We start from the raw sequence: 225,906 nt of genomic DNA, 5'->3' as shown, positions 1-225,906 counted from the left end.
GCTCGATCAAACCCCAGCCACCCTTGAAGCCGGCGCCCTGTCGGACGCCGCCGAAGCGCGTGTCCGCCAGGCCCGTGTCAGGCCTAATCCGACGATCGCCCTCGACGCCGAGAACGCGTTCGGCACGGGGCCCTTCTCCGGCTACGCCAACGCCGAAACCACCTTGTCGATCAGTCAGGACCTTGAGCTCTGGGGACGCCGAACCGCGCGGGTGAATGTCGCCCGCGCGGAAGCCGGAACCGCGGCGCTGCAACGGGATCTCGCCGTCATCGACGCCGCCGGACGGCTCGCTCAGGTCTATGCCGACGCGGAAGCCGCTCAAAGGCGGGCCGTCCTGGCCGAGGAAAGCCTGACCCTGACCATCGCCGATGCGAGGGCCGCCTTGGTTCTTGTCGAGGAAGGCCGTGAGCCATTGCTGCGTGGCATCCAGGGTGAAAGCGAAGCGGCTGCGGCGCGCGCCTCGCGCGATGAGGCTGTCGCGGAGCGCGACGCGGCCTTCGCGCGACTGACCGCTGTCGCCATGCTGGCGGCTCCGGTGACGGCCATCGATGCCAGCCTGCTGGACCTCGCGCCTGCCTCCACCTTCGCGGCCCCGGAGGATGCGCCGACCGTTCGCGTCGCCGAGGCTCAACGCGCGGCCGCCGAACGCCGGATCGACGTGGAGCGGATCCGCTCGCGCCCGGATATCAACGCCAGCGTCGGTGTCCGTCGCTACGAGATGGAGGACGCGACGGCGCTGACTTTCGGCGTCAGCATGCCGCTGCCCCTGTTCGACCGCAACCGCGGGAACATAGACGCGGCGCAGGCCGACTTCCGGGCTGCGGATGCGCGGCTTCTCGGCGCCCGTCAGGAAGCCCAGGCCGATCGGGCCGCAGCGCGGGCGCGGCTTGCCGCCTCCGTCAGCCGGGTCTCCGCCGCCGATGCGGGGGTGGCGTCCGCAGAGGAAGCCTACCGTCTGTCGCGGATTGGAACCGAAGCCGGGAGGATCTCCCAGCTCGAACTGCGGGTCACCCGCACCGCCCTGATCTCAGCTCGAACTTCGGCCGTCGATGCACGCCTTGCACGCGTCCAGGCCGAGATTGAACTCGCGCGCCAGGACGGCCGCGCCCCATTCCAAGGAGCCCAATGATGCGCAAGCGCACATCCAACAAGACGTTGCTCATCGGCGGCGCCGCCGCCGTCGTTCTTCTCGGCGGAGGTGGGCTCTTCCTGCTCACGCGCGGCCCGGACGCTCCAGCCGCTGCCGAGGGTGGGACGAGTCACGCTGAAGAAGAAGGGACCCATGCCGAGGGCGAGGCCGGCCACGAAGGCGAGGCCGAAGCGCCGGAAGGCTTCGTCGCGCTAAGCGCGGCCCAGGCCCAGGCCGCCAGCTTGATCGTGGTCGGCGTCGGTAGGGGAGGGGGAGCGGAAACCCGGCTCTCCGGGCGGGTCGAGCCCATGGTCGACGCGCGCGCCGCTGTTGCTGCGTCCGTCGGTGGGCGCGTTGAGCGAGTTCTCGTGGCACCGGGTCAGACGGTCCGGATCGGCCAGCCTCTGGTGAGCGTCGTCAGTGGCGAAGCGGCGACCTTCCGCGCGGACGCGGACGCCGCGGCCGCCGAGACGGAGGCGGCGCGCCAGGCCTATCAACGCAACCGCAATCTGGCGGATCAGGGCGTCGTCGCGCGACAGGAAGTCGAGGCGTCCCGCGCGCAACTGCTCAGCGCCGAAGCTGGCGCCCGGGCGGCTCGCGCGCGGTCCAGCGCAGCGGGCTCGCCCAACGCTTCAGGCCGCCTCAGCGTCACCAGCCCCATCGCCGGGGTCGTGACCAGCGTTCAGGTCGGACCGGGCGGCTTCGTCGCCCAGGGTGGCGTTGTCGCCGAGGTCACCAACCCGGCCAGGGTTGAGCTGGTCTTCAACGCGCCGCCTGCGTTGTCTGCCAATGTCCGGGCCGGGGCGCCTCTGCGGGTCAGCAGCCCGAGCGGCGACTTCGACGCCATCGTCACCGGCGTGGCCGCAGGCGCGGGCGGCGAGAGCGGCGCCACGGTCATCCGGGCCCGACCGACGGGCTCGGTCCTCCCGCCGGCCGGTTCAGCCGTCACGGGTGCGATCGTGACGGGCGAAACCACGGGCGGTCTCACCGTTCCAACCGAGGCGGTCCAGACCGTTGACGGCAACACCGTCGTCTTCGTCCAAGTCCCGAACGGCTTCCAGGCCCGTCCTGTGCTCGCCGGCCGTCAGGCCGGGGGGCGGACCGAAATCCTGCGCGGCCTCACTGGGGCTGAACGGGTCGCCGGCACGAACGCCTTCCTCCTCAAAGCCGAGCTCGCCAAGGGCGAGGCCGAGCACGGTCACTAGGGGCGCACCAGATGTTCAAGTTTATCATCGAGCTCTCGGTTAAATTCCGATGGTTCGTGGTCCTCGCCACGGCGCTCGTCGCGGCCTACGGACTCCTCGAACTGACACGGCTTCCCATCGACGCCGTGCCGGACATCACCAATCGCCAGGTCCAGGTGACCACGGTCGCTCCGGCGCTCGCGCCCGAACAGATCGAACGGCAGGTCACCTATCCGATCGAGACCGCCATGGCCGGCATTCCCGGCCTGACGACGACCCGATCCCTGAGCCGAAACGGCTTCAGCCAGGTCACGGTCATCTTCACCGACCAGACGGACATCTATTTCGCCCGTCAGCAGGTGGCTGAACGCCTTGCCGGCGCCCGGGAGGCCATGCCCGAAGGGGTGGAGCCGACCATGGCCCCAATCACGACGGGTCTCGGTGAAGTGCTGATGTGGACGGTCGACTACAAGCCGTTCAACAGTCAGAACCTCGCCAAGCCTGGCGAGACGGGCTGGCAGGCGGGCGGAGCCTATCTGACGCCGGAAGGCGATCTGCTTTCGACCCCGCAGCAGCGCGCCACCTATCTGCGCACCGTGCAGGACTGGATTGTCGCGCCGCAGATGCGGACCGCTCCCGGTCTCGCCGGCGTCGACACCGTCGGCGGCTATGTGAAGGAGTACGCGGTCCGTCCCGACGTCGCGCGCCTCTCCGCCTACGGCTTGGGCATGGGTGACCTGATCCAGGCTCTCGACCGCGCCAACACCCAGGCCGGCGCGGGCTACATCCAGCGCGCTGGCGAAGCGCTGACGGTCCGCACCGACGCCCTGGCCTCAACCGTGGAGGACCTGGCTCAGGCGCCGGTCGTCAACCGGAACGGCCTGATCGTTCGCGTGGCTGACGTTGCAACAGTCGAAATCGGCCAGGCCCCGCGTCTGGGCGGCGCCAGCCGTGACGGCCACGAGGCCGTGCTCGGTACGGCGCTGATGATCGCGGGCGGCAACAGCCGCACCGTGGCCCAAGCGGCCGGGGAGCGCCTTGAGGAAGTTCGCAAGACCCTGCCCGCAGGGATCGAGGCGGTAACGGTTCTCGACCGTAGCGCCCTGGTCAACTCGACGATTTCGACGGTGGCGCGCAACCTCATCGAGGGCGCGCTTCTGGTCATCGTCGTGCTGTTCCTGCTGCTCGGCAACATTCGTGCGGCCAGCATCACAGCGCTGATGATCCCGATCAGCTTCCTGTTCGCGGTCATCGGCATGAACCGGTTCGGCATCAGTGGAAACCTGATGAGCTTGGGCGCGCTGGACTTCGGCCTTCTGGTCGACGGGGCGGTCATCGTTGTCGAGAGCACCTTGCTGATGCTGTCGCAGCGGCGGATTGATCTGGGACGGGCCCTGACCCGTCGGGAACGCCTTGATGTCGCCGTGGCCGCAGCCCGCAAGATGGTCAAGCCGGCCGCCTTCGGTCAGCTGATCATCCTGCTCGTCTTCACCCCCTTGCTGATGCTCGAGGGCGTCGAGGGCAAGACGTTCGTCCCCATGGGCGCGACGGTCATGCTCGCGCTCGTCGGCGCCTTCATCTTCTCCTTCACCTTCGTTCCGGCGATGACGGCCCTGCTGGTGCGGGAACCCAAGAAGGTCGAGACCGACGAACACGGCCAAGCCCACGAACATGAGACCTTCCTGCTCCGCCACGCGCGGCGTTGGATCCAGCCGGCCATCCGCGCCGCCGTCGATCGTCCTAAGATCGTCCTGATCTCGGCACTCGGCGCGGTTGTTGTCGGTGGTCTGGCCTTCTCATCCCTGGGACGGGAGTTCATCCCCACTCTGGACGAGGGCGACATCGCCATGCAGGCGCTGCGAGTTCCCTCGGCGTCGCTGGAACAGTCCCTCGCCATGCAGATGGCGTTGGAACGGGTCATCACCGCCCAGCCGGAAGTCGAGACCATGTTCTCCAGGACCGGCACCGCCGAGGCGGCCGTCGACCCGATGCCGCCCAACATTTCGGACAGTGTCATCGTTCTGAAAGACCGCAAGGACTGGCCTGATTCCGGTCTCGAGAAGGAGGCCCTGCTCGAGCGGTTCGAAGAGCTTGCCAATCAACAGATCGGCAATAACTTCGAGTTCAGCCAGCCCATCGAGCTCCGCTTCAACGAGCTGATCTCAGGCGTGCGGACGGACCTCGCGGTCATGGTCTACGGCGATGACTTCGACACCATGCAGCGGGTCGCGGATCAGGTGGCCGGCGCGCTGCGCCAGACCACCGGCTCCGCCGACGTTCGCGTCGAACAGGCGTCCGGCTTGCCGACCCTGACGGTCAGCGTCGACCGATTTGCGGCGGCCAGCTACGGCCTGTCCGCAGCCGACGTCTCCGAGGCGGTCTCGGCCGCCATCGGCGGCGCGGAGGCCGGTCGGATCTTCGAGGGCGATCGTCGCTTCGATGTCGTCGTCCGCCTCCCCGACGACGCCAGGAACGATCCGGCGGCGCTTGCCGCCCTGCCAATCGTCTCTTCGACGGGCGTGACCGTGCCCCTGTCTTCGGTCGCGCGCATTCAGAGCGCCGAAGGGCCGAACCAGATCAGCCGCAATGACGGCAGCCGCCGGATGGTGGTTCAGGCTAACGTCCGCGGCCGGGATCTGGGCGGTTTCGTCACCGACGCCCAGCAACGGGTCGAACAGATCGCGCTTCCGCCGGGCGTCCGCCTGACCTGGGGCGGTCAGTTCGAAAACCTCGAGCGCGCCCAGCAGCGTCTGGGGCTGGTGATCCCGATCGTCTTCGTACTGATCGGCGTGTTGTTGTTCATGGCTCTGGGGTCGTTCTCGGAGGCTGGTCTTGTCTTCGCCTGCGTGCCGCTGGCCCTGATCGGCGGCGCCCTGGCGCTGCTCCTGCGAGGGATGCCGTTCTCGGTGTCTGCAGCAGTCGGCTTCATCGCCGTTTCAGGGGTGGCGACCTTGAACGGGCTCGTCCTGATGCAGGCCATTCGCGAGCGATTGCAGGCGGGTCTTGCGCCGCGTGACGCAGCGATCGAAGGCGCTTCGAGCCGGCTGCGGGCGGTGTTGACGACAGCCTTCGTCGCCATCGTCGGCTTCATCCCGATGGCGATCGCCCATGGCGCGGGCGCCGAGGTTCAGAAGCCTCTGGCGACCGTCGTCATCGGCGGGCTGCTGACCGCGACCGCCCTGACCCTGCTGGTGCTTCCGACCTTCGCGGCCAAGGCGGTGCGGCACCGCAAGGATGAGGGGGTCGAGGATTGATTGCTCGCAATCAGAATGACCGTCAGCAGGGGCGCACCCTGCTGACGGTTCTTGCGCTCAATGCGGGCCTGGCGGTTGCGCTCGGAATCGGCGGCTGGTCCGCCGATTCCAGCGCCCTGCTGGCCAATGCGGTCGACAACGCTTCGGACGCTGCGGTCTACCTGATCAGCTTCCTCGCGATCGGCCGAGCCGGCTCGTGGAAGCGGGGCGCGGCGCGTTTTTCGGGCGTGATGCTCCTCATCTTCGGCGCCGGCGTCCTTCTGGACGCCGGTCGTCGATTCCTGGTCGGAACCGAACCGATCGGCCCAACCATGATGGGGCTCGCGATCGTCGCGGCGATCATCAACCTCATCTGCCTGCAGTTGATCCGCCGCCAGGACAGCGGCGACGTCAACATGAAGGCGGCCGAGACTTTCAGCTTTAACGATTTCGCCTCCAACGGAGGAATCCTCGTCGCGGGGGGGCTCGTACTGTGGCTCGACCAGGCTTGGCCGGACCTCGTGGTCGGTGTGCTCGTCGCGGCCATCGCGGTGAAGGGCGGCGTGGACATCTTGCGAGATGCCGCGCGCACCAAAGTATAGGAGAACGATGAATGACCTCCGCAACCAAATCTGGCGATACGGCGGAAGCTCACGATCATGCGACCGGCGATGGCCATGCCCACGGTGAAGGCGGCATCCTTGGAGCCAATACCGAACTGATCTTCGCCCTCGCGTCGGGGGCGGCGCTGGCCGTAGGCTTCGGCTTGGAGAAACTCGTTCCTAATCTGCCGGCCTGGTTGCCCATCGCGCTCTATGTGGTCGCCTATGGGTTCGGAGGGTTCTTCACTGTGGGGGAGGCGGTCGCAAACCTTCGTCAGAAGCGCTTCGAGATCGACACCCTGATGCTCGTCGCCGCCGCGGGCGCGGCGGCGCTCGGCGCCTGGGCCGAAGGTGCGCTTTTGCTGTTTCTGTTCAGCATCGGTCATGCCCTTGAGCACTACGCCATGGGGCGGGCAAAACGGGCGATCGAGGCCCTGGCGGATCTGGCGCCCCGGATCGCCCATGTGCGGCGTGACGGGCAGGTCGTCGAACTGCCGGTCGAAGAACTGGTGGTCGGCGACACCGTGGTGGTGCGTCCGAACGAGCGCCTTCCGGCCGACGGCTTCGTCGTGGTGGGAACGACAAGCATCAATCAGGCCCCGGTGACCGGCGAGAGCATGCCGGTGGACAAGCAGCCGGTCCCGGACGCCGCTGCGGCCCGCGAGCGGCCGGCCCAGGTCGGATCTGCGTCCCTCGTCTTCGCGGGCACCATCAACGGCGCCGGTGCGATCGAGATCGAGACCACCCGCAAATCGAGCGACACCACCTTGGCCAAGGTGGTCCGGATGGTGAGCGAGGCCGAGACCCAGAAGTCGCCGACCCAGCGCTTCACGGACAGGTTCGAGCGCATCTTCGTGCCTGTCGTCCTGGGCTTGGCCTTCGTGTTGTTGTTCGCCTGGGTGGTGGTCGATGAGCCGTTCCGCGACAGCTTCTATCGCGCCATGGCCGTCTTGGTCGCCGCCAGCCCTTGCGCGCTCGCCATCGCCACCCCGAGCGCGGTCCTGTCGGGCGTCGCCCGTGCGGCGCGCGCGGGCGTTCTGATCAAGGGCGGCGCGCCGTTGGAGAATCTCGGCTCGCTCAACGCCATCGCCTTCGACAAGACCGGGACCCTGACCGAGGGTCGGCCCCGGATCACCGATGTCATGCCGGTGCGCGGGACGACGGAAGCCGACCTCCTCGCAATCGCGGTCGCCGTCGAGCGGCTCAGCGACCATCCGCTCGCGGACGCGATCGCCCGCGACGGCTCCGAACGGCTGGGCGATACCGCGCTCGTGGCCGCAACCGAGCTCAAGAGCCTGACCGGCAAGGGGGTGACGGCCCAACTCGGCGGCGAGACGATCTGGATCGGCAAGCCCGAGATGTTCGGGGCCGACGGCGTGGCGGGTCTCGACGACGAAACGACGGCCGTCGCCGCGCAACTGCGCGACCAGGGGCGGACCCTGATGGTGGTGCGGCGCGGGACGCGAGACCTCGGTGTCATCGGCCTGCTCGACACGCCGCGCGCTGCGGCCGGGGCCGCGCTCGCGGCGCTCCGGGCCCTCGGCGTCCAGCGCATGATCATGATCTCGGGAGATCACCAGAAGGCCGCCCAGGCCATCGCGGAGCAGGTCGGGCTGACCGAGGCGTGGGGCGATCTCATGCCGGAGGACAAGGTCGACGCCATCAAGAAACTCCGCGCGGACGGCAAGATCGCCATGGTGGGCGACGGCGTGAACGACGCCCCAGCCATGGCAACGGCCACGGTCGGCATCGCCATGGGCGCGGCCGGGTCCGATGTCGCCCTCGAGACCGCGGATGTCGCCCTTATGTCCGACGACCTGTCGCAGTTGCCGTTCACGGTCGGCCTGAGCCGGCAGACCCGCCGGATCATCCTCCAGAACCTCTATGTCAGCCTCGGCGTCGTCGCCTTCCTGGTGCCCGCGACCATCCTCGGTCTTGGCATCGGTCCCGCCGTGGCGCTCCACGAAGGCTCGACCCTGCTGGTGGTGTTCAACGCCCTTCGGCTGCTCGCCTACCGCGACCGAACCGCGCCCACCCTTCCAACCGCAATCCCAGCCGCCCCCGTGGTCGCGCGGGGTCTCTCGAGGACATCGTCATGAAGCGTTTCGGATGGATCTCCGTCATCGCCGTCTTTCTCGCCCTTTCGGCCTTCGCCTTCGGCATGATCTCGCGGCAAACCCGTGGCGTCGCTGCGGCGCCGTCGGCGGTGGATGCCCGCCCGAGCGACACCGAAGCAAGTCACGCTGGCGCGCCCGAAGACAGCCCGTCGACCCGCGCCTATCGCGAGGCCAGCGCGCAGATGCATCAGGCCATGAGCATCAACTACACCGGCGACGCCGACATCGACTTCCTGCGCGGAATGATCGCCCATCACGAGGGTGCGCTCGCGATGGCCAAGGTCGCCGTCGAGCATGGCGAAGCCCGCGACGTTCGCAATCTGGCCGATGAGATTATCGCGGCCCAGGAATCCGAGATTGTCCGGATGAGAATCCTCCTTGCGCGCCATGAGGACACGCCCGCGCCCGGCGCAAGGCCCTGACGGATGGCCGGCAAGCGCTTCACCGTGCGCGGCCGAAGCATTCGTTGGCGCGAAGGCCGCTATCGCCAACGAGGGCGGCGGCTCCAGACACGCCCGCTCAGGCCAAGGCCCGTGCTCGATACGCTCATCGCCATCGGGGTCAGCCTGTTCGCGGGCGGCCTGGTCTTCTGCATGGCGCTTCTGCTGCTCGGCGCCCACAAGGTGCCGCTGCATTTTGGTTACGGCGCCATTCTGGGCGGCGTGATCGCCTGCTCGTTCGTGTTCGGCCCCCGCGATCGGGCGGGACTGATGATCGTCGGTGGCTTGATCGTCGTTTGGGTTTTGGGAACGACCGGCCTTTATCTTTCGCGAGACCAGATCGTCCTGCATCCACATGAGCACCACAGCGCCGTCGCCGGGTATGCGCCACGGAAGACTGACTGAATGCCCAAAGCCGCCCTGACCGAGCCGTCGCCTCGCCCCGTCCGGATCGCGCGCGGCGGCTGGCTGGACGCGCTGCGTTTTATCGTCGGGGCGCTGATCATCCTCTACCATTTCCGCGAGGCCTCACCGGTCCCGCTGCCACAGCTGCATCCGGTGTTCGAGCGCGGCTATCTGCTCACCGACTTCTTCATCATCGACTCCGGCTATGTCCTGGCCCGCATCTACGGCGACCGGTTCGCCGCCGGGCAGGCCTCGCTGCGCTCCTATTCGCGCCAGCGGTTGTTGCGGGTCGTCCCGGCCCACCTGGTCGTCAGCCTCATCCTCATCGCTCTCGTCGGCGGCGCCGCCCTGGCGGGGATCGCGCCCAGCAATCCGCGCTGGTTCGACTGGTCGCAGCTGTCCGCGCAGGTGCTGCTGGTCCAGGCCTATGGCGTGCCGGGCGGGCAGGGGTGGAACGCCCCGACCTGGACCCTCTCGGCCCTGATCGGGTGTTATCTCCTGTTGCCCTGGATCAGCCGCGCCCTGTGGCGCTGGCCCCCGCTTGTCGTGGTGATCGGCGCGACGGTCCTAGTCCTCGCCGCTGACGTCGCCGCTTCGCTCTGGCTCGGCGATCCGATCTACCGCCTGCCGATGCGCTACGGCATCCTGCGCGCTCTGCCGCTGTTCCTGCTCGGGGTCGCGGCGGCCTTCTACGGCTCGCGGGTCTATGTCGGGCCGCGCCTGGCCGGAGCGATCGGCGTCGCCGCCGCCGTCGCGCTCGTACTGTTCCAGGCCTTCGGCGCCTTCAGCCTGCTGTCGCTGGGCCTGATGACCGTGATCATCTGGGCCGCCGGCGCCGTGCCGGTGCGCAGTCCTTCACGGCTGATCGAGCATCTGGCCCTGATGTCGTTCTCGATGTTCCTCACCAATGAGGTGAGCCGCATCGTCTGGTTCGGCCTGCTCGACGCCCTGGGACAGGAGTCCTGGTCGTCCGGCGTTCGTTGGGCCCTGTGGGCCGTCGGCTTGGTCGGCGCCTTCGTGGCCGCCGCTGTGTTCCGCTACGGCTTCGACCGTCCGGTCCAGACTTGGCTCAATCCGCCTCGCGTCAACGGGACGGCGCCAGATCCGGCGACGACGCCCCAGGCGTCAGGCGCCGTTGTGCCGACCGAACACGCTGGTTGAACCGTCGTTGAGGATCAGGACGGTCGTATAGGGCTCCCGTCCGGCGGCCTCCATGCCCGGCGACCCCGCCGGCATGCCGGGCGCGCTCAGAGCCCGGGCGGCCGGGCGCTTCGCCAGCAATCGATCGACGTCGCCGGCCGGGACATGGCCCTCGATGGCGTAGGCGCCGACCACCGCGGTGTGGCAGGAGGCCAGCCGGTCCGGAACGCCATGCTGGGCCCGGATCGGTGCCAGGTCCTCGCGCTCGACGACCTCTACGGTCCAGCCCGCCTGGCGCATGTGCGCGATCCAGCCGCCGCAGCAGCCGCACCAGGGCGTCTTGTACGCGATCATGCGCTTGGGCGGCGTGGCGAGGGCCGGGCCCGCGAGGGCGGCCAGAGGCAGGCCGAGGATGAGAAGGCGACGAGAAAGGCGGTTCATCGGCGGCGGTCCCGGATGGCGGCGAGACTGTCACTGTAGACCGGCGACCGGCGCGCCGCGAACCGACTTGGTGTCACAGGGGGGCGGTTTTGCTGCTCCCTTTATGTTCCAATCTTGCTAGGCCGGGGCATGAGCGACGGGCCGGTTCGCAAGATCATTCACGTCGACATGGACGCCTTCTTCGCGTCCGTCGAACAGCGCGACGATCCCGCTCTGCGCGGCAGCCCGGTGGCCGTGGGCTACGCCGCCCAACGCGGCGTGGTGGCGGCGGCCAGCTATGAGGCGCGGGTCTTCGGCGTGAGGTCGGCCATGCCGTCGACCACGGCCTTGCGGCAGTGCCCGGACCTCGTCTTCGTCCCGCCACGGTTCGAGGTCTACCGCGCCGTCTCGAAACAGATCCAGGCGATCTTCGCTGACTACACGCCTCTGGTGGAGCCGCTGTCCCTGGACGAGGCCTATCTCGACGTCACTGACAACCTGCGCGGCCTGCCGACCGCCTCGGAGACCGCCGTCGAGATCCGCGCCCGCATCCTGGAAGAGACCGGCCTGACAGCGTCGGCGGGGATTCCCTACAACAAGTTCCTAGCCAAGCTGGCCTCAGACCAGCGCAAGCCGAACGGCCAGTTCGTCGTGCCGCCCGGGCGGGGCGAGGCCTTCGTCGAGATCCTGCCGGTGAAACGCTTCTACGGGGTCGGGCCGGTGACGGCCGCCAAGATGAGCCGCTTGGGCATCGAGACCGGCGAGGACCTCCGGCGCCAGTCGCTGGCCTTACTACAGCAGCATTTCGGCAAGTCCGGTCCCTGGTACTACGCCATCTCGCGCGGCGAGGATCATCGCGCGGTTAACCCGAACCGGGAGCGCAAGTCGTCCGGATCGGAAACGACGTTCGGAAGCGACCTGACCGATCCCTCGGCGATTGAGGCCGGTGTCCTCGCCATGACGGGCGATGTCTGGGGCTGGTGCGAGAAGTCGGACGCCTACGGGCGCACGGTGACGGTGAAGGTCAGATGGGCCGACTTTCAGCAGTCCACCCGCAGCCGTTCCTTTCCGGAGCCGGTGACGTCCAAGGATCGGCTGGAAGAGATCAGCCTCCTGCTGGTCCGCTCGCTCTATCCGCCCGCCAAGGGCATCCGCCTGGTCGGCGTCAGCCTGTCCAACTTCAAGGTGCCGGCGCCGTCGGCGTCCGACCAGCTCGCCTTGGCCTGATGCGTGTGCAGGCAAACCTCTTCGGCGAGCCGGTTGCCGCGGGACCCGCCGCTCCGGACAGGTTTCGCTACTGGCCTGATCTCCTTTCAGAGGACGAGCAGGCAAGGGTGCTGCGTGCTCCACAGGCCTTGTCGTTCAAGCCCTATATCTGGAAGGCATGCGCCAAGCTGGGCGTACGGACCAGGATTCAGGTTGTAGCGGTCGGGGTTCGCACCGGCATCATAGACCCTGAAGACGAATGAGCGCCAAGCTTGAGCGCGCGTAGAAGGAGAGGGGGCGGGCCTGGACTTCTGTACAGAAGCCGGAGGTGTCGGCTCTGATCGCCGCCGACGCATTGCGTCGCTTGGCTCAAAACCAGCGCCTGTCCGTTCCGGAACCCGCCGACGACGATCCTACAACGCTCAAGGCTGGTCGCGCGAGTCGGGCTTGACCGATCGCGGCGAGGGAGGAAAAGACGCCGATGACCAAATATGCGCCCCTCGCATCCTTCCTTCGCCGCCAGAAGCGGTCCGAGGTAAACCTGACGTTCCGGGAAATTGAACGGATCGTGGGTGGCTTTCTGCCGAAAGCCGCGGCCGTCGACGGATGGTGGCGAGCGGATCCATCTGGGCCGTTGGGGCCCCAGCACATCGCGTTCGCGGACGCCGGATTCATCGCTGAACCGCAAATGCGAGCCGAGATCGTGCGCTTCGTCCGGAAGGACGCCGCCGGGCCGGTCCCCGGCACAGAGCAGGCCGGCGACCGGGACCAGGCAACCTGATTCCGGTCACCTCCGGTGGCTTCGCCGAGGGGGCCGCCGGAGGAGATCGATCGCCGACGATCAGTTGTGGTCTGCGTGCCCCTGGGGGGCAGGCGTGTCCGACAGCGCTGGTGCGGGCGCCGCCGGCTCGGCCGGGGTGGTGTCGGTCTTCATCTCGTCGCAGCAGGTCATAGCCGCATCCGCGGCCATGTCCTTGCAGCAGGCGCAGCCTTCAGCGGCCAGGGCCGCGCCGGCGCTCAGGGTCAGGATCGCGCCGGCGGCGGCCAGCAGGGTGGAAACTTTCATCGTCGTTCTCCTAGTGAATCATGAAGCGGGTAGAGCCAGACATCTTGTGGCCGTCCGGACCTTCGGCGGACCAGGCGGCAGCGTAGCTCCCCGGCGCGAGACGCGGCAAGGCCACGCTGACGGTCACGGCGGCGGGCAGGGCGGGCGCGGTGACGACGATCGGGGCCTGGCCCTCGGCGGTGAGTGTCACGGTCTTCAGGATCATCAGGTGCGGGAAAGTCGCGCTGAAGCGTTCCGGTGCGCCTTGCATCATGGCGCCGTCGGCCGGGGTGGTGACGATGTTGGAGGCGGCCGGAGCCTGGTGTTGCATTCCGGCGTGGCCGGCGTGCGGGTCTTGAGCGGCGGCGGCGCCGGCAAACGCCAAAGCGGCGGTGAGAACAAGAGTGCGGATCATCGGGTAGTCTCCTTGGATTAGAACCAGGCCTTGAGGCCGACAACGAGCCGGGTGTCTTCTGCCTCGCCGCCTCGGGCTTCGATGTAGTCGGCGGTGTTTCCGAGGGCGCGGCTCCACTCGACGCCGACGTAGGGGGCGAACTCCTTGCGGAGTTCGTAGCGCAGTCTCAGGCCCGCCTCGATCGAAGAGAGACCCGAGCCGATCTCCAGTTCCGGAATATCGCTGGCCGAGGCATCGATTTCGAGGCGCGGCTGAAGGATCAGGCGCTGTGTGATCCGCTGATCATACTCGGCCTCGACGCGGGCGGTCAGGTCGCCCTTCGTGGATAGAAAGGCGGCTGCGTCGATCTCGAACCAGTATGGGGCCAGTCCCTGGAGACCCAGGACCAGATGGGTGGTGTCCTCGCCATCGGGCCGGAAGTCTTGGCGCACACCGGCCTGCACATCCCAGAAGGGCGTGATGGCGCGGCTGTAGAGGGCCTGAATTTCGACCTCCTCCAGATCACCGCCGAAGTCGCCTTCACCCTCGGACTTCCACCAGAAGCGATTGATGTCGCCGCCGCTCCATCCCTGGACATCCCAAAGGTAGGTGTCGTCGCCATCGCCGAAGGCGGCTTCGAGGCGGTCGATGATGACGGCCGTGGTACGCACGTCGCCGTTCTCGGCAATCAAGGTCTGGCGTGATGCGTTCATCGCCTCTGCGCCGAAGACCAGGTCGGCGGCGTGCGTCGGGCCGCTCAGGGCGGCGGTCGGAACCGGCGTCTCTGGAGGTCGACCGGAATCGTCCGCGCTGGTCGGGACATCCGGCGGCCCCATGCTCATCGCCGCCATGTCATGCCCGGCATGGGGATCCGCCTGGGCCGGCTGAATCGTGGCCATGTCGTGCCCGGCGTGCGGATCAGGCTGCGCGGGCGCCATGGTCGACGTCTCGTGACCCGCATGGGGATCGGCTTCGGGCGGCATCGGCGCGGGCGGCATGACATGACCCGCGTGCGGATCCTGTGCTGCCGGCCGGGCGGGAGTCTGAGGCTCGGCGACTTGTTCGGGCGCGGGGCGGGTCGGCGCCGGCATGACATGGCCCGCGTGCGGGTCCTGGGCCTGGGCGCTGAAGGCGCTGGCGGCGAGGATGATGGGGGCGAGGGCGATGGCGAGGCGGTTCATCAGGCGGCTCCGTCCATGGGCCGCACCGTCACCACGTTGAACATGCCGGCGTGCATGTGCATCAGCATGTGGCAGTGGAAGGCCCAGTCTCCGGGTGCGTCGGCGGTCAGGTCGAACGTCACTTTTGATCCGGGAGCGACATTGACGGTGTGCTTCAGCGGCTGATGCCCCGCAGGACCGCCCGTAACGAGTTCAAAGAAATGCCCGTGCAGATGGATCGGGTGCCCCATCATGGTGTCGTTCACCAGGGTGACGCGGACCCGTTCATTCCGCTCGAAGCGGATCGGTTCGACCAGTTCGCTGAATTTGCGGCCGTCGAAGCCCCACATGAACCGTTCCATATTGCCGGTCAGATGGATTTCCATCGTCCGGGACGGCGGACGGCGATCCTTGTTCGGCTGGAGCGAAACCAGATCGGTATAGACCAGCACCCGGTGATCGACCGTTTCCAGGCCGAGGGGGCGATCGCCCAGCCGGTTGGCGGGGGCCATGGCGATCATGTCGACGCCCACGCCCACCGCCATGTCGGCCGGCGCGTTGTCAGGGTCCCGCATATTCATCGCGCCCATGCCCGCCATATCGGACGCGGGAGCGGCGGCCGGGGTCTGCCCCATGGCCGCGTGATCCATGCCGGACATCGCGCCATCGTCCATTCCGGCCATGCCGCTATGGTCCATGCCCGCCATCCCGCTGTGATCCATCCCGCCCATGCCCATGTCGCGCATCGTCAGGGTTGGAACCTCGCGGAGCGGCGGAACCTCCGCCGTCATGCCCAGGCGCGGGGCGAGCGTGGCGCGGCCCATGCCCGAGCGGTCGATCGCTTCGGACACGATGGTGTAGGCGCGGTCCTCGTTGGGCTGGACGATAACGTCGTAGGTTTCGGCGACGGAGATCTGGAACTCGTCGACCTCGACGGGTCGGACATTTTCGCCGTCGGCCTGAACGACGGTCATCGGCAGGCCGGGGATCCGTACATTGAAGATCGACATCGCCGAGGCATTGATGATGCGCAGGCGCACACGCTCGCCCGGACGGAACAGACCGGTCCAGTTTTCTTCCGGGCCATGGCCGTTGACGAGGAAGGTGTAGGTCGTGCCGTTCACGTCGGAGATGTCGCGCGGGTCCATCCGCATCTGGCCCCACATTCGCCGCTCTTCGAGGCTCATGCCGTCCGCACCCGCCAGCAGGCCGGAAAGCGTCGTCCGCTGGCGATTGAAGTAGCCGGGGCTCTTCTTCAGTTTCGCTAGGATTTCGTGGGGATGCATGAAACTCCAGTCCGACAGGACCAGGACATGCTCGCGGTCATAGGCGACGGGATCGGCGCCGGCCGGGTCGATGACGATCGGTCCGTAGTGGCCCATCGCCTCCTGGAGCCCGGAGTGGCTGTGATACCAATAGGTGCCCGACTGCTTGACGGGAAACTCATAGACGAAGGTCTCGCGTGGCCGGATGCCCGGGAAGCTGATGCCCGGCACGCCGTCCATCTGGAACGGCAACAGTACGCCGTGCCAGTGGATCGAGGTGTCTTCGTCCAAGGTGTTAGTCACCGAAAAGCGGGCGTTCTGACCTTCGCGAAGGCGCAGCAGCGGCGCCGGCAACAGGCCGTTGACCGTCACGGCGTGTCCGGTTCGCCCACCGACCGAGAACGGCGAGTGGCCAACCGTGAGGTCGATGTTCGGGCCGACGAGGGCCGGCAACTCCGACCGAAGACCCGCTGAACCGGTCTGGGCCCAGGCGGGCAGTAGGCCTTGCAAACCGAGCAGGCCGCCTCCCGCCGCGGCGCCGCGTAGAAAGGTGCGTCGGTCCAGTCGCATGATCGACATCTAGGCTCGGTCCTCGCTAAGGCTATTTCGACGTCGTCATCCCGGACGGGGAGAACGGACGGTCCTACTGCCAATACGCACGGGAGCGCCCGTCCCCTTGCGTCGAACCGCCTCAGTCGCCGACAGCGACGGTTCAGTGGTCCCGAAGAGCTTCCGCGAGCTTGGCGCGCGCCCTCGCAACGCGGGTCTCGACCGCCTTGGGAGTGGCTCCGACGATGACCGCGACTTCGGCGTGGGAGCGGCCCTCGAGCGCAGTCAGAAGCAGCGGCGCCTTCAGGGTGTCAGGCAAATCAGCGATGGCGCGGTCCAGCGCCGTCCGTCGCCGTCCTTCATCCAGCCGCTCTTCCGGCGTCGTCGCCCCGTCCCCGACAGCCAGGGCTTCGGGCGCGTCGAGGCCCATAACGCCGCGGACCACCCGGCGAACCGCACGCTTGCGGCCCCAGTCGCGGCATTTGTTGACGGCGATCGAGCGGAGCCAAGTCGCGAAGCTGCGGCTCGGATCATACCGGCGAATAGCCAGCCAGGCGGAGGCATAGGTCTCCTGGACGAGATCGTAGGCCTCTTCGTCGTCGCCCACGTATCTGCGAACGAAGCGATGGAGATCGCACTTCGTCGCAGTCATCAGCGCGCTGAAGGCGGCCCGGTCGCCCTTCGCCGCCCGTGTTTCGAGTGGAGCCCCCGAATCCACCAGGGTCTTATCCTGCGTCTTGCAGGAGGGCTCCGACGACCTGCCGGTCGAACACCTGGGCCTGCTCGGCCGTCAGGACCGACCGCATCTCAAACACATGGGCGATGGTGGCCTTCTGGAGACCGCCCATGGCGACGTGGAAATGATCGACCGCCGCCTGAACCTGCGGACTGTCGCCCTCGCTGACGGCGATCGCATCCGCCAGCTCGCGATTGGCCGTCCGGACTTCGGCTTCGAGCGCGCCTCGGCGCGAGGCGAAGCGGGCTTCGATCGCCTCCAGATGCGTTTCTTGGTCCTCTGTCAGGTCAAGTTGATCATGGACGATACTGTGCAGGCTGGGCGCTTCGTTCCGCTTCATCAACCAGGCTGTGCTGGCCCAGGTCCCTGCGCCGCTGGCGAGGGCGGCGAGCGCCGCCGTGATCGCGATGGACCGCCACCCCCCCGTCATTCGCCGGCTCCGAGCGTCCCGATCGGCGAGAGGCCTGCCGACACGCTGAACACCTGCATTTCGGAAGGTTCGGCCCGCGCGGACAGAGCGAACAGGCCCCCATTGGCGACGCCAACCACGAGCGCCATGGCGAGGGCCGCCACGCGAACCTGACCCATCCGCCCTTCACTGACGCGGTCTTCGATGCGGCGCCAGACATCGGATTCCAGCCCTGAAAGCCCGGCCGGGCTCGCCGGCCGGGCGCTCGCGATCAGGCGATCGATGTCCTCAGTCATGTTGCACCTCCGTCGGCCCCATAACCCCATACGCCTCGTACGACCAAATCCCTCGGTTGAGGCCCCGCCCCGTCAAGGCAACGAGGCCGGGGGCGCGAGCGTCCCCATCACGGCGACGACCATCAGAACGGCCAGAGAGAGCGCGAATTCTACGACAAGGCTTCGCCTGAGATGGCCGAACACGGTAGCCGAGTCCGCACGGACGGCCTCGACGGCGGGGGTCAGGCGGAAGCGATTGATGGCCGCCAGTCCCAGCATGAGGCCGAACAGGGCGAGCTTGAGGATGAGCCAGCGCCCATAGGCTCTGTCGGGCAGCGTCCAGAGCCCGCTCCACCCTACCAGGAAGGCGCTGTTGACCAAGCCCGTCAGCAGGAGAACCGCCACGGCGAGGGTGCCGACTTGCGCGAAGCCGGCCAAGACGCGCGCCAGAGCCTGATCGTGCCGGGATGGCTCCCGGGGACGCCATGCGACCAAGGCGGCGAAGGCGGCCAGAGCGCCGACCCAAAGAGACGCTGAAACCGCGTGCAGAATGTCGGACGCAATATGGAGTCCGTGTCCGGGACCCTCGGTGGCCGCACCATGACCGGTCCAGGCGAAGGTGGCCGAGACGACGAGGCCGAGGAGCATGCAGGCCCACCACAGTCGCGGACCGGGCCGGATCATCGCGACCGCCGCCAAGGCCACAAAGGCGACAAGGGACCGAACGGCTAGCGCCATCCCCAAGCCCATACCCGTCACCATCATACCGAGCGTCTCGGGCTTGATCGCCTCGCTCAAGGATCCGGCCATCATCGCGGTGTGGGCGATGAGGGCGGCGGGCGCCGCCAACGCCAGCGCCACGGCCGCACAGAACAGGGCGGGTCGCGGCCAAGCCAGGGAAAGGGGCTCCGTAGCTGGGGCGCTGTAGATCAGGAAGGCCGGCAGACCGAACAGCAGCGCGGCGGCGCCGTACTGGATCGCTCTCAGGCCAATAACCCAGGCCTCGATCACCTCAGCGAACGGTGAAGGCGTAGGAGCCTGTCATGCGGTGGCCGTCGCTCGAGGCGATGGTCCAGTTGACCGTATAGCCTCCGGCGGCGAGCGGTCGGGCGAGGGCGCCTGTGATCGATCGGCCGTCTTCGCTCACGGTCGTGCTGACGGCGGTCTTGGCGCCGGCGGCGTTCACCACGTCAAACGTCGAGAATGCCGGCACCATCCGCTCGCTGAAAGTGAGGGCAATGGAGCGGGGTGCGGCCACGGTCGCATTCGCCGCAGGCGTCGAACTGACGAGACGCGCATGGGCGCTGACCGCGCCGGCGGCCATGACCACGGCCGCAGCGACCGCGAAAGCGGGACCGAAACGATTGAAACCCATGTCGTGACTCCACTGACATCCAGACGATATCTCAGAAATACGCGGCTCACGCCGCTTTCCCTCGTCGGCCTAGAGTTTCACCGCGCGCAGCCTCAGCGCATTGCCGATGACGCTGACCGAAGAGAGCGCCATGGCGAGCGCCGCCAGAGCGGGCGACAGCAGCCAGCCGAAGACAGGGTACAGCAGGCCGGCCGCCACCGGGATGCCGAGCGCATTGTAGCCGAAGGCGAAGACAAGGTTCTGGCGGATGTTGCCCATCACCGCCTTCGACAAATGTCTGGCCCGAACGATGCCCTGCAGATCGCCGCCCAACAGGGTCACGCCCGCGCTCTCGATCGCGACGTCCGAGCCCGCCCCCATGGCGACGCCCACATCGGCGGCGGCGAGGGCAGGGGCGTCGTTGACGCCGTCCCCCACCATAGCGACGATCCGGCCCTGTGCGCGAAGCTGCTGAACCACGGACGCCTTGTCCTGCGGCAGGACCTCGGCCTGAACCTCGTCGATGCCGAGACGTCGCGCCACGGCCTCGGCCGTCGTCCGGTTGTCCCCGGTCATCATGACAAGCCGCAGGCCGGCCGCCTTCAATGCAATGATCGCGGCGGGCGTCGTGGCCTTGATCGGATCGGCGATGCCGAGGACCCCGGCTGCCTTCCCGTCGATCGCCACGAAGATGGCGGTGGCGCCGTCGTGACGGAGCGCTTCGGCCTTCGGCTCCAGGGCGGAGACGTCGATCGAGAGTTCACCGAGATAGCGGGTGTTGCCCAGCGCGACCTGGCGTCCCTCGATCGTCCCGCGCACGCCCCGGCCGACCGGGCTGTCGAAATCCGCGGCCTCCGACAGGGTAAGGGCCCGATCCCGGGCGGCTCGGACGATCGCGTCGGCCAGGGGATGCTCGCTGCCGCGCTCGAGGCTGGCCGAGAGACGCAGGATGTCGGTGTCGGTGAAGCCCTCGGCGGGCAGGATCGCCGTCACCGACGGACGCCCCTCCGTCAGGGTGCCGGTCTTGTCCAGAACGAGGGTATCGACCTTCTCGAGGCGTTCGAGCGCTTCCGCGTTCTTGATCAGGACGCCGGCGTGCGCGCCTCGGCCCACGCCCACCATGATCGAGATCGGGGTCGCCAAGCCCAGCGCACAGGGACAGGCGATGATCAGGACCGAAACCGCGGCGACGAGAGCGTAGGACAGACGGGGTTCCGGGCCGACCAGGCCCCAGACGAGGGCGGCGAGCAGGGCGATCGCGATCACGGTCGGCACGAACCAGCCGGAGACCGTGTCGGCCAGCCGCTGGATCGGTGCGCGGCTTCGCTGGGCCTGAGCGACCATCTGGACGATCTGGGCCAGCAGGGTGTCGGCCCCGACCTTGTCGGCGCGCATGATGAAGGAGCCGGTTTTGTTCAGGGAGCCGGCGACGACGCGATCTCCGACATCCTTCGTCACTGGCATCGATTCTCCCGTCACCATCGATTCATCGACCGCGACCCGGCCGTCCAAGAGTTCGCCGTCGACCGGGATCTTCTCGCCGGGCCGGACGCGCAGGCGGTCGCCAACGGTGATCTGATCTAAGGAGACATCTTCATCTACGCCGTCGGCCCGGACCCGTCGTGCGGTCTTGGGCGCGAGGTCCAGCAGGGCTCGAATGGCGCCGGAGGTCTGCTCCCGGGCCCGAAGTTCCAGAATCTGTCCGATCAGCACCAGCACGGTGATGACCGCCGCCGCCTCGAAATACACCGGCGCGCTCCCATCGGCCTTGAGGAAGGCGGGCGGAAACAGGCTCGGAGCGAGGACGGCGACGACGCTGTAGAGCCAGGCTACCCCCACCCCCATTGAGATCAGGGTGAACATGTTCAGCCGACGGGTGCGCAGCGACGTCCAGCCGCGCTCGAAGAAGGGGAGGCCGCACCACAGGACCACGGGCGTCGCCAGCGCGAACTGAATCCAGTTCGACATCTGGCCCGGGATCAGCATGTGCAGGTTCGTCAGGTGCCCGCCCATCTCCAGGGCGAAGACCGGCAGGGTCAGGACCAGACCGATCCAAAAACGGCGGGTGAAATCGACCAGTTCATGATTGGGCGGGGCTTCAGCGGTGACGGTTTCCGGCTCCAGCGCCATGCCGCAGATCGGGCACGACCCCGGTCCTTCCTGTCGGATCTCCGGATGCATGGGGCAGGTGTAGATGGCGCCGGGAATGACGGGCTCCGCTTGCATTCCTGGGGTCAAGTAGGGGGCGGGGTCGGCGACGAACTTGGACTGGCACCCGGCCGAACAGAAAAAATAGTCCTGTCCGTCATGGCTGGCTCGATGGGCCGTCGTCGTGGGATCGACCGACATGCCGCAGACCGGATCCTTGACCGTGGCCGCGCCATCCGAGGCTTTTGCCCCGCAGCAGGCATGAACTGCGGCGTGACTGTGGGGATGCGTGGTCATGTCGCTCTCTCCGGCTGATCGAAGCGCTCACATATACCGGTGGGGGGTATATCGCAAGATACCCGTATGGGGTATATTGATGGCTCACGAGGCGAGGCCGCATGCAAACTGAAACGAAACCCAAGGTTCTCAACAGGCTGAGCCGCATCGAAGGCCAGGTGCGGGGAATCGCGCGCATGGTCGAAGATGATCGGTACTGCGTTGACCTGCTGACCCAGTTGCAGGCGGTCCGGGCGGCGCTGCATCGCGTGGAGACCGAAGTGCTGAGGGACCACCTTGACCACTGCGTGATGGGCGCCATGACCGGCGACGATCCCGAGGATCGCAAGGCCAAGGCCGGCGAACTGATCGAACTGTTGGCGCGAGCCAGTCGGTAGGGCTTTGCGGAACGAACGAGGAGGTCCGGTCGCTAACGTCGGGATCTCAAGGAGCCCGTCATGAACCGCATCAGTCTCGTCATCGTCGCCTGCGCCCTGTCAGCGGCCTGTTCCCCGCAACAAGCTGAAGCGCCCCCTGCTGGCCCGCCTGAAGCTCCTGCAATGGCGGCCACGCACGGGAAGATGGGCGGCATCGCCGCGGCCTCGCCGGGCGATTCAATCGCCACTCAGGGCTACAAATCCTCAATGAACACGATGATGGAGCAGATGCCGGCTTTCACCGGCGACGCTGACATCGACTTCATGAAGCAGATGCGGGGGCACCACGTCGCTGCCGTATCGATGGCCCGTGTCGAGCTGGCGCAAGGCAAGGACGCCCAAGCGCGAAGCCTGGCCCAAGAGGTGATCACGGCGCAGGAGCGCGAAATCACCTTGATCGACGCATGGCTGGCCCAGAAGGGCGCGTCTGCAGCCCCTGCTGGCTGACTTGGATCAGCGCGCCGCGTGCGACGACCAATGAATGTGCGAAATCCGCCATCCATCGGCCTCGCGACGAAGGACCATTGTTTCGACCGAGAGACTGTTGATCGGGCGGCCGTTAAACGAGCCTGTCGTTCGGCTCTCGGTCGCGACCCAGGCGCTGTCCGCGCTGGCTCGCGCGAGGCGGCGGGACCGGATGCTGGGCACGGCGGCCGAGAACGCCGCGTCGGCGGCCAGATGGTGTTGGGCATATTCGGCTTTCGATCGTTCAGCCCCGCCGCTCTCAAAGATCAGGACGTCGTCGGACAGCAGGGCCAGTGCAGCGTCTGCTTCTCCGTGTTCGAGCGCAGCATGAAAGGCATCGACGACCTGCGCTGCCGCAGTCGCCTCCGCCTGCACGTCATTAACCGAGGCGACGGCGGTCTGGCCCGGAGCATGAGCGAACGCCGGCCCGACTGAACAGATCGACACTGAGACGGCGAGGACGAGGAGAAGCTTGGCGTTCGACATGCTGAGGGCTCCGATGCGATGGCCGGTTCTCACACTCTGCGCTGCCATTGCCAATGCGGGCAATTGGCCGGCGTGATCAGAGGAAGCGCCCGACTTGACCTGCACGGTTTGGCGAAACCCTCGAGATCCTAATGTCAGGCCTCGCGGCGTCACGTGAAGTCCGATCCTGGCGCATTGACGACGTTGGCCGATCATCCAAATGACGGTATCGTCTCACACGACTGCCGCTCATGTCGGTATGGATTTGTCGGTATTAGGAAGGCTCTGAGCTTGGGGTTGCTGCGCCTTGCAGTCTTGGCCGTGGCCGGCGCCTCCCGATAGACCGCGGCATCACCGGAATTTTATCTACATCAAAATCTTGTTTCTTTTCAGCAGCTTTGTTTTCGCGACGGTACCGCAGTCGGTATGTCGCGAAGGTCAGAGAAAAGGCGCTGATAAATCAGCGCCTTCTGGTCCCGTGAACAATCGAGTGGGAGTGACGAGCGCAGGGGCGGCGTAGACCGGCGCCAGCGACAAACCGGGTTGGGCGCAGTCAGGGCCGCGCCTTCGCCCGCTCGGTCGCCAGGGTCACCAGTCCGCGATCGCCGATCTCCTGCGTCATGGCGAAAGTCATGGCAGTGACCTTCCAGCGACCGTCAATCCTGCGCAATGCCCAGCGGTAGTTTCCGACGGGTCGCCAGAGCGCGCCGTCAAGCCAGTGCCGACCGTCGACCAAGGCTGTCGCCGTCGCATGGTCGCCGTCAATGACGACCTGGACATCGCCAAGTTCGTGTCGGGTCGCATCAAAGCCCGGGACCAGGCCTCGCCAGATGTCCATGAGGGCGCGCGGTGTCGTGCTCAGCGGCTCGCCGCCCCAAACGCTGGTGTAGTCGACCAGGATCGACTGGGCGAATGCGGCTTCAGCGAGGTCATAGCGAGCCAGATCAATCGCCAGTGGAATCGACGAGACGATCGAGATGACGCACGCCGTTTCCGGGTCGCCAACGGGAGAGAGGGCCTGGACGGTCATGTTTGTGCTCGCGTGTGCATCTGTTTTCGCGCTGGCGGGGACCTGAAGGCGGCAAGCGTCCCGAGAAGACCGGGAAACAGGATCCGGCTTCCGCTCATCCGCTATCGCCCCCCAGGGTGGTGCGGAAATGCTCGGCAGCGGCCTCGACCGAAAGCGAAACCAGGTCCGGCCGGTCATAGTAGTCAACCTGAAAGCCCGGATGCCAGATCAGCGTGTTGGGGGCGTCCATTTCCCGGCAAATGCGTTTCACATTGTCCGGCAGGGCGCATTCATCGCCGTGTACGAAAAGGGTGGGTACGTTCAGTCGCTCCGCAGCGAAAATTCCGTCGAATGACAACCAGTGCAGCCAGCTGACTTCGGACATCTCGTTGCGCCAGGCGGCTATGCGCCCGCGCGCTGGATTGGCGTAGTAGTCAAGCGGGATGAACATGGCCGCATGGTCGTTCCCTTCTTCATAGGCGGGGACCAGCGAGGCATCGGTGGAAGCCATCAGGCGCGCGACCGCGTTACGCGCCCGGGCAAGGCGGACGCCAACGCCTTCAGGGCCGCCATAGTAGGCCGCGACCGTGGCGGTGTCATGAAACCAGCCTGCGATGCTGACAAGGCTGTCGATGGGCGCGCCGCGGTGGATGGCGGCAGCCGCGTACATCGCACTGGCGCAGATGCCGAGATAGCCGACCTCGCCGCTGCGGACACAGGAGAGCGTCCGCAGAAAGTGCGCCGCAGCGATGATGTCGAGGATCTTCTGCGCAGGGATTTCGGTCTGGGGGGCAAAGCCGCGGCTTTCGCCCCATCCTGCAAAGTCAAAGGTCAAGACCGTGAAGCCGCGCGCCGATAGCTCGCGCGCGTAGCGCGCCGCCATCTGTTCCTTCACCGTCAGCCATGATCCGCTGGCGATTACGGCGGGCTGAGGATCGGACAGGTTGTCGACATTTCGATAGAGCCGGCCGACGAGGTGGCTGCTTCCGGTCGGAATGAACAACGGCGTTTCGAAGATGCTGGACGACACGGATTTCCTCTCCCGAGTTCAGGAGAGACTCTGACACCGCCGGCGAGATCGGAGAGGGTCGATTCCTGCTGTCTTCGATCAGCGCCGGACGTCGCAGGGCGCAAGGCCGAAATGGGACCTGAACAGTCTCCGGAAATGGCTGACGTTGGCGAAACCCACCCGGCCTGCGATCTCGGCAACGGACTCCTCGCTGGACATCAGCAGGTGTTTTGCCTGCGAGATGCGGCGCATGGTGACGAACTGATGCGGCGAGAGGCCTGTTGTGCGGCGGAACGCGCGACTGAAATGAGCGGGACTGAGCGCAGCCACGTCTGCGAGCGAATGGATGTCGAGCGAGCCCGAGAGAGACGCTTCTACGAAGCCTGCAACGCGTTTCAGACGTCGGTCGTCGAGATAGCCATGGAACCGATCTCGCGGGATGCGGGTGCTCGTGTGACGAGTGACAAGTCGCGTGCCCAGTCGAACGGCGAGTTCGCTGGCGGCGATATCGCTGATGTAGGCGTCTGCGGCGTGGGCGCGCCGGAAGATGGAGGCGACGGCGAGGACGACCGGGTCGGGAGGTCCAAGCGACGGGGAAATCAGGACCCGGGATGGCGAGGTGTCGGCGATGCGAGCAAGGAGTTCGATCTGTGGATAGATTTCGAGGGCCTCTGTGTGCTCCCGGACACGAAGCCATGTGATCGGGTCGGCGCCTGTGACGAAGGTGGCGCCGGCGGCGACATCGATTTCGCGTTCCCTGCCGGCGTGCTGTTGCACCAGGCCGGTATGGGAGGTGAAAGCGACGCCGATCTGCGAAGACCCGGTTACCGTCGCGCCTTCATGTGGACTGAGCCAGGCGTATTCGGTCCGAAGTCCCGGCCATGACAGCGCCCCCGGGAGCGGCCTGGCCACCGGTCTATCGCCAAGCGGATCTGCCGCGCCTCTCGCCGGAACCATGGCTACCTCCCGCAGCCTGGGTCTCCATCATGACTGCAAAGCCGTATGATCACTGTGGCAGGGTTTCTGGCGACCAGCCGCTCGCACGCAGGAAGGCGTCTGCGTCAGTCACCGAGAGGATGTCCGCCAACGCCTCCGCCTTGTCCGACGAACCGGCGTAGTAGGCCCGGGCGATGCGATAGCCGACCCAGTAACCAAGATCGGATGGCTTTTCCCGGCTGGAGTTGAAAAACCAGTCCGAAAGATCTGTCTTGTGCATGTCCGCCAGAAATTTTGTCTCGATTTCGCTTTCGCGCCCCCGGGTCAGGGGTTCGAAATAGCCGTAGGCCGGGCGCCCGATCAGTAGTTCAGTGACAAACTCTGCTCCACCTTCAACCAGCGCCGTTTCAAGAACGGTCGGGTTCATCTTCTCGGACAGGATCGGGCTTTGCTGGGCGTGAATGAACTCATGAACCAGTACGCCGACGAAACGCCTCTCGATGTCGGGGTCGATGAAATCGGTTGCGCAGAGGGCTTCCAGTCCCACCTGGACGCCCGTTACCGGACTGCCGATGGCGACGGGCCGGCCGCGACCCACAGCCACGGTGACGGAGGGCAGTCGGGCCGCCGGGTAGAGGCGAACGAGTTCAGCCAGGGCGACATCGACCTGGTCTTTCACGCGAGGCAGGGCCGTCGAACAGAGGCGACCCTGCGCATAGAGCTCTGGATCTGATGCTATCGCGTCGGCGAGGCGGCTGGCGGTTGTGCGGCGGGCTTCGAAAAAGGTGCGCAATCCGGGCGAGCCGATGTCGATATAGTGAGACTGGAGCTGCTCGGCGGTCGGGCCGCCATGGGTTGCATCATAAAGTCGGTAGAACAGATCGACATCGGATGTGTCCAGCGTGACGCGGGCCTGGGACCAGGCTGGAAGGGTCATGATCAACGACATGGCGAGGCTCGCCACGAAGGCTACTGATCGCACGGTGAGTTCTCGCCGGGGCGCCTGGTGGGAGGAGGGAGCGCGCAAGCGGGGCGCGCCACCCGCCACATCATCTTCGCCTGGTAAAATGAAAGAGGTCAAGACGCCCGGCAGCAAGCCCGGGCCGGCGCCGGACGGCTGCGGCCTCGGGAACCATGCCGTCGCTCACGCGGCTCGCGCCGGCCGGGCGCTGCGTGTGGCGGGGGGATTCTGGCGCCCCCCCGCGATCGTCCGGGACCCGCCGCGCGATGGCCCTGGCGGGTTCGAGGGGGCGACCGGAAGGGCGGCGCCGGTTCCGAGGAGCCAGTTCAGGCTGACGCCGTGATCACCGCGTCCACCGGCCGCCGCAGCGCATAGGGCATGAGGGGGCCAAAGCCGAAACGCATCACGACATCGGGGCGTCGTCCCGGCTGGCCGATCAGGGAGGCCAACTCGGGTCGCAGGGCGGCGACCTCGACCGGCTGGTTGATGAAGGCGTGCTTCAGTCCCAGGGCGGTCGCCTGAAGCGCGAAACGCTGGCAGGCCTGACCGACGGCGACCCAGTGGGCCGGATCCTCCCGGGCGCCGACAAAGACCGCGACCCCGGCGGATGAGCGAATCTGGCGCGCATATTTGTCGTTTTCGGAACCGGCCGACATCAGGGTGTCGAAAGCGAGCGGGCCCAGCCAGTCGGGAAGCGCGGGGTTGCCGCTCGCGACGCTGTAGAGGCCGTCGCCGGTTCGCAGCGCCTGACGCGGATTGAAACGCAGCCAGGACTTCAGTTCCCGGATGAAGGCGGGGTCGGCCATCTGGGTGCTGTTTCCGGAGACGACCAGATCGCGGACCCGATCCATCATCGGCCGGTCGGTGATCAGGACCAGATCGACGCCGGGTCTGGCCGCAGCCTCCGCCAGTGCCTTCAGGTGGGCCGGACTGACCGTTCGCCCGTCATAGTCGGCGCGAGTCGACTGCCGGACCGGGATGGCGTCGAACAGGGGGGAGGCCCGGTGCGGCGACGGACGATGGGCGAAGCGGATCGCCCCTTCGCCGCCGTCGTCGAATACCGGATCGCCGTGATAGCCCCGCGCCGCCGCAGCCAGGGCCAGGTTCTCGGCGGCGCAACCGAGGCTGACGAACAGGTGATGGTCGTCGGGATCGACCACGGGCGTGGCCCGGGTGAAATCCGGCCGGATGGTGATGAGGCCCGGGCTCGCGGCGAACCGCCACGGCTGGGTATTGTGGCCGTTCGGGGCGAGCGTTGCATAGCGAATGATCTCGCGGGCCAAGGGCTGGGGTGGAAGCGTCGCGCGCATCGCCTTTGTCGCCGCGGCATAGTCGGTTGACGAGCCCAGACCCGCCAGGCCCAGCCATGTCGCGCCAGCGCCCAAGGCCGCCAGTCCGCCTCCGCCGATAAGCATATGCCGCCGGTTCATGGCTCGCCCTTCCTCCCGGTTTCGAGATGCGGTCAAGGCCATGGGCGCTCAAGGCGACGATACTGTGAAACTCACCCTGCCGGTGAAGGTCCGGCCCGGCGCCCGCACCGTACCCCGCCGGCGGCTGGAGGATGGCGCTCGACCTCAACCGATCAACCTCTCATGGCGCTGGAGGGCGGAGGCCCGTGATCGCCCTGATGACGCCGTCGCCTTCGCCCAGCCGGAGACGACGACGACTCCCTGTCAATCGCTGAAGACGGCCGACCGCTTCTGCAGATTGGCCATGACGGCCTCGACCTGGTTGGGCGCACGCATCAGATGGCCCTGTTCGTCGCTCTCGGCCAGCAGCAGGCCGGCGGCGTCGGTGTCGAAGGCGGCATTGGCCAGACGTTTGGCGGCGCGGACCGCATCGGGGCTCACACCGGCGATCTGACGGGCCAGGGCCATGGCCTCGGCATGGGGATTCTCAGCCGTGCGCGTGACCAGCCCCAGGGCGACGCCGTCCGCGCCCGAGACCTCGCGGTGAGTGAAGATTAGCTCGCGCAGCACGTCGTCACGGATGTTGCCGCGCCACAGGGCCATGCCGGCCATGTCGGGGACCAGACCCCATTTCATCTCCATGATCGACAGGCGGGCGTCCGGCGCGGCGATGCGGATGTCGGCGCCCGACAGGATCTGGAATCCGCCGCCGAAGGCCACGCCATGCACAGCCGCGATCACCGGAACGGGCAGGGTGCGCCAGCCCCAGGCGACCTGCTGGAACAGATTGGCCAGGCCGTGGCTCCGGTCCATGATGTCGAAATCCTGATCGCCGATCACAGCCATGGTCGCCATGTCCAGCCCGGCGCAGAAGCCCCGGCCCTCACCGGACAGGACGACGGCGCGCAGGCCGGGGGCGCCGGTCAGGGCGTCGATGGCGGCGGCGATGCCCTCGATCATGGCCGGATCGAGGGCGTTGATCTTGTCGGGGCGGTTGAGGCGGACATCGGCGACGCCCTCCTCGATCCGGATCATCACGCGGTCGTTCACGGCCGTCCTCCCGTTGTTCCCGCCCTTGGTAGCGACCGGGGACGGGGTGCGAAAGCGGTAAGGTTCTGACAGTCGGACCCTGCGGACGCGCCTGCTATCACCAAGGCAGAGGAGACCCCGATGTCGCTGCTCGTCGCCGTCCTGTCCGCCGTCGCCGTCCAGGCGGCGCCGCCAGAGACCCGCCCGCCCGCGACGGGAATCCCCGCAGACGGTCGGCTGGAGACTTTCAGGACCCTGTGCGTCCCGGACCGGCGCGATATGGCGAAGAGCTCGGCGCGGGTCGCTGCGGCGGGCTGGGTCAAGGCGGCCGATGACGACCATCCCGAGCTGGCCGCAACCCTGGCTCTCGCCCGGGCCGAGATGAACGATCCCGAATATCCGATGGAGAATGTGCAGGAAGTCTGGAAGTCGCCGACGGGACCGGCCGGCCAGTACCTCATTCTGAACCGGCTGAGCTCCACGATCGGAACGACCGGGGACGACGACGGGGACGGGGTGATCCAGTCGTGGAAGAAGGCCTACGAGCTGACCTTCCTCGGCTGCGGCCTGTGGGATTTCGAGGCGACAGCGCCGATCCATCCCGGCCTGATGACCGCCTGGACCACGCGACTGGCCGCCCAGACCGTCGATCTGCCGGGCCAGATCGAGGGCGGGACCTGGAACGTCTATCACTTCATGCCGGGCACGGCGGATGTGAAGATCGGCTTCATCCCGGACGGCAGCCCGTTCGTGGAGCGGATCGGCTTCAGCGGCGTGATGATCTCCATGACCTCGGCGCCGGAGGAGGACGAGGACCCGGCTGATATCGAGGCCGACGAAGAAGGCGACGATCCTCCGGATCAGTGATCCAAGGCGCCGCGCCATGAGCGGCCGAGGGTGCGGCATCCCCAACGGCGAGCCAGTTGTCAGGGTTGATCGCTGAACGCGCTTACGGCGGCCCGCCGGAAAGCGGACGCTCGGAAGGTCGGCCTGGGGTGGTTAGCGGACGTTTCCGACGATAGGCTTGTTTGCTCGCTGGAGGGACCGCGTGAAGACCAACCCGCTCATTGCTCCGACCGCAGTCGCCATTGTCGTTGCGTTGGCGGCAGGTGGTTGGTTCACTCACAGGGAGTGGAAGTGTGATCGTTTGGCGCAGTCAATCACCGGGGACGTTCAAGTAAAGCGCGGCTCAGATGGCCAATGCTACATCTGCCGAGACGAAGGGTGGCTGTACGACATCGCATACCCGACATGCGCCGCTTCGGACCGCCCATACAAAGCCGGATGATCACACTTAGAACCTCAGCGGCCATAGGTCCGCTTTGGGTCGAACGCGGCTATTGGATTGACCGGGCAAAGCGGACATATGAGCTGCATGACCTACACCCTCTACGGCATCCCCAACTGCGACACCGTCAAGAAGGCGCGGGTCTGGCTGGACCAGAACGGCGTGGCCTTCGTCTTCCACGACTACAAGAAGGTCGGGATCGACGAGGGGGCGCTGCGGCTCTGGGTCGGGGAGCACGGGTGGCAGACCGTGCTGAACCGGGCCGGAACCGCCTTCCGCGCCCTGCCGGAGTCGCGGAAGGCCGATCTGGACGACGACCGGGCCATCGCCCTGATGCTGGAGCAGCCGTCGATGATCAAACGGCCGGTCCTGGATCTGGGCGACCGGCGGATCGTCGGCTTCAAGCCCGAGATTTATGCGGCGGCGCTCGCCTAACCCTCGACGACCGTATCCGGCCGGTCATGGCCGTCGGCCCGCTCGGTGACCCATTCGCCGTCCGGGGTCTCGAACTCGATCCAGGCGGTCTTGTCGGCGACCCGCTGCTCGCGGGCGGCGCGTGCGGCGGCGGTGCGGGCCGATTCAGCGTTGGGATAGGTCTCCGAGAAGCTGTCGCCGACCTTGTAGGCCCAGCCTCCGTCGTGTTCGACGATGCGGTAGGTGATCTGGGTCATGGCGGGACTTCCTGTTTCGGCCGGGGCGCCGGATGGGAGCGCACACCCCCGTCAGCTTGCCATCCGGATGGCGGCGCGCAAGGGCCGCGGGCGAGAAACGTGTCTGCGGCGACGGCGTTTGCTCTGGCGGTCAGCGCAGGCTGAGCGTGGCGCGGACTCCGAAATGGTCGGAGGGGTATTCGCCCCCCACCGGGACGTCGCCCATCAGGGCGGATGCGCGGGGCGCGAAGAACTCCGTCTCGGCGAAGATGTGGTCGATCACCCGGTTCGGATGGCCCTTGGCGGGGTTGAGGGTCGTGACGACCGAATCGCGGGGCAGGGCGCTGAAGAACCGCACCCCGGTCAGGGTCGACAGGCCGGAATCGGACAGGGGCGCATTGAAGTCGCCCATGACGATCAGGGGCGTTCCGTCTTGCGGCAGCCAGGTCAGGAGATCGGCGACCTGTTGCGCACGGACGGCGCCGGCCTCCTGCTGCCAGGCCAGATGGGTGTCGACGATGTCGACAGGTCGACCCGCGATCTCGACCCGGACGCGCAGGGCGGTGCGGTAGTCGTCGAGCGGCTGCAGCTTGCGGCTGTCGTGGGCGAGCACCGGCAGGCGGGTCAGGATGGCATTGCCGTAGCGCCGCGGGGCGCCCTCTGGATCCGTCGAGACGAAATGCATGGAGTACGGCCGGCCGCCTGTCGCCCGGGACCCGGCCGACAGGGCCTCGGCCAGGGTCCGGGCCTGGTTGGGCAGGCCGACATTGGCGTCTTCAAGCACCTCCTGCAGGGCGATGACGTCGGCGTCGGCCTCCATGAGGGCCTTGATCAGCAGCGGCAGCCGCGCGGCCCAGTCGCCCTGGTTGTGCCAGATGTTGAAGGTGGCGACCTTCAGCTCGCGTGGAGGTGAGGAGGCGGCAGTGGCGCATCCCGTCAGCATGAGGCCGAGCGGGAGGGCGGCGAGCAGAAGGCGTCGGGTGGTCAAGGTTTCCTCCGTTCGGGCCGTTGTAACCGGTTTCATCGACCTTACGAAGATTTCACGTCAATGTCTGCATCCGTGGGACGCCGCCGCCGCCTCTTGTTCACAGAAGGCCGGGGCATCGCGCTGCCGGTCGGACATCGAGAGAGGGAAACATCCGATGCAAGGCTTTGAAGTTCTCATTCCGCTGGCGCCGTTCGCCATGGTCGCCGCCATCGTCATCGTGCCGGCCGTTCTGAAGAGCCGTGAACGCAAGGAGATGCAGGCGACGCTGCGGACCGCGATCGAAAAGGGCCAGCCCCTGCCGCCCGAAGTCATCGAGGCCCTGTCCAAGGACTCGATCAAGCCGGCCCCGACGGCCGCCCGGGACCTGCGTCTGGGGATTGTCCTGACCGCCGTCAGCATCGGCATCGCCCTGCTCGGCTATGCCATCAGCTTCGAGGAAAGCGACGCCTTCTATCCCGTCGTGGGGATGTCGGCCATCCCGGGCATGATCGGTCTGGCCTTCATCATCCTGAGCGTCTTTAACAAGAACAAGGGTTGAGCGGGGTCCGGACGGGGGGAGATCATGTCCAGATCCCTGATGGATCACCACGACGTGGAACTGGCCGCCCTGGCGGCGGCCGGCGGGCGGCGGGAGTTCGGCGAACTGGTGCGTCGGCACGGCTCGGCGGTGCGCGCCCTGCTGCGCCGGATGGGCGCCCAGCCGGCCGAGGCCGACGACATTGCGCAGGACGCCTTTCTGACGGCGTTCCAGCGCTGCGCCGAATTCCGGGGCGAGGGCACCTTCGCCGCCTGGGTCAAGCGGATCGCCGCGCGCCTGTACATCAAGCGCAAAGCGAAGGACGCCCGCTATGTCGAGGAATCGGCGCTGGAAGAGGCCGCGCCGATAGTCGATCGCGGCGGACTGGTGGACCTGGACGAGGCGCTGAAGATGCTCAGCCCCGTGGAACGCCTCTGTGTCTCCCTGTGTCATGGCGCGGGGATGTCCCATCCGGAAATTGCGGCCGCCATGAATCTGCCGCTGGGAACGGTAAAGTCTCATGTCAAACGTGGTCTGGATAAGCTTCGTGCGCGGCTTGCGCCCGGGCGGGTCGAGAACGGGAGGGTTCTTCATGTCAGCGGATGAGTTCGACGCCAATATCGAACGGCTGTTCGCCCGGACGCCGCATATGGCCGACGCCTCGATTTTCGCCGACACGGTGGAGGCGCGGCTGAACTCCGGCTCGCGGGTTCGCGCCATGGCCCTGACGGCGGCGGGTCTGATCGGCGGCGTGTTCGCGGTACGCGAAAGCCTGAACCTGGACTTCACCCTGTCGTCGGCAGGCTCGCCGGCGCGCGTCCTGGGGCAGGGGATCGAGACCGCGGGCGGCAGCACCGGTGATCTGGTCGGCGCCATGGTTGAGCATGTCGGCTTGTCCGACATGGCGTTTGGCTCCATGGGCGGCATGCAGCTGTTCTGGATTGCGTCGGCGGCCCTGGTGGCCATGGCGGCGGTCGGGATCGTGAAACTGTCCCAGGAGGTCTGAGTGTCCAGCCAGAAGCAGGAAGTCGTCCGGCGCATCGCCGCGCCCGATATCCAGTCGCGCAAGAACGGCGAGCCGATCGTTTGCCTGACGGCCTATGATGCGCCGACGGCGGCCCTGCTGGACGACCACTGCGACCTGCTGCTGGTCGGCGACAGCGTCGGCATGGTGGTGCACGGCCTGCCCAACACCGTCGGGGTCACGCTGGAGATGATGATTCTGCACGGCCAGGCGGTGATGCGCGGCTCGCGTCGGGCCATGGTCGTGATCGACATGCCGTTCGGCTCCTATGAGGGCGGCAAGGAACAGGCCTATGAGAACTGCGCCCGGGTGATGAAGGAAACCGGGGCCCAGGCCGTCAAGCTGGAGAGCGGCCCGACGGTGCCGGAGACCATCGCCTATCTGGTCCAGCGCGGCATTCCGGTCATGGGCCATGTCGGGCTGAGGCCGCAGGCGGTCCTGACCGAGGGCGCCTTCAAGGCCAAGGGCCGCACGGAGGACGGACGGCTTCGGGTCATCGCCGAGGCCGAGGCCACCGCTGACGCCGGCGCCTTCGCCGTGGTCATCGAGGGCACGGCCGAGGCGGTCGCCGCCGAAATCACCGCCGCCATCGACAAGCCGACCATCGGCATCGGCGCCTCGGCCGCCTGCGACGGCCAGATCCTGGTCACGCCCGACATGCTGGGCCTGTTCGACTGGACGCCGAAATTCGTACGGAAATACGCGGATCTGAGAACGGAAATCGACCGTGCCGTCGGACAATACGCCGCCGATGTGAAGGCCCGCCGTTTTCCTGCCGAAGTCGAGACCTATTTCTCGAAAAAGCCGGTCGAGTCCTGACCCCTCGCATTGCGGTCCTGGTTCATCGCTGGGGGTTCCTCTCGTGGGGGTTACCCACTAGGGTCCGCGCCGGTTTTGCAAGATAGAGTTGGGGCGACGATCCGTGGTTGATGTCTTCGAGCAGGTCGAGGAGGAGCTCCGCTCCGACCGGTACAAGCGGCTCGCCATGAAGTGGGGGCCGGTGCTCGGCGCCGTTCTGGCCGTGGCCCTGATCGCCACCCTGGCGTGGTGGGGTTGGGACTCATACCAGACCAGCCGCGCCGACAAGGCCTCGGTCGCCTATGCCCGGGCGCTGGAGGCTGTAGAGGCCGGGAATACGGCAGGCGCGGAAGCCGCCTTCGTAGAGGCCGAAAAGGCCGGCAACGCCGCCTACAAGGCTCTGGCCCTGCAACAGCGCGCCGGTCTGGCCGTGACGGCTGACAATCTGCCTGGTGCGGTGGAACTGTTCGACCAGGCGGCAAAGGCTGCGCGGGATCCGCTGCTGGCGGATCTGGCGCACTACAAGGCCGCCCTTTTGCTGATGGACACCGCCACCCTGGCCGATATGCAGGCGCGGCTGGAGCCCTTGACGAAGGAGGGCCGCCCCTTGCGCCCCTTCGCCCAGCAGGCCCTGGCCATGGCCAATCTTCAGCACGGCAAGACGGCCGAGGCGCGCTCCGCCTTCGTTCAGCTGACCCTGGGGCAGGACGTTCCTGACGTCGTTCGCCAGTTCTCGCAGAGCGGCATCCAGGCCATCGACAGCGGCATCGCCGGCAATCTGAAGGCGATCACCGACCGGATGGCGCAGCTTCCGCCCGCCGCACTCCCTGGCGCGGCAGGTTCGCCGATGACCATGGCCCCGCCGGCGCCGACGTCCGCGCCCGCCCAATGACGACCGGTATTCGAAAGACCTCCATGACGCGTTTCCTCAAGGTCGCCCTGACATGCGGCGTGGCGCTGACCGTGGCCTCCTGCGCCGCCCAGCGTCGGATGTTGCCCTTTGGCCTCGGCGGCAAGGAAGAGGCGGGCTCGGTCGCGACCGAGGGTCAGCGAATCTCCGTCCTCAGCTTTGATCAGCAACTGGCGCCCTCGGCCGCCCTGTCGGGCCGCGACTTCTTCCTGCCGGGTCCGCAGGCCGTGACGTCCTGGCCGATGCCGGGCGGCACGACCGAGAACTCGGTCGAGCACGCCATCGCCGCCCCGAACTTCACCGTGGCCTGGAAGCGCAACATCGGCGCCGGGTCCGGCAAGACCCGCCAGATCATGGCGCCGGTCGTGGCCGACGGCGGACGGGTCTTCGTCATGGACGGCGAATCGACCGTCACCGCCGTCGACGCCGCGTCCGGCGAAGTGGTCTGGAAATCCAATGTCCGCCCTGACGAAACCGAGCGCGGCGCCTCCCGCCTCGGGATACTGCCCGGCGGCTCGCGTCCGGCCAGCGGTGGATTTGGCGGCGGCGTCGCTGTGGCGGGCGGCAAGGTCTTCGTCTCCTCCGGCTATCGCTCGATGACGGCCCTGGACGCCTCGACCGGCGCCGTGGTCTGGACCGTTCGCGTCGACGCGCCGATCCACGGGGCTCCGACCGTTGCAGGGACGCGCGTCTTCGTCGTCGATATCGACAACCAGCTGATCGCCTTTGACACCGCCAACGGCGAACAGGACTGGTCGTATCGCGGGATCGCCGAGCCGGCCCGGATCATGCGCGCCGCGTCACCGGCCGTGGTCGGCGACACTGTGATTGCGCCCTTCTCGTCTGGCGAGGTGACCGCCCTGCGGGCCACCAACGGCACGCCGGTCTGGCAGCAGGTTCTGTCGCGCACCAGCCGCACCAGCGCCCTGTCGGAGCTGCGCGATATCGCCGGTCGTCCGGTCATCAGCCGCGGCGTCGTCTATGCCGTGGGCCACTCGGGCGTCATGCAGGCCATGGACATCCGCACCGGCCAGCCGAAATGGTCCGTGCCGATCGCCGGGGTCAATGCGCCCCTGCCGGCCGGCGACGTGGTCTATGTCGTGTCCAAGTCGGGCGAACTGACCCTGATCAACCGGGAAACCGGCGCCGTCTACTGGACCCGCGACCTCAATGAAGGCCGTGTGCGTCAGGAGGGGGGCTTCCTCGGCTTCTTTGACCGCACCGTGCGGCCGGAATGGTCGGGTCCGGTTCTGGCCTCCAACCGGCTGGTTCTGGTCAATTCCGACGGCGAGGCCGTGGGCTTTGACCCGAAGACCGGACTTCAGTCAGCCTCCGTTCGCCTCGGCGCCCCCGCCTATGTCGCGCCGTCCGCCTATGAGGGCGCGCTGTATGTGCTGACCGACAATGGCGAGCTGGTCTGTATTCGCTGATCCGCATTCTCTGACGCGTTCGGACTGATTCTGGGATAGAAGGCCGACATGGCATTGAAGGTCGCCATTGTTGGCCGCCCCAACGTGGGCAAGTCCACCCTGTTCAACAGGCTGGTGGGAAAACGTCTGGCCCTGGTCGATGACCGGCCGGGGGTGACCCGCGACCGTCGCTATGCCGACGGCCATATCGGCGATCTGGACCTGACCCTGATCGACACGGCCGGGTTCGAGGACGTCACCGATGACAGTCTGGAATCGCGGATGCGCGAGCAGACCGAGGCTGCGCTCGAGGACGCTGACGTCCTGATGTTCATGATGGATGCGCGAGAGGGGGTGACCTCGCTGGACCGCATCTTCGCCGATCTGCTTCGTCGTCAGACCAAGCCCGTCATCCTTCTGGCCAACAAGGCCGAGAGCCGCGAGAGCGGCGGGGGCGTCGGCGAGGCCCATGGTCTGGGCTTTGGCGAGCCTGTCGCCATCTCGGCCGAGCACGGAGAGGGGATGGCGGACCTGTATGCCGCCCTGATCGCCGCCAGCGCCGACATCTTCATCGAAGAGGTCGACGAGCCGGACAAGCCGATCCGGATCGCCATCATCGGCCGTCCCAACGCGGGCAAGTCGACCCTGATCAACCGGTTGATCGGCGAGGACCGCATGCTGACCGGCCCCGAGGCCGGCATCACCCGCGACTCCATCTCGGTCGACTGGGAATATGAGGGCCAGAACATCCGTCTGGTCGATACGGCCGGGATGCGCCGCAAGGCCCGGGTCCAGGAAAAGCTGGAAAAGCTGTCGGTCGCCGACACCATCCGCGCCATCACCTTTGCCGAGGTGGTCGTCCTGATGATGGACAAGGACAATGCCTTCGACGTGCAGGATCTTCAGCTCGCCGATCTGGTCGAGCGCGAGGGCCGGGCCCTGATCTATGTGGCGTCGAAATGGGACCTTGAGGAGGAGCCCCAGGCGCGGATGGCCAAGCTGAAACAGATGGCCGACGACAAGCTGCCCCAGCTGAAGGGGTCGCAGTTCGTGGCCCTGTCGGCCCATTCGGGGCGAGGCGTCGAGCGGCTGATGCCGGCCGTGATGAAGGCCTATGAGACCTGGTCGGTGAAGGTGAAGACCAAGGACCTCAACGACTGGCTGGCGATGGCGACCCAGAGGCATCCGCCCCCCGCCGTCGACGGCAAGCGGGTGAAAACCAAATATATGGCCCAGACCAAGGCCCGGCCGCCGACCTTCGTGCTGTTCGCCAGCCGCGCCTCGTCCCTGCCGGACCACTATCTGCGCTATCTCACCAACTCGTTGCGCGAGAGCTTCGACCTGCCCGGCACGCCGATCCGGTTGAGCCTGAAGTCGAACTCGCCCAATCCCTATGCCGAGGGCGGCTCCAAGTCGGGCCCCGAACGCTACAAGGGCGACGCCAAGACGGCGCCCCGCCGCGTCCGCAAGGCCGAGAAGGAAGAGGCCCTGTCCAGCCTGCCCGGCAAGGCGCTGGAGCAGAAGAAGACCCGCGTCGCCAAACCCCGCGTCATCGGCGCGGTCAAGGCCTCGGCCTCCAAGAAGGCCGGCTCCAGCGTGGCGATCCAGAAGGGCGCCAGAGGCGGGGCGAGACAGGTGTCCCGGTCAGGCCGGGTCCGGACCGGGCAGAAACACGCGCCGAAGAAGTAGGCTGGAAGCTGTTCTGCGTCTTGTCGCTGTCAGCCTTCACGGTTTTCTTCGTTGGCAAGGCTGCGCAAGGTTTGATTTTGAGAAACAATGCGCAGGTAGAATTCGACCCTTCGTCGTCAACGACTGAGCTTGTAGCAGTTCAGCCGCAGAGTTTCAGTGAGCACCCTCCCTAAACCTAGATCTCACGCTCCGTTACAGAACGGCATGACCCTCAATGACCAGACGGCGCAAGCACGGGTGCTGCCGGTCACGACCTGACCATCACGCAAGTCACGGGCGGCGCCCGAGGCCACACGGTCGCGTTGGCGGTCGAACGCCCGGTACCATTCCTCGACCTGACGGTAGTGGTTCGGCATATTCCGGAAGTTTTGCGGGTTGGCGCGGGCAAAAGCCTCGTTCTGCCGCTGGAGGTCGCCGGACGCGGTGATCCGGGCGTCGCCAAAGTCATACCGGGGATTTTCCCGACGCGCCTGGTTCGCTGTAATTCTGTCGGCGGCGCCGCTTACCCGCCGGTCGTATTCGGCTTGGTATTCGGCGCTTGCCGCGGAGAGCAAGGCCTCAAATCCCTGATCGTCGAGCACACCGAAATCCACTTCGTCGGTCGTAGCCCAGGCACGATAGGTGTCGGAGCGACAGTTGAGCCAGGTCAACAGGGTGCGGGTGGGTGAGTTGCGCGCCGTAGTGAGGCAGGTTCGTGCCCGGGTCGCCGCGCTTTCAGATGACACCACGGCGGCGGCGGCCGAAATTTGCGTCGCAACCTCTCGCCACATCAGTCCATTGGCGCGCGCGACGGCGGCGTAGGTTTGCGACGTACTGGGCCGACGTATTCCGGATTCTGCCCATCGTTCACCGTCGTGGTAAAAGGTCTTGTATCCATCATTGAGTATCAGCGCGGCCGCTGCTGCGTGGGTCGGGTCACCCCAATAGGTCGCACGTACCGCGAGAGAATTTATCGCGACAGCTCCCATTACGGTTCTGTCAGCGGGCATGCGGTCCATGAACGCATTGATGAGCGGTGGAAGATATCGCCCCCCCTCCGTCGAGAAGACCAGCGTATTCGCAGCGGCCTGCCAGTCCTGCTTCTCGACTTGCTGAGCCGCCAGCGCAAACCTGCCGGGCACCAGTCCGCTTCGCAGTTTTGGATAGACGACCCCCGCAAGGATGCCCGTTGTGACGACATTTTCACCGCCGACGACAACGTTGCCTTCTCGCACCAGGTCGCCATAGAGATCCTGTACCCACTGCGGCATTTTCGCCCGATCGCTTGGGTAGACCATGTCTTGCAGGACATCCGTCAGCAGGTTGGGGCCGCCCCCATGTCCCATATCGATCGCCACCATCGCGTATGAGATCCGCAGATCGATGGGCACGAGGTTGACGGTGATGTTGGGATTGCTCCTGCCCCACAGCCGGATTTCCTGGCGAGTTTTGGGCCGGGTGATCTTGGCGTTGATCAGGCTGGCCGCACAGTTCAGGCAACCCCGCGACAGCCCGACGCTCCAGATGTGAAGGCGGGTCTGGTCATCTGCCGCATTGGCGCCCAACCAGTTATAAGCGGCCGGATTCAACGGAGCCGCGCGTTCAAACCAGATCGCGGCCTGCGCCTTGTCGACCGGAACACCACCCGATCCTGCCGCATAGATGTTGGCTATGTTGTACTCGCCCCTGCCTTCTGGAATGAGCGCGAGGTTCTGCGTCAAGAGGGCAATCGCCGCTGCACCATCGCCTGCGGCCTCCAAGGCCAAGGCGCGCTCTACCGCTTCCCTGGCAGGTTCGGGAAAGCTCGCCGTCAATCCCGCTGGGACGAATGCGGTGATTTCTGTATGGCCAAGGTCAGGGCGCCACATTTCTCCGGCGGGCACGACGGGAAACGGATAATCTCTATAGTCGATCAGTGTGCCGCCAAAGTCGTAGACCGGCTGAGATCGGGCCTGCGCCTGCGCCAAGGTTGGCGCACCGACACAACCTATGGCGAGCAGAAGACAACCCAGTATCGCCGCGAAGAGAGGCCTGCCGCTGTGGTGCTGTTGGCAATGGGGCATGATGTCGAACAAGGCGTGAGTGCTCCGATTCAGCCTGGGTCATCAAAAAGTTCTTTCTGAACTGAAACGTGAGCAGCAAGGTTCGTGATTCGAGTTTCGAATGACTGCGGTTCCACCGCCCGTAGCCAGCATCCATTTCAGATAACCCAGACTCCAAAATTGCCAGATATGATGACGCTCTCGCCCGAGATGGGCGTCTACACGCTGTGATTGAGCCGCGCTGACGTCACGCGATACAGACAAAACCTGATTCCAGCCCGCCGAGCAGATTCAGGATGTTCAACGGGGATCCGTTTTTGCTGCCGACAAGCGCGGAAGTCGGACCGAGCCTTCAGCCTCAGGACTACGCTGCGGTCGTCGGCCCTGCCTTCCATTCCCTGAAACTGACCGTCAGGGGCGGGGTCAGGTCGCCGCGCGCCAGCTCGACCACCAGAGGGCCGATTTCGGACGGATGCGGAAGGGTGTCGGGATCCTCTCCGGGGAAGGCCTGGGCCCGGATCCGGGTGCGCATCCGGCCGGGGTCCAGGATCGCCACCCGTACAGACGTGGTCTCGATTTCGTCGGCCCAGGACTTCATCAGGGCCTCGGCCCCGGCCTTGGTGGCGGCATAGGCGCCCCAGAAGGCCTTGGGGGCGGCCGCCGCGCTGCTGGTCAGATGCACCACACGCCCGGCGTCGGACAGCCGCAGCAGGGGCTCCAGCGAGCGGATCAGTCGATAGACGCCGGTCAGGTTGGTCTTCTCGATCTTGCTGAAGCCGCGCGGGTCGGCATGAGCCACCGGCGTCAGGCCGGAGGCGCCGAGGGTGGCCGCCGCCTGGACCCAGATGTCCAGCCGGCCAAACCGCTCGAAGATGGCCCCGCCCATCCGGTCGATGGCCCCGCCGTCGATGATGTCGAACGGGATCAGGGTGGCGTGCTTGCCCGTCGCGGCGAACATGGCGTCGTCCAGCGCCTCCAGCCCGCCCTGGGTCCGGGCGGCGGCGATGATGTGGGCGCCGGCCTTCGCCATGGCCAGGGCGCTCTCATAGCCGATGCCGCGCGAGGCCCCGACGACAAGGGCGATACGGTCTTTCAGGGGGAGGTCGGACATGGTGCGCTGATAGCGCGCCAGAGGGTCCGGTGAAAGCGTCAGTAGCCCTCGGCCGCCTGCCACAGGCTGAAGCTTGTGCCCTGGTCGTCGGAGACGACGACGGACAGGCCGGTTGTGCTCTCTGCGGGCATGGCCGACCGCCCGCCCAGTTCGACCACCCGCGCGCAGGCCGCATGGATGTCCTCGACGCGGAAATAGAGATGGGAATAGTCCGACTTCCGCTCGGCCTTGGAAAAGCCGAACGCCGGGTCGCTGTCGGCGACATGCGCATAGGTGGGACCGGACGCCCCCTCGTCGAAGGTCCAGCCGAAGAGCGCGCCATAGAAGGCCCTGGCCCTGTCGATATCCGGGATGTCGAGCGTGAAATAGCCGAGCTGGACCAAGAGTGTGGCTCCTGAATGATCAAGAACGCCCGCAGGCGGCGGGATCGCTCAAGCTTAAGCGGTCACCAGCAGGGAAAGTTGCCGCGCCACCGGATCGCGCCCACCGGCCTCGATTTCCCGATCGGTCAGCCGGGTCGGATAGTCGCCGGTGAAATAGTGGTCGGTGAACTGGGGCTGGTGGGCGTTGCGGCCGGTCTCGCCCATCGCCCGGTACAGGCCGTCGACGGACAGGAAGCCGAGGGTGTCGACCTCGAGGTGCTGGCGCATCTCCTCCATCGACTTGTTGGCGGCGATCAGCTGGTCCCGCTCGGGCATGTCGATCCCGTAGAAGTCGGGATAGAGGATCGGCGGGCTGGCCGAACGCAGGTGGACCTCCGTCGCCCCGGCCGCGCGCACGGCCCGGACCAGTTTCACCGAGGTGGTGCCGCGCACGATGGAGTCGTCGATCAGCACCACCCGCTTGCCGGCCAGTACGCCGCGGTTGGGGCTGTGCTTCATCCGCACCCCCTTCTGCCGGGCGCCCTGGCTGGGCTGGATGAAGGTGCGGCCCAGATAGTGGCTGCGGATGATCCCCATTTCATAGGGAATGCCGCTGGCGCGGGCATAGCCGAGCGCCGCCGGGACGCCGGAATCGGGGACAGGCACAACGACATCGGCCTCGACGGCATGCTCCTGCGCCAGGCCCTCGCCCATCCGCTTGCGCGCCTCATAGACCGAGCGGCCGTTCACGACGCTGTCGGGGCGCGAGAAGTAGACATATTCGAACAGGCAGGGACGCGCCTGACGGGTGGGGAAGGGCTTGAGGGACCGCAGTCCCTCATGGTCGATGACGATCACCTCCCCATGTTCCACATCACGGACGAAGGTCGCGCCAATGGTGTCCAGGGCGCAGGTCTCTGATGCGAGCACCCAGGCGTCGCCCAGCTGGCCCAGAACGAGGGGCCGGATGCCCAGCGGATCGCGGGCGCCGATCATCTTGGTGCGGGTCTGGGCCACCAGGGCGTAGCCGCCCTCGATCCGGGCCAGGGCGTCGATGAACCGGTCCACGATCCGCGCCTTCCGGCTGCGGGCGATCAGGTGAAGAATGACTTCGGAATCCGAAGTCGACTGGAAGATCGAACCCTCGCCGACCAACTGGTTCCGCAGATAGTGGAAATTGGTCAGGTTGCCGTTGTGGGCGATGGCGATGCCGCCCTGGTCCAGGTCGGCGAACATCGGCTGGATGTTGCGCAGGAAGCTGCCGCCGGCGGTCGAATAGCGGGTATGGCCGACCGCCGCCGGTCCCGGCATGCGGGTAGCCAGATCGGCGCCGCCGAAGGCTTCGCCTACCAGACCCTGATGGCGTTCGGTGTGGAAGCGCTCGTCGCGGACGCTGGCGATGCCGCAGGCTTCCTGACCGCGATGCTGGAGAGCATGCAGGCCCAGGGCGACGATCGCCGAGGCGTCGCCATCCGGCGCGCCCCAGACGCCGCAGACCCCGCATTCCAGGCGCGGGCGATCGTCATCCGCCTCGCGATGGTGCGCGCGGTGCACGACGGGATCGGAAATGACATGGGCGAGGCTGCTCATCGTGGGGCTCCGATGACAGGCGGAAATCTAGCGGGCGGCGGCAGGCGGCGAAGTATTGTCTGATTGAGGTTTCGGCAAGGCTTCATCGTCGGAAAAACCTCGGCGGACGGATGAATCGACGACGGGGGCGAGGGCGTCGGCGCCCCGGCCTATCCCCGGCAGGATGACCTGGATCGCCCGCGCCGCGCCGGCGCTGAGCGGCCGAAGGGTCGCCTCGCTGAGCCAGCGCGGCGTCCGCTCGCCCGGCAAGGCGGCGACGATGACCAGATGAATGGCGCCCAGAAGCACCAGGGCCCGTCCGGCGCCGATGAAGATTCCGAGGCCTCGATCGACGCCGCCCAGTTGCGGATGGGCCTGGGCCCGTTTCGACAGGGACGATCCGAGAATGCGGATGCCGAAATACAGAATGAAAAAGGTCAGGATGGCCGCAAAGATGGTCCCGGCCCAGTCGGGGTCGATCAGACCGCGTCCCAGCCGGGCTGTCACCGGCAGGCTGACCAGGGCCAGGAAGGCCGCCAGAACAAAGCTGAGCAGGGTGATGATTTCTCGCGTCGCCCCGCGCACCCAGCCTGCGGCGGCCGAGGCGAGGATCACCAGAATGGCGAAGGCGTCAAAGCCGGTCACGGTTGCGGGCGGTCCTCAGTGTACTGGGGGTCACCCATAGCGGCTTTGCGAGATTCGTTCGACCGCTTCCGTCAATCGCGACACCGATGTGATGGCCAGTCCGTCCCCCTTGACCGTCAGCGGCGGCGACAGCGCCTGATCGAACCCCAGTTTTCCGGCCTCGCGCAGTCGCGCCTCCGCCCGGCCGACGGCGCGCACCTCGCCCGAAAGACTGATCTCGCCGAAGACGACGCAGCCTTGGGGCAGGGGTTTGTCGGTGGCCGAGCTGATCAGGGCCGCCGCCGCCGCCAGATCGGCCGCCGGCTCGTTGATCCGCAGCCCGCCGGCGACGTTCAGATAGACGTCCTGGTCCCCGAAGCCGAAGCCGCAGCGCGCCTCCAGCACGGCCAGCACCATGGCCAGTCGCCCGGTATCCCATCCGACCACGGCCCGGCGCGGGGTGCCATAGGCGGATTTGGACACAAGTGCCTGCATCTCGACCAGAACCGGGCGGGAGCCCTCGATGCCGGCGAAGACCACCGATCCGGCCGCCCGGTCCTTGCCCTCGCCAAGGAACAGGGCAGAGGGATTGGCCACCTCGGTCAGGCCGGCGTCGCCCATCTCGAAGACGCCGATCTCGTCGGTGGCGCCGAACCGGTTCTTGCCGGCGCGCAGGATGCGGAAGGGATAGCCGCGCTCGCCCTCGAAACTGAGCACGGCGTCGACCATATGCTCCACCACGCGCGGGCCCGCGACCTGGCCGTCCTTGGTGACGTGGCCGACCAGAACGACCGCGACGCCCTGCGACTTGGCCAGCCGGACCATTTCGCCGGCGCAGGCCCGGACCTGGGTGACCGATCCCGGCCCGCTGTCGTGGGCGTCGGACCACAGGGTCTGGATCGAGTCGACGATGACGATGTCAAACGACTCGCGCTTCAGGGTCGCGAGAATTTCCCGGAGCGCCGTTGCTGACGCCAGCTGCACCGGGGCCCCGGCGAGGCCCATTCGTTTCGCGCGGGAGCGGATCTGTTCGATCGCCTCCTCGCCCGAAATATAGGCGACCCGCGCGCCCCGCAGGGCCGCCCTGCCGGCGACGTCGAGCAGGAGGGTCGACTTGCCCACGCCGGGGTCGCCGCTGAGCAGGATGGCCGAGCCGGGAACCACGCCGCCGCCGCAGACCCGGTCAAACTCGGTGACGCCGGTGATGATCCGCGCCGGCTCGGGCGTGTCCGATTGCAGGGTTTCGAACGTCAGGCCGCGCGATCGACCGGTTGTGGCGGGTTTCAGGGCGCCGGGCGGGGCGCTGCGGCTCTCTTCAACAATCGTGTTCCACTGGGCGCAGGCGGAGCACTGCCCCGACCACTTGCCGTGCACCGCCCCGCAGGACTGACAAACATATATTGCGCCATCTCTCGCCATAACGCCGGCTTACAGCATGCCGGGCGGGACGGGCAGGGGGCGGAAAGGGCGCCGCGAGGGGCTGCGTCCGATTTCGACGTCCCGAAATCGGGGTCGGCGCCGGCGGGCCGACTGGCGCCGCAAGGCGTTTGCGGTCAAGCTGCCCCCACCCCCACCGGAGTTCCGTCATGACTGACTCGCCGCCCGCCCTGAACCCGTCGTTTGTCGCACGGGTCAAGGGCATATTGATGAACCCGGCCGTGGAGTGGGAGATCATCAAGGCCGAACACCAGACCATCGGCAGTCTGTTCACCAGCTATGCCGTGATCCTCGCCGCCATCAGCCCGATCTGCGGCCTGATCGCTGCGGTCGTCTACGGCGACAGCGTGGCCGGAGCCATCATCGGCGGCCTGGTCGGATACGCCCTGTCGCTCGTCGGGGTCTATCTGCTGGGCTTCATGATCGATCTGCTCGCCCCGAGCTTCGGGGGCGGCCGTGATCGTCTTGCGGCCATGAAGGTCGCAGTCTACGCCTCGACGGCCACATGGGTCGCCGGCGTATTCGAGTTGCTGCCCGGCGGCCTTGCCGCGCTCGGCCTCATCGGGGGGCTCTACAGCCTTTATCTGCTCTACCTCGGCCTGCCGCGCCTCATGGGCGCGCCGCAGGACAAGGCCCTGGGCTATACCGCCGTGGTGGTCATCGCCGCCATCGTCATCTGGATGATCATCGGTTCGATCACCGGCATGATGATGCTGGGCTTCGCGGCGAGCACCATCGTGGCCGCCGGGGTGGTCTGAGCCGGATCAGGTTCCGGAATAGACGCGAGGAACGCGGCCGGTGATCGAGGTGATCAGCTCATAGCTGATCGTCCCGGCCGCCGCTGCTGCGTCATCCAGCAGCCGGTGACCGCCGAACAGTTCGACCGGGTCTCCGGCCGCGACATCGACGCCCGTCGCATCCACGGCGATCACATCCATCGACACCCGCCCGAGGATGGGGCGCAAATCGCCGTTCAGCCACACGCGACCCTCGCCACGCCCGCTGTAGGCCCGCAATACGCCGTCGGCATAGCCGGCCGCGCACGTGGCGATCCGGGTCGGGCGGTCGGCAGTGAAGCCCCGCGAATAGCCGACGCTCTCGCTCGCCGGGACGTCCCGCACCTGGACCACCTGCGCCGTCAGGGCAGCGACGGCTGCGATGCGCGGATCCGGACGGCCTTCGGGCCCGCCGCCGTACAGGCAGATCCCGGGACGCACGGCGTCAAAGGCGTAGTCGGGCCCGAGGAAACAGCCGCCGGAGTTGGCGAAGGACCGCGTCACGCCCGGATAGCGGCTGACGATTCCGGCGAAGGCGTCGCGCTGGCGCCGGTTCATCGGTTCCGCAGGCTCATCGGCGCAGGCCAGATGGCTCATCACCAGTTCCAGCCCGGCAAAGGGCTGCGGCGCGTCCTCGGGCCGGAAGCCGAGGCGGTTCATGCCTGTGTCGATCTGCAGTCCGCAGCCGCCCCCGCCCGCCGCCGTCCAGGCCTGAAGCTGGGCGGGCTGGTTCAGGACGGGGCGCAGGTCGGCGGCCTTCAGGGCGACCGCCGCGTCGCCATGGCAGCCGTCCAGCACATAGATGACCGGATCGGCCCCCAGCACGGCGCGCAGGGCGACGCCCTCGGCCGCACGGGCCACAAAAAAGGTCCGCGCCCCTTCCGCCATCAAACGCCGGGCGCAGGCGGCGGCGCCGAGTCCATAGCTATCGGCCTTGACGACCGGATGCACCGGCGCGCCGCTGACCGCAGCCAGGGTGTGATAGTTGCGGCTCAACGCATCGAGGTCGACCGTGAGCGTGGCGGGGGAAGGGGCAAGCACGACCATTCGGGCCTTATGCCGCAAGTTTCGTGCAGGTCACCCAAAAACTCGCACAGTCAGGGCAATGATCATGCTCGACCGGTCGATTTTGACGTCTATTCCGGAATGTCGCTGAAATTGCCGTAGCCGGTGCGCGCCAGGTTGCCGAACTTCACCGTGTCGTCGTGGAACGACAGTTTGACGATGCCGATGGGGCCGTGGCGCTGCTTGCCGATGACGACCTCGGCCGTGCCCTTTACCCGGTCCATGTCCTCCTGCCATTTGAGGTGCTCCTCGGTGCCCTCGCGCGGCTCGGTGCGGCCCAGATAGTAGCTCTCGCGATAGACGAACATGACGCAGTCGGCGTCCTGCTCGATCGAGCCGGATTCACGCAGGTCGGACAGCTGGGGCCGCTTGTCCTCGCGGTTCTCGACCTGACGCGACAGCTGGGACAGGGCGATGATGGGGACGTTCAGCTCCTTGGCCAGGGCCTTGAGCCCGCCGGTGATCTCCGACACCTCCTGCACCCGGTTCTTGTTGCCATTGCCCTCGCCGACCGTGATCAGCTGGAGATAGTCGACGATGATCAGGTCCAGACCCTGTTCCATCCGTTTCAGCCGCCGGGCCCGGGCCGCGAGCTTGGAGATGGCCAGACCGCCGGTGGCGTCGATATAGAGGGGGCTCTCGCCGATCTCGATGGCGGCGTCGCGCACCTTGCCGAAGTCCGAGGCGTCGATCTCGCCCTTGCGGAGGCGGTCGGACGACACGCCCGAGGCGTCGGCCAGGATCCGCATGGCCAGTTGTTCGGCGCTCATTTCCAGCGAGAAGAAGGCCACCACCCCGCCGCTGACCGTCTTGCGGCCGTCCGGCGTCGGCTCCCAGCGGTAGTTGCGGGCGACATTGAAGGCGATGTTGGTGGCCAGGGCCGTCTTGCCCATCGAGGGGCGGCCGGCGAGGATCAGCAGGTCGGACGGGTGCATGCCGCCGAGTTTGGAATCGAGGTCGTCGAGGCCCGAGGCCAGACCGGCCAGCTTGCCGTCGCGCTGATAGGCCTCGCCCGCCATCTGGACGGCGCCGCTGAGGGCGGTGGAGAAGCTGACGAAGCCGGACGACGGCGCCCCGGTCTCGGCCAGGGAATACAGGGTCAGTTCAGCCTGTTCGATCTGGTCGATGGCGGCGCGTTCAGGGTCCGGCGCCTCCTTGATGATGTCGCCGCCGATGCGGATCAGGTCGCGGCGCAGGGCCAGGTCATAGACCACGCGGGCGTAGTCGGGGGCGTTGGCGCCCGGGGGCGCCCGGTCCATCAGGTCGGCCAGATAGCGCAGCCCCCCGAACTCGGCGAAGGCCGGGTCCTGTTTGAACCGCTCCATCAGGATGGTCGGCTCGGCCAGCAGGCCCTGGCGGATGTGGTCCTCGATCGCGTCGTACAGCCGCTGGTGGAACGGCTCGTAGAAATGGCTGCCGCGCAGCCGGTCGCTGAGCCGTTCGAAGATGCCGTTGTCGAACATCAGGGCGCCCAGCAGCGCCTGTTCGGCCTCCAGGTTGTGAGGCAGGGACGGGATGGCGACGGTGTCGGCGGAGAAGGGAGCAAAGGCGTTCATGTCGGTTAACGCTCTAGCCCGCGCCCGCCTCCGCGACAGCCGCCGAGGCGGTCATGGCGGGGGACAGTTTCGCCGCTCTGTGGACGGTCGGAATTTCTCCTTGTCAGCCGCCCGTTCGAGCGGCGTTCTGTGGACAGGGATAGTTGGCGACGGTCCAGTGGCGCACCCCGTCGGCGACGGACATGGTGCGGCGGCGCGCGGCCGGGATCGTGTTCAGGTGGTCCAGGAACCGGGTGGTGTTGACGCTGACCCGCTCGGGCGGGCAGGCGACCGTCGGGCGGCCGGCGGCCTGGTCGGCGCGCAGACCGCCCAGGACGGTCTTGAAGGCCGTCTCGCCCTCGCGCATCAGCCGCCGGGCGTCCGGGCGGAGCAGGGCGGTCGGGTTCCTGGGGATGCGGTTGGCCGTGGTGACGAACTCCTCCAGCGTCATCGGCGGCGGGGCCATGGCGGTCAGCAGGACGGCGCCCGTCAGGGCGACGGCGGTTCGGGCGACAGCGGTTCGAGCGGCGACGGTTCGGGCGGCGACGGCGGTTCGGATCATGGCGCATTTCCCCGGGCGTGACGGCCAAGGTTGCGAGCGGCGGAGGGCGAAATCAAGGCGGGGCGGACGGTCCGGCCGGCGCAACGAAAAAGGGGCGCGCCCCGAAGAGCGCGCCCCTGATCCTTGTCGTCGATCCGCAGGGATCAGGCCTCGGAACCGAGCCCGTCCTGTTGACCGGCGCCGCCCTCGACCATGTCGCGGGCCTGTTCGGCGGCGGCGGAGCGATCTTCGTCGTAGGCCGACTTGATCACGTCCTCGCCCTTGGCCTGACGTTCGGCCTCGTCGGCCGAGCGGGCGATGTTGATCTTGACCGTGGCGGAGACCTCGGCGTGCAGGCGAACCAGCACCTCGTGGACGCCCAGGGTCTTGATCGCCGTGTTCAGGACGACCTGCGAGCGTTCGACCTTGCCGCCTTCAGCCTGGATGGCCTCGGAGACGTCGCGCCCGGCGACCGATCCGTACAGCTGGCCGGTTTCGCCGGCCTGACGGATCATCACATAGGACTGGCCGTCGATCTTGTCGGCGACCTTCTGGGCCTCGCCCTTGTTGCGGTCGTTGCGGGCCTCGATGGCCGCACGATCCAGTTCAAACTTCTCCAGGTTCTTCGAGGTGGCCCGCAGGGCCTTCTCGCGCGGCAGGAGGAAGTTGCGGGCGAAGCCGTCCTTGACGGTGACGACGTCGCCGATGGCGCCGAGGTTCTCGACGCGTTCGAGCAGAACGACCTTCATCTTACTTCACCACATAAGGCAGGAGGGCCAGATAGCGGGCGCGCTTGATGGCCTTGGCCAGTTCGCGCTGCTTGATCTGGGAAACGGCGGTGATGCGCGAGGGCACGATCTTGCCGCGTTCGGAGATGTAACGCTGCAGCAGCTTCACATCCTTGTAGTCGATCTTCGGCGCGCCCTCGCCCGTGAACGGGCAGACCTTGCGGCGACGATAGAAGGGACGGCGCGGGCCGGCCGAGGCGTTCACCGGCGTGCCGGGAACATTGTTGCGGGAGGTGGCGTCAGTCATGATCCGGGCGCTCCTTACGCTTCGACTTCTTCGCGGGGACCGCGTTCACGTTCGCGCTCGCGCTCGCGTTCACGGCGGGCCAGCAGCGGCGACAGCTCCAGGTCGAGTTCCTCGACGCGGACGGTCAGCCAGCGCAGCACGTCTTCATTGATGCCCAGCTGACGCTCGACCTCGGCCATGGCGGCCGGGGGGCAATCGACGGCGAGCAGGGAATAGTGCGCCTTGCGGTTCTTCTTGACCCGATAGGTCAGGTTGCGCAGGCCCCAGTATTCGATCTTGGCGACAGAACCGCCGCCGGCTTCGATCAGACCCTTGATCGTGTCATTGAGGGCCTCGGCCTGTTGCGCGCTGATATCCTGGCGCGACATGACCGTGTGCTCGTAAAGAGCCATTCGTACGTCTCCCTTTGCGGGCGTCGGCGCAGACCGGCCGGGTAAGCCGGTTCCACGATGGATCCTGATGCGGCGGCCGGAACGACTTCCCGACCCTTTGGCAGTCCGCGTCAGGACCGAAGCCCTGGAAAGCGGGGGCCTATAGGGGAAAACCGGCCGGGGGGCAAGGAAAGGTTGGCCGGGCCGGGCGGTGCGGGCCCGCGGCCGCCGGATCGGCGGGCCCGGCCGGAATGGCCGGCGAATGTCTACCGTGTATCCAGAGGATGGGGATCCATGTCTCGCCTCGCCGGGCGGCCCGGCGCGCTTGCCAGAGGGGCGCGAACAGGGCGAAGTGGGGGGCAGGGGAGGACCTTGCCTTTGCGTCTCAGCTGGAACGAAATTCGAGCCCGCGCCGCGGCCTTCTCGCGCGAGTGGGCGGACGCCCGTTACGAGAAGGGCGAGACGCAGAGCTTCTACAACGACTTCTTCGAGGTTTTCGGCGTCCGCCGCCGCAAGGTCGCGGCCTTCGAGGAGTCTGGAAGGGCGTCCTGCTGGTCGAGCAGAAGAGCGCCGGGCGCGATCTGGGCCGCGCCCGGCAACAGGCCCACAACTATTTCCCCGGGCTGAAAGACCACGAACTGCCGCGCTACGTCCTGTTGTGCGACTTCCAGACGTTCGAGCTGATCGACCTGGATACGCGCGAGGAGACCCGGTTCGCCCTCGCCGACCTGCCCGCCCATGTGGAGGCCTTCGGCTTCATCGTCGGGGTCGAGAAGCGGGTCTTTCAGGATCAGGACCCGGTCAACATCATCGCCGCCGAATTGATGGGCAAGCTGCATGACGCGCTTAAGCCAACCTATGACGGCGCGCCGCTGGAGCGGCTTCTGGTCCGGCTGCTGTTCTGCCTGTTCGCCGACGACACCGGCATCTTTCCCGAACGGGGCATGCTGGAGACCTATCTGCGCGACCGCACCGAGCCGGACGGCCATGATCTCGGCGCCAAGCTGAACCTGATCTTCCAGACCCTGAACACGCCCGAGGATGCGGCGTGGCGCAAGGGGCTGGACGAGGACCTGAACCGCTTCCCCTACATTAACGGCGAACTGTTCGCCGAAACCCTGCCGATCGCCAACTTCAACACCGCCATGCGCGAGCGGCTGCTGGAGGCCTGCGGCTTCTTCTGGGAAAAGATCAGCCCGGCCATCTTCGGCGCCCTGTTCCAGTCGGTGATGAATGCGAAGGAGCGGCGCGCCAAGGGCGCCCACTACACCACCGAAAAGAACATCCTGAAGGTCATCGAGCCGCTGTTCCTCGACGACCTTCGCGCCGAGCTGTCCCGCATCAAGGGCCTGAGGCGCGGGCGCGAAACGGCCCTGCGGGCGTTCCAGGACAAGCTCGCCGCCCTCAATCTGTTCGACCCGGCCTGCGGCTGCGGCAACTTCCTGATCATCGCCTATCGCGAGCTTCGCCTGCTGGAGCTTGAGGTCCTGCACGCCCTGTATCCGACCGGCCAGCGCGAGCTGGAGGCGGCCGCCCTGTCCAAGGTCGACGTCGACCAGTTCTACGGCATCGAGATCGACGAGTTCCCCGCCCGCATCGCCGAGACGGCCATGTGGATGATGGACCACATCATGAACAACCGGCTGAGTCTGGAGTTCGGCCAGGTCTTCGCCCGCATCCCGCTCAAGGCTGCGCCGCATATCGTGCATGGCGATGCTCTAGAGATCGACTGGACGACGGTGCTGGCGCCGGAGGAATGCAGCTACGTCTTGGGCAACCCGCCATTCATCGGCTTTGTGATGCGGGGCAAGAGTCAGCAGGATCAAGCCGGTGCCCTGATGGCGCGCCTTGGGGCCTCCGGTAGTCGTCTCGACTATGTAGCGGCTTGGTTTCTCAAAGCCGGTGAATACGTCCAGAAGTCTCGGGCCCACATCGCGTTTGTCGCCACCAATTCAATTACCCAAGGTGAGCAAGCCGCTCAGCTATGGCCTGCGTTATTTCAGCGTTGGAAACTTGAAATAGCTTTCGCCCATCGCACATTCGCGTGGGGATCGGATGCGCGGGGCAAAGCTCACGTTCATGTAGTGATCATTGGCCTGAGCCGAAGTGACGAATCACCCGCCGAAAAGCGCCTCTTCAGCTATGAGGACATCAGCGGCGATGCGAACGAAACCCGACATTCTGCTTTGTCGCCCTACCTCTTCGACGCATCGCGGTTAAGCGACCGTCATTTAGTGGTCCGTCGATCTACGGTCCCGCTAAATGCCCTTCCGGCAATGCGCAAAGGGACAGAACTGGTAGATGGCGGGCACTACATATTCTCCAGCGCAGAAAAAGCCGCCTTCTTAGCTGTTGAACCTGCCGCGGCAGCGATTTTTCATCCATTTATTGGCGGTTACGAGTACATCAACGGCGCTGACCGCTGGATTCTTCATGTCGCCGGCGCTCGACCAGAAGTGTTGCGCGGGATGCCGCATGTTCGTTCGCGAATAGAGTCCGTTAAAGCATATCGCGAGGTTGGCGGAAGCGTTGCGAAGATGCTGGCTGGAGCGCCCACGTCATATCATGTCCATCGCATTCCTGCGGGCCCGTTTCTCGCATTTCCAGCAGTTAGTTCAGTGCGTCGGACGTATGTTCCAATCGGCTGGCTCACGCCACCAACAATTCCTAGCGATCAACTGAGGATAGTGCCTGACGCGACTCTCCACATGTTCGCGATTTTAACATCAGGAATGCATGTTTCTTGGTTGTCCTATATAGGCGGTCGTCTTAAGAGCGATTTCCGATACTCAGCCGGTCTAGTCTACAATACTTTTCCTTGGCCAAATTTGAACGACACCGACAAAAGCCGGCTCGATCTCCTCGCTCAAGCTGTCCTCGACGCCCGCGCCGCACACCCGGGTGCGACTTTGGCCGACCTGTATGATCCCGACGTCATGCCGGCCGACCTCCGTCACGCCCACAGTGCGCTGGATCAGGCCGTCGACCGCCTCTACCGCAAGGCCCCGTTCGAGAGCGACCGGGACCGGGTCGAGCACCTTTTCACTCTCTATGAGAAGATGACGGCCGGTCTGCTGGCGACCCCCGCCAAGCCCAAACGCCGCAAGAAAGCCGACGCCTGATGGCCACGATCGCCGATGTGCCCGCCTATCACCTGTTCATGGGACCGATCATCGAGCGGCTGAAGGCGAACGGTCGCTCCATGACCATCGAGGAGATGGTCGACGACGTGGCGACCCACATGGGCCTGTCGGACGACGTCCGGGCCGTCACCCATGGCAAGTGGCAAGAGAATGCTGTCGCCTACCGGATGGCCTGGGCCCGCAGCTATCTCAAGAAAATGGGCGCGCTGGTGAACAGCGAACGCGGCGTCTGGAGCCTGACGCCCAAGGGCGCGGCGATGACCGAGGCCGAGATTGCGGGGGTCAAACAGGCCGTCCAGAAGATCGGCACCGCCGAACGTGCGCTGAAAGCGGCGGAGACCGCCGCGATAGACGACGACGTGGTCCCTTCTGATGTGGCGTCCGGCGACTGGAAGGACCAACTGATGGCGCTGTTGCTCGCCCTCGACCCGGCCGCCTTTGAGCGCCTGTGTCAGCGCCTGCTCCGGGAGTTCGGGTTCATCAAGGTCGAGGTGACGGGCAAGTCCGGCGACGGCGGCATCGACGGCACCGGCGTCCTGCGCGTCAACCTGCTGTCCTTCCACGTCCTGTTCCAGTGCAAACGCTACTCCGGCTCGGTCGGAGCCGGCGCGGTCCGCGATTTCCGGGGGGCCATGGTCGGCCGCACCGACAAGGGGCTGATCATCACCACCGGGACCTTCACCGCCGACGCCCGGCGCGAGGCGACCCGCGACGGCGCCCCGGCCATCGATCTGGTCGACGGCGACGCCCTGTGCGACCTGCTCAAGGATCGCGGGCTGGGGGTGACGGTGCGGATGGTCGAGGAAGTGACTGTCAACGAAGCGGCGTTCGCGGACTTCTGAGGCCTGAACCCTCTCCCGGCGGGAGAGGGCTTGAGCGCACACGAGCGAAGCGAGTGTCCTTGCGCGAAAGGGTGAGGGGTAAGGTGCGAACCGGCGAGGGCTGTCCCCCTCACCCTTTCGGCTGGCGCATCGCTGCGCTCTGCGAGCCTCAAGCCCTCTCCCGCCGGGAGAGGGGAGCGAGATGGGGCCAGCCGTCAGGCGGGGGCGAGGGCCTCGATTTCGCTGAGCAGGGCCAGCATCTGGTTGCGGCGGGTGCCGAGGACCGAGGCGACCTTGAGCTGGGCGGCGGACCAGGCGGGCAGGGCCAGGGCCAGCCGGGCCTGGCCGTCCGGGGTCACGCTGATCCGGGCGCCGCGCAGGCCCTCGACCCGGCCGGAGGTCACGGCGCCGGCGCGAATCAGGGGCTGGAGGGTGCGCCACAGGCCGCTCTTCTCATGGGCGGTGGAGGCGGCCAGCTGGGCCAGGGTCGGGGTCTTCAGGGCCGTCAGGGCGCGCAGCACGGTGAACTGGGTCACCGTCAGGCCCGAGGGATCCAGGGCCTCGTCATAGACCCGGGTCAGGGCCCGCGTGGCCCGCCGCAACCGGCCGCAGATACAGGGCGCGGCGCCCATGGCGCGGGCGGGGCTCGGCGACGGGGAAGCTTTGCTGTGCGGCATGGACGGGGGACATAACGCGGATATCTTGTATAGACAACAGGCTTTGCCGCGGAGGGGCCGGCTTGCCCTGACGGAATGATCGGCTTAGGCCTCCGGGCCTGATTCCACGGTTTGCGGACGATCCATGACACTCGCGCTTCTGTTCCCCGGTCAGGGCAGCCAGTCGGTCGGTATGGGCGCGGCCCTGGCCGACGCCTTCCCCTCGGCCCGGGCGGTGTTCGCCGAGGTCGACGAGGCCCTGGGGTCGGCGACGGGCCGGTCCCTGTCGATGCTGATGCGCGAGGGGCCCGAGGACCAGCTGACCCTGACCGAGAACGCCCAGCCGGCCCTGATGGCCGTGTCGATGGCGGCGGTGCGGGCGCTGAAGGTCGAGTTCGGGGTGGATGTGTCGGCGGCGGCGTTTGCGGCCGGCCATTCCCTGGGCGAATATTCGGCCCTGTGCGCGGCGGGGGCCATCTCCCTGGCCGATACGGCGCGGCTGTTGCGGCTGCGCGGCCAGGCCATGCAGCGGGCGGCGCCGGTGGGGCTGGGGGCGATGGCCTCGCTGATCGGGCCGAAGACCGACCTGGCCCTGGCCGAGGCGGCGGCGGCGGCGGGCTCCGAGTTCGGGGTCTGCGTCGTGGCCAATGACAACAACGCCGGCAATATCGTCATCTCGGGCGAGAAGGCGGCCGTGGACCGCGCCATCGAAAAGGCCAAGGAACTGGGCGCGCGGGCCATTCCGCTGAACGTCTCGGCGCCCTTCCACTGTCCGCTGATGCAGCCGGCGGCCGAGGAGATGGCGCAGGCTTTGGCGACGGCGACGATCCTGGCGCCGGCCGTGCCGGTCGTGGCCAATGTTCTGGCCCGGCCCGAGACCGATCCCGAGGTCATCCGCCGTCTGCTGGTTGAACAGGTCACCGGCCGGGTGCGCTGGCGCGAAAGCATGGAATGGCTGGCAAGCGAAGGTCGCGTGACCCGCTTCGCCGAGATCGGCTCGGGCAAGGTCCTGACCGGCATGGCCAAACGCATCGCCCCGGAGGCCGAGAGCGTGGCGCTGAACACGCCGGAAGAGCTGGAAGCGTTTGCGAAGAGAGTGGCGAGTGGCGAGTGACGTGTGGCGAGATCGTCGCCGTCGCCTTGTCTTCCTGCTCGCCACTCGCCACTGATCACTCGCCACTAGCGGAGCTTCACATGTTCAATCTCACGGGCAAGACCGCCCTCGTGACCGGCGCGACCGGCGGTATCGGCGGGGCGGTGGCGCGGGCGCTTCATGCGCAGGGCGCGACCGTGGTGCTGTCGGGCACGCGCGAGGCGGTTCTGGCCGGGATCGCCGGCGAACTGGGCGAGCGCGCCTTCGTCGCGGCGGCGAACCTGTCGGACGCCGAATCCGTCGACGGCCTGGTGGGCCGGGCCGAAGAGGCCGCCGGCGCCCCGCTGGACATCCTGATCGCCAATGCCGGCATCACGAAGGACGGCCTGTTGATGCGGATGAAGGACGAGGACTTCCAGTCCGTCCTGACCGTCAATCTGGAAAGCTATTTCCGCCTGTCGCGCGCGGCGATGAAGGGGATGATGAAGCGGCGCGCGGGCCGGATCATCGGCGTGACCTCGGTCGTCGGCGTCACCGGCAACCCGGGACAGACCAACTATGCGGCCTCCAAGGCCGGGATGATCGGCTTTTCCAAGTCCCTGGCCCAGGAGGTCGGGTCGCGCGGCATCACGGTGAATTGCATCGCCCCCGGCTTCATCGCCTCGCCGATGACCGACGTCCTGAACGACGCACAGCGCGAGACCATCCTGAAGAACATCCCCGCCGGCCGGCTGGGCACGGGCGACGAGATCGCGGCGGCGGCGGTCTATCTGGCCTCGGACGAGGCGGCCTATGTGACGGGCCAGACCCTGCATGTGAACGGCGGAATGGCGATGATCTGAGGCCGGGACAGCCCGTTCACGTCGTGCAACGGGCTATTTCATCCCCGCCCGCCTGTGCTAAAGCCCCGGGACCCGCCTGAACCCGGTCCCCCGGGTCTTGCGAAAACGGCGTCGTCGTGAGACGGCAAACCACGAGACAACCGCCGCACTGCGCGGCATCACAAGGCAGAGACATATGTCCGACATCCTCGAACGCGTCCGCAAGATCGTCATCGAACACCTGGACGCTGACCCGGACAAGGTGACCGACAAGGCCAGCTTCATCGACGACCTGGGCGCCGACTCGCTCGACAACGTCGAACTGGTCATGGCCTTCGAAGAAGAATTCGACATCGAGATCCCGGATGACGCCGCCGAGCACATCCAGACGGTCGGCGATGCGGTGAAGTTCATCACCGAGAAGACTGCGGGCTAAGCCCGTCGTCCGAATCGACGTCAAATGATGGCCGCCCGACCCTCCCTAGCGGAGGCGTCCGGCGGCCATTATTGTTTCCGGACCGGATTCCCTGAGGAGCGCGAACCATGCGCCGCGTCGTCGTTACGGGCCTAGGCCTCGTCACCCCCCTGGGCTCGGGCGTCGAGCACTGCTGGAAAGGCATCGTCGAAGGCCGTTCGGGCATCGGTCCGATCACGGGCTTCGACACCGAGGGCTATGGCTGCACCATCGCGGGCGAGGTCCCGGGCGTGGATGGTCGTGGCGGCGGCGGCCCTGACGTGGCCGGCAGTTTCGACCCCGACGCCATCATGTCGGCCAAGGACCGGAAACGGGTCGACGACTTCATCCTGTACGGCATCGCCGCCGCCGACGAGGCCCTGAGGGACGCGAACTGGCATCCCGAGACCGAGGAAGACCAGGAGGCCACGGGCGTCATGATCGGCTCGGGCATCGGCGGCCTGGGTCCCATCGCCGAGACGGCCATCATCCTCAAGGAACAGGGCGTCCGCCGCGTCAGCCCGTTCTTCATCACCTCGGCCCTGATCAATCTGATCTCGGGACAGGTGTCGATCCGCCACGGGTTGAAGGGGCCGAACCATTCGGTCGTCACCGCCTGCGCCACCGGGGCCCACGCCATCGGCGATGCGGCGCGGATGATCAGCTTCGGCGACGCGGATGTGATGGTGGCGGGCGGGGCGGAAAGCTCGATCGTGCCGATCGGCATCGCCGGCTTCCTGGCCTGCAAGGCCCTGTGCACGGCCTATAACGACACGCCGGAGAAGGCCTCGCGCCCCTATGACCGGGGCCATGCGGGCTTCATCATGGGCGAGGGCGCCGGGGTGGTGGTGCTGGAGGAGTATGAGCACGCCAGGGCGCGCGGGGCGAAGATCTACGCCGAGGTCATCGGCTATGGCATGAGCGGCGACGCCCACCACATCACCGCCCCGTCCGAGGACGGCGAGGGCGGCCTGCGGGCCATGAAGACGGCGCTGAAACGGGCCGGGCTGGAACCGTCCGACCTCGACTATGTCAACACCCACGGCACCTCGACCATGGCCGACTGGATCGAGTTACGGGCGGTCGAACGGCTGGTCGGCGATCATGCGCCGAACCTGTCGGTGTCCTCGACCAAGTCGATGACCGGCCATCTTCTGGGCGCGGCGGGCGCCATCGAGGCGATCTTCTCGATCCTCGCGATCCGCGACCAGGTCGTGCCGCCGACGATCAACCTCGATGATCCGGAATATGAGACCGCCATTGATCTGGTGGCCCACAAGGCCCGCCACAGGAAGGTGGATGTGGTGATGTCCAACAGCTTCGGCTTCGGCGGCACCAACGCCTCGGTCATCTTCCGCAAGGTGGACTAGGGGTGGCGTTCAATCGCAAGCCGGGGCCCGCCTCGCCCGACCGGAAGCCGGCGGCGCGTCGGTCCGGTCTGTTCGTCGGCCTGCTGGCGGCGTCGGGCACCTTCAGCCTGTTCCTGATCGCGGCCCTGGCCTGGGGCTGGAGCGTCTACTACGCGCCCGGACCGGCAGCGCGGGCCGGCGAGGCGACGGTTGTGACCCTGCCCAGCGGCTCCGGCGTGTCGGCCATCGCGGCGACCCTGAAAGACAGCGGCGTGATCCGCTCCATCGACATGTTCAAGGCGGCGGCGACCCTGAGCGGGGCCGACCGGCGGCTGCGCGCCGGAGAATACAGGGTGCCGTCGAAGGCCTCCTTGCGACAGGTGCTGAAGCTGCTGACCGACGGCCGGGTGGTGCGCCATTTTGTGACCCTTCCCGAGGGCTGGTCCTCGGCCCAGGCGGTGGACATCCTGAACAAGGAGGCGATCCTGACCGGCGCGGTCGAGGTGCCGGAGGAAGGCAGTCTGTGGCCCGAGACCTATGAGGTGTCGCGCGGCGAGACGCGGGCGGCCGTGATTGCGCGGATGCAGCGGGCGATGACCGATAATCTCGCCACCCTGTGGGCGGCCCGCAGTCCCATGACCGTGGTCCGGTCTCCCGAAGAGGCGGTCATCCTGGCCTCCGTGGTCGAAAAGGAAACCGGGGTCGCCTCGGAACGGCCCCGGGTCGCAGCCGTGTTCTCGAACCGTATCCGGCTGGGGATGCGGCTGGAGAGCGATCCGACCATTATCTACGGGATCACAAAGGGGCGGCCGCTGGGACGCGGCATCCGCCAGTCGGAACTGGCCGCCGACACGGGCTACAACACCTATCTGATCTCCGGCCTGCCGCCGACGCCGATCGCCAATCCGGGCAAGGACGCCATCGCGGCTGTGCTGAACCCGCCGCGCTCCGAGGATCTGTTCTTTGTCGCCGACGGCACGGGCGGCCATGCCTTCGCGCGGACCTTTGACGAACATCTGGTCAATGTCGCCCGCTGGCGGGAGATCGAGCGGCGCAAGGCCGGTCTGCCGCCGGCTGCCATCCCGCCGGCCCCGTCGGGCGGTGTGGCGCCCGCGCCGGGCGAGGACGCGGCGTCCCCTGCATCGCCGGCCGCTCCGGCCGGGCAGGCGGTCATCACGATGCAGCCGCAGGGCGCCCTGCGGCCCGCCGCTGCGGCGCGGCAGTGAGCGCGGCCCTGTCCGGCATGACCGGTTTCGGCCGGGCCGACGGCGGCCTGGACGGCTGGAACTGGACGGTGGAGGTCCGGTCGGTCAACGGGCGCTCGCTGGAGGTGCGTTTCCGGGGACCTCCGGGTTTCGACGCCCTGGAACCCGCCGCGAAGACGGCGGCCCAGGCGCGACTGAACCGGGGCCAGGTCACCATCGGCGTCCAGGCCAAGCGTTCCGGCGCGACGGGCGAACTGCGGATCAACCAGGCGGCGCTGGATCGGTATCTGGCCCTCGCCAATGCCCTGGCGGAGGAGGGCGCCACGCCGCCGTCCGCCGACGGCCTTCTGGCCCTGCGGGGCGTCGTGGATATGGTCGAGGACGGCGACGACGCTGAAATTCACGGCCGCGTCGAGACGGCCATGACGGCATCCATCGAAGCGGCGCTGGAGGCGCTGAAGGCCTCGCGCGACAGCGAGGGCGCAGCCTTGGCGCCGGTCATCACGGGGTTCATTGACCGGATCGCCTCTCTGGTGGCGACGGCGGAAGGCGAGGCCACGGCCCAGATCGAGGCCATCCGCAGCCGGTTCGCCCGCCGCATGGCTGAACTGGCGCCCGACGCCCCGGGTCTGGACGAGCGAATTGTGCTGGAGGCGGCGGCGCTCGCCACCCGGGCGGATGTGCGCGAGGAGCTGGATCGGCTGGCGGCCCACGTGGTCTCGGCGCGCAGCCTGTTGCGGCAACCCCCCGCCGGCCGGAAACTCGACTTCCTGATGCAGGAATTCATGAGGGAGGCGAACACCCTCTGCTCGAAATCGGCTACGACCGCCCTCACCGGACTCGGCCTGGAGCTGAAGGCGGTCATCGAACAACTTCGCGAACAGGTCCAGAATGTCGAGTGAACGCACGCCCCGCCGGGGCGTCCTGCTGATCGTGGCCAGTCCGTCGGGCGCCGGCAAGACGTCGCTTTGCCGCCGGCTGATGGCCGACCACGGCGGACTGGAGCTGTCGGTGTCGATGACCACGCGCGGCATCCGGCCCGGCGAGGTCGACGGGCGGGACTATCATTTCGTCACCCGCGAGGAGTTTGACCGGCTGGTCGCCGCCGACGCCTTTCTGGAATGGGCCGACGTGCACGGCAACTGCTATGGCTCGCCGCGCGCCCCGGTCGATCGCGCCCTGGCCGAGGGCCGCGACGTGCTGTTCGACATCGACTGGCAGGGCGCCCGGGACGTGGCGGAAAAATGCCCGGACGATGCGGTCCGTGTCTTCATCCTGCCGCCCAGCCTGGCCGAACTGCGCCGCCGCCTGATCACCCGGTCACAGGACGCGGAGGATGTGATCGAGCGTCGCGTGGCCAATGCCAAGGGCGAGATCGAGCACTGCGAGGCCTTTGACTATGTGCTGGTCAATGAGGATTTCGACGGCTCCTATTCAGAGCTGGCCCACATCTATCACGCCGAACGCAGCCGCCGGGCCCGCAACCTGTGGATCGCCAACTACAAGGCGGCGCTTCTGCGGGAAGTGGTCTGAGGCACGCGCGTCTGCTATATTGCTTCGGCAGGAGAACCTACCGATGTCGAAGCCCGGTCAGCATGTCGTTCCTAGCGCCGGAGAGTGGAAAGTCATCAAGGCTGGCGCGTCCCGCGCCTCGGGGCGGTATTCCAGTCAGGACGAAGCCATTCGGGAGGCCCGCGCCCTGGCCAGAAGCCAGCGCACAGAGCTGTATATCCATGGCGAAGACGGGCGGATCCGGTCGCGGGACTCCTATGGCGGCGACCCGGTGGCGCGTAAGGGCTGATCTGTGGCGTTCGAGCGCTCGGTCTTCATCAACTGTCCCTTCGATGAAGACTACGCACCGATTTTGCAGGCGGTTCTGTTCACCATCATCGATCTGGGTTTGATTCCGCGAATTGCGCGGGAGCGAATGGATTCGGCAGAAAACCGCCTCGCCAAGATTCGCGAGCTGATCGAGGCCTCACGGTATTCGATCCATGATCTCAGCCGATGTCAGGCGGCGAAAGAGGGGGAGCATTTTCGCCTGAACATGCCCTTTGAACTCGGTATCGATTACGGCTGCCGCACCTATTTCGGGGAGGGCCGCGACACGAAGAAAATCCTCATTATGGAGGAGAAGCCGTTTCGCTATCAGGTCGCTCTTTCAGACCTCTCAGGCTGCGACATTGAAGTGCATGGCGCGAAATTCGACAAGGCCATGCGCAAGGTCCGCAACTGGCTGGTCAATGAAGCCGGCGCACCCCGGACGGCCCCCGCTGTGCTTCTTGCGCGCTACATCAAATTTCAGGAATGGCACTATGAGAAGCAGCTGGATGAGGGTTTCTCTGAGGACGACATCAAGGACTATCCGACGCGGGAGTTGATGGACGCCATGGCCGAATGGGTCACCTTGGGGCGTCCCGTCTGAAAGGTCCTTCCGGCCTATGCCCCGGAGGGATGCCGTTCCTTGCCCGTGGCTTTCGCTGTCGCTGCCGCGAACCAGGGCGTCATCCGCGCCAGGGCCTCGCGCACCTCATCCGTTGAAACGGCGAAGCTGAAGCGCATGAAGCGGTGGCCGTCGACGGGGTCGAAGTCGACGCCGGGCGCCGTGGCCACCCCGGTGTCGCGCAGCAGTTGCTCGCAGAAGGCCAGGCTGTCGTCGGTCAGGTGGCCGATGTCGGCCCAGATGTAGAAGGCGCCGTCGGGCGGGGCGATCGACTTCAGGCCCAGGGCGGGCAGGGCGTCGAGCATCAGGGCGCGGTTGGCGCGGTAGGCAGCAATATGGCCTTGCAGGACGTCATCGCTGTCCATAGCCGCCAGACCGGCGTGCTGGCTCAGGGAGGGCGGCGTCAGGAACAGATTGCCGATCAGGGCGCGCACCGTCTCGATCAGGGTCGGCGGGACGAGGATCCAGCCCAGCCGCCAGCCCGCCATGCTCCAGTATTTGGAGAAGCTGTTGATGACGGTGGCGTCGGGGGCGAACTCCAGCATCGAGGGCGTCGGCCCGGCATAGGTCAGGCCGTGGTAGATCTCGTCCGAGACGATGGCGATGCCACGCCGGGCGCAGACGGCGGCGATGGCGGCCAGTTCGTCGGGAGCGATGATCGAGCCGGTGGGATTGGCCGGGCTGGCGATGATGACGCCTTCAGGGGCAGGGTCCAGCGCCTCAAGAGCCGCCGCGGTCAGTTGGAAATGCTCGGCCGGACCGCAGCCGATCTCGACCGCGATCATATGCAGGGCGCGCACCGTGTTGCGATAGGCGACATAGCCGGGCCGGGCCATGGCGATGCGGGCGCCCGGCGCGAAGCGGCTGGACAGGGCCAGGACCAGGGCTGGCGAGGCGCCGCAGGTCAGGAATAGCTGGTCCGGATCGATCTCCAGACCATGCCGGTCCTGATACAGGCGGGCGATGCGGGCCTTGAGCGGGGCGCTTTCCCAGTAGCCCATCGCCTCGGTATCCAGCACGGCGTGGGCGGCGGCGATGGCGGCGGGCGGGGCGCCTGTGGACGGCTGGCCAAACTCCATATGGATGACGGAGCGGCCCTCCGCCTTCAGCTGGTGGGCGATGCGGCTGAGGGCGATGGCGCGGAACGGTTCGACGCCGGTCATGTCGAGGTCTCCGTGGCGCCGAGGGCGTCGGCCAGTCGCAGGAAGCCGGCCAGGTCGATGACCTCGGCGCGGGCGTCGGGTTCGATTCCGGCGGCCTCGCACAGGGCTGCGCCCCCCAGGGTCTTCAAACTGGAGCGCAGCATCTTGCGGCGCTGGCCGAAGGCGGCGGCGGTGACCCGCTCCAGCCGCTTGATCGTATCGGCGGGCGGGCGCGCGGCATGGGGAACCAGATGCACCACGGCCGAGGCCACCTTGGGCGGCGGGGTGAAGGCGGCGGCGGGCAGGTGCATGACGATCCGGGCGTCACAGATCGCCTGGCTGATGACGGCCAGCCGGCCGTAGGCTTCATCGCCAGGGCCGGCGACGATGCGTTCGGCGACCTCCTTCTGGAACATCAGTGTCAGGGCGCAGGGCGTCCACGGCCCGGTCAGCCATTTGATCAGCAGGGCCGTGCCGACGTTGTAGGGCAGGTTGGAGACCAGATGGGTCGGGCCTGTGACCAGATCGGCCTCGCGCACCTTGAGCGCGTCGCCCTCGACGATCTGCAACCGGCCGGAGCCGTCGTCGAGTTCGGCCAGCAGGGGCAGGAAGCGGGGATCCTTCTCGACCAGAACGACCCGACCGGCGTCGCTTTCCAGCAGGGCTCGGGTCAGGCCGCCGGGGCCGGGGCCGACCTCGATGACGGCCCGGCCGTCGAACGGCCCCGCCAGCCTGGCGATCTTGCGGGTGACATTGAGGTCCAGCAGGAAATGCTGACCGAAGCTCTTTCTGGCCAGCAGGCCGTGGGCTTCGAGGGATTCGCGGACGGTGGGTTGATCTGACACCCGGAGGGTTTAGCGGGCCGCGCGCGCCGCCGCCATCTCTGTCGCCAGACGGATGGCGGCGATCAGGCTGTCGGGCCGGGCCAGACCCTTGCCGGCGATGTCGAAGCCGGTGCCGTGGTCGGGCGAGGTGCGGATGATCGGCAGGCCGAGGGTGGCATTGACCCCGCCCCAGAAGTCGAGGGTCTTGACCGGGATCAGGGCCTGGTCGTGATACAGGCAGATCGCCGCGTCATAGGTCCGGCGGGCCTCGTCGTGGAACAGGCTGTCGGCGGGGCGCGGGTCCGTGATGTCGATGCCGTCGGCGCGCAGGATCTCGACGGCGGGAGCGAGGACCTCGATCTCCTGCAAACCCAGGGCGCCGCCCTCGCCCGCATGGGGGTTCAGGGCGGCGAGGGCGAGCCGGGGGCGGGCGATGCCGAAGTCACGTTTCATCGCCTCGTGCACGACCCGGGCGGTGCGGATGACCCGTTCGGCGGTGACGAGTTCGGGCACCTGATCCAGGGCGACGTGAATGGTGACCAGACAGGCGCGCAGGTCCCGGGCCGTCAGCATCATCACCGGACCCCGAGTCCCGGCGAAGGGGGCGTCGGCCGTCAGTTCGGCGATGAACTCCGTATGGCCCGGAAAGCGGAATCCGGCGGCATAGAGGGGCGCCTTGGCGATCGGGGCGGTGACCAGGCCGGAGGCCTGACCCGCCAGAACCAGACTGACGCCCTGTTCGATCCAGTCAGCGACGACGCCGGCGTTGGCCGGGTCGGGCCTGCCCGGGGTGACCGGGGCGGGAAGGGGAAGATCGATGACGGGCAGGGCGGCTTTGAACGCCATTGCGGCGTCCGCAGGCTCCATGACGGTCTGGACCGGGGCATGGGCAGCCAGCAGACGGGCGTCGCCGATAACCGCAAAGGGCGTGCCCGCCCCCGAAAGGGCGCGCCAGGCGGCGGCGATGATCTCGGGACCGACGCCGGCCGGCTCGCCCAGGCTGAGGACCAGGGGGCGAGGCGCGGCCACGGGACTATTTCTGCTCGATCAGGGCGTCGGCGCGCAGGTCGCGGATATAGCGACGCGCCAGCATGGCCAGGTTCTGGTTCTGCAGCCGGCCCTCGACCTGCTGGAAGGTCGGAACATCGGGTCCGCCCACGCGCCGGCCGCAGACGGCCAGCAGGTGGACGCCGAGCGGAGTGCGGACCGGGGCGCTGATGGCGCCGACCTCGCTGGAGCGGGCAACCTGCTGGAACTGGGGCGCCAGGTCGGCGATGTCGCTCTCGCCGAGGTCATTGCCGAGCAGGCCCTGTTCGGAGGTGGCGCGCGTCAGCATGTTGTCGCAGGTGAGCTGGGGCCGCAGGGCCTCCAGCCGGGTAGAGGCGGCCGCGACCTGTTCAGGCGCAGCGCCCTCGGGCACCTCGACCATGACCTGTTTCATCTGCACCAGATTGGTGGCGGCGCCGGTGCGCTTGTCGCGCATGTAGATGATGTAGACCCCGCCCTCGACCGGGATAGGCCGGGACAGCTGGCCGGCCTCAAGCTGGTTCATGGCTTCCTGCAGGGCGGGCTGGACCGATCCGTCGACGACCCAGCCGGCGTCGCCGCCGCGGGGGGCGCTGGGGGCGTCGGAGAACTGTTGCGCCACCGCCTGGAAGGGCGCGCCCTGGATCATCTGGGTGATCAGCTGCTGGGCGCCATTGACCGTGGCCTGGGCCCCGCCGTGCTTGGCGTTCTCCAGATAGATCTCGCCAATCAGGAACTGGGGCCTGGACGCGGCCTCGGTCAGCTGGCGCAGGGTCTGTTCGACCTGGGCGCGGGAGACCTTGCTGCGGGTGTTGAAACGGCCGCCGACCAGGGCGCGCCAGCCGATCTCCGTGCGGATCTGTTCGCGCAGGGTCGAGATCCGGATGCCGCCCTGTTCGAGGAAGGCGAGGAAGTTGGCGGCCGAGGTGCCGGCGCCCTGGGCCATGTCGGCGATTTCCTCGTCGACCTCGGCGTCGGAGATCACCAGATCCTTGTATTTGAGCAATTCCTGACGCTGCAGGTGTTGCTCGATCAGGGCGTTCAGCGCCTGCCGCTGGATCTGGGGCAGGGTTTCCTCGGTGGGCTGGACCTGGCTCATGGCGATGATCGACAGCATGCGCTGGCGCAGGTCGTAGCTGGTGACGATCTCGTCATTGACCGTCACGAGGATGCCTTCGGCCAGTTTGAACTCGCTGGCGGCGGGTGCGGCGCGGGTCGCGGCCTGTTCGGCGGCGGGATTCAGCGAACCTGCGGCCGCTGAATCGGGCTGGGCCGGAGACGGCTGGGCCGGGGCCGCAACCTGGGCGGAGGCCGAGCCGGCGAGGAGCGCGGCAGCCGCGACGCCCATCGAAAAACGCTTCAAACGCATGTTCAGTCCTGGTTCCTCAAAGGAGCATTGCCTCGACCCCAATTGTCGGGGAGGTCGCACCCCTTATGCATTGCGCTCAACGCATATTGTTCCGGTCATAGCCTGAACCTCCAAAAGTGGCGAGGTTTAGGCGCACATACAGGCCCTCGGAGGTGCCGGAGGGCCTGACCCGGGTGTTGTCCTGCCGGAAACCGATCTCGAACCGGAAGCAGTCGTCGTCGAACAGCAGACCGGCCTCAGAGCGGGTCACAAGGTCGCGTTCAAGATCGGCGATGCCGGAAACCGCAACGCCCCAGTTGCCGTAGAGGAACTGCTGGCCGGACAGCTGGATGAACTCGTAGTTGCGGTTCAGCGGGCCGGTCAGGGGATTGGAACGGTCGACGATATAGCTGAGGCTGGCCAGGTTGCGGCGCCCCCAGCGTCCATCCACAGCGGTCTCCGCGCGGCGGATATTGCCGGCGCCGTCGAGGGTGGCGTGGCCCCAGCCGCGGATGCGGTCGGAAGGAGAGAAACTGCCCTGGACCACCCAGTCGGAGGTCTGGGCCGCCAGGCCGGACGGGTCATAGGTGCTGGTCGGATCGTCCGGAATGCCGATCCGGAAGGCGCGTTCCGAATCGGCGCGCATGCTGCGCCCGACGAAAAGGCTGGCCTTGCGGCCTGCGTCCCAGTTCAGGGTGACCCGGGCGCCTGCCGTCAGCCGGGCCCCGCCCTCGAAGGCGTCATAGCCGGGCAGACGATCCACGCGGAACAGGGAGGTCTCGTCCAGTTCGAAGGTCTGGGTGTCCTCGATCGGAATGCGGGGGTCCAGATCGGCGGAATTGGCGATCGACACCTGGGCCATGGGCTCCACGATGACCGTCGTGGACGCATTGAGCCGTTTGATCAGCGGATAGCTGACGTCCAGGCCGGCGGTGGCCCGCCCGCGCGTCAGGACGTCATCCTGACTGTTCAGCATCGGCGGCAGATCCGACACCGAATAGGCGTCGAAGCGCGTGTCGACGAAGGGTTCGTAGCGAACCCCGCCCGGCGAAATGAAGGTGCGGCGCCACTCGCCCTGAAGCGTGACGCGGCGACTGTCGACGCCGCCGAGGCCTGCGGTCGATCCAGCGGAGATGACTTCGGGCCTCAGCACGGGCGCGCCGACATAGGCCTCACGGCTCAGGGAAACGGCGGATCCCTTCAGCCTGAGTCGGCCGCCGAGGACGGGACCGGAGGGCTCCCACCGGGCGTCGATCAGGGGCGCCACGAGCGGCAGGGTCTTGTCGTCCTCGAATACGTTCAGCGCCGGGGTGACGGCATTGAACTGCGCCACCCTGAGGCTCTGGATCGAGAAGGCGGCGACCGAGAGGTAGGATCGGGGGGTCTGACGCTCGGCGTAGACCTGACTGATCAGCCGGCGCTGGTCGCCGTAGTAGAGGCCGTTGTCCTGATAGGGATCACGCACGTCATAGCGGTCGAAAAGGGTCTTGTCCGATACCCGCTCGGCCGTGAATCCCAGGCGCCACGGACCGTCCAGATCAAAGGCGCCGTGACCGAGGAAATAGCTGCGGCTGGTGCGGTCGCCGAAATCGACATTGGTTTCGGCCTTGCCGTCCCCGTTCAGGTCGAAATCGCCGAAGTTGCGGGCATAGGTGTAGCCGCCCCGGGCCTCGATGGTCCCGGCGGCGAACCGGCGGCGCCACTGCAGGTTCAGGAACGGCAGGACGCCGGTGTTGAACTGCGGACTGAACAGCCAGTCCTCGGACGGCGAGACGACATGGAGGTAAGGCGTCTCGACCGACACGCCACGCCCCTCGTCATAGTTGAGGATGGGCGTCAGCAGGCCCGAGGCGCGTTCGACCGTGGGATCCGGCACAGCGAATGCGGGCAGCCACAGGACCGGAACGCCGCCGACCTCGATCACGGCATTGCGGAACAGAATGGCGCGCAGGGCCTCGTCCTGGAGGACTTTTTCCGCCCGTACGCCGATGCTTGGCCGCTTCGGCTCGCCGTCCGCCTTGCAGATCGGGCAGGGGGTGAAGCGGGCATAGTTCAGCTCGTTGACGTTCTCGGAACGCCGCACCGCCGTCGCCGCCATGAGGCTGGCGCCCGTCGACAGCCGGGTGGCGAAGTCGACGGCCACACCGGCGTTGAAGCCCGAATCCAGCTCGATACGGCTGGCGTGGACCACATCGCCGTCAGGGCTGGTCAGTTCAACGGCGCCTTCGGCCGACCCCCTGCCAAGTCCGAGATCGTACTGCAATTGCCGGGCGCGCAGGCTGTGCTGACGGCTTCTGGCCAGGACGCGATCCTCGATCGTGCCGGAGGCGGTGATGACGTCGCCCTCGCGCCCGGCGCTGGGGGCGTCGATATAGACGGCCTCCGGCGGCAGGCCATCGGCTCCCGGGGCATTCTGGTCCGCCACGGCGGCAGGCGGCGACGCCGGCGTCTGGGCCAGGCTCGCTGCAGCACAGAAGGGGGCGCAGACCGCCAGGGCGGCGCCGGCCAGAAGCCGCGCCCGCGCGCTGGTGGGCCGTTCCGGGTAGCGATCGCCCTGTGTGCGCAATGTGATCCGTGTCCTCACGCCCCCGCGAGACGCTGCCTTACCCATCTTCGGTATAGAACAGCAAGGTGAAGGCCGCGAGGGCCGTCAGAACAGCGGGCAGCCAGGCCGAGACGAACGGGGAGGTGACCTCCGCCGAGCCCATGGCCGCCGAAAACTGGTTCAGGAAAAAGAAGCCGAACCCCAGGACCACGGCCAGCACGACCATACGCGCCATATCGCCCAGCCGCATCAGGCGCAGGGAAAAGGCGGCGGCCAGAATCGACATCGCGGCGAACATCAGGGGCGTGGCCAGCAACTGCTGCAGCCGAAGCCGGTAGGCGGTCGACGAGAAGCCGGCATCCTCGATTCTCCGGATCTGGCCCGGAAGGGACCAGAAGGGCGTCGACTGAGGTCGGGCGAAGCGCTCGAACGCCTCTTCGTCCGCGAGGGACGACGGCAGGTCCAGGGTGGCGTATTTCACCGCCCGCTGGCCGGTCTGGGCGGCCAGGGCGTCCGTCAGACGCCAGCGACCGGCGCTGAGGCTGGCAGTGGCGGCGTCGATTCGCTCGCTGAAGGCGCGCCGCCCCTCGGCGTCGGTGCGATAGACGAAGAAGGTCACATCCAGCAGGCGGGCGCGGGCGCGATCCTGACGCCCGGCGCGGATGACAGTCTGGCGCTCGCCCTCGCCCTCACGCAGCCAGACCGCCGGTTGCTCGGCGCCGCCCCGCACGGAGCCCGAAATCCGCGCCCGCTCGCGCTGGAACAGACCGTCGCCCGAGGCCGCCAGCGGACCAATGGCGGTGACCGTCAGGACGCCCAGCACGAGGGCGGCAGCGGCGGCCGGCAGGACGAACCGCCAGGCGGAGACGCCTGCGGCCCGCATGGCGATCAGCTCGCTGCGCCGGTTCAGCCCGATGAAGGCGCCCAGGGTGCCGAACAGGAAGACGAAGGGCAGCAACTGCACGATCACCGCGGGCGACTTCATCAGCATCAGCACGAAGATTCGCCAGATCGGCAGGTCCGTGTCGGACCCTGGACCGCGCGAAATCTCCACGAAGTCGATCAGCATGACGAGGGCGCCGATCACCCCGAGCGCGACGCCCAGGGCGCGCAATTGCTGGATCAGCACATAGCGTTCGATACGGCCCAGCCGGAACAAATGGGCCATCACGGGACGGACGTTCATGCCAGCCTCGCCTTCAGGGCCGGCGCGATCCTCCAGCGCCGCTTCCGCTCCGGCCGCAGATGGCGGAACACCAGCCGCAGGGCCAGGGCGGCGAAGGCGAGCGGCACCAGATACTGAAGCGGGATCAGCGCCGCATTCCACGCGCTGCCTGCGACCAGTCCATAGCCGATCACGCGAGCGATCAGAAAGGCGGCTGACGCCCGGGCGATCCTTAACGAATAGCCGGTGCGGCTGAACGCCCCGCCCATGATCGCCGCCAGGGCCAGGGCCATGGCCGTCAGGGCATAGAGCGGCGACGAAATCCGCGAATGGGCCTCGGCGGCCAGCTCTCCTCGCGACCCGGTGTCCTGCAGATCGCCCGGGGAGGGATGGATCAGCTGGGCCAGCCACAGGTCCGTCGGCTTGTAGCGAATTTTCGTGTCGGTTCCGGTGAACGGGGCAAGATCGAAGGGCAGCCGGCTGAACGACAGCTGGTTCAGTACACCGCGTGACGAATATTCCTGGGCGCTGCCGTTGAGCAGGATCAGATAGGGCTGGCCATCGACACGTTCGAAGCGGGCCTCCGAGGCGTCCCAGGTCCGCACCGTGTCGCCGCTCTCCAGATAGACGAAAAGGTTCCGGAGCAGACCGTTCTGCTCGATCTGCTGCACATAGACCGTCAGACCGTCCGGGCCCTGGACGAACTGGCCTTCCTCGACCAGCAGGGCGGCCAGATCGGTGCGGATGGCGAAGGCCTTGTCGCGCGCCGTGCGCTGGGCCCAGGGCTGGATGAACAGGTTCGAGAACAGGGCGATCAGGGCCACGATCACCGCGATCCGCACCGCCGGGGCGATCACCGCCCAGCGCGACAGGCCGCCGGCGAAGGCGGCGGTCAGTTCCTGGTCGCGTTGCAGCCGGGTCAGGGCGATCAGGGCGCCGACAAACAGGCCGATCGGCAGGATCACCGACAGCAGCAGGGGGACGGCCAGGACCGTCAATTGAAGCATGACGCCCACGCTCTGGCCGCGTTCGACAATGATCTCGAGCTGGTCGAGGCTCTGGCTAAGCAGGCCGATTCCGATCAGCGCTCCGCAGGCCGCCACGACGGGCAGCGCGATCTGTCGGAAAAGATAGCGTTGAATCAGGGTCATGCGGCGAGATGTGGCGAGGCCTGTTGCGGGCGCGCCGGAGGAGAGGCATGTAATACACGCCGGGGCGCGCCGTGGACAACCGGCTGAGCGCGCCTGACGATATCTGTGGAAGACCGGGCGACAGACCCGGCTGGAGTTGCATTTCATGAAAGTCGAATTTGTCACCGCTGCGGCGGACGCCGAGGCGGTTGCGGTCCTCGTGCATGCCGAACGGAGCCTGAGCGCGCCGGCGGCGGCGCTTGACGCCGCGACCGGGGGAAGCCTCGCCCGGGCGATGACCGCCAGCCGGTTTACCGGCGCAGCCAACTCCACCCTGACCGTGGCAACGCCCTCCGGCGTCGGGATCGGAACGATCCTGCTGGTCGGGGCCGGCGCCGATCCGATGGATGATCTGGCGATCGAGACGGCCGCCGGCGCCGCCTATCACGCCCTCAAGCTGTCGGGCGCATCGACCCTGACGCTGGATGTGTCGCAGCTGGGCGCCGAACAGGCCGCCCGCGCCGCCTTCGCGGTGCAACTGGCCAGCTACCGGTTCGACAAATACCGCACAACGTTGAAGCCCGAGGCGATCCCGTCGGTCACGACGGTCCAGGTCATCACCCCCGATCTGCGCGCCGCACAGGCTGCGCACGAGACCTTCGCCGCCGTCGCCGACGCGGTGACCTTCGCCCGCGACCTCGTGGCCGAGCCGGCCAATGTCCTCTATCCCGCCGAGTTCGCCCGGCGCGTCAAGTCGCTGGAACACCTGGGCCTGAAGGTCGAGATCCTCGGCGAGGAGGACATGGAAAAACTGGGCATGCGCACCCTGCTGGGCGTCGGTCAGGGCAGCCGTCGCGAGAGCCAGCTGGCCGTGATTCACTGGAACGGCGGCGCCGAGGGCGAACAGCCCCTGGCCTTCGTCGGCAAGGGCGTCTGTTTCGATACCGGCGGCATCTCCATCAAGCCGGCTGACGGCATGGAGGACATGAAGTGGGACATGGGCGGCGCAGCCGCGGTGGCCGGGCTGATGCATGCGCTGGCGGGCCGCAAGGCGAAGGTCAATGCCGTGGGCGTGTTGGGTCTGGTCGAGAACATGCCCGACGGCAATGCCCAGCGTCCGGGTGATGTAGTCGTCTCCATGTCCGGCCAGTCGGTCGAGGTGATCAACACCGACGCCGAGGGTCGCCTCGTCCTGGCCGACGCCCTCTGGTACACCCAGGAGCGGTTCAAGCCGAAATTCATGATCGACCTGGCCACCCTGACGGGCGCGGCCATCGTCGCCCTCGGCCTCGACATCGCGCCGCTGTACGCCAACAGCGAAGAGGTGGCCGAACCGATCCTGGCCGCGGCGAAGAAGGTCGGCGAGAATTTCTGGCGCATGCCCCTGCCGCCGCAGTACGAGCAGCATATCGACTCGAAGATCGCCGATGTGAAGAACACCGGCAACGGCCGCTCGGGCGGGTCGATCACCGCCGCCCTGTTCCTGCAGCGCTTCACCAATGGCGTGCCGTGGGCGCATCTCGACATCGCCCCGACGGCCTGGGCCACCAAGTCGCCGCGGCCGACCGTGCCGGAAGGCGCCGTGGGCTTTGGCGTGCGGACGCTCGACCGGATGGTGGCGGACAGCTACGAGGCGAAATAGGCCGATGGCCGATCCGGCGCCGACCGAGGTCTGGTTCTATCACCTTGAGCGGTCGACGCTGGATCAGGTCCTGCCCGAGCTGCTGGACCGGACGCTGAAGCGGGGCTGGCGGGCCCAGGTGCGGGTGGCGGAGCCCCGGCTGCGAGACGAGATCGACGAGCGTCTGTGGACCTGGCGCGAGGAGTCCTTCCTGGCCCACGGCCGGGCGGAGGAGCCGCATGCGGCGCGCCAGCCCATCCTGCTGACTGCGACATCCGAGAACCCGAACGGCGCTCAGGCGCTGTTCATCGTGGACCGGTCAGAGATCGGCGACCTGGAGGGATGGATCCGATGCTTCATCATTTTCGACGGACGGGACGACGCGGCGACGGCCCATGCACGGGACCGGTGGCGCACGCTGAAAGAGACGGGCGCGGACCTGGCCTACTGGAAGCAGACGGACGAGGGCTGGCAGCGGGCGGCCTGATCGCGGCCCTGCTGCTGGCCGGGTGTTCGACCCCGCCGCCGCCGGCTGCGGTCGCCCCGGCCCCGGCGGCGGTCGAGCGGGCCGGGCAGACCCAGCCGGTCGGGACCCGCATGCCGCCGCCCGAGATGGCCGACATGTGCAAGGCCCAGCCGCTGCAGTGGCTGGTCGGCAAGCCGAAGAGCGAAATCCCCGTGCCGGTGGATGTGGTCAACCGGCGGGTGACCTGCACGACCTGTCCGGTCACGGAAGACTATTCGCCCTATCGCCTCAATATCTTCTTCAACGCCGGGACCGAACTGGTCGAGACCGTGCGTTGCGGCTGACCCCAAGGAGCCAGACCATGTCGATGATCCTGCGTTCGTCCCTGATCGCCGCCGCCGTCGCGGCATCCCTGGCCGCCTGTGCGCCGGTGGAGACGGCGGAGGCGCCGCCGGCTGCGAACGGCCCCAAGGTCTGCCGGGCCGAGGCCTATCAGCGCTTCATCGGCCGGAACAGGTCGTCCCTGCCGGTCATGCCGGCCGATGAAAACTGGCGCCTGGTCTGTTCGAGCTGTGCGGCGACCATGGATTACCGCGAGGACCGGCTGACGATCACCTATGACACGCAGTCCGGCGTGATCCAGTCGGCCCGCTGCGGCTGATCGCCGATCAACCAACGGGCGTCGTCGGGTTGATGGCCAGAAGCTGGACGCGGAACTTCAGGGTCGAGTTGGCGGGGATGTCGTCGCCCATGCGGCGGGCGCCATAGGCCATGTCGGCGGGGATGACGAAGTCATACGTCTCGCCGACCCGCATCAGGGCCACCCCCTCGGTCCAGCCGCGGATGACGCGGTTCAGGGGGAACTCGGCCGGTTCGTTGCGGCTGTACGAACTGTCGAACTCGACGTCGTTGATCAGGGTCCCGCGATAGTGGACGCGGACCACGTCGGCGGCGGTCGGCTGGGGCGCACGGGGACGGGCCCGGCCGACGCGGCGGTACTGCAGACCCGAGGGGGCGACGGTCCAGCCCCGCACCGTGCTGTTCCAGGCCAGATAGCCGCGCTGGGCCGTCTCCCAGTCGGCGGCGACCGCAGGCGAGGCCAGCAGCAGATGTTCGGGCGGGGCCGAGGCGCAGGCCGACAGCGACAGGACGGCCGTGGCGGCGACGGCGGCGAACAGGGCGGGGCGGCGGATCGAGGTCATGGCCGCAGGATTAGCAGGCCGGACGGCGCATTTGGAAGACCCCCTCACCCAAACAGCTCCAGCTGCGGCCGGGCGTCGGCGGGGACGCGGAACTGCGTTACGTCCAGCGGGTGGCGCGGGGCGTCGAGGCCATAGCGTTTGACGGCCGCCCTGAACCGGGTGGCGATCAGTTCGGCCACGGGGCCGGATCCCTTCATCCGCGTGTTCCAGTCGGGGTCATAGTCGCGGCCGCCGCGCGTCTGGCGGATCAGGGACATGACCCGGGCGGCGCGGTCGGGGCGGGCGTCGGCCAGCCACTCGCGGAACAGGTCCTTGATCTCCAGCGGCAGGCGCAGGGTGACATACATGGCCGAGGTCGCCCCGGCCTTCGCCGCCGCCTCCAGAATCGATTCCAGCTCGTGGTCGTTCAGGCCGGGGATGACGGGGGCGAAGCCGACGCCGACGGGCACGCCGGCCTCCGACAGGGCCGTGATCGCCTCCAGCCGGCGCTGCGGCGTCGAGGCCCGGGGCTCCATGGCCCGGGCCAGCCCCCGGTCCAGGGTGGTGATGGAGACGAAGGCCGAACACAGGCCCGCCCGCCCCATCGGGCCCAGGATGTCGAGGTCGCGGGTGATCAGGTTCGACTTGGTGATGATCGAGAAGGGCTGTCTGAATCGCTCCAGGACTTCCAGCACCGACCGGGTCGATTTCGTCTCGCGCTCGACCGGCTGATACGGGTCGGTATTGCCGCCTATGTGGATGCGTTTGCAGACATATTTCCGGGCGGACAGCTCCTGTTCCAGGAGACGCGCGGCGTGGGGCTTGAAGAAGATCCGGCTCTCGAAATCCAGGCCCGGGGATAGGCCCATCCAGGCATGGGACGGACGGGCGTAGCAGTAGATACAGCCATGTTCGCAACCTTTGTAGGGATTGATGGAGCGGTCGAAACCGACGTCGGGACTGGTGTTCTTCGCAATAATGGTTCGGGCGTGCTCGGGCGTGAGCGTGGTGCGGATCGGTTCGGGCGTGGCGTCCTCGCCCGTCCAGCCGTCATCGAAGGCCTCGTGGACGACCGGCTCGAAACGACCGGAAGCATTGGTGCGGGCGCCGCGTCCTTTCGTCTGAAGCGGTTTGGCGGGATGGGGCATCTGTCCGGAGGATAGCAGGGAAATGGAACAAAGCAAGAACGCCATGACCCACCTCCTCCCTGTTCGCCGCCTGGCGAATGGGGACGGGGACCGCGAAGCGGTGGAGGGGGTCTTGAAGCGGCTCGGGCGATTGTCGCGCGGAAAGAACCCCTCCGTCCCGGCGCGGAAGACGCGCCGATCCACCTCCCCACGCCTGCGGCGCAGGGAGGAGACATGTCTCACCCAGCACCAAATCCCCGAGGCGCGGGGCGCAGCGGGCGGGGAAGCGGCGGAGCGCGGGCGTCGGCCCGGAACCGGATGTCCCCCGTGCTTTCGCCGTAGGGGGTGAGTGTGTTTTCGGCGCGAACGCCAGCGCTCCGCCACGACCGGTTCACGCGAGCGCGCCGGGGAGGGCATCGGACGGTCCGCCGGGTGGATTCAGCACCCTGCGCTTCACCGTTTAGGCCCGGCCGACATTAAGCCCGCGACGGGCGGAGAGGTTCAGGGCTCTCCGGGCTCCGGGGATTTCACCCCCCGAACAGTCCCGCACCGCCACCGGCGTCGTGTTTCCATCGCCCCAGGTCTCCGCCGGGGCGCGGTCCGTGACCGGATTATACGATGCAGTTTCCCGCTCGATCGCCCCCGCCGCACGTCCGGGTCCTGGGCCCAGGACGCCTTCCCCTCGCAGCGGGACGGGGAGGATTATGGGGCGGTTTCGAGGTGAGGCGGGTTCGCGGCGGCGAGATTGGGGAAAGCGGTTGGAAATCAACGGGGGAAGAGGCTGATGTGTGATGGATCAGCCGCTCTGGGCGCCGTTCGCTGAACCCGGAGGGCCGGGGGCGGGAGGATCAGTCCGCCTCCGGCGGCGGCGTCCAGTCCGGGTCGTTCACCGGATACCAGTCCGCAGCGAGATCGAGCCATTGCGGGTTGGCGTCCTCGATCAACTTCAGCTTCCAGTCGCGGTTCCATTTCTTGATCCGCTTCTCCCGGGCGATGGCCTGAACAACGAGGGCGTGCCGTTCGAACCAGACGAGGCGGGTGATGTCGTATCGTTTCGTATGGCCCTCGAACGTCCCGGCCCTGTGCTTCCATACCCGGGCGAGAAGGTTCGCCGTCATGCCGACATAGAGGGCGCCGTTCCGACCGCTGGCCATGATGTAGGTCGCGATGAAGGTGCGATGGGTCGGCATGTCAGGAGCCAGCCAGAGTAGACGATGTTCGCAATATGTTCCATGTTCGCCAATCTGTCGACGCCCCTCCCTCTCGTCATCCTCCGGGCCGCGCAGCGGAACCGGGGGACCCAGCGGCGCGCGAGAGCGCGAACCTGTTCAGGCAAGCTGGCCCGACCGCCCGTGTCCGCGACAGGGTCCTGCTCGCGCAGGCCTCCCCCGGTCCGATCTTCGATCGGCCGGAGGATGACGACGGGTCCCCCGGTCTGCGCCGCGAAGACGCGGCTTGCCGGAGGATGACGAAAGGGGGAATTTCGGCTCGGTTTGAACTCCCTCTCCCGGTGGGAGAGGGCTTGAGCGCACGGCGGCGTCAGCCGCCGTTCTGGCGCGAAAGGGTGAGGGGCTACGGCGCCTCCCTTTGAGGGCGTAACCCCTCATCCGTCTCGCTTCGCGAGCCACCTTCTCCCTATGGGAGAAGGAAATGGGGGAGCGGAAAGAACCCCTCCGTCACGGCGCAAGCGCGCCGATCCCGTCGCCGGATCACATGCGATCCGTCTCCACCCCATTCGCTGCGCGAACAGGGAGGAGACGTGGACTATTCGGCCGCGGCCTTTTTCGCGGCCGGTTTCTTCGCCGGTGCCTTCTTCGCAGCGGGTTTCTTCGCGGCAGCCGGCTTCTTCGCCGCCGCCGCCCTGGCCGGCGCCTTCTTCGCGGCGGCCGTCTTGCTCTTGGGCGCTGTGGCGGCCTTGGCGGCGAGGAGGGGGAGGGCGATGTCGAGGGTCAGGTCCTCGGGGGCGACGCCCTTGGGCAGGGTGGCGTTGATCTTGCCGGATTTGACATAGGGGCCGAAGCGGCCGGCCATGACGTGGATGGGGTCGCCGGTTTCCGGGTGGGCGCCCAGATCCTTGAGCGGGGCGACGGCGGCGCCGCGGCCGGCGAACTTGCCGGCGCGTTTCTCGGCCAGAAGGACGACGGCGCGGTTCACGCCGACGTCGAAGACCTCCTCGATGTCCGAGACATTGGCGTAGGTGCCGGCGTGGAGGACGAAGGGGCCGTAGCGGCCGAGGCCGGCGGTGATCGGCTTGCCGTCCTCGGGGTGGACGCCCACCTCGCGCGGCAGGGCCAGCAGGCGCAGGGCCTGGTCCAGGGTCAGGGTGACCGGCGACCAGCCCTTGGGCAGGGACGAGCGTTTGGGCTTGTCGGCGCCCGGCTCGGCGGCGGTTTCGACATAGGGGCCGAAGCGGCCGATCTTGAGGGCGACGGGGGCGCCGGTGGCGGGATCGAGGCCCAGATCGCGGTCCGACCCGGCCTCCTCGGCCGAGGAGGCGGCGCCGAAGCCGCGCGTATAGCGGCATTCCGGATAGTTGGAGCAGCCGATGAAGGAGGACTTCATCTTGAAGCTGGCCTTCAGGTGCAGCCGGCCTGTGCCGCACAGGGGGCAGACGCGGGGATCGGAGCCGTCGGGCTTTTCGGCGAACAGGAAGGGGCCGATGGCCTCGTCCAGCTGGTCGATCACGCCCTGACGCGCCAGCACCGTCTCGGTGGCGGGTTTCAGCTTGGACCAGAACTCGCGCAGCAGGACCTTCCAGTCCAGATCGCCGGCGGAGACCGAATCGAGCTGGCCCTCCAGATCAGCGGTGAAGTCGTATTCGACCCACTGGGCGAAGAACTCCTCGAGGAAGGCGGTGACCAGACGGCCGTTGTCCTCGGGGATGAAGCGGTTCTTGTCCATGCGGACGTATTCGCGGTCGCGCAGGGTGGTCAGGATGGAGGCGTAGGTCGAGGGGCGGCCGATGCCGAGCTCTTCCAGCTTCTTGACCAGGGTGGCCTCGGAATAGCGGGGCGGGGGCTCGGTGAAATGCTGGTCGGTGCGGATGGCCTCGACCTTTGCGGTCGCCCCTTCCTTGAGGGCGGGCAGGCGGGTCGAATCGTCGTCCTCGTCCGTTTCCGTCCCCTTCTGCTTCTCGTCTCGGCCCTCTTCATAGACGGCGAGGAAGCCGTCGAAGGCGACGACCTGGCCGGTGGCGCGCAGGCCGGTCTGGCCGTCAGGGGTCTCGATATCGACGGCGGTGCGGTCCAGCCGGGCGGACTCCATCTGGGAGGCGACCATCCGCTTCCAGATCAATTCGTAGAGTTTGGCCAGATCCCCATCGAGGCGGACGCTGTCGGGGTGGCGGGCGATGTTCGTCGGGCGGATGGCCTCGTGGGCCTCCTGCGCATTCTTGGCCTTGACCTTGTAGTAGCGGGGCTCGGCCGGGACGAAGGCGGGGCCGAAGCGTTCCTCGATGACCTGACGGGCCTGGGCGATGCCCTCGGGCGTCACGAACAGGCCGTCGGTCCGCATATAGGTGATCAGGCCGCCCTGATCGTCGACGCCTTCATACAGTTTCTGGGCCGCCTGCATGGTGCGCTGGGCGGTGAAGCCAAGCTTGCGCGCCGCCTCCTGTTGCAGGGTCGAGGTGGTGAAGGGCGGGGAGGGGCTGCGCTTGACCGGTTTCTTCTCGATCGAGCGGATGGTGAAGGCCCCGGCGGCGATGGCGGCGCGGGCGGCCGAGGCGGTGGCCTCGTCCTTCACGTCCAGACGCTGGATCCGCTTGCCCTGATGTTTGACCAGACGGGCGGTGAAGGGGGGGCTGTCGGCGGCCAGGTCGGCCTCGATCGACCAGTATTCCTGGGCCCGGAAGCGTTCGATCTCCAGCTCGCGGTCGACGACGATGCGCAGGGCGACGGACTGGACCCGGCCGGCCGAGCGGGCGCCGGGCAGTTTGCGCCACAGCACGGGCGACAGGGTGAAGCCGACCAGATAGTCCAGGGCGCGGCGGGCCAGATAGGCCTCCACCAGTTCCATATCCAGCTGGCGCGGGGCGGCCATGGCCTCCAGCACGGCGGATCTGGTGATGGCGTTGAAGGTGACGCGCTCGACGTGGGTGTCCTTGAGCGCCTTCTTCTTGGTCAGGACGTCCAGCACGTGCCAGCTGATGGCCTCCCCCTCACGGTCGGGGTCGGTGGCCAGGATGACGCGGTCGGCGCGTTTGGCGGCCTCGGCGATCTCGGACATGCGTTTCGCCGCCTTGGGATCGATCTCCCATGACATGGCGAAATCGTCGTCCGGCTGGACCGAGCCGTCCTTGGAGGGCAGGTCGCGGATATGGCCGTAGGAGGCGAGAACCTCGAAGTCGGACCCGAGGTATTTGTTGATGGTCTTGGCCTTGGCCGGGCTCTCGACGATGACGAGGTTCATTACGACGCAGTCTGTTCAGGGAGGGCGCGAACGTGGTTGGCCCGGCCCCTCCTGTCAATCACGCCGTGACGACGGGGGAGGGTTTGGCCGGAATTGCCGTCCGTCAGGCGCGCATGGAGCCGGTTTCGATGTAGCGCTGGTGCCAGGACAGGGCCTCGGTCAGCAGGTGGGGCGACTGCAGGCCGTACGATCCCTTCAGGGCGCGGGCGTAGTAGTCGTTGAGCCCGTCGCGGAAGTCCGGATGGGCGCAGTTGGCGATGATGACGCCGGCGCGCTGTTTCGGCGACAGGCCGCGCAGGTCCGCCAGTCCCTGTTCGGTGACCAGAACCTGGACGTCCTGGGTGATGTGATCGACGTGGCTGGCCATGGGGACGATGGCCGAGATGGCGCCGCCCTTGGCCGTCGACGGCGTCACGAAACACGAGATGAAGGCGTTGCGCGAGAAGTCGCCGGAACCGCCGATGCCGTTCTGGATGCGTGAGCCCATGACCTGGGTCGAGTTGACGTTGCCGTAGATGTCGGCCTCGATCAGGCCGTTCATGGCGATACAGCCGAGGCGGCGGATCAGTTCGGGATGGTTGGAGATTTCCTGTGGGCGCAGGATGATCTTGCCGCGGAACTGCTCCATCCGGCTGTTCATATCGGCCGCCGCCTCGGGACTGAGGGAGAAGGCGGTGGCGGAGGCGACCGTCAGCTTGCCGGCGTCCAGCAGGTCCAGCATCCCGTCCTGGATCACCTCCGTATAGGCGGCCATCCGTTCGAACGGACTGTCCATCAGGCCCGCCAGCACGGCGTTGGCGACATTGCCGACGCCGGACTGAAGCGGCAGCAGGGCGGTCGGCAGGCGGCCGACCCGAACCTCGTGCTTGAGGAACTCGATCAGGTGGCCGGCGATGGCGCGGGCGGTGGCGTCCGGCGCGGCGAAGGGCAGGTTGCGGTCCGGGGCCTCGGTCTCGACGATGGCGACGATCTTGGCCGGATCACAGCGGAGGGTCGGCTGGCCGATCAGCTGATCGGGCCGGGTCAGGGGGATGGGCACGCGGTCGGGCGGCAGGGCGGTGCCGTAGTAGATGTCGTGCATCCCCTCCAGCGCCGGATTCTGCCAGGCGTTGACCTCCAGGATCACCCGCTCGGCCCGGTCCAGCCAGGTCTTGTTGTTGCCGATGGAGGAGGAGGGCACCAGGCTGCCGTCGGCGTTGATCGCCGAAACCTCGACCACGGCGGTGTCCAGCGGACCCAGCACGCCCTGCCAGACCATGGGCGCCAGCTGGCTGAGGTGCATGTCCAGATAGTCCATCTGGCCCGAGTTGATCTTCTCACGCGCGATGGGGTCGGAGTTGTAGGGCAGGCGGCGTTCGATCCCGTCGGCCCTGGCCAGGGCCCCGTCCAGTTCCGGCCCGGTGGAGGCGCCGGTCCAGAGATTCAGCCGGAAGGCGTCGCCGGCCGCGTGGGCGGCCTCGATCCGGGTGGCCAGGGCGGCGGGGACGGCCTTGGGATAGCCCGAGCCGGTGAAACCGCTCATGCCCACGGTCGAGCCGGCGGGAATCAGGGCGGCGGCGTCCGGGGCGGACATGACCCTGGAACGCAGGGACTGGCTGCGGATACGCGACATGGGCTCTTGGGGCTGCGGCCGGGGAGGGCCTGGGGCGTCTCAGGTTTGCGGCGCCGCTAGGGCGATCCAGACGACCCTGGGCGAGGATCGCCGGCGGGTCCATGATCTCCATCAATTGATCTGCGCGGTCCGATGGAACGCGAGACGGCGCCGCCGGTTAGCGAGAGACCGACTGGAAGGACCGCCATGAAAGCCCTTGTTCTGAATTGCACGCTCAAGCCGTCGCCGGAGACCTCGAGCACGGAGGCCCTCGCCCGGGTGGTGATCGACGAGCTGGAGAGGGGCGGGGCCGGGGTGGAGATGGTGCGGCTGGTCGATCTGGACATCAAGCCCGGCGTCACGGCGGACGAAGGCGCCGGCGACCAATGGCCCGAGGTGGATGCAAGGCTGAAGGCGGCTGACATCGTCGTCTTCGCCACCCCGACCTGGCTGGGTCAGATGTCGAGTGTCGCCCTGCGCGCCCTCGAGCGGATGGACGCCTGGTTCGGGGAGACGGACGACAGCGGCCGGCCCGTGGCCTTCGGCAAGGTCGCCGGCATCGTCGTCACCGGCAATGAGGACGGGGCGCACCATATCGTGGCCACGATCTCCCAGGGGCTGATCGACATGGGTTTCACCATCCCGGCCCAGAGCTGGACCTACTGGCACCTCGGCCCCGGGCCCGGTCCCGACTATGTCGAGACGGACCAGGGCCACGACTATTCCGACCGCGTGGGCCGGAATGCGGCGCGCAATCTGGTCGCGCTGGCGAAGGTGCTGAGGCCGGAGACCTATCCGGTTCCCGAAAGCGGAGAGTAGGGCGCGCCCGCCTTCAAACTCAAAGATCCATGCGGTCGATCAGGGGACGGCACTTGAGGGAGCGGATGGCGCGAGTGATCCCGTCGAACACCGGGCCCGCGTCCTGTTCCATCTCGACGTAGGCGCGTTCGAACGCGGCATCCAGCCCATCAAGCAGAGCGAGTTGTTCACGCCCCTTGGCCGTGAGCTCGATCAGGACGGCGCGCTGGTCGTTCGGGTCCGGGCGGCGGCTGACCAGCCCCAGCGCCAGAAGCTTCGGCATCTTCTGCTGGATCAGCTGATGTGACCTGTCCAGCGCCCGTACGAGATCGGCGACGGAGACCGGACCCAGCGTCGCAATGGCGCCCAGCAGGGACGACGACTTGACCGGAATGATGATCCCGGCGCGCCGGAACACCTCGGCCGACTGTTGCTCGATCAGGTCGCTCAACTGCTCGCTCAGGCGCCCGAGGAAGGTGCGGTTCAACTCGATCATCGTTTCGACAACTCCTCAGTCCAGACGACGGTAGGTCGCCGTGTCACCCGACTTCCAGACGCGTTCGAGGCCAGTCACGCGACCCTGCTGACGCACAAGTCGGAAGCGGTAGGCATCCGTTCCCTCGACCGCAAACAGATCCTTGCCGATCGGATTGAGGGCAAGCACGAAGCGGTCCCGCCAGTGATAGGACAGGCCGGTGGCGGTGCGGACGATTTGTCTGCCCTCGTAGGAGCCGACCGCCTCGTCCAGAACTATTGCGCTGGCGGCTTCGTCCGTGAGCGCCGATGCGATGGGGACCATGGCCCACCGCGCCTCCGCGTCACCCGCCTCGGCCAGGCCCTGCAGCAGGAATTTCTGCGCCGTCAGAAGCGCATCCGAGGCCGGGACGGAAATGTCGGGGGTCACGCCGACGCCCTCGAAATCCTGTCCTTCTACAGGATCCCGAATCTGGCCGAACGGGACCTGCAGCAGGAACCGGTCGTCAATCGCTACGCGGGCGACAGGGTGGGCGCCGCCGGCCGTGCGCTCGCCGATGATGGTGGCCCGGCTCAGCCGCTGGAGGGAGAAGGCCATCCATTCGGCAGCGGAGAAGGTGGTCGATCCGGTCAGGACCACGACCGGAATGGTCGCCGACCGCTGACCGGGCACGCCGGCCAGGCTCCACTGGCCCCGCTCCACGCGAACCCCGTCCTTCGTGTAGTGGTAGTCGAAGAATTCCTGATCCTTGCCCGCCGGATATAGATAGCTCATCAGGAACTGCGCCATCTCCAGCACGCCGCCGTTGTTATAGCGCAGGTCGAAGATCAGCCCCTTGGCGCCTTCGGCGAACCGCATGGCTCCGGCGGCCGTGTCCTGGGCGTCCTGCGGATCGGCGAAAAAGTCGAACCGGATATAGGCGAGACCTCCATCCAACCGACGGGCATCGCGAAAGCCGAAATTGGCGGCCCGTTCGGTGTCGCGTTGGGTCTGGGTGCTCGCCTCGCCGTCCGCCTTCGCCTTGCGTTCGGCCACGACGCCGTCGGGATCGAAGATCAGGGCGAAGTGCAGATCGTTGCTCGCCTTGATCAGCCCTTGCGAGAGGTCGGCGGCGAATTCCTTGCTCTCGACGGGACCGGACCGGACCCGTGCGGCCAGTTCGGCGGAGATGGCGGGGATTTGGCCGGGGAAGACGTAGTTGTCCCGCAGCGCCTGTTCGAGATGAGCCACGACCTCGCGCTGCTCGTCGCCATTAAGGGGCTGGGCGACGGCTGCCGGGGCGGGGGCTGTCAGGACCAGGACGAGCAAGGGGAGAAGGCATCGGAGAAACATCTGCAACCTCGTAATACAACATATTGCTCAATATGTTGCATTAAGGGTCCGGTCAATGCCTCTGGTCGATCGGTTAGCCTTGGTCTGCGATCTGAACGGCGGCGCTGATCCCGCTTTGTTCACGGCGGCGCATGGAGTAGAAGCGTTGCATGATCGCATCGCTCGCCGCCCTGTTCGTCGCCGCCCTGTTCGTCGCCGCTCAGGCTTCCGCCGTAGCCCCACCTGTCGCTAACCCGTCCGAGGCCCAGGTCGCCGCCGTGCTGGAGCGGCTGGATGCGGCCGCGACCGCCGCCGACGGGCCGGCCTATTTCGCCCTGTTCGCGCCGGAGGCGCGGTTCGTCGGGACGGACGCGTCGGAGCACTGGTCGCGGGCCGAGTTCCAGGCCCTCTACGAACCCTATTTCGCGCAAGGGAAGGGCTGGTCCTATCCCGAGACGGAGCGGACCATCACCATCGCCCCGATCGACTGCCGCTGCGTGGCCTGGTTCGAGGAGAAGCTGATCAACGCCAGCTATGGCGAGACGCGCGGATCCGGCGTGCTGCGTCTGATCGACGGCCAGTGGAAGATCGAGCAGTATGTGTTGAGCTTCGCCGTGCCGAATGATGCGTCCCGGGCCGTGGTCGAGGCGATCGCCGCCCACAAGGCTGTCGCTGCGGCCGTTCAGCCGGGCGACTGATGGATTTTCACGAGGAGGCCTTCGTCCTGTCGGCGCGGGCGCATGGCGACACCGGGGTGGTGGTCGATCTGCTGACCGAGACCCACGGGCGGCGCAGCGCCTATGTGGCGGGCGGGGCGTCGCGCAAGATGAAGCCGTTTCTGCAGGCGGGCGCCCGGGTCATCGTCGACTATCGCGCCCGCACCAGCGATCATCTGGGCTCGGCCCGGCTGGAGGCGGTGGGCGAGGGGCCCAGCGCCCTGTTCGACGACGCCCTGGCCCTGACCGGTCTGGCGGCGGCGACGGCGGTCACCCAGGGCGCCCTGCCCGAGCGCGAGCCGCATCCGGGGGCCTTCCTGGCGTTCGAGGCCCTGATGGGCGCCTTTGTCCTGCCGGACGTCTGGCCCGCCATCTTCGTGCGGTTCGAGGCGGGCCTGCTGGAGGCGCTGGGGTTCGGGCTTGACCTGTCGCGCTGCGCCGTGACGGGGACGATGGATGACCTGATCTGGGTCAGTCCGCGCACCGGCCGGGCGGTGTCGAGGGCGGCGGGCGCCCCCTATGCCGACAAGCTGTTGACGTTGCCGCCCTTCATGCTGGGCGCCCAGGCGGGTCTGGGGGAGGGCGACGTCGGCGCGGGCCTCGACCTGACCGGCCATTTCCTCGAGCAGTTCGTCTTCCATCCGCAAAACCGGCCGATCCCCGAGGCCCGGGTATGGATGGTGGCGCGCCTGGGCGAAGGCGGCCGGCTGTAGTCCGGAACGCATCGGGGCCTGTTCGACCGGTTCGTTGCGTCCGGCATTCGTGGCCCCGGGTCGCCTTTGTCCAGCGGAGACGTCCCTGAAGGCGATGTGTGTCCGGGCGCCCTTCGGGTGGTCTGGACCCGATGACCGCCCGGGCGCGCCGGGGGTGTCGCAAGGCGACGTTAATCCCGGCGTGGCAATGTCCGCCCGTCGCTTTTCTTGCCCGGGGTTGGTTGCAGACATGGTTGAGGCCGCATTCGTGGAGACCGGCTTCCGGCAAGTCCCGGATGACAGCGGCCTGCGAAACGACCTGCAGTCGGATATCGAGGCGTTCTTCGACGTGTCCCTGGACCTCCTGATCGTTCGCGATCTGGACGGAATGGTCACCCGGGCGAGCCGGTCATGGCAGGCAAGCCTGGGGCACCCGCCCGAGGATCTGGAGGGGCGGTCCCTGCTGCGGTTGCTCCACCCCGACGACCTCGCCCGCACCCTGGACAGCGTCCGCGAGGTCGAGCAGCGCAAGGCCGGAGACCCCGTCCTGGGCTTCATCAACCGCTACCGTCACAAGGACGGGCACTACCGGCTTCTGGAATGGCGCGCCCAGCGGTTCGGGGACCGCATCTATGGGGTGGCGCGGGACGTCACCGATCGCATCGCCTCGGAACGGGGTCTTGCCGAGGCCCGGGCCTCTGCGGAAGCGGCCAACCGGGCGAAATCCGATTTTCTGGCCAATATGAGCCATGAGATCCGGACGCCCCTGAACGGGGTCATCGGGATTGTCGATGCCCTGTCGCGGACCAGGCTGAGCCCGGAACAGGCCGGGATGGTCGCGCTGATCCGGGATTCCGGGTCTGTGCTTGAGCGGCTGGTGTCCGAGGTCCTCGACGTCTCGAAAATCGAGGCCGGGCGGCTGGAGCTGGAAATACGGCCCTTCGACCTTGACCGCCTGCTGCGGACCTGTGTGGAGACCCTGCGGCCGCAGGCCGAGGACAAGGGACTGTCCATCGAGGCGGCGCGGCCGGCCACGCCGCTGGGCGTGTTTCTGGGTGACGGCAGCCGTATCCGGCAGGTGCTGACCAACCTGCTTTCCAATGCCGTCAAGTTCACCGACCAGGGCAGGGTGTCGCTGGACGTTGATCTGACGGAAGACAGGCCCGGCCGCCCGATCCTGACGCTGGCGGTGTCCGACACCGGCGTCGGCTTCGATCATGAACAGGCCAGCCGGCTGTTTGACCGTTTCGCCCAGGCCGACGGGACCATCACCCGGCGCTTTGGCGGCACGGGTCTGGGCCTGTCCATCTGCCGCTCTCTCGTGACCATGATGGGCGGCGACATCGAGGCGTCCTCGACGCCCGGGGCAGGCAGCCGGTTTGTGGTGCGATTGCCGCTGGTGCGGTCGGATGCCGATGAGACGGCGCAGGCCGGCCGGGCTGTGCAGCCCCTGGTGCGTGTCGCCGGGGCGAACGACCAGCCAGGGCTCAGGGTCTTGCTGGCCGAGGACCATCCGACCAACCAGAGGGTGGTGCAGTTGATCCTGGCGACCCAGAACGTCGATCTGGTCATTGTCGAGGACGGCGCCGATGCGCTCGCCGCCTTTGCGGCGCAGCCGTTTGATCTCGTCCTGATGGATATGCAGATGCCTGTCGTCGACGGACTGACGGCCACGCGCGGCATCCGCGCCCTTGAGAGGGAACGCGGGCTGGACGCCACCCCGATCGTGATGCTGAGCGCGAATGCCATGGCCGACCATCGCCGGGACGCCCTGCAGGCCGGGGCTGACCTGCACATCGCCAAGCCGATCACGGCCGCCAGCCTGCTGACCGGCATCCAGACGGTGCTCGATGCGGTTCAGGACGGCCGGTCCACGGTGACCAGCGGCGCGCCGGATATCGCCATCGGCGACGCCTGAACGATCACGTCCGGCGATACGGGCTAGACTTCCGGCCCAAACCGAACGATTCGCAGCCTCATGACCATTCACACCCCGCCGCCGGAAGGCGGTCGCATCGTCGAAGAGCCGATGGGCGATGCGCTGTCGAAGCGCTATCTGGCCTACGCCCTGTCGACCATCACCAACCGGGCGCTGCCCGACGTGCGCGACGGCTTCAAGCCCGTGCACCGGCGCATCCTGTACGCCATGTACCAGATGCGGCTGAACCCGCAGGCGGCGGCGCGCAAATGCGCCAAGGTCGTCGGCGAGGTCATGGGCGGATACCACCCGCACGGCGACGCCTCGATCTATGAGGCCCTGGTGCGTCTGGCCCAGGACTTCGCCCAGCGCTATCCGCTGGTCGACGGTCAGGGGAATTTCGGCAATATCGACGGCGATAGCGCGGCGGCCATGCGCTACACCGAGTGCAAGCTGACGCCCGCCGCCATGCTGTTGCTGGACGGTATCGACCAGGACTCCGTCGACTTCCGCCCCACCTATGACGATCAGGACGAGGAGCCGGTCGTCCTGCCGGCCGGCTTCCCCAACCTGCTGGCCAATGGGTCGTCGGGCATCGCCGTGGGCATGGCGACCTCGATTCCGCCGCACAATGCGGGCGAGCTGATCGACGCCTGTCTGGTGCTGCTGGAGCGGCCCGAGGCCACCACGGCCGAGCTGGCGGAGATCGTGCCCGGACCGGACTTCCCCACCGGCGGCGTGGCGGTCGAGGGCCATGCCTCGATCCTGGACGCCTATGAGACCGGCCGGGGCGGGGTGCGGCTGCGGGCGCGCTGGGAAACCGAGGATCTGGGCCGGGGCCAGTGGCGGATCATCGTCACCGAAATGCCCTATCAGGTGCAGAAGTCGCGGCTGATCGAGGCCCTGGCCGATCTGATCGAACACAAGAAGGCGCCGCTGCTGGGCGATGTGCGCGACGAGTCGGCCGAGGACGTGCGGCTGGTGCTGGAGCCGAAATCGCGCACGGTCGAGCCCGAGGTCCTGATGGAGAGTTTGTTCAAGCTGTCCGACCTCGAGGTGCGGTTCCCGATCAATATGAACGTGCTGGACGCGACCAATACCCCGCGCGTCATGGGGCTGAAGGCCTGTCTGGTGGCCTTCCTCGATCACCGGCGCGTGGTTCTGATCCGGCGCGCCAACTGGCGGATCGAGCGGGTCGAGAAGCGGCTGCACCTGCTGGAAGGCCTGAGGATCGTCTTCCTCAACCTCGACGAGGTGATCCGGATCGTCCGCGAGGAGGAACAGCCCAAGGCGGTCCTGATCGCCCGGTTCGGCCTGACCGAGATGCAGGCCGACTATATCCTCGACACCCGGCTGCGCCAGCTGGCGCGGATCGAGGAGATGGCGATCGAGAATGAATACAAGACCCTGGCCGAGGAACTGGCCGGGCTGAAGGCGATGATCGTCTCTCCGGCCAAACAGACCAAACTGCTGGCCGTGGGGCTGCAGGATGTGCGCAAGGCCCTGATCTCGCCGCGCCGGACCACCATCGCCGAGGCGGTGGATACGTCGGCCTTTGCGGCGCCGGAGGCCTATATTCCGCGCGAGGCGATCACGGTCATCCTGTCCGAACGCGGCTGGATCCGGGCGGCCCGGGGCAAGGTCGAGGATCCGTCGGAGCTGAAGTTCAAGGAGGGCGACAGCCTGGCCTTCCTCGTGCCCGCCTTCACGACGGACAAGATCCTGGTTGCGGCGTCTGACGGACGGGTCTTCACCCTCGGGGCGGACAAACTGGCCTCAGGGCGCGGCCATGGCGAGCCGCTGCGGCTGATGATCGAGCTGGATGAGAAGGCGGAGATCATCGCTGTCCTGGCGCACCAGCCCGGGGCGAAACTGGTGGTGGCGTCCAGGGCCGGCTATGGCTTCATCGCCCCCGAGGACGAGATGCTGGCCCAGAAACGCGGCGGCAAACAGGTGCTGAACGGCGACCTTCTGGCCCTGATGCGGCTGACCGGGGATCATGTCGTCACCATCGGCGAGAACCTGAAGACCCTGATCTTCAAGGCCGAGGAACTGCCCGAGATGGGACGGGGCAAGGGTGTCAAGCTGCAGTCCTACAAGGGGGGCGGCTTGCAGGACATCGCCGTGTTCGACGGCGCCCACGGTCCGGAATGGGTCGATGGCGGCGGCCGTCGCCGCAACTGGCCCGACTGGAAGGACTGGATCGGCAAGCGCGCCGGGGCGGGCCGGATGGGGCCGAGAGGGCTGCGGAAGTTCCGATAGACCTTCGGAACCTGACCTGACGCTGATTTCACTGGCGATGGCGCGCCCGGCGCCCGATGATCCGGACAAGAATGGAGAACCCCATGACCGCCCTGATCGTCATCGTCGTCATCATCGCCGTGATCGGCTTCCTCGTTGTCGCGGCCTACAACAGGCTGGTGGCGCTGAACCAGAAGGCGAACCAGTCGTTCGCCGACATCGACGTGCAGCTGAAGCAGCGTCAGGACCTGATCCCCAATCTGGTGGAGACGGTGAAGGGCTATGCCAGCCACGAGAAGGGGACGCTGGAGGCCGTGATCGCCGCCCGCGCCGCCGCCGCCGGGGCTGCGACGGTCGATGACAAGGTCCAGGCCGAGAACATGCTGACCGGCGCCCTGGGTCGCCTGTTCGCCCTGTCGGAGGCCTATCCGGACCTGAAGGCCAATACCAACTTCCTGCAGCTGCAAGCCGATCTGTCGGACATCGAGAACAAGCTGGCCGCAGCGCGCCGCTTCTTCAACAATGCCGTCGGCGAGTTCAATGCGGTGCGGGCCCAGTTCCCGACCGTCCTGTTCGCCGGGATGGTGGGCTTCGGTTCGGACAAGCCCTTCTTCGACGTGGGCGCCGACCAGCGGGCCGCGATGGACGCCGCCCCGCCGACCGTGAAGTTCTGATCGGGATATCCTGATGGGCGCGGTCGGACTTTCGACCCATATCTGGGCCAACAACACCCGGTCCCTGCTGCTGCTGGCCGGGTTTCCGGTGCTGCTGGTGCTTCTGCTCTACGGGGCGCAGCTGATCCTGATGGGGTTCGGCCTGATCCAGGGGAGCGGGCGGGGGCTGGAGGACGATCTGGTGCTGGCCGGGTCGATGCTGGGCTTCACCATCCCGGCCGCCCTGGCCATCGCCGCCCTCTGGTTCGCCATCGCCTATCTGGGCAACCAGATGATGATTGATGTGATGACCGGGGCGCGCAAGGTCGACCGCCGCGCCGCGCCGGAGCTCTACAATCTGCTGGAGAACCTGTGCATCTCGCGCGGGATGGCGACGCCGGCGCTGAGGATCATCGACAGCCCGACCCTGAACGCCTTCGCCTCGGGCCTGCACGAGGGGCGCTATTCGATCACAGTGACGCGCGGACTGATCGACGCCCTGGACCGCGACGAGATGGAGGCGGTGCTGGCCCATGAGCTGACCCATGTCATCAACAAGGATGTGCGGACCATGGTGATCGCGGCCATCTTCGCCGGGATCATCAGCGTCGTGGCCGAACTGGCTTTCCGGGGCCTGTTCCACGTCCGGGGCGGGGGCAAGGACAACAAGAACGCCGGGCCGCTGATCCTGATCGGCATCGCCATCGCGGGCGTCGGGGCCTTTCTGGCTGTGGTGATCCGTTTGATGCTGTCGCGGACGCGGGAATATGTGGCGGATGCGGGCTCGGTGGAGCTGACCAAGAACCCCGACGCCATGATCCGGGCCCTGCGCAAGGTCTCGGGCCGGTCCAAGCTGGCCGCGCCGGACGAGGTGCAGGGCATGTTTCTGGACAACCAGCCCGACGCCGGCGGCATCGACGCCATCTTCGCCACCCACCCCTCGATCGAGGACCGGATTGCGGCCCTGGTGAAGTTCGGAGGCGGACGGGAGGAACCGGCCTATGCGGCCGCGGGCGTGGCGGCCACGGCTGTGCCGGAAACGGTCTGGACCTCGGTTCCGACCAGCCGCTAGTCCAGCCGGGTCCAGCCGAGCGGACGCAGGGCCTCAATCGGGCGGAAGGCGGCCTTGTAGTCCATCTTGGACGAGCCCTGGACCCAGTAGCCGAGGTAGACATAGGGCAGGTTGACCGTGGCCGCCTGACGCAGGTGGTCGAGGATGGCGAAGACGCCCAGCGACCGCCGTTCCATCTCCGGGTCGAAATAGCTGTAGACCATAGACAGTCCGTCCGAGAGCAGGTCGGTCAGGGTCACGGCGACCAGATCCCCGGGTCCGCCATCGGGGGAGGGGGTGCGGTATTCGATCAGATGGGTGCGGACGGCCGTGTCCTCGACCATGGAGACATAGTCGGACCAGCCCATGTCGGTCATGCCGCCGCCCGGGTGGCGACGGGCGAGATAGCGTTTCAGCAGGCCGAATTGCTCAGTCGTCGCCTCGGCCTCGACCAGGGCCCGGGTCAGGTCGGCGTTGCGGGCCAGGACCTTGCGCTGCGAGCGGCTGAAGGCGAACTCGGGCACCGGCAGGCGGACAGAGACACAGGCGTCGCACGCATCGCAGGCGGGGCGATAGGCGATGTTCTGGCTGCGGCGGAAACCGGCGTGGGTCAGTTCGTCATTGACATGGGCCCCGTCGGAGAAGGGCAGGTTGGCGAACACCTTGCGTTCCGTCATGCCCGGCAGATAGGGGCAGGGCGCGACAGCGGTCATGAAGAAGCGAAGCTGGCGTGTCGGGACGTGCTGGGTCACGGCGTCAGCTCCGCATCCCGATCGGTCGACAATATGGCAGGCCCGTCTGAGACATGGCCTGATCTGGCCCCGCGTCGCCGCGCTTCGCAAGGGCAATCGCGCCACAGTGGTGGCGCGTCGGCCTCACAGGCTGGTGTCCGAGGGCAGGACGGGCGCCTCGCGCAGCAGGACGATTGAGATCCGGCGGTTGCCGGCCAGGGATGGATCGTCGGGATAGAGCGGATCCGACCCCGCCTTGCCGGCGACCGAATAGACCCGGTCCGGATCGACGCCGGACCGCTGCAGGATCTGGCGCGAGGCGTCGGCGCGGGCGGACGACAGGGTCCAGTCGCCGGCGGCCGAGGCGCGCCCCGAGCCGGCCACGGCCGAGGTGTGGCCGGTGATGGAGACCCGGTTGGGCAGGCGGTTGATGACGCTGGAGACGGCGCGCAGCAGGACCTGGGCGCGGGCGTTGGGCCGGGTCGAGTTCTGGTCGAACATCGAGCGGCCTTCCTGATCGACCAGCTGGATGCGAAGGCCTTCGGGCGTCTGGTCGATGATCAGCTGTTTCGAAAGCTCGGCGAGTTCAGGCATGCGCTGCATGGCCTGGCGCAGCGATTCGGCGGCGCTGGAAAACTCGGCCGCCTCGCGTTTGGCGATCTCATCCTTCAGGGCCTCCTCGCTGGCGGCGGAAAGGTTCTGGCTTTGACCCGCCTGTTCGGGCGCATCCTGGGGCGCCTCGGGGGCCAGCTGGTTGATCACCGAGACCGAGCCGGCGCCCTTGGCGCCTTCTTCACCCAGGGCCGTGCCGCCCAGAAGACCGCCCGATCCGGACGTGGTCTCGGAGACGCTGGCGGGGGCGAAATATTCGGCGATGCCGCGTTTCTGTTCCGGATCGGTCGTATTGATGAGCCACATCAGCAGGAAGAAGGCCATCATCGCGGTCACGAAGTCCGCATAGGCGACCTTCCAGGCGCCGCCGTGGTGACCGCCGCCCTGGACCTTCTTGATCTTCTTGATGAGGATCGGACGATCGTTCGCAGACATCGAAACGCGGCCCCGGCCTTAACTCTGTTCGTTAGCCAACGATGGCCCGTCCGTCTTAAGAAGTTGTTTGCATGACGGGCCGCCGGCGGCCGGGAGAGACAAATGTTTGGAACAGCCGCGCTGGTGATGTTGACGCTTCAGGCCGTGGTCCAGATCGATGTGCCGCGACGCCCCCCGGTTCCGCTGCGCGAGACCCCCAATGTGACCGTGAAAACCTATGAGATCACCGGCGATCTGGCCCGGGACCTCCATATCCAGATGGATCTCAAGGGACCGGTGACACGTCGCGGCGAGCGCGTGCCCGCCCGGACCGAATGGCGCAATCAGGTGCGCTGGACAAACGACGGGACGGGCTGTGTGCCGTCCTCGGCCGAACTGACCTGGCAGATCGAGACGACCCTGCCCGAACTGGCGGCCGCTGCAGAGGCCGGGCCCCGGATGCGCGAACGCTGGGACGCCTATGTGCAGCAGATCGAGGCCTTCGAATACGGCCGGGCGATGCGAATCAACGCCGGTATGGAGGCCATGTTGTCGGCCATCCGCGCGGCCCATGACTGCGACGGAATGACGGCGGCGCGCCAGGCCGGGGAACAGGCGATCCTGGACGCCAATACGCGCTATGACGCCGAGACACAGCGGGCGAGACGGGCCATCCGCCCGCTGCGGTGACGGCCGGACGCCGATGCCGATTTCTTCGCCATCGCCGGTCGCGCAACGCGGGGATTCGGGCTAGTCCGGTCATTGTGCCTCTGGAACCGCTCCCCGACGACCTCGCCCGAGAGACCGCCGCCTATCGCCGGGCGCTGGGAGTCTTTGCGACCGGCGTGTGCGTGGTCACGGCCGACAGTCCGGGCGGGCCGTTGGGAATCACGGTCAATTCCTTCACCTCGGTGTCGCTGGAGCCTCGCCTGGTTCTGTGGTGCCTGGATGAGCGGTCCGAGCGCTGGCCGATCTTCGCCCGGGCGAACCGCTTCGCCATCCACATGCTGCCGGCCGATGACGAGGCCGTGGCGCGCCGCTTTGCGCGCGGCGTGGCCGTGCTGGGCGAGGAGGAGTTCACGCGGATCGATGACGGGCCGCCCTGCCTGGCCGAGGCCCTGGCGCGGTTTGAATGTGCAACCTACCAGCGCATTCCCCTGGGCGACCATGTCGCCATCGTGGGGCAGGTGGAGCGGTTCACATCGGGTCCGGGCGACGCCCTGACCTATTTCCGGGGCCGGTTCGGCATCGCCGCTGAACCCGAGGATCAAGGATAGCGGACCATGAAGATCGCCTTTGCAGGACTGGGCGTCATGGGCGGGCCGATGGCGCGCCATCTGGTCAGGGCGGGCCATGCGGTGACCGGCTATAACCGCTCGCCGGCCAAGGCCCGGGACTGGGCCGGGGCCGCCGGAGGGGGTTTCGCCGCGACCGTAGAGGAGGCCGCTGCAGGCGCCGAACTGCTGGTGCTGTGCGTCGGCAATGACGACGACGTCCGAGCGGTCGTTACCGAAGCCCTGCCGCATCTGGCCGGGGGGGCGGTGATCGTCGACCACACGACCACCTCGGCCCGGGTCGCGCGGAAGATGGCGGCCCTGGCGGCCGGCACCAGCCGGTTCTTTGTCGACGCCCCGGTCTCGGGCGGTCAGGCGGGGGCCGAAAATGGTCAGCTCAGCGTCATGGCGGGCGGAGATGCGGCCGCCCTGGCGCGGGTCCATGACGTGGTCATGGCCTATTCGAAGGCGATTCAGCACATGGGGCCTTCCGGCTCGGGCCAGTTGACCAAGATGGTCAACCAGATCGCCATCGCCGGCGTCGTCCAGGGTCTGGCCGAGGCCGTCCATTTTGCGCAAATGGCCGGGCTGGACACCGACGCGGCGTTCGACGCCGTCTCGAAGGGCGCGGCCCAGAGCTGGCAGATGGACAACCGCTGGAAGACGGCGGCGCGCGGGGAGTTCGAGTTCGGATTCGCCGTCGACTGGATGCGCAAGGATCTGGGCCTGGTGCTGGACGAGGCCCGCTCGAACGGCGCGCGACTGGCCCAGACGGCCCTGGTCGACCAGTTCTATGCCGAGGTCCAGGCCATGGGCGGACATCGCTGGGACACCTCCAGCCTGAAGGCGCGGCTGCCCGGGCCGGGAGACGTCAAATGAAACGCAGCACGACATGGGCTGCGGTTCTGGCGGCCGGGCTGACCCTGGGGACGGCAGGCATGGCGACGGCCCAGACGCCGCCCCTGAGCCGCGCTCTGGCGACGGCGGCGACACCGGTCTGGACCCCGACCGAGGGTGACTGGAGCACGCGCGATTTCCCGATCGCCGGCGGAGACACACTGGCTGAATTGCGTATGCACTACCGGACCCTGGGGTCGCCGGTGCGCGACGGCTCGGGTCGGGTGACCAATGCGGTGTTGCTGCTGCACGGCACGGGCGGGACGGGCGGCCAGTTCCTGTCGCCCCAGTTCGCCAATGACCTGTTCGGCCCCGGCCAGCCGCTGGATGTGACGCGGTACTATGTCATCATGCCGGATAATCTGGGTCACGGCGGCTCGTCGAAGCCGAGCGACGGCCTGAGAGCGCGCTTTCCGGACTACGGCTATGCCGACATGGTCGAGGCCCAGAGGCGGCTGCTGGTCGAGGGGCTGGGCGTCGACCGGGTGCGGTTGATGCTGGGCACATCGATGGGCTGTATGCACATCTTCGTCTGGGGCCAGACCCATCCCGATTTCGCCGACGCCCTGATGCCCATGGCCTGCCAGCCGACGGCGATCGTCGGTCGCAACCGGCTGTGGCGGACCATGCTGAAGGACGCGATCCGGTCCGACCCGGCGTGGAATGGCGGCGACTATACGACCCAGCCGGTTCAGGGTCTGCGCACGGCCGTGAATCTGCTGGTTCTGGCGGGCGGCGCGGCGATGCCGATGCAGCGCGATCTGGCCACGGCCGGGGCGGTCGACGTCTTCGCCCGCACCCAGATGGACCGTCGTCTGCCGAGCCTGGACGCCAATGACCTGTGGCATCAGGTCAATGCGTCGCACGACTATGACCCGTCAGGCGGCCTTGAGCGGATCACGGCGCCGGTGACCTGGATCAACTCGGCCGACGACTTCATCAATCCACCCGAGCTGGGACTGGCGGAACCGTTCGTGCGCCGCATCGCCGACGTGCGGTACCGGCTGATACCGAACAGCCCGGACGGCAAGGGTCACGGGACCCACACCTGGGCGCGGTTCTGGACGGATGACCTGGTCGCCCTGCTGGCGCGGTCGGAGCCGTAGGCCTCAGCCCTTGCGGACGAATTCGGCGCGCAGCACCAGACCCTTGATGGTCGGGTGGCGGCAGTCGATTTCCTGTTCGTCGCCGGTCAGGCGGATCGACTTGATCACCGTGCCGCGTTTCAGCGTCTGGCCGGCGCCCTTCACCGTCAGATCCTTGATCAGGGTGACGCTGTCGCCGTCGTTCAGTTCGTTGCCGACGGAATCCAGCACCTTGACCGCCTGAAGCGTGGTTCGCTCGGCCGCCTCGGCGGGGCTGAGCCACTCGCCGGTGGCTTCGTCATAGACATAGTCCTGGTCGGTGTCGGTCATGGAAGGCCTTTCGAAATGCCGGGGGTCAGGCGCCGAGCAGGCGGGCGGCCTGCGGCGCGAAATAGGTCAGGACGCCGGCGCATCCGGCGCGTTTGAAGCCGTGCAGGGTCTCCAGGATGGCGCGGTCCTCGTCCAGCCAGCCATTGGCGATCGAGGCCTGCATCATCGCGTATTCGCCCGACACCTGATAGGCGAAGGTCGGCAGACGGAAGGTCTCGGAGACGCGCCGGACGATGTCGAGATAGGGCATGCCGGGCTTGACCATGACCATGTCGGCGCCCTCGGCGATGTCCATGGCGACCTCTTTCAGGGCCTCGTCCGAGTTGGCGTAGTCCATCTGATAGGTTTTCTTGTCGCCGATCAGGGATTTCGACGAGCCGACCGCATCGCGATAGGGGCCGTAGAAGGCCGAGGCGTATTTGGCGGCGTAGGACAGGATCAGGGTGTCGTGAAAGCCGTTGGCCTCCAGGGCCTCGCGCACGGCCCCGATGCGGCCGTCCATCATGTCCGACGGGGCGACGACATCGGCGCCGGCATGGGCATGGATGAAGGCCTGTTCGGCCAGCCGTTCCAGGGACGCGTCATTGACGATGCACCCGTTCTCCAGCACCCCGTCATGGCCGTGGTCGGTGTAGCAGTCGAGCGCCACATCGGTCATGACGCCGATCCCGGGCGCAGCGTCCTTGATGGCGCGGATACAGTCGGGAATCAGGCCGTCCGGGTCGGTGGCCCCGCTGCCGGTATTGTCCTTGAGGGCGCCGTCCACATTCGGGAACAGGGCGATCATCGGGATGCCCAGACCGCAGGCCTCGACCGCAGCCTCGGCCGCAGCCCGGGGCGACAGGCGGAAGACGCCGGGCATGGAGGCGACCGGGACGCGGTCCTCAGCCCCGTCATGGACGATCAGCGGCCAGACCAGGTCGGCCGGGGTCAGGGTGGACTCGGCCACCATGCGCCGGATCCAGGGCTGGGAACGCAGGCGACGCGGACGGGCGAGAGGATAGGGGGCGGGCGCGAAGGGCAGGGACATGGCGGCGCTTATAGGCGTCTGTGTCCATCAGGGGGAAGGGGGCCGGTTCCGCTTGCCAGCGCGCCGGAAATCGCGGCAAATCCGCCTCGCAGGAATGGGAGAGTGGTGATGGCGAAGCGATTTGTGGGCCGGGCGGCGGCGTGGACGGCGGCCGCGGCGATGACGGCGGCCGGTCTGGCCGGCTGTGTGGTCATTTCCAGCGACGGCGGAGAGCGCACCATCGTCCAGGCGGCGGCCTCTTCAGAGGCGGCCGACGCCTATGCGGCCATTGTCAGCGACCCGTCGCGGCCCGCCGCCGATGTCGAGCGGGACGCGGCGCGCCATCCCGCCGCGATCCTGGCCTTCGCCCGCGTGGCGCCCGGCGATCACATCGCCGACGTGCGGCCGGGCAACGGCTATTTCACCACCCTGTTCTCCGGCGCGGTCGGGTCCAGCGGCCACGTCTACGGCTTCATCCCGAACCGGACGGCCGAGCGGGACAATGTCACCTTCGAGCCGGTTCAGGCGAGGTTGCCGAATGTCACGCGGATCAATGGCGATCTGGACGCGGCGACCTTCGCCTTTCCGCAACCGCTCGACATCGTCTTCATGAGCCAGGAGTACCACGACTTCACCATCCCCCGGTTCGGGGTGGACGTGGACCGGATGAACGCCCGGGTGTTCCAGGCGCTGAAGCCGGGCGGACTGTACATCCTGATCGACCATCAGGCGGCGCCGGGAACAGGGATTTCGGTCGCAGGCACCCTGCACCGGATCGAGGGTGCGGCGCTGAAGGCCCAGGTCGAGGCGGCGGGGTTCGTCCTTGAAGGCGAGAGCGCCGTCCTGGCCAATCCGGCCGACGACCATTCGATCAATGTCTTCGACGCGGCCATTCGCGGCAAGACGGACCAGTTCGTCTATCGCTTCCGCAAGCCGGACTGAGAAGACGCAGCCGAGGTCAGCGGGAAAACCCACAGCCGGACAGCGGGAAAGCCGTTGCCGGCTGTGTTGATCGAACGGCTCGCCCCCGTCCTCGACATGATCAACGCCGGACGCCGGCAGCCGGCCGCGCATCCCGCCGCGTCCGGCGGATCACGCCGATTGATCCATCGCAAGGCGGGCTTCACCCGTTCCGGGTCATGACGGTCGAAACCGTTGAGGCTCGACCATGACTGAGAACCGTTATCAATTAGGGGTTTGCGGCGTTTTGTCCTTGCCCTCGCGTGGACAACAGGGGTCAATCGGCGCAATAGCCCCCGCAGATTTCGCCGGGTCTGCCCGGACCGCTGAAGAGCCGATCAGAGTGTACAACGCCCCCTACGACTACAAGGCTGCATTCGAATCCGCCGTCGACCAGGTGAAGGACGAGGGACGCTACAGGGTCTTCGCCGATCTGAAGCGCGTCCGGGGCGAGTTTCCGAAGGCCGTGCGTCGTCGTGACGACGGGTCCGAACAGGACGTCGTCATCTGGTGCTCGAACGACTATCTGGGCATGGGCCAGCATCCGGTCGTGATCGAGGCCATGCAGGCCGAGATCGACGCCGTGGGCGCCGGCGCCGGCGGCACACGCAATATCTCGGGCACAACGCGCTCGGCGGTGGATCTGGAAGCGGAACTGGCCAGCTGGCACCGGAAGGACGCGGCCCTGCTGTTCACCTCGGGCTATGTCGGCAATGAAGCGACGCTGGCGACACTGCAGAAGATCCTGCCCGGCCTGATCATCTTTTCGGACGCCCAGAACCACGCCTCGATGATCGCCGGCATCCGCAACGGCGGCTGCGAACGCCATGTGTTCCGCCACAACGATCTGGAGCATCTGGAGCAACTGCTGGCCGCCGCGCCGGCCGATGCGCCGAAACTGATCGCCTTCGAGAGCGTCTATTCCATGGACGGGGACATCGCCGACCTGAAGGGCACGATCGCCCTGGCGCGCCGGTTCAACGCCATGACCTATCTGGACGAGGTCCACGCGGTCGGCCTGTATGGCGAGACCGGCGCCGGTGTGGCCGAGCGCGACGGGGTCCTGGACCAGATCGACATCATCGAATGCACCCTGGGCAAGGCTGTGGGCGTGATGGGCGGCTATATCGCGGCCGACGCCGTGATCATCGACGCCGTGCGCAGCTGGGCCTCGGGCTTCATCTTCACCACCAGCCTGCCGCCGGCCCTGACGGCGGGGGCCCTGGCCTCGGTCCGCCACCTGAAGGCCCATCCTGAACTGCGCGCGGCGCATCAGGCACGCGCCCGGGCCCTGAAAGAGCGTTTCGCCGCCGCCGGTATCCCGGTGATGGACAATGACAGCCATATCGTGCCGGTGATGGTCGGGGATCCGGTCCACTGCAAGATGGTGTCGGACATGCTGCTGGAAGACTTCGGCGTCTATGTGCAGCCGATCAACTATCCGACCGTGCCCAAGGGGACGGAGCGTCTGCGCTTCACCCCGTCGCCGAACCATGACGACGGCATGATGGACGCCCTGGTCTCGGCCATGGACCAGCTGTGGTCCCACTGCCATATCGCCCGGATGCCCGTCGCCGCCTGAGGGCGGTCGGCGGGTTCCGTCGGCTCTCGCGGGCGCCTGACAACCTGACGGCCCGTGGATCGCGGCCGACGGTCAGCCGGGGCGGCGGGCCTTGATCGCCGATTCGACCGTCACCCCGGTCAGGACTGCGCCGATGATCACCAGCAGTCCGTAGTCGTGGCCCGAAAAAAGGATCGGGACGACCGCAAACAGCATCACCAGGCCCGGTACGATCGCCGCCCAGACCGCCGTGGCCGGGGCCTGGGGTGAGATCATCGGCGGGCTGACCCGACCGGCCCGTCGGGTCAGGATGCCGTTGCCGACCACCAGGGCGGGGACGCAGACGACGGCGAGGATGACGTATTTCAGCGTCTGGCCGGGCTCGCCGAACAGACTGGCCGTCATGACCAGCAGGACCAGGGCCATCCCGGTCGTGGCGGCGAGCAGCAGATTGGGTTCGAGAGACTTCAAGACCTGACCTTCACATAGGCGCCGGGCGCCGGTTCAATTGCGGCCAGCGGTCCCTTGGACGGATCGCGCGCGGGGATCCAGTCGCCGGAGCGGGCATGCAGCCATTCGGCCCAGTGGGTCCACCAGCTGCCGGGGTGCTCTACGGCGCCGGCCTGCCATTCCGCCAGGGCGGCGGGGAGGGCCGTATTGGTCCAGTGCTGGTATTTGTTGGCCGAGGGCGGGTTGATGACCCCGGCGATATGGCCCGAGCCCGCCAGGGTGAAGGTGACGTCGTCCGATCCAAAGGCCTTCGCCGAGCGATAGACCGAGCCCATCGGCGCGATATGGTCCTCACGCGAGGCCTGAAAATACAGCGGGATCTTCACCTTCGAGAGGTCGACCCGGATCCCGCCGATCTCGAACTCGCCCTTCGTCAGCCGGTTCTGGCCATAGAGCTGGCGCAGATAGTCCATGTGCAGGCGTTTGGGCATCCGGGTCTGGTCGGCATTCCAGAACAGCAGGTCGAAGGCCGCCGGCGACCTGCCCATCAGATAGTTGGAGACGAAGAACGACCAGATCAGGTCATTGGCCCTGAGGGCGTTGAAGGTGTCGGCCATGGCGCTGCCGGGCAGGACGCCGCCGGCGGCGTCCATCTGCTGCTCGACCTCGTTCAGCCAGTGCTCGTCGGTGAACAGCAGCAGGTCGCCCGCTTCCTGGAAATCGTGCTGGGCGGCGAAGAAGGTGGTGGCGTTGACGCGTTCGTCGCCCGTCTGGGCCATATGGGCCAGGGCGGCGCCCATCAATGTGCCGCCGATGCAGTAGCCGACGGTGTTCAGCCGGTCCTGACCGGTCTGGTCCATGACCTTCTGCGTGGCGCGATAGATGCCCTTTTCCAGATAGTCGTCGAAGCCGAAGCCGGCCTTGTCCACATCCGGATTGACCCAGGAACAGACGAAGACGGTGAACCCCTGACCGGACAACCAGCGGATCAGCGAGTTCGCCGGCTGCAGGTCCATGATGTAGAATTTGTTGATCCAGGGCGGGAAGATCAGCAGGGGAATGGCCCGCTGTTGATCGGTCGCGGCGTCATACTGGATCAGTTCGAACAGCTCGTCGCGCCAGACCACCTGGCCGGGGGCTGTGGCGACATTCTCGCCGACGGTGAACTGGCCATAGTCGGCCTGGCTGATGCGCAGCCTGCCCATGCCCGCCTCGAGATCGGCGGCGAAATTCTGCATGCCGCGCACCAGCGATTCGCCGTTGGTCTCGGCCATCGCCTTCAATGCGACCGGGTTGGAGGCGAGGAAGTTGGCGGGCGAGAAGGCGTCGGTCAGCAATCGGGTGAAGAACTCGGCCCGGCGTTTCACCGTCGGATCGACGCCCTCGACGCTGGAGATCAGGCTGTTCATCCAGTCCGAGGTGACCAGATAGGACTGGCGCATCATGTCGAACATGGGGTTTTCAGCCCAGGCGGGGTCCCTGAACCGCTTGTCCTTGACGGTTTCGGCCGCGGGTTCGCCGGCGGCGCGGCGCGAGGCGCTGCTCCACAGATCCAGATAGCGGTTGAACAGATCGGCCTGGGCCGTGAACAGCCTGTCGGGCCGGGCGGCGAGGCCGGTCATCACCGCCCCCATGGCCGGGGCCATGTTGAAGGGGTCGGCCGAGGGCGCGGCGGCGGGCTTGTCCTGCATTCGTCCGGCCTGGCTGATCGCGGCCTCGGTCATGGCGGTCTGGGCCGTCATGGCCGCGCGGGCGAGGTTGACCGACAGGGTTTCGATCATCTCCCTCTGGGCCTCGGCCATGGCGAAGGGATGGGCCGGGACGTCCGGGGCGGCGGGGGGCGCCAGTTCGGGCCGGGGCTCGGGGCGCGGTTCGGCGCGGGGCTCTGTTCGGGCTTCGGCCCGGGTTTCGGCCCCGGTTTCTGGCGCGGTCGTTTCCACGGCAGACGCCGCTGCGGCCTTCGGCGCCCTTGGCCGGGCGGGGCGGGCCGAGGTCGGCCGGCCGGACTTGCGCGGCGTTTTCGCGGGCGACGGGGGGGCAGAGGGGGTCTTGGCCAAGGCGATTCCTCCTGGGGGCGCCCCTTTGCAGGGCTTGTCGGGATCGGGGCGGCTACGGTCGCCCTTTCGCCGGGTTCGATCATGGCATATGACCGGTCCCGAAATGAACGGTCGCGCGATGAAAAAGATCAGGGCCCGATCCGCGGCGACCACGCTCGCCACCGGTCTGGCCGGGCTGATGGCCCTGGGCGGTTGCGCCGGACACTTCGAGGCGACGGCGGGCGGCTCTCCGATCGACGGCGAGGTCCAGGCCCTGGTCGAGGCCAACCGCACCTGGCCACGCTGGAGCGATTTCCCGAAAGCGGCGATCGATAATCCGACCCCGGCCGTCATCGCGACCCGGGTCGCCGCCCTCAATGCCGCCGACCAGGGCTTGCAGCGGGAGGTGGCCGACATCGAATGGCGGCTCGGCGACCCCGCCGTGTTTGAAAGCGAGGTCCGCGCCCGGCTGGCGGCGGTCCGGATCTCCCCGGCCGCCGAACGGAGCCTGGCCGAGATCGAGGCCTGGGCCGAGGCGTTGCGACAGCGCGGCAAGGCCCCGCCGCCGATCGGACGACGTCCCTAGCCCCCCACCGGTCCTGATCTTCGCCACTGGCGTCGGCGGGCCGTTCCAGATGACAATCCGCCGCAGGAGTTCCCGTCGATGGCCGATTCGGCGCCCGTCATTTCCCCCGCGCTGCCCTCGACCCTGTCCTTCGACGCCGTTCGGGTGACGGAGCGCGCAGCGATCGCGGCGTCCGGCCGCGTCGGGCGCGGCGACGAAATGACTGCCGACCGACTGGCCATCGAGGCCATGCGTCGCGGTCTGGACGAGCTGGATATCGCCGGGCGGATCGTGATCGGAGAGGGCGGCGAGGACACGACCTCGCCCCTGTATATCGGGGCCAGCGTCGGCGCGGGACGGGGGCCGGCCCTGGACGTGGCCCTGGACCCGCTGGAGGGGGCGACCCTGACGGCCAAGGCCATGGGCGGCGCCCTGTCGGTTCTGGCCCTTTCGTTCAGCGGCGGGCTGATGAAGATGCCCGACTGCTATATGGACAAGATCGCCATCGGCCCGGGCTATCCGGCCGGTACGGTCGACCTGGACCGGTCGCCGGAGGAAAACGTGCGCGCCATGGCGACCGCCCGGGGCGTGGCGCCCGAGGCCATCGCCGTCTGTGTGCTGGACCGGCCGAGGAACGCCCGGCTGATCGCGGCCCTGAGGGAGGTCGGCGCCCGGGTGACGATGATCTCGGACGGCGACATCGCCGGGGTGATCCATACGGGGGAGCCGGACGCGGGCATCGACCTGTATCTGGGGTCCGGCGGGGCGCCCGAGGGCGTGCTGGCGGCGGCGGCCCAGAAATGCACAGGCGGCCAGTTTCAGGGCCGGCTGGTCTGGCGCAATGACGAGGAACGCCACCGGGCGCGGGCGATGGGGATCGAGGATCTGGACCGCAAATACGAACTGGCCGATCTGGTCTCGCGCGACGTGGTGTTCGCGGCCACCGGGGTGACCCGCGGAGACATGCTGGACGGGGTGGTGATCCGCGACGGCATGGCCTCGACCCATACGCTGGTGATGGACTCCGCCCGGCGGACGATCCGCCGCATCCGCACGACCCGGCCGGTCTGACATGGCCGACGGGGCGCCGGCATCGGGATTTCTGGACATCGCCCGCTCGCTCTCGGGCCGGGCCTGGCGTCAGCGTCCCGCCGACCCGGCGACCGTGCGGGCCCATATGCAGGGACTTGGACTGGGCGAGCCCCTGGCCCGGGCCCTGACGGCGCGCGGCGTCCGGGCCGATCAGGGTTCGGACTTCCTGACCCCGACGCTGAAGGCCCTGTTTCCCGACCCGTCCAGCTTTCTGGACATGGATGTTGCGGCCGCCGCCATCGTCGAGGCCTTGCAGACCGGACGGTCGATCCATGTGTTCGCCGACTATGATGTCGACGGCGCCGCCAGCGCGGCCCTGCTGGTGCGCTGGTTCCGCGAGATGGGCGCAGAGTTGCCGATCTATGTGCCGGACCGGCTGACCGAAGGGTACGGCCCCAGCGCGAAGGCCTTCGACACCCTGAAGGCGCGGGGGGCCGATCTGGTCGTCACCGTCGATTGCGGGGCGGCGGCGAACGAGGCCGTGGCCCATGCGGCGGCTATCGGCCTGAAGGTCGTGGTCATCGACCACCATATGATGCGCGAGGAGCCGCCGGCCTGTCTGGCCGTGGTCAATCCCAACCGGCCGGGCTGCAACTCGGGCCAGGGCAATCTGGCGGCCGCCGGGGTGGTGTTCGTGCTGCTGGCGGCCCTGAACCGCGAGGCGCGGGCGAGGGGGCTGTTCAGCGACGCCCGGCCCCAGCCCGACATCCGCAAATGGCTGGATCTGGCGGCCATGGGGGCGATCTGCGACGTCACCGCCCTGACCGGGTTCAATCGCGCCCTGACCAGTCTGGGGCTGAAGGTGATGTCCGACTGGGGCAATCCGGGGCTGGGCGCCCTGCTGGCCGCCGCCGGCGCCGAACAGGGCCCGGCCAAGAGCAACCACGCCGGCTTTATCCTTGGTCCGCGCATCAATGCGGGGGGGCGGATCGGCAAGTCCGATCTCGGGGCCCGGCTCCTGTCCACCGACGACCCGGCCGAGGCGGCGATCCTGGCGCAGGAACTGGACGCCCTGAACCTGGCCCGCCGCGATGTCGAACGTGAGGTCACCGACGCCGCCATCCGCCGCGTGGAGGCCTCCGGCCATCACGCAGACGGTTCCGCCGTGGTGGTGGTCGAGGGCGAGGACTGGCATCCCGGCGTCGTCGGCATCGTCGCCGGACGACTGCGTGAACGCTGGCGCAAACCCGTCATCGTCATCGGCGTGGACGCCGTGAACGGCATCGGCAAGGGTTCGGGCCGCTCCCAGCCCGGGATGAATCTGGGACGCGCCATCCAGGCCGCCTGGAACGAGGGCGTGCTGCTGGCCGGGGGCGGTCACGCCATGGCGGCGGGGCTGACGGTGCGGGTCGAGAGCATCGGCCGGCTGCGCGACTTTCTCAACGACCGGCTGGCCGGCGAACAGGCCGGGGCCGAGGCCATTGATGTGGTCGAGGTCGACGCCCTGATCGATCCGTCCAGCGCCACCCGGGCCCTGTTCGACGATTTTGAACGGCTGGCGCCCTTCGGCCCGGCCAATCCCGAGCCCCTGTTCGCCCTGGGCGGGGTTCAGGCGCGCGAACCGGTCGCCATGAACGGCGGCCATGTCCGCTGTCGTCTGGTCGGGGCCGACGGGGCCAGCGTCCGGGCCATCGCCTGGCGCTGCGCCGACCTGCCGCTGGGCCGGGCCCTGCTGGCGGGGCAGGGCGGGCTGAATGTGGTCGGCCGGCTGAAGGCCGACGACTGGAACGGCCGCCGGGGGGTGCAGTTCGAGATCGAGGACGCCGCCGATCCGCGCATGGCCTGAGCCGGGGCGGCGTCTGTTTCACTGGAGCGCCAAACAGGGGTTGCAACCCTCGGAATCGGCGGCTATATCGCCGGCTCCCCGCGCAGCGGTCCCTTCGTCTATCGGTTAGGACGTCAGGTTTTCAACCTGAAAAGAGGGGTTCGACTCCCCTAGGGACTGCCACGCGGGGCTTTCCTTCAAAATCATTGTGTTTGCGTCGCCTCTGATGGCGAGCTGCGGGTTCTTGTGGACAACCGGAACAAATAGGGAACGAAGGATTGCGCCCGTTCCCGGGACGGTTCTGGATCAAATCCGGCTGTCACGACGGGAGGAATGGATGGATATCGATGATACGACGGCGCGGATTCTGGACACCCTGAGGGGCGTGGATCTGACCAGTGCGGACGGTCGGGCGGGGCTGGGTCAGTTCCTGGCGGAGATCGAGAGGCGGGCGCCGACGGCCATCCTGCAATCGGCCGCCCGGATCGATCTGCGGCGGGCCGGGGCGATCCCGTTATCCGGGTCGGCGGAGGCGCAGGTCTGAACGCGGCTCGGGCCGGGCCCGCCCGGTTGGCCGGAATCGTCCGGGCACGATCAAGCTGACAGACTTCTTGCGCATCACGGCCTGTTGACGCGGGCGAGCGCAGGTCTCGGCCCTTTTCTGGACGTCTGCTGAGAAAAACGTGCCGTTTTGCGGTTCTGTCTGTTCCCGGAACCGTGGTAAACAGCCGAGCTTCACGCGGGGGTCGTGGGCAAGCGGGGGTTGCATTGTCAGAACAGGAAGGCCTCTTGCCGGCGGACGCGGTTCGGCTCAGCGGGCGTGTAAAGTGGTTTGATCCCGGCAAGGGCTATGGCTTCATCGTGCCCGACGCGCCGGACCAGACGGGGTTCCGGGATGTGCTGCTGCATGTCACCTGTCTGCGCGACACCGGCCAGGACGTGGCCGGGGAGGGGGCCGAGATCGTGTTTGATTGCGCCGAACGCCCCAAGGGCTGGCAGGTCACCAGGGTCCATACCCTGGCCCCGGCCGCGCCCGCCGCCGTTCCGCGCCGGATCGAGGCCGTCAACGCGCCGGAGGATCCGCGACTGGAGCCCGCCACCGTCAAATGGTTCAACCGCACCAAGGGCTATGGCTTCGTGGTCCGCCCGGGCGACGCCACCGACATCTTTGTCCACATCGAAACCCTGCGCCGGTTCGGCCTCGACGACCTGCTGCCGGGCGAGACGGTGCGGGTGCAGTTCGCCGAAGGTCCCAAGGGGCTGGTCGTCGCCGAGATTCGCGCGGCCTGAGTCCGTCAGCCCGCCAGGGCTGCCGCGCCGTTCATCGCCCGGCCGACGATTGACAGCGGGGCCCCGCCCCGGCTTCAGATGCAGATCTGATCGCCGAGGTTCGTCATGAAGATTTCCCATGGACTGTTGCTGGGTCTGGTCCTGCTGGCCGTCGCCTGTGCGCCGAAGCCGCCGGTGGATGCCGCGGGCCGGCCGATGGAGCGGCTGTCCGTCACCACGGCCACGGGCACACACGATTTCTGGGTCGAGATCGCCGATGACGAGGCGGAACGTCAGCGGGGCCTGATGTTCCGCCCGCCGCTCGAGGACGACCGCGGCATGCTGTTCCAGTTCGAGGCGGCCCGGGAACAGGCGTTCTGGATGCGAAACACCCCCAGTTCGCTGGACATCGTCTATATCGCCCCCGACGGCCGGATCGTCACCATCGCCCACAACACCACCCCCTATTCGGAGCAGCCCGTGCCGTCGTATGGCGCAGCCAACGGGGTGCTGGAGGTGCGCGGCGGCCGGATGGACGCGATCGGCGCCAGGGCCGGCGACCGGGTCAGCCATCCCTTCTTCCGCCCCTGATCGCATTATTCCCGGATTGGGGTTTGCGGCGGCCGCCCGAACGTGGCAAGTCCCGCCGCCGGAGTGTAGCGCAGCCTGGTAGCGCATCTGGTTTGGGACCAGAGGGTCGGAGGTTCGAATCCTCTCACTCCGACCATGACCCTTGTGGCTATCGCTCGGCGCGCCGCGCCTTGCTGCATGAGCCACGAATTCGTGAGGCTGACCATGCTGGCTCGCATCTATCGCCCCGCCAAGACCGCCATGCAGTCGGGCAAGGCCAAGTCCCGGGACTGGCGGCTGGAGTTCGAACCGGCCTCGGCCCGCACCATCGACCCCCTGATGGGCTGGACCAGTTCGTCGGACATGAACGGCCAGGTCCGCCTGACCTTCGAGACGCGCGAGGAAGCCGTCGCCTATGCCGAGCGTCACGGCATCCCGTTCCGGCTGCAGGAGCCCCGGGATCCGCCGCTGATCCTCAAGGCCTATGCCGACAATTTCGCCACCAGCCGCAAACAGCCCTGGACGCATTGATTCAGAATTGGGGGCTATCGCTCGCGACGCGGTCGTTCGCGGCTTGAGCCCGGTTTCTGGACGGGGGCTATCGCTCACGACCCGGCCGCTCGCGGCTCCAGGCCATTTTGCTTTGCGGCGGATCGCGCCTCGCATTAGGTAGGCGGCTGTCCGCACCCATAGCTCAACCGGATAGAGCACCCGCCTTCTAAGCGGGATGTTGCAGGTTCGAGTCCTGCTGGGTGCGCCACCCCCTTCACGACCGCTCCGAGGAAAGCCATGTCAGAACCGAAGCGCCAGACGATGCAGGGCCGGATCAAACTGGACGGAAAGACCTTCCGCGACGTGGCCTTCGAAAAGGCGGAGCTGGTCTATGAGGGCGGGGCCGCCCCGAACTTCATCAACTGCACCTTCGCCGCCAGCCGGTTCGGCTTCGAGGGGGCGGCGGGAAATACGGTGAATTTCCTGCGCGCCATGCTGCCGGCCGAGAGCAATATGCGGCAGGTCGTGCTGGGTCTGATGCCCGAGTTCCAGCAGAACTGACCGATCTCAGGCCGTCATGGCGCGCCAGGCGGCGAGACCGGTCGCCAGATCCGCGATCAGGTCGGCGGGATCCTCCAGCCCGATATGCAGGCGGATCAGTTCGCCCGGCAGGGACGGCGGCGCCTCCCGGTAGTCCAGCTGGCCGGTGTCGTGGGTGGCCAGACTCTCGAACCCGCCCCACGACCAGCCAAGACCGAACAGGCTGAGCGAATCAAGGAAGGCCCGGGCGGCGGGCTCGTCGCCGCCCTTCATCACCAGGCCCAGGACGGACGCCGCCCCCGAATAGTCCCGCGCCCACAGGGCATGACCCGGGTCCGACGGCAGGGGCGGATAGAGGACGCGTTCGACTTCAGGTCGGGTCGCCAGCCATTCGGCGACCCTGAGACCGGACCGGCCCTGTTCGCCATAACGCAGCGGCAGGGTGCGGATGCCCCGCAACGCCAGCCAGGCGTCGTCGGGCGAGACATGCCAGCCCATGTCCTCCAGCGTGGTCTCGATCTGATGTCCGAGACCCGCCTCGGCGACCGCGATAGCGCCCATCAGCACGTCGGAATGGCCCGAGACATATTTGGTCACCGCCTGGACGCTGACGTCCACGCCATGCGCCAGAGGCTTGAAGGCCAGGCCGGCGGCCCAGGTGTTGTCCATGACCGTCAGGACGCCGCGCGCCCGGGCGGCGGCGGCCAGGGCCGGGACGTCCAGCATCTCGAACGTCAGGGAGGTCGGCGATTCGATCAGGATGATCCGGGTCCGCTCGCCGATCATCGCCGCGACCGCGCCGGCGTCCGCACCGGCCGGGTGATAGCGGGTGGTGACGCCGCGCGCGGCCATCCAGCGAGAGAGGAAACGGCGGCTGGGGCCGTAGACGGCGTCGGTGGCCAGGACCTCGTCGCCCGGCCGCAGCAGGGCCAGCAGGGGCACGGTGACGGCGGCCAGTCCCGACGGCGCCAGCCAGGCGTCGCAGCCGCCCTCCAGATCGGCGATGACGGCCCGGAGGGCGCGCGCCGCCGAGCCGCCGTCCAGCCCGTAGGTCGGGCCCGGTCCGGGGTCGCGCATGGAGCCGACGTTGTCGCTCAACATGGTTGAGGCGCGTTCGATCGGTGGATTGACCGGTCGCCGCCCCCCGCCGCGCCGGGTGGCGGCGGAAATCAGACGGGTTCGGTCGTTTGTGGCGGACATGGCGTGATTCAGTCGGGCGGGGAGGCAGGAACGGCTTGCGGATCAGCGTCTAAAGGCGTCAAAAACCCGGGAGGTGCAAGCGTGGGGGCGCTGGCGGCGACGAGGCGGACAATGAAGGCGAAGGCAGCAGGGCGCTGGATGACCGGCAAACGGGCGGCTGTGGCGGCAGGGGCCGCCTGCGCCCTGGGGCTGGCCGGCTGCGATCCGCGGCGGGCCGAAGCCCCGGTCGAGAACGCGGGGACGCCGGCGCCGGCGATCCGGGCGGGGACGGCGGTCAGCCCGACCCTGACGGCGGTTCGCCAGCGCGGCTATCTGCGGTGCGGCGTGCATCAGGGCCTGATCGGATTTGCGGTGCAGGACAATCGCGGCCAGTGGCGCGGCTTTGACGTCGACTTCTGCCGCGCCATGGCGGCGGCCATCTTCGGCGACGGCGACCGGGTGCGGTTCACCCCCCTGAGCGCCGAGACCCGGTACGAAGCCCTGGCGGCGGACCGGATCGACGTCCTGTGGCGCAACAGTTCCTGGACCATGTCGCGCGACGCCGAGGGACGGTTCGCCTTTGCGGGGATCAACTACTACGACGGTCAGGGCTTCCTTGTGCGGCGGCTGCTGGACCTGAATTCGGCGGCCGAGCTGAACGGGGCGCGGATCTGCGTCGCCTCCGGCTCGACCAGCGCCCTGAACCTTGCGGACGATTTCCGCTCGCGCGGGGTCGCCTATACCCCCGTGGTCGAGCCGACCGAGGAGGCCGCGCGGGCGGCCTATGCGCGGGAGGACTGCGACGCCTTCAGCGCCGACATCTCGGCCCTCGCGGCGGCGCGCAGCACCCTGACGGACCCGCAGCAACATGAGATTCTGGCCGACGTCGTCTCCAAGGAGCCGCTGGGGCCCGTGACCCGCAGCGGCGACGAACAGTGGACGGCGGTCGTGCGCTGGACGCTGAACGCCGTCATCCTGGCCGAGGAGCTGGGCGTCACCCGCGACAATGTGAAGGCGCTGGCCAGGGACAGCCGCGATCCGCGGGTGCGCCGCCTGCTGGGACTGGAGACCGATTTCGGGGGGCCTGTAGGGCTGTCGAAGACCTGGGCGGCGTCGGCCGTCGGCGAGGTCGGCAACTATGGCGAGATCTTCGCGCGAAACCTGGGGCCGCAATCCCCCCTCGACCTGACACGCGGGTTGAATGCACAATGGAATGCGCGGCCGGGCGGGCTGATCTACGGCCTGCCGATCCGCTGAGACGAACCGACCGGCCGGGGGGCTGATCCCGATCGTGCGACCATCCAATCTATGACGCGCCCGAGGGGGACGAATGACCGAGACCAAACCCGGCAAGCTGCCGCTCCACTGGCTGATGCTGATCGGCTTCCTCGTCGGCCTCGGCGGGGGACTGCTGGTCAATCTGACCTTGGGCGCCGATGTGCCCTGGGTGGTCTGGGTGACGTCCAATGTCACCGGACCGATCGGCCAGATCTTCCTGCGCCTGCTGTTCATGATGGTGATTCCCCTGCTGTTCTCGGCCCTGGTGGTCGGGGTGGCGGAGATGGGCGACCTGAAGAGCCTCGGCCGGGCGGGGTTCAAGACCCTGGCCCTGACGGTCGTGGTGTCGTCGATCGCCGTCCTGATCGGCCTGGTGATGGTCAATGTGTTCCAGCCCGGCGCGGGTGTGGACCCGGCCCTGGCGGCGCAACTGCTGGACACCGGCCGTGAGGGCGCCGCCAGCATCGTCGACAAGGCGCCGGAGAGCATCCAGCTGGGCCAGTTCTTCCTCGAGCTGGTGCCGTCCAACTTCTTCACGGCGGCGTCCGAGAACCAGATCCTGCCGGTGATGATCTTCGCCCTGTTCTTCGGCATCGGACTGGTGATGGCCAAAAGCCCGGCCACCGACCAGCTGCAGAAGGGGATCGAGGGGCTGTTCGAGGTGTCGATGAAGCTGATCAACCTCTTCATCAAACTGGCCCCGATCGCCATCGCCTGTTTGATGTTCAACCTCGCGGCCCTGTTCGGCTGGGATCTGCTGGTGCGGCTGGCGGCCTATGTCGGGGTCGCCGTCGGGGCCATGCTGATCCACATGTTCGTGGTCTATCCCCTCGTCATCTGGCTGGGCGCCGGCCGCTCGCCCCTGGCCTTCTTCCGGGGCGTGCGCGAGCCGATGGTGGTGGCCTTCTCGACCGCCTCGTCCAACGCCGCCCTGCCGGTATCCTTGAAGGCGGCGGAGGAGAAGCTGAACCTGCCGCGCAAGATTTCCCGCTTCGTCCTGACCGTCGGCGCCACCGCCAACCAGAACGGCACGGCCCTGTTCGAGGGGGTGACGGTGCTGTTCCTGGCCCAGTTCTTCCAGGTGGACCTGACCATCACCCAGCAGCTGGTGGTGATGCTGGTCTGTATCCTCGGCGGCATCGGCACGGCGGGCGTGCCGGCGGGCTCCCTGCCGGTCGTGGCCATGATCCTCGTGATGGTCGGGGTTCCGGCCGAGGGCATCGGCCTGATCCTCGGCGTCGACCGCTTCCTCGACATGTGCCGCACCACCTTGAATGTCACCGGCGATCTGGTGCTGGCCACGGTCGTGTCGCGCGGCGAGACGGATGATGTGGTGCCCGAAGGACTGGAGCCGCCGACCGCCCCGGCGGTCTGACGGCGACGGGCGGGACGGTTCAGCCGGCCTCCACCGGCGTATCGTCCCGACCGCCCCATTCGGCCCAGGAGCCGTCGTAGAGGACGCTGTCGCGGCCCAGTTCGGCGAGGGCCAGGGTCAGGACGGCGGCTGTCACGCCGGAGCCGCAGCTGGTCAGGATCGGCCGGTCCAGATCGACGCCGGCCTCGATGAACCGGGCGGCCAGGGCGTCGCCGCGCAACAGGGCGCCGTCGTCGCCGATGACCGACTTGAACGGGAGGTTGAGCGCCCCCGGCATGTGGCCGGAACGCAGGCCCGGGCGGGGTTCGGCAGCCTGTCCCGAGAAGCGCGGCGCCGGGCGGGCGTCGACGATCTGGACCTCGCCGGTCAGGGCCGCCAGCACCATCGGCAGGTCCGCGACCTGGCCGGGACGCCGTTCGGCCGCGAATTCGACCGGCGTCGGCGTCTTCGCCGGGCCGTCGTCGACCGGATGCCCCGCGGCCAGCCATGCGGGCAGGCCGCCATCCAGCACCTGCACCCGGTCGGCGCCCATCAGCCGGAAGGTCCACCAGACGCGCGGCGCGGAAAACAACCCGGCCTCGTCATAGATGACGATCCGGTCGTCACGGGCGAGGCCCAGGGCGCCGGCCGCCCCGGCGAACGCTTCGACCGACGGCAGCATGTGGGGCAGGTCCGAACCGGGGTCCGACACCGCGTCCAGATCGAAGAAGACCGCGCCCGGCAGGCGCCGCCGCTCGAAATCGGCCCGGGCGTCCGAACCGTCCAGCCGCCATGAGGCGTCGACAATCTTCAGCTGCGGATCATCCAGAAGGGCCGCGAGTTCGTCAGGGGTGATCAGAGGAGAGCGCATTGGCCACCCCTATCACAGCCCGGACGGGCGCGCTGCGGCTGGTGCTGGGCGACCAGCTGTCGGACGCCCTTTCGGCGCTGGACGGCCTTGATCCGCAAACCGACCTGGTCCTGATGGCCGAGGTCCGGGCCGAGGCGACCTATGTCCGACATCACAAGCAGAAGATCGCCCTGACCTTTGCCGCCATGCGCCATTTCGCCGACCGTCTGACGCGGCGCGGGGTGACGGTCCGCTATGTCCGCATCGACGATCCGGCCAACCGGCATTCGATCGCCGGAGAGATCGGGCGGGCGCTGGACGAGGTCGGGGCGTCCTCCGTCGTCGTCACCGAATGCGGCGAGTGGCGGCTGGCCGAGGCCCTGACCGCCTTCGCCGCTGAATCACCGGTCCCCGTCGAGGTGCGCGAGGACGGCCGGTTCCTGTGTTCCCATGACCGGTTCCGCCGCTGGGCCTCCGGCAAGACACAGCTGCGGATGGAGTTCTTCTATCGCGAGATGCGGCGCAAGCACGGCCTGCTGATGGACGGCGACAGGCCGGAAGGCGGCCAGTGGAACTATGACGCCGAGAACCGCAAACGCCTGCCGCGCGAGGTGCGTCCGCCGGAGCGGTTGCGCATCGCGCCGGACGCCGTCACCCGCGCGGCCATCGATGATGTCGCCCGCCTGTTCCCCGACCATTTCGGCGATCTGGACGATTTCGGCTGGCCGACGACGGCGGACGCGGCCGAACAGGTTCTGGCCGACTTCATCGCCGGGGTCCTGCCCCGCTTCGGCGACTGGCAGGACGCCATGGCCCGTGACCAGCCATGGATGTGGCACGCCCTGATCTCGACCTCGATCAACCTGGGGCTGATCGACCCGCTGGACGCCTGCCGCCGGGCCGAGACGGCCTACCGCGACGGTCGGGCGCCGCTGAACGCCGTCGAGGGCTTCATCCGCCAGATCCTGGGCTGGCGAGAGTTCGTACGCGGGATCTACTGGCTGAAGACGCCGGAATACCGGTCCCGCAACTTCCTCGACGCCGACCGCACCCTGCCGTGGTTCTTCTGGTCGGGCCGGACCGACATGGCCTGCGTCCGCGATGCGGTGACGTCGGCCCGCACCCATGCCTATGCCCACCATATCCAGAGGCTGATGGTGACCGGCAACCTGGCCATGCTGCTGGGGGTCCACCCGGATCAGGTCGACGACTGGTATATGGTGGTCTTCGCCGACGCCTATGAGTGGGTCGAGATGCCCAATACGCGCGGCATGGCCACCTTTGCGGACGGCGGCATCGTCGGCTCCAAACCCTATGCGGCCTCCGGCGCCTATATCGACCGGATGAGCGACCATTGCGGCGGCTGTCGCCATGACGTGAAGGCGAAGACGGGGGAGGGGGCCTGTCCGTTCAACCGCCTGTACTGGGGCTTTCTGGAGCGCAATCGGGCCCGGCTGCGGGACAATGTGCGGCTGGCCATGCCCTACCGGACGCTGGACGGCTTCGGCGAGACGAGGCGGCAGGCGCTGCTGGAGGAGGCCGAGGCCTGTCGTCTCCAGCTTGGCGCCACACCGGTAGATTGATCAGTCGTCCGCGCGCGACGCAGACACGACCTTCAGCGCCGCCAGCGCCCGGTCGCGGGCCTCGGCATGGTCGACGATCGGCCTCGGATAATCTGTGCCCAGCCGGATGCCGGCGGCGCGCAGGATCTCCGGCGGCGCGGTCCAGGGCGCATGCAGCCATTTGTCGTTGAGGCCGCGCAGTTCGGGGACCCATCGCCGGACATAGGCGCCCGAGGCGTCGAATTTCTCGCCCTGGGTGATCGGGTTGAAGATGCGGAAATAGGGGGCGGCGTCCGCGCCTGAACCCGCCACCCACTGCCAGTTCTGCACATTGGAGCCCAGATCGGCGTCCACCAGGGTGTCCCAGAACCAGGCCTCGCCGCGCCGCCAGTCGACCAGCAGGTCCTTGATCAGGAAGGAGGCGACGATCATCCGCACCCGGTTGTGCATCCAGCCGGTCGTCCACAGCTGGCGCATGCCGGCGTCCACGATCGGATAGCCCGTCAGCCCCTTCGTCCATGCGGTGAAGCCCGCCTCGTCGTCACGCCAGGGGAATGCCTCGTACTCCGGCCGGAAGGCGCGCCGGGGCAGGGTCGGGAAATGGTGCAGCAGATGGGCCGAAAACTCGCGCCAGCCGATCTCGGCGACGAACTTGTCGGCCTCGGAGGGTGGGACAGCGCCCCGGGCGACCGCATCACGCGCCACGGCCGTGGCGCGCCACGGCGAGATTTCGCCGAAATGGAGGTGGGGCGACAGCCGGCTGCAGCCGGGTTCGGCCGGATGGTCGCGCCCCTTGCCATAGGTCTTCAGCCCGCCGGCGACGAAGCGCGACAGGGCCTCTTCCGCCCCGGCCTCTCCGGGCGTCCAGTCGAAACCACCGGACCAGTCGGGCCGCCGGGGGTGGAGGCCCCAGTCGTCGATGTCATCGCTGGCGACCTGTGGCGCGCCCGACATATCGCGCGGGCCCAGGGTGCGCGGCGGGGCCTCGGCGCCGGCCAGCAGGGCCTTCAGGAAGGGGGTGAAGACCTTGTAGGGCCCGCCCGAGCCGTTCAGGACGCTGCCGGGGCGGGCCAGCAAGGTTCCATTGCAGCCGTGGCAGTCCACACCCTGGGCCTTCAGGGCATGGGCGATGTCGGCGTCGCGGGCGAAGCCGTCCGGCTCGAACAGCCGGTTCATATAGAGGGCGTCAGCGCCAGCTTCGCCGATCAACCGGCGCAGTTCCGTCTCCGAATCACCGCGCCTCAGGATCAGCCGGCCGCCGCGTCCGGCGAGGGAGGCCGCCAGGGCCCGCAACGACTTGTCCAGCCACCAGAGGGACGCCGCCCCCGGCGCCCGGCCGGCCTGCATCGGATCCAGCACATACAGGCACAGAACCGGCCGGCCGGTCGCAAAGGCCCGCTCCAGCGCCGGATTGTCGTGCAGACGCAGGTCGCGGCGGAACCACAGGATCACCGGCGCCGGGCCGGTCGGGGCTGTTGTGGTCACGCGCGCAGTCTCCGTGATAGGTTGCAACAAGCGGCGCGACACGCCACCTGAACGCCCCATAGTCGCGGCAGAAGCCGTGGCGTCAAAGCCCGATCGTCAAAACAAGGTTCCGCCCGTGAGCGCACCCAACGCTGTCATCACCCTGTCCGGCCAGGGCATCCAGACCCCGGTCGTCATCGGCGGCGGCGCCCGCATCGCCTTCATCGCCGGTCCCTGCCAGATGGAGAGCCGCCAGCACGCGCTGGAAACCGCCCACGCCCTGAAGGAAATCGGCCAGCGGCTGAACGTCGGCATCATCTACAAGACCAGTTTCGACAAGGCCAACCGCACCAGCGCCACCGCCGCGCGCGGCATCGGCCTGAAGGACGCCCTGCCGATCTTCGCCGAGATCCGCGAGGCTGTCGGCCTGCCGACCCTGACCGACGTCCATTCCGAGGCCCATTGCGCCCCGGTGGCCGAGGCGGTCGATGTGCTGCAGATCCCGGCCTTCCTGTGCCGCCAGACCGACCTGCTGCTGGCCGCCGCCGCCACGGGCCGGGCGATCAATATCAAGAAGGGCCAGTTCCTCGCCCCCTGGGACATGAAGAATGTGGTGGCCAAGGTTGTCGGCGCCGGCAACCCCAATGTCATGGCCTGCGAGCGGGGCGCCAGCTTCGGCTACAACACCCTGGTCTCGGACATGCGGTCCCTGCCGGTGCTGCGCGACATCGGTTGTCCGGTCGTGTTCGACGCGACCCATAGCGTCCAGCAGCCGGGCGGCCAGGGCACCTCATCCGGCGGCCAGCGCGAGTTCGTCCCGGTCCTGGCCCGGGCCGCGGTGGCCGTGGGCGTGGACGCGGTCTTCATCGAGACCCATCCCGACCCCGACCATGCCCCGTCCGACGGCCCCAATATGGTGCCTCTGGACCAGTTCGAGGCCCTGGCCGCCGAACTGCTCGCCTATGACGACCTGACCAAGTCGCGGATGCAGGTCCGGCTTTCCGGCGCCGCCTGAATCCTTTAGGCCGGACCTATGGGCGACCACGCACTGACACTGGGCGAGCTGCAGGGCCTGCTGGACGACGCCCGGGGGCGCGCCATCGCCTGCGTCGGCGATCTGATGCTGGACCGCTATGTCTATGGCGAGGTCAGCCGCATCTCGCCCGAGGCGCCTATCCCGGTGCTCAGGACCCGGCGAACCGTCGCCATGCCCGGCGGCGTCGGCAATGTGGCCCGTAACGTCGCGGCCCTTGGCGGCCGGGCCAGACTGGGCGCCGTCACCGGTCAGGATGCGGCCGGCGACAGCCTGGCCGAACTGGTCGCCGCCGAGGCCGGTATCGAGGATTTCATCGTCCGGCCCGCCGGCGCGACCACCACGGTGAAAACACGCTACGTCGCCTCCGGCCAGCAGCTGCTGCGTCAGGACGACGAGGCGCCCGCTGCGGTCCGATTCAATGGAAACGACGTTTTTGCAGATAGTTCGGTCATTCTTCTCTCAGATTACGCCAAGGGCGTTATCGATGACGGCGTGATTGCGGCGGCTCTGGCCTCGGGCGCTCCGGTTGTCGTGGACCCCAAGGGCAGGGACTTCGCCCGCTACGGCGCCGTCGCCGTCATCAAGCCGAACGCCTCTGAACTCGCGGGCGCCACCGGCCTGCCGGTCGGGACGGACGCCGAGATCGAAACCGCCCTGGCGGCCCTGCTGGACGCGACGACGGCGGAGGCCATTGTGGTGACCCGCGCCGGCAAGGGCATGTCCCTGGCGCGTCGCGGCGGCGGGGTGCGGCATTTCCCGGGCCGGGCGCGCGAGGTGTTCGATGTGTCCGGCGCCGGGGACACCTGTATGGCGGCGCTCGGTCTCGCCCTCGCCGCCGGTCGTTCGCTGGAGGACGCGGTGCGCTTCGCGCTTTTGGCCTCGGGCGTCGTCGTGGCCAAGAGCGGCACGGCCGTGGTCACGCCGCAGGAGCTGATCGAGGCCGAGATGAGCCAGCACGCCTCGCTGGCATCCGCCAAGGTCTCGCCGGTCGACAACCTGGCCGCCGAGGTCGAGGCCTGGCGGCGGCAGGGGCTGCGCGTGGGCTTCACCAACGGCTGTTTCGACATCCTGCACCGCGGCCACGTCGCCTATCTGGCCCAGGCGCGCGGCTGGTGCGACCGGCTGGTGGTGGCGCTGAACACCGACGCCTCGGTCCGGCGGCTGAAGGGGGAGGGGCGGCCGGTGAATGACCTCGACAGCCGCGCCGCCGTCATCGGCGGGCTGGCCAGCGTCGACCGGGTGACGGCCTTCGACGACCCTACGCCGATCGCCCTGATCGAGCGGCTGCGGCCCGACGTCCTCATCAAGGGCGCCGACTACACGCGCGAGGGCGTGGTCGGCGGCGATCTGGTCGAGAGCTGGGGGGGGGAGGTGCGTCTGGCGACGTTCGAGGACGGCTATTCCACCACCCGCACCATCGCGAAGATGACGGGAGAGACCGCATGAGCCGCCGCATGATCGTCGTCACCGGCGGGGCCGGGTTCATCGGCTCCAATATCGTCGCCCGGCTGGCGGCCGAGGGCCGGTTCGACATCGTGGTCTGCGACCGGCTGGGCCCGGCCGATGACGCCAAGTGGAAGAACCTCGCCAAACACGCCGTGGCCGATTTCTGGCTGCCGGAAGAGCTGTTCAGCCGTCTGGAGCGCCATGCCGACAGTCTCGAGGCCGTGGTCCATATGGGCGCCATCTCGGCGACGACCGAGCCGGACGCGGACCTGATCCTGCGCACCAATTTCAGCCTGTCGCGCGACCTGTGGGACTGGTGCGCCGACAAGGGGGCGCGGCTGGTCTATGCCTCGTCAGCCGCCACCTACGGGGATGGCGAGCTTGGCTTCGACGATGACGATCAAGCGGACGCGCTGTCTCAGCTTCGCCCATTAAATGCTTATGGATATTCCAAATTCCTGTTTGACCAATATGCCGTACGGCAGGCCGGGCGCGGCCATGCGCCGGTGCAGTGGGCAGGGCTGAAATTCTTCAACGTCTATGGGCCGAATGAGGGCCACAAGGGATCGATGAAGTCGGTCGTGGCCCAGATCTGGCCCGACGTCGCCAGCGGCCAGACCGTGACCCTGTTCCGCTCGCACCGGCCCGACTATGCCGACGGCGGCCAGATGCGCGACTTCGTCTTCGTCGACGACGTCGTCGACATCATCGCCTGGCTGCTGACGACCCCGCAGGTCTCGGGGATCTACAACGCCGGATCGGGGCGGGCGCGATCCTTCCTCGACCTGGCCCATGCGACCTTCGCCGCAGCGGACGTCGAGCCCCGGGTCGCCTATGTCGACACCCCCGAGGCGATCCGCGACCGCTATCAGTATTTCACCGAGGCGCGGATGGATCGTCTGCGGGCCGCAGGCTATCCGGGCCAGTCCACGCCGCTGGAGGAGGGGGTCCGGCGCTATGTGCAGGACTTCCTGAGCCGACCGGACCCGTATCGATGAGCCGTCCGCGCCTGACCGTCCGCCAGTGGGTCGGCTGGTGCGGATTCCTCCTCGTCTTCCTGCTGGCGGCCGCGACCTTTGTCTGGCGCAGCGACATCCGCATCGCCGCCATGGATCCCCAGATCCCGTTCCAGACCTATACGCCGCCGCCCGCGCCCGACTATGGCCGGGGGTCGGCCTGGACCCTGTGGGACGCCCGCACGACCCCGGCGGGTCCAGCCGCGATCTTCTTCCTGCAGTCCACGACCTTCGATGCGCCGAGGGCGTGGAACGCGCCGATCGGCGACGCGGCCGCAGACGCCTGGCTGGAGCGGGTGGTTCTGCCGAACTATGCCGGGCCGTTCGCGCCGTTGGGCCAGGTCAGCGCGCCCCGCTATCGCCAGGCCAGTCTCTATGCGCGCCTGACCCTGCGCCGGGACGCGCGGGATGCGCGCGCCTTCGCCTACCGCGACGTCGAGGCGGCCTTTGAACACTGGCTGGACCGTCATCCCGAGGGGCCGATCCTGCTGGCCGGGGTCGAACAGGGAGCGGAGTTGCTGGATCGACTGGTGCGGGACCGGATCGCGCCGGATCGGAACCTGATGCGACGGCTGGTGGCGGTCTATCTGCTGGACGCCATGGTGGCCCGCGACCGGCTGGCGCCGGCCACGCCGCCGTGCGCGGAGCGTCGACAGACGGCCTGTGTGGTCGGCTGGTCCCAGGTCGGCGACGACGACGATGGCGCAGCCTCGCGACGGCTGCGCCGGGCCCTGGTCTGGAACGACCGGGGCCGGCTGGAGGATCTGGCGGGCCGCGCCGCCCTGTGCGTCAATCCGGTCACCGGCCGGAGCGACGAGGTCCGGGTGGACGCCAGACGCCATCTGGGCGGCGCCAACGCCACGGGACTGGAGTGGGGCGTCCAGCCGGCGGTTCTGGACCGTCAGGTGGCGACCCAGTGCCGCAAAGGGCTTTTGCGGCACACGCCAGCCACGGCCCAATCCTTCAGCAACCGCGGCAGCTGGGCCGACCGTCGCAAGGCCAGGCCCTACAATCTGTTCTATGCCGATGTGCAGGCCGACGCCCGGGCGCGGTTGGCCGCCTGGCTGGCCGGGCAGAGGCGCTGAGCTGAACATCGGCGCAGACCGGTCCAATGTCGCAGACCGGTTTATCGCCTAAGATATATTATGCGAAATATCTAGCAAGGTCGACGTCGATCAAAGACCGATCAGAGCGCTCCAGCCGTCATATCCCACCTCGACATTGGCCGGAACCGCCGCGCTCAAGGCCTTGTAATCCAGATCAATATGCAGGTTCGTCAGGACGGCGCGCTCGACATCGGCGCGGGCAATCCAGTCCAGGGCCCGGTCGACATGGGCATGGGTCGGATGCGGCGTCCAGCGCAAGGCGTCGACGATCCAGAGCTTGCTGCCGCGCACGGCGTCCAGCGCTGCCTCGTCCAGATCCGACACATCGCTGGAATAGGATACGCCGCCCAGCCTGTAGCCCACCGACCGGATCGGTCCGTGGGCCTGATCGAAGGTCACCACGGGAATGTCGCCGCCGGGACCGCTGACCGACCAATGTTCGCCGTGCAGCGGGATCCGGTGCGGCTCCAGCAGGGCCGGATAGCCTTCCTTGCTCTCGAAGATATAGCCGAACCGGTGTTCCAGCGCCGCCTGTGTGGCCCCGTCCATCCAGGCCGGAATGCGCCGTCGCTTGCGCATGACGAAGACCCTCAGGTCATCGATGCCATGGGTCTGGTCCGCGTGGTCGTGGGTATAGAGGACGGCGTCCACGGCCGTGATGCCATTGGCCAGGGCCTGTTCCCGCAGGTCCGGCGAGGTGTCGATCAGAACCTGGGTCACGCCGTCCGGTCCGTATCGCCGCGCCAGCATCGAGCAGCGTGTCCGCCGGTTTTTCGGTTCGGCCGGATCGCAGGCGCCCCAGTCGCCGTCGCCGCGCGGCACCCCGCCCGAGGAGCCCGAACCCAGCAGGGTGACCTCGATCTCGTTCATGCGGCGGCGCCTTCCGGTCGGGGCACGGTGTGGAACAGGCTGAAGAAGGCGTCGGTCGTGCGCCGTTCCGCCTCCTCCATCGACCAGCCGCGCACCTCTGCCAGGGTCTCCAGCACCCTTCCGACCCAGGCGGGTTCGTTACGCCGTCCGCGATGCGGGGTCGGCGCCAGATAGGGGCAGTCGGTCTCGACGATGATGCGGTCGGCCGGCATGGCGCGGATCACCTGTCGCACATCTTCAGCGGCCTTGAAGCTGGCGATGCCCGAGACGGAGAACCAGCCGCCAAGTTCCATCGCAATTTCCGCAAGTTCCATGCCGCTGGTGTAGCAGTGCATGAGGAATTTGAACGCGCCCCTGCCCTGTTCCTCGCGCAGGATGGCCCCCATCTCGGCGTCGGCCTCGCGCGTGTGAATGACCAGCGGCAGACCGGTGCGGCGGGCGGCCGAGACGTGGCGGCGGAAGACCTCGGCCTGGATGTCGCGGGGGCTCAGGTCATAGTGGAAGTCCAGACCGCATTCGCCGATCCCGACCACGCGCGGCCGGGCCGCCAGTTCGACCAGCCGGTCGTCGGTCAGGTCCGCATAGTGCCGCGCCTCATGCGGATGAACCCCGACGGTGCACCAGATGTCCGGATGGGCCATGGCCAGGCCGTGGGTCGCCTCGAAGGTGGCGAGCCGGTCGGAGATCTCGATCATCAGGCCGACGCCGGCGGCGCGGGCGCGGTCGATGACCGCGTCGCGATCCTCGTCGAACTGGGGAGCGTGGAGATTGACGTGGCTGTCGATCAACATCAGCGCCCCCTCCCCGCCCCATGCCGGTCGGCTGCGGCGCGGGTCCGCTCCAGAGCCGTCAGGGCGCCGGCCAGGGCGTCGCCGCGATCCAGATTCAGCCCCGCCGTCCGTTCAGGAACCTCGCTGAGCCGCGACCACAGCTCGGCCCAGGCCTCGCCCTCCGTCGGGGGCGCCGTCAGGGCCCGCGCCTTCACCGCCGCGATCAGCCGGTCCATGATCCGCTCGAACCGCGCCGGTCCCTCGCTCCCGCGAAAGCCGTCGGCGACCGACAGGGCCTCGGCGCGGTCAAGACCGTCGCCCGAGACCCATCGCCGCGCCAGGGCATCGGCCTCCATGGTGGCGGCCGAGGCCAGACCCAGGGCCGCGCCGGGTGAACCGCCCGCCATGGCCGCGATCCGGTCGGCGTCGTCCGCCTCGACCTCGCCGCGCCGGAGCAACAGGTCGCGGATCGCCGCCTCGCTCCAGGGCGCAAAGGCCAGACGGCGGCAGCGCGAGCGGATGGTGGCCAGCAGCCGCCCGGGCGAATGGGTCACCATCAGGAGGACGCCATGCTCCGGCGGCTCCTCAAGTATCTTCAGCAAGGCATTGGCGGCATTGATGTTCAGATCATCGGCGGCGTCGATGATGGCGACCCGGGCCTTGGCCTGCGACGGGGATTTGGAGAAGAATTCCGGCAGGTCGCGGGCCTGATCGACCGAGATCGACTTCTTGACCTTGCCGTTCTCGACCAGCCGTTCCAGCACCAGAAGGTCGGGGTGGGACTGGGCCGAGATCAGTCGGCAGACCGGATCGTCCGGCCGGGCGCCCAGAGGCCCGCGCGACGGATCGGGCGCCGCGCCCAGCAATCGACGGGCGGCGCGATAGGCGAAGGTCGCCTTGCCCAGCCCCTCGGGTCCGGTCAGCAGCCAGGCGTGATGCAGCCGGTCACGGCCGCGAGCGTCCTCGAACGCCGCCTCGGCGACGGGCGAGGGCTGCAGGTCGAACCGGTCGCGGGGATGCACCTCGGTCACGACAGCACGGGTCCCACGGCCGTCAGAACCCGGTCAAAGACGGCGTCGGGGTCGCCGCTGGCGTCGATGATCCTGCACCGGTCCGGGTGATCGTCGGCGATGCGGCGAAAACCGTCACGCAGGCGCTGGTGAAAATCCATCCCCTTGGATTCGAATCTCAGGTCCGCGCCCCCGCGCGCCAGGGCCCGCTCCAGCCCGATCTCGACAGGCAGGTCGAAGATCAGCGTCAGGTCCGGCTGGGTGGCGCCGACGACGGCGGCGTCCATCTGTTCGATGAATCCCATGTCCACGCCGCCGCCGGCCCCCTGATAGGCGCGGCTGGAATCGGCGAAACGGTCACAGACGACGACGGCCCCGCGCGCCAGGGCCGGACGGATGGTGCGCTCCAGATGGTCGGACCGCGCGGCATACATCAGAAGCGTTTCCGTCATCGGCGACCAGCGCTCGGCGGCGCCGTTGAGGGCCAGGCTGCGGATATCCTCCGCGCCGGGCGATCCTCCAGGTTCGCGCGTACGGACCACGTCCAGACCGAGCGCGGTCAGGTGGTCGACAAGACGCGCCGCCTGGGTGGATTTTCCAGACCCTTCGCCGCCCTCGAATGTAATGAACCTGCCGTGCGTCACCGGCGCACAATGGCGGCATGGACGCGCAGCACAAGCCCGCAGGCGCGATCAGCGGCCGGAAATCAACAGGGCGTCGCGTACGCCGTTCGCCACCGCCCCCTGCCGCGCCCGTTCAGCGCTGTTGGCGTCATCCCACGGACCGATCAAGACGCGATAGATCCGGCGGCCGTCAATACGGGCCGGTTCGACCCGGGTGCGGTCGCCCAGCGATTCGGCCGCGATCTGGGCCACGGTCCGATCCGAATAGGCGCCGGCCTGCACCCAGAACGGACCGTCACGCTCGGGAGCCGGGGCCAGGGGTCGGGCGCGCGCTGCGGGCGCGTCGTTCCGCGCATATTGCACCCCGCCCACGCCGCCGCCCCTCGGCGCGGGTCCGAGATAGCGCACCCGCACCCGACCCACCCCCTGCTGCAACAGGCCCAGTTCCTGGGCCGCGCCCCGGGACAGGTCGATGATCCGGTTGTCCGCGAACGGCCCCCGGTCATTGACGCGCAGCACGGCGGTGCGGCCGTTGGTCAGGTTGGTCACCTCGACCAGTCCGGGCAGGGGCAGGGTCTTGTGGGCGGCGCTGAGCCCATTCATGTCGAATCGCTCGCCGCTGGCGGTGGGCCGGCCGTTGAAGGCGTCGCCGTACCAGGAGGCCAGACCGGTCTCATCATAGTCCGGCTGCTCCGCCGGCCGATACCAGCGCCCCCGGATCTGGTACGGCCGCATCGTGCCCGACACGATCGGGGCCGGATCGCGCACCACGGGCGCAGACGATCCTCCGCCGCCAAATCCCAGACTGCCGCAGGCCGACAGCAGCAGGGCCGCCACCGCGATCAGGACGCCCTTCACCCCTCTGGAATGCCGCCCCATGGCGCGCCGCCCCCTGTTTTGAGGGGCCCAGTGTCGCCGCTTAAAATTCCATTTTGGTTAATCGCCCCGAGTGCTGCTATGCACCCCCTCGCCTTTCGGGTCCGCCCGGATGGACAGGTGGCCGAGTGGTTTAAGGCAGCGGTCTTGAAAACCGCCGTAGGTGAGAGCCTACCGTGGGTTCGAATCCCACCCTGTCCGCCAGCGGTCTCAAATTGCGCTTGCAAATCATAGCGTTGACGCCGAAGCGTTGGCTAACTTTGCAGGTTCTAAATTCAGTTAGACAAAATTCGTTCTGGCTGTGTTCGCAATTCTCGACATCGCTTTCACCGCCAAGTCTCTCTGGCCAGCTGCCCGGCAATACCGCTCAACCTCTTTCAGGCTGCGGTGACCCGTGACCGACATGATCATGTGTGCGGAGCACCCTGCATCGGCGAGACGGCGCGCCGCCGCTTTTCTGAGCCCGTGCGCAGCTCGGTCTTTCGGCAAACCAGCTCGGTCAGCACATTCACTGATCCATTGGCTGAACCCCTTGGCAGTGTACGGCACCCCCGCCTTCGTCACGACAAAGATCATCTCGCCGGCTGCGCCACTAGCGAGCGAGCGCTGAAGGTTTGGGTGAATCGGGAGCTCGAGAGCCTCACCTGTCTTCTCTTGAACTACCGCAATCGACCCGCCTCGAAGATTCTGCTTGCCCATCCTGCGCACATCACCGGATCTCTGTGCAGTGTAGAGAAGGAGGTCGAAGGCAAGCCGTTCCTTGGTTCCAATCGGCCAACGCTTCTCGAAAGACGCGATGTCCTCCTCCGTCCACGTCGAAAACCCAGCGCTCGTCTTCTTGATCGGACGCACAGACTGCGTCGGATTGTCGGTCCGCCATTCTCGATCGATAGCGAACCTAAAAACTGCTCGTAGCACTTTGAGCATGTTGTTGGCTGCGTGCGGCCTGGCCGCCATCGCATCCATCGCCCGCCGTATAAACTTGGCGTCGACCTCAGCCGCCGGCAAATCGCCCCAGCGCTTGGACTTTGGTCGCGCATCCCGAAACCGGTCGAGAATGCCTCGATAAGTGACTTGGGTATTGGGCCTCAGGGCTCTCCATTCGGCGGACGCGTAGTACGCCACCGCGAGCGCATCCATGGATCCTGGCTTGGTCCGCGATGCCCCTACAGGTGGCGGCTTGGCGAGATCTGCGGTTTGGTACCACGTCCACCACTCTGGGCTGCCAAACAGCGCCCGTGTTTGGCTCTCAGGACGGCCCTTCTTCCGATATCGCCAACGGACCGTACCCTGCCGATCACGGTAGTAGCTCACATTTGGCGGGCGCTTCGCGGTCATATCGCATCGTCCCAAGGGTTCGCTGCCTCCTCCGACGGCAAGGCCGAAAAGGCTTCGTCGAGGCCAAGCCGATCCCACACGTTGCGTCGATCTATACTCTTGGCGGTTGGCATGCGCCCGTCGGCGACCATGTCATCAAACTTGCTGACGCTAACACCTGACGTGACCCCCTGAAACTCCTCCAGGAATAGCTAGAGTCCGCCCCTCGAAAGGACGGACAGATGAAGCGATCACGGTTCACGGAAGAGCAGATCATCGGGATCCTGCGTGAGCAGGAGGCGGGCGTTGCGACGGCAGAGGTCTGCCGGCGTCACGGTGTCAGCTCGGCGACCTTCTACAAGTGGAAGGCCAAGTTCGGCGGCATGGACGTGTCGGAGGCCCGGCGTCTGAAGGCGCTGGAGGACGAGAACACCAAGCTGAAGCGGATGCTGGCGGACGCGATGCTCGACAACGTCGCGCTGAAGGACCTGCTTGGAAAAAAGTGGTGACGCCCGCTGCGCATCGAGAAGCGGCGGCGCATCTGCAGTCGTTCTACGAGATGAGCGAGCGGCGGGCGTGCCGGGTGCTGGGCACCGATCGGGCAAGCGTGCGGTATCAGGCCACGCGGCCGGATGACGGCGTCCTGCGGGATCGATTGAAGGCCTTGGCGCAGGAGCGCCGGAGGTTCGGCTATCGACGTCTGCACGTGATGCTTCGACGCGAGGGCCATGCGGTGAACCGCAAGCGGGTCCAGAGGATCTATCGGGAGGAGAGGTTGACGGTGCGCAGGCGCGGCGGCCGAAAGCGGGCCATGGGCACGCGACGTCCGCTGGAAACGCCGTTGGTTGCCAACCAACGCTGGTCGCTAGACTTCGTGTCCGACCAGCTCACCGACGGCAGGCGCTTCCGCATCCTGACGGTGATCGACAACTGCACCCGCGAGTGCCTGGCGCTGGTGGCCGATACCTCGCTGTCGGGCGCACGGGTCGCGCGTGAGCTAGACATCATCATCCAGCAGCGCGGGCGTCCGGAGACCATCGTCAGCGACAACGGCACGGAGTTAACCTCGAACGCCATACTGGCCTGGGCTGACGATGCGGCGGTCGGCTGGCATTACATCGCGCCGGGCAAGCCCCAGCAGAACGGCTTCAACGAGAGCTTCAACGGCCGCCTACGCGACGAGCTGTTGAACGAGACGCTGTTCCGCTCCCTGCCGCATGCCCGGGTCGTGCTGGAAGCCTGGCGGCGCGACTACAACGAAACCCGGCCTCACTCGAAGCTGGGGTGGCTGACGCCGCAGGCCTACGCCGATGCGCTCACCGGACAGATCGGCCGGCCTGCTGCGCGAGTTGAAAGCTGCGCAGACCGGCCTCTTGCCAACCCCACCAACCCCGGCTCAGATCAACCAAGGACTCTCGTTATGGCTGGATGAGAAACGGGGGTCACGTCATAGTGACCGTCGAACTGAACGTGCGAGAAGACGGGGATCTCACCCAACGCTGGCAAGAAGCGGGCTATGTGGTGAAGGAGGCGCTTCGAATCGCTTGAGCGACACACTCTGGGCCATTCGGCTTTCTTCCAACGCGCCAGTAGGACCGGCTCGCTCTCATTTTCATCGTCAGTGCGTTTGTCTCAATCTGCACTGAGTGGATGTGTCGCGCCAGAATCCCCCCCTCGTCGCGCTACACGTGACGATCGCCCCGATACGGTTCTGGAGATTCTGGAAGCTAGCTCGCTCTCAACAACGTCTCTGCCTGAGCTAACACCGTCTGAACCGCCAGATCGGAAAGATCCGGCGGGTACCCATACCGGCGGAGGATGCGCTTCACCAAAATCCGCATCGACGCGCGCGCGCTCTCGCGATGGTGCCAGTCGACGCTGACGTTACCGCGGAGCTGTTCGACGAGCTCGTGTGCAATAATGCGAAGCTGCTCGCTGCCCAGAACCTCCACTGCCTTTTGGTGCTCGGCGAGCGCATCGTAGAAGGCGAGCTCTTCCTGCGACAGTCCCGTGTCCTCGCCACGCGAATAGGCAGCCTTGAGGTCCTTGGCGAGATTGATCAGTTCCTGGATCATCTCGAGAGCTGACAGGGCGCCAGCGTGGTACCTCGCGACGGCGTCCTCGAGCCGCTGCGAGAAGGCCTTGCTCTCGACGACGTTGGTGCGCGACCGACTCTTGATCTCGCCGGCCAGCAGCTTCTTCAGCGCCTCCAGAGCGAGGTTCTTCTTCTCCATTCCCGCGACCTCGAGCAGGAACTCGTCGGAGAGGATCGAAATATCCGGTGCCTTCATGCCGGCCGCTTGCAGGACATCAATGATTTCGGCCGAGGCAATCGACTGATCGATCAGCTGCTGGACCGCGAGGGTCTTGTCGGCCGTGCTCAACCCGCCCTTGGCCGAGCTCTTCGCGAGCGCGGCCCGGATGGCTTGGAAGAAGCCGACCTCGTCGCGAATTTCGCGCGCCTCGTCGCTCGCCGACGCCAGTGCATAGGCCTTGCCCAGACCGAGGACGAGATCATGGAAATGGCGATGGGCCTGCTTCTTCTCCTCGTGTGAGCCGACCTTGGCCGCCTCCACTTCGGCCCACTTCAGCACCCAGTCGATGGCGCCGGCCAGACAGGCCAGCCGTTGAATCGGTGCCCCGGAAATCCCGGGTTCGTAGTCGAAACCATGGAAGATGCCGCGCACGACCTCGTAGCGCTCCATCAGGAGTGCGACGGCCTCTTCCTCGTCGATGCCGGTCTTTTCGCGATCCGCCTGGGTGTATTGGCCGAGCGCAGCCTTCAGGTTCTGGGCGATGCCGATGTAGTCCACGACCAGCCCACCGGGCTTGTCACGAAACACCCGGTTCACCCGGGCAATGGCCTGCATCAGCCCATGTCCGCGCATGGGCTTGTCGATATACATCGTGTTCATGCAGGGAGCGTCGAAGCCCGTCAGCCACATATCGCGAACGATCACCAGCTTGAGGGGATCCGACGGATCGCGTGCCCGCTTGGCCAGCAAGTCCCGGCGCTTCTTGCTGCCGATGTGCTTTTGCCAGACGAGCGGATCTGAGGCCGAGCCGGTCATCACGATCTTCACCGCGCCCGAAGCGTCATCGTCCGACCCCCATTCGGGTCTCAGGGCGATGATCGCGTCGTAGAGCTTCACGCAGATGCGCCGGCTCATGCAGACCGCCATGGCCTTGCCGTCCAGCGCCTCCACACGAGCCTCAAGGTGTCGAACCAGATCGGTGGCGATCTGGTCCATCCGCTTGGTCGACCCCACCAACGCCTCAACCGTCGACCACTTCGCCTTGGCCTTCTCGGCCTCCGTGAGAGTTTCGTCGGCGACCAGCGCCTCGACCTCGGCGTCGATCTTCGGCTTCTCGTCCTCGTCGAGCTCGATCCGCGCCAACCGGCTCTCGTAATAGATCGGAACAGTCGCGCCGTCCTCGACCGCCCGGCTGATATCGTAGACGTCGATGTAGTCGCCGAAGACCGCCGGCGTGTTCACGTCGTCCGCCTCAATCGGGGTGCCGGTGAAGCCGATGAAGGAGGCGTTGGGCATGGCCTGTCGGACATAGTGGGCGTAGCCGTACCGGCGCTCCCCGGTCTCTCGGTTCAGCTTGGAGTCGAAGCCGTACTGGCTGCGGTGCGCCTCGTCGGCCATCACGATCAGGTTGCGCCGGTCGGTCAGCTCGGGGAACTGCTCCTCGCCCTTCTCGGGCGAGAATTTCTGCACCGTGGTGAAGATGACGCCGCCGGAGGTTCGGCTGAGCAGGCGCTTGAGCTCGTCCCGGCTGTCCGCCTGTTCCGGCGTCTGTCGGACGAGGTCACGGCACAGGCCGAAGGTCGAATAGAGCTGGTCGTCCAGATCGTTGCGGTCGGTGAGCACGACGATCGTCGGGTTCTCCAGCGCCGGGGCCTTCACGACCAGGCCGGCGAAGAAGGCCATCAGCAGGCTCTTGCCTGAGCCTTGGGTGTGCCAAATGACGCCGATCTTGCGATCGCCGTCCGGACGGGTCGCCTCCACCGTCTCGATCAGCGCCTTCCGGGCGCCGTGGAACTGATGGTAGCCGCCGATGATCTTGAACGGGCCCCGGTCGCCGTCGCCGAAGACGGTGAAGTCGCGGATCAGGGCGAGGAAATGCTCCCGCTCAAACACCCCGCGCAGGAGAGTTTCCAGTTCCGCCGAACCCTTGTGGGTGAAGTCGTCGTCGGCGCCGGTGATCGTGCGCCACGGCATGAACCGCTCGAAGTCGGCGGTCAGCGAGCCGATCCGCGCTTCAAGGCCGTCGGACGCCACGAGGACGGCGTTCGTGCGGAACAGGCCGGGCACCTGGGCCAGATAAGTCTGGAGCTGGTTGAAGGCGTCGGTCGTGGTGGCGTTCTCGGCTGCGGCGTTCTTCAGCTCCAGCACCGCGAGCGGCAGGCCGTTGACGAACAGGACCAGATCGGGCCGGCGATTGAACGGTCCCTCGACGACGGTGAACTGGTTCACCGCCAGCCAGTCGTTAGCGTCGGGATTGCTAAAGTCGATCAGCCAGACCTTCTCCGACACGATGCGGCCGTCGGCGGCGCGATGCTGCACGCCGACGCCGTCGGTCAGCAGCCGGTGGATGCGGCGGTTCTCCTCAACCAGCGACCCCGTCGCGCTCGTCAGCAGCTGGCGGATCGCCTCATTGCGTGCGGCCTCGGGGACATCGGGGTTCAGCTTGGCGAGCGCGGTCTCGAGCCGGGGCAACAGGATGACGTCGGAGAAGGCCTGACGCTGCGGGGCGGGACCGTCAGGGGCGATGCTGGTGCCGTGCAGGTAAAGCCAGCCGAGGTCCTTGAGGATCTCGATGCCGGCTTCCTCGACGATGTCTTCCGAAAATCCCTTCACGCACTCCTCCCGATGGTGCCCTGCGCCAGATCGAGCACCCGGCTTTTGATTGCGTCCGCCTGCCCCCGCAGATCAATGGTGGCGATGCGAACTGTGTGGCCCTGAATGATGGCCCATTCGTCGATCTGCCTGTCGAGCACGGGATAGACTAGGACGCCCTCCGACGCCGAAAGCGCCGCTCCGCCCTTGTCCGCCTGCGTCCGAAGATAGGCGTAGAGTTGGTAGAGATGGCCGCTCTTGAAGCGTTCGGCCTGGTACGCGTTCAGCGTCAACGCGTTGGCGAATTTGGTCTCCAGGATCACCCGTCGCGGGGCTTCGCCGGAACGGGTTCGTTCGAGGACCACGTCCGCGCTCATCGTCGGCAACCAGCTCGCGAAACCGTCGGTCGGCTCGACGACGTCCCAGAGAAGGCCCTTCTGCGGGAAGGCCTTCCAGCCGTCGCGGCCGTGCATCTCATGAACGCAGATGCCTGCGACCGCCTTCTCGAATATTTTGCGCAACAGAATCTCGTCGTGGTCGAGACGTGTGGCGCTCGTAGCTCCGGCCATCTCGCCGGGAAGGATCAGATCAAGCGCCAGCTCTGCGACCGTGATCATCAGACGGTCTTCCGCGTCATGGCGGGATATCCGTTCGCGCGCCATCTCGCTGCGGGACGGCCGCGTCTCGCCGACGCCAAGCTCCTCCAGCTGGCGGGCGAGGATCCGGCATTCGCGCGCCGGCTTGCTCGCGCCCATACGAGCCGACATGGCCAGCAGGGCCGCCCGGACCAGCCGGTTGCGCGGGGTGTTGTAGGTCAAATCCTCGAACTGGCAGGCGACCTCGCCGCGCTGGAGCAACATGCCGGTATCGGTCTTCAGCCAGTCGATCCGGCCGCGGACCCGGTTCAGCGTGGCGGCGCGGGGCACATAGGCGCGGGTCAGGTTCTGGTGCAGTCGCCGCTCCACCACCAGACAGAGCAGCCGCGCCAGCAGTTCGGGCAGGTCGGCCGCCTCCTCGGCCAAGCCGTCGAACCGCTCCCTGAACTGCGCGAGATCAGCGGCATAGACCAGCAGCAGCCACAGATTGCGGACGGGAATGCCGACCTGGCTGGTCCAGGCGGTCTCACCATCTACGCTCTGCGGCAGGGCGCTCACAGGCCCGCGACGAGGGCGGCGCGGTTCTGCCGGGCGGTGGCGGGATCGTCGTACCAGTACTCGTCGAGCAGTGGACCGATCTCGGTTTCCACCACGGTGCGATACCAGTTCGACCAGTCAGCCACGCCGGCCTTCGGCGGCGTGACATAGCTGTGCCCGACGCAGAACTGCTCGCCCAGGCGGCCGTCCGCGCCGATGACATCGTTGAGCGTCGCCATCCGCTGGGCCACCAGATCGACCATGGGCTCGGGCGCGCCCGCCGCCTGACACCAGGCTCTCCATGCATCGTTCAACTGCGGCGTGAGGTTGCGGAAGGCGAACCGCCGGCGCAGCGCGAGGTCAACGAGAGCCAGCGACCTGTCGGCGATATTCATCGTGCCGATGATGTGCAGGTTCGGCGGAATGTGGACGCGCTCGTCGGCGTGCCGCGGATAGGCGAGCCGCAGAGCTTCAGACGGGTCGCGCTTGTCGGTTTCCAGCAGAGTCAGGAGCTCGCCGAGAATCTGGGCAGGGTTGCCGCGATTGATCTCCTCGATCACCAGCACATAGGTCTCTTCCGGGTCCGTCAGGGCGGCGTTGACGCATTCGAGGAAGACGCCGTCCGTCAGCCTCAGACCGCCGACGCCGTCCTTGCCGGCGTGAGGCCTCCACCCCCTGACGAAGTCCTCGTAGGACAGGGACGGCTGGAACTGGACCGCCGTGACCCGCGACGGATCCCTGGCTCCGACCAGGGCGTAGGCCAGACGGCGGGCCAGCCACGTCTTCCCGGTGCCCGGCGGCCCCTGCAGGACGAGGTTCTTCTTGTGACGCAGGAGGGCCAGCAACCCGTCGAGATCGCCACTCGCCAGGAAGCAGCCATCCGAAACGATGTCGGTGATCGCGTAGGGCGTATACGCCTTCTCGACCGGTGCGGAAGCCGCAGAGGAAACAACCTCAGGCGACGCGTCCTCAAGAGGATCCTCTGCGATGCGCCAGCGCGTCAGGAAGTCGGCCGGGAGAGCCGCGGCGTAGTCGTCGCCATCGTCAGTCAGTGTGAGCCAGGATTTGCCGTCGCGCTGTGTGGCCACGACGAGCTCGACGAGCTTGGACCAGAGCACGATGTAGGACGCCGGCATCGTGGTGGTCCAGGTCGGAACCAGCGACTGAACGTACCGGGTCGCATCCTGCTGGGTCATCTCCCCGACTTCCCGCAGCTTGAGGAGAAGGTGGGCGACGCCGAAGATCCGCCCCACGATCGGCGCGCGGAGCACCTGCGACGGGTCCGGCGCCGTCAGCAGATCGAACCCCCGATCCGTCGGGAAATAGGCGCCGTCGGAAAACCGCAAAAGACCCAACCCGCCGCCCATCGCCTGGTTGATGACGTGGCTGGCGCTGTTCTCCGCCAGATTGGGAGATTCCTGCTGGATGAAATCCATCAGGTCCTCCTTGCTGATCCCCTGCTCGCTTTCGCGGACGACAGAGACCAGCAGACCGATGTTGTTCTTGACGGCGAACAGGCTGCGACGCTGGGACGACGCTGGCAGGATGGAAAATTCGGGCACGTCGACCGGCTCTCGACCGGCGCCGACAACCTCGGCTGCGCCGCTGTCGGGTTTGGCGAAATGGCTTTCCCACAGGAACCAGCTGAACATGGCGTGGTCGACGTCTTCGCCACCCAGGCCTTCCAGTGCTTCCCGCAGACGCTCGCGGATCAGGGGGTTCTGGCCGATCCAGTTGGTCGGCGCCTTGGCCGCCCCGATCAGCCCGTGCACCTGATACGTCCGGCGGTCGTCCATCAGGCAGGTCATGTGACGGGGATAGAGGGCGGCCAAAAGCCGGGCGATCCGGGCCCGGGGGCGCTTCTCGGTGTATTTCGGTCGGACGCGGCTCAGGATTTCATCGTAGGCGCCCTGCAGCACCAAGGCTGCCTGCTGCGTGTCCTCCGGCAGTCCGATATCCCGAAGCTCAAGCAGAAACGCGGCCAGATCCTTGTCCGCATAGCCTCCAGACACCGACACCGAACTCCCGGGGCCGATGCCACTGACGCCGCCGTCTTCCCATAGAAGCCGTTGAAACGCCTCGGTCATCCAGTCCGCCTCGGGGGTCTGGATGACACGGTCAACGGTTGCGCGATAGCGCGCACGCCACTTCGTCCCGCCTTCGTCCGCATAGGCCGTCTGGAACTTTGCGAACTCAGCCCGGATCGCGTCGGTGGAGAGGATCTGGCTCATGCTGCGGCACTCTCGGTGATGGCCGGGGTCACCCGCACCTGCCCAGACATCAGCCGGGGCAGTAGGTAGTCGCGAGTTTCGGCCAAGGTCTGGTTTTCCCGCGAGTTCGCAGAGATGCGAGCGAAGAACGCGTCGACGAAATCACTGAAAGCCCTGAGCACGGGGCCGGGGGGTATCGCCATTGGCCACGCTTCCAAGCTTTCCGCTTGGGCACGTTGCCGGCCTGAAGTGCCCGTCATTCTCTGGATGGCATAGCTGCGGTAGTCATCGTTCCGGCACAGCAGATAGGGCAAGGCTTGGGGCGTGCCGGGTCGAGCGCGATGTACAATGAACTCTGTCGAGCCCCATCCTACCGGTGACTCATCCGTCAGGAAGTCGACGAGAGCAGTCTTCCCATTTTCAAGGCAGGGGGTGATCCGAGCGAGCAATGCGTCGCCATTGCGAAATCGCATCCCTGACCCGAATTCGCGCATGATCGGCAAATCCGCGCTGCTTCCGACGGTCGGCAGGGACGACATGTCCGAATAAGGAGCGGGTACTCCCCTTTTCAGTGGCTCTTTGGGATTGAACTCTATGAAATCCCCTGCCGCACCGGCCGCCCAGCCCTCCGGCAAGCCGTCTTCATCCAAGCGAGCCGGAAACAGCGTCGCGAGTTCGGCGGCGCGGGCGGGGTCGGGGGTGAGACCGCCCATGATGGCCACTGGGTCAGTCTCGCCGGCCAGCTTGCGGCGCACCGGGCCGAAGTCGACGAACCAGTCGCGGAAGATCGCCTGGGCCATCGCCTCCAGCGTCTGATTCACCCGCCGGTTCAGCTCGATCTTGTCGTCAAGGGTCTTGAGCTGCCCTGCGATCATCTCCTGAACATCGGGCGCGGGCCACTCGGCAGGTGCCTGTCGAAGGATGCCCAAGTTGATGTGCGGAACCCCGGTCTGAATGATGGACTGGGTCAGGTATTCGGCAAACTGCGGTGAACGAAGGTAGTAGTAGACGAAGTCTCGAGAGGCGCAGCTCGCATCGACCGAGATCGCCATTTGGCTCTGTGAGATAACGAACTGATCCGAAGCAGCATCGTCTGGAACGATAGACACCTGCCCCATAGTTCCGCGCTGGGTAACGATGATGTCGCCGCGTCTAGCTATGTTTGAGCGTAGGTCAGAAGCTGCTTTCTCGGCTGAAACGAAAGCGAACTCCCCACCAACCCAGCGCCCGTTCTGCTCCATATTGGAGCCACGGATCACCGGCACGCCTTGGGGCGTATAGTCACCCGATGTCAGATTGGAACCGAACGGTCCACCAACGACACGTTTGGAGCCGCCGACGCGCTCGCCAAGCGTATTCATCCGACCAGCCCGCCCAGCGAAGCCTCTATCCGTGCCTCCAGCGTCCGCCCCTCCGCAAAGTGCTCCGCGAGCTTCGCGCGGAGTGCCCCGAGCCGCTCCTCAAAGCTGACCCCGTCATCCTCCTCGTCCGCAGCCCCGACATACCGCCCCGGCGTCAGCACGTGGCCGTGGCCGCGCACCTCCGCCATTGACGCCGAGCGACAGAAGCCCGGCTCGTCAGCATAGGCCTCCAGCCCCCGCGCCTCATTCGTCTCCGGCCGGTTGCGCCAGCGGTGATAGGTCTCCGCGATCTTCGCCACGTCCCCGGGCGAGAACTCCCGCCGCGTGCGATCCACCATGTGGCCCAGCTTGCGGGCGTCGATGAACAGGATCTCGCCGCGCCGGTCGCGGTGGCCGTTGGCGCTCTTGTCGCGGGCGAGAAACCACAGGCAGGCGGGGATCTGGGTCGAGTAGAATAGCTGGCCCGGCAGGGCGACCATGCAGTCGACCACGTCGCCCTCGATCATGGCCTTGCGGATATCGCCCTCGCCCGACTGCTGCGACGACATGGAGCCGTTGGCCAGCACCACCCCGGCGGTCCCGCGCGGCGCCAGATGGTGCAGGATGTGCTGCAGCCAGGCGAAGTTGGCGTTGCCCTGCGGCGGCGTGCCAAAGGTCCAGCGCGGATCGTCCGCCAAGCTGGGCTGCCACCAGTCCGAGATGTTGAACGGCGGGTTCGCCATCGCATAGTCGAACTTCAGCGTCGGGAAGGCGTCGCGCAGGAACGAGCCCTCGTTGTTCCAGGCGATGTCCGCGTCGATGCCGCGGACGGCCAAGTTCATCTTGCACAGCCGCCAAGTGGTGTGGTTGCGCTCCTGGCCATAGACGGCGATGTCGGAACGCCTGCCTTGGTGCTCCTCGACGAACCGTTCCGACTGCACGAACATGCCCCCCGAACCGCAGGCGGGGTCGTAGACACGGCCCTTAACCGGCTCCAGCACCTCGACGATGGTTCGCACCACGGACCGGGGGGTGAAGAACTCGCCGCCGCGCTTGCCCTCGGCGCCGGCGAACTGCGAGATGAAATACTCATAGGCCCGACCCAGCAGGTCCTGCGCCCCGTCGTGGCCCACCTTCATGTCGACGTTGGAGAACAGGTCGACCAGCTCGCCCAGCATGGTCTTGTCCAGCTGGGGGCGGCCGTAGATCTTGGGCAGGACGTCCTTCAGGACCGTGACGTTGGCCTTTTCGATCGCCTCCATGGCATTGTCGATCAGCCCGCCGATGTCGCCTTTCTTCTCCCTGCCCGTCGTGACGTCGACGAAAGTGATCTCGGGGCGTTTGGCATTGGCCTGCAGGTTGGCCCAGCGCGCTTCGGGCGGGACCCAGAAGACGTGGGCGGCGAGGTATTCCTCGGGGTCCTCGGCGTCGGCGTAGGCCTCGCCCTTGAGCTTCTCGTACTGCGCCTCGAAGGCCTCAGAGATGTACTTCAGGAAGATCAGGCCAAGCGCGACGTGCTTGTATTCGGACGGCTCCAGATTGCCCCTCAGCTTGTCGGCGGCCTTGAAGAGCTCCGCCTCGAATCCGAGATCGCCGCCGTTCGCGGTCTTGGTTTTCGCAGCCATAAACTCCCCCTAGTTGTGCTTGCTTAGCGGCCACTACCGGGGACTGCCAGCAGAAAGCCAAACCTCACTGTTCAGTCCTCCAAGAGCATTTCCTGGTTCACCGTTGTCCGCCCCCAAAAAAGAGGCAATGACAGTTCCACGCAGCCGTGGGTTGGCTGGTTTGGTTCGGAATGCTCGGGACCAGGCTCAGAAGCGAGCCAAGAGCGAGTCCCAACGAGTCCGCTGAGTTAGAGGGTGCCCCCTCCGCTCAGTGCACATTTCCAGATGTACACCCAGAGCTCGAAACGCTCAGTGCGTTCTTCCAAAAGCGCCCTGACACCCAAGATGACTGAGCTGCGCTGCGCTGCGTACGCTAACGTGGCAAAACCCTGTGAGTGGCAGCCAGCATGCCATTGCCTTACCGAATACACTGACCTCGAGGCGATCGCAGGTCTCGGGAATTCCCTGCCGCTCTCCTGCCCATCCAACACTCGGTAAGGATTTGGGCTCATGTCATGGAAGAGTTCTGTAGTGTCTTACCAACCACCGGGGCCAACCCAGCGACGATGATCTTCACACCCGCCGCGTTGGGATGGATGCCATCCGGCTGGTTGTAGCGGCGGTCCAGGGCGACACCATTCAACAAGAAGGGATAGGCCGCGATATCATCTTCCCTTGCCAAATCCGCGAAGACGCGATCGAACTCGGCCGCATAGGAACCGTACTGCGGCGGGGCACGCATGCCGGCCAGTAAAACCGGGATATGACGCGCCTTTAGCCGATTGACGATGGCCTGAAGGTTGGTCTTCATTGCCTTAGGTTCGATGCCCTGCAGCAGGTCATTGCCTCCAAGTGCCACGATGCAGAGGTCCATGTCGTCCTGAACGCTGAAGTCTAGTCGAGCCAGCCCCCCGGCCGTGGTGTCTCCAGAAACACCGGCGGCGCGCACCCGCACCGGCAAACCCGACGCCCGAAGCGCGATCTCCAGCTGGGCCGGTAAAGCGTCAGATGCGGCCAGGCCATAGCCGGCTGTGATTGAGTCCCCCAATACCGTGACAATCTTTTCCGCCGCATCCGTCAGCGTGGCCGGTGCCTGACCAGAAGTAGGCGGGGTCGGCGCAGGCTCGTCCACGTCAAACCGCTCGCACCCCGCTAGCGCGAACGCGCCTGCCGCCATGAGGATTGACCGGCGCGCCGGGTTCGAAACGTTCAGTTGGGGATCATCTGGGTTCATGGCGTTGACGTACCCATATAGGCTCTCTCTCCCCTCCCCCAATGCACGGCGACCGATTTCGATGGCTCCACAAGCTCCCCTCGTACTCGAAGCCGTATCACTCACGCTTCCCTCCGCAGCGGGCCCTGTCGAAATCCTTCGCGGCGTCGATCTGAGCGTCGATGCCGCCGAGACCGTGGCCATCGTGGGACCCTCCGGATCAGGCAAGTCGTCGTTGATCTCCATAGCCGCCGGACTAGAGACCCCGAGCGAGGGTCGCGCAATCCTGTTCGGGACCGATCTGGCGGCGTTGGGAGAGGATGGCCGCGCACGCCTGCGTCGAGGCCGTGCCGCGCTGGTGTTCCAAAGCTTCCACCTCCTTCCGAACATGACCGCCGAAGAGAATGTGGCCGCTCCGCTCGAACTGGCGCATCGGCCGGGAGCCAGCGCCGAAGCACGGAGCTGGCTTGACCGCGTGGGACTTAAACATCGTCGCACCCACTACCCTCACCAGCTCTCAGGCGGCGAGCAGCAGCGTGTCGCGCTTGCTAGGGCACTGGCGGTCAGGCCCGAACTGCTGTTCGCGGACGAGCCTACGGGCAACCTCGACGGGGCCAATGGCGCTCTGGTCGCCGACCTGTTGTTTGATCTTGTCCGCGAAAGCGGAGCGGCGTTGGTGCTTGTGACCCACGACGTGCGTGTCGCCGCGCGCGCTCACCGCACCGTGACGATGAGCGATGGTCGGATCGTTCCCACGACCGTCGGAGTTAACGCCTGATGGTGGCGCTCCGTTTTGCCTGGCGCGAGCTTCGATCCGGAATCGCCGGGTTCCGCATTTTTCTCGCCTGTCTCGCCCTGGGTGTAGCCGCCATTGCGGCTTCGGGCTCAACGGCGGAGGCCTTCAGGCAAGGTCTTGCAAGCCAAGCGCGCGAGATCCTCGGCGGCGATGTCGTGTTTAGCATCGACCAAAAGCGGTTCACACCCGAGCAGCGCTTAGCCTTCGGCAAGCTCGGGTCCGTCGCCTATTCGGTACGCGCGAATGCGATGGCCGAGATGGCATCCGGCGAGCGCCGGCTGGTGGACATGCGCGGGGTCGACGCTGCCTACCCTCTGGTCGGCAAGGTTGAGCTGAGCGGCGCGCGTGATCTTGGCACCGCCCTTCGAGCTGAGAACGGGATCGCGGGTGCCGTGGTCGAACAGACGCTGCTCGACCGTCTGAATCTCAGGCTCGGCGATCGGTTCACCGTCGGCTCCACGTCGCTTTTCGCCCGAGCTGTCCTGATCTCTGAGCCCGACCGGTTGGGCCGTGGCTTCGCGTTAGGACCCCGCGTCATCACGACTGTGCCGGTGGTCGAAGGTTCCGGCCTTTTGGAACCCGGCGGCCTGTTCGGTGAAGCCGTTCGCATCACCCTGCCGTACGGCACTGACCCGAAAAAAGTCATCGCCGACATTCGGAAGCAGTTTCCGGACGCCGCCCTGGAAGCCCGCGATCGGTCCGAGGCCGCAGCTGGAGCGTCGAGGCTGATCGACCAGCTAGAGTATTTCCTCGGCTTCATCGGCCTCGCATCACTAGTGGCTGGAGGCCTCGGCGTAGGCGGTGCCGTCTCGGCCTATTTAGAAGGGCGCAAGTCCTCGATCGCGACGTTGAAGGCCCTGGGTGCCGAAGGCGCACTGATCCGCGATGTGTATCTGATCCAGATCGGAGTGCTGGCTGTTCTCGGCGTCGCCATTGGTCTGACTATCGGCGCGGTTACGCCCCTGATCATCGGAACTTTCGCCAAGGACAGTCTGCCAATCCCCGCCCTGTTCGCCGTCTATCCCGAGCCGCTTCTGCGTGCCGGCGCATTCGGCTTATTGGCGGCAGCAGCCTTTGCGCTCACGCCACTGGCTCGCGCACGATCAACCCCGCCGTCGTCCCTGTTCCGACGTGAGCTTTCCGGGCGGCTGCGGTTTGGCCCAGAGACAGTCGGTGCAGGTCTTGCGGGTCTGGGACTAGCCGCCATGGCGGTCCTCACCGCCCCGTCCAAGCTGGCCGCCGCGGGTTTGATCGGCGGGACCGTCATCGCTTTCGGTGTCCTCTGGGTTCTGGGCCTTGTATCGGCGTGGCTGGCCGGGAGGCTTCGACGAGGAACAAGCGGTGCCGTGCGTCTTGGCCTCGCAAATCTTGCCGGTCCCCGCTCAGCTGCGCGGACAGCCTCGCCCGCCATCGGCCTGGGTGTCGCGCTTCTGGCCTGCGTCGTCCTGATCCAATCGAGTCTGCTTGCACAGATCACTGATGTGGCACCGAAGTCCGCACCGTCAGTCGTCTTCACAGAAATCCCTGGCGAACGCGGCGCAGCCTTCGACGCCGTAGCCGCCCGCGTCATGAATCAGCCCGGTCTGGACCGGTATCGCCGTGCTCCCCTCATAACCGGCCGGATCACCCGCCTAAACGGCCAGTCGGTCGATCTCGACAAGGTACGCGATGACCAGCGCTGGGCATTTGACCAGGATATCCTGCTTTCGGCTTTAGCCGGTGCGCCGGACGATGCGAATGTCGTGGCCGGCCAGTGGTGGACTGCCGACTATGTCGGACCACCCCAGGTCGCCATGGCGCGCGACCTCGCGACGTCCGCAGGCCTCAAGGTCGGGGATACCATCACCCTCCAGGTGCTCGGGCGTGAGATCGACGCCCGCATAGCAGCCCTGCGAAAGGTCGATTCTGGTGGGTTCGGCTCGAATTTCCTTGTCGTGCTTGACGCCCACGCCATCCAGGGCGCCAACCCGCGAAGCGTCGCCATCGCACGCGCCACACCCGATGAAGAGCGCGCGATGACCCAGGCGCTCGCACGCGACTTTCGCGAAGTGAACGTGATCAGCGTGAGAGAACAGCTAGAATCAGCAGCCACACTCTTCGACCGCCTCGCTCTAGCCATCCGGGGCGCGGCAGCCGTCGCGGGTCTGGCCGGTCTGCTGGTGCTGGTGGGTGCCATCGCCTCAGGCGTACGAGAGCGCGCCCGCGAGGCTGCTGTGCTGAAGGTGCTCGGCGGCTCCCACCGCCAGATTCTGGCGGCCTACCTGATCGAATACAGCCTCGTCGGTGCGATAGCCGGGCTCGCAGGGATTGCGCTCGGGGCCGCCGGTGCCTGGCCCGTGGTCACGCAGGTGTTTAAGGCCAGTTGGAGCTTGGACTGGAGCGGCATCATGATCCTATTGGCAGGGGCGACAGGCATCGCGGGCCTTGGAGGCGCGGCGGCTGCGTTGCACGCGTTGTCGCAAAGACCAGCTCCAGTTCTGCGCGCGTCGTGATGACGATCCGAGTTCTCGACTGACTCGAACACGCTCAGGCTAAACGGAACCGCGTCTCAAGAGTGCATTGGTCTCAATCTACACCCAGACACGATTTCGCTAAGGCATTTGTCGCGAACTAAACTGATTGGCGTTAGGAATACATTCTTGCTGCGCCGAATTATTAGACGAGCATTCCCGTCTTTCCGCCTTCCGAGTCACGACAGGTTTCGCTGTAACCGGTTGGCAATACGACCTGAGGCTAGAGGCCCCGAGGATTTCGTACAGGGCGCACGCGGAAACGCGATGTCGTCACCCAGAGTTGATTTTCGCTACGCGGGAACACCACCACGCAAATTGGCTGCGAATAGTCGCTGCATGTCGGTCGATAGTTTACGCGAATAGTGGCAGCCGTGATCGCGTCTCCACTGCGCATTGGGGGCAATGCGAAGTTACGGTTCCAGTCTTGTGTGGCTCGATAATCAAAACTCGTCTGTCGAAAATTTCCACCGATAGTTGGCTGGCGAATGTTGGCGACTTCGACAGTAGCGGCCCCGTCTCTAAACGCGTGATCCCCCGAGCCGCGTTGAAAAGAAACCTGCCACGTTCCGTCAACCGTTACGGTGTCACCCCGATGGTGAGATCGCTTCACCGACCTCTGCCCGCCGGTGAACTCAACCACCTGATAAGCTAGGTAGAGGTTCGAACCGTCCAGAACTGCGGTACGCGCACCGCTCCCCCCCAACGCGACGTCAACAGGAATGCCGCGCGCCTCCGCTTTCGCTTTGAGTTCAGCCGCCCCAGCGGCGTCGGTCACAATGCTAATGCTTCCTGCCTTGATTGCCTGTGCAAGCACCTGCTCACCGGCAGCGACATTGTCGAGCCGCGTGTAGTCAACCACACTTGCGATCGACAGGCCGGCAAGGGAGGTGTTGTTTGTCGTAGAAAGGCTGGAGGTCAACCCCAGGTAGCTACCAAGGTTAGCAACTATCGAGGCCTTAGTAGACTGAGTGAAGACGGCTTCCGAAAGTCCTTGCTGGATCGTCAAATTGTCACTGGCCGCCCCGGGACCTGAGGGACCTACATTTGGGAACCATTTCGCTCCGATAGGGACGTTAGCCCGCGGAAATGACATAGCTTGAAAGCCATCAAAAGTCTGTGCGACGCTAGCGGTTGCGGATCCGCACAGCGCAATGACTAAAAGCGTTCCAGCAAATACGCGCATAGTCCGCCATCCCAGCTTTCGATGGTTTTTTATGGCGCGGAACAGTGTTCGACGCAACCGGCTGGCTTGGCAACGAAAACGTTAGATGCGTTTGAGGCCCAGCGTGGCGAACGGCACCCGCTAACTATCGAATTTCGCTCAGTGTGAGGGCCAGATTTTGCACCCAGCCCAAATGCGCTCAGTGCGGTCTTCCCGATCTACACCCAGCGCCGAAATCGCTCAGTGCGATTTTCCGAATGTGCACTAGGGCCAGGGGTTGGTTTCTTGCGCGTTGGCGACCCGCCATGCCCGCGCCAGAGCTGCCTGTCCTTCTTTGGAAACGGTACGATTCACCGGTAGAGGCCGATTTCCAACCGCCTCAAGGATGAGCGGAACAGCTAGCCGCCTGCCATGGTGATCACGCCGAACGGCCAGCATTTCCCCACAGTAGTAGCCAACCAGAACTCCATCGTGCACCACGGCGGTGTCGCAACCACCGCTCAGCAGGGTATGGACCGAATACCCTTGCCCCAAGTCCCGGATCATTGGCCCAACTAGCGACGCGAAGGCAGGAGCGCCGGTGGTGAATGCGTTAGGGTCCGCTGGTGCCAAGGCGCAGTTCGCAGTGCACAGAAACTGATCAAGTGTAACTTGGTTAAGGTTCACTTTTTGGACTCCAAGATTGATGGGCGGCCGAGATCGTCCATACCCAACTCAGTGCGAAATTCCCCACTCACACCCAGCGTCAAAATCGCTGAGTGCAAAGTCCCCAATGTACACCCAGCGCGTTCAAAGTCTGTCTCTGAGCGCGATTCCAGCCTGACGATAGCGCGCCGCCCAATCATCGGATTGAGTGTCAGGTGGCAGGCTGTGGTTCAATCCACTCGTCGCCAACAATCGAGCCTCTTCACTCGTGACGATCACAGGCCTGACGTAGCATACGAGCGCCGACAGCATGGCTTGAGGGTCTGAAGATGCGGCGCGAAGGATGGGCATAAATACAGCGACCGGGACCGAGTGCTCGTATTGGAGCCCTCCCCTCTCACCCCCCGACCTTTGCTCCCATGCCGCCACCGAATGCGGTCGGTGCGCAGACAACTTCGCCCCCTCTCGTAGTTCCCAGAGAAAGTGAACGGCTTCTCGACGGACTTTGGAAGCTTGGCCATCGCGCAGGCCCGCGCCGTGCAGCGTCTCAAGCGCAGTGAAGATCGAGCAAAGACACTCTGCAATCTGAATCTCGTCAGGCTTTTGCTCCATCCCTCAGAACTCTCCGATCAGTGGGTTCGTGGGAAGCGCCCACGATCCAAGATAGCCCAGCCGAGATTCCTCAGCCGGTAGCCCTCTTGGTAGCCTAAGCCGATGTAAGGTTCTGTTGCTTCACCCTTCTCGGCCAACCCAAGTGCGACGAGGCGATCCGCAATAACCGACCCCAGACGGGCGCGCCGACCCAACGGCTCAAGGTCACTCAAGGCGTTAGACAGCTGACCCAACGCGCGCCATTCATAATGGTCGAGCGACACGCTTGAAAGCACATCGTCAGACATAGCGGTCTCCTCCCCACGCTTTCAATCAAGCCTCACGGCGTCATCTTCGGTCGTACAGGGCATACATTCGTTTACGATCCGGGCAACTGGGGCGCCCTCTCCGATGCCAAGTCACGATCAGCTTTCACGGACAAGCCGTCATGCCGCAACGCTTAGGACCGATCTGCTCGCCGGAGGCGTGCCGCAACAGACTAATTACGAGATGGAGCGATGCAGAGACAGCCGTCTATGTTCTTTGGGATAGAGCGTCCGAACTCGCAGTCTATTGCGGCACTTCACGAACCCCGAGCCGATTGCGATCGCATCTGGCAAAAGACGATCTGGCAAACGGGCCTGTTGGGAAGACCCACGTGAACCCGGAGTTTCGTTCCTATTGCCTATCCCAAGCCAAAGGATGGCTCGGTGTCTCATTCTTGGTGTGTCCCGATGAAGCAGTAGCGCGACAGATCGAGCGCGAAATCATCGGCGCATTGGGGATCCGAAAATTCGGTGGGCAGCTGTACAATCAGCGCCTATCCGGCTGAGGGTGACGTGAGCGGTCAGTAGATTTTTCCTGACCTACACTGAGCGCCGGCACCGTCAGCTCCGACGATATCCGCCGGTCTCGACGTCAATCCAACTTGCTATCACAGCGTCATCATTCATCAGGTCTGTCAGCGCGATCTTCTCCGCGATGCGTTCCGGCGACACCTCTGCCTCCAGACGCGCGAGATAGTCGGAAATCCACCCGCGAAATTGTGCGACGCTTTCAAGCGTCGCATCTTGCGGCAAGTGGGCTTGAAGGGACCTGATGGCCGAAATCCGCTCTGTCCGCGCCAGCTGGCGATCTAGAAACTCGATACGTTTGGTCTCAAGGTCTTGCCGCCGTTGCAGCGCTTCCCGCCGCCGCTGCTGCTCCTCAGCAATCACCTTTTGTCGCTGGCGCTCGACACGCTGCGCTTTCACAGCGAGCGCGTAGCCCTCGAAAGCATCAGTCACACAGTCGATGAGCGTCTCAATCTGCTGCGTCTTGCGATCAGAAAAGGTGCGCCTGATCCCTACGTATCCGACAGCCTCATCAAGCGTCAGCGACAGCTTGCCGTTGGGCACTCGGTCCCAATCGGCGATCTTGGGCGCATCCCAGGTCGACACATACGCACCGGTCCGCTTCGCCGCATCGAGCCGGGCAGCATAAGCCGCCTTAGCGGCAATCTCTTTGTCGGTTGGCTTATGTGGTACACGATCAGTGAGCTCGGTCAGCTCACAACCGATGGTTTCGCCATCGACGACGAATTCCAACCGCTTCTCGCCCGCTCTAACGGTCCAGCCCCTTTGCTCGACCTCGGCGAGCAGCAAGCTGAGCGCTCTCTCCGCTCTGTCCAAAGCCCCTTCAGAAACCACGACTTTGATACAGCCCGGACCGGTGACGCGAAGGAGCCCATCGCCTTTCTGATTTTTCAAGCGCGAGAAAGTCTTGTCGAGCTTCGGGTTGAGAGTGATGGGGGTCAGCGGGCGATTGGCAGGTGCCAGAGCCGCTGATTTTGCGCGCCGCTCCATGCGAGAAATCGGCTTCGAAGCGCGAAACCCTGGCTTCTGGAGCCCCGAGACAGTGAGCAGCTTGTCAGGGTCGCCGGGCAAAGTGGGACGGTTGGTCGGCTTGCCGTGAGCAACCTTAGTCCAATAGCCGGCAGGTGGCGTTGGGATGTCATGCCGCTGGCACAGAGCCGCCAAAAGAAAGTTTGTGACGCCATATTCGGCGGCCACGCGGATCAGCGGCGTCTCCCCGATCCTGCGATAGAGGTCTCCTCTGGAAAGTTGGTTCGGCGGCGGGAGATTGGTCACTCGCCAATCCTAACGCCTCGCTCTGATCCCGCCATCGTGTCGGGCAAAAAATACCAATTCGAGTTAGTCAGGCGGTCAAAAAACTCAATAAAATCAGGAGCGACCCTACATCCTTAAGTCAGCTAAGCTTGTTGTATTTACTGGGTAATAGCTGTCCCACCCTGTCCGCCAGCCCCGCCGATTCTCCTCTATGGCGCGATATTTTGCGCGATACCGACGCAAACGGCGCCGATAGACGCATACGGCAGTCGACGACGCGGATGTATTCGGCGCGAACGGCAAGCTTGAGATCGCTGAACATGACCTCGCGGGGTTATACCGCGCGCGAGGAACTCTTGCGTCGCGCGCCACCGCGCGCTCGATCGCGTGGGCGCAACGATGGCTATCCCAGCCATGCCGGCTCCACGCTTCGACCGGACGAGAACCGGCACATTGGGGACCTCAGTATCCGGTAAACATCTCCGCACGAATGTTCCCGGACCTGACGCCAGCCTCCAGCAGCAAGGCTTCCATAGCTGCGGCCATCGGAGGTGGGCCGGCAAGGTAGAACACCGGCTTGGTGATAGCACCGACATGCCGTTCGATCATCTCACGGGTGATATAGCCACGTTCGCCCTGCCAGTCGGCCGCATCGGACATCGTCGCCACCAGCTTTAACCGGGGATTGTCGCTCGCAAGCTGCTCCAGTTCGGACAGGAATGCGGCATCCTCCGCACTTCGGTTGCTGTAGATGAGCGTGACATCGCGGTTCAGCCCACGTCCAACCGCATCGACGATCATGCTGCGGAAGAGCGTGATGCCGATGCCGCCTGCAAGGAACACCACCGGTGTGGTGTCATCATCAAGCGTCAGGTCGCCGTACGGGCCCTCGATCTCGACAGGTGATCCGGCAGGCAGGGCCGCAAGGGCACGCTTGAAGGCAGTATCGGTCATGCGCGTTGAGATCAGCAGTTCCGGTTCCTGCGGCGCGCTGGCGAGCGAGAAGGTACGGACCCGGCCCTTGCTGTCAGTGTCCTTCTGGCCGGGCAGCGTCACATAAACGGCCTGGCCGGCGGTGAAGGAAAAACCCTCGGGCTTTTCTAGGCGGAAGGCGACGGTGCCGCGCGCGATCTCTTCCTTGCCGGCAAGGGTCGTCTTGTAGGTCGGGGCGGGCCGAAGAAAGCTTCCGCGCCGCCATTGCGTGAGCTTCATGCCATCGCGCATGCCGAGACCGAGAAGCGTGAGGTTGGTCGCGCCGGCGATTAGTTCGACGGCCTGCACCACATAGAAGACCGCATCAAACTCTCCCGCGCGCGCCTTGGAAGCGAGGAACAGCGCCGCCGGGATCAGGATTAGCAGACCGTTCGCGGCAAGGAAGGGCATGCGCTTCAGCTTCGCGCCGACCAGTCCCGTGCGCTGTCCGTGCGACAGGAAGAACCCTGAGCCGCCCACCGCAGCGAGTGCCGGTACGAGCAGCAGGAAGCCCCAGGGGAGCGTAGTCTTCACCGCGACCACGGCTGCCTCTGACAGGAACAGTTCGGAGATGACGGTCGAGAGCCAGAAGGTCGCGATCGTCAGGAGGGCGATCAGGCCGGCAACGGGATGGATGATCCTTGGCATGGTGGTTTCTTTCACCGGAAGATAATCCGGACGTCTGGTGTGAGGCGGCGTCCGTCGATCACGCAGTGCAGATGCCGGTGACGCCGACCTTCTGAAACAGGTGCGGGCTGGCGATGGCCGAGGACGGGTAGGCTGCGAGCTTGGCGTTGAACTCGGGATGGGTGAACGCCGAGCGGAACGCTTCGGTCGAGTCCCACACCGCATAGTTTAGGTAGGTCGGGCTTTCGCCGATGGCGCGATGGAGTTGCGTCGAGATGAAGCCAGGCTGGCGCTTCATAAACTCCGCGTCGTCCTTCCACACATCAAGGAACTGCTCTTCATCGGCTGCATCGAGCGTGAAGAGGTTGATGAGCACCACCGGCGCGGCGTCGATCGCCAGTTGGCGCTCGATGGAGAACTTCTCGTCCATGGGCTTCATGAGAGACATGTCTCGCTCCTATGCGTTGTGTGCATAATGTCACTTCGATAAGATCGGAACATATGTAAATGACATCATGATGTCAATATAGATAGATGGTGACGAATGAGTGAAGCGACCCGAAACAAAAAAGGCGAGGCCTTGACCGACCTGATCCTGACCATGTTCAGGGCGAACAACCTGACCCTGCTCTGGGGCGACAGGCTTGTCGCACCCTTTGGGTTAACCAGTGCCCGCTGGCAGGTTCTTGGCGCGATCGTCCTGTCGGAACGACCGCAGCCGGCGGCCTGGATCGCCCGCGATCTCGGCGCCAATCGGCAGAACGTCCAGCGCATCGTCAACGATATGCATCAAGACGGGATAGTGGTGTTCGAGCCCAACCCGCACCACAAAAGGGCGCATCTCGTCGTGCTGACCGACAAGGGGCGCCGCGCTTACGACGCCGCGATCAACGCCTACAACCCTAGCGTCGATGCGCTGGCCGAGGGCCTCTCGGTTGAAGACATCAAAACAGCGCATCGCGTCGTGGCGACGCTGCGAAACAGACTCGAAGGAGAGTTGGATGCTGAAAAGCAACCCTAGCCGCTATGGTGCGGCGCCCGTCACGATCCACTGGCTGACCGCAATACTGATCCTGATCGCTCTGCTCCTCGCCCATGTGTGTGCTGCGCTCTCTCACCACCTCATTCGCCACGACGGGTTGCTGTGGCGCATGTGGTACGGGCGCTGATCGTCGAGATTATCCGAACAAGTGCCGGAGAATGTTCCAGACCCGCTTTTTCTGTGTCTGGACCGGAAGCTACTGGCCTCTGATGCCAGCGCCAGCCATTTACAAAGCACCCGAAACGCGCAGACAACCTGCGCCGGTTAGCGCTGGTCACCCGCCATACGGCGTTAGAGGGCTATAGCGTAGACGTAGTACTCATCTTCGTCGGGCGCGGCCCGCCAGGCGACGGCGGCCATCGGCCTGGCGATGCGGCCTCAGAAGCCCCAGCGGAGCCCGAGGGCCAGGGACCGGCCGACGCGGCCCAGCTGCAGCAGCCGGTCCGGCGAGCCCTCATAGGCGACATCGACCGTGTCGGTCAGGTTTGAGGCCGACAGGATCAACTGGGCGCGCGAGGACAGGTCGAGGGTGGCCTGGGCGTCCAGATAGCCGGCCGGGGCGACGGTGAAGGCCGAGACGCCCCCACCCTGCATGTCCGCTTCCGAGCGGAAGGCGGACCGCCACGACCAGGACAGATGCACCGCCAGCGGTCCCCTCTCGAAGAAGGGATTGATCGACCCGGCAAGGTCCGACACCCCGGTCAGGGGCTCGCCGTCAGGCCGGGTGCGGCTGTCGGTCAGGGTGGCGCTGGCCCAGACGCCGAAGCCGCCGGGAAGGCGGCGGTGCAGGCCGATCTCAAGGCCGGTCACCTCGGCCCGCCCGGCATTGCGCGGCCGGGACATCTGGATCTCCGCCCGGACAGGCGGGCCGGCAAGGGTCTCGAAGGTCAGATTTTCGGGCGCCTCGACCGCGCGGACAAAGTCGTCGATCCGCTTGTGAAAGACCGCAAGGCTGAGCGCGCCCCGCCGGCCGGTCCATTCCCACGAGAGGTCGATATTGCTGGAGACATAGGGTTTCAGCTTCGGGTTGCCGCCGACGCCGGTGAAGATACTGCCGGGCGAGGGGGCGTCGATCTCGGCCTGACCGCGCAGATAGATCGACGAGACCAGGGTGCTGGCCGGGACCGTGGCGGCGCGGAGATCGGCGAGCGAGGGCCGGGTCAGTGTTCTGGACAGGGCCAGACGCAACATGCGGCCCGTGTCGAGGTCAACGGACAGGTTGAGGCTCGGCAACAGGGCGGCGCGGTCGCCGACATAGGTCACCGGCTCCACCCCCGCCCGGCCGTCGGCGCCCACCGAAAGAACCGCTCCCTCGACGTCCGTGCGCGTGCCGACGGCCCGCAACCCGAAATTGCCGAACACCGGCGCCGCGCCGATCGCGCCGTCGAAGTCGAAACGGACCCAGGCGGCGACGACCCGTTCGCCGACCCGGTAGGAATTCTGGAGGTCGGCGCCCGTCGGCGTCAGGTCATCGGGCCGCACGACCACCCCGTCCGCCTCGCCCGGCAGATCGTAGGCCTGGAGAAACCGGTCGATATCGGCGACGGCCCAGGGCCCCGGGCCGGTGCGGATCACCGCCCGGAACACGTCGCGCGGGGTCCGCAGGGCGTAGAAGTCGGCCGAGACCGTCTCCCCGGGACGCAGGACGGCCTCCCGGTCCCGGCGCTGGTAGTCGCGGCTCCGGTCGCTGGCCTGGACCCCGATCCGGACGGACGACAGGCGCAGACCGTCCGCCCCCCGGGTCATGACCCTCCAGTCCATCGCCCGCCGGCCATCGATCAGGGCGGTCAGGTCGTCGTCGACCGAGCGAATGGCCCGCACCCCGAGGCGTCTGGCGGTCAGGCTCCCCGGATCGAGGAGGTCGAAGGCCGTGGTCAGGGTCGCGGCGCGGCGTTCCGCCACGGCGTTCGCGACGTCGAAGGCGTAGGCCATCCCGTCAGGCGATCGAGCCGATATCCGCTCCAGCGGGGTGTCCAGTTCCGAACGGGCGCGGGAGGCGCTGACCCGGGGCTGGATGCGCCAGTCGCCCAGGCGGATCGCCGCCCCGGCCGACAACACCACATTCAGATGGTCCTGATCGGAGACCTCGGTGTTGTTGTCGATCTGCCCGGCCGCGACGGAGCCGCCGGTGATGACGCCATTCTTGATCTGGACCCGGCTGCCGGGCGCCGTCAGGCGTTCGCCGAGACCGAACACCAGACGGTCCTCGCGGATGGCGTTGTCGAAGGTGGAGACCAGAAGGTCGAGGTCCAGACCGACGGCGTCGCCCAGACGGGCGTCGGCCCCGAGAAAGGCGCTGCGCCGGAGCCGGTCCTCCTGTTCCAGGGTCGTGCGCACATCATTGGGCGCCGGGACGGTCCGGCCGTTGACGACAAGGTCGCGATATCGCTGGATCTGGAACCGGTCATAGACGACCGACCGGGCTTCCTCGGACAGTCCCCCCACCACCCCCCAGTCGCCGGAGGGCGACACATGGCGGGCGGCAATCGAGGTCTCGGGCCGGAAACGACCCGTCCGGGCCTCGCCGGTCGCGCCCAGCCGGACGCTGACAAAGGGATCTCCATCGAGCCCGCCGATGGTCTCGATATCGATGTTGGATCCGATGCCGCCCTCGATCAGGTCGGGGCTCGAGGACTTGGTCAGCCGCGCCCCGGCCAGCAGGTCGGGCGACAGGGCGCGAAAGCGGAATTGGCGTCCGCTCTGGGTGGAGTTGCGGATGTTCTCGTTGAAGGCGACCGGGGCGCCATTCAGGGTCACCGACTGGAACAGGGGACCCAGGCCGCGGATGCTGACGAACTGTCCCTCCCCCACCTCCCGCTCGATGGCCACGCCGGGCGTGCGCTGCAGGGCCTCGGCCAGGTTGGCGGCGGGCAGGTCGCCCAGGCGTTCGGCGGTGATGCTGTCGGAGATGACATCGGCTTCGCGCTTGCGGCGCAGGGAGGTCTCGATCTGTTGCGACAGGCGGCCGGTGACCATGACCGGCTCGACCTCGGTGGCCTCCATCAATGACGGCGCGGCGGGCGCCGGTGCGGCGCGTGGAGACGGACGCGACTCGACCCAGATGCGCACCCCGCGTTCGCCGATGAAGCGATGGCGCAGACGGGTGCCTTCCAGCATCCGCTCCAGGGCGGTGCGCCAGGTCATCCGGCCCCGGACCGCGCGGGTAGGCTGTCCCGCCGGCCCGACCAGGGCCAGTTCGCAGCCGGCTTCGAGACAGAGCTGGACCAGCGCCTCTGCGGCCGGGCGGGCGGGTATGTCGAACGTCTGCTGGCGCGTCTGGGCCGCCGCCGGCGCAGCCAGGGCGACGAGCAGGGCCGCCATCGCCACGACATCGCGCCGGATGCTGGCGGGCGGCGATGACGCTGACGGCTTCACGCGGCGGTCATCTTTCAGGCGACAGGAAGACGACGCCCTAGCGCCTCGCCATGACAGCTCTGCGATAGGCCCTATTCGACACGCACCTGCACGCCGCCCTGTGGCCGCGGCTCCACAGTGATGGGCAGGAGACGATCCATCCGTCCGACCAGGTCGCCCTCCCCCTCCAGCGGCAGAACTGTGGTGACGCGGGTCTGCGCCAGACGGGGGTCGTCGAGCACAAGCGGCTGGGTCGCATACCGGCTCGCCGCCTTCAGAACCTCGGACAGGGGGGCGTCGCGAAACACCAGCCGGCGCTGGCGCCAGGCGGTTGCGGCCTCGACATCGATCCGGTCCAGACGCTCGCCGCGCCTGCCGGTCTGGAAGCGGGCCCGCTCGCCCGGCTGGAGGCGGACAGCGCCGTCCAGGGCGCCGCGGCGACTGACATCGCGGCGGCCGATCGCCACCCGCCCCTCGAGAAGGGAGACCACGGCGCCGTCCGGCTGCAGGGCGGTCTCGAACCGGGTGCCGGTGACGATCACCCGCCGGTCGGCCACGGAGACCTGGAACGGCCGGTCCGCATCATGGGCCACGTCAAAGAAGGCGGCGCCCTCAACCAGGGTCACCCGACGGGCTTCATCCGTCAGGGCGACCTCAATCGCCGATCCGGCGTCGAGGGTGACGTGCGAACCGTCCGCCAGGGCGATGTCGGTGATCCGGCCCGGCTCACTGCGGAACAGGCGGGGCTCCGGCGCCGACGTCAGCCATGGCAAGCCGACAAGGGCGACGATCGCCACGCCTGCGGCGACCAGACCGCCGGCCGCCAGCAGACGGCGGGACGCGCCGGCGCGCGGGATGTGAGGAGAGTGACCCTGGCGCAGACGGACGAGGTCGGGTTCGAAGGCGCCCCGCAGCCCTTCCAGGGCCGCCCGGTCCGCCATGGCCGCCTGATACTGACGCAGATGGTCCTCGTCTTCCTCCAGCCAGGCGAGGAAGGCGGACTGATCGCGCGCGCCGACCCGGACCCGGCCCATGCGGACGAGCCAGTCTTCGGCCGAACGGGGCCGACGGTCGAACAGGGCGAGCAGGGTCTGCATCATCGACGAACGTATCTCTCGGGCGGCGCGCACGTCCACCGACGCCACAGCAGGGCTTCATCCCACACAACGATCCCGCGGCCTGACACCTCAGTCCTCTCGTGATTTTTTCAGTTGACGGAGGGCTTCTGCGACATGTTTCTCCACCATACTGACCGAAACCCCGATGCGGTCTGCGATCTGTCGATAGGTCAGATCCTCAAACCGGTGCAGCAGGAACACGTCTCGGGTCCCGGGCGGCAAACGGCGGATCACCGCCGCCGCCGCCGCCAGATTCTGACGTGAAATGAGGCGTTCGTCGGCGGGCCGTTCGTCGCTGACCGGCGCGTCCGGGCCGCCCTCAAGGGAGTCGAGGTCGTCGGTGGGACGGCGCGCCGCAGCCTTCCAGCGATCGGTCTGCAGATTGCGCGCGATGACGAACAGCAGCGGCCTCGCATCCGGCGCATGAAGGTCATGGCCGGCGCGGTGGAACCGGACGAAGGCGTCATGGATGACATCCTCCGCGTCGTCGACCGACGCCCCCTTGCGCTGCAGATAGGCGATGAGGTCGCGGCGCAGGGCGCCCACAAGGGGATCAGCCACCACGGCGGGTCGCCCCCATGGCGCAGGCGAGAGGACGCTGCCTCCGCCGGAGGCAGCGTCCCTGCGAGCCGGGCGTCCGGGGCTCAGGCGCCTGCTCGCGGTACGGGATCAAAGCCGGGGCCATCTGTGCTGCGGGTCAGTCCGGGGCGTCCTTGCCGCCTGGCGCGACGTTCCTGCCATGATCGGTGACGATGACGGTTTCGTATCAGGCGCTCCGGGGACGACGACCGGCAGGGCCGTCGTCGCCTCCGGAGCGGGTGCTTTGCGGATCAGAACTCCATCCGCAGCCCGAAGTTGACACGGCGGCCGGACCGCTCGTCCATGGTCGGGAAGGACGGATCCATGGTGTAGCCGGTGGTCGCCTCGTCCGTGACGTTGATCCCCTCCAGATTCAGCTGGATGCGGTCGTTCAGGTTGTAGCTGACCGACACATCGGTCTGGCCGTAGCCGTCACGCCAGATCGGATACATTTCATAGCCGATGGCTTCGACGTATTTGTCCTTGAAGTTGTAGGAGGCGCGGGCCTGGAACCGGTCGTTCTCGTAGAAGAGGGTGACGTTGTAGGTGTTGTCGGCCAGACCGACCGGCGGCATGGCGATGCCCAGTTTGGTCGTCGTCGACAGCGAGCTGTCGAGGACGGTGTAGTTGGCGTTGATGCCGAAGCCTTCCAGCGGGGCATAGAACTGGCCGAACGGCACGACGGCAACCAGTTCGACGCCGCTGACCTCATAGGAGCCGGCCTCGTTGACCGGCTGATAGACGTCGAAGGTGTAGACGCCGTCGATGGTGCCGTTGGCGTTGTATTTGGTGACATTCGGCACCGTGCCCGTCAGGGCCTGGCGGACCACGCCCTCGATCTCCTTCCAGAAATAGGAGACCGCGAGCAGGCCGCCGTCACCCAGATACTGTTCCAGACCCAGTTCCCACTGTTTGGCGAAGGTCGGCTTCAGGCCGGGGTTGCCGTCGGTGAAGCGGAACGAATTGAAGCTGGCGGTGCGCTTGTAGGCCAGGTCGGTCAGGGCCGGACGGATCAGGGTCTCCGACGCCGCCGCACGGAAGATCAGGCTGTCGGTCAGCTCGGCGGTGATGTTGAGGCTGGGCAGGACCTTGTCATAGCTGCCGTCGCTGGACACCGGGTCGGGCGTATAGCCGGTCGAACCGTTCGGGTTCTGGATCTGGTGATAGCCGGACGAGGTGATCGAGGTGTCGACATAGCGGACGCCGCCGTTGACGGCCACCGGCGCCGGGCCGATGTCGAAATTCAGGTCCGCCATGGCGTAGATCGACAGGACGTCTTCCGAAACCTGGTAGTAGTCGCCGACATTGAACGGGGTGACGAAGCCGTCGTAGCGGAAGGTGCGGCGGGCGTATTCGTTGGACACCTGGCTCCAGGTCAGGTCGCGGATGCTGTAGGCGCCGCCGGGCACCAGATCGGCGATCGGGGTCAGTTCGCTCTGCGACATCGGGCGATTGAGATAGTCGACCCGGCCGGGGCCCGTGCCCTGGATGTTCAGGGAGCCGTACTGGCGCTCCTTGGACTTGTCGGTATAGCGGGCGCCGATCTGGATGCTGGTCAGGGCGGGGAAGACGGGCAGCTCCAGATATTTGGTGAAGTCCACCTGGGCGGCGTATTTGTCGTCGGAGATATGTTCCAGCGAGGTCTCATAGCCCTCGAACAGATAGCGCGACGGCGAGTTGTACATGTCGATCGAGGCCGGATTGGCGCTGCGGATCGTCTCGCCCCCGGACTCGGTCCAGCGCGTCCGCGACGGCGCATAGGCCGTGTGCTTCAGGTTGGCGTAGTCCAGCGTCTTCTCGGCGCCGGAATAGCCCGCGAGGGCATGCAGCTTCCAGCTGTCGCCGCTCCAGTTCAGCTCGGTCCCGAACTGCTGGTAGTCCGTCTCGTTGATCCGCTCCTTGCTGAGCATCTCATGCTGGGTGGCGGTGTAGGAGACGTCGCGCAGCACCACCATGCCGTAGTCGGCCAGGGTGGTCTTGTCGAACTCGTGGATGGTTTCCAAGGTCGAGCGGCTGGAGGCCGAATAGGCCGCCGCGTCATACTCGTCCTCGGTGGTTTCGTACCGGCCGATCAGGGCGTCGAAGGCCAGGCTGAAGCGCGACGACGGACGGTATTGCAGCGACAGGGCGCCGCCCCACTGGTCCTGGGTGTTCAGATAGGCGCGGTCGCCGACCTTGTCCTGGAAGATGATGCGGTCGGTTTCGGCGGTATTGGCGCGGTTCTGGACGACCACGCCGGCGTCACGGGCCAGGACCGCAGCCGCCTGTGTCCCCCGGGCGCCGGTCGAGTTCGCCAGGAATCGGGTCATCGGGCGGAAGTTGATGCCCGAGTTGGAGTCGGTGCGGTTGGTCCGGCGCGCGGTCGAAACCGACACCAGGGCGCCGAAGTCGCCCCAGGTGTCGCTGGCCAGGAAGGAGACCTTGGGATCGACTTCTTCCGAAATGGAGTTGTAGGCGCCCTCGACGGAACCGACGACGCGACGGCCGGCGTAGTCGAACGGGCGGGCCGTCGAGATATTGACCGTGCCGGCGATGCCGCCCTCCTCATCCGCGGCGCGCGGCGACTTCTGCACCGTGACCTGCTGGATGATTTCGGAGGCGAAGATGTCGAACTCGACGTCACGACCGCCGCTGCCCGAGGCGGTGGCCAGCTGGTTGATGGTGACGAAGGTGAACTCGCCAGGCAGGCCGCGAACGCTGACCCGGCCGCCCAGGCCGCGGTTGCGTTCGATGGTCACCCCGGGAATGCGCTGCAGCGCCTCGGCCAGGTTCTGTTCGGGGAAGTTGGCGACGTCCGTGGCGACGATCGAGTCCGAAAAGCCGACATTCTCGCGCTTGATATCGACGGCCTGTTCCAGGCTGCGCTGATAGGTGCCGGTGACGACGATCTCGTCCAGCTCGGTCGTGTCCGGGGTCGCGTCCTGCGCCATCACGCCGGTGGCGCCGACCAGGCTGATGGCGGCGCAGCCGCTCATGAGCAGGGCGGTCCGACGGGCGCGGCCGAGGCCGCCGTGTCTGTTGAATCCGTTCACCTTGTATCTCCGCTGGGTCGATGTTGACGTCGGCGGCCGCCCGCGAATGTGTCGCGGGATCAGCGCCCCCTGTCGCGGTCAACGACCCGGCGTGACGGTCCCTCAGCGTATGACAGCGGTTTTCATTCAATCTTCACGGCGTTGTCGCGTTCGGCCCCGCCGGGGCCGTGACGCCGGCCCGGGCCAGCGCCGCCTGGACCTCGGCCCGGGCGGCCTCCATGTCACGACGGAAAATCTCCGAGCGCTGTTCGGCGCCATAGATGACGGCCCCGGACAGGATGCCCGCCTCGGCGGCGCTGTAGCTGTGCGCGCCGCAGATATAGCGGCTCTCGGCGAACTCACGTCCCCTTGCATACAGTCGGTCGGCGCGCCGGGGCGCCAGTTCGGCCAGGACCATGGCGACATGCATGCCGTGCGCCGAATGGCCCGAGGGGTAGTCGGGATTGCCGGCCAGATGATCGCTCTTCGGCTCACAGATCGGAAGATCCGACCCGATATAGGGGCGCCGCGTCGCCCAGTGGGTCTTGGCCGTCCCGACCACAGACCGGTCATTGCCGGACCGGTGCAGGATGGCGGTCAGGATCGGCGCGGCGTCCCCGGTCAGGCGGACGCCCAGGGCCTCGGCGAAATGGTCGTACATGGAGCCCGTGACGTCGTCGGTCGCCAGGGTCCATCGGGCCGTGCCCTGCAAGGCGCGGGTTTCGCGAAAGACCTCCGCATCGGCGCGGGCGCGCGCCGAGCCGGGCTCCGGCGGCGGCGCGAGCACCAGGGTCAGGTCCGGCCGGTCCTGCGCCTCCAGATAGCCCCGCACCGGCGCGCCGGCGGTCCCCTCGATCGCCAGAAGGTCGCAACGATCCGCAGTGCGCACCGCATTGCAGATCGCCGCCGATCCGCCCGGCAGACGGACCTGATAGGCGGGGAAGCGCGGATCGGCCCAGATATAGTCGGTCGACACATACTGGGCGCCGCTGGCGAAGGCGGCGCTGCGGCGGGTTACATCGCCGGCGCGGGCCTCCATGGTGTCGGCGTCGGCCCGGGTGCGGACGATGAAGCCGTCACGGACCGCCTTGCGGATACGATCCTGTTCGGCGACCGGGTCATTGAGCGTCAGATAGGCGGCGGCGGGACTGGCCTCGTCGGTATTGACGAACATGGCCCGCCCCTGCAACGAGGGACGGCCCGCGCTGTAGGCCGCGACCTTTTCCGGCCCCTCGTCCAGGGCGAAGAAGACCCGTCCCCTGCCCTGGCCCAGGCTCGGCCAGCCGCCCGCCAGAACGCCCTCGCGCAGGGTGGCGTGACGCCCGCGCACCTCGTCAGGCGTGATCAGCCGGCCGTCGTCGAAGACCGAGCGGACCTCTGCGTCCAGGGCATCCCAGGCGTCCGCATCGAGGTCCAGCAGCGTCGCCCCGCCCGGCAGGGAGGGGCTGCCCGTCTTGGCGTTGAGCATGATCAGGATGGGCGCGTGGTCGGGATGGACCTCCGACCAGCCCCGGATCTGGTTGAGGCAGGCCACGAAGGTCAGGCAGGAACTGCGAAAGTCCACGTCCGGCATATGCAATGTCTTGAATCCGGGGCGCGACATGGTCGCGACGAAGGCCGGCGACATCGACGCCCCGCCGCCCAGGGCCGACAGGGGTCGGGCGAAACGCCCGCCCTCGGGGTCGTACAGGACATCGATCTCGATCTGGCGGACGCCGGCGTCCAGCTGTTCCGCCAGTGGCCGGTGCGCATAGTCCAGGCCGATGGCTTCCGGATTATAGGCCGTCATCACCGCCAACTCCTCGGCGGGGATGGGCAGTTTGTAGCTGTTGTGAGTGCCGACAGCGGTCAGGTCGTTGATCCTGAGGGTCGTATCCATCCATTCCCGCGCGCAGTCGTCGCCGACGATGCGAACCTCCGCCGCCGCGCCCAGGGCGGCGGGATCGCACGCCGCCGGGGCCAGTGTCAGGCTCAGGATCAGGGAAAACATGCCGTCGGCTCCGTGGTGGGTCCGCCGTGTCTAGCGGCCAAGCGCGACAGTCCCTCGACGAACGCCGCGCCTTCTCACGACAACGATCCAGGGCGCGGGGTCCTCAACCGGATCGGCGCGGGCGCCGTCACGCCGCTATCGGACGGTTCAATGTCGCCAGGGCGCGGCCGGCGCCTGGCCGGCTCAGCCGTCGGAGAAGCCGAATGGCGCGCCGGGCCGGCGAATGTCGTCAGCCAGGATCTGACGGCCGATGGGCGGGGCGGACCGGGCGGTGCATTCGGTGCGGTGGCACAGGCGACAGGTGACGCCGATCGGGGTGGCGCTGTCCGGGCCGGCCATGCCCTGTCCCGCCTGACCCTGTGTATAGATCAGCCGGTCGGCGTGTTCGGCGGCGCAGCCCAGGGCGATGGCCCGCTCCACCCGAGGCGCGCCATGGGCGCCGCCGCCGGCCGTCACCGTCCGGGCGATGGAAAAGAACCGCTGGCCGTCCGGCAGCTCCAGCCACTGGGTGACGATCTCGCGCGGGGTGCGAAAGGCGGTGTGCACCGTCCACAGCGGACAGCCGCCGCCATGCCGGGCGAAGGAGAATCCCGCCCCGTCCAGCCGTTTGGACACATTGCCCGCCGGATCGACCCGAATGAAGAAGAAGGGCACCCGCTCCTGCCCCGGCTTCTGCAGGGTGGTCAGGCGGTGGGCGGTCTGTTCGAAACTGGTTCCGAACTGCCGCGCCAGACTCTCCACGTCGTACCGGCGTGTCTCGGCGGCGCGGGCGAAGGCGCTGTAGGGCATGATCATCGCCGCCGCTGCATAGCTGGCCAGGGCCCGGCGGGTCAGGCGTTCGCCGCTTTCGGTGGCGAAGACGCCATCGGCCATCGCCGCCTCGATTTCGGGCTTCATGTCCAGCCAGGCGGTCTGGATGGCCAGCTGAAACTGCTGGCCGGCGGCGTCCAGCGCATCGTCCAGCAGGATTTCGCGTCGGTGCAGGTCATAGCGGCGGATCGAGCCGACCATGACGTCCGACGGCATGCGGCGGGTTCTCAGTCCATGCCGCGCCGCCAGCCAGCCGATCAGCCCCCCCGCCTCCGCCACCGAACGCGCGAGGATTTCAGCAGAGTCGTCCAGGGCGGGGAAGCTGTTGCGACGGGCGGCGAGGAAACGCCGCGACTCGGCCACAGGGTCGGATGTCTCTCCCGCCTCGGACGAATGGGCCTCGGCGCTGCGGTCGGCGAGGGCCAGATGCTCCTGCTGATAGGCGGTGTAGAGCCGCAACAGGGCCTCGGTGATGCCCGGGAAATTGGTGGTCAGGTCGGCGTTCTCGAGCGGCGGCAGGTCGATGTCGGCGAACATCGGATCCTTCAGCGCCGTCTGCAGCCGCGCGGCGATATCGCTGGAGGCGTCGCCCGCCAGGGTCGCCATATCCAGCTTGTAGGTCTGGGCCAGCCTGAGCAGCATCTCGGCGCTCAGCGGCCGGTGATTGCGCTCCAGCAGGGCCACATAGGAGGCCGAGACCTCCAGATCCGAGGCCATATCGGCCTGGGTCAGGCCCAGATCACGACGCAGCCGGCGCAGGCTGGGGCCGACGTAGAGACGGCGCGGAACGGGCATGGGACGTTTCTCGACACTAGGACTGTCCAGTCATTACATCATTACAGAAATATCTTGTAAAGTTTGACACCTTCACTGCGAACCGCCTCCACAGCCCGGTGAGACCGCGATACGTCGCCTGTATCTTCCCTGCTTCTTCAGGACGCGTTCGATGTCGTACCAAGATCATATCGCCCAGGTCGGTTCGCTGATCTCCTCAAAGTCCGGCAGCTGGGACGGCATCAGCGCCGAGGCCGTGGCGCGGATGCGGCTCCAGAACCGCTTCCGGACCGGGCTCGACATCGCCCGCTATACCGCCGCCATCATGCGCCGCGACATGGCCGCCTATGACGCAGACCCGTCGCAGTACACCCAGTCCCTGGGCTGCTGGCACGGCTTCATCGGCCAGCAGAAGATGATCGCCATCAAGAAGCATTTCGGCTCGACCCAGCGGCGGTATCTGTACCTGTCCGGCTGGATGATCGCGGCCCTGCGCAGCGAGTTCGGCCCCCTGCCCGACCAGTCGATGCATGAGAAGACCTCGGTCCCGGCCCTGATCGAGGAACTGTACACCTTCCTGCGCCAGGCCGACGCCCGTGAACTGGGCGGCCTGTACCGCGATATCGACGCGGCCCGCGCCGCCGGCGATCAGGTCAGGGAGCGTCAGTTGCAGGACGCGGTCGACACCTATCAGACCCATGTCGTGCCGATCATCGCCGACATCGACGCCGGCTTCGGCAATGCCGAGGCCACCTATCTGCTGGCGAAGAAGATGATCGAGGCCGGCGCCTGCGCGCTGCAGATCGAGAACCAGGTCTCGGACGAGAAACAGTGCGGCCACCAGGACGGGAAGGTCACGGTGCCGCACGAGGACTTCCTGGCCAAGGTCCGGGCCTGCCGCTACGCCTTCCTGGAGCTGGGCGTCGAGGACGGGATCATCGTCACCCGCACCGACAGCCTGGGCGCCGGCCTGACCAAACAGATCGCCGTCTCAAACGAACCCGGCGACCTGGGCGACCAGTACAACTCGTTCCTCGACTGCGAGGAGATCGACCCGGCCACCGCCCGCAACGGCGACGTTATCCTGAACCGCGACGGCAAGCTGCTGCGGCCGAAACGCCTGCCCTCCAACCTGTTCCAGTTCCGCGCCGGAACCGGCGAGGACCGCTGCGTTCTGGACAGCATCACCAGCCTCCAGAACGGCGCCGACCTGCTGTGGATCGAGACCGAGAAGCCGCACGTGGAACAGATCGCCGGCATGATGGACCGCATCCGCGCCGTCGTTCCGAACGCCAAACTGGTCTATAACAACTCGCCGTCCTTCAACTGGACCCTGAACTTCCGCCAGCAGGTGTTCGACGCCTGGGCCGCCGAGGGCAAGGACGTCTCGGCCTATGACCGGGCAAGGCTGATGAGCGTCGACTACGACGGTACGGCCCTGGCCGACGAGGCCGACGAACGCATCCGCACCTTCCAGGCCGACGGCGCGAAGCGGGCGGGCATCTTCCACCACCTGATCACCCTGCCGACCTATCACACGGCCGCCCTGTCCACGGACAACCTGGCGCGGGAGTATTTCGGCGAGGCGGGCATGCTGGGCTACGTCAAGAACGTCCAGCGCGAGGAGATCCGTCAGGGCATCGCCTGTGTGAAGCACCAGAACATGTCCGGCTCGGACATCGGCGACGATCACAAGGAGTATTTCGCCGGCGAGGCAGCCCTGAAGGCGGGCGGGGCGCACAATACGATGAACCAGTTCGGCGAGGCCGCCTGACGGTCAAACGCCCCGGACCTTCCGGTCCGGGGCGGCCCTGTCGCCGTCGGCGGGATCCGTGATCAGGCTGCGTTGCGCATCACCGGGGTCGCCACCGCCTCGTCGATCGTTTCCGCCGACGCCGGCTTCCCGACGAAATACCCCTGGGCCAGTTTGCAGCCCTCGCCGCGCAGCATTCGCAACTGGGTGCCGTTCTCGACCCCTTCGGCCAGAACCTTGACGCCCAGGGCCTCGGACAGATCGGTGATGGCCTTGATGATGGCGGCGGCGTCCGGACGGACGCCCAGATTGACGACGAAGGACCGGTCGATCTTGATCTTGTCCACCTCGAACTGGCTCAGATAGCCGAGACTGGAATAGCCGGTGCCGAAGTCGTCGAGGGCGATCGAGAAGCCCAGGCTGCGCAGGGCCTCCAGGCTGGAGGTCACGACCGGATCCGCGTCCAGAAGCACGCCTTCGGTGATTTCGAGTTCAAAATTCGACGGCTTCACCGCGTGATGCTCAAGCAGCCGCTCCACCGCCGGCACGAATTCCCTTGATCTTAGCTGGATCGGCGAAACATTGACCGCGACCTTGAGGCCGTTCCAGCGTTTGGAGTCCCTGAAGGCGGCGCCGAGCGCAAAGAGACCCAGGGCCTCGCCCAGACCGGCGCCCTCTCCGATCGGAATGAAGACCGAAGGCGGGACTTCCCCACGCGTCTCACTGGACCAGCGCATCAGGGCCTCGACCCCGACCAGATCGCCGCGCTCATTGACCTGGGGTTGGTAGACCATGCGCAGCGTCCCGTCGACGAGCGCGGCGCGGAGTTCGCGGGCCAGTTCCAGCCTCAGTTTGCTGGACCGGTCGAACTCCGGCTCGAAGAAGGCGATCGACCCCCGGGCATTCCGGGCCGCCGAGAGCGCAAGCCGGGCCTGACGGATCGCTTCATGAGGGTCGGCGCAGGCAGAGTCGGGGAAACTCACCCCGACCGCGCTGCCGATAATGACGGTTCCGGCCGGGGTGGCGACCGGCATGTCCATCAGGCGGTTAAGCTGGCCGCTCAGAACAGCCAGTTTGGCGCGCGTCAGGGAATCGACGGCCACCACGAACACATCCTCGCCGATGCGGGCGACCCGGTCGATGTCGTCGAACACGCCCTGGAGCCGCGTCGCGATCTCGACCAGCACGGCGTCGCCGCAGTCGTGGCCCAGATTGTCGTAGATCTCCTGCAGGCGGGTCAGACCGACGCAGATGATGGCCCCGTAGGTGGGGTCCTCGCCGGCCGCCAGGGCGCGACGCCGCTGTTCCTCCAACAGGCTCGCCACGCCCGCCAGGTTGGGCAGGCCGGTAACCAGGTCATGGGCGAGAAGATACCGTGACCGGGCCGCCGAGGTCCCGGCCAGATGGACCGACTTCCGCCACTGACGCAGCAGGATCAGGGTCCCGGCGACCAGCCCGGCCAGAACTGCAGGGAGCACCTTGTCCGCGTGCGGCACGCCAATAGCGAGCGTAAACAGCGTCATGACGCTGCCGGCCATGGCGACCACCGCAGCGAGGGCCATCACGTCCATGCGACCCTGTGATCCGGCGCTGGCCGGCCCGGCCGTTCCAATGAGTTGGGCGCATTTGGTAGACATACAGACTCTGGCCTCAAACGACGCGCAACCCTAGCCTGTGCTCTGTGGACAAAGCCTTACCGGGAACCCGATTCCGGTTTCGACCTCTGGCTATATCGCCAGGTCGTCGAGGCAATGTCGCCGCCGGTCTGTACCTGCGATGCGCCATCGCCGCTTCCAGCGCGAGCCACGCCCGCGCTGGCCGTATCAGCCAAAGACCATCCGGGCGATATCCGCCACGAGGTTCACAGCCCCGAACAGGATGCCGCCAATCAGGACGATGATGAGCGGAACTGCAACGCGAACATGCCGATGCAGAAAATACACCAAATCACCGACCATCCTGCACGCCCGATATCTATTCAGGACCTGCCATGCGACCCCGGTTCCAGATAACATCATATCATGGAATCGGCGATTTCCGGGCCGCCGGTTCTGGGGTCATGGGGCGAAAGACCGCAGGTCGCGCCCAGGGACCGCCCCCTAGACCAGCCGGCTCTGGACGAGGGCGGCGCCGATAAAGCTGGCGAACAGGGGGTGGGGGGCAAACGGCCGGCTCTTCAACTCCGGATGGTACTGGACCCCGATGAACCAGGGGTGGTCCGCGCGCTCCACCGTTTCGGGCAGGATGCCGTCCGGCGACAGGCCCGCGAATATCAGGCCGCTGGCCTCGATGGCCTCACGGTAGTTGATATTGACCTCATAGCGGTGCCGGTGGCGCTCGCTGATGGCGGTCGTTCCATAGATGTCCGCAATGCGGGATCCGGCCTTCAGGGTTGAGTCGTACGCGCCGAGACGCATCGTGCCGCCCAGGTCGCCGCCCTGCTGGCGCAGGACCCTCTGGTTGCCCTGCGTCCATTCGGTCATCAGGCCGACGACCGGCTCGTCCGTGGGTCCGAATTCCGTCGAGGAGGCCCTGGCATAGCCGGCCTGGTTTCGGGCGGCCTCGATGACGGCCATCTGCATGCCGAAACAGATGCCGAAATAGGGGATGTTGCGTTCACGGGCGAAGCGGGCCGCTTCTATCTTGCCCTCGGCGCCGCGCTCGCCGAAGCCCCCGGGCACCAGCACCGCATGGGCCGATTGCAGTCGCGCCTCGCAGGCGTCGCGGTCCCCCTCGAAGGTGTCGGCCTCGACCCAGTCGATATTGACCTTGACGTTGTTGGCGACGCCGCCGTGATGCAGGGCCTCGATCAGGGATTTGTAGGCGTCCTTCAGCACCGTGTATTTTCCGACCACGGCGACGGTCACCTCTCCGTCGGGATACAGGCGGCGACGGGCGATCTCCTCCCACCGCGACAGATCGGGCTCCGGGGCGTCGTCGATGCCGAAATGGGCCAGAACCTCGGCGTCCAGCCCCTCGCGGTGATAGTCCAGGGGCACGGCGTAGATGTCGTCGGAATCCATAGCCTGGATGACGCCCGTCGGCCGCACATTGCAGAACAGGCCGATCTTGCGCTTTTCCTCCGCCGGAATCGGCTGTTCGCAGCGGCACAGCAGGATGTCCGGCTGGATGCCGATGGAGCGCAGTTCCTTGACCGAGTGCTGGGTCGGTTTGGTCTTCATCTCGCCGGCGGTCTTGATGAACGGCAGCAGCGTCAGATGCACGAAGCAGGAACTGCGGCGCGGCAGGTCCTGACCCAGTTGGCGGATCGCCTCGAAGAACGGCAGGCCCTCGATGTCGCCAACCGTTCCGCCGATCTCCACCAGAACGAAGTCCACGTCATGGCCGGCGTCGTCGAGCGCAGGCGTGAGGCAGAAGGATTTGATCTGGTCGGTGACGTGGGGAATGACCTGGACCGTGGCGCCCAGATAGTCGCCGCGCCGCTCCTTCTCCAGGATGGTCGAATAGATGCGGCCGGTGGTGACATTGTCGGACCGGGCCGCCGAGACGCCGGTGAACCGCTCATAGTGGCCGAGGTCGAGATCGGTTTCCGCCCCGTCATCGGTGACGAAGACCTCGCCGTGCTGATAGGGGCTCATCGTGCCCGGATCGACGTTCAGATAGGGGTCCAGCTTTCTGAGACGGACCGTATAGCCCCGCGCCTGCAGCAGGGCGCCGAGCGCGGCCGAGGCCAGACCTTTACCGAGCGAGGAGACCACGCCGCCGGTGATGAACACATAACGAGGCATGGGAAGTCACCCTAGCGCCGATTCGGCCGGACGCATGCCGGTCTTCGACGTCTCACTTGTTGATAACGAAAAATGCGCTCCGCCATCGACCGGCGAGGGCCGGAAAGCGGGGACCTTGAGGGCGGGAGCGGCGGCGGAGCGACCCTCCCCCGCCATTCCTATTGCTGCGGCGCGGGCGAGGACGCGCCCGACGTCGGGGCGCCGGCGGTCGGCAGGCTGGCCTCCAGATCTTCAAGCGACGGGGCGGCGGGCTGGGCCGGGGCCGCTTCAGCCGGGGCCTGTTGCGCCGGCGTCGGGGCCGAGTCGACCGCGATCGAACCGACCGAATCGGCGTCGATGATCGAGGCGTTGTTGCGCTCCATATTGCCGACGATGGTCAGCAGCACGGCGCAGAGGCCGAAGGCGCCGCCCAGCCACCAGGTCAGGGTGGTCAGCAGGTTTCCGGCGCCGCGCGCGGTCATGAAGCCCGACGGTCCGCCGCCCATGCCGAGCGCGCCCCCCTCGGACTTCTGGAGCAGCACGATCCCCGTGAGGGCGATCGAGATGAGGATCATGACGACGAGGAGAATGGTCTGGAGCATGGCGGCTTACATGTGGGCGGGCAGGTCCGCCGATCAAGCGGCGGGCTCTAACATTGATGCGCCGTTGCGGCAACGCCGCACCGTCCGGTAAGGCCGGAGCCCGGGATCCGGGGACTGCCCCCGGTCCGACCCGCCGGATGATCAGATGGCCGGCGCCCCGACCCGCCGACGCGGCGTCTGGCTGACGATCTCGCATCGCGCCACGACGCCCGGACCGGACACGACTGCGCCTATGGCGACCATGGCCCCGGCGATTCCCGCCTCGCTGAGCCGGTTCCAGTCTCCCGCCACCGCGAGAGACGTGCGATGAGCGGCGCGGACAAGGGCGTCGCGGTAATAGGCCTCCTTGGCCCGGACCGGCTCAACCGGCTTTCCGGGATGCAGATGCAGTCTCAGCGCCACAAACACATAGTTCTTCACCCGGCCGTCCACGAGGACCGGCAAGGCCACGCCCGTGATATTGGCCGACGCGGCCTCGGCCGGGGCTGCGGTCTCTGCCGAGCTGGCGCGGGCCGCCGAAGCTGCGGCGGCGAGGCCTGCGGCGCCCGCGGCGGTGATAAGCTGTCTGCGATCCATGCGGACACTATCGCCGCATTCACTTAGCAATTCGTTGTTTCAGTCGTGGGTCCAGCCGCTTCTCGCCACCGGCACGAGGTTGCCGCCATGGCGCACCTCAACGCCGGAGCCGGCGGTCACCTCGCCGACGACCGTCAGGCGGACATGCCGCTGATCCGCCCGTCGCCGCAAAAGGTCCTCATCCCCGGCCCGGGCGGTGAAGGCGATCTCATAGTCGTCTCCGCCGGTGGCCAGTTGCAGCCGCGCGTCCTGTAGATCCACGCGCCCGTCGATCCAGGCCTGGCCCGCCAGGGACACAGGGATCCGTTCCAGGTCCAGCACGATGCGAACCGCGCTGGCCGCCGCGACATGACCCAGGTCCGCGATCAGCCCGTCCGATACGTCCAGGGAGGCGGTGGCCATGTCGCGGATGATGTCGCCGAACGCCAGTTGCGGCGTCGGGCGGCGATAGTGCTCCAGCAGTGCCGAGAGCCGTTCGGGCTCAAGCCACAGTCCGCCCCGCGCCGCCTGGAGGCCCAGAAGGCCGTCGCCGATACGGCCGGTCACAAACACCCGGTCGCCCGGCCGGGCGCCGTTCCGCCCGACCGTCGTCCCCCTTGGCGCCCAGCCCATGAGGGTGGCCGAAAAGACGGCCGGGCCGCTGGTGGAGACGGTGTCGCCGCCAAGAAGCATGACGCCGAAAGCCGACTGATCACGCGCCAGCCCCAGGACGAAGGCCTCGCGTTCGGTCCAGCCGCAGCGGGCCGACCAGGCGCAGGCCAGAAGATAGCCGAAGGGTTCCGCCCCCTTGGCCGCCAGATCCGACAGGTTCACCCGCAGCAGCTTCTGCGCCACCGTGTCCAGCGGGTCATCCGGCAGGAAATGCACGCCCTCGACCAGGGCGTCCTTGGTAAGCACCAGATCATGCCCGGGGCGGGAGGGCAGGACAGCGACATCGTCCATCAGCCCCCTGCCCCATTCAGGGTGGGCCAGGGGCGCCAGCAGCTCACGGATGGTCTGGAACTCGCCGGTCACCGGCGCCGCCCGAAAGACGGAGGATCAGGCGTCGGAGCGGACATCGCGGGCCACGCCGTCCAGCGCGGCATTGACGAACCGGGCCTCGGCGTCGTCGAAGAAGGCCTTGGCCAGTTCGACATATTCATTCAGCACCACCTCGCGCGGGGCGTCAGGCTTGAACGCCAGCTCCCACGCTCCGGAACGCAGCAGCGCCCGCAAGGTCGCATCCAGCCGTTCCAGCCGCCAGTTGGAGGCCAGCCGTTTCGTGATCATGGCGTCGATGGCGCGCTGGTCGCCGACCACGCCGCGGACAACGTCGGCGAACCAGTCCTCATCGGCCTCGGCGAGCGGCACGCCCTCGATGTCGGTGTCGAACCGGTGGTTGGCGAATTCGGTGATGACCGTCTCCACCCCCTCGCCGGCCAGCTCCATCTGGTACAGGGCCTGAACCGCCGCCAGACGCGCCACGGTGCGGGCGCGGCGCTGTCGGCTGTTCAGATGCGGTTCGGCGCGAGCTTTTTCAGCCTCGGCCAGTTGTTCGAGTACGGACTTGAGGCTGGCGGGTTCGGTCATCCGCCGAGCCCGTGCCGCAAGCGCTTGCGCAATGCAATCAAATCCAGACAGGCGCGCGCCGCGCCCCCGCCCTTGTCGCCCTCTCCCAGACGCGCCCGGGCCCAGGCCTGGTCCTCGTCCTCGGTGGTCAGGATGCCGTTGCCAATGGCCAGGCCCTTGAGGCCGAGCTGGCGCAGACCGGCCGCCGACTGATCCGAGACGATCTCGAAATGATAGGTCTCGCCGCGGATGATGCAGCCCAGGGCGACGAAGCCGTCATAGCGGGGCGCCGTCGGGTATTTTCCGGCCTCGTCGGCCATGGCGATGGCGGTGGGGACCTCCAGCGCGCCGGGGACGGTGACCACGTCGAAGGCCACGTCCCGCGCGCGCAGGGCGTCCTTCGCCCCTTCCAGCAGGGCGTCGGCCAGGTCGTCATAGAAGCGCGCCTCGACGATGAGGACGCGGAGAGGATTGCTCAGGATCGGTCTTCTCCATCCATGTCGCGCCATCCGACGATGCGCAGGCCATAGCCGTCAAGCGCCGTCGGCTCGGGCCGGGTCGAACTCATCACGATCATGTCGCGCACCCCGAGATCCAGCAGGATCTGGGCGCCGACGCCATAGGCCTTGATCGCCCGGTCCGGCGATTTCGGCCGGTCGGGCCCTGCCAGCCGTTCGGCCAGACCCTGCAGGGCCGGATCGCGCAACAGGACCACCACGCCCGGGCCGTCGGTCCGGCTGATCGCCGCCAGGGCCGAGGGAATATAGGACTGGCGCTCAACCACATGGCCCAGAAGGTCGGCGGCGAAATCCACCTGGTGCATACGCACCAGCGTCGGCCTGCCCGGCTCGATGTCGCCGTGAACAAGGGCGATATGCTCGGAACCCTCGATGACATTGCGATACAGGATCATCCGGAACGGGCCGCCGTGGACGCTCTCGAAGGGCGTATCCAGCACGCGCTCGACATGGCGTTCGGTCCGGCGGCGATAGGCGATCAGGTCGGCGATCGTGCCGATCTTGAGCCCATGCAGCTGGGAGAAGGCGATCAGGTCCGGCAACCGGGCCATGGTGCCGTCCTCGTTCATGACCTCGCAGATCACGCCCGCCGGCGTCAGCCCGGCCATGCGGCTGATGTCCACGGCGGCCTCGGTGTGGCCGGTGCGGACCAGGACCCCGCCGTCGCGCGCCACCAGGGGGAAGACGTGCCCGGGCGAGACGATGTCGTCGGCGCCCTTGTTCGGATCGACGGCGGCCTGGACCGTACGCGCGCGGTCTGCGGCGGAAATCCCTGTGGTCACCCCTTCGCGCGCCTCGATCGAAACAGTGAAGGCCGTGCCCATACTGGTGCGGTTTTCCACCGCCATCGGCGGCAGGCGCAGTTGCCGTGCCCGGTCGGCCGTGATGGCCAGGCAGATCAGGCCGCGCGCGTGGCGGGCCATGAAGTTGATCTGGTCCGGCGTGGCGAACTGGGCCGGGATGATGACGTCGCCTTCGTTCTCCCGATCCTCGGCGTCGACGAGGATATAGGGTTTGCCGTTACGGGCGTCCTCGAGGATGTCCTCGATGGGGCTGATCGGGCTGTCATTCATGGGGCTGGCCGCAAGCTGCATCATGCCGTCTCCTGCCACCGCGCGAGGTACCGCGCCAGCATATCGATCTCGAGATTGACCGCATCGCCGGGTTTCAGGGCGCCGAGCGTCGTCGCCTCCCAGGTGTGCGGAATGATATTCAGGTCGAACCGGCGACCGTCGACGGCATTCACCGTCAGGGACACGCCGTCGACCGTGATCGAGCCCTTGGCCGCGATATAGCGGTGCAGCGGCTCGGGCGCCTCGACCACGATCCGGTGCGACCCGCCGACCGGCTCGATCGAGGCCACCCGGCCCAGACCGTCGACGTGGCCCGAAACGACATGGCCGCCCATCTCGTCGCCCAGTCTTGCGGCCCGCTCCAGATTGACGCGATGCCCTGCGGCCCAGTCGCCCAGGGTGGTCCTGTCGAGGGTCTCGCCCGAGACCTCGACCGCGAACCAGCCGCCGCCGCCAGAAGCAGCGGCCTTCTCCACGACGGTCAGGCAGCAGCCCGCATGGCTGATCGATGCGCCCAGATCGATGCCGGACACATCCCAGGCCGTCTCGATCTCATAGCGTCGGTCGCGCGCCGTCTGGTCGACCCGCCGGACGCGGCCGATGTCGGTGATGATGCCGGTGAACACTAGCCCGCAACCCGGGGCAAAATTGGCCCGAAAGGCGGACACCGGTTTTCGGACAGGACAGCGGACAGCATCAGGAGAGCCTCTCGTAGCGTTCCCACAGATCGTCACCCAGAGGCTCGACCGCAAGACGTCTGAACTTCGGCGCATTGGCCAGTCGCGCCAGCGCCAGATTGGCCACGCCGGGCCGCCCGTCGCCCCCCAGCAGCATCGGCGCCCGGAACCATTCGATGGCGTCCACCACCCCGGCCGTGACGAAGGCCGCCGCCACCCGGCCGCCGCCCTCGACCATCAGTTCGCGCACGCCGCGTTCGGTCAGTAGATCCAGCACCGCGCCGACGGAGGGACGGTTCATCGGGTCGCCCGCGACCTGAACCACCTCGGCCTCGCCGATCGGCTTCGGCTCCCGCGTCGTCAGGATCAGGGTCCCCCCGACCGCCAGGCGGGCGAACGGCGGGGTCCGCATCCGGCTGTCCAGCACGATGCGCAAGGGGTCCGGCCCGGTCTCGCCTTCCGGCAGACGGGCGGTCAGCCGGGGATCGTCGGCCAGCACCGTCTCGACCCCCACCAGCACGGCGTCGCTGGCCGCGCGCAACCGGTGGCCCTGGATCCTGGCCTCGGGGCCGGTGATCCACTGGCTTTCGCCGGTCGAGGTGCCGATCCGCCCGTCCAGGGAGGTGGCGATCTTCAGGGTGATGCGGGGTCGGGTCATCATGGCGGGGTCAGTCGTGCCCGCCCGCATCGGCCGCACCGTCATCCAGCCCCTCGGCGCCGAGGAAACGGGCGAAGTCACCGGTGTGGCGGAAGTCCTTGTAGACCGAGGCGTAGCGGACATAGGCCACCTCATCGACGCCCTTCAGCGCCTTCATGATGAAGTCGCCGACAACGCTGGAGGCGATCTCCGTCTCGCCGAGGCTCTCCAGCTGGCGGACGATCCGGCTGACCAGTTGTTCGACCTGATCCGGCTGCACCGGGCGTTTGCGCAGGGCGATGCCCAGCGACCGCTCCAGCTTGTCGCGATCGAAAGGCGTGCGCCGTCCGTTGCGTTTCAGGATGACCAGTTCGCGCAGTTGCACCCGCTCGAAGGTGGTGAAACGCCCGCTGCACTGCGGGCATGACCGACGGCGACGGATGGCCGAGCCGTCATCGGACGGCCGGCTGTCCTTCACCTGGGTGTCGGCATGACCGCAAAAGGGACATTTCATCCGTGGGTTATCCGTAGATCGGGAAGCGGTGCGTCAGTTCCCGCACGCGGGCGGCGACCGAGGCCACGACCGCCGGATCGGCTTCGTCTCCGCCGTTCATCGACGAAACGACATCGGCGATCCAGTGGCCGATCTGCTGGAACTCGACCTCGCCGAAGCCGCGCGTGGTGCCCGCCGCCGTGCCCAGTCGCACGCCCGAGGTCACCGTGAACGGGGTCGTGTCGAACGGCACGCCGTTCTTGTTGCAGGTCATCAGGGCGTGCTCCAGCTGCAGCTCGGTCGCCTTGCCGGTCACGCCCTTGGGCCGCAGGTCGACCAGCATCAGGTGGCTGTCGGTGCCCCCGGAGACGATGGCCAGGCCCCGTTCGACCAGCACGGCCGCCAGCGCCCGGGCGTTGCTCACCACCTGTTGCGCATACAATTTGAACTCGGGCTTCAGCGCCTCGCCGAAGGCCACGGCCTTGGCGGCGATGACATGCTCCAGCGGCCCGCCCTGCAGACCGGGGAAGACGGCCGAGTTGATCTTCTTGCCGATCTCGACGTCGTTCGACAGCACCATGCCGCCGCGCGGGCCGCGCAGGGTCTTGTGGGTCGTCGTCGTCACGATGTGGGCGTGGGGCACCGGATCGGGATAGGCCTTGCCCGCCACCAGGCCGGCATAGTGGGCCATGTCGACCATCAGATAGGCCCCGACGCTGTCGGCGATCTCGCGGAACCGGGCGAAGTCGATGTGGCGGCTGTAGGCGCTGGCCCCCGCGATGATCAGCTTCGGCTGTTCCTTGCGGGCCATCTCGGCGACGTGGTCATAGTCGATCAGATGGTCGCTCTCGCGCACCGTATAGGTCACCGGCCTGAACCACTTGCCGGACTGGTTGGCCGGCGATCCGTGCGTCAGGTGGCCGCCCGCCGCGAGGTCCATGCCGAGGAAGGTGTCGCCGGGTTGCAGCAGGGCCTGGAACACCGCCTGGTTGGCCTGGGCCCCCGAGTGGGGCTGGACGTTGGCGAAGGCTGCGCCGAACAGTTCTTTCGCCCGCTCCCGCGCCAGATCCTCGGTGATGTCGACGAATTCGCAGCCGCCATAGTAGCGACGGCCCGGATAGCCCTCGGCGTATTTGTTGGTCAGCACCGAGCCCTGGGCGTCCAGCACCGCCCGGGAGACGATATTCTCGGAGGCGATCAGCTCGATCTGTTCCTGCTGCCGGGCCAGCTCGCCCTGGATCCCGTTGAAAATCGCGGGATCGGCGTCGGCCAGCGACTTCGAGAAATAGTCGGCGTGGGTAAAGGCGGTCACTGGAGTCCCCGGGGAAATCTGAAGCCGCCCTATCTAGTCCCGGCCGACCCTGACCACAACATCTTGTGTCAGCCGGGGGGCAGCAGACGCCTGAGCTTGGCCACGGCGACGCGTTCGACGGCTTTCGGCTCATGGGCCGGGCCTATGGCCACCGCCTCGCGTCCCGTGGCGACATGGACGGCCGTCACCTTCAGATAGGCCCCCGTGCGAAGACTCTCGACAATCACCTCGCCGAGCTCCGGATTCGCCATTGCGCGCGCTCAGCCGGGCCTGAACAACAGCGCCACGCCGTTGTTGCAATAGCGTTTTCCGGTCGGCCGCGGGCCGTCGTCGAAGACATGGCCCTGATGCCCCAGACACCGGGCGCAGTGATATTCGGTGCGCGGAATGCCGATCTCGAAATCGGTCTTCGTGCCGATATTGGCCGGATTGACCTGAAAGAAGCTGGGCCAGCCGGTGCCGCTGTCGAACTTCCAGGCCGACAGGAACAGGGGCAGCTCGCAGCCGCGACAGACGAAGGTCCCGGCCCGCTTCTCATTGTCCAGGGGGCTGGTGAAGGGGCGTTCGGTCGCAGCCTGGCGCAGGACGCGATAGCTGGCCGCCGGCAGGGCCGCCCGCCACTGGGCCTCGGTCATGCGCCGGAACGGCGAGGCGGCGAAGGCGTCTGCGGCAGACGCGCGTGACGAACACCCCGCCGCCAGCACGGCGCCGGCGCCGAGCAACAGCGAACGTCGGGGAAGGGAGAACTGGGTCATGCCTCCACTACGTCGGGAAAGACGAAGCAGTTTCAAGTCTCCTCCCAGCGCCGCAGGCGTGGGGAGGTGGATCGGCGCCCTTGCGCCGAGACGGAGGGGTTCTTGAAACAGCAACGCTCGTGGGGCTGAAGAACCCCTCCACCACTTCGTGGTCCCCCTCCCCATCGCAAGTGCGATGGGGAGGAGAGTCTATTCCAGCCCGGTCGCCTCATACAGGCCCAGCATCAGGTTCAGGTTCTGGACCGCCGCGCCGGACGCCCCCTTGCCCAGGTTGTCCAGCAGGGCGACCAGACGCACCTGCTCGCCCTCACGATCGCCGAACACATGCAGACGCATGGAATTCGTGCCGTTCAGACCCTCGGGGGCCAGACCGGTCATGGCCTCGGTCTCTTCCAGGGAGGCGACCTCGACAAACCGTTCGCCGTCATAGGCCTCGACCAGGGCGCCGTGGATGACCTCGATCGAGGTGCGCGACGGCAGGGCCGACAGCTGCAGGGGAACCTCGACAATCATCCCCTGACGGTAGGCGCCCACGGCCGGAGTGAACAGGACGTCGCGGTTCAGGCCGGCGTGGCGGGTCATCTCGGGCACGTGCTTGTGCTTCAGGCTCAAGCCATAGGCGCGGTACGGCGGCGCCTTGGCCGCGTCCGCGCCCTCGAACTCGGCGATCATCGACTTGCCGCCGCCGGAATAGCCCGACACGGCATTGACCGTCATCGGCAGGAAGCCGGGAATGATCCCCGCCCGCACCAGGGGCGCGACCAGACCGAGGAAGCCGGTCGGATAACAGCCGGGGTTGGACACACGTTTCGACGCCGAAATGGCCTCCCGCTGGCCCGGCCGCAGCTCGGCGAAACCATAGGTCCAGCCGGTGGCGATCCGGTAGGCCGTCGAGGCGTCGATCACCCGGACCTCGGGGTTGTCGATCATGGCGACCGCGTCCTTCGCCGCCTCGTCTGGCAGGCACAGGATAACCAGATCGGCGGCGTTCAGCGCCTCCCGACGTTTGGCCGCGTCCTTGCGGTCGCCTTCCCCGAGGGAGATGAACGACAGTTCCCCCCTGCCCTTCAGCCGCTCGCGGATCTCCAGACCCGTGGTCCCGGCCTCGCCGTCGATGAAGAGGGTGTGGGTCATTCAGAATTCCGAACCTGGAACCGGGGGGTGCAGGTCAAGGACGCGTTGGTCCTGCAACCAGATGGCATCGATGATGGCGAACACATCCTTGGCGAGGGGCGTGCCAACCACGTCCTCGCGATTCAAGGCTTTAGCTACCAAGGGGCTGTCGGCGATGCTCCGTTTGCCGGCGTCCACCACCCGGAAGGCAGGCCCCGTCTCAACTATCCGATATTCAAGGCTAACGGCGACACGGCTTGAAGCAGGCGCTCCGCCCCATTCGCCAATGATGAGGTCAAAGTTGGCGCCTTGGTCTGCGACATGTCCGTCGGTCCACTGGACCACGTACGCCGCGAGCGCGCCGACCTCATCCGACGCATAGCCATTCAGGACGCGCGTCGTTCGACCGCAACATTCGCAGTAGGTCGGTGGGTGCTCGACACCCTTCTCGATCGTGATGGCCAAGCGAACCTCAAAGAAAAAAGGGCGCTCCGGTTTCCCGAAGCGCCCCGTTTTGTATCGCTGTCGCGAAACGGCCTAGCGCTTCGAGAACTGGAAGGACTTGCGGGCCTTGGCCCGGCCGTACTTCTTGCGCTCGACGACGCGGCTGTCGCGCGTCAGGAAGCCGTGCGGCTTCAGGACCGGGCGCAGGGCCGGCTCATAGTGGGTCAGGGCGTGCGACAGGCCGTGGCGGATGGCGCCGGCCTGGCCGGAAAGGCCCGAACCCTCGACCGTGCAGACCACGTCGAACTGGGTCTCGCGACCGCAGACGACCAGGGGCTGGGCGATCATCATGCGCAGGATTTCGCGGGCGAAATACTGCATCTGGTCCTTGCCGTTGATGGTGAACTTGCCGGTGCCGGGCTTGACCCAGACGCGGGCGATCGCGTTCTTGCGCTTGCCGGTGGCGTAGGCGCGGCCCTGGGCGTCCAGCTTCTGGACGTATTCGGGGGCGGCCTCGGCCGTGGCGGACAGGCCCTTCAGGGCGTCGAAGCCGGTGGCTTCCGTGGTCACGTCGGTCATGCTCAGACGCTCCGGGTGTTCTTGGCCGAAGCCGCCGCGAAGGCGATCGTCTCGGGCTGTTGGGCTTCATGGGTGTGCGTCGAACCGACGAACAGACGCAGGTGCGTCATCTGCTTGCGGGCCAGGGGGCTTTCCTTGGGCATCATCCGCTCGACAGCCTTTTCCAGCACGCGCTCGGGGAACTTGCCGGCCATAACCTTGGCAGGGGTCGTTTCCTTGATGCCGCCCGGGTGGCCGGTGTGGCGATAGTAGACCTTGTCGGTCGATTTCTTGCCGGTGAACACGACCTTGTCGACGTTGGTCACGACGACATAGTCGCCGCAGTCAACGTGGGGCGTGTAGCCCGGCAGGTGTTTGCCGCGCAGGCGGTTGGCGATGAAGGTCGCGAGGCGGCCCACGACGACGCCTTCGGCGTCGATGTGAATCCACTTCTTTTCGACCTCGGCCGGCTTCAGCGAAGCCGTGGTGGTCTTCAACATGACGAAGGGTCCCAGGAGAACGGAAAAAACTCTTGGCTCCTCCCGACCACTGGCCGGAACGAACGGAAGGCGCGCTGATAGAGGAGAGGACCGGGCGGGTCAATACGCGCCCCCTACACGGGAAGGCTGCAACATACTGAAAACTATGCCTATTTTAGATACGGTATGAAAATACCGCATTCGCGGCGGGCAAGCGGTCGATTTTCGTCATCGAAACGTGACCGTTTCGGTCTAGCCGCTACATCATAACAGTCGCCACCGGATCGTCCCATGCTCACCCACCGTCGCGGCCTTCTGGCCGGCAGCGCCGCCGCCCTGGCCTTCTCCGGCCTCGCCCGGCATGCGCTGGCCCAGAACGCCGCCGTAACCACCGCCGGGGGCGAGACCTATATCAATGAGGTCGAGGGCTATGGCCCGCTGAGGGCCGACCCCAACCGCCTGCTCGACCTGCCCGATGGCTTTTCCTATCAGGTCGTGGCCCAGAGCGGCGACACCATGGACGACGGCCTCTATGCCCCGGGCCAGCCCGACGGCATGGCCTGTTTCCCGCTGAATGACCGCCAGGTCGCCCTGGTCATCAATCACGAGCTCAAGGGGTCCAGCGGCCTGCACCGCAATCTGGGTCCCGGGGGCCTGAAGCAGGAGCGGATCGGCCTGCTGGACGCCGGCCGCGCCTTTGACACCTACAAGGACGGGCGCCCCCTGCCCGGCGGCTGTTCGACCCTGGTCTATGACCTTGGGACGCGGGCGGTGATCAGCCGGCGACTGACGCTCGCCGGCACCTCGAACAACTGCTGCGGCGGGCCGACCCCGTGGGGCAGCTGGCTGAGCTGCGAGGAGACGGTCGATACCCCCGCCGACGCCGATGTGATGAAGCCGCATGGCTGGGTGTTCGAGGTGCCGGCCGCCGCAACCGGCCTGGTCGATCCCGTCCCGCTGAAGGCGATGGGCCGGTTCGACCACGAGGCTGTCTGTATCGATCCCCGCACGGGCATGGCCTATCTGACCGAGGATCAGAACGACGGCCTGTTCTACCGCTTCATCCCGACCACGCCGGGCAGGCTGGCGGACGGCGGCAAACTGCAGGCCATGGCGCTGAAGGGCGCCCCCTCGGCGGACACCCGCAATCAGGACAGCCGCCTGTGGGCCGTCGGCGACTGGCGCGAGATCGAGTGGATCGACATGGTCGATGTCGAGGATCCGGCCGGCGACCTGCGCCAGCGCGGACATGCCTCCGGCGCCGCCCTGGTCGCCCGCGGCGAGGGCGTCTGGTGGGGCGACGATGAAATGTACTTCACCGCCACCTCGGGCGGCCCGATCCGGCGTGGTCAGGTCATGCGACTGGTTCCCGGCCTGAACGGCGCCGCCGACCGTCTGCAGCTGTTCGTGGAAAGCACCGACCTGAAGACCATGAACATGGCCGACAACCTCACCATCGCGCCCTGGGGTCACCTGATCCTGTGCGAGGACAACTATTCCGAAGAGGTGCGCAACCACCTGAAGGGGGTCACCCCGGACGGCAGGGTCTATACGATCGGCCGCAACGTCTTCACCGGCAATTCGGAGTTCGCCGGCGCCTGTTTCTCGCCGGACGGAGAGGTGCTGTTCGTCAACATCATGTACCCGGGCATGACCCTGGCGATCAGAGGCCCATGGACCTCGGTCCGGACATGAAGACGCGTGGCCGGGATCGCCGGACCAGCCAAAGGTTGATCGTCGCCACCGCCAGGACCAGGGCAGCGCCCGCCTGATGCAGGCCGCCCAGCCACAGGGGCACGGCGTGGATCAGGGTCACGACGCCGAGCGCGGCCTGTAGCCACAGGGCGACGGCCAGGGCGATGGCCGAGGCGCCCAGACCCTCGGCCAGGCGCCAGCGCCAGCCCTGGATGGCATAGAGGGTCACCGCCAGCAGCAGGCCATAGGCCCAGATGCGGTGGTTGAACTGGACCAGCGCCTGATCGTGCAGGAAGGCCAGGGCGCCCTTCCCCCAATCGGCAGGCGGGAAGAACGATCCGTTCATCAGCGGCCAGTCCGTATAGACAAACCCGGCCTTGGCGCCCGCCACCAGCCCGCCCAGCAGACACTGGAAGAAGATCGCGCCCCACAGCAGGGCCGCGCCCCGGCTCCAGCCGCCCGGCGAGCGCGAATGGTCCTCGCCGGACCAGGCCTCCATCCCGGTCCAGATCAGGCCGGCGAAGATCAGCAGGGCCAGACCCAGATGCGTCGTCAGCCGTTCGGGCGCGACGTCGACCCGCTCGGACAGGCCGCTGGACACCATCCACCAGCCGATCAGCCCCTGCAGACCGCCCATGGCCAGCAGCAGGGCGCAGCGCCAGACCAGGCGGCGCGGAATGCGTCTCAGGACCAGAAAGACGACGAACGGCAGGGCGAAGACCAGGCCAATCAGCCGCCCGACCAGCCGATGCCCCCATTCCCACCAGAAGATGGTCTGGAACTCGGACAGACTCATGCCGGCATTGACCAGTCGGTACTGGGGAATGGCCTTGTATTTCGCAAACGCCTCGGCCCAGTCGGCGGCGTTCATGGGCGGCAGCGCCCCCATGATCGGCTTCCATTCGGTGATCGACAGGCCGGAGCCCGTCAGCCGCGTGATTCCGCCGATCACCACCATCAGAAAGACGATCGCGGCGCAGGCGAAAAGCCAGACGGCGACGGCGCGGCTCTGGTCACGCTGGATAAATCGGTTCATTCGACGCCTGCGGTCCTGACGGATAGACTGTCGGCGTCCGAAAGGGTCGGCCCCCGACCGTGGCGGTATGCCCCCCGATCGGGGCAAGATCAAAGCCGATTTGGCCGCGCGATGTCGCAGGCGAAATCGAACACTGTTGGAGGAGGCGGCTTGGAATACGCCGATATCGTCGTGGCCGTGCTGGGGACGCTGGTCGTCGCCTCCATCGCCGACATGCTGACCGGCCGCCGGGGCTATTTCGGCGCCCTGCTGGTGGCCGGGGTGGGCGCCCTGTGCGGCTGGTTCCTGCCGATCCGGGTGTTCGCCCTGACCACGATGGGCGAATGGACCTGGGTCGTCTGGTCGCTGGCCGGGGCGGCCCTCAGCCTGGCCGCCTACTATCTGTTCCGGAACATGCGCTGATGCAGCCCGTGACCAAGCCCAGCGGCCGCCGCGCCATCGCCTCGATCCTGACCCTGGCCTTCCTGGCCTTCTATATCTGGGCCGTGATCGCCGTGGGCGAACACCTGCCGGACCACTGGCTGGCCCAGCTGGCCTTCTACGGTCTGGCCGGGACCCTGTGGGGCGTGCCGCTCCTGCCCCTGTTCAGCTGGGCCGAGCGGGGCGGCGGCAAGGGCTGAGGCCCCCAAACGACAAAGGGGCCGCCCGAAAGCGACCCCTCTAACCAACCGTCTTCTTCAAGAAGATGGTCGGAGCGACAGGATTCGAACCTGCGACCCCTTGACCCCCAGTCAAGTGCGCTACCAGGCTGCGCCACGCTCCGAGAGGCGGTCGTATAGCGGGGCGTCCCGCGCGCCGCAAACCCTAAAAGCCGCAAAAATGCGGAGCCCCCGCCCCTATCCGGCCAGCACGGCGTCCAGTCGCGACTTGGCGGCCTGCAGATCGACCAGAACGTCGTGCAGGCCGGCCCATCTGCCCGGGGGGGGTGATGCAGGGCGGGCGAGGTCGGCGGCGTCCATGGCGAAGCCCGCCTCCGGGTCGCCATAGGCGGCCAGCCGCGCCAGCCCCTGTTCCTGATGCAGGCGCTGGACGCCCTTGATGGTCAGGCCCTCGTCATGCAGCAGCCGGCGAATGGCCTTCAGCACCACCACGTCCCGGGGACGATAGAAGCGCCGGCCGCCGGCGCGTTTGACCGGCGTCACGAAGGCGAATTTCGTCTCCCAGAAGCGCAGCACATGCTGGGGCGCGCCCACGGCCTCGGCCGCCTCGGAGATGGTGCGAAAGGCGTTCGGTCCCTTGACGGTCGTCCTGGACGCGGTCGCCATGGAGGTCAGGTTCCGACGACGGCGTCGTGGACCCGGGCCTTCATGATCTGCGAGGCGCGGAAGCTGATGACGCGACGCGGATTGATGGCGGCGGGTTCCCCCGTCTTCGGGTTGCGCCCCATACGGGCGCGCTTCTCACGCACCTGAAAGACGCCGAAACCGGACAGTTTGACGGTCTCGCCGCGCTCGAGCGATTCGACGATCAGCTCCAGGGTGCGTTCGACCATGGCGGAGCATTCCTGTCGCGACAGGCCCACCTCTTCATGGACCGCCTCGCACAGGTCGGCCCGGGTCAGTGTCGCCTGTTCACCCATAGCCTCAGCCTCCAGCCCTCAAGACGCGCATATAAAAGGCGAAAAGCGCCAAAAACAAAAGTCGTAAACGTGTTTTACAACCGGAAAGCGCAGGCGCCCCAGGTCAGGCCGCCGCCCATGGCCTCGAGAAGCACGATATCGCCCCGCTTGATGCGGCCATCGCGGATCGCCGTGTCGAGCGCCAGGGGTATGGACGCCGCCGAGGTATTGGCGTGCTGCGCCACGGTCAGGACGACCTTGGTCTCGTCCAGTCCCAGCCGGTCGCCGACGCCCTTGATGATGCGCTGGTTGGCCTGGTGCGGCACGAACCAGTCGACCTCGGACACCTCGAGACCCGCGGCCTTGCAGGCCAGGGTCACGGCCTCGGCGATATTGACGACCGCATGACGGAACACCTGATTGCCCAGCATCCGCAACTGGCCGACCGTGCCGGTCGTGGACGGACCGCCATCGACGTACAACAGGTCCGTCTTCGAGCCGTCGGCGCGCAGGGCGAAGCCGAGCAGGCCTTGATCGGCCTTGGTCCCCTGCCCCTCGCGCGGCTCGACCACCACGGCGCCGGCGCCGTCGCCGAACAGCACGCAGGTCGTCCGGTCGGTCCAGTCCATCAGCCGGGTCATTTCCTCGGCGCCGATGACCAGGGCGCATTTCGACAGTCCCCGCGCCACGAATCCGTCCGCCACGCTCAGGGCATAGACGAAGCCCGAACAGACCGCCTGGACGTCAAAGGCGATGCCCACCGGACATCCCAGTTTGGCCTGGACGATGACCGCGGTGGCCGGAAAGGTCATGTCGGGCGTGGTGGTGGCCACGATGATCATGTCGACATCGGCGGCGCTGCGACCCGCATGCTCCAGCGCGCGACGGGCCGCCTCCACCGCCAGATCGCTGGTCGGCTGGTCCTCAGCCGCCTGGTGGCGCTGTTTGATGCCGGTCCGGTCGGTAATCCACTCGTCGGTGGTGTCGACGAACCTCGCCAGATCGGCATTGGTCACGATCTTCTCGGGCAGGTAGGACCCCACCCCGGTAATCGCACTGCGTGTCACGCTCACTGGGTCGCCTCTTCGATAGCCGGTGCGCCGATCTGGGCGGTCTCGGCCGCCTCGATCACCTCGCCCAGCCGACCCAGACTGAGGCCGACCTTCTCAAGATAGTCGCTGCGGGCCAGATCGACCGCGATGCGGATGGCGGCCCCGAAGCCGCTGGCGTCGGCGCCGCCGTGGCTTTTGACCACAATGCCGTTGAGCCCGAGCAGGGGTCCGCCGTTAATCGCGTTCGGGTCGATGCGACGCCGCATCACCTTCAGCGCCGGCAGGGCGATCAGGGCGCCGATCCGGGACTGGACGCTGGAGGTCAGGGCCTCCTTCAACAGGGTCGAGATGAAGCGGGCCGTGCCCTCGGCGGTCTTGAGCGCGATATTGCCGGTGAAGCCGTCGGTGACGATGACATCCACCGTGCCCTTGGCGATGTCATCGCCCTCAACGAAGCCGTAGTAGGACAGGTCCAGCTCGCCGCTGCGCAGGATGCGGTGCGCCTCACGCACCTCCTCATGGCCCTTCATGTCCTCGGAACCGACGTTCAGAACCCCGATCACCGGCCTGGCCACGCCGTTGACCGCCGCATGATAGGCCTCGCCCATGATGGCGAACTGGATCAGCTGCCGGGCGTCGCTCTCGATATTGGCGCCGACATCCAGCACGGCCGTAATGCCCTTCAACGTCGGCCAGCCGGCGACGATGGCCGGACGCTCCAGCGCCTCGGCCGACATGCGCAGGATCAGTTTGGAGATGGCCATCAGGGCGCCGGTATTGCCGGCCGAGACGACCGCGCCGGCCTCGCCCTGTTTCACCGAATCAATGGCGTTCCAGAGGCTGGACCCCTTGCCCCGGCGCATGGCCTGGGCGGGCTTTTCGTCCATCGCCACGACCTTGTCGGTGTGGCGGACCTGGACCAGTGCCGGATCGAGATGCAGCCTCGCGATCTCGGCGCGAATGGCCGTCTCGTCGCCGTGAAGCAGGAATTTCAGGTCCCGGGCGTCGTGGCGCCGGACATAGTCACGAACCCCTCCCACGACCGCAGGCGGCCCATGGTCGCCGCCCATGGCGTCGAGGGAAATCACGGTCGGAGAAGGCAAGGACATTCAGCTCCACGCGCCGTCTGTTGCGGCGCTCAACTGCGGGATGAAGATAGCGATGGCCGCGGCGAATGGAAACCCGGCGACCCAGGGTCAACTTTCAGTCCTGGCCGGGATCGGCATCGTCGGGCCGCCGGAAGGCCTTGAGGACGGCGAAGGGCGAAATTTCGGCGGGCTCCGGAGGCTGGACAAACTCGGCGCCTGGCTTGCGCGGGAAGGGGTCGAGCGACAAGACCAACTGCTCCACGGCATACTGACCGAGGTCGATCCGGCCGTTCTCGATGACGTCCGGAACATCGTCGTCGATGGCGATCTCGATCTCGCCCGCATCATCGGGCACGGGGGCGCTCTCGACCAGATCAACAGAGAAGGTCTGGTCAATGACGACCGGCAGAGGCTCCAGGGTGATGCCGCAGGCCTGAACCGCGTCGGCCAGGACCCGTCCGCTGAGCCGCCAGCCCTCACGGGCCGGGGCGATGTGCAGGTCGGCCTCGAACCGGTCCAGCGAGATCAGGTCCAGACTGCGGGCGATGCGACGACGGACGTCCTCGCCGGCTTCGATCCGCCGGTCGACGCCGGCGCCGATTTCATTGATTCGCAGGATGTCGGACAGGATGGGATCCGCGCTCATGCTGCTACCTCCGGCCAGACGGGCCTGACGATGATGTCGCTGAACGGCTGGCCGGCCAGGAGCCGCCGCGCCTCGATCGCATAGCGGGCCAGATCGACAGCGCCGACCGCAGCCTCGTCCCCATGAACATTGCGGGCCAGAAGCGGCGCCAGGGCGGCATCGTCACCGGCGCGCAGAGGCGCCTCCCAGGCGACCATCCGGCCATAGAGGGCCTCGCCGAGGCTGCGCATCTTGCGCGCCATGGAGATATCGCCAACGCCCAGTTCGCGAAGCACATTGTCGAGGGCGGAGACATAGGCGTCGAACAGGGCCTGGGCCGCCTCCCCGCCCGGACCGGACGTCTGGTCGCCTTCGGGAGTCACATCCTCATCGCGCAGACGCAGGATCAGCAGCAGGGCGTGCAGGGTATAGAGCTCGAATCGCGCGTCGATCCGGTCCGCCACGCCCATCCGGGTATAGAACCCCGGCTGGCGCGCCTGGGCCGAGACGGCGGCGTACAGCGGATCGCCCACCTGTGCGACGACGCGTTTTCGAAAGAGACTTCTCAGCATGGTTTGGGCGGCCCCTTTTCCGCCGCGCCGTTGAACTAGGACGCGGGTCCGGTTAGGTCAAAGACCTTGTTCAATCCAGGCGACTGTTTCATGCCCCGTTACGCCCCCCTATTCGGAGCCGCCGCCCTTGTGGCGCTGAGCGCCGGCGCCCTCGGGGCCTGCGCCCCCGTCGTCGGTCAGCACGGCTTCCAGGCCATCGACGCCAAACCCGCCGACGTCGTCGCCGGCACGGACACCAAGGAAACGGTGCTGGCGCGTCTGGGTACGCCGTCGACGACCTCGACCTTCGAGGGCGACAATGTCTGGTACTACATGACCCAAACGACGGAGCGCTACACCTACAATACCGCCAAGGTGTCACAGCGCAGCGTTACCGAGATCACCTTCAACGAGGCCGACGGCAAGGTGGCCGGGGTTCGCACCCTGGGGCTGGAGGACGGTCGCCAGATCGCCATGGAACGTCGCGAGACCCCGACCCGCGGCCGCAGCCTGACCATCCTGGAACAGCTGCTCGGCAACGTCGCCCGCGGCCAGCTGCCCCGACAGGACGACGATCCCGGCCAGCGCCGCCCCGACTAGATTCCCGGCCAAAGGCCCCGAATTCAAAAACGCCCCGGAGATCGCTCTCCGGGGCGTTTCGTATTTGAGCGATCCCCCGCCACGCCGCGAACGCCGTGACGGAGGCCGCATCGGTCAGACGATCTTGCCCGACGCCAGCACCGCCAGCAGCAGCAGGGCGACGATGTTGGTGATCTTGATCATGGGGTTCACCGCAGGACCACTGGTGTCCTTGTAGGGATCCCCGACCGTATCGCCGGTGACGGCCGCCTTGTGCGCCTCCGATCCCTTGCCGTGGAGGACGCCGTTCTTGTCGGTGAAGCCCTCCTCGATCACCTTCTTGGCGTTGTCCCAGGCGCCGCCGCCCGAGGTCATCGAGATGGCCACGAACAGGCCGGTCACGATGACGCCCATCAGCATGGCGCCCAGGGCGGCGAAGGCATTGGCCTTGTCCGGCTGGATGAACAGCACCACGACGAACAGCACGACCGGCGACAGCACCGGCAGGAGCGACGGCACGATCATCTCCTTGATCGCCGCCTTCGTCAGGATGTCGACGGCGCGCGCATAGTCCGGCTTGGTCTCATAGGTCATGATGCCCGGGTTCTCGCGGAACTGACGGCGCACCTCGGCCACGACCGATTCGGCCGCCCGCCCCACGGCCGTCATCGACATGCCGCCGAACAGGAAGGGCAGCAGCCCCCCGAACAGCAGGCCGATCACGACATAGGGGTTGGTCAGGTCGAAGGCGACCGTGCCCAGACCATAGAAGAAGCTGCCCGGCTGGGCCTCGGCCGAGAAGAACTTCAGGTCCTCGGTATAGGCGGCGAACAGCACCAGGGCGCCCAGACCGGCCGAACCGATGGCATAGCCCTTGGTCACGGCCTTGGTCGTGTTGCCCACGGCGTCCAGGGCGTCGGTCTTCTCGCGCACCTCGGGCGGCAGGCCGGCCATCTCGGCGATGCCGCCGGCGTTGTCGGTGACCGGACCGAAGGCGTCCAGGGCCACGATCATCCCCGCCACGCCCAGCATGGTGGTGGTGGCGATGGCGATGCCGAACAGGCCCGCCAGCTGGAAGCTGGCGACGATGCCGACGATGATGGCCAGGGCCGGAAGCGCCGTGGACTCCAGCGACACGGCCAGACCCTGGATCACGTTCGTACCATGGCCGGAGACCGAGGCATTGGCGACCGAACGCACCGGACGGAAATTCGAGCCGGTATAGTATTCGGTGATGACCACGATGGCGGCCGTCACGCCCAGACCGACCATGCCGGACCAGAACAGGTTCATCGGCTGGATCAGCAGCCCGCCGGAGGTTTCCACGGCCCCGGGCACCAGTTGCCGGATAATCCACCACACGGCCACCGCAGACAGGAGACCGGTGACGATCAGGCCCTGATAGAGGGCCCCCATGATGTTGTTCGACTTGCCGAGACGCACGAAGAGGGAGCCGATGATCGAGGTGATGATGCAGATGCCGCCGATGGCCAGCGGCAGCAGCATCATGACGTCCACATAGGGCTGGTCGCGGAAGAAGATCGCCGCCAGCACCATGGTGGCGACCATGGTCACCGCATAGGTCTCGAACAGGTCGGCGGCCATACCGGCGCAGTCGCCGACATTGTCGCCGACGTTGTCGGCGATGGTGGCGGCATTGCGGGGATCATCCTCGGGGATTCCGGCCTCGACCTTGCCCACCATGTCGCCGCCCACGTCGGCGCCCTTGGTGAAGATGCCGCCGCCCAGACGGGCGAAGATGGAGATCAGCGAGGCGCCGAAGCCCAGGGCCACCAGCCCATCAATGACCTCGCGGCTGGTCGGCTCCAGACCCATGTGAACGGTCAGGACGATATAGTAGCCCGCCACGCCCATCAGGGCGCCGCCGGCCACGAACATGCCGGTGATGGCGCCGGAGCGGAAGGCGAGGTCCAGACCGCGCGCCAGACTCTCGGAGGCGCCCTGGGCCGTGCGGACGTTGGCGCGAACCGAAATCAGCATGCCGGCATATCCGGCGGCGCCCGAAAGCAGGGCGCCGACGAGGAAGCCGGCCGCCGCATAGGGCCCGATCAACAGCCAGGCGGCGATCAGGATGACGACGCCGACGATGGCGATGGTGGTGTATTGCCGCTTCAGATAGGCGGAGGCGCCTTCCTGGATGGCGGCGGCGATCTCTCGCATTCGGTCATTGCCAGTGCCGGCCTTCATCAGCACCCCGGTCTGGATGGCGCCGTACAGCACCCCCAGAACGCCGGCCGCAAAGGCGAGCGTCAGATAATTGTTCATTGGCGTTTCCATGCCTTGTCGAAAGGCGCACGGCCCCCTGGCCCCGGGTCTTCAGACCTCTGTCGGACAAGCGGTTCCCCCCCATGCGCCGCGGACGCATCAGCGCGCCCAGACGGGAGTCCCGTTAACCGTGCCAAATGCGACGAACCGACGCAACACCGCGATATCCGGCGGGTCCGCCTCAGGCCGCGCGAATGATCTGCAGGAAGTCTGCGGCCTTCAGCGACGCGCCGCCCACAAGGGCGCCCCCGACCTCCGGCACGGCGAGAATTTCAGCGGCGTTCGAGGGATTGACCGAACCGCCGTACAGGATCGGGGGGGTGCGGCCGGCCTCGCCCAGCCGTGCGATCAGGGCTGCGCGGACCGCGGCGTGCACCTCCCCGATCTGTTCGAGCGACGGCGTCAGACCCGTGCCTATGGCCCAGACGGGTTCATAGGCCAGGGCGAAGGCGCGCCCGGACAGGGCGTCGCTGACGGAGCCTGCGACCTGCGCGCTGACCACGGCGACGGCGTCGCCAGCCTCGCGCTGGGCCAGGGTCTCACCGACGCAGAGGATCGGCTCCAGCCCGGCCGACAGGGCCGCGTCGGTCTTGGCCGCGACATCGGCGTCGGCCTCGGCAAAGGCCGCCCGACGCTCGGAGTGGCCAAGAATCACCAGCCGCGCCCCGGCGTCGAAAAGCATGTCCGCCGACACGGATCCGGTGAAGGCGCCGGCCGCCCTGGCATGGCAATCCTGGCCCCCGACCTCAACGCCGCTTCCCTCGAGGGCGCGGGCCATCCGGTCGATCAGGGTTGCGGGCGGACACAGGGCCGTACGGCTGGCGGCCGGCTGGTCACGGAGGGCCTGCGACAGGGCCAGGGCCTCGGCCAGATTCGCCGACAGGCCGTTCATCTTCCAGTTGCCGACGATCATCTTCACGGATTGTTTCATGGGGCTCTCTTAGGCAAGGCGATCGGCGAAGCCAAGCTGTCGCCGCATTCCCCTGTTCCAGAGCCCGGCGCAGCGAACGGCCGGCCGGAGACGGATTTACCCACGGGTCTGCCGCTTGCCGCGCCGTCGCGCCCTGCCTATACGCCGAGGCGGCGTTCTCCATCGCGCCCAGACACCAGGTCCGCCCGAATGATCACCCTGTTTCGCAACTTCGCCCGCTCGAAATGGGCGATCGGCCTTCTGGCGATCGTCGGCTTCGCCGTGGTCTTCACCGGCGCGCAGATGGACGTCTTTTCAAGCCTCGGGCCGAAACATGTGATCAGCGCGGGTTCGCGCAGCCTCGATCAGGCGCAGTTCCGCCAGGACTTCGACCGCATCCGCGCCAATGCCGGCAAGGAGAGCGGCCGCACCTTCACCAATGAGGATCTGGTCAAGGAGAACGTCCACGTTCGCTATCTGGAAGAGAACACCCGCAAGCTGGGTCTTCTGGCCTGGGCCTGGGACGCCGGCATCCGCCCCGGCAAGGATCTGGTGATCAAACAGATCCGCGCCCTGCCCGCCTTCTTCAACCAGGTGTCTGGCAAGTTCGACGAAGCCCAGTATCAGGAAATCCTGGCCCGTGAGGGCGTCACTCCGGCGATTCTGGAACAGGAACTGCGCGATCAGGAAACCATCACCCAGTTCGGCTCTGCGGCGATCGCCGGGGTGCGCCTGCCCCGGATCTACGGCGCCCTTCTGGCCGCCGGCGCCATGCAGACCCGTGACGGACGCTGGTTCATGATCACCCCGGCCATGGTCGGGGCGCCCCCTGCCCCGACGGACGCCCAGCTGAACGCCTTTATCAATGAGAACGCCGCCCAGTTGCGCCGCCCCGAGTTCCGCATCGCCTCGGTCGTCCTGTTCAATGACGGACCGGAGGCCTCTGCCGCCCCCATCCCCGAGGCGCGGATCGTCGAGCGTTTCAACTTCAAGAAGGACACCCTGTCCCAGCCGGAGACCCGGACCTTCGTCACCCTGACGGCGCCCAGCAAGGCTGTGGCCGACCGGATCGTCGCCGCCCTGCGCGCCGGCCAGACGCCCGAGGCCGCCGGCCAGGCCAACGGCGGGGTCCAGCCGACTCCCTTCACAGCCACGCCGCGCAGCGCGGTGTCCGATCCCGCCGTCGCCGCTGCCGTATTCGGCGCCCAGGTGGGTCAGGTGCCCGACGCCATCCAGGGCCGCGTGGGCTTCACGGTCGTCAAGGTCACCGGCATCGTGGCCGGGACCGCGGCGACCCTTGAAAGCGCCCGCCCCGCCCTGATCGCCGAACTGCGTGACGAGGACGCCAAGGCCCGGGTGTTCCAACGCGTTGAACAGTATGAAAAGGCGCGGAGCGAGGGCAAGACCCTGGCCCAGGCCATCGAACTGATCGGCGCCCGCACGATCCAGCTGCCGCCCTTCACCCAGGACGGCAAACTGCCCGACGGCCAGCCGATGAATGCCCCGCCGCAAATCCTCCAGAACGCCTGGACCCTGTCCAAGGGCGGCGAGAGCGATGTGATCGACGCCGGTCAGGGCCAGTATTTCGTGCTGCGTCTCGACGACATCCGGCCCGCCGCCCTGCCCACCCTGGCGGAGGTGCGCGAACCTCTGGTGCAGGAATGGACCCGTCGCGAGATGGCCCGTCGCCTGTCCACCCGCGCCGACGAACTGGCTGCGCGTGTTCGCGGCGGTCAAGACATCGCCGCTGTCGCCGCCTCGGCCGGGGCCGCCCTGATCAGCCGGTCCTCCGTGCAGCAGTCGCCGGCGGTCCAGACCGAGTTTGGCGAGGCGGTCGTCGCAGGCCTGTTCGGTCAGGGTCGGGGACAGGTCTTCTCCGGTCAGGCCGACGGCGGATTTGTGGTCGGACGCGTCGATGCGATCCATCCGGCGGTCCCGGCCCTCGCCGCCCCGGCCGGCGAGCAGGTGCGGGTGCGGCTGGCCCAGCAGGTCGGCAACGCCCTGGTCGAGCAGATCGTCAATGCCGCCGCCCTGAAGGTGAAGGCCAAGAACGACCCCGCCCTGGCGCTCCAGGCGCTGGGCGTGACCGACACGGCCGCATCCGACACTCCGGCGACCCCGGCGCCGTGACGGCTGGAGGCATGGAGAGGGGCGCTGCGAGCTCCGGCGGCTTTGACGCCTTCGCCCAGGGGCTGGCCGACGGCCGGCCCCAGGTCGTCGTCCGGCGACTGATCGACGATCTGGAGACCCCGGTCTCGGCCTATCTCAAGGTCGGGCTGGGTCGTCCCCACGCCTTCCTGCTGGAATCGGTCGAGGGCGGCGCGCTGAACGGCCGCTATTCCATCATCACCCTCGACCCGGACGTGGTCTGGCGGTGCCGGGGCGGGTCGGCGGAGATCGCCCGGGGACCGGCGATCGCCGCCGGCCGCTTCAGCCCCGAGGCCCTGCCGGCGCTCGAGTCCCTTCGCGCCCTGATCGCCGCCACCCGGTTCGATCTGTCCGCCACGGCTGGAGGCGAACTGCCGCCGATGGCCGCCGGCCTGTTCGGGGTGTTCGGCTATGACATGGTGCGGCTGCTGGAGCCCCGGCTGCTGGATCAGAACGGGGGGGCGCCCAATCCCGACCCCCTCGACCTGCCCGACGCCGTCCTGACCCGGCCCTCTCTGGTCGCCATGTTTGATTCGGTGCGGCGCGAGATCGTCATGGTCGCCACCGCCTATCCGGACGCGGGCGTGGAGGCCGGCCCGGCCTGGGCCGCCGCCCACGCCCGTCTGGACGATTTCGAGATCCGACTGCGCCAACCGCTGCTGGGACGCAGCCCGCCGGAAGCCGCCGGGGCCCCGGCCTTCGCCTCGCCGGTCGATGAGCCGGCCTTCGGCCGGATGGTGGCGCGGGCCAAGGACTATATCGCGTCGGGCGACATCTTCCAGGTGGTGCTGAGCCACCGGTTCAGCGCGCCCTGGGCCGGCGACCCCTTCGCCTTCTATCGCTCCCTGCGGCGACAGAACCCCTCGCCCTATCTGTTCTATCTGAACTTCGGCGACTTCCAGCTGGCCGGGTCCAGTCCCGAGATTCTGGTGCGGCTGAAGGATGGCGGGGTCACCATCCGCCCCCTCGCCGGCACTCGCGGCCGGGGCGATACGCCCGAAGCCGACCGTGCGCTGGAGGCCGAACTGCTGGCCGATCCCAAGGAACGCGCCGAGCACCTGATGCTGCTGGATCTGGGCCGCAACGACGTCGGCCGGGTCTCCGTCCCCGGCACGGTCGAGGTCACCGAGAGCTTCGTCGTCGAACGCTACAGCCAGGTCATGCATATCGTCTCGAACGTCAGGGGGCGCGCCGATCCGAAGCTGGATGCGGTCGATACGCTTCTGGCCGCCCTGCCCGCCGGCACCCTGTCGGGCGCGCCGAAGGTCCGCGCCATGGAGATCATCGACGAACTGGAAGATCTGAAGCGCGGCGTCGGCTATGGCGGCGGCGTGGGCTATATCTCGGCCGGAGGCGAGGCCGACATCTGCATCGTCCTGCGCACCGCCCTGTTCGCCGACGGCCAGGTGTTCGTCCAGGCCGGCGCCGGCGTCGTGGCCGATTCGGATCCGGCCGCCGAATATGCCGAGACCTGCGCCAAGGCCCGCGCCCCGATGCGCGCCGCCGAGGACGCCTGGCGGTTTGAATTGGGCGCGCCCTTGAACGCTCCCGGCGTGATCTGAACTCTCCGGTATCCCGGCGTCTTGCCGCCGCAGTGGATCAATCCGGCCCGGCAGTCGTTCCTGTCCCATCGGAAACAGGAATGACGACCATGCAGGGCGAGGACGAACAGATCAAGGAGACGACAGAAGAGGCCCGTCAGGGCGAAAATATCCGCGGGATGACCAGCGTTCTCGGCGTCTCGATCACCGGCGTGGTCATCGTGCTGGGCCTCGGGCTGGTGGGCTTTATCGCCTGGAACGCCGGCTGGTTCTGACCCTCCCGGCGCTGTGGCCGGCCTGAGCCGCCCTTTGGGTCGGGGTCGTGACGCTCAGCCCGCGTCGGACCGCAGCATCGTCGCGGGGCCGACGGCCTCTTGTCGCGATGGTGGCGTCCAGTCGCTTTCGTCGACGGCAAAGCCCGGCCCCAGAATCATGACCCCCGCCATCAGCACCGCCGCCGTCGCCGCCACAAAGGCCGCGCCCAGGGCCGCGACCGGACTGGCCGGCGCCTCGTCGGGTTCCGCCAGAAGATGACGGGCCAGTTCGATCTGTTGTCCGGCGACGGCCATGGCGGCGTTTCCCTTGCGCCGCGCGATATGAAAACTGCGTCGGTTAACGATCAGTTTCCCGCCAGGCCCTTTGCACCCTGCGTCGGCACAGCCTAAAGACCGGCGCATGATCCTGGTCGTCGATAACTACGACAGCTTTACCTACAACCTCGTCCACTATCTGGCGGAGCTGGGTGCGGAGACGCGTGTCGTGCGCAATGACGAGCTGACGACGGATGAGGCCTGGGCGCTGAAGCCGGAGGCCGTGCTGCTGTCGCCCGGCCCCTGCGCCCCGGATCAGGCCGGAATCTGTCTGGCCCTGATCGACACGGCGCCGCTGGACATGCCGATCCTCGGCGTCTGCCTCGGCCACCAGGCCATCGGTCAGGCCATGGGCGGCCATGTGATCCGCGCCAAGGCCCTGATGCACGGCAAGACCTCGCCGATCCTGCACGAGGGGAAGGGCATGTTCGCCGGGCTTCCGAGCCCGTTCACCGCTACACGCTATCACTCGCTGGCGGTGTCGCGCGACACCCTGCCCAATACCCTCGACGTGACCGCCTGGACGGCCGACGGCGAGATCATGGCCTTCCAGCATCACGAGCGGCCGATCCACGGCGTCCAGTTCCACCCGGAATCCATCGCCACCGAACATGGCCATGAGATGCTGGCCAACTTCCTCGATCTGGCGGGCGTTCGGCGTCTCGCGACGGTCTGAGGACGGCCTATGAGCACCGACGGCGGCTTCAAGCCCCTGCTGGCCCGATTGATTGATGGTCAGGTCCTGTCGTCAGACGAGGCCCACGATTTCTTCGCCGCCTGCCTGCGCGGCGAGCCGACCCCGGCCCAGGTCGCCGCCGCCGTCACCGCCCTGCGGATGCGCGGCGAGACGGTCGAGGAGATCGCCGCCTTCGCCCAGGCGATGCGCGACGCCGCCACGCAGCTGGATCATCCCTGGGACGTCATCGACACCTGCGGAACCGGCGGCGACGGGGCTCACACGTTCAACATCTCCACCGCCTCGGCCCTGGTTCTGGCCGGCGCGGGGGTCAAGGTGGCCAAGCACGGCAACCGGGCGATGAGCTCGAAATCCGGGTCGTCCGACGTCCTGTCGGTGCTGGGGGTCGACCTGACCGCCGGCCTGGCCAGACAGCGTCAGGCGCTGGACGAGGCCGGCATCGCCTTCCTGTTCGCCCCGGCCTACCACGGGGCGATGCGCCACGTCGGTCCGGTGCGGGCCGAAATCGGCTTCCGCACCGTGTTCAACCTGCTGGGGCCGCTGTCCAACCCGGCGGGGGCGAAACGCCAGCTGATGGGGGTCTATGATCCGCGCCTGCTGGAGCCCCTGGCCGAGGTGCTGGGCCGGCTGGGCGCCGTGCGCGCCTGGACGGTCCACGGTCAGGGTCTCGACGAACTGACCACGACCGGCGAGAGCGAGGTCGCCGAATGGCGCAACGGCGCCGTCCGCCGTTTCACCGTCACGCCCGAGGACGCGGGTCTGGGCCGGGCCTCGATCGAGGATCTGCGCGGGGGCGACGCGGAGGCCAATGCCGAGGCTCTCAACGCCCTGCTGGACGGCGCCGCCGGCCCTTACCGCGACATCGTCCTGCTCAACGCCGCCGCCGCCCTCATGGTGGCGGACAGGGCCGAAGATCTGAAACAGGGCGTCGCCCTCGCCGCCGCCGCCATCGACGACGGCCGCGCGCGCGCCGCCCTCGAGGCCCTGGCGCGCATCACCTCCGCCCCGGATGAGGAAGAGCCCCGGAATTGACCGACATCCTGTCCCGCATCGCCGACTACAAGCGAGACGAGGTCGCGGCCCGCAAGGCCATGCGCAGCCTCGCCGATCTGGAGACGGCCGCCGCCGCCGCGTCGGCCCCGCGCGGTTTCCGCACCGCTCTTGAGACCCACGTCGAGGCGACGGGCCGCCCCGCCCTGATCGCCGAGATCAAGAAGGCCAGCCCGTCGAAGGGACTGATCCGGCCGGACTTCGACCCGCCCGCCCTCGCCCGCGCCTATGAGCGGGGCGGGGCCCAATGCCTGTCGGTCCTGACCGACGGCCCCAGTTTTCAGGGCGACGACGCCTTCCTGACCGCCGCGCGCGACGCGGTCGCCCTGCCCTGTCTGAGGAAGGACTTCCTCGTCGATCCGTGGCAGGTGGCCGAGAGCCGCGCCCTGGGCGCCGACTGCATCCTGATCATCCTCGCCATGATCGACGACGGTCTGGCCGGCGAACTTCTGGCCGAGGCCGATCGATTCGGCATGGACGCCCTGATCGAGACCCATGACGAGGCCGAGATGGCCCGCGCCTGCCGTCTGGGCGGCGATCTGGTCGGGGTCAACAACCGCTCGCTCAAGACCTTCGAGGTCGATCTGGAGACGACCGAACGCCTGGCCATGCTGAGCCCGGTCAAGGCCCTGCTGGTGGCCGAGAGCGGCATCTTCACGCCCGATGACGTCCAGCGGGTGTCGGACGCCCACGCGCAGGCGGTGCTGGTCGGCGAAAGCCTGATGCGTCAGGCGGATGTCGAGGCGGCGACGCGGGCGTTGATGTCGGAGCCAAGCGTCCGGTGAACCGGTTCCTGATCGGCTGCCTCGCGATACTTTGCTTGGGGACGAGCTGCGCACCTCACCGGCAAATCGCAACCGTTCAAACATCTTGTGACGGCCCAGATTCCTGCGCTGCAATTACCGTCGCCTTCGTTCATTTCGAAGGTCAGCGAGTACGGCTTCTGGTCGATGGGGTCGTCGTGCTGGACGAGGTTCTCAGCACCGACGATGACAGCACGGGCATCTCAAAAGTCATCAAGCTAGAGGCGGCCGCCGGTAGCGCGATCACGCTACTCATCGATGGAACTTTGGCAGACGGTGAAAGGCTTCAGGCAGCGACCCGCTCGATCGCCGTCAGTTGGAGGCCTCCATACTTCCACCAATCAGAAAACGTGGCGCTGCTGTTGGATTGACCGGCGTCAGAGGCGGTTGCCCATGATGTCAGCCGTTAAGTTGACATTAGCGAAGAACACTTACAGAACATCGGCAACGGTTCACGCCTTGTTCTGGATGATTCCCCGCCATGCTCACCAAGAAACAGCACGAGCTCCTGATGTTCATCCATGAGCGGATTCAGGAGACCGGCGTCTCCCCTTCGTTCGACGAGATGAAGGAGGCGCTGGATCTGGCGTCAAAGTCGGGCATTCACCGGCTGATCACGGCGCTGGAGGAGCGGGGCTTTATCCGCCGCCTGGCGCACCGGGCCCGGGCGCTGGAGGTCACCCGCATGCCGGACGAGGCCACGCCCCTGCGCGGACGCGGCGTCTTCCGGCCCGAGGTCGTTGAGGGCGGACGGCCCGTCGCGGCGGCCCCCGCCAATGACACCCGCGAACTGCCGCTACTGGGCAAGATCGCCGCCGGCACCCCCATCGCCGCCATCCAGCATGAGCGCGAACGCTATCCGGTGCCGGAGTCCATGCTGGGGTCCGGCGACCACTATATGCTCGAGATCGAGGGGGACTCGATGATCGAGGCGGGGATCCTGAACGGCGATCTGGTGGTCATCAAACGCGTCGATACCGCCGCCTCGGGCGAGATCGTCGTGGCCCTGGTCGAGGGCGAGGAAGCCACCCTGAAACGGCTGCGCAAGAAGGGCGGCTCCATCGCCCTGGAACCCGCCAACCGCGCCTATGAGACCCGCATCTTCGGCCCCGACCAGGTCGAGGTCCAGGGCAAGCTGGTCGGGCTGATCCGGCGGTATCACTAAGGTCCGGCACAGACCCTGCTTCAAATTCCGTCATCCTTGGAGTTGATCCGGGGATCGGACGCTCCTCCCACCCCGACAGGCAGGATGTCGCACGATCCGTGCATCATACCGGCCGCACGGCGGCTGAACCGCTGATCCCCGGATCAAGTCCGGGGATGGCGGCGTTTCGAAGATCACTCACGCCTCAGGCGCCTCCGGGTCGGCGATCCGCGTCCACGGCCGGTCGCCGCGCACCTCCGAGGTCCAGGTCGCCCGCCAGCCCGTCTGGCCGTCGCGCCACAACTCCACCGACCCGCCCCGCGCGAAATCGACGCCGTCCAGCACCAATCTGTCGTGACACTCCGCAGGCAGGCGAGGCAGCACAGCGCGACTGCTGACCACGGAGGCCGACCGGCACAGGGCCGCGAGCGCCTCAATCGATGGGGCGCGCGTTCCCCACCACAGCGCAACAGGAGCGGCGGCAGGGCTTGCCGGCGCACAGGCGTAGCGGCCGCAGGTCCAGCCGTTTTCGGGCCGATCCATCATCTCCAGTCCCCGGCGGCGCGACCAGAGCTCGACGGCGAATTCCCGCACGCCCGGCCGGACCACCACGGCCTGCCGCGCCTGATGGAAGGCGGCGTTGGTCCCGCCGTCGCCGATCCACAGGTCCGGCGTCGGGGCGCGCGGCCAGACCAGCACCGCCGCCGCCAGGGGCAGGCCCAGCCAGCGCAGCCGCCCCTGCCACAGACAGACGATCAGGATGCCGAGGAAGGCGATGGGCAGGACGAAATCCGGCGCGCTGGCCACCGTCCGCACCGCTCCGGGCAGGCCCGCCGTCCAGTGGCCGATCGTCAGCATCAGATCGATGCCCCGGCCGGCCACCCACAGGAACGGCGCGCCCAGACCGACCGGTTCCAGCAGGGCCCCCAGTGCCAGCGCCGGCATCATCAGAAAATCCGCCACCGGGGAGGTCGCCAGATTGGCGAGCAGTCCATAGACCGCCGTCCGGTTGAAATGCTGCATGGCGAACGGACCCGTAGCGAGCCCGGCCACCAGGCTGGCGGCGCAGGCGGCGACCATCCAGCCGCCGAACCTCTGCACCGCCACAATGGGCCAGGGCGCCGAGATCTCGCGCGGCCGGCGCGGCCAGGCCTCGACCAGGCCCACAAGGGCGGCGGTGGCGGCGAAGGACATCTGGAAGCCGGGCGTGACAATGGCCTCGGGCTGGATCGCCAGCACCACCAGGGCCGCGACGGCCAGGGCGTGCATGGTGATCGCCTGCCGGTCCAGCAGGATGGCGATGAAGGCGATCGAGGCCGTGATCGCCGCCCGCTCGGCCGGGGGCGGCGCGCCGGAGATGACCAGATAGGTCCCGACCGCGATCAGACCGGCCACGGCGGCGACCTTCTTGCCCGAGACCCGCAACGCCAGCCAGGGCCAGGCCGCCAGGGCCAGCCGGACGCTGAAGAAGACGAACCCGCCGACCACGGCCATGTGCAGGCCCGAGATCGACAGGATGTGGGCCAGCCCGGAATCGCGCATGGCGTCCAGATCGTCCTGACCGATCCAGGTCTCGTGGCCCGTCACCATGGCCGCGGCGACGCCTCCGGTGCGCGGCCCCAGACGCGCCACGATCCGCTCGGCCAGGCCGAAGCGGACGGCATTGACCTTCATGATCAGGCGCAGACCCCATGACGGCGGATCAAGACTGACCGCGCGAGTTTCTCCCAGTGCGAACGCCACCCCGCCCATGCCGGCGAAAAAGGCGTTGCGGCCGAAATCATAGGCGCCCGGCGCGGCGGGCGGCGGCGGCGGATTGAGGATGGCGAACAGCCGCACAGCCTCGCCGGGCCGGGGCGGCGGCCCCTTCACTGTGGCGCGCAGCCGGATCGGCGTGTCCTCCGGCGCAAGCCCGCGGATCCAGACCGGCGCCACGACGACACGGTGGCCGCGCTGGCCGGGACTGTCGACGTCCAGCACCCAGGCTTCCAGCACCGTCGGCGCCGCCATGGCCGGGGCGATCGGGGCGGCGACGCGCCCGGTGCGGATTCCGGACGCCGCCAGACCGGCCGCCAGACAGGCCAGCAGCATCAGGGGGACGGTCACCGGCCTTCCCGCGCCGGCTCGCCTCGTCGCCAGCCAGAGTCCGGCCGTCAGGATCGCGGCGGCGGCCATCGGCCAGAGCGGCGGCTCGGACCCGAGACTGAAATACAGGGCGCATCCGCCGCCGAAGGCCACCGGCGCCCACAACCGCCAGCGCAGCCCCTGTCGTCCCGGTTCGGCCCGCAGATCGGCCCACAGGCGGGTCCAAGGTCCACCCGGTGCGCCCGGACGGGCGTCATCCTGCATCTGCATCGTCGTGGTCATGCGACGCCCCCGGATCGCAATGATGTTTTCTGGTCAGAAAAAGCCTGTAAACACAAACACTGGACGGTCATCAGAGCGGTCTGCGAACCCCGGCCCGGCGGCAACGGTCCGCGAATAGATGCGACGAAGGTCGCGGGCGCTTGGATGATGCGCCGCAACAGACTAAGTGATTTCCCACAACGATAAAGGGGCCCGGCGTCTCCCGGTCCGGACCTCACCTTTGCGAAGGGGCTACAATGAGCGAAGACGTTAAATCCGCGACCCTCACCCTCGGCGACAAGTCCGTCGACCTGCCCGTCCTGTCCGGCTCGATCGGCCCGGACGTCATCGATATCCGCAAGCTGTACGGCGCGACCGACGCCTTCACCTTTGACCCCGGATTCACCTCCACCGCCGCCTGCGAAAGCGCCATCACCTATATTGATGGCGACGCCGGCGTCCTGCTGCACCGCGGCTATCCGATCGGCCAGCTGGCCTCACAGTCCAACTTCCTCGAAGTCTGCCACCTGCTGCTGCACGGCGAACTGCCGACGGCGTCGGAATATGCGGCGTTCGAGGAGACGGTCACGCGGCACACCATGCTGCACGCCCAGTTCGACCGCTTCTTCGAGGGTTTCCGTCGCGACGCCCACCCGATGTCGATAATGGTCGGCACCGTCGGCGCCCTGTCGGCCTTCTATCACGACAGCCTGGACATCCATGATCCGGTCCAGCGCAACATCTCGGCTATCCGCCTGATCGCCAAGATGCCGACCATCGCGGCCCGCGCCTATAAATACCATATCGGCCAGCCGTTCGTGTCGCCGCGCAACGACCTGAGCTATGCCGAGAACTTCCTGCGCATGTGCTTCGCCGTCCCGGCCGAGGACTATGTGGTCAATCCGGCCATGGCCCGCGCCATGGACCGCATCTTCACCCTGCATGCCGACCACGAGCAGAACGCCTCGACCTCGACCGTCCGTCTGGCCGGGTCGTCGGGCGCCAACCCCTTCGCCTGTATCGCCGCCGGCATCGCCTGCCTGTGGGGCCCCTCGCACGGGGGCGCCAATGAAGAGGCGCTGAACATGCTCAAGGAGATCGGCACCCCGGACAAGATCCCCGAGTTCATCGAGGGCGTGAAGTCCAAGAAATACAAACTGATGGGCTTCGGCCACCGGGTCTACAAGAACTACGACCCGCGCGCGACGGTGATGAAGGAATCGGCCGACGAGGTTCTGGCCGTCATCGGCGCCGAGAACGACCCGCTGTTCCAGGTCGCCAAGGAGCTGGAACGCGTCGCCCTGTCCGACGAATATTTCATCGAGCGCAAACTGTTCCCGAACGTCGACTTCTATTCGGGCATCACCCTGTCGGCGATGGGCTTCCCGACCTCGATGTTCACCGTCCTGTTCGCCCTGGCCCGCACCGTCGGCTGGATCGCCCAGTGGCAGGAAATGATCGGCGACCCCTCGCAGAAGATCGGCCGCCCGCGCCAGCTGTACACCGGCCCGACCGAGCGGGATTATGTGCCGATCAGCCAGCGCGGCTGATTGATTCACGGATCGAATGCCGAAGCGCCGGGGCGAAAGCCCCGGCGTTTTCTTTTGTCGTCAAGTCCCGCCGACGACCCTGAGAACCGCCTCCGCCGCCATTTCCGACGGATCGACCGGCCCCCGTCCCATCATCGCCAGAGCCGCCGTCTGACGCGCCGTCTGATCGACCCGCTTGGCAGGATCGGTCAGCAACCGCCCCACCTCGGCCGCGACCCTGTCCGGGGTGGCGTCGGTCTGGATCAGTTCGCGGGCGATTTCCTCGTCGGCGGCGTGGTTGAACAGGGTGGCGAACCTGCCGGTGAAGAAGGGCTTCATGATCGCATAGGACAGGGGCTGGAAACGGTAGGCGATGACCATGGGCGCGCCGGCGATGGCCAGTTCGGTCGAGACCGTGCCGCTGGTGGCCAGGGCCACGGTGGCGGCCCGCATGGCGGCGTATTTGTCGGCCTCGGTCACCTGATGGACGCGGAACGGCCAGGCGGCGATACGGGCCGCCACATCATCGGCGACCGTACCGGCCAGGACGACGGCGACCTCCAGCCTGGGGTCGGCGGCCTTCAACCGGGCGACGGCGGCCTCATAGACCGGGGTCATCAACCGGATTTCCGAGGGCCGGCTGCCCGGCAGCACCAGCAACAGGTCGGCGTCGGGCGTGATGCCCCGCGCGGCGCGGAAGGCGGCCGGGTCGGCCCCGGTCATGTCGGTGTGCAGGGCCTGCGACCCCACGACCGTCGTGGGCAGGCCCTCGCGCTCGAACCAGGGCGCGTCGAAGGCGTAGAGGGCCAGCAGGTGGTCGACCGAGGCCGCCAGGGTCTTCGCCCGCCCGGGCCGCGAGGCCCAGACCTGGGGCCCCACATATTTGATCAGCTTCACCTCCGGCAGGACCGCACGGATGGCCCTGGCGACCCGGATGGTGAAGCCCCAGCTGTCGATCAGGACGACGGCGTCCGGCCGCTCGCGCTGGGCCAGGGCGACCGTGTCCGCCACGCGGCGTTTGACCAGGCCGTAAGCCTTCAGCCCTTCGAGCCAGCCCAGAATGGACAGTTCGGCGATGTCGAACGGGCTGTCGATCCCCACCGCCGCCATCTTCGGGCCGCCGACGCCGACGAAACGCACATCGTCGCCCAGCCGTTTGCGCAGCGCCTGCGCCAGCCCGGCGCCCAGGGCGTCGCCCGAGGCCTCGGCGGCGACCAGCATGATCTTCATGGGCTGGCTCACAGGGGCTCGCCCCAGACGAAGAGACCCAGCCGGTCGGCTGCGGCGGCGATCTCCGCCCGATCGATCAGGATCAGTCGGCCGGCGAACCCGCCCACGCCCGCCAGACCGGCGGCGGCTGCCAGTTCCAGGGTCCGAGGCCCGATGACCGGCATGTCCACCCGCAGGTCCTGGATCGGCTTGGGGGCCTTGCCGAGCGCGCCCTTGCGATCGCCCTCACGGCCGCGCAGGTCCTGCGGCAGGCTGGCGACCCGCTGCAGCATGGCGTCCGTCCCCTCCTGCGCCTCGACCGCCAGCACAAGGCCGTCACAGACGACCGCGCCCTGACCGACATCCAGTTCGCCTGATTTTTCCGCGACATGGAGCGCCTTTTTCAGGTCTTCCATCTGTTCCGGCGTCGGCTGGATCGACCCCAGCGCGCCCGCGCCCAGGGTCTCGCCGCCCAGAATGTCGTCGGCCCCCTCGACCGAGAACCCTTCGGCCTCGAACACCGACAGGATCTTGCGCAACAGGGCGTCGTCGCCCTGGCCGGCCGCCTTGACGATGCCGGGCAGCAGGGTCGCCCCCTTGAAGTCGGGCTTCAGGCTCTTGAAGTCGGGCCGGCTGACGTTTCCGGCCAGACAGACGACGCGACATCCCGCCGCCTTCATCGCCTTCAGGATGCCGCCGATCTGGGCCATGCCGAAGTCGTCGCCGGGCCAGCGCGCCAGACGGTGATCGGCGAATCCGTCCAGCCGTACGACATAGAGCTCCCGTCCCTCGACCTCGCAGCGCTCGGCCACGGAGATGGGCAGGTCGCCGCCGCCGGCGATCAGGGCGAGTTTGGGCGCGAGCGTCATGCGCCCGTCTGGCGTGGAGAGGGCAGACACAGGGGGCGTTTTCCGTCCTCGCGGATGAAGGCGATGATCTCCATGATCTCCGGCAGGTCGGCGTAGTCGGCCGTTGCCGCCTCGACCCGGTCGGCGAAGGTTCCGCCGCCCTCGAACAGATCGCGATACGCCGCCAGCAGCCGCCGCACCGCATCCTTGCCATAGCCCTTGCGCTTCAGTCCGATCAGGTTGAGGCCGCGCAGCTCGGCGTGGTTGCCCCAGGCCGAACCATAGGGAATGACGTCGCGGGTCACGGCCGCCAGTCCCCCGATAATGGCGCCCTGCCCCACCCGGCCGTTCTGGTGCACGGCGCACAGGCCGCCGAGAAAGACCCTGTCGCCGATCCGGGCGTGGCCGCCGAGGGTGGCGTTGTTGGCCATGACCACGTTGTCTCCGACCACAACGTCGTGGCCGACATGGGCGCCGGTCATGAACAGGTTGTTCGAGCCGATGCGGGTGACGCCCGACCCTTGAGGCGTGCCGCGATTGAAGGTGCAGTGTTCACGGATCGAATTGTCCGCCCCGATCTCCAGCCGCACCGGCTCGCCGCGATAGCCGTTGTGCTGCGGGTCGCCGCCGATGACCGCGAAGGGATGGATCGCCGTTCGCGCCCCGACGTTGGTGTCCTGCTGGATCACCACATGGCTGACCAGAATCACGCCCTCGTCCAGCACCACGCCGGGGCCGACCGTGCTCCATGGCCCGATGATGACGTCATCGGCCAGCCGGGCCGAGGCGTCGACGATGGCGGTCGGATGTATGGACGCCATGGTCAGGCGACCGGTTCGTCGACGGTGACGACCATGGCCGCGAACTCGGCCTCGGCGGCCAGTTTGTCGTCAATGAAGGTCTCACCCCGGAATTTGAAGATATCGCCGCGCTGCCGGGTGACGACCACCTTCATCCGCAGCTGGTCGCCGGGCCGGGCGGGCTTTCGGAAGCGGACGCCGTCGATGGACATGAACATGATGACCTTGCCCTCGACCGCGACGTCGAGGCTCTTGGACATCAGCAGGGCGCCGGTCTGGGCCATGGCCTCGACGATCAGGACGCCGGGCATGACCGGATCGATCGGAAAGTGGCCGGGGAAGAAGGGCTCGTTGTGGCTCACGTTCTTGACGCCGGTGATCGAGGTCGAGGCCACAAAGTCCTCGGCCTTGTCGACCAGGAGGAACGGATAGCGGTGCGGCAGACGCCGCATGACCTCGGCGTAGTCGATTTTCCCGCCAACGGGCGGGACAGGAGTTGCGGATTCGCTCATGGGCGCTGGCCTTCGTCTCCGGCGCCTATGATTGCGCCTTTCGGGTTACCTGTTTGGCGAGCCACACGGCTTCGCGCAAGGACTGGCGGATCGGCTTGGCCGGGTAGCCCGACCAGGTCTCGCCCGGCGGAATGTCGGCCAGGACTCCGGCCCCGCCGGCGACCCGGGCGCCCGCGCCGATGGTGATATGATCGCCGACTCCCGCCTGGCCGCCGAACATCACATTGTCACCCGTCGTCACAGAACCGGAAACCCCCGTAAAGGCCGCCATCAGGTTGTTGCGGCCGATGACGCAGTTGTGGCCGATCATGACGAGATTATCGATCTTGGTGTTTTCGCCCACGACGGTATCGTCATAGGCGCCCCGGTCGATGCAGGTGTTGGCGCCGACGGTGACCCCGTCCTGAAGGATGACCCGGCCCAGCTGGGGAATGTCCACGGGCCCGGTGCTGGATCCTGCGGCCCCGAACCCCGATTCGCCGATCCGGGCGCCGGAATAGAGCTTCACCCGGTCGCCGATCAGGGCAAAGCCGATCGAGACGTTCGCCCCGATCTGACAGTCCCGTCCGATCTGGACCCCGGCGCCGATGACCGTATTGGCGCCGATTCGCGTCCCGCGCCCGATACGAACGCCCGGCCCCAGAACCACGCCGGGCTCGATCACGACGGTCTCGTCCTCACAGGCCTGATCGCGAGGCTCGAGCCCGTCGATACGGCGAGGCGCATGCAGCAGCATCGAGGCGCGCGCCCAGGCGGCCTGGGCTTCCGCAGACACGATGACGGAGCAGGCCGCAGGCGCGACCTCAACAGACGCCGCCGGCACGATGACGCACCCCGCCCGCGTTGCGGCGAGGGCCGGGGCGAATTTACGATCGGAGAGGAAGGAGACGGCCCGGCCGTCGGCAGACGCCAGGGGCGCGACATGGGCGACGACCTGACCGCCACTTCGCGCGACCTCGCCGCCGATCCGCGCCGCGAGGTCCGCGACAGGGATCGGCGAGAGGGTCTCGAAGAACCGGGCGTCCGGCAGGGCCATGCGCCCGGCTCCCGGTCTTACTGGGCCTGCGGCGCCTGGACCGGAACCGCCATACGGTTGAAGGTCAGGGTCGGCAGGGCGGCGTTGAGGCGTTCGATCACGGTCGGGGTGATGTCCATGGCCGGGTTCATCACGAACACGCTCTCACGGTCGATCAGGATGCCGCAGCCGCGTTCCTGATAGACGGCGACGAGTAGCGGCTCCACAGCCTGGGAAATCTTCTCGCGCTGGGCGCTCAGCGTGTAGCGCAGTTCGGCGGTGCGGGTCTGTTCCAGCTGCTGGGCTTCCTGGGCGCGCTGCTGCAGGGCGGCGCGACGCGACTGCAGCTCAGCGGCGGGAATGGTCGCCTGGCCGGCCTGAAGGGCCTGGGCCTCGGTCTGGAGCGTGGTGGCATAGGGCTGCAGCTCGCCGTCGACCTCGGTCGCCAGCTGTTGCATCCGGGTCTGGACGGAGACGCCCGCCGTCGACTGGGCCAGCAGCTGCTGGTTGAAAAAGACGCAGACACCGGGGATGACCGGGCCGACATTGACCGGGGCGGCGGTCTGGGCGGTAGCGGTGGTGGCGACCAGCGAGGCCAGCGCAACAGCGCCGATGACGAACGGTTTCATATTCAGCCTTCAGACGGTCCGGACGGACCAGGGGTTGGAGTCTAGAATTGGGTGGAGGTGGAGAAGCGGAAGGTTTCGGTCTTGTCGTAGTCTTCCTTGGACAGAACCTGCGACAGGTCGAACCGGATCGGCCCCATCGGCGACTTCCAGTGGATGCTGATGCCGGCGGCGGCGCGGAGCGTCATGTCGTCAACAATATTGGCGTCGCGCGTTCCGGTCGAGGTCAGGGTGTAACGGTCGTCCAGGACGCCCAGAGTACCGACGTCGGTGAACAGCGAGGTCTTGATGCCGTACTGCTCGGGCAGGAAGTTCGGCAGCGTCAGCTCCAGGCTGCTCACGGCATAGAAGTTGCCGCCGAGCGCGTCGGTGGTCAGCAGATCGCGCGGCCCCATGCCGGCGGTCTCGAAGCCGCGGAAGGTGTTGCCGCCCTTGAAGAAGCGGTCGTTGATGCGGACCGCATCGCCGCGCCAGCCCGAGACATAGCCCACCGAGCCCTGCAGGCTGACAATCCACTGGGGCGAGAGGCCGTAGTAGAGCGTGGCGTCGGCCTCGGTCTTCACATAGTTCACATCGCCGCCCAGGCCCGCGAAGTCCTGACGGAACGAGCCTGTCCAGCCGCGCGTCGCCCGGATCGGATCGTTGCGGCGGTCAATGGCCAGGGTGTAGCCCACCGAGGAGTTCAGCGAGGCGCCGACCTGTTCGCAGAGCGCCCGCGATCCGGATCCGCCGCTGGCGCAGTAGCCCGTCGGCACGATGATCTCGTCGTCCTTGATGAAGTAACGCGCACTCAGTCGGGTATAGCCGTTGATGGGATAGGCGATCCGCAGGCCGGCCCCGGTCGAGCGATAGTCGAACGACGACTCTTCCTGGAAGTCGAAGCGCGAGTGGAACAGGTCAAACCCGGCGCCGAGATCACGTCCGAGGAATTTGGGCTCGGTGAAGCGGAAGTCGATGTTCTGGCGCAGAGAGCCCCATTCGGCGCGGGCCACGACGTTCTGGCCCCGCCCGCGGAAATTGCGCTCGGTGATTCCCAGATTGACCACGAAACTGTCCACCGAGCTGAAGCCCGCCCCGACCGACAGCTCGCCGGTGGGCTGTTCGGTCAGATTGACATTGACGACGGACCGGTCGGGCGCGGATCCGCGCGTCTCGTCGACGGTCACATCCTTGAAGAAGCCGAGCGCCCTGAGGTTGTTGCGCGAACGCTCCAGCAGGGCGCGGTTGAAGGCATCGCCCTCGGTCAGCATCAGTTCACGACGTACGACCGGGTCAATGGTGCGGGTGTTGCCCACGATGTTGATGCGGTCGATGTAGACCCGCTGCCCCTCGCTGACGTTGAAGGTGACATCGACCGTATCGGTCTCGGGATTGGCCTTGTAGCTGGGCTTGATGTCCACGAAGGCGTAACCGGCCGAACCGGCGGCGAACGTCAGGGCGTCGACGGAGCTTTCGATCTTGTCGCTCTCGAACAACTGACCCTTCTGGATGGGGATCAGCAGCTCGAGGAATTCAGGGTTCAGCCGCGCATTCTCGGTAACGACCTTGATCTCGCCGAAGTTGTAGCGGTCTCCCTCGTCCACCGTCAGGGTCAGGCCGAAGGCGCTGTCGTCCGGGACCAGTTCGGCGACCGCCGAGATGATGCGGAAGTCATAATAGCCGCGGTTGGTATAGAATTTCCGCAGCTGTTCCCGGTCATAGTCCAGCCGGTTGGGATCGTAGTTGTCATTGGAACTGAACACCCGCCACCAGTCGGACTGTTTGGTGACCATGACCTCGCGCAGGTCGGAGTCCGAATAGGCACGGTTGCCGAGGAAGGTGATGGCCTGAAGGCCGGTTTCGGGGCCTTCGTCGATCTCGAAGACGACATCGACGCGGTTCTGTTCCAGCTGGACCAGCTTGGGCGTGACCGTGGCCGAGATACGGCCGGACAGACGGTACAGTTCGATGATCTTGCCGACATCTTCCTGCACCTTGGCGCGGGTATAGATGCCGCGCGGGGCCAGGGTCACCTCGTCGGTCAGCTTCTTGAGGCTGAGCGCGCTGTTTCCCTCGAACACCACCTGGTTGATGATCGGGTTCTCGACGATGGTGATCACCAGATCGCCGTTCGGCTGCAGACCCAGTTGAACGTCAGCGAAAAGCTGGGTCCGCGTCAGGGTGCGAAGGGCCACGTCCAGAAGCGCCGCATCGACCGTGTCGCCCGGCTGGATCGGCAGGTAGGAGAGGACCGTGGTCTGGTCGATCCGCTGGTTGCCGCGCACCAGGATGCGGTTGACGACGCCGGACTCGTTCTGGGCGGCCGGGGCCACAGCGGCGGATGGGGGCGCGGTCTGGGCGGACGCCGCTCCGGCGAGACCGCCGGCGACGACCAGGGCCAGAACACTGCAAACAGGCGCACGCCAGCGACCAGTCATGGATATGGAAGCGCGCGTTTGGATCATCGTCATCAGGGGAACCATCGGGGGCTGGCGTCGGCTCACGAGACGAGCCCGCCGAGGAATTTGAACAGGTTGAGCTTTTGCAGGTCGTTCCAGGTCGCGAACAACATCAAACACGCCAGCAAAGCAAGACCGACCCGGTATCCCGCCTCCTGAACCCTGGCCGCCACAGGTTTTCTCGCCACAGCCTCATAGGCGTAGAAAACGAGGTGGCCACCGTCCAGAACGGGGATGGGCATCAGATTGATGAAGCCGATTCCGATCGAAAGTATGGCGGCGAACTGGAATAGCATCAGGGCGAGGTTGGCGGCCTTCAACTCCGCCGGTCCCTCCCCCGCCGTCGCCTGGGCGGTGATGCCGCCGGCGGCCTTGGCGATGCCGAGCGGCCCGTTCAGCAGGGCTCCCGATTCACGACCGGTGAAGATGCGTCCGAGATAGCTCAGCGTCGTCGACAGGACATCGCTGATCTGGCGACCGGCGGCCCCGACGGCCTCGACCGGATTGTATCGGATGATCCGGACCTCGCTTCTCTGGGTCACCAGGGGCACGCCGATCTTGCCGATCGCCACACGTCCGGAAATCGCGTCCTCCGTCACCGTGCGCACGGGAACGGCGGTCAGCCGGAGCGGCTGGCCATTGCGCTCCACCTTGAAGGCGACCGGCGTGTCGGAGTTGAGCGAGACGACCCGGATCACATCCTGCGGGCTGCGGGCCGGGCGGCCGTTCACCTCGACGATCAGATCACCGGCGCGGAAGCCCGCCGCCGCCCCTGGCGTCCCGGCCGGCACCTCGGCGACCCGGGGCGGCGAGATCTGGTCGCCCAGCAGGCTGAACACCCCCGTGAAAATCACGAGGGCGAGGACGAAATTCGCAAAGGGCCCGCCCGCCACGATCAGCATCCGCTGCCATACCGGCTTGAAATGGTAGTAGGCGCCGAGGGCGGCCGGCCCCTCCTCGGCGGTGATCCGTTGTTTCAGCTCCGCCAGCCCGGCCTGGTCCGGGACGCTGGAGGCGTCGAGATCGCCGGAGAATTTGACATAGCCGCCCAGCGGCATCCAGCCGATGCGCCATTCGACGCCCCGCCTGTCGGTGCGCTGGAACAGGGCGCGGCCAAAGCCGATGGCGAACCGGTCGATCTTCACCCCGAAGGCGCGGGCAACCCAGTAGTGGCCGAGTTCATGGATGGTGACGACCAGGGTCAACACCAGCAGGAACGGCACGACATAGGTCAGGATCTGACCAAGGAAGTTCAACATCGGCTGTAGACGCTCCGTTCCGCCTCAGGCGGCGATGGCCAGGTTCGCAACGACGGTCTGCGCCAGTCGACGCGACTGGCCGTCCACATCAAGCGCCGCTTCACACCCGTCGCCATGACCCGAGCCGATCCCGAGCGCAACCGCCCGGTCGAGGGTTTCGGCGACGACTGCGGCAATATTGAGAAAGCCCAGCTTGCGGTCAAGAAACGCATAGGCCGCAACCTCATTGGCCGCGTTGAACACAGCCGGCGCCCAGCCTCCGGCGGCCAGGGCGTCGCGCGCCAGACGCAGGGCCGGAAACCGGACGTCATCGGGCGCCTCGAACGTCAGTCGCCCGAGGGAGGCCAGGTCCAGCTTCGGCGCCGGCCACGCCAGGCGGTCCGGCCAGGCCAGGGCGCAGGCGATCGGCGTCTTCATGTCCGGCGGCCCCATCTGGGCCAGGGTCGAGCCGTCGACGTATTCGACCAGGCTGTGAATGATCGATTCCGGATGGACGACGACATCGATCCGCCCGACCGGCATGTCGAACAGATAGGCGGCCTCGATGGTCTCCAGACCCTTGTTGGCCATGGTGGCGCTGTCGACCGAAATCTTGGCGCCCATACTCCAGTTCGGATGGGATACGGCCTGCTCGGGCGTGACCCGGCGCATCGCCTCTCCGGACAGGCTGCGGAACGGGCCGCCCGACGCCGTAAGGATCAGTCGCGAAACCCGCTCCGGGGCCTCGGCGGGGAAGACCTGGAAGATGGCGGAATGTTCGGAATCAACCGGGATCAGCCGCCCCCCGGCCTGTCGGATGCGGTCGATCAGGCGAGGCCCGCAGCAGACCAGGCTCTCCTTGTTGGCCAGGGCCAGGGTCGCGCCCGTCCCGGCGGCCGCCCAGGTCGAACGCAGACCCGCCGCCCCGACGATGGAGGCCATCACCAGATCGGCCGGCCGTGTCGCGGCCTCGACCACGGCTTCGTCCCCGGCCGCTGTCTCGATACCCGTTCCCGCCAGGGCGGCGCGAAGCTCGCCCAGTTTCGCAGGGTCGGCGATGACGGCGACCCGTGGGCGCCAGCGCAGGGCCTGTTGCGCCAGACGTTCGACATTGCCGCCGCCCGTCAGCGCCTCGACCTCAAAGGCCCCGCTGCCCGCCGCCTCGGCCTGTTGCATCAGGTCCAGCGTCGAGCCGCCGACCGATCCGGTCGACCCCAGCACCGTGATCCGGCGACGAATCATATCGCCCCCTCCAGAAACAGCACCAGCAGCCGGCCGCCGGCGACCACGACCACGGCGAACATCAGCCCGTCCACCCGGTCGAGCAGGCCGCCATGTCCGGGGATGAGGTTGCCGGCGTCCTTGACGCCGAAACGACGCTTCAGGGCCGATTCCCACAGATCGCCCGCCATCGTGGCCAGGGCGGCGACCAGACCGAGGACTGCGCCCCAGAAGACGTTCAGCCGGCCCATCTCCAGCCAGGCCGCCATGGCGCCGCCGGCGACCATCCCGGCGACGAGGCCGCCGACAAAGCCGGACCAGGTCTTGTTCGGCGAAAAACGCGGCCACAGTTTCGGCCCGCCCACCAGGCTGCCGACCAGATAGGCCAGGATGTCGGACGCCCAGGCGACGGCGAACACCAGCACCGTCCAGTGCAGGCCGATGGTATCGTGGCCGTCGCGCAGCCAGATCAACAGCACGACCGGCCAGCCCAGATAGAGGACGCCATAGGCCGTGTTCAGCGCCTGCAACCCCCTCAGCCGCGCCGCCGCGCCGGCCATCAGCGCCCCTGCCAGCAGCAGGCCGAGACCGACCGGAAGCCGCCCCAGATAGGTCGTGACGACCGCAGCGACAACGACGACGGCGATGATCGACGCCATGACCCGCCAGGCGCCGTGGGCGCTCATCATCGCCCATTCCATCGCCAGCAACCCGGTCGCGACGATCAGGAGCCCCAGAAACCAGACGCCGCCTGCCCAGGTCGCCAGGACGGCGGCGGGCGCCAGGACGGCGGCCGAGGCGGCGCGCAGGGCGATGTCGCGGGTCCGCAGCGCCATCAGCCGGCCGCCATGGCCGGACGGGCCTCGACGCCGCCGAAGCGGCGCTCCCGCATCCTGAAGGCGGCGACGGCCTCGGCGAGGGCGTCATGGCCGTAGTCGGGCCAGAGCACGTCCTGGAACACCATCTCGGCATAGGCCGCCTCCCACAGGAGGAAGTTGGACAGACGCTGCTCGCCCGACGTGCGTACGATCAGGTCGACCTCGGGCGCCCCGGCCGAAGACAGGCCGGCGCCGAGGGTCGCCTCATCCAGAGGACCGCAGGCCTCGCCGGCCAGCAGCCGGTCGATATGACGCTGGGCGGCGTCGACGATGTCGGCGCGCCCGCCGTAGTTGAAAGCGACCTGTAACAGAAAGCGGTCATTGCGCGCCGTGCGGGCCTCGGCGCTGTCGATGATCCGGACGATATCCGCCGGCAGGCCCTGACGGCGACCGAGGACCCGCAACCGGACGCCCTCGCGCTCCATACGGTCCAGATCGCTGGTCAGATAGTTCCGGACAAGCCCCATGAGGTCCGAGACCTCATCCGCCGGCCGCGACCAGTTCTCTGTCGAGAATCCGAACACCGTCACACATTCCAGGCCGAGACGCGGCGCGGCCTCGATGGTGCGCTTCAGCGCCTTGACCCCCTCCCGGTGCCCCATGACCCGGGGCAGGCCCCGCGCCTTCGCCCAGCGTCCATTGCCGTCCATGATGATGGCGACGTGGCGTGGACCGGCGGGCGACCCGGGCCGACCGTCGGTGAGGGCCGTCATGTCGTGGATTCCAGTGCGAGGGCGTCCGGGGTCTGGGGCAAGGGGCGGATCGTTGCGGCGGCTGTGGGGTGGGCGGGTCTGGCGTCAGACCTGCATGATCTCAACTTCCTTGGTCTTCAAGGTATCGTCGATACGCTTGATGGCCGCATCGGTGTCCTTCTGGACCTCGGCCTCCATCTTTTTTTGCTCGTCCTGGCTGATATCGCCGGCCTTCTCGGCCTTTTTCAGGTCGTCGTTGGCGTCGCGACGAACGTTGCGGACCGCGATTTTCTGCTGTTCGGCGTATTTGGCCGCCAGCTTGGCCAGATCCTTCCGGCGCTCTTCCGTCAGGGGCGGCACGGGGATGCGAAGCATCTGTCCGTCGACGATCGGATTGAGGCCGAGGTTGGCGTTGCGGATCGCCTTCTCGACGGCCGACACCATGCCCTTGTCCCAGACGCTGACCGAGATCATGCGCGGCTCGGGCACGCTGATGGCGGCGACGGCGGTCAGGGGCGACGAGGCGCCATAGGCCTCCACCTTGACCGGATCCAGCAGGCCGGCGTGGGCCCGGCCGGTGCGCAGGCCGCTGAACTCTTCCTTCAGGGCGGTCACAGCGCGGTCCATACGGTCGCGGTAGGTCTTCAGATCGGGTTTCGCCATCGTCGTGTCTCCTCGGTTTCGGTCTTCAGGGTCGGCCGGCGGTCAGGCGGCCGGCGTGTCGCTGATGACGGTGAACGTGCCCTGACCGCTCAGGACCTTGCGCAGGGAATCTTCCTCACGGATCGAGAAGACCACGATGGGAATGCGGCTCTCGCGCATCAGGGCGATCGCCGCCGCATCCATGACCCGCAGGTTCTGGGTCAGCACGTCCTGATAGGTCAGGCGGTCGTAGCGGGTGGCGGCCTTGTCCTTCTTGGGATCAGCCGAATAGACGCCGTCGACCGAGGTGCCCTTCAGCAGGGCGTCGCAATTCATCTCGGCGGCGCGCAGGGCGGCGGCGGTGTCGGTGGTGAAATAGGGATTGCCGGTGCCGGCGGCGAAGATGACCACCCGCCCCTTTTCCATATGGCGGACGGCCCGGCGGCGGATATAGGGCTCGGCGACGGCGGCCATGGGAATGGCGCTCTGCACGCGGGTCTCGACGCCGATCTTCTCCAGGGCATTCTGCATGGCGAGGGCGTTCATGACCGTGGCCAGCATGCCCATATAGTCGGCGCTGGCGCGCTCCATGTCCGCCGCCGCCTTCGACAGGCCACGGAAGATATTGCCGCCGCCGATGACGAGACAGATCTCGGTGCCGCCCTCGGTCACGCCCTTGATGGCGGCCGCGACCCCGTCGACGGTCTGCATGTCAATGCCATAGCCCTGCTCGCCCATCAGGACTTCGCCCGACACCTTCAGCAGGACGCGCTTGTAGGCAGGCTTGGGGCTGGCGTGGGTCATGAGTGTCTTTCTGGTCGGAGTCGGCGCGTCATCATAGACGATTGGCGCGCCCGGCTTCAAAGCCGAACGCGCCGATCCGTCAATATCGGGCGGCGCCGGTGCGCGCGCCCTGTCTGCCCGATCAATTCGGCGCGGGATAGGCGTAGGGATCGCTTGCCGTCGGCCGGGTCGGCAGCGGCATGCGCGGCAGGGGTTCGTCGCTGTTGGCGGCGCTGAGCAGGACGCTGGCCAGAACCACGGCCGCCTGCCGCAGATCCTCGGGCTTCAGGTGATCGTAGCTGTCGATCGAGGTGTGGTGAAGCCGGCTGCCGTAATCGAGCGGGTCCTGGATGAACTGGAACCCGGGAATGCCGACGGTCTGCATATAGACGTGGTCGGTGCCCCCCGACGGGCGCAGGGACACGGTCGAGACCCCCATGCTGGCGAACGGCGCCAGCCAGTCCCGCAGGACCGGCGCGGCGGCGATATTGCCCTCGGCATTGATGCCGCGGATCTTGCCCGAGCCGTTGTCGATATTGAAATAGGCCACCAGGTCGCCATGACCCTCCCGCGGCTGGATCGGCCAGCGGGCGCGCCAGGTCTGGCCGTTCGGCAGGGCGTCCGCCGCCGCGTCCCCGAGAGGCGCGCGCGTGGCCAGGTGCTGGTCGACATAGGCCAGTGAGCCGAGCAGCCCCTGCTCCTCGCCATTCCACAAGGCGAACCGGATGCTGCGCTTCGGACGGACGCCCAGGGTCTTCAGGATGCGGGCGGCCTCCATGATGACGGCGCTGCCGGCGGCGTTGTCGACCGCACCGTCCGATGCGACCCAGCTGTCCAGATGGGCGCCGGCCATGACATATTCGCCCGACCGGTCGGTCCCGGGGATGTCGGCCAGGATGTTGTAGGCCTTGACGTCCTCATCGTGGAACCGGACCTCGCTCATCAGTTCCAGCGTCGGCGGCGTATCGGTCAGGGCCAGCCGGGCCAGACGGCGGTAGTCCTCGGCCGCCAGCTCCATCCCCGGAACCTTCGGCGTGGCGCCGACCCGGTAGGTATAGCCTGTGCCGTGCAGCAGCCCGCCATCCCGTTGCGACATCCGGACCATGGCCAGGGCCCCCTCCTCCGCGAGGAAGGCATCCAGTTGCAGGGCGAAATCGGCGCGGCCCGAGCGCGCCGCCTTTTCGGCGGCGTCGGGGTCGTGGCGCGGCTGGACGAAGCTGGCGGGATTGGCCAGGTCGGCGTCGGTCCAGCGGCGGAACGGGGCCTCCGTCGGCTCTGAGCCCGTGTCGGGCCGGGTCACCATGACGATCTTGCCGCGCAGCTTGCCGCGCCATTGGTCAAACTGGCCGGCGCTGGTGATCGTGGCCACCACGACCCCGCCGCTCACCACGCCATCCGTGGAAGGAGTCCAGGCGATCGGAATGGCTCTCAGGTCGATGACCCGGGGCTCCGTCATCCGGGCGCTGGACCGGACGATGGACCAGCCGCGTCCGAACTCGAAACCCTCGGCCCGGATGTTGGACAGACCCCAGTCGCGGAACCGCGCCTGGGTCCACCGTTCGGCTTCGCGCATCTGCGGCGAGTTGGTCATACGCCCCCCGATCCGGTCGGTCAGGTGGGCGGCGGTCAGCATCACCTCGGAGTGATTCAGGCCCTGATCGATGATGCCGTTGACGGAGTCGAGATCGACCGGCTGGGCGAAGGCCGGCGCAGCGGCCAGAAGGCTGATGGCGGAAACGGCGGCAAGCAGACGCGACAAGACCAGACCCCTTGTTCAGTGAGGGGTCACATGTGCCGCGAACAGATGGAATCCGCAAACCCCAAACGAATGAAGGGCCGGCGATCGCTCGCCGGCCCTTCTATCCTTCGCCCGTCTGATCAGGATCAGGCCTGCGGCGCCATCATCGAGGCGACCTCGGCGGCGAAGTCCGGTCCTTCAACCTTCTCCACGCCTTCACCCAGGGCCAGGCGGACGAAGCCGGCCAGATGCAGGTTCGACGAGCCGAGTTCCTTGCCCGTGTTGGCCACCAGCTGCTCGATGGTGACGTCCGGGTCCATGACGAACGGCTGTTTGGTCAGGACCACGTCCTTCTGGAACTTGTTGATCTGGCCTTCCACGATCTTGGCGATCATGTTTTCCGGCTTGCCCTCTTCCTTGGCCTTTTCGGTCAGGACGGCGCGTTCCTTTTCGATCGCGGCCGGGTCCAGATCGTCGGTGTTCAGCGACAGCGGCGCCGTGGCGGCGACGTGCATGGCGATCTTGCGGCCCAGTTCGCGCAGGGCGGACTGATCGCCTTCGCCTTCGAGAGCCACCAGCACGCCGATGCGGCCGACGCCCGGCGACACCGCGTTATGGACATAGGTCGAGACGACGCCTTCCGACACCGACAGGCGGGCGGCGCGACGCAGTTGCATGTTTTCGCCGACGGTGGCGATCAGCTGGGTGACCTCGTCCTGGACGGTCGTTCCGCTTTCCAGCCTGGCGCCGTGCAGGGCCTCCAGGCTGTCGTGATCCAGACCCTGAAGGGCGAAGGCCTTGGCGGCGTTCTGGAACAGTTCGTTGCGGGCGACGAAGTCGGTCTCGGCGTTGAACTCGATGGCGGAGGCGACTTCGCCCTTGCCCTCAGGGCGCGCGGCGACGGCCACCAGGCCCTCGGCGGCGACGCGGTCGGCCTTCTTGGCGGCCTTGGACAGGCCCTTGGCGCGCAGCCAGTCGATCGCGGCATTGATGTCGCCGTCGGTTTCCTGCAGCGCCTTCTTGCAATCCATCATGCCGACGCCGGACTTGGCGCGCAGTTCCATGACGAGGGCGGCGGTGATCTCAGCCATTGTATAGCTCCTGGTATCGAATCGGGGGTCTTCGCAATGCGGGAACGGCCGGGCTGATCTAGCCCGGCCGCATGTCAGTTTGACGGACGGTCCGGAATACCGGACCGAACCGGTCAGGCGTTGGTCTGTTCCTCGGCGACGGGCGCTTCAGCCGACGGCTCCTCGCCCGAGGCGGCGAGCATTTCCTCGCCGACAGCTTCGGTGCCGGCCGGGGCGGCGTCGGCGGCAACCGGCGCAGCAGTTTCAGCCAGCATCGGCTCGACCGGGTTCTCGGACGCGCCCAGGTCGATGCCCGACTGGGACGCGCCGGCGGCCAGGCCGTCCAGCACGGCGTCGGCGATCAGGTCGCAGTAGGTCTGGATGGCGCGGGCGGCGTCATCGTTGCCCGGGATTGGATAGGTGATGCCGTCGGGGTCCGAATTGGTGTCGAGGATGGCGATGATCGGGATGTTCAGCTTGCGGGCTTCCTGGATCGCAATCGCTTCCTTGTTGGTGTCGATCACGAACATGATGTCCGGAATCGAACCCATGTCCTTGATGCCGCCCAGCGACAGCTCCAGCTTGTCCTTCTCGCGTTGAAGGGTCAGCAGCTCCTTCTTCACCCGGCCGTCGCCGCCCGATTCCAGCAGCGTCTCCAGCTCGCGCAGGCGGGCGATCGAGCCCGAGACGGTGCGCCAGTTGGTCAGGGTGCCGCCGAGCCAGCGGTTGTTCATATAGTACTGGGCGCAGCGCTTGGCGGCCTCGGCCACCGGATCGGCGGCCTGGCGCTTGGTGCCGACGAACAGCACGCGACCGCCCTTGGCGGCGACTTCACGCACGGCCACCAGCGCCTGATGGAACAGGGGCAGGGACTGCGACAGGTCGATGATGTGGATGTTGGAGCGCGATCCGAAGATGTAGCGTTCCATCTTCGGGTTCCACCGGTGCGTCTGGTGGCCGAAGTGGGCGCCGGCTTCGAGGAGCGAACGCATGGAGACGTCAGGCAGAGCCATTGTTGGAAGTCCTTTTTCCGATTGTTCCGCCGCAGACGGGTAAAGAGCCGGATGACTCCTCGGAACGGCCCGGATCGGGATGTCTCCCCGACCCACGCCACGCCTGCGTGTGAAGTGGGCGCGGACATAGGCGTATCGGCGGAAAAAGGCAAGCGGCAACAAGACCTCTGTACCGTCAGGTTTGGAAACTGGCTCCCGGCCCGACCCTTCTCCAAGTTCGCTCCAGTAAAGCAGGAGCCGACCATGATCCTTCCCGACAGCCTTGACCGTCGCAACCTTCTCAAAGCCGCCGCCGCCTCAACGCTTCTCACCGTGGGCGGGGTCGCCTTGCCGTCGATGGCCATGGCTGCCGACCGTCGCGTCCGGATCGTAAACGGTCGCGCCATCGCGGGTATTCGTCGTGTCATGATCGGCAGCTTCGGCCTCAATTTCGTGACCGAGCGCAAGGCCAGTCAGTCGGTGGGCGGCGGTTTCCGGTCCCGACTGGCGTCCTCAAGCGTCAATGTTCAAACGAACCTGGCGGGCTTGATGGCTGAAGACTACATCGCCGCCGCCGATGCGGCCTATGGAGCCGCCATCTCGGCCCTTGGAGGCAGAGGCATCGACGTTGTGGACAACACCAGCCTGATTGCCTCCTTGCGCGACCGGGTGGCCCCCCAGCCCAACGGTGCATCCGACCAGTTTAGCGAAGGCGGCGGATCCTCGGTTGAAATGGTCCGGTATGGCCCCTCGGCCTTTGGTGGCTTTTTCCCGCTGCAGGGGTGGGTTTCGACAGGGGGCGGATTTGCCGGGATTGCGAACATGGGGGCCTTGCGCGCAGGCCTGACTGCCACAGAACATCTGAGGGAGCAGGCGCGGGCGAATGATGTCGCCGTCATCGGCCTTCTGCTCACCGTCAATCCGGTCAAGATGACGGCTGACCAGGGTTCGGAATGGCGGGTACCGGATGTCTTTGGCAACGGCGGACTGGTACGGACCACAACCATCAACACGGAAACCGGATTGTCGTCCAACCCACACAAGACCTGGATGGACGTCTATCCGACCTCCGGTCGTCCAGGTCAGGTATCGGTCCAGGCAGAAATCGGAGTCAGAGGCGGCATCGGCACCCTGGACAACTCGACATCGGGCGGAATGCGCGCCCTCGAAGGGCTGGCTAATGCACTTTCCAACCCTCTTCTCGGAGGAAGCGGCCGCAGTTCAAGAAGCGAATCCTACACGCTGAATGCAGACGCCCCTTCGTACATCGCGGGTGTCGGCGCCCTGGGACTGGACGTGACCGACGCCCTCGCGGCGCCATTGGCCTGAATGACGGGTGGCCTGAATGACGGGCCAAACCTCTTCAGGCCCGGATCCGGTTTCATCCCGGACAGCCGGATGATCGCCGCGCCGGCCGCGAATCGCACCCGGGCTATGGGCACACGACGGTCACTGGATTTGCCGCTGGACGGGCCCAGCGTTGGTCGCTGGCCTTCGCCTGCGACCAACGGACCGGTGGGCGGCGCTTCCGCGTCCTGACGGCGATCGAGCCGGTGATCGGAGGATCACATGGCGTCCAGGAGGGCCTGGGCCTTGTCGCGATGCATGGTGATCTTCTCGACCATGCCCCGCCCGAACTCCGCCAGGGCGGGCGCCTCGGTATTGTCGGCAAAGCCGTTCAGAACCGTCAGGGTTTCATCATGCGCAGCCACCTGCTGCTGCAGCCACACGCGGTCGAAATCGGCCGGCGACGCCGCGTTCAGATTGTCGATCAGACCCTGACGACGCTCGTCCATGCCGGTTGGAAGCGTCACGCCGGGCGCCGCTGTCGGGGCAAGGGCTTTCAGACGCGCCGTCGCGGCGGCATGGTCGACCGTCAGGGTGGCGGCCAGATCGCGAACGGCGTCGTTCCGCGACTTCGAGGCGGCGATCCGCGCCGCTTCCAGCTCATACATGTTGGAGATGGTCAGTGCGCTGACAAACCCCTCAACCGTATTGGCGCCCAGTATCGCGGCCGAGGTCTGGCCGACCGCCATGGAGGTTGCGTCCTGGGCGGCGTTGACCGCCGAGCCGGCCTCATTGGCCGTGTTGTCGGCCTCCTGCTGCGTACAGGCGCCGAGCGCTGCGACGCAGGCGGCGCTGGCGAGGATGGTGCGAATGTTCATTGGCGTGTCTCCCTTTGAGAAGGAAAAACACACGGCGCCATGGCCAGTTCCCCGCAGGGACGTGCCCCTCAAGGCTCCGGCAGGTCGTACTCCAGATCATAGCGGTGTTCGCCGTCCGCGATCGTCAGGTGGAATACGCCTGATATGCCGGCCAGATCGCCCGTACCGGACCCCGGTACGATGGTGATCAACAGCGACTGCTCGCCCCTGTCCATCAGGCCGCGATGCACCAGGGCGAAACTGCCTGTCCGCCCGTCGATCGTCCCGTTGACCCGCTCCATGGCCACATAGGCCCCGGAGGCGCCGGGGGCCATCGTCGCCAGCATCTCGCCCGTACCGGTTCCGGTCAGGTCGCCGTGGAAGGTTTTGGCCAGCGTCATCCGACCCGGAACATCAGCGGCGGATTCCGGCGAGGGCGGGACGGGGGTGATCGAGACATCAAAGGTCCCGCGTGCGTGCTGCATCCCTGTCGCTCCCATCTGTATGGCGAACATCACCGCCGCCGAAATCGCCAAAAGCCCCGCCATCAGGCGTCTTCCAGCATCAGGACGCCCGGCGCGGTCTTGAGCGCCCCGCGTAGCGCCGCATCCAGACGGTAACGGCCGGGCAGACGCATCTCCACCTCGTGTCGTCCATCCAGACTGGCGACCAGCAGCACCTCCCCTCCCCGTCCGCCCGCGCCGCCGGCTCCGGACGCCGCCCCGGCCGTCGCCCGATCCAGCCGGGCGCGAATGGCGGCCGGGTCGACCGCCCGGGCGGAGACATGGACCCGCAGGGCCGCGCTGGAATCGTCGATCACGGCATCCAGCCGGCTGGCGTCATCGCCGAAGAACCGCACCTCGCCGTCCGCCGACTTGGCGCGGATCCGGACCATGACGGCCGTGCCGACCTCCAGCACCTCGCGGCATTTGCGCAGCTGTTCCGGCGGGAACAGGCATTCGAACTCCCCCGTCGGGTCCGAAAAGGCGACGAAGGCGAATTTCTCGCCGGTGCGCGCGCTGGCCCGTTCCTGACGCCGCCGCACCACCCCCGCCATCATGAAGGCCTCATGGCCCTGTTCGGCCAGGGCCGTGGCCTCGGCGACAAAGGTCACGCGTTTCCGCTTCAGCGCCGGGATCATGTCCTCCAGCGGGTGGCCGGACAGATAGAAGCCGACGGCGGACAGTTCGTGATCCAGCTGTTCCGGCCCGATCCAGGGGTCGACAGCTTTCAAACGGGGGCGCGACGCCCCGGCCTGATCGGCGCCGAACAGACTGACCTGCGACGAAGCCCGGTCCGCCGCCACCGACTGGCAATAGGCCATCAGGACATCGGCCTGTTCGACCAGTTGCCGACGGTTGGGATGGATCGTGTCGAAGGCCCCGGCCTTGGCCAGCCCCTCCAGCGCGCGCTTGTTCACAGCGCGCGGATCGACCCGTTCGAGGAAGTCGAAGATATCAGCGAACCGACCGCCATTCTCGCGCACCTCGACGACGTGCTTCATGGCCTCCAGCCCGACGTTGCGGATGGCGCCGAGCGCATACAGGACCGAGCCCTTCTCGTCGTCGTAGGCGACATCGAAGTCGGCAGAGGACCGGTTCACATCGGGCGCCCGCACCGGCACCTCGAACTTGCGCGCGTCCTGATAGAAGACCGCCAGCTTGTCGGTGTTCGACAGGTCCAGCGACATGGAGGCGGCGAAGAACTCGACCGGATGGTTCGCCTTCAGCCAGCCCGTTTGATAGCTGATCAGGGCATAGGCGGCGGCGTGCGACTTGTTGAAGCCATAGCCGGCGAACTTGGCCACCAGATCGAAGATCGACCCGGACTGGGCGTCGGGGACCGACTTCTCGAGCGCGCCGGCGATGAACCGCGCCCGCTGGAAATCCATCTCCTCCTTCTTCTTCTTGCCCATGGCCCGCCGCAGCAGGTCGGCCTCGCCGAGGCTGTAGCCCGCCAGGACCTGGGCGATCTTCATCACCTGTTCCTGATAGATGATGACCCCATAGGTCTCGGTCAGCACCTCGGTCAGGGAGGGGTGCAGATAGTCGACCTCGGCCCGACCGAATTTCCGGTCGATATAGGTGTCGATCATCTCCATCGGCCCGGGCCGGTAGAGCGAGATCAGGGCGGTGATCTCCTCGATCGATCCGCAGCGCATCTTTCTCAGGGTGTCGCGCATGCCCTGGGATTCCAGCTGGAACACCCCGACCGTCTGGCCCGAGGCCATCAGCTCATAGGTCGCGCCGTCATCCAGCGGCAGCAGGTTGAAGTCGCGCGCCGCGCCGCGCCGCGCCAGGAAGCCGTGCGCCCGGTCCAGCACCGTCAGGGTCTTGAGGCCGAGGAAGTCGAACTTCACCAGCCCGGCCGGCTCGACCCATTTCATGTTGAACTGGGTGGCGGGAATGTCGGAGCGCGGATCCTTGTACAGAGGCGTCAGCTCGACCAGAGGCCGGTCGCCGATGACGATGCCCGCCGCGTGGGTCGAGGCGTTGCGGTACAGCCCCTCCAGCTCCAGGGCCGTGGCCAGCAGGGTGGCGACCGAGGCCTCGGCGTCGCGCGCCTCCTTCAGCCGGGGCTCCAGCTCGATGGCCTGGGCCAGGGTGACGGGGTTGGCGGGGTTGGCCGGCACCATCTTGGCCAGACGGTCGACCTGGCCCAGAGGCATCTGCAGCACCCGGCCGACATCGCGCAGCACAGCCCGGGCCTGAAGCGTGCCGAAGGTGATGATCTGCGCCACCCGGTCGCGGCCATAACGCTGCTGGACGTAGTCGATGACCTCTTCGCGCCGCTCCTGGCAGAAGTCGATGTCGAAGTCGGGCATGGAGACCCGTTCGGGATTCAGGAACCGCTCGAACAGCAGGCCGAACCGCAAGGGATCCAGATCGGTGATGGTCAGGGCCCAGGCGACCAGCGACCCTGCCCCGGACCCCCGGCCCGGCCCCACGGGAATGCCGTGCGACTTGGCCCATTTGATGAAGTCGGCCACGATCAGGAAATAGCCGGGGAAGCCCATCTGGGTGATGATCCCGACCTCCCAGTCGAGCCGTTTCCAGTAGTCCTCCTCCGGTGCGGCGGGGGTGACCTGTTTCAGCCGCTCCTTCAGCCCCTCGCGGGCCTGATGCATCAGTTCGTCCGGTTCGGACCGGCCGTCCCCCGTATCGAAACGCGGCAGGATCGGAGGATGGGTCCTGACCAGAAAGGCGCAGCGCCGGGCGATGTCGATGGTGTTGTCGCAGGCCTCGGGCAGGTCCGCGAACAGCCGCCGCATCTCGTCGGCCGGTTTGAACCAGTGCTGGCCGGTGATCCGGCGACGGTCCTCCTGACCGGTGAAGGCGCCGTCGGCGATGCACAGAAGGGCGTCATGCGACTTCGCCTGGGCCGCCTTCGCATAGTGGACGTCATTGGTCGCCACCAGCGGGACGTCATGGGCATAGGCCCAGTCGATCAGACCGCCCTCGGCCGCCGCCTCGGCCGATGTGCCGTGACGCTGCAGCTCGACATAGAAGCGGTCGCCGAACACCCGGGCCATCTCGGTCAGGGCGAGGCCCGCCTCCCCGGCCTTGCCCTGCACGAACAGGGGGTCGACGGGCCCGTCCGGTCCGCCGGACAGCAGGATCAGCCCCTCTGACCGCGCCGTCACCAGACTCCATGGCACATGCGGCTCGTCGGTCGCCTCGATCTCCAGATAGGCTGCTGACGACAGCGCCGACAGATTCTGCCAGCCCGCCGCATCCTGGGCGATCAGGACGACAGTCGCGGTCCGGGCCCAGCGGTCGGAGATCTGGCCGCCGATACCGCTGACCGGCAGGGTGCAGGCGATAATCGGCTGGACGCCCAGACCCTTGGCCGCCTCGGAAAACTCGAGCGCCCCGAACAGATTGACCCGGTCAGCCACCGCCACCGCCGGCATGCCCAATCCCTGGGCCAAAGCCGGGACCTTGGCCGCCTTGATCGCGCCTTCCAGCAGCGAATAGGCGGACCGGACCCGTAGATGGACGAACCCGCCAGCGGCGCCCGCGATGTCGACAGCGTCGGTAATGGCCTGCTCCTGATGTGCAGGCCGGAAGCGACTCATGCCGCCAGCTGCGCCGCCTGCCATACCATCCAGACAAACCCGCCGCATGATGCAAGCGACAGCATATCCCGAACCAGTCTCGACATCGTCTTATCCCCAGACCATCCTGTGTGTTCCGGTATTGTTCTATGTTGGCTGTTTGTTCTCGTCAAGGCGCGAACGAAACCAAAACGGTGATTTCGTCGTAGTCTGCCTGTGAACCGTTTGCGGAGCCGACCATGAAATCCCGGATCGCCGGCCTGATCGCCCTCGTCGCCCTGATCGGCTGCTCGCCCCCTGTGCAAGAGGCCGAGGCCGCCCCGGCCGCGCCGCCGCCGGGGTTTGAGGTGGCGGTCTTCGCCGGCGGCTGTTTCTGGTCGCAGGAAAAGGCCTTCGACGGCCTGCGCGGCGTACGGTCGGCCGTCTCCGGCTTTGTCGGCGGGCGCACCTCCAATCCGACCTATGAGCAGGTGGTGCGCGGCGGCACCGGCCATCGCGAGGCGGTTCAGGTGACCTATGACCCGCGGGTCGTCAGCTATCGCACCCTGGTCGACCGCTACTGGCGCACCATCGATCCAACCGACCCCGACGGTCAGTTCTGCGATCAGGGCCCGGCCTATGTCACCGCCGTCTATGCGTCCCCGTCCCAGCGCGCCGCCGCCGACGCCTCGCGCGCCGCCGCCCAGCGCGCCCTGGGCCGGCCCATTGTCACGCCGGTCGTGGCCGCCGCCCGCTTCTGGCCGGCCGGGGCCGAGCATCAGGACTACGCCCGCCTGCACCACGCCCGCTACGAGGCCTACCGGATCGGCTGCCGCCGCAGCACCGACCTGCGCCGTCTCTGGGGCGCCGCCGCCGTCGGCTGAGGCTTTGGCCGCGACGGGGGGGATTGGGCGCGACGGGCCGGGGGCGAGGGTCTATGGTCACCCGGGACGCCACCAGTCATCCGCCTGTCGGCGGCAGGCGTCAGGAGACGCGTCATGGCCAAGGGTCAGGTCCGCAGCAACAAGGAAACCCGCAAACCCAAGGCGGAGAAACCCAAGCCGGCCGTCGTGGTCGGCACCTCGCCCTTCACCCAGCCGCCCGGCAAGAAATAGGCGTCAGTAGGTCTGGCTCTCCGCCGCCCGCTGGACCAGAAGCCCGTCTTTCAGGGCAAAGACGCGGTCCATATGGCCCGCCAGTTCCATATTGTGGGTGGCGATCAGGGCGGCGACGCCGGTGGTGTGGGCCAGGTCGCGCAGGGATTCGAACACCGACTGGCTGGTCGCCGGATCCAGATTGCCGGTCGGCTCATCGGCCAGCAGCAGGCGCGGTTTGTTGG

Annotated in this window: 216 protein-coding genes, 5 tRNA genes and 1 pseudogene (2 of these 222 only partly in view); 92 read left to right on the top strand and 130 right to left on the bottom strand. The window is 67.2% G+C overall.

Translation table 11 applies throughout. From position 1 onward, the window contains the following. The 8 genes in view from ACW17W_RS09065 to ACW17W_RS09030 are tightly spaced (at most 11 nt apart) and all read left to right on the top strand, a layout consistent with a single transcriptional unit that may run on beyond the window. A protein-coding gene (locus ACW17W_RS09065; protein ID WP_013269063.1) for a TolC family protein crosses the window boundary here: on the top strand, positions 1 to 1,129 show its 3' portion. Its footprint begins 125 nt before the window's first position; the window shows 1,129 of its 1,254 coding nt (coding positions 126-1,254); its start codon lies beyond the left edge, outside the window; the stop codon is at positions 1,127 to 1,129. Further along, positions 1,129 to 2,334 (top strand): efflux RND transporter periplasmic adaptor subunit, encoded by a 1,206-nt coding sequence (locus tag ACW17W_RS09060; protein ID WP_013269064.1) that lies wholly within the window; start codon positions 1,129 to 1,131, stop codon positions 2,332 to 2,334. Before ACW17W_RS09065 ends, ACW17W_RS09060 begins: the two co-directional genes overlap by 1 nt. Positions 2,335 to 2,345: 11 nt before the next feature. After that, a complete protein-coding gene (locus ACW17W_RS09055) occupies positions 2,346 to 5,567 on the top strand; it encodes an efflux RND transporter permease subunit (protein ID WP_013269065.1) in 3,222 nt (1,073 codons plus the stop codon). Then, positions 5,564 to 6,148: a cation efflux transmembrane domain-containing protein gene (locus ACW17W_RS09050; protein WP_013269066.1), complete on the top strand. Its 585-nt coding sequence runs from the start codon at positions 5,564 to 5,566 to the stop codon at positions 6,146 to 6,148. The genes ACW17W_RS09055 and ACW17W_RS09050 overlap by 4 nt, the downstream gene beginning before the upstream one ends. 11 nt (positions 6,149 to 6,159) lie before the next feature. After that, entirely contained in the window at positions 6,160 to 8,247 is a 2,088-nt protein-coding gene (locus ACW17W_RS09045; RefSeq protein ID WP_492076571.1) for a heavy metal translocating P-type ATPase, read from the top strand. After that, on the top strand, positions 8,244 to 8,687 hold the full coding sequence (gene copM, locus ACW17W_RS09040) for a CopM family metallochaperone (RefSeq protein ID WP_492076570.1): 444 nt from the start codon (positions 8,244 to 8,246) through the stop codon (positions 8,685 to 8,687). Before ACW17W_RS09045 ends, copM begins: the two co-directional genes overlap by 4 nt. A 3-nt stretch (positions 8,688 to 8,690) precedes the next feature. Further along, positions 8,691 to 9,110, top strand: a complete 420-nt coding sequence (locus tag ACW17W_RS09035; protein WP_156796131.1) for a hypothetical protein — start codon at positions 8,691 to 8,693, stop codon at positions 9,108 to 9,110. Further along, positions 9,111 to 10,271, top strand: coding sequence for an acyltransferase family protein (locus ACW17W_RS09030; protein ID WP_013269070.1), 1,161 nt, complete (start codon positions 9,111 to 9,113; stop codon positions 10,269 to 10,271). Here ACW17W_RS09030 and ACW17W_RS09025 read toward each other — a convergent pair. Beyond that, positions 10,236 to 10,691 carry a DUF411 domain-containing protein gene (locus tag ACW17W_RS09025; protein ID WP_013269071.1) on the bottom strand — a complete coding sequence of 152 codons (456 nt, stop codon included), beginning with the start codon at positions 10,689 to 10,691 and terminating at the stop codon, positions 10,236 to 10,238. The genes ACW17W_RS09030 and ACW17W_RS09025 overlap by 36 nt on opposite strands. A gap of 129 nt (positions 10,692 to 10,820) precedes the next feature. On the opposite strand from ACW17W_RS09025, the gene dinB reads away from it, so the two are divergent. After that, entirely contained in the window at positions 10,821 to 11,897 is a 1,077-nt protein-coding gene (dinB, locus tag ACW17W_RS09020) for a DNA polymerase IV (protein WP_492076569.1), read from the top strand. Positions 11,898 to 12,357: 460 nt separating this feature from the next. Further along, positions 12,358 to 12,657, top strand: coding sequence for a DUF7662 domain-containing protein (locus tag ACW17W_RS09015; RefSeq protein WP_492076568.1), 300 nt, complete (start codon positions 12,358 to 12,360; stop codon positions 12,655 to 12,657). Positions 12,658 to 12,717: 60 nt separating this feature from the next. Here the strand turns inward: ACW17W_RS09015 and ACW17W_RS09010 are convergent, their stop codons facing one another. The 10 genes from ACW17W_RS09010 to ACW17W_RS08965 form a co-directional block, all read right to left on the bottom strand. Then, positions 12,718 to 12,942: a hypothetical protein gene (locus ACW17W_RS09010; RefSeq protein ID WP_013269074.1), complete on the bottom strand. Its 225-nt coding sequence runs from the start codon at positions 12,940 to 12,942 to the stop codon at positions 12,718 to 12,720. Between the two features lie 10 nt (positions 12,943 to 12,952). Next, complete coding sequence (locus tag ACW17W_RS09005; RefSeq protein WP_492076567.1) at positions 12,953 to 13,336, bottom strand: copper resistance CopC family protein; 384 nt, start codon at positions 13,334 to 13,336, stop codon at positions 12,953 to 12,955. Between the two features lie 17 nt (positions 13,337 to 13,353). Continuing rightward, a complete protein-coding gene (locus ACW17W_RS09000) occupies positions 13,354 to 14,496 on the bottom strand; it encodes a copper resistance protein B (protein WP_013269076.1) in 1,143 nt (380 codons plus the stop codon). Next, entirely contained in the window at positions 14,496 to 16,319 is a 1,824-nt protein-coding gene (locus ACW17W_RS08995; RefSeq protein ID WP_013269077.1) for a copper resistance system multicopper oxidase, read from the bottom strand. Before ACW17W_RS08995 ends, ACW17W_RS09000 begins: the two co-directional genes overlap by 1 nt. A gap of 133 nt (positions 16,320 to 16,452) precedes the next feature. After that, a complete protein-coding gene (locus ACW17W_RS08990; RefSeq protein WP_013269078.1) occupies positions 16,453 to 17,007 on the bottom strand; it encodes an RNA polymerase sigma factor in 555 nt (184 codons plus the stop codon). Between the two features lie 7 nt (positions 17,008 to 17,014). Further along, a complete protein-coding gene (locus tag ACW17W_RS08985; RefSeq protein WP_013269079.1) occupies positions 17,015 to 17,455 on the bottom strand; it encodes a Spy/CpxP family protein refolding chaperone in 441 nt (146 codons plus the stop codon). Then, positions 17,452 to 17,730 (bottom strand): hypothetical protein, encoded by a 279-nt coding sequence (locus ACW17W_RS08980; RefSeq protein ID WP_013269080.1) that lies wholly within the window; start codon positions 17,728 to 17,730, stop codon positions 17,452 to 17,454. The genes ACW17W_RS08985 and ACW17W_RS08980 overlap by 4 nt, the downstream gene beginning before the upstream one ends. 72 nt (positions 17,731 to 17,802) lie before the next feature. Further along, on the bottom strand, positions 17,803 to 18,720 hold the full coding sequence (gene copD / locus ACW17W_RS08975; RefSeq protein ID WP_013269081.1) for a copper homeostasis membrane protein CopD: 918 nt from the start codon (positions 18,718 to 18,720) through the stop codon (positions 17,803 to 17,805). 1 nt (position 18,721) lies between these two features. Further along, positions 18,722 to 19,084, bottom strand: coding sequence for a copper homeostasis periplasmic binding protein CopC (gene copC, locus ACW17W_RS08970; RefSeq protein WP_013269082.1), 363 nt, complete (start codon positions 19,082 to 19,084; stop codon positions 18,722 to 18,724). Positions 19,085 to 19,153: 69 nt separating this feature from the next. Further along, positions 19,154 to 21,508, bottom strand: a complete 2,355-nt coding sequence (locus tag ACW17W_RS08965; protein ID WP_492076566.1) for a heavy metal translocating P-type ATPase — start codon at positions 21,506 to 21,508, stop codon at positions 19,154 to 19,156. 101 nt (positions 21,509 to 21,609) lie between these two features. Between ACW17W_RS08965 and ACW17W_RS08960 the strand changes: the two genes are divergently transcribed. Then, positions 21,610 to 21,885: a metal-sensitive transcriptional regulator gene (locus tag ACW17W_RS08960; RefSeq protein ID WP_013269084.1), complete on the top strand. Its 276-nt coding sequence runs from the start codon at positions 21,610 to 21,612 to the stop codon at positions 21,883 to 21,885. A gap of 60 nt (positions 21,886 to 21,945) precedes the next feature. Next, entirely contained in the window at positions 21,946 to 22,371 is a 426-nt protein-coding gene (locus tag ACW17W_RS08955) for a DUF305 domain-containing protein (RefSeq protein WP_492076565.1), read from the top strand. Between the two features lie 6 nt (positions 22,372 to 22,377). Here ACW17W_RS08955 and ACW17W_RS08950 read toward each other — a convergent pair whose 3' ends face one another. From ACW17W_RS08950 to ACW17W_RS08920, 7 genes are all read right to left on the bottom strand, one after another. Continuing rightward, a complete protein-coding gene (locus ACW17W_RS08950) occupies positions 22,378 to 22,875 on the bottom strand; it encodes a YybH family protein (RefSeq protein WP_013269086.1) in 498 nt (165 codons plus the stop codon). A 532-nt stretch (positions 22,876 to 23,407) separates the two neighbouring features. Further along, complete coding sequence (locus ACW17W_RS08945; protein WP_492076564.1) at positions 23,408 to 23,884, bottom strand: nuclear transport factor 2 family protein; 477 nt, start codon at positions 23,882 to 23,884, stop codon at positions 23,408 to 23,410. A gap of 94 nt (positions 23,885 to 23,978) precedes the next feature. Further along, positions 23,979 to 24,893, bottom strand: coding sequence for an alpha/beta hydrolase (locus ACW17W_RS08940; RefSeq protein ID WP_492076563.1), 915 nt, complete (start codon positions 24,891 to 24,893; stop codon positions 23,979 to 23,981). A 78-nt stretch (positions 24,894 to 24,971) separates the two neighbouring features. Next, positions 24,972 to 25,829 carry a helix-turn-helix domain-containing protein gene (locus ACW17W_RS08935; RefSeq protein ID WP_492076562.1) on the bottom strand — a complete coding sequence of 286 codons (858 nt, stop codon included), beginning with the start codon at positions 25,827 to 25,829 and terminating at the stop codon, positions 24,972 to 24,974. Between the two features lie 49 nt (positions 25,830 to 25,878). Then, positions 25,879 to 26,904, bottom strand: coding sequence for a DUF2268 domain-containing putative Zn-dependent protease (locus ACW17W_RS08930; RefSeq protein ID WP_492076561.1), 1,026 nt, complete (start codon positions 26,902 to 26,904; stop codon positions 25,879 to 25,881). Positions 26,905 to 27,095: 191 nt separating this feature from the next. Further along, positions 27,096 to 28,199 (bottom strand): Acg family FMN-binding oxidoreductase, encoded by a 1,104-nt coding sequence (locus ACW17W_RS08925; protein WP_492076560.1) that lies wholly within the window; start codon positions 28,197 to 28,199, stop codon positions 27,096 to 27,098. Between the two features lie 243 nt (positions 28,200 to 28,442). After that, the gene (locus ACW17W_RS08920; protein ID WP_492076559.1) at positions 28,443 to 29,228 is read right to left on the bottom strand and encodes a crotonase/enoyl-CoA hydratase family protein; all 786 of its coding nucleotides are present in this window, start codon (positions 29,226 to 29,228) and stop codon (positions 28,443 to 28,445) included. A 120-nt stretch (positions 29,229 to 29,348) separates the two neighbouring features. Here ACW17W_RS08920 and ACW17W_RS08915 point away from each other — a divergent pair, with 120 nt between their 5' ends. Both ACW17W_RS08915 and ACW17W_RS08910 read left to right on the top strand, forming a co-directional pair. Continuing rightward, the gene (locus tag ACW17W_RS08915; RefSeq protein ID WP_492076558.1) at positions 29,349 to 30,074 is read left to right on the top strand and encodes a hypothetical protein; all 726 of its coding nucleotides are present in this window, start codon (positions 29,349 to 29,351) and stop codon (positions 30,072 to 30,074) included. Positions 30,075 to 30,582: 508 nt separating this feature from the next. Then, on the top strand, positions 30,583 to 30,930 hold the full coding sequence (locus ACW17W_RS08910; RefSeq protein WP_492076557.1) for an arsenate reductase: 348 nt from the start codon (positions 30,583 to 30,585) through the stop codon (positions 30,928 to 30,930). Here ACW17W_RS08910 and ACW17W_RS08905 read toward each other — a convergent pair. Together ACW17W_RS08905 and ACW17W_RS08900 are read right to left on the bottom strand one after the other, a co-directional pair. Continuing rightward, positions 30,927 to 31,166 carry a hypothetical protein gene (locus tag ACW17W_RS08905; protein WP_492076556.1) on the bottom strand — a complete coding sequence of 80 codons (240 nt, stop codon included), beginning with the start codon at positions 31,164 to 31,166 and terminating at the stop codon, positions 30,927 to 30,929. The two genes, ACW17W_RS08910 and ACW17W_RS08905, sit on opposite strands and share 4 nt — an antisense overlap. Positions 31,167 to 31,296: 130 nt before the next feature. Then, entirely contained in the window at positions 31,297 to 32,133 is an 837-nt protein-coding gene (locus ACW17W_RS08900) for an endonuclease/exonuclease/phosphatase family protein (protein ID WP_492076555.1), read from the bottom strand. Positions 32,134 to 32,287: 154 nt separating this feature from the next. Here ACW17W_RS08900 and ACW17W_RS08895 point away from each other — a divergent pair, with 154 nt between their 5' ends. From ACW17W_RS08895 to der, 7 genes are all read left to right on the top strand, one after another. Beyond that, a complete protein-coding gene (locus tag ACW17W_RS08895) occupies positions 32,288 to 32,671 on the top strand; it encodes a DUF6249 domain-containing protein (RefSeq protein WP_492076554.1) in 384 nt (127 codons plus the stop codon). A 24-nt stretch (positions 32,672 to 32,695) separates the two neighbouring features. Beyond that, a complete protein-coding gene (locus ACW17W_RS08890; protein WP_492076553.1) occupies positions 32,696 to 33,256 on the top strand; it encodes an RNA polymerase sigma factor in 561 nt (186 codons plus the stop codon). After that, on the top strand, positions 33,243 to 33,656 hold the full coding sequence (locus ACW17W_RS08885; protein ID WP_492076552.1) for a hypothetical protein: 414 nt from the start codon (positions 33,243 to 33,245) through the stop codon (positions 33,654 to 33,656). The genes ACW17W_RS08890 and ACW17W_RS08885 overlap by 14 nt, the downstream gene beginning before the upstream one ends. Continuing rightward, complete coding sequence (gene panB, locus ACW17W_RS08880) at positions 33,657 to 34,493, top strand: 3-methyl-2-oxobutanoate hydroxymethyltransferase (protein ID WP_492076551.1); 837 nt, start codon at positions 33,657 to 33,659, stop codon at positions 34,491 to 34,493. Between the two features lie 103 nt (positions 34,494 to 34,596). Further along, entirely contained in the window at positions 34,597 to 35,364 is a 768-nt protein-coding gene (locus tag ACW17W_RS08875; protein WP_492076550.1) for a tetratricopeptide repeat protein, read from the top strand. Between the two features lie 23 nt (positions 35,365 to 35,387). After that, a complete protein-coding gene (locus tag ACW17W_RS08870) occupies positions 35,388 to 36,812 on the top strand; it encodes a PQQ-like beta-propeller repeat protein (RefSeq protein WP_492076549.1) in 1,425 nt (474 codons plus the stop codon). Positions 36,813 to 36,860: 48 nt separating this feature from the next. Continuing rightward, the gene (gene der / locus ACW17W_RS08865; protein ID WP_492076548.1) at positions 36,861 to 38,480 is read left to right on the top strand and encodes a ribosome biogenesis GTPase Der; all 1,620 of its coding nucleotides are present in this window, start codon (positions 36,861 to 36,863) and stop codon (positions 38,478 to 38,480) included. Positions 38,481 to 38,662: 182 nt separating this feature from the next. Here der and ACW17W_RS08860 read toward each other — a convergent pair whose 3' ends face one another. The 6 genes from ACW17W_RS08860 to radA all read right to left on the bottom strand — a co-directional run bounded on the left by ACW17W_RS08860 (position 38,663) and on the right by radA (position 45,586). Further along, positions 38,663 to 40,534: an SEL1-like repeat protein gene (locus tag ACW17W_RS08860; RefSeq protein WP_492076547.1), complete on the bottom strand. Its 1,872-nt coding sequence runs from the start codon at positions 40,532 to 40,534 to the stop codon at positions 38,663 to 38,665. Positions 40,535 to 40,865: 331 nt separating this feature from the next. Continuing rightward, positions 40,866 to 41,612, bottom strand: a complete 747-nt coding sequence (locus ACW17W_RS08855) for an SDR family NAD(P)-dependent oxidoreductase (protein WP_492076546.1) — start codon at positions 41,610 to 41,612, stop codon at positions 40,866 to 40,868. A 38-nt stretch (positions 41,613 to 41,650) separates the two neighbouring features. Further along, the gene (locus ACW17W_RS08850) at positions 41,651 to 41,995 is read right to left on the bottom strand and encodes a VOC family protein (protein ID WP_492076545.1); all 345 of its coding nucleotides are present in this window, start codon (positions 41,993 to 41,995) and stop codon (positions 41,651 to 41,653) included. A 54-nt stretch (positions 41,996 to 42,049) separates the two neighbouring features. Beyond that, entirely contained in the window at positions 42,050 to 43,564 is a 1,515-nt protein-coding gene (gene purF / locus ACW17W_RS08845; protein WP_492076544.1) for an amidophosphoribosyltransferase, read from the bottom strand. A 27-nt stretch (positions 43,565 to 43,591) separates the two neighbouring features. Next, the gene (locus ACW17W_RS08840; protein WP_492076543.1) at positions 43,592 to 44,188 is read right to left on the bottom strand and encodes a CvpA family protein; all 597 of its coding nucleotides are present in this window, start codon (positions 44,186 to 44,188) and stop codon (positions 43,592 to 43,594) included. A gap of 30 nt (positions 44,189 to 44,218) precedes the next feature. Beyond that, positions 44,219 to 45,586 (bottom strand): DNA repair protein RadA, encoded by a 1,368-nt coding sequence (gene radA, locus ACW17W_RS08835; RefSeq protein ID WP_492076542.1) that lies wholly within the window; start codon positions 45,584 to 45,586, stop codon positions 44,219 to 44,221. Positions 45,587 to 45,753: 167 nt separating this feature from the next. On the opposite strand from radA, the gene ACW17W_RS08830 reads away from it, so the two are divergent. Next, positions 45,754 to 46,362 carry a YIP1 family protein gene (locus ACW17W_RS08830; RefSeq protein ID WP_492076541.1) on the top strand — a complete coding sequence of 203 codons (609 nt, stop codon included), beginning with the start codon at positions 45,754 to 45,756 and terminating at the stop codon, positions 46,360 to 46,362. A gap of 6 nt (positions 46,363 to 46,368) precedes the next feature. On the opposite strand, the gene alr is transcribed toward ACW17W_RS08830, so the two are convergent. The 6 genes from alr to rpsF all read right to left on the bottom strand — a co-directional run bounded on the left by alr (position 46,369) and on the right by rpsF (position 50,948). Next, complete coding sequence (alr, locus tag ACW17W_RS08825; protein WP_492076540.1) at positions 46,369 to 47,427, bottom strand: alanine racemase; 1,059 nt, start codon at positions 47,425 to 47,427, stop codon at positions 46,369 to 46,371. 89 nt (positions 47,428 to 47,516) lie between these two features. Then, positions 47,517 to 49,001 (bottom strand): replicative DNA helicase, encoded by a 1,485-nt coding sequence (locus ACW17W_RS08820; RefSeq protein WP_492076539.1) that lies wholly within the window; start codon positions 48,999 to 49,001, stop codon positions 47,517 to 47,519. A gap of 103 nt (positions 49,002 to 49,104) precedes the next feature. Beyond that, on the bottom strand, positions 49,105 to 49,542 hold the full coding sequence (locus ACW17W_RS08815; protein ID WP_492076538.1) for a hypothetical protein: 438 nt from the start codon (positions 49,540 to 49,542) through the stop codon (positions 49,105 to 49,107). Between the two features lie 143 nt (positions 49,543 to 49,685). Beyond that, a complete protein-coding gene (rplI, locus tag ACW17W_RS08810; protein WP_492076537.1) occupies positions 49,686 to 50,270 on the bottom strand; it encodes a 50S ribosomal protein L9 in 585 nt (194 codons plus the stop codon). 1 nt (position 50,271) lies between these two features. Next, complete coding sequence (rpsR, locus tag ACW17W_RS08805; RefSeq protein WP_492076536.1) at positions 50,272 to 50,556, bottom strand: 30S ribosomal protein S18; 285 nt, start codon at positions 50,554 to 50,556, stop codon at positions 50,272 to 50,274. A gap of 14 nt (positions 50,557 to 50,570) precedes the next feature. Next, entirely contained in the window at positions 50,571 to 50,948 is a 378-nt protein-coding gene (gene rpsF / locus ACW17W_RS08800; RefSeq protein ID WP_492076535.1) for a 30S ribosomal protein S6, read from the bottom strand. Between the two features lie 57 nt (positions 50,949 to 51,005). Here rpsF and ACW17W_RS08795 point away from each other — a divergent pair. The 3 genes and pseudogenes from ACW17W_RS08795 to ACW17W_RS08785 form a co-directional block, all read left to right on the top strand. Continuing rightward, positions 51,006 to 51,718: pseudogene (locus ACW17W_RS08795) on the top strand (type IIL restriction-modification enzyme MmeI); the annotation flags it as partial. 33 nt (positions 51,719 to 51,751) lie between these two features. Further along, positions 51,752 to 54,049, top strand: a complete 2,298-nt coding sequence (locus tag ACW17W_RS08790; protein ID WP_492080296.1) for a class I SAM-dependent DNA methyltransferase — start codon at positions 51,752 to 51,754, stop codon at positions 54,047 to 54,049. Next, entirely contained in the window at positions 54,049 to 54,912 is an 864-nt protein-coding gene (locus ACW17W_RS08785; RefSeq protein WP_492076534.1) for a restriction endonuclease, read from the top strand. The genes ACW17W_RS08790 and ACW17W_RS08785 overlap by 1 nt, the downstream gene beginning before the upstream one ends. Before the next feature lie 194 nt (positions 54,913 to 55,106). On the opposite strand, the gene ACW17W_RS08780 is transcribed toward ACW17W_RS08785, so the two are convergent. Beyond that, positions 55,107 to 55,568 (bottom strand): MarR family winged helix-turn-helix transcriptional regulator, encoded by a 462-nt coding sequence (locus ACW17W_RS08780; RefSeq protein ID WP_492076533.1) that lies wholly within the window; start codon positions 55,566 to 55,568, stop codon positions 55,107 to 55,109. A 124-nt stretch (positions 55,569 to 55,692) separates the two neighbouring features. Here ACW17W_RS08780 and fabD point away from each other — a divergent pair, with 124 nt between their 5' ends. From fabD to ACW17W_RS08735, 9 genes are all read left to right on the top strand, one after another. Beyond that, positions 55,693 to 56,661 (top strand): ACP S-malonyltransferase, encoded by a 969-nt coding sequence (fabD, locus tag ACW17W_RS08775; protein ID WP_492076532.1) that lies wholly within the window; start codon positions 55,693 to 55,695, stop codon positions 56,659 to 56,661. An 80-nt stretch (positions 56,662 to 56,741) separates the two neighbouring features. Beyond that, entirely contained in the window at positions 56,742 to 57,482 is a 741-nt protein-coding gene (gene fabG, locus ACW17W_RS08770; protein ID WP_492076531.1) for a 3-oxoacyl-[acyl-carrier-protein] reductase, read from the top strand. A 175-nt stretch (positions 57,483 to 57,657) separates the two neighbouring features. Next, the gene (locus ACW17W_RS08765) at positions 57,658 to 57,897 is read left to right on the top strand and encodes an acyl carrier protein (protein ID WP_444598541.1); all 240 of its coding nucleotides are present in this window, start codon (positions 57,658 to 57,660) and stop codon (positions 57,895 to 57,897) included. A gap of 107 nt (positions 57,898 to 58,004) precedes the next feature. Next, a complete protein-coding gene (gene fabF / locus ACW17W_RS08760) occupies positions 58,005 to 59,285 on the top strand; it encodes a beta-ketoacyl-ACP synthase II (RefSeq protein WP_492076530.1) in 1,281 nt (426 codons plus the stop codon). A 2-nt stretch (positions 59,286 to 59,287) separates the two neighbouring features. Then, entirely contained in the window at positions 59,288 to 60,490 is a 1,203-nt protein-coding gene (gene mltG / locus ACW17W_RS08755; protein ID WP_492076529.1) for an endolytic transglycosylase MltG, read from the top strand. 17 nt (positions 60,491 to 60,507) lie between these two features. Continuing rightward, on the top strand, positions 60,508 to 61,371 hold the full coding sequence (locus tag ACW17W_RS08750; protein WP_492080295.1) for a YicC/YloC family endoribonuclease: 864 nt from the start codon (positions 60,508 to 60,510) through the stop codon (positions 61,369 to 61,371). Continuing rightward, positions 61,361 to 62,002 (top strand): guanylate kinase, encoded by a 642-nt coding sequence (gmk, locus tag ACW17W_RS08745; RefSeq protein ID WP_492076528.1) that lies wholly within the window; start codon positions 61,361 to 61,363, stop codon positions 62,000 to 62,002. Before ACW17W_RS08750 ends, gmk begins: the two co-directional genes overlap by 11 nt. Before the next feature lie 43 nt (positions 62,003 to 62,045). Beyond that, complete coding sequence (locus ACW17W_RS08740; RefSeq protein WP_492076527.1) at positions 62,046 to 62,270, top strand: DUF2188 domain-containing protein; 225 nt, start codon at positions 62,046 to 62,048, stop codon at positions 62,268 to 62,270. A 3-nt stretch (positions 62,271 to 62,273) separates the two neighbouring features. Further along, positions 62,274 to 62,894, top strand: a complete 621-nt coding sequence (locus ACW17W_RS08735) for a hypothetical protein (protein ID WP_492076526.1) — start codon at positions 62,274 to 62,276, stop codon at positions 62,892 to 62,894. 14 nt (positions 62,895 to 62,908) lie between these two features. Here the strand turns inward: ACW17W_RS08735 and ACW17W_RS08730 are convergent, their stop codons facing one another. The 7 genes from ACW17W_RS08730 to ACW17W_RS08700 form a co-directional block, all read right to left on the bottom strand. Further along, complete coding sequence (locus ACW17W_RS08730; RefSeq protein WP_492076525.1) at positions 62,909 to 64,075, bottom strand: pyridoxal phosphate-dependent aminotransferase; 1,167 nt, start codon at positions 64,073 to 64,075, stop codon at positions 62,909 to 62,911. Continuing rightward, positions 64,072 to 64,899: a 16S rRNA (adenine(1518)-N(6)/adenine(1519)-N(6))-dimethyltransferase RsmA gene (rsmA, locus tag ACW17W_RS08725; RefSeq protein WP_492076524.1), complete on the bottom strand. Its 828-nt coding sequence runs from the start codon at positions 64,897 to 64,899 to the stop codon at positions 64,072 to 64,074. The genes ACW17W_RS08730 and rsmA overlap by 4 nt, the downstream gene beginning before the upstream one ends. Before the next feature lie 9 nt (positions 64,900 to 64,908). Continuing rightward, the gene (pdxA, locus tag ACW17W_RS08720; protein ID WP_492076523.1) at positions 64,909 to 65,907 is read right to left on the bottom strand and encodes a 4-hydroxythreonine-4-phosphate dehydrogenase PdxA; all 999 of its coding nucleotides are present in this window, start codon (positions 65,905 to 65,907) and stop codon (positions 64,909 to 64,911) included. 4 nt (positions 65,908 to 65,911) lie between these two features. Further along, a complete protein-coding gene (locus tag ACW17W_RS08715; protein ID WP_492076522.1) occupies positions 65,912 to 67,273 on the bottom strand; it encodes a peptidylprolyl isomerase in 1,362 nt (453 codons plus the stop codon). A 76-nt stretch (positions 67,274 to 67,349) separates the two neighbouring features. After that, the gene (locus ACW17W_RS08710) at positions 67,350 to 69,818 is read right to left on the bottom strand and encodes an LPS-assembly protein LptD (protein ID WP_492076521.1); all 2,469 of its coding nucleotides are present in this window, start codon (positions 69,816 to 69,818) and stop codon (positions 67,350 to 67,352) included. Positions 69,819 to 69,855: 37 nt separating this feature from the next. Continuing rightward, positions 69,856 to 70,983, bottom strand: coding sequence for an LPS export ABC transporter permease LptG (gene lptG, locus ACW17W_RS08705; RefSeq protein WP_492076520.1), 1,128 nt, complete (start codon positions 70,981 to 70,983; stop codon positions 69,856 to 69,858). Next, positions 70,980 to 72,113, bottom strand: a complete 1,134-nt coding sequence (locus tag ACW17W_RS08700; protein WP_492076519.1) for an LptF/LptG family permease — start codon at positions 72,111 to 72,113, stop codon at positions 70,980 to 70,982. The genes lptG and ACW17W_RS08700 overlap by 4 nt, the downstream gene beginning before the upstream one ends. A gap of 145 nt (positions 72,114 to 72,258) precedes the next feature. Here ACW17W_RS08700 and ACW17W_RS08695 point away from each other — a divergent pair, with 145 nt between their 5' ends. From ACW17W_RS08695 to ACW17W_RS08680, 4 genes are read left to right on the top strand one after another with little or no spacing between them, the layout of a single operon-like run. Next, a complete protein-coding gene (locus ACW17W_RS08695; protein WP_492076518.1) occupies positions 72,259 to 73,734 on the top strand; it encodes a leucyl aminopeptidase in 1,476 nt (491 codons plus the stop codon). A gap of 4 nt (positions 73,735 to 73,738) precedes the next feature. Then, positions 73,739 to 74,200 carry a DNA polymerase III subunit chi gene (locus ACW17W_RS08690; protein ID WP_492076517.1) on the top strand — a complete coding sequence of 154 codons (462 nt, stop codon included), beginning with the start codon at positions 73,739 to 73,741 and terminating at the stop codon, positions 74,198 to 74,200. Continuing rightward, entirely contained in the window at positions 74,122 to 74,523 is a 402-nt protein-coding gene (locus ACW17W_RS08685) for a hypothetical protein (protein ID WP_492076516.1), read from the top strand. Before ACW17W_RS08690 ends, ACW17W_RS08685 begins: the two co-directional genes overlap by 79 nt. Before the next feature lie 17 nt (positions 74,524 to 74,540). Further along, entirely contained in the window at positions 74,541 to 74,840 is a 300-nt protein-coding gene (locus tag ACW17W_RS08680) for a hemolysin (protein ID WP_492076515.1), read from the top strand. Between the two features lie 7 nt (positions 74,841 to 74,847). Here the strand turns inward: ACW17W_RS08680 and ACW17W_RS08675 are convergent, their stop codons facing one another. From ACW17W_RS08675 to scpC, 5 genes are all read right to left on the bottom strand, one after another. Continuing rightward, entirely contained in the window at positions 74,848 to 75,381 is a 534-nt protein-coding gene (locus ACW17W_RS08675; protein WP_492076514.1) for an FKBP-type peptidyl-prolyl cis-trans isomerase, read from the bottom strand. Between the two features lie 44 nt (positions 75,382 to 75,425). After that, the gene (locus ACW17W_RS08670; RefSeq protein WP_492080294.1) at positions 75,426 to 76,508 is read right to left on the bottom strand and encodes a PA0069 family radical SAM protein; all 1,083 of its coding nucleotides are present in this window, start codon (positions 76,506 to 76,508) and stop codon (positions 75,426 to 75,428) included. Positions 76,509 to 77,335: 827 nt separating this feature from the next. Then, entirely contained in the window at positions 77,336 to 77,677 is a 342-nt protein-coding gene (locus ACW17W_RS08665; protein WP_492076513.1) for a GIY-YIG nuclease family protein, read from the bottom strand. 574 nt (positions 77,678 to 78,251) lie between these two features. Beyond that, entirely contained in the window at positions 78,252 to 80,897 is a 2,646-nt protein-coding gene (gene topA, locus ACW17W_RS08660) for a type I DNA topoisomerase (RefSeq protein ID WP_492076512.1), read from the bottom strand. A gap of 103 nt (positions 80,898 to 81,000) precedes the next feature. After that, positions 81,001 to 82,509 carry a succinyl-CoA:acetate CoA-transferase ScpC gene (scpC, locus tag ACW17W_RS08655; protein WP_492076511.1) on the bottom strand — a complete coding sequence of 503 codons (1,509 nt, stop codon included), beginning with the start codon at positions 82,507 to 82,509 and terminating at the stop codon, positions 81,001 to 81,003. A gap of 186 nt (positions 82,510 to 82,695) precedes the next feature. Here scpC and ACW17W_RS08650 point away from each other — a divergent pair, with 186 nt between their 5' ends. Continuing rightward, complete coding sequence (locus ACW17W_RS08650) at positions 82,696 to 83,307, top strand: flavodoxin family protein (RefSeq protein WP_492076510.1); 612 nt, start codon at positions 82,696 to 82,698, stop codon at positions 83,305 to 83,307. Positions 83,308 to 83,326: 19 nt separating this feature from the next. Here the strand turns inward: ACW17W_RS08650 and ACW17W_RS08645 are convergent, their stop codons facing one another. After that, positions 83,327 to 83,782, bottom strand: coding sequence for a MarR family transcriptional regulator (locus tag ACW17W_RS08645; RefSeq protein ID WP_492076509.1), 456 nt, complete (start codon positions 83,780 to 83,782; stop codon positions 83,327 to 83,329). A 15-nt stretch (positions 83,783 to 83,797) separates the two neighbouring features. Next, positions 83,798 to 85,093: a S41 family peptidase gene (locus ACW17W_RS08640; protein WP_492076508.1), complete on the bottom strand. Its 1,296-nt coding sequence runs from the start codon at positions 85,091 to 85,093 to the stop codon at positions 83,798 to 83,800. Between the two features lie 149 nt (positions 85,094 to 85,242). Between ACW17W_RS08640 and ACW17W_RS08635 the strand changes: the two genes are divergently transcribed. From ACW17W_RS08635 to ACW17W_RS08610, 6 genes are all read left to right on the top strand, one after another. After that, positions 85,243 to 85,770: a nuclear transport factor 2 family protein gene (locus tag ACW17W_RS08635; protein ID WP_492076507.1), complete on the top strand. Its 528-nt coding sequence runs from the start codon at positions 85,243 to 85,245 to the stop codon at positions 85,768 to 85,770. Then, positions 85,770 to 86,501 (top strand): DNA repair protein RecO, encoded by a 732-nt coding sequence (gene recO / locus ACW17W_RS08630; protein ID WP_492076506.1) that lies wholly within the window; start codon positions 85,770 to 85,772, stop codon positions 86,499 to 86,501. The genes ACW17W_RS08635 and recO overlap by 1 nt, the downstream gene beginning before the upstream one ends. 229 nt (positions 86,502 to 86,730) lie before the next feature. Beyond that, a complete protein-coding gene (locus ACW17W_RS08625) occupies positions 86,731 to 88,398 on the top strand; it encodes a PAS domain-containing hybrid sensor histidine kinase/response regulator (RefSeq protein ID WP_492076505.1) in 1,668 nt (555 codons plus the stop codon). A gap of 60 nt (positions 88,399 to 88,458) precedes the next feature. Beyond that, on the top strand, positions 88,459 to 90,660 hold the full coding sequence (gene parC, locus ACW17W_RS08620) for a DNA topoisomerase IV subunit A (RefSeq protein WP_492076504.1): 2,202 nt from the start codon (positions 88,459 to 88,461) through the stop codon (positions 90,658 to 90,660). Between the two features lie 83 nt (positions 90,661 to 90,743). After that, positions 90,744 to 91,313 carry a LemA family protein gene (locus ACW17W_RS08615; RefSeq protein ID WP_492076503.1) on the top strand — a complete coding sequence of 190 codons (570 nt, stop codon included), beginning with the start codon at positions 90,744 to 90,746 and terminating at the stop codon, positions 91,311 to 91,313. A 13-nt stretch (positions 91,314 to 91,326) separates the two neighbouring features. Continuing rightward, positions 91,327 to 92,364, top strand: coding sequence for a M48 family metallopeptidase (locus ACW17W_RS08610; protein ID WP_492076502.1), 1,038 nt, complete (start codon positions 91,327 to 91,329; stop codon positions 92,362 to 92,364). Here ACW17W_RS08610 and ACW17W_RS08605 read toward each other — a convergent pair. Both ACW17W_RS08605 and ACW17W_RS08600 read right to left on the bottom strand, forming a co-directional pair. Continuing rightward, positions 92,361 to 93,095: an arginyltransferase gene (locus tag ACW17W_RS08605; protein WP_492076501.1), complete on the bottom strand. Its 735-nt coding sequence runs from the start codon at positions 93,093 to 93,095 to the stop codon at positions 92,361 to 92,363. The genes ACW17W_RS08610 and ACW17W_RS08605 overlap by 4 nt on opposite strands. Before the next feature lie 123 nt (positions 93,096 to 93,218). After that, a complete protein-coding gene (locus tag ACW17W_RS08600; protein WP_492076500.1) occupies positions 93,219 to 94,121 on the bottom strand; it encodes a flagellar motor protein MotB in 903 nt (300 codons plus the stop codon). A 102-nt stretch (positions 94,122 to 94,223) separates the two neighbouring features. Here ACW17W_RS08600 and ACW17W_RS08595 point away from each other — a divergent pair, with 102 nt between their 5' ends. From ACW17W_RS08595 to ACW17W_RS08580, 4 genes are all read left to right on the top strand, one after another. Further along, positions 94,224 to 94,790 carry a DUF922 domain-containing protein gene (locus tag ACW17W_RS08595; RefSeq protein WP_492076499.1) on the top strand — a complete coding sequence of 189 codons (567 nt, stop codon included), beginning with the start codon at positions 94,224 to 94,226 and terminating at the stop codon, positions 94,788 to 94,790. Between the two features lie 74 nt (positions 94,791 to 94,864). Continuing rightward, positions 94,865 to 95,377, top strand: a complete 513-nt coding sequence (locus tag ACW17W_RS08590) for a flavin reductase family protein (protein ID WP_492076498.1) — start codon at positions 94,865 to 94,867, stop codon at positions 95,375 to 95,377. Positions 95,378 to 95,383: 6 nt separating this feature from the next. Beyond that, positions 95,384 to 96,253, top strand: a complete 870-nt coding sequence (locus ACW17W_RS08585) for an NAD(P)-dependent oxidoreductase (RefSeq protein ID WP_492076497.1) — start codon at positions 95,384 to 95,386, stop codon at positions 96,251 to 96,253. After that, on the top strand, positions 96,250 to 97,377 hold the full coding sequence (locus tag ACW17W_RS08580) for an alpha/beta fold hydrolase (RefSeq protein WP_492076496.1): 1,128 nt from the start codon (positions 96,250 to 96,252) through the stop codon (positions 97,375 to 97,377). Before ACW17W_RS08585 ends, ACW17W_RS08580 begins: the two co-directional genes overlap by 4 nt. A gap of 3 nt (positions 97,378 to 97,380) precedes the next feature. Here the strand turns inward: ACW17W_RS08580 and ACW17W_RS08575 are convergent, their stop codons facing one another. Both ACW17W_RS08575 and hemB read right to left on the bottom strand, forming a co-directional pair. Further along, positions 97,381 to 97,587 (bottom strand): alkylphosphonate utilization protein, encoded by a 207-nt coding sequence (locus ACW17W_RS08575; protein ID WP_492080293.1) that lies wholly within the window; start codon positions 97,585 to 97,587, stop codon positions 97,381 to 97,383. 124 nt (positions 97,588 to 97,711) lie between these two features. Then, positions 97,712 to 98,716 (bottom strand): porphobilinogen synthase, encoded by a 1,005-nt coding sequence (hemB, locus tag ACW17W_RS08570; RefSeq protein ID WP_492076495.1) that lies wholly within the window; start codon positions 98,714 to 98,716, stop codon positions 97,712 to 97,714. Between the two features lie 108 nt (positions 98,717 to 98,824). Between hemB and ACW17W_RS08565 the strand changes: the two genes are divergently transcribed. Both ACW17W_RS08565 and hemA read left to right on the top strand, forming a co-directional pair. After that, positions 98,825 to 99,637 carry a class I SAM-dependent methyltransferase gene (locus ACW17W_RS08565; protein WP_492076494.1) on the top strand — a complete coding sequence of 271 codons (813 nt, stop codon included), beginning with the start codon at positions 98,825 to 98,827 and terminating at the stop codon, positions 99,635 to 99,637. A 361-nt stretch (positions 99,638 to 99,998) separates the two neighbouring features. Further along, the gene (gene hemA, locus ACW17W_RS08560; RefSeq protein WP_492076493.1) at positions 99,999 to 101,237 is read left to right on the top strand and encodes a 5-aminolevulinate synthase; all 1,239 of its coding nucleotides are present in this window, start codon (positions 99,999 to 100,001) and stop codon (positions 101,235 to 101,237) included. Positions 101,238 to 101,309: 72 nt separating this feature from the next. On the opposite strand, the gene ACW17W_RS08555 is transcribed toward hemA, so the two are convergent. Both ACW17W_RS08555 and phaC read right to left on the bottom strand, forming a co-directional pair. After that, a complete protein-coding gene (locus tag ACW17W_RS08555) occupies positions 101,310 to 101,687 on the bottom strand; it encodes a hypothetical protein (protein ID WP_492076492.1) in 378 nt (125 codons plus the stop codon). Continuing rightward, a complete protein-coding gene (phaC, locus tag ACW17W_RS08550; RefSeq protein ID WP_492080292.1) occupies positions 101,684 to 103,447 on the bottom strand; it encodes a class I poly(R)-hydroxyalkanoic acid synthase in 1,764 nt (587 codons plus the stop codon). Before phaC ends, ACW17W_RS08555 begins: the two co-directional genes overlap by 4 nt. A 394-nt stretch (positions 103,448 to 103,841) precedes the next feature. Between phaC and ACW17W_RS08545 the strand changes: the two genes are divergently transcribed. The 11 genes from ACW17W_RS08545 (at position 103,842) to ACW17W_RS08495 (ending at position 110,016) form a co-directional block, all read left to right on the top strand. Then, a complete protein-coding gene (locus ACW17W_RS08545; protein WP_492076491.1) occupies positions 103,842 to 104,288 on the top strand; it encodes a hypothetical protein in 447 nt (148 codons plus the stop codon). A gap of 78 nt (positions 104,289 to 104,366) precedes the next feature. Next, positions 104,367 to 105,338, top strand: a complete 972-nt coding sequence (gene glpX, locus ACW17W_RS08540) for a class II fructose-bisphosphatase (RefSeq protein WP_492076490.1) — start codon at positions 104,367 to 104,369, stop codon at positions 105,336 to 105,338. A gap of 1 nt (position 105,339) precedes the next feature. Beyond that, complete coding sequence (recJ, locus tag ACW17W_RS08535) at positions 105,340 to 107,145, top strand: single-stranded-DNA-specific exonuclease RecJ (RefSeq protein ID WP_492076489.1); 1,806 nt, start codon at positions 105,340 to 105,342, stop codon at positions 107,143 to 107,145. A gap of 87 nt (positions 107,146 to 107,232) precedes the next feature. Then, positions 107,233 to 107,307, top strand: a tRNA-Glu gene (locus ACW17W_RS08530). A gap of 154 nt (positions 107,308 to 107,461) precedes the next feature. After that, positions 107,462 to 107,668, top strand: coding sequence for a hypothetical protein (locus tag ACW17W_RS08525; protein WP_492076488.1), 207 nt, complete (start codon positions 107,462 to 107,464; stop codon positions 107,666 to 107,668). A gap of 245 nt (positions 107,669 to 107,913) precedes the next feature. Further along, a complete protein-coding gene (locus ACW17W_RS08520) occupies positions 107,914 to 108,414 on the top strand; it encodes a cold-shock protein (protein ID WP_492076487.1) in 501 nt (166 codons plus the stop codon). Between the two features lie 105 nt (positions 108,415 to 108,519). Next, the gene (locus ACW17W_RS08515) at positions 108,520 to 108,984 is read left to right on the top strand and encodes a DUF192 domain-containing protein (protein ID WP_492076486.1); all 465 of its coding nucleotides are present in this window, start codon (positions 108,520 to 108,522) and stop codon (positions 108,982 to 108,984) included. Between the two features lie 59 nt (positions 108,985 to 109,043). Further along, positions 109,044 to 109,120, top strand: a tRNA-Pro gene (locus tag ACW17W_RS08510). 41 nt (positions 109,121 to 109,161) lie between these two features. Continuing rightward, positions 109,162 to 109,494 (top strand): ETC complex I subunit, encoded by a 333-nt coding sequence (locus ACW17W_RS08505; RefSeq protein ID WP_492076485.1) that lies wholly within the window; start codon positions 109,162 to 109,164, stop codon positions 109,492 to 109,494. A 152-nt stretch (positions 109,495 to 109,646) separates the two neighbouring features. Then, positions 109,647 to 109,723, top strand: a tRNA-Arg gene (locus ACW17W_RS08500). 29 nt (positions 109,724 to 109,752) lie between these two features. Then, positions 109,753 to 110,016 carry a hypothetical protein gene (locus tag ACW17W_RS08495; RefSeq protein ID WP_492076484.1) on the top strand — a complete coding sequence of 88 codons (264 nt, stop codon included), beginning with the start codon at positions 109,753 to 109,755 and terminating at the stop codon, positions 110,014 to 110,016. 6 nt (positions 110,017 to 110,022) lie between these two features. Here the strand turns inward: ACW17W_RS08495 and metC are convergent, their stop codons facing one another. After that, positions 110,023 to 111,195 (bottom strand): cystathionine beta-lyase, encoded by a 1,173-nt coding sequence (gene metC / locus ACW17W_RS08490; protein WP_492076483.1) that lies wholly within the window; start codon positions 111,193 to 111,195, stop codon positions 110,023 to 110,025. A 111-nt stretch (positions 111,196 to 111,306) separates the two neighbouring features. On the opposite strand from metC, the gene ACW17W_RS08485 reads away from it, so the two are divergent. Then, positions 111,307 to 112,431, top strand: a complete 1,125-nt coding sequence (locus ACW17W_RS08485) for an amino acid ABC transporter substrate-binding protein (protein WP_492076482.1) — start codon at positions 111,307 to 111,309, stop codon at positions 112,429 to 112,431. A gap of 73 nt (positions 112,432 to 112,504) precedes the next feature. After that, a complete protein-coding gene (locus tag ACW17W_RS08480) occupies positions 112,505 to 113,827 on the top strand; it encodes a dicarboxylate/amino acid:cation symporter (protein WP_492076481.1) in 1,323 nt (440 codons plus the stop codon). Between the two features lie 19 nt (positions 113,828 to 113,846). Here ACW17W_RS08480 and sseA read toward each other — a convergent pair whose 3' ends face one another. Continuing rightward, a complete protein-coding gene (sseA, locus tag ACW17W_RS08475) occupies positions 113,847 to 114,677 on the bottom strand; it encodes a 3-mercaptopyruvate sulfurtransferase (protein ID WP_492076480.1) in 831 nt (276 codons plus the stop codon). Here sseA and ACW17W_RS08470 point away from each other — a divergent pair. Continuing rightward, positions 114,677 to 116,239 carry a cryptochrome/photolyase family protein gene (locus ACW17W_RS08470; RefSeq protein ID WP_492076479.1) on the top strand — a complete coding sequence of 521 codons (1,563 nt, stop codon included), beginning with the start codon at positions 114,677 to 114,679 and terminating at the stop codon, positions 116,237 to 116,239. The two genes, sseA and ACW17W_RS08470, sit on opposite strands and share 1 nt — an antisense overlap. Here ACW17W_RS08470 and ACW17W_RS08465 read toward each other — a convergent pair whose 3' ends face one another. Continuing rightward, positions 116,240 to 117,703 (bottom strand): cryptochrome/photolyase family protein, encoded by a 1,464-nt coding sequence (locus ACW17W_RS08465; protein ID WP_492076478.1) that lies wholly within the window; start codon positions 117,701 to 117,703, stop codon positions 116,240 to 116,242. A 76-nt stretch (positions 117,704 to 117,779) separates the two neighbouring features. On the opposite strand from ACW17W_RS08465, the gene kdsA reads away from it, so the two are divergent. The 4 genes from kdsA to ACW17W_RS08445 are packed head-to-tail and all read left to right on the top strand — an operon-like array spanning position 117,780 to position 122,265. Further along, complete coding sequence (gene kdsA, locus ACW17W_RS08460) at positions 117,780 to 118,697, top strand: 3-deoxy-8-phosphooctulonate synthase (RefSeq protein WP_492076477.1); 918 nt, start codon at positions 117,780 to 117,782, stop codon at positions 118,695 to 118,697. 18 nt (positions 118,698 to 118,715) lie between these two features. After that, positions 118,716 to 120,164, top strand: a complete 1,449-nt coding sequence (rfaE2, locus tag ACW17W_RS08455; RefSeq protein WP_492076476.1) for a D-glycero-beta-D-manno-heptose 1-phosphate adenylyltransferase — start codon at positions 118,716 to 118,718, stop codon at positions 120,162 to 120,164. Then, a complete protein-coding gene (gene rfaD / locus ACW17W_RS08450) occupies positions 120,161 to 121,162 on the top strand; it encodes an ADP-glyceromanno-heptose 6-epimerase (protein WP_492076475.1) in 1,002 nt (333 codons plus the stop codon). The genes rfaE2 and rfaD overlap by 4 nt, the downstream gene beginning before the upstream one ends. Continuing rightward, the gene (locus tag ACW17W_RS08445; RefSeq protein WP_492076474.1) at positions 121,159 to 122,265 is read left to right on the top strand and encodes a DUF3089 domain-containing protein; all 1,107 of its coding nucleotides are present in this window, start codon (positions 121,159 to 121,161) and stop codon (positions 122,263 to 122,265) included. The genes rfaD and ACW17W_RS08445 overlap by 4 nt, the downstream gene beginning before the upstream one ends. Before the next feature lie 90 nt (positions 122,266 to 122,355). On the opposite strand, the gene ACW17W_RS08440 is transcribed toward ACW17W_RS08445, so the two are convergent. The 5 genes from ACW17W_RS08440 to ACW17W_RS08420 are packed head-to-tail and all read right to left on the bottom strand — an operon-like array spanning position 122,356 to position 126,438. Next, entirely contained in the window at positions 122,356 to 123,156 is an 801-nt protein-coding gene (locus ACW17W_RS08440) for an MBL fold metallo-hydrolase (protein WP_492076473.1), read from the bottom strand. Further along, positions 123,153 to 123,947, bottom strand: a complete 795-nt coding sequence (locus tag ACW17W_RS08435; protein WP_492076472.1) for a TatD family hydrolase — start codon at positions 123,945 to 123,947, stop codon at positions 123,153 to 123,155. Before ACW17W_RS08435 ends, ACW17W_RS08440 begins: the two co-directional genes overlap by 4 nt. Further along, complete coding sequence (locus ACW17W_RS08430) at positions 123,947 to 124,957, bottom strand: DNA polymerase III subunit delta' (protein ID WP_492076471.1); 1,011 nt, start codon at positions 124,955 to 124,957, stop codon at positions 123,947 to 123,949. Before ACW17W_RS08430 ends, ACW17W_RS08435 begins: the two co-directional genes overlap by 1 nt. Next, the gene (gene tmk, locus ACW17W_RS08425; RefSeq protein WP_492076470.1) at positions 124,954 to 125,580 is read right to left on the bottom strand and encodes a dTMP kinase; all 627 of its coding nucleotides are present in this window, start codon (positions 125,578 to 125,580) and stop codon (positions 124,954 to 124,956) included. The genes ACW17W_RS08430 and tmk overlap by 4 nt, the downstream gene beginning before the upstream one ends. A 48-nt stretch (positions 125,581 to 125,628) precedes the next feature. After that, positions 125,629 to 126,438 carry a septal ring lytic transglycosylase RlpA family protein gene (locus tag ACW17W_RS08420; RefSeq protein ID WP_492076469.1) on the bottom strand — a complete coding sequence of 270 codons (810 nt, stop codon included), beginning with the start codon at positions 126,436 to 126,438 and terminating at the stop codon, positions 125,629 to 125,631. Between the two features lie 111 nt (positions 126,439 to 126,549). Between ACW17W_RS08420 and ACW17W_RS08415 the strand changes: the two genes are divergently transcribed. Then, a tRNA-Ser gene (locus tag ACW17W_RS08415) sits at positions 126,550 to 126,639 on the top strand. Between the two features lie 75 nt (positions 126,640 to 126,714). Here ACW17W_RS08415 and ACW17W_RS08410 read toward each other — a convergent pair. Beyond that, entirely contained in the window at positions 126,715 to 127,575 is an 861-nt protein-coding gene (locus tag ACW17W_RS08410) for a tyrosine-type recombinase/integrase (protein ID WP_492076468.1), read from the bottom strand. Between the two features lie 419 nt (positions 127,576 to 127,994). On the opposite strand from ACW17W_RS08410, the gene ACW17W_RS08405 reads away from it, so the two are divergent. Then, positions 127,995 to 129,184 (top strand): IS3 family transposase gene (locus ACW17W_RS08405; RefSeq protein WP_492076467.1). Its coding sequence is split into 2 segments (ribosomal slippage): positions 127,995 to 128,253 and positions 128,253 to 129,184, totalling 1,191 coding nucleotides; the frame shifts between segments, so codons are not numbered across the junction. Positions 129,185 to 129,479: 295 nt separating this feature from the next. On the opposite strand, the gene ACW17W_RS08400 is transcribed toward ACW17W_RS08405, so the two are convergent. The 6 genes from ACW17W_RS08400 to ACW17W_RS08375 form a co-directional block, all read right to left on the bottom strand. Then, positions 129,480 to 132,620: a type I restriction endonuclease subunit R gene (locus ACW17W_RS08400; protein WP_492076466.1), complete on the bottom strand. Its 3,141-nt coding sequence runs from the start codon at positions 132,618 to 132,620 to the stop codon at positions 129,480 to 129,482. Continuing rightward, a complete protein-coding gene (locus ACW17W_RS08395; protein WP_492076465.1) occupies positions 132,617 to 133,753 on the bottom strand; it encodes a 5-methylcytosine restriction system specificity protein McrC in 1,137 nt (378 codons plus the stop codon). The genes ACW17W_RS08400 and ACW17W_RS08395 overlap by 4 nt, the downstream gene beginning before the upstream one ends. Continuing rightward, positions 133,750 to 135,963 carry an AAA family ATPase gene (locus ACW17W_RS08390; RefSeq protein ID WP_492076464.1) on the bottom strand — a complete coding sequence of 738 codons (2,214 nt, stop codon included), beginning with the start codon at positions 135,961 to 135,963 and terminating at the stop codon, positions 133,750 to 133,752. Before ACW17W_RS08390 ends, ACW17W_RS08395 begins: the two co-directional genes overlap by 4 nt. Continuing rightward, complete coding sequence (locus tag ACW17W_RS08385) at positions 135,960 to 137,303, bottom strand: restriction endonuclease subunit S (RefSeq protein WP_492076463.1); 1,344 nt, start codon at positions 137,301 to 137,303, stop codon at positions 135,960 to 135,962. The genes ACW17W_RS08390 and ACW17W_RS08385 overlap by 4 nt, the downstream gene beginning before the upstream one ends. Next, complete coding sequence (locus ACW17W_RS08380; protein ID WP_492076462.1) at positions 137,300 to 138,907, bottom strand: class I SAM-dependent DNA methyltransferase; 1,608 nt, start codon at positions 138,905 to 138,907, stop codon at positions 137,300 to 137,302. Before ACW17W_RS08380 ends, ACW17W_RS08385 begins: the two co-directional genes overlap by 4 nt. A gap of 487 nt (positions 138,908 to 139,394) precedes the next feature. After that, positions 139,395 to 140,120, bottom strand: a complete 726-nt coding sequence (locus ACW17W_RS08375) for an arylesterase (protein WP_492076461.1) — start codon at positions 140,118 to 140,120, stop codon at positions 139,395 to 139,397. 61 nt (positions 140,121 to 140,181) lie between these two features. On the opposite strand from ACW17W_RS08375, the gene ACW17W_RS08370 reads away from it, so the two are divergent. After that, positions 140,182 to 140,877 carry an ABC transporter ATP-binding protein gene (locus tag ACW17W_RS08370; protein ID WP_492076460.1) on the top strand — a complete coding sequence of 232 codons (696 nt, stop codon included), beginning with the start codon at positions 140,182 to 140,184 and terminating at the stop codon, positions 140,875 to 140,877. Beyond that, on the top strand, positions 140,877 to 143,387 hold the full coding sequence (locus ACW17W_RS08365) for an ABC transporter permease (RefSeq protein WP_492076459.1): 2,511 nt from the start codon (positions 140,877 to 140,879) through the stop codon (positions 143,385 to 143,387). The genes ACW17W_RS08370 and ACW17W_RS08365 overlap by 1 nt, the downstream gene beginning before the upstream one ends. A 241-nt stretch (positions 143,388 to 143,628) precedes the next feature. On the opposite strand, the gene ACW17W_RS08360 is transcribed toward ACW17W_RS08365, so the two are convergent. From ACW17W_RS08360 to ACW17W_RS08340, 5 genes are all read right to left on the bottom strand, one after another. Beyond that, entirely contained in the window at positions 143,629 to 144,591 is a 963-nt protein-coding gene (locus ACW17W_RS08360; protein WP_492076458.1) for a hypothetical protein, read from the bottom strand. 1,253 nt (positions 144,592 to 145,844) lie between these two features. Then, positions 145,845 to 146,114 (bottom strand): hypothetical protein, encoded by a 270-nt coding sequence (locus tag ACW17W_RS08355; RefSeq protein ID WP_492076457.1) that lies wholly within the window; start codon positions 146,112 to 146,114, stop codon positions 145,845 to 145,847. 579 nt (positions 146,115 to 146,693) lie between these two features. Beyond that, on the bottom strand, positions 146,694 to 147,935 hold the full coding sequence (locus tag ACW17W_RS08350; RefSeq protein WP_492076456.1) for a hypothetical protein: 1,242 nt from the start codon (positions 147,933 to 147,935) through the stop codon (positions 146,694 to 146,696). Positions 147,936 to 148,376: 441 nt separating this feature from the next. Next, positions 148,377 to 149,549, bottom strand: a complete 1,173-nt coding sequence (locus tag ACW17W_RS08345; protein WP_492076455.1) for a ferredoxin--NADP reductase — start codon at positions 149,547 to 149,549, stop codon at positions 148,377 to 148,379. Between the two features lie 43 nt (positions 149,550 to 149,592). Beyond that, positions 149,593 to 149,961, bottom strand: a complete 369-nt coding sequence (locus ACW17W_RS08340; RefSeq protein WP_492076454.1) for an antibiotic biosynthesis monooxygenase family protein — start codon at positions 149,959 to 149,961, stop codon at positions 149,593 to 149,595. Between the two features lie 132 nt (positions 149,962 to 150,093). On the opposite strand from ACW17W_RS08340, the gene ACW17W_RS08335 reads away from it, so the two are divergent. After that, positions 150,094 to 150,534 (top strand): MarR family winged helix-turn-helix transcriptional regulator, encoded by a 441-nt coding sequence (locus ACW17W_RS08335; RefSeq protein WP_492076453.1) that lies wholly within the window; start codon positions 150,094 to 150,096, stop codon positions 150,532 to 150,534. After that, complete coding sequence (locus tag ACW17W_RS08330; RefSeq protein ID WP_492076452.1) at positions 150,515 to 150,682, top strand: cytochrome b/b6 domain-containing protein; 168 nt, start codon at positions 150,515 to 150,517, stop codon at positions 150,680 to 150,682. The genes ACW17W_RS08335 and ACW17W_RS08330 overlap by 20 nt, the downstream gene beginning before the upstream one ends. Positions 150,683 to 150,933: 251 nt before the next feature. Here the strand turns inward: ACW17W_RS08330 and ACW17W_RS08325 are convergent, their stop codons facing one another. The 6 genes from ACW17W_RS08325 to ACW17W_RS08300 all read right to left on the bottom strand — a co-directional run bounded on the left by ACW17W_RS08325 (position 150,934) and on the right by ACW17W_RS08300 (position 162,212). Next, positions 150,934 to 153,930, bottom strand: a complete 2,997-nt coding sequence (locus ACW17W_RS08325; protein WP_492076451.1) for a TonB-dependent receptor — start codon at positions 153,928 to 153,930, stop codon at positions 150,934 to 150,936. Between the two features lie 71 nt (positions 153,931 to 154,001). Then, positions 154,002 to 155,009, bottom strand: a complete 1,008-nt coding sequence (locus ACW17W_RS08320; RefSeq protein WP_492076450.1) for a FecR family protein — start codon at positions 155,007 to 155,009, stop codon at positions 154,002 to 154,004. A gap of 87 nt (positions 155,010 to 155,096) precedes the next feature. Further along, on the bottom strand, positions 155,097 to 155,588 hold the full coding sequence (locus tag ACW17W_RS08315) for an RNA polymerase sigma factor (protein WP_492076449.1): 492 nt from the start codon (positions 155,586 to 155,588) through the stop codon (positions 155,097 to 155,099). Between the two features lie 269 nt (positions 155,589 to 155,857). Then, positions 155,858 to 158,638 (bottom strand): TonB-dependent receptor, encoded by a 2,781-nt coding sequence (locus ACW17W_RS08310; RefSeq protein ID WP_492076448.1) that lies wholly within the window; start codon positions 158,636 to 158,638, stop codon positions 155,858 to 155,860. Positions 158,639 to 158,771: 133 nt separating this feature from the next. Continuing rightward, positions 158,772 to 160,607: a Ca2+-dependent phosphoinositide-specific phospholipase C gene (locus ACW17W_RS08305; protein ID WP_492076447.1), complete on the bottom strand. Its 1,836-nt coding sequence runs from the start codon at positions 160,605 to 160,607 to the stop codon at positions 158,772 to 158,774. Positions 160,608 to 160,790: 183 nt separating this feature from the next. Next, a complete protein-coding gene (locus ACW17W_RS08300; protein WP_492076446.1) occupies positions 160,791 to 162,212 on the bottom strand; it encodes a helix-turn-helix domain-containing protein in 1,422 nt (473 codons plus the stop codon). Positions 162,213 to 162,363: 151 nt separating this feature from the next. Between ACW17W_RS08300 and ACW17W_RS08295 the strand changes: the two genes are divergently transcribed. Next, positions 162,364 to 163,965: an isocitrate lyase gene (locus ACW17W_RS08295; protein ID WP_492076445.1), complete on the top strand. Its 1,602-nt coding sequence runs from the start codon at positions 162,364 to 162,366 to the stop codon at positions 163,963 to 163,965. Positions 163,966 to 164,027: 62 nt separating this feature from the next. Here the strand turns inward: ACW17W_RS08295 and ACW17W_RS08290 are convergent, their stop codons facing one another. The 19 genes from ACW17W_RS08290 to rplM all read right to left on the bottom strand — a co-directional run bounded on the left by ACW17W_RS08290 (position 164,028) and on the right by rplM (position 178,478). After that, positions 164,028 to 165,515: a putative bifunctional diguanylate cyclase/phosphodiesterase gene (locus ACW17W_RS08290; protein WP_492076444.1), complete on the bottom strand. Its 1,488-nt coding sequence runs from the start codon at positions 165,513 to 165,515 to the stop codon at positions 164,028 to 164,030. Between the two features lie 252 nt (positions 165,516 to 165,767). After that, positions 165,768 to 165,902: a hypothetical protein gene (locus ACW17W_RS08285; protein WP_492076443.1), complete on the bottom strand. Its 135-nt coding sequence runs from the start codon at positions 165,900 to 165,902 to the stop codon at positions 165,768 to 165,770. 141 nt (positions 165,903 to 166,043) lie between these two features. Next, a complete protein-coding gene (pyrG, locus tag ACW17W_RS08280; RefSeq protein WP_492076442.1) occupies positions 166,044 to 167,693 on the bottom strand; it encodes a CTP synthase in 1,650 nt (549 codons plus the stop codon). A 158-nt stretch (positions 167,694 to 167,851) separates the two neighbouring features. Beyond that, the gene (gene secG / locus ACW17W_RS08275) at positions 167,852 to 168,274 is read right to left on the bottom strand and encodes a preprotein translocase subunit SecG (RefSeq protein ID WP_492076441.1); all 423 of its coding nucleotides are present in this window, start codon (positions 168,272 to 168,274) and stop codon (positions 167,852 to 167,854) included. Positions 168,275 to 168,415: 141 nt separating this feature from the next. After that, the gene (locus tag ACW17W_RS08270) at positions 168,416 to 168,850 is read right to left on the bottom strand and encodes a hypothetical protein (RefSeq protein ID WP_492076440.1); all 435 of its coding nucleotides are present in this window, start codon (positions 168,848 to 168,850) and stop codon (positions 168,416 to 168,418) included. A 39-nt stretch (positions 168,851 to 168,889) separates the two neighbouring features. Then, a complete protein-coding gene (gene thiL / locus ACW17W_RS08265) occupies positions 168,890 to 169,864 on the bottom strand; it encodes a thiamine-phosphate kinase (RefSeq protein WP_492076439.1) in 975 nt (324 codons plus the stop codon). Between the two features lie 24 nt (positions 169,865 to 169,888). Continuing rightward, complete coding sequence (nusB, locus tag ACW17W_RS08260; RefSeq protein ID WP_492076438.1) at positions 169,889 to 170,419, bottom strand: transcription antitermination factor NusB; 531 nt, start codon at positions 170,417 to 170,419, stop codon at positions 169,889 to 169,891. Next, a complete protein-coding gene (ribH, locus tag ACW17W_RS08255) occupies positions 170,416 to 170,907 on the bottom strand; it encodes a 6,7-dimethyl-8-ribityllumazine synthase (RefSeq protein WP_492076437.1) in 492 nt (163 codons plus the stop codon). Before ribH ends, nusB begins: the two co-directional genes overlap by 4 nt. After that, the gene (gene ribB, locus ACW17W_RS08250; protein ID WP_492076436.1) at positions 170,874 to 172,013 is read right to left on the bottom strand and encodes a 3,4-dihydroxy-2-butanone-4-phosphate synthase; all 1,140 of its coding nucleotides are present in this window, start codon (positions 172,011 to 172,013) and stop codon (positions 170,874 to 170,876) included. Before ribB ends, ribH begins: the two co-directional genes overlap by 34 nt. Further along, positions 172,010 to 172,615 carry a riboflavin synthase gene (locus ACW17W_RS08245; RefSeq protein WP_492076435.1) on the bottom strand — a complete coding sequence of 202 codons (606 nt, stop codon included), beginning with the start codon at positions 172,613 to 172,615 and terminating at the stop codon, positions 172,010 to 172,012. Before ACW17W_RS08245 ends, ribB begins: the two co-directional genes overlap by 4 nt. 70 nt (positions 172,616 to 172,685) lie before the next feature. Then, the gene (locus ACW17W_RS08240; RefSeq protein WP_492076434.1) at positions 172,686 to 173,327 is read right to left on the bottom strand and encodes a RibD family protein; all 642 of its coding nucleotides are present in this window, start codon (positions 173,325 to 173,327) and stop codon (positions 172,686 to 172,688) included. A 7-nt stretch (positions 173,328 to 173,334) separates the two neighbouring features. After that, entirely contained in the window at positions 173,335 to 173,817 is a 483-nt protein-coding gene (gene nrdR / locus ACW17W_RS08235) for a transcriptional regulator NrdR (protein WP_492076433.1), read from the bottom strand. A gap of 7 nt (positions 173,818 to 173,824) precedes the next feature. Next, the gene (gene glyA / locus ACW17W_RS08230; protein WP_492076432.1) at positions 173,825 to 175,108 is read right to left on the bottom strand and encodes a serine hydroxymethyltransferase; all 1,284 of its coding nucleotides are present in this window, start codon (positions 175,106 to 175,108) and stop codon (positions 173,825 to 173,827) included. Positions 175,109 to 175,176: 68 nt separating this feature from the next. Next, positions 175,177 to 175,359, bottom strand: a complete 183-nt coding sequence (locus tag ACW17W_RS08225) for a DUF6898 family protein (RefSeq protein WP_492076431.1) — start codon at positions 175,357 to 175,359, stop codon at positions 175,177 to 175,179. Between the two features lie 9 nt (positions 175,360 to 175,368). Further along, positions 175,369 to 175,863 (bottom strand): peptide-methionine (R)-S-oxide reductase MsrB, encoded by a 495-nt coding sequence (msrB, locus tag ACW17W_RS08220; RefSeq protein ID WP_492076430.1) that lies wholly within the window; start codon positions 175,861 to 175,863, stop codon positions 175,369 to 175,371. A gap of 189 nt (positions 175,864 to 176,052) precedes the next feature. Beyond that, the gene (gene argC / locus ACW17W_RS08215; protein ID WP_492076429.1) at positions 176,053 to 176,997 is read right to left on the bottom strand and encodes an N-acetyl-gamma-glutamyl-phosphate reductase; all 945 of its coding nucleotides are present in this window, start codon (positions 176,995 to 176,997) and stop codon (positions 176,053 to 176,055) included. Further along, entirely contained in the window at positions 176,998 to 177,441 is a 444-nt protein-coding gene (locus ACW17W_RS08210) for a hypothetical protein (protein ID WP_492076428.1), read from the bottom strand. It lies immediately after the preceding gene. Between the two features lie 72 nt (positions 177,442 to 177,513). Beyond that, on the bottom strand, positions 177,514 to 177,999 hold the full coding sequence (gene rpsI, locus ACW17W_RS08205; protein WP_492076427.1) for a 30S ribosomal protein S9: 486 nt from the start codon (positions 177,997 to 177,999) through the stop codon (positions 177,514 to 177,516). A gap of 2 nt (positions 178,000 to 178,001) precedes the next feature. After that, positions 178,002 to 178,478: a 50S ribosomal protein L13 gene (rplM, locus tag ACW17W_RS08200; RefSeq protein WP_492076426.1), complete on the bottom strand. Its 477-nt coding sequence runs from the start codon at positions 178,476 to 178,478 to the stop codon at positions 178,002 to 178,004. 270 nt (positions 178,479 to 178,748) lie between these two features. Between rplM and ACW17W_RS08195 the strand changes: the two genes are divergently transcribed. Further along, entirely contained in the window at positions 178,749 to 180,152 is a 1,404-nt protein-coding gene (locus tag ACW17W_RS08195) for an alkaline phosphatase PhoX (protein WP_492076425.1), read from the top strand. Here ACW17W_RS08195 and ACW17W_RS08190 read toward each other — a convergent pair. Next, positions 180,121 to 181,188, bottom strand: coding sequence for a COX15/CtaA family protein (locus ACW17W_RS08190; protein WP_492076424.1), 1,068 nt, complete (start codon positions 181,186 to 181,188; stop codon positions 180,121 to 180,123). The genes ACW17W_RS08195 and ACW17W_RS08190 overlap by 32 nt on opposite strands. A gap of 150 nt (positions 181,189 to 181,338) precedes the next feature. Here ACW17W_RS08190 and ACW17W_RS08185 point away from each other — a divergent pair, with 150 nt between their 5' ends. Together ACW17W_RS08185 and ACW17W_RS08180 are read left to right on the top strand one after the other, a co-directional pair. Then, positions 181,339 to 181,590, top strand: a complete 252-nt coding sequence (locus ACW17W_RS08185; RefSeq protein WP_492076423.1) for a transglycosylase — start codon at positions 181,339 to 181,341, stop codon at positions 181,588 to 181,590. An 8-nt stretch (positions 181,591 to 181,598) separates the two neighbouring features. Further along, positions 181,599 to 181,808 (top strand): DUF2842 domain-containing protein, encoded by a 210-nt coding sequence (locus ACW17W_RS08180; protein WP_492076422.1) that lies wholly within the window; start codon positions 181,599 to 181,601, stop codon positions 181,806 to 181,808. A 66-nt stretch (positions 181,809 to 181,874) separates the two neighbouring features. On the opposite strand, the gene ACW17W_RS08175 is transcribed toward ACW17W_RS08180, so the two are convergent. From ACW17W_RS08175 to ACW17W_RS08145, 7 genes are all read right to left on the bottom strand, one after another. Further along, positions 181,875 to 181,951, bottom strand: a tRNA-Pro gene (locus tag ACW17W_RS08175). A gap of 73 nt (positions 181,952 to 182,024) precedes the next feature. Next, positions 182,025 to 182,453, bottom strand: a complete 429-nt coding sequence (locus ACW17W_RS08170; RefSeq protein WP_492076421.1) for a MerR family transcriptional regulator — start codon at positions 182,451 to 182,453, stop codon at positions 182,025 to 182,027. 5 nt (positions 182,454 to 182,458) lie between these two features. Next, complete coding sequence (locus ACW17W_RS08165; protein ID WP_492076420.1) at positions 182,459 to 182,767, bottom strand: integration host factor subunit alpha; 309 nt, start codon at positions 182,765 to 182,767, stop codon at positions 182,459 to 182,461. Positions 182,768 to 182,841: 74 nt separating this feature from the next. Further along, positions 182,842 to 183,819 carry a beta-ketoacyl-ACP synthase III gene (locus ACW17W_RS08160; RefSeq protein ID WP_492076419.1) on the bottom strand — a complete coding sequence of 326 codons (978 nt, stop codon included), beginning with the start codon at positions 183,817 to 183,819 and terminating at the stop codon, positions 182,842 to 182,844. Continuing rightward, entirely contained in the window at positions 183,816 to 184,868 is a 1,053-nt protein-coding gene (plsX, locus tag ACW17W_RS08155) for a phosphate acyltransferase PlsX (protein ID WP_492080291.1), read from the bottom strand. The genes ACW17W_RS08160 and plsX overlap by 4 nt, the downstream gene beginning before the upstream one ends. 133 nt (positions 184,869 to 185,001) lie before the next feature. Further along, the gene (locus ACW17W_RS08150; protein ID WP_492076418.1) at positions 185,002 to 185,532 is read right to left on the bottom strand and encodes a YceD family protein; all 531 of its coding nucleotides are present in this window, start codon (positions 185,530 to 185,532) and stop codon (positions 185,002 to 185,004) included. Next, positions 185,529 to 186,083, bottom strand: coding sequence for a ubiquinol-cytochrome C chaperone family protein (locus tag ACW17W_RS08145; RefSeq protein ID WP_492076417.1), 555 nt, complete (start codon positions 186,081 to 186,083; stop codon positions 185,529 to 185,531). Before ACW17W_RS08145 ends, ACW17W_RS08150 begins: the two co-directional genes overlap by 4 nt. 90 nt (positions 186,084 to 186,173) lie before the next feature. Here ACW17W_RS08145 and ACW17W_RS08140 point away from each other — a divergent pair, with 90 nt between their 5' ends. After that, positions 186,174 to 186,662 carry an outer membrane protein assembly factor BamE gene (locus tag ACW17W_RS08140; protein ID WP_492076416.1) on the top strand — a complete coding sequence of 163 codons (489 nt, stop codon included), beginning with the start codon at positions 186,174 to 186,176 and terminating at the stop codon, positions 186,660 to 186,662. Positions 186,663 to 186,776: 114 nt separating this feature from the next. Here ACW17W_RS08140 and ACW17W_RS08135 read toward each other — a convergent pair whose 3' ends face one another. Both ACW17W_RS08135 and tpiA read right to left on the bottom strand, forming a co-directional pair. Then, positions 186,777 to 188,927: a sodium-translocating pyrophosphatase gene (locus tag ACW17W_RS08135; protein ID WP_492076415.1), complete on the bottom strand. Its 2,151-nt coding sequence runs from the start codon at positions 188,925 to 188,927 to the stop codon at positions 186,777 to 186,779. A gap of 181 nt (positions 188,928 to 189,108) precedes the next feature. Then, positions 189,109 to 189,858: a triose-phosphate isomerase gene (gene tpiA / locus ACW17W_RS08130; RefSeq protein ID WP_492076414.1), complete on the bottom strand. Its 750-nt coding sequence runs from the start codon at positions 189,856 to 189,858 to the stop codon at positions 189,109 to 189,111. Between the two features lie 189 nt (positions 189,859 to 190,047). Here tpiA and ACW17W_RS08125 point away from each other — a divergent pair, with 189 nt between their 5' ends. From ACW17W_RS08125 to ACW17W_RS08115, 3 genes are all read left to right on the top strand, one after another. Then, positions 190,048 to 191,967: a peptidylprolyl isomerase gene (locus ACW17W_RS08125; protein ID WP_492076413.1), complete on the top strand. Its 1,920-nt coding sequence runs from the start codon at positions 190,048 to 190,050 to the stop codon at positions 191,965 to 191,967. Between the two features lie 11 nt (positions 191,968 to 191,978). Next, a complete protein-coding gene (gene trpE, locus ACW17W_RS08120; RefSeq protein WP_492076412.1) occupies positions 191,979 to 193,547 on the top strand; it encodes an anthranilate synthase component I in 1,569 nt (522 codons plus the stop codon). 80 nt (positions 193,548 to 193,627) lie between these two features. Beyond that, entirely contained in the window at positions 193,628 to 193,801 is a 174-nt protein-coding gene (locus tag ACW17W_RS08115; RefSeq protein ID WP_492076411.1) for a hypothetical protein, read from the top strand. Positions 193,802 to 193,855: 54 nt separating this feature from the next. Here ACW17W_RS08115 and ACW17W_RS08110 read toward each other — a convergent pair whose 3' ends face one another. Further along, complete coding sequence (locus tag ACW17W_RS08110; RefSeq protein ID WP_492076410.1) at positions 193,856 to 194,095, bottom strand: hypothetical protein; 240 nt, start codon at positions 194,093 to 194,095, stop codon at positions 193,856 to 193,858. A gap of 106 nt (positions 194,096 to 194,201) precedes the next feature. Here ACW17W_RS08110 and ACW17W_RS08105 point away from each other — a divergent pair, with 106 nt between their 5' ends. From ACW17W_RS08105 to lexA, 5 genes are all read left to right on the top strand, one after another. Next, entirely contained in the window at positions 194,202 to 194,792 is a 591-nt protein-coding gene (locus ACW17W_RS08105) for an anthranilate synthase component II (protein ID WP_492076409.1), read from the top strand. Between the two features lie 9 nt (positions 194,793 to 194,801). Further along, positions 194,802 to 195,845 carry an anthranilate phosphoribosyltransferase gene (gene trpD, locus ACW17W_RS08100; protein ID WP_492080241.1) on the top strand — a complete coding sequence of 348 codons (1,044 nt, stop codon included), beginning with the start codon at positions 194,802 to 194,804 and terminating at the stop codon, positions 195,843 to 195,845. Beyond that, positions 195,842 to 196,648, top strand: a complete 807-nt coding sequence (gene trpC / locus ACW17W_RS08095; RefSeq protein WP_492080240.1) for an indole-3-glycerol phosphate synthase TrpC — start codon at positions 195,842 to 195,844, stop codon at positions 196,646 to 196,648. The genes trpD and trpC overlap by 4 nt, the downstream gene beginning before the upstream one ends. Then, positions 196,645 to 197,037: a hypothetical protein gene (locus tag ACW17W_RS08090; RefSeq protein ID WP_492080239.1), complete on the top strand. Its 393-nt coding sequence runs from the start codon at positions 196,645 to 196,647 to the stop codon at positions 197,035 to 197,037. Before trpC ends, ACW17W_RS08090 begins: the two co-directional genes overlap by 4 nt. Positions 197,038 to 197,147: 110 nt before the next feature. Next, positions 197,148 to 197,831 carry a transcriptional repressor LexA gene (gene lexA, locus ACW17W_RS08085; protein ID WP_492080238.1) on the top strand — a complete coding sequence of 228 codons (684 nt, stop codon included), beginning with the start codon at positions 197,148 to 197,150 and terminating at the stop codon, positions 197,829 to 197,831. Positions 197,832 to 198,008: 177 nt separating this feature from the next. Here lexA and ACW17W_RS08080 read toward each other — a convergent pair whose 3' ends face one another. Then, positions 198,009 to 200,177 carry a ComEC/Rec2 family competence protein gene (locus ACW17W_RS08080; RefSeq protein ID WP_492080237.1) on the bottom strand — a complete coding sequence of 723 codons (2,169 nt, stop codon included), beginning with the start codon at positions 200,175 to 200,177 and terminating at the stop codon, positions 198,009 to 198,011. Between the two features lie 236 nt (positions 200,178 to 200,413). On the opposite strand from ACW17W_RS08080, the gene gltA reads away from it, so the two are divergent. Then, positions 200,414 to 201,706, top strand: a complete 1,293-nt coding sequence (gene gltA, locus ACW17W_RS08075; RefSeq protein ID WP_492080236.1) for a citrate synthase — start codon at positions 200,414 to 200,416, stop codon at positions 201,704 to 201,706. Positions 201,707 to 201,766: 60 nt separating this feature from the next. On the opposite strand, the gene lpxB is transcribed toward gltA, so the two are convergent. The 16 genes from lpxB to rpsB all read right to left on the bottom strand — a co-directional run bounded on the left by lpxB (position 201,767) and on the right by rpsB (position 218,408). Continuing rightward, the gene (gene lpxB / locus ACW17W_RS08070; RefSeq protein ID WP_492080235.1) at positions 201,767 to 202,927 is read right to left on the bottom strand and encodes a lipid-A-disaccharide synthase; all 1,161 of its coding nucleotides are present in this window, start codon (positions 202,925 to 202,927) and stop codon (positions 201,767 to 201,769) included. After that, positions 202,924 to 203,763 (bottom strand): UDP-2,3-diacylglucosamine diphosphatase, encoded by an 840-nt coding sequence (gene lpxI, locus ACW17W_RS08065; RefSeq protein WP_492080234.1) that lies wholly within the window; start codon positions 203,761 to 203,763, stop codon positions 202,924 to 202,926. The genes lpxB and lpxI overlap by 4 nt, the downstream gene beginning before the upstream one ends. Next, complete coding sequence (lpxA, locus tag ACW17W_RS08060; RefSeq protein ID WP_492080233.1) at positions 203,760 to 204,563, bottom strand: acyl-ACP--UDP-N-acetylglucosamine O-acyltransferase; 804 nt, start codon at positions 204,561 to 204,563, stop codon at positions 203,760 to 203,762. Before lpxA ends, lpxI begins: the two co-directional genes overlap by 4 nt. Positions 204,564 to 204,565: 2 nt before the next feature. After that, positions 204,566 to 205,054 (bottom strand): 3-hydroxyacyl-ACP dehydratase FabZ, encoded by a 489-nt coding sequence (gene fabZ / locus ACW17W_RS08055; RefSeq protein WP_492080232.1) that lies wholly within the window; start codon positions 205,052 to 205,054, stop codon positions 204,566 to 204,568. A 25-nt stretch (positions 205,055 to 205,079) separates the two neighbouring features. Beyond that, positions 205,080 to 206,084, bottom strand: a complete 1,005-nt coding sequence (lpxD, locus tag ACW17W_RS08050) for a UDP-3-O-(3-hydroxymyristoyl)glucosamine N-acyltransferase (protein WP_492080290.1) — start codon at positions 206,082 to 206,084, stop codon at positions 205,080 to 205,082. 23 nt (positions 206,085 to 206,107) lie between these two features. Next, complete coding sequence (locus tag ACW17W_RS08045) at positions 206,108 to 206,698, bottom strand: OmpH/Skp family outer membrane protein (RefSeq protein WP_492080231.1); 591 nt, start codon at positions 206,696 to 206,698, stop codon at positions 206,108 to 206,110. Positions 206,699 to 206,739: 41 nt separating this feature from the next. After that, positions 206,740 to 209,112 (bottom strand): outer membrane protein assembly factor BamA, encoded by a 2,373-nt coding sequence (gene bamA / locus ACW17W_RS08040; RefSeq protein WP_492080230.1) that lies wholly within the window; start codon positions 209,110 to 209,112, stop codon positions 206,740 to 206,742. A 62-nt stretch (positions 209,113 to 209,174) separates the two neighbouring features. Continuing rightward, on the bottom strand, positions 209,175 to 210,392 hold the full coding sequence (gene rseP / locus ACW17W_RS08035; RefSeq protein WP_492080229.1) for an RIP metalloprotease RseP: 1,218 nt from the start codon (positions 210,390 to 210,392) through the stop codon (positions 209,175 to 209,177). 24 nt (positions 210,393 to 210,416) lie between these two features. Continuing rightward, positions 210,417 to 211,613, bottom strand: coding sequence for a 1-deoxy-D-xylulose-5-phosphate reductoisomerase (gene dxr, locus ACW17W_RS08030; RefSeq protein ID WP_492080228.1), 1,197 nt, complete (start codon positions 211,611 to 211,613; stop codon positions 210,417 to 210,419). After that, complete coding sequence (locus ACW17W_RS08025; RefSeq protein ID WP_492080227.1) at positions 211,610 to 212,428, bottom strand: phosphatidate cytidylyltransferase; 819 nt, start codon at positions 212,426 to 212,428, stop codon at positions 211,610 to 211,612. Before ACW17W_RS08025 ends, dxr begins: the two co-directional genes overlap by 4 nt. Beyond that, on the bottom strand, positions 212,428 to 213,183 hold the full coding sequence (gene uppS / locus ACW17W_RS08020; RefSeq protein WP_492080226.1) for a polyprenyl diphosphate synthase: 756 nt from the start codon (positions 213,181 to 213,183) through the stop codon (positions 212,428 to 212,430). The genes ACW17W_RS08025 and uppS overlap by 1 nt, the downstream gene beginning before the upstream one ends. Before the next feature lie 84 nt (positions 213,184 to 213,267). After that, a complete protein-coding gene (gene frr, locus ACW17W_RS08015) occupies positions 213,268 to 213,825 on the bottom strand; it encodes a ribosome recycling factor (RefSeq protein ID WP_492080225.1) in 558 nt (185 codons plus the stop codon). 42 nt (positions 213,826 to 213,867) lie between these two features. Next, a complete protein-coding gene (gene pyrH / locus ACW17W_RS08010; protein ID WP_492080224.1) occupies positions 213,868 to 214,608 on the bottom strand; it encodes a UMP kinase in 741 nt (246 codons plus the stop codon). A gap of 121 nt (positions 214,609 to 214,729) precedes the next feature. Then, complete coding sequence (locus ACW17W_RS08005) at positions 214,730 to 216,346, bottom strand: M20/M25/M40 family metallo-hydrolase (protein WP_492080223.1); 1,617 nt, start codon at positions 216,344 to 216,346, stop codon at positions 214,730 to 214,732. 125 nt (positions 216,347 to 216,471) lie between these two features. After that, positions 216,472 to 217,416, bottom strand: a complete 945-nt coding sequence (gene tsf, locus ACW17W_RS08000) for a translation elongation factor Ts (protein WP_492080222.1) — start codon at positions 217,414 to 217,416, stop codon at positions 216,472 to 216,474. Between the two features lie 113 nt (positions 217,417 to 217,529). After that, on the bottom strand, positions 217,530 to 218,408 hold the full coding sequence (gene rpsB / locus ACW17W_RS07995; RefSeq protein WP_492080221.1) for a 30S ribosomal protein S2: 879 nt from the start codon (positions 218,406 to 218,408) through the stop codon (positions 217,530 to 217,532). A 243-nt stretch (positions 218,409 to 218,651) separates the two neighbouring features. Here rpsB and ACW17W_RS07990 point away from each other — a divergent pair, with 243 nt between their 5' ends. Beyond that, the gene (locus ACW17W_RS07990) at positions 218,652 to 219,716 is read left to right on the top strand and encodes a hypothetical protein (RefSeq protein ID WP_492080220.1); all 1,065 of its coding nucleotides are present in this window, start codon (positions 218,652 to 218,654) and stop codon (positions 219,714 to 219,716) included. A 236-nt stretch (positions 219,717 to 219,952) separates the two neighbouring features. Here ACW17W_RS07990 and ACW17W_RS07985 read toward each other — a convergent pair whose 3' ends face one another. The 3 genes from ACW17W_RS07985 to dnaE form a co-directional block, all read right to left on the bottom strand. After that, a complete protein-coding gene (locus tag ACW17W_RS07985) occupies positions 219,953 to 220,552 on the bottom strand; it encodes a DUF4142 domain-containing protein (protein WP_492080219.1) in 600 nt (199 codons plus the stop codon). Between the two features lie 68 nt (positions 220,553 to 220,620). Continuing rightward, the gene (locus ACW17W_RS07980; RefSeq protein WP_492080218.1) at positions 220,621 to 221,079 is read right to left on the bottom strand and encodes a DUF3224 domain-containing protein; all 459 of its coding nucleotides are present in this window, start codon (positions 221,077 to 221,079) and stop codon (positions 220,621 to 220,623) included. Further along, on the bottom strand, positions 221,079 to 224,555 hold the full coding sequence (gene dnaE, locus ACW17W_RS07975; RefSeq protein WP_492080289.1) for a DNA polymerase III subunit alpha: 3,477 nt from the start codon (positions 224,553 to 224,555) through the stop codon (positions 221,079 to 221,081). Before dnaE ends, ACW17W_RS07980 begins: the two co-directional genes overlap by 1 nt. 272 nt (positions 224,556 to 224,827) lie before the next feature. Here dnaE and msrA point away from each other — a divergent pair, with 272 nt between their 5' ends. After that, positions 224,828 to 225,451: a peptide-methionine (S)-S-oxide reductase MsrA gene (gene msrA / locus ACW17W_RS07970; protein ID WP_492080217.1), complete on the top strand. Its 624-nt coding sequence runs from the start codon at positions 224,828 to 224,830 to the stop codon at positions 225,449 to 225,451. A 114-nt stretch (positions 225,452 to 225,565) separates the two neighbouring features. Next, positions 225,566 to 225,682 carry a hypothetical protein gene (locus ACW17W_RS07965; RefSeq protein WP_492080216.1) on the top strand — a complete coding sequence of 39 codons (117 nt, stop codon included), beginning with the start codon at positions 225,566 to 225,568 and terminating at the stop codon, positions 225,680 to 225,682. 3 nt (positions 225,683 to 225,685) lie between these two features. Here the strand turns inward: ACW17W_RS07965 and ACW17W_RS07960 are convergent, their stop codons facing one another. Beyond that, a protein-coding gene (locus ACW17W_RS07960; RefSeq protein WP_492080215.1) for an ABC transporter ATP-binding protein crosses the window boundary here: on the bottom strand, positions 225,686 to 225,906 show its 3' portion. It continues 481 nt past the right edge of the window; only the last 221 of its 702 coding nucleotides appear in the window; the start codon falls outside the window, past its right edge; the stop codon is at positions 225,686 to 225,688.

The sequence above is a fragment of the Brevundimonas sp. FV1ye29L genome (assembly GCF_058681095.1).
This window is presented reverse-complemented; position numbering and strand designations above follow the sequence as displayed.

Excerpts from the sequence above, each read along its gene's own strand:
- ACW17W_RS09060 (WP_013269064.1), top strand. The coding sequence starts at position 1,129 with ATGCGCAAGCGCACATCCAACAAGACGTTGCTCATCGGCGGCGCCGCC.
- ACW17W_RS09055 (WP_013269065.1), top strand. The coding sequence starts at position 2,346 with ATGTTCAAGTTTATCATCGAGCTCTCGGTTAAATTCCGATGGTTCGTG.
- ACW17W_RS09045 (WP_492076571.1), top strand. The coding sequence starts at position 6,160 with ATGACCTCCGCAACCAAATCTGGCGATACGGCGGAAGCTCACGATCAT.
- copM (WP_492076570.1), top strand. The coding sequence starts at position 8,244 with ATGAAGCGTTTCGGATGGATCTCCGTCATCGCCGTCTTTCTCGCCCTT.
- ACW17W_RS09035 (WP_156796131.1), top strand. The coding sequence starts at position 8,691 with ATGGCCGGCAAGCGCTTCACCGTGCGCGGCCGAAGCATTCGTTGGCGC.
- ACW17W_RS09030 (WP_013269070.1), top strand. The coding sequence starts at position 9,111 with ATGCCCAAAGCCGCCCTGACCGAGCCGTCGCCTCGCCCCGTCCGGATC.
- ACW17W_RS09025 (WP_013269071.1), bottom strand. The coding sequence starts at position 10,691 with ATGAACCGCCTTTCTCGTCGCCTTCTCATCCTCGGCCTGCCTCTGGCC.
- dinB (WP_492076569.1), top strand. The coding sequence starts at position 10,821 with ATGAGCGACGGGCCGGTTCGCAAGATCATTCACGTCGACATGGACGCC.
- ACW17W_RS09015 (WP_492076568.1), top strand. The coding sequence starts at position 12,358 with ATGACCAAATATGCGCCCCTCGCATCCTTCCTTCGCCGCCAGAAGCGG.
- ACW17W_RS09010 (WP_013269074.1), bottom strand. The coding sequence starts at position 12,942 with ATGAAAGTTTCCACCCTGCTGGCCGCCGCCGGCGCGATCCTGACCCTG.
- ACW17W_RS09005 (WP_492076567.1), bottom strand. The coding sequence starts at position 13,336 with ATGATCCGCACTCTTGTTCTCACCGCCGCTTTGGCGTTTGCCGGCGCC.
- ACW17W_RS09000 (WP_013269076.1), bottom strand. The coding sequence starts at position 14,496 with ATGAACCGCCTCGCCATCGCCCTCGCCCCCATCATCCTCGCCGCCAGC.
- ACW17W_RS08995 (WP_013269077.1), bottom strand. The coding sequence starts at position 16,319 with ATGTCGATCATGCGACTGGACCGACGCACCTTTCTACGCGGCGCCGCG.
- ACW17W_RS08985 (WP_013269079.1), bottom strand. The coding sequence starts at position 17,455 with ATGACGGGGGGGTGGCGGTCCATCGCGATCACGGCGGCGCTCGCCGCC.
- ACW17W_RS08980 (WP_013269080.1), bottom strand. The coding sequence starts at position 17,730 with ATGACTGAGGACATCGATCGCCTGATCGCGAGCGCCCGGCCGGCGAGC.
- copC (WP_013269082.1), bottom strand. The coding sequence starts at position 19,084 with ATGGGTTTCAATCGTTTCGGTCCCGCTTTCGCGGTCGCTGCGGCCGTG.
- ACW17W_RS08965 (WP_492076566.1), bottom strand. The coding sequence starts at position 21,508 with ATGACCACGCATCCCCACAGTCACGCCGCAGTTCATGCCTGCTGCGGG.
- ACW17W_RS08960 (WP_013269084.1), top strand. The coding sequence starts at position 21,610 with ATGCAAACTGAAACGAAACCCAAGGTTCTCAACAGGCTGAGCCGCATC.
- ACW17W_RS08955 (WP_492076565.1), top strand. The coding sequence starts at position 21,946 with ATGAACCGCATCAGTCTCGTCATCGTCGCCTGCGCCCTGTCAGCGGCC.
- ACW17W_RS08950 (WP_013269086.1), bottom strand. The coding sequence starts at position 22,875 with ATGTCGAACGCCAAGCTTCTCCTCGTCCTCGCCGTCTCAGTGTCGATC.
- ACW17W_RS08945 (WP_492076564.1), bottom strand. The coding sequence starts at position 23,884 with ATGACCGTCCAGGCCCTCTCTCCCGTTGGCGACCCGGAAACGGCGTGC.
- ACW17W_RS08935 (WP_492076562.1), bottom strand. The coding sequence starts at position 25,829 with ATGGTTCCGGCGAGAGGCGCGGCAGATCCGCTTGGCGATAGACCGGTG.
- ACW17W_RS08925 (WP_492076560.1), bottom strand. The coding sequence starts at position 28,199 with ATGAACCGGCGGCATATGCTTATCGGCGGAGGCGGACTGGCGGCCTTG.
- ACW17W_RS08915 (WP_492076558.1), top strand. The coding sequence starts at position 29,349 with ATGTCGCTGCTCGTCGCCGTCCTGTCCGCCGTCGCCGTCCAGGCGGCG.
- ACW17W_RS08910 (WP_492076557.1), top strand. The coding sequence starts at position 30,583 with ATGACCTACACCCTCTACGGCATCCCCAACTGCGACACCGTCAAGAAG.
- ACW17W_RS08905 (WP_492076556.1), bottom strand. The coding sequence starts at position 31,166 with ATGACCCAGATCACCTACCGCATCGTCGAACACGACGGAGGCTGGGCC.
- ACW17W_RS08895 (WP_492076554.1), top strand. The coding sequence starts at position 32,288 with ATGCAAGGCTTTGAAGTTCTCATTCCGCTGGCGCCGTTCGCCATGGTC.
- ACW17W_RS08890 (WP_492076553.1), top strand. The coding sequence starts at position 32,696 with ATGTCCAGATCCCTGATGGATCACCACGACGTGGAACTGGCCGCCCTG.
- ACW17W_RS08885 (WP_492076552.1), top strand. The coding sequence starts at position 33,243 with ATGTCAGCGGATGAGTTCGACGCCAATATCGAACGGCTGTTCGCCCGG.
- ACW17W_RS08870 (WP_492076549.1), top strand. The coding sequence starts at position 35,388 with ATGACGCGTTTCCTCAAGGTCGCCCTGACATGCGGCGTGGCGCTGACC.
- der (WP_492076548.1), top strand. The coding sequence starts at position 36,861 with ATGGCATTGAAGGTCGCCATTGTTGGCCGCCCCAACGTGGGCAAGTCC.
- ACW17W_RS08855 (WP_492076546.1), bottom strand. The coding sequence starts at position 41,612 with ATGTCCGACCTCCCCCTGAAAGACCGTATCGCCCTTGTCGTCGGGGCC.
- purF (WP_492076544.1), bottom strand. The coding sequence starts at position 43,564 with ATGAGCAGCCTCGCCCATGTCATTTCCGATCCCGTCGTGCACCGCGCG.
- radA (WP_492076542.1), bottom strand. The coding sequence starts at position 45,586 with ATGGCGAGAGATGGCGCAATATATGTTTGTCAGTCCTGCGGGGCGGTG.
- ACW17W_RS08830 (WP_492076541.1), top strand. The coding sequence starts at position 45,754 with ATGACTGACTCGCCGCCCGCCCTGAACCCGTCGTTTGTCGCACGGGTC.
- alr (WP_492076540.1), bottom strand. The coding sequence starts at position 47,427 with ATGGTCGTGCTTGCCCCTTCCCCCGCCACGCTCACGGTCGACCTCGAT.
- ACW17W_RS08820 (WP_492076539.1), bottom strand. The coding sequence starts at position 49,001 with ATGAACGCCTTTGCTCCCTTCTCCGCCGACACCGTCGCCATCCCGTCC.
- ACW17W_RS08815 (WP_492076538.1), bottom strand. The coding sequence starts at position 49,542 with ATGATCCGAACCGCCGTCGCCGCCCGAACCGTCGCCGCTCGAACCGCT.
- rplI (WP_492076537.1), bottom strand. The coding sequence starts at position 50,270 with ATGAAGGTCGTTCTGCTCGAACGCGTCGAGAACCTCGGCGCCATCGGC.
- rpsR (WP_492076536.1), bottom strand. The coding sequence starts at position 50,556 with ATGACTGACGCCACCTCCCGCAACAATGTTCCCGGCACGCCGGTGAAC.
- rpsF (WP_492076535.1), bottom strand. The coding sequence starts at position 50,948 with ATGGCTCTTTACGAGCACACGGTCATGTCGCGCCAGGATATCAGCGCG.
- ACW17W_RS08790 (WP_492080296.1), top strand. The coding sequence starts at position 51,752 with ATGGGCAAGCTGCATGACGCGCTTAAGCCAACCTATGACGGCGCGCCG.
- ACW17W_RS08785 (WP_492076534.1), top strand. The coding sequence starts at position 54,049 with ATGGCCACGATCGCCGATGTGCCCGCCTATCACCTGTTCATGGGACCG.
- ACW17W_RS08780 (WP_492076533.1), bottom strand. The coding sequence starts at position 55,568 with ATGCCGCACAGCAAAGCTTCCCCGTCGCCGAGCCCCGCCCGCGCCATG.
- fabD (WP_492076532.1), top strand. The coding sequence starts at position 55,693 with ATGACACTCGCGCTTCTGTTCCCCGGTCAGGGCAGCCAGTCGGTCGGT.
- fabG (WP_492076531.1), top strand. The coding sequence starts at position 56,742 with ATGTTCAATCTCACGGGCAAGACCGCCCTCGTGACCGGCGCGACCGGC.
- ACW17W_RS08765 (WP_444598541.1), top strand. The coding sequence starts at position 57,658 with ATGTCCGACATCCTCGAACGCGTCCGCAAGATCGTCATCGAACACCTG.
- fabF (WP_492076530.1), top strand. The coding sequence starts at position 58,005 with ATGCGCCGCGTCGTCGTTACGGGCCTAGGCCTCGTCACCCCCCTGGGC.
- ACW17W_RS08750 (WP_492080295.1), top strand. The coding sequence starts at position 60,508 with ATGACCGGTTTCGGCCGGGCCGACGGCGGCCTGGACGGCTGGAACTGG.
- gmk (WP_492076528.1), top strand. The coding sequence starts at position 61,361 with ATGTCGAGTGAACGCACGCCCCGCCGGGGCGTCCTGCTGATCGTGGCC.
- ACW17W_RS08740 (WP_492076527.1), top strand. The coding sequence starts at position 62,046 with ATGTCGAAGCCCGGTCAGCATGTCGTTCCTAGCGCCGGAGAGTGGAAA.
- ACW17W_RS08730 (WP_492076525.1), bottom strand. The coding sequence starts at position 64,075 with ATGACCGGCGTCGAACCGTTCCGCGCCATCGCCCTCAGCCGCATCGCC.
- ACW17W_RS08715 (WP_492076522.1), bottom strand. The coding sequence starts at position 67,273 with ATGCGTTTGAAGCGTTTTTCGATGGGCGTCGCGGCTGCCGCGCTCCTC.
- lptG (WP_492076520.1), bottom strand. The coding sequence starts at position 70,983 with ATGAACGTCCGTCCCGTGATGGCCCATTTGTTCCGGCTGGGCCGTATC.
- ACW17W_RS08700 (WP_492076519.1), bottom strand. The coding sequence starts at position 72,113 with ATGACCCTGATTCAACGCTATCTTTTCCGACAGATCGCGCTGCCCGTC.
- ACW17W_RS08695 (WP_492076518.1), top strand. The coding sequence starts at position 72,259 with ATGAAAGTCGAATTTGTCACCGCTGCGGCGGACGCCGAGGCGGTTGCG.
- ACW17W_RS08690 (WP_492076517.1), top strand. The coding sequence starts at position 73,739 with ATGGCCGATCCGGCGCCGACCGAGGTCTGGTTCTATCACCTTGAGCGG.
- ACW17W_RS08680 (WP_492076515.1), top strand. The coding sequence starts at position 74,541 with ATGTCGATGATCCTGCGTTCGTCCCTGATCGCCGCCGCCGTCGCGGCA.
- ACW17W_RS08675 (WP_492076514.1), bottom strand. The coding sequence starts at position 75,381 with ATGACCTCGATCCGCCGCCCCGCCCTGTTCGCCGCCGTCGCCGCCACG.
- ACW17W_RS08670 (WP_492080294.1), bottom strand. The coding sequence starts at position 76,508 with ATGCCCCATCCCGCCAAACCGCTTCAGACGAAAGGACGCGGCGCCCGC.
- ACW17W_RS08665 (WP_492076513.1), bottom strand. The coding sequence starts at position 77,677 with ATGCCGACCCATCGCACCTTCATCGCGACCTACATCATGGCCAGCGGT.
- topA (WP_492076512.1), bottom strand. The coding sequence starts at position 80,897 with ATGAACCTCGTCATCGTCGAGAGCCCGGCCAAGGCCAAGACCATCAAC.
- scpC (WP_492076511.1), bottom strand. The coding sequence starts at position 82,509 with ATGTCGCGTATCCGCAGCCAGTCCCTGCGTTCCAGGGTCATGTCCGCC.
- ACW17W_RS08650 (WP_492076510.1), top strand. The coding sequence starts at position 82,696 with ATGAAAGCCCTTGTTCTGAATTGCACGCTCAAGCCGTCGCCGGAGACC.
- ACW17W_RS08645 (WP_492076509.1), bottom strand. The coding sequence starts at position 83,782 with ATGATCGAGTTGAACCGCACCTTCCTCGGGCGCCTGAGCGAGCAGTTG.
- ACW17W_RS08640 (WP_492076508.1), bottom strand. The coding sequence starts at position 85,093 with ATGTTTCTCCGATGCCTTCTCCCCTTGCTCGTCCTGGTCCTGACAGCC.
- ACW17W_RS08635 (WP_492076507.1), top strand. The coding sequence starts at position 85,243 with ATGATCGCATCGCTCGCCGCCCTGTTCGTCGCCGCCCTGTTCGTCGCC.
- recO (WP_492076506.1), top strand. The coding sequence starts at position 85,770 with ATGGATTTTCACGAGGAGGCCTTCGTCCTGTCGGCGCGGGCGCATGGC.
- ACW17W_RS08625 (WP_492076505.1), top strand. The coding sequence starts at position 86,731 with ATGGTTGAGGCCGCATTCGTGGAGACCGGCTTCCGGCAAGTCCCGGAT.
- parC (WP_492076504.1), top strand. The coding sequence starts at position 88,459 with ATGACCATTCACACCCCGCCGCCGGAAGGCGGTCGCATCGTCGAAGAG.
- ACW17W_RS08615 (WP_492076503.1), top strand. The coding sequence starts at position 90,744 with ATGACCGCCCTGATCGTCATCGTCGTCATCATCGCCGTGATCGGCTTC.
- ACW17W_RS08610 (WP_492076502.1), top strand. The coding sequence starts at position 91,327 with ATGGGCGCGGTCGGACTTTCGACCCATATCTGGGCCAACAACACCCGG.
- ACW17W_RS08600 (WP_492076500.1), bottom strand. The coding sequence starts at position 94,121 with ATGTCTGCGAACGATCGTCCGATCCTCATCAAGAAGATCAAGAAGGTC.
- ACW17W_RS08595 (WP_492076499.1), top strand. The coding sequence starts at position 94,224 with ATGTTTGGAACAGCCGCGCTGGTGATGTTGACGCTTCAGGCCGTGGTC.
- ACW17W_RS08585 (WP_492076497.1), top strand. The coding sequence starts at position 95,384 with ATGAAGATCGCCTTTGCAGGACTGGGCGTCATGGGCGGGCCGATGGCG.
- ACW17W_RS08580 (WP_492076496.1), top strand. The coding sequence starts at position 96,250 with ATGAAACGCAGCACGACATGGGCTGCGGTTCTGGCGGCCGGGCTGACC.
- hemB (WP_492076495.1), bottom strand. The coding sequence starts at position 98,716 with ATGTCCCTGCCCTTCGCGCCCGCCCCCTATCCTCTCGCCCGTCCGCGT.
- ACW17W_RS08565 (WP_492076494.1), top strand. The coding sequence starts at position 98,825 with ATGGCGAAGCGATTTGTGGGCCGGGCGGCGGCGTGGACGGCGGCCGCG.
- phaC (WP_492080292.1), bottom strand. The coding sequence starts at position 103,447 with ATGATCGAAACCCTGTCGGTCAACCTCGCCCGCGCGGCCATGACGGCC.
- ACW17W_RS08545 (WP_492076491.1), top strand. The coding sequence starts at position 103,842 with ATGAAAAAGATCAGGGCCCGATCCGCGGCGACCACGCTCGCCACCGGT.
- glpX (WP_492076490.1), top strand. The coding sequence starts at position 104,367 with ATGGCCGATTCGGCGCCCGTCATTTCCCCCGCGCTGCCCTCGACCCTG.
- recJ (WP_492076489.1), top strand. The coding sequence starts at position 105,340 with ATGGCCGACGGGGCGCCGGCATCGGGATTTCTGGACATCGCCCGCTCG.
- ACW17W_RS08525 (WP_492076488.1), top strand. The coding sequence starts at position 107,462 with ATGGATATCGATGATACGACGGCGCGGATTCTGGACACCCTGAGGGGC.
- ACW17W_RS08515 (WP_492076486.1), top strand. The coding sequence starts at position 108,520 with ATGAAGATTTCCCATGGACTGTTGCTGGGTCTGGTCCTGCTGGCCGTC.
- ACW17W_RS08505 (WP_492076485.1), top strand. The coding sequence starts at position 109,162 with ATGAGCCACGAATTCGTGAGGCTGACCATGCTGGCTCGCATCTATCGC.
- ACW17W_RS08495 (WP_492076484.1), top strand. The coding sequence starts at position 109,753 with ATGTCAGAACCGAAGCGCCAGACGATGCAGGGCCGGATCAAACTGGAC.
- metC (WP_492076483.1), bottom strand. The coding sequence starts at position 111,195 with ATGTCCGCCACAAACGACCGAACCCGTCTGATTTCCGCCGCCACCCGG.
- ACW17W_RS08485 (WP_492076482.1), top strand. The coding sequence starts at position 111,307 with ATGAAGGCGAAGGCAGCAGGGCGCTGGATGACCGGCAAACGGGCGGCT.
- ACW17W_RS08480 (WP_492076481.1), top strand. The coding sequence starts at position 112,505 with ATGACCGAGACCAAACCCGGCAAGCTGCCGCTCCACTGGCTGATGCTG.
- sseA (WP_492076480.1), bottom strand. The coding sequence starts at position 114,677 with ATGCGCTCTCCTCTGATCACCCCTGACGAACTCGCGGCCCTTCTGGAT.
- rfaE2 (WP_492076476.1), top strand. The coding sequence starts at position 118,716 with ATGGGCGACCACGCACTGACACTGGGCGAGCTGCAGGGCCTGCTGGAC.
- rfaD (WP_492076475.1), top strand. The coding sequence starts at position 120,161 with ATGAGCCGCCGCATGATCGTCGTCACCGGCGGGGCCGGGTTCATCGGC.
- ACW17W_RS08445 (WP_492076474.1), top strand. The coding sequence starts at position 121,159 with ATGAGCCGTCCGCGCCTGACCGTCCGCCAGTGGGTCGGCTGGTGCGGA.
- ACW17W_RS08440 (WP_492076473.1), bottom strand. The coding sequence starts at position 123,156 with ATGAACGAGATCGAGGTCACCCTGCTGGGTTCGGGCTCCTCGGGCGGG.
- ACW17W_RS08435 (WP_492076472.1), bottom strand. The coding sequence starts at position 123,947 with ATGTTGATCGACAGCCACGTCAATCTCCACGCTCCCCAGTTCGACGAG.
- ACW17W_RS08420 (WP_492076469.1), bottom strand. The coding sequence starts at position 126,438 with ATGGGGCGGCATTCCAGAGGGGTGAAGGGCGTCCTGATCGCGGTGGCG.
- ACW17W_RS08410 (WP_492076468.1), bottom strand. The coding sequence starts at position 127,575 with ATGGATGCGCTCGCGGTGGCGTACTACGCGTCCGCCGAATGGAGAGCC.
- ACW17W_RS08390 (WP_492076464.1), bottom strand. The coding sequence starts at position 135,963 with ATGAGCCAGATCCTCTCCACCGACGCGATCCGGGCTGAGTTCGCAAAG.
- ACW17W_RS08385 (WP_492076463.1), bottom strand. The coding sequence starts at position 137,303 with ATGAATACGCTTGGCGAGCGCGTCGGCGGCTCCAAACGTGTCGTTGGT.
- ACW17W_RS08380 (WP_492076462.1), bottom strand. The coding sequence starts at position 138,907 with ATGGCTGCGAAAACCAAGACCGCGAACGGCGGCGATCTCGGATTCGAG.
- ACW17W_RS08375 (WP_492076461.1), bottom strand. The coding sequence starts at position 140,120 with ATGAACCCAGATGATCCCCAACTGAACGTTTCGAACCCGGCGCGCCGG.
- ACW17W_RS08370 (WP_492076460.1), top strand. The coding sequence starts at position 140,182 with ATGGCTCCACAAGCTCCCCTCGTACTCGAAGCCGTATCACTCACGCTT.
- ACW17W_RS08365 (WP_492076459.1), top strand. The coding sequence starts at position 140,877 with ATGGTGGCGCTCCGTTTTGCCTGGCGCGAGCTTCGATCCGGAATCGCC.
- ACW17W_RS08360 (WP_492076458.1), bottom strand. The coding sequence starts at position 144,591 with ATGCGCGTATTTGCTGGAACGCTTTTAGTCATTGCGCTGTGCGGATCC.
- ACW17W_RS08355 (WP_492076457.1), bottom strand. The coding sequence starts at position 146,114 with ATGTCTGACGATGTGCTTTCAAGCGTGTCGCTCGACCATTATGAATGG.
- ACW17W_RS08340 (WP_492076454.1), bottom strand. The coding sequence starts at position 149,961 with ATGTCTCTCATGAAGCCCATGGACGAGAAGTTCTCCATCGAGCGCCAA.
- ACW17W_RS08330 (WP_492076452.1), top strand. The coding sequence starts at position 150,515 with ATGCTGAAAAGCAACCCTAGCCGCTATGGTGCGGCGCCCGTCACGATC.
- ACW17W_RS08320 (WP_492076450.1), bottom strand. The coding sequence starts at position 155,009 with ATGATGCAGACCCTGCTCGCCCTGTTCGACCGTCGGCCCCGTTCGGCC.
- ACW17W_RS08305 (WP_492076447.1), bottom strand. The coding sequence starts at position 160,607 with ATGTTTTCCCTGATCCTGAGCCTGACACTGGCCCCGGCGGCGTGCGAT.
- ACW17W_RS08300 (WP_492076446.1), bottom strand. The coding sequence starts at position 162,212 with ATGCCCGTTCCGCGCCGTCTCTACGTCGGCCCCAGCCTGCGCCGGCTG.
- ACW17W_RS08295 (WP_492076445.1), top strand. The coding sequence starts at position 162,364 with ATGTCGTACCAAGATCATATCGCCCAGGTCGGTTCGCTGATCTCCTCA.
- ACW17W_RS08290 (WP_492076444.1), bottom strand. The coding sequence starts at position 165,515 with ATGGACGTGATGGCCCTCGCTGCGGTGGTCGCCATGGCCGGCAGCGTC.
- ACW17W_RS08285 (WP_492076443.1), bottom strand. The coding sequence starts at position 165,902 with ATGGTCGGTGATTTGGTGTATTTTCTGCATCGGCATGTTCGCGTTGCA.
- pyrG (WP_492076442.1), bottom strand. The coding sequence starts at position 167,693 with ATGCCTCGTTATGTGTTCATCACCGGCGGCGTGGTCTCCTCGCTCGGT.
- secG (WP_492076441.1), bottom strand. The coding sequence starts at position 168,274 with ATGCTCCAGACCATTCTCCTCGTCGTCATGATCCTCATCTCGATCGCC.
- ACW17W_RS08270 (WP_492076440.1), bottom strand. The coding sequence starts at position 168,850 with ATGGATCGCAGACAGCTTATCACCGCCGCGGGCGCCGCAGGCCTCGCC.
- nusB (WP_492076438.1), bottom strand. The coding sequence starts at position 170,419 with ATGACCGAACCCGCCAGCCTCAAGTCCGTACTCGAACAACTGGCCGAG.
- ribH (WP_492076437.1), bottom strand. The coding sequence starts at position 170,907 with ATGGCGCGACATGGATGGAGAAGACCGATCCTGAGCAATCCTCTCCGC.
- ribB (WP_492076436.1), bottom strand. The coding sequence starts at position 172,013 with ATGATGCAGCTTGCGGCCAGCCCCATGAATGACAGCCCGATCAGCCCC.
- ACW17W_RS08240 (WP_492076434.1), bottom strand. The coding sequence starts at position 173,327 with ATGATGACCCGACCCCGCATCACCCTGAAGATCGCCACCTCCCTGGAC.
- nrdR (WP_492076433.1), bottom strand. The coding sequence starts at position 173,817 with ATGAAATGTCCCTTTTGCGGTCATGCCGACACCCAGGTGAAGGACAGC.
- ACW17W_RS08225 (WP_492076431.1), bottom strand. The coding sequence starts at position 175,359 with ATGGCGAATCCGGAGCTCGGCGAGGTGATTGTCGAGAGTCTTCGCACG.
- msrB (WP_492076430.1), bottom strand. The coding sequence starts at position 175,863 with ATGACCCAGTTCTCCCTTCCCCGACGTTCGCTGTTGCTCGGCGCCGGC.
- argC (WP_492076429.1), bottom strand. The coding sequence starts at position 176,997 with ATGACCCACACCCTCTTCATCGACGGCGAGGCCGGGACCACGGGTCTG.
- rpsI (WP_492076427.1), bottom strand. The coding sequence starts at position 177,999 with ATGACCGACGTGACCACGGAAGCCACCGGCTTCGACGCCCTGAAGGGC.
- rplM (WP_492076426.1), bottom strand. The coding sequence starts at position 178,478 with ATGTTGAAGACCACCACGGCTTCGCTGAAGCCGGCCGAGGTCGAAAAG.
- ACW17W_RS08195 (WP_492076425.1), top strand. The coding sequence starts at position 178,749 with ATGCTCACCCACCGTCGCGGCCTTCTGGCCGGCAGCGCCGCCGCCCTG.
- ACW17W_RS08190 (WP_492076424.1), bottom strand. The coding sequence starts at position 181,188 with ATGAACCGATTTATCCAGCGTGACCAGAGCCGCGCCGTCGCCGTCTGG.
- ACW17W_RS08170 (WP_492076421.1), bottom strand. The coding sequence starts at position 182,453 with ATGGCGACCGCGTCCAGGACGACCGTCAAGGGACCGAACGCCTTTCGC.
- ACW17W_RS08165 (WP_492076420.1), bottom strand. The coding sequence starts at position 182,767 with ATGGGTGAACAGGCGACACTGACCCGGGCCGACCTGTGCGAGGCGGTC.
- plsX (WP_492080291.1), bottom strand. The coding sequence starts at position 184,868 with ATGGGCGGCGACCATGGGCCGCCTGCGGTCGTGGGAGGGGTTCGTGAC.
- ACW17W_RS08150 (WP_492076418.1), bottom strand. The coding sequence starts at position 185,532 with ATGAGCGCGGATCCCATCCTGTCCGACATCCTGCGAATCAATGAAATC.
- ACW17W_RS08145 (WP_492076417.1), bottom strand. The coding sequence starts at position 186,083 with ATGCTGAGAAGTCTCTTTCGAAAACGCGTCGTCGCACAGGTGGGCGAT.
- ACW17W_RS08140 (WP_492076416.1), top strand. The coding sequence starts at position 186,174 with ATGCCCCGTTACGCCCCCCTATTCGGAGCCGCCGCCCTTGTGGCGCTG.
- ACW17W_RS08135 (WP_492076415.1), bottom strand. The coding sequence starts at position 188,927 with ATGAACAATTATCTGACGCTCGCCTTTGCGGCCGGCGTTCTGGGGGTG.
- tpiA (WP_492076414.1), bottom strand. The coding sequence starts at position 189,858 with ATGAAACAATCCGTGAAGATGATCGTCGGCAACTGGAAGATGAACGGC.
- ACW17W_RS08125 (WP_492076413.1), top strand. The coding sequence starts at position 190,048 with ATGATCACCCTGTTTCGCAACTTCGCCCGCTCGAAATGGGCGATCGGC.
- trpE (WP_492076412.1), top strand. The coding sequence starts at position 191,979 with ATGGAGAGGGGCGCTGCGAGCTCCGGCGGCTTTGACGCCTTCGCCCAG.
- ACW17W_RS08115 (WP_492076411.1), top strand. The coding sequence starts at position 193,628 with ATGACGACCATGCAGGGCGAGGACGAACAGATCAAGGAGACGACAGAA.
- ACW17W_RS08110 (WP_492076410.1), bottom strand. The coding sequence starts at position 194,095 with ATGGCCGTCGCCGGACAACAGATCGAACTGGCCCGTCATCTTCTGGCG.
- ACW17W_RS08105 (WP_492076409.1), top strand. The coding sequence starts at position 194,202 with ATGATCCTGGTCGTCGATAACTACGACAGCTTTACCTACAACCTCGTC.
- trpD (WP_492080241.1), top strand. The coding sequence starts at position 194,802 with ATGAGCACCGACGGCGGCTTCAAGCCCCTGCTGGCCCGATTGATTGAT.
- lexA (WP_492080238.1), top strand. The coding sequence starts at position 197,148 with ATGCTCACCAAGAAACAGCACGAGCTCCTGATGTTCATCCATGAGCGG.
- ACW17W_RS08080 (WP_492080237.1), bottom strand. The coding sequence starts at position 200,177 with ATGACCACGACGATGCAGATGCAGGATGACGCCCGTCCGGGCGCACCG.
- gltA (WP_492080236.1), top strand. The coding sequence starts at position 200,414 with ATGAGCGAAGACGTTAAATCCGCGACCCTCACCCTCGGCGACAAGTCC.
- lpxI (WP_492080234.1), bottom strand. The coding sequence starts at position 203,763 with ATGACGCTCGCGCCCAAACTCGCCCTGATCGCCGGCGGCGGCGACCTG.
- lpxA (WP_492080233.1), bottom strand. The coding sequence starts at position 204,563 with ATGGCGTCCATACATCCGACCGCCATCGTCGACGCCTCGGCCCGGCTG.
- fabZ (WP_492080232.1), bottom strand. The coding sequence starts at position 205,054 with ATGAGCGAATCCGCAACTCCTGTCCCGCCCGTTGGCGGGAAAATCGAC.
- ACW17W_RS08045 (WP_492080231.1), bottom strand. The coding sequence starts at position 206,698 with ATGAAACCGTTCGTCATCGGCGCTGTTGCGCTGGCCTCGCTGGTCGCC.
- bamA (WP_492080230.1), bottom strand. The coding sequence starts at position 209,112 with ATGACTGGTCGCTGGCGTGCGCCTGTTTGCAGTGTTCTGGCCCTGGTC.
- rseP (WP_492080229.1), bottom strand. The coding sequence starts at position 210,392 with ATGTTGAACTTCCTTGGTCAGATCCTGACCTATGTCGTGCCGTTCCTG.
- dxr (WP_492080228.1), bottom strand. The coding sequence starts at position 211,613 with ATGATTCGTCGCCGGATCACGGTGCTGGGGTCGACCGGATCGGTCGGC.
- ACW17W_RS08025 (WP_492080227.1), bottom strand. The coding sequence starts at position 212,428 with ATGGCGCTGCGGACCCGCGACATCGCCCTGCGCGCCGCCTCGGCCGCC.
- uppS (WP_492080226.1), bottom strand. The coding sequence starts at position 213,183 with ATGACGGCCCTCACCGACGGTCGGCCCGGGTCGCCCGCCGGTCCACGC.
- frr (WP_492080225.1), bottom strand. The coding sequence starts at position 213,825 with ATGGCGAAACCCGATCTGAAGACCTACCGCGACCGTATGGACCGCGCT.
- pyrH (WP_492080224.1), bottom strand. The coding sequence starts at position 214,608 with ATGACCCACGCCAGCCCCAAGCCTGCCTACAAGCGCGTCCTGCTGAAG.
- tsf (WP_492080222.1), bottom strand. The coding sequence starts at position 217,416 with ATGGCTGAGATCACCGCCGCCCTCGTCATGGAACTGCGCGCCAAGTCC.
- rpsB (WP_492080221.1), bottom strand. The coding sequence starts at position 218,408 with ATGGCTCTGCCTGACGTCTCCATGCGTTCGCTCCTCGAAGCCGGCGCC.
- ACW17W_RS07990 (WP_492080220.1), top strand. The coding sequence starts at position 218,652 with ATGATCCTTCCCGACAGCCTTGACCGTCGCAACCTTCTCAAAGCCGCC.
- ACW17W_RS07985 (WP_492080219.1), bottom strand. The coding sequence starts at position 220,552 with ATGAACATTCGCACCATCCTCGCCAGCGCCGCCTGCGTCGCAGCGCTC.
- ACW17W_RS07980 (WP_492080218.1), bottom strand. The coding sequence starts at position 221,079 with ATGGCGGGGCTTTTGGCGATTTCGGCGGCGGTGATGTTCGCCATACAG.
- msrA (WP_492080217.1), top strand. The coding sequence starts at position 224,828 with ATGAAATCCCGGATCGCCGGCCTGATCGCCCTCGTCGCCCTGATCGGC.
- ACW17W_RS07965 (WP_492080216.1), top strand. The coding sequence starts at position 225,566 with ATGGCCAAGGGTCAGGTCCGCAGCAACAAGGAAACCCGCAAACCCAAG.